This is a genomic window from Bradyrhizobium sp. NBAIM18, assembly GCF_020193825.1.
Taxonomy (GTDB): Bacteria; Pseudomonadota; Alphaproteobacteria; order Rhizobiales; family Xanthobacteraceae; genus Bradyrhizobium; species Bradyrhizobium yuanmingense.
The window spans coordinates 165,858-387,194 of the sequence record NZ_JADYVO010000002.1; the positions used below are offsets into that span (position 1 = coordinate 165,858).

At 64.6% G+C, this 221,337-nt stretch carries 237 protein-coding genes and 2 pseudogenes (1 of these 239 cut by a window edge); 113 read left to right on the forward strand and 126 right to left on the reverse strand.

Features of this window, described 5'->3' with window-relative positions; all coding sequences use genetic code 11:
* On the forward strand, positions 1-1,068 hold the full coding sequence (locus I6F17_RS04750; protein WP_225128610.1) for a hypothetical protein: 1,068 nt from the start codon (positions 1-3) through the stop codon (positions 1,066-1,068).
* Between the two features lie 489 nt (positions 1,069-1,557).
* Positions 1,558-1,788, forward strand: a complete 231-nt coding sequence (locus I6F17_RS04755; protein ID WP_025035960.1) for a hypothetical protein — start codon at positions 1,558-1,560, stop codon at positions 1,786-1,788.
* A gap of 1 nt (position 1,789) precedes the next feature.
* On the opposite strand, the gene I6F17_RS04760 is transcribed toward I6F17_RS04755, so the two are convergent.
* On the reverse strand, positions 1,790-2,572 hold the full coding sequence (locus I6F17_RS04760) for an SDR family oxidoreductase (RefSeq protein WP_225128608.1): 783 nt from the start codon (positions 2,570-2,572) through the stop codon (positions 1,790-1,792).
* Between the two features lie 127 nt (positions 2,573-2,699).
* Here I6F17_RS04760 and I6F17_RS04765 point away from each other — a divergent pair, with 127 nt between their 5' ends.
* Together I6F17_RS04765 and I6F17_RS04770 are read left to right on the forward strand one after the other, a co-directional pair.
* Entirely contained in the window at positions 2,700-3,092 is a 393-nt protein-coding gene (locus I6F17_RS04765) for a hypothetical protein (protein ID WP_225128606.1), read from the forward strand.
* A 108-nt stretch (positions 3,093-3,200) separates the two neighbouring features.
* Positions 3,201-3,449, forward strand: coding sequence for a hypothetical protein (locus I6F17_RS04770; RefSeq protein ID WP_225128594.1), 249 nt, complete (start codon positions 3,201-3,203; stop codon positions 3,447-3,449).
* A gap of 18 nt (positions 3,450-3,467) precedes the next feature.
* On the opposite strand, the gene I6F17_RS04775 is transcribed toward I6F17_RS04770, so the two are convergent.
* The 8 genes from I6F17_RS04775 to I6F17_RS04810 all read right to left on the reverse strand — a co-directional run bounded on the left by I6F17_RS04775 (position 3,468) and on the right by I6F17_RS04810 (position 9,024).
* Positions 3,468-3,653, reverse strand: a complete 186-nt coding sequence (locus I6F17_RS04775) for a hypothetical protein (RefSeq protein WP_036000257.1) — start codon at positions 3,651-3,653, stop codon at positions 3,468-3,470.
* A 176-nt stretch (positions 3,654-3,829) separates the two neighbouring features.
* The gene (gene minE, locus I6F17_RS04780; RefSeq protein WP_036033781.1) at positions 3,830-4,111 is read right to left on the reverse strand and encodes a cell division topological specificity factor MinE; all 282 of its coding nucleotides are present in this window, start codon (positions 4,109-4,111) and stop codon (positions 3,830-3,832) included.
* Entirely contained in the window at positions 4,108-4,923 is an 816-nt protein-coding gene (gene minD, locus I6F17_RS04785) for a septum site-determining protein MinD (RefSeq protein ID WP_036022837.1), read from the reverse strand. The genes minE and minD overlap by 4 nt, the downstream gene beginning before the upstream one ends.
* Before the next feature lie 21 nt (positions 4,924-4,944).
* Entirely contained in the window at positions 4,945-5,643 is a 699-nt protein-coding gene (gene minC / locus I6F17_RS04790; RefSeq protein WP_225128587.1) for a septum site-determining protein MinC, read from the reverse strand.
* 233 nt (positions 5,644-5,876) lie between these two features.
* Positions 5,877-6,968: a substrate-binding domain-containing protein gene (locus I6F17_RS04795; RefSeq protein WP_036033787.1), complete on the reverse strand. Its 1,092-nt coding sequence runs from the start codon at positions 6,966-6,968 to the stop codon at positions 5,877-5,879.
* Positions 6,969-7,153: 185 nt separating this feature from the next.
* On the reverse strand, positions 7,154-7,654 hold the full coding sequence (locus I6F17_RS04800) for an SMI1/KNR4 family protein (RefSeq protein WP_225128575.1): 501 nt from the start codon (positions 7,652-7,654) through the stop codon (positions 7,154-7,156).
* Positions 7,655-7,748: 94 nt separating this feature from the next.
* A complete protein-coding gene (locus I6F17_RS04805; RefSeq protein ID WP_036033792.1) occupies positions 7,749-8,006 on the reverse strand; it encodes a hypothetical protein in 258 nt (85 codons plus the stop codon).
* Between the two features lie 67 nt (positions 8,007-8,073).
* Positions 8,074-9,024 carry a DUF2778 domain-containing protein gene (locus I6F17_RS04810; protein ID WP_036000297.1) on the reverse strand — a complete coding sequence of 317 codons (951 nt, stop codon included), beginning with the start codon at positions 9,022-9,024 and terminating at the stop codon, positions 8,074-8,076.
* 206 nt (positions 9,025-9,230) lie between these two features.
* Between I6F17_RS04810 and I6F17_RS04815 the strand changes: the two genes are divergently transcribed.
* Complete coding sequence (locus tag I6F17_RS04815) at positions 9,231-9,671, forward strand: DUF1810 domain-containing protein (protein ID WP_036033794.1); 441 nt, start codon at positions 9,231-9,233, stop codon at positions 9,669-9,671.
* Between the two features lie 10 nt (positions 9,672-9,681).
* Here the strand turns inward: I6F17_RS04815 and I6F17_RS04820 are convergent, their stop codons facing one another.
* Positions 9,682-10,458, reverse strand: coding sequence for a crotonase/enoyl-CoA hydratase family protein (locus I6F17_RS04820; RefSeq protein ID WP_225128573.1), 777 nt, complete (start codon positions 10,456-10,458; stop codon positions 9,682-9,684).
* Between the two features lie 35 nt (positions 10,459-10,493).
* Complete coding sequence (locus I6F17_RS04825) at positions 10,494-10,688, reverse strand: hypothetical protein (RefSeq protein WP_225128571.1); 195 nt, start codon at positions 10,686-10,688, stop codon at positions 10,494-10,496.
* 413 nt (positions 10,689-11,101) lie between these two features.
* Here I6F17_RS04825 and I6F17_RS04830 point away from each other — a divergent pair, with 413 nt between their 5' ends.
* From I6F17_RS04830 to I6F17_RS04840, 3 genes are all read left to right on the forward strand, one after another.
* Complete coding sequence (locus I6F17_RS04830) at positions 11,102-11,689, forward strand: helix-turn-helix domain-containing protein (RefSeq protein ID WP_225128569.1); 588 nt, start codon at positions 11,102-11,104, stop codon at positions 11,687-11,689.
* Between the two features lie 14 nt (positions 11,690-11,703).
* The gene (locus tag I6F17_RS04835; RefSeq protein WP_225128566.1) at positions 11,704-12,489 is read left to right on the forward strand and encodes a fumarylacetoacetate hydrolase family protein; all 786 of its coding nucleotides are present in this window, start codon (positions 11,704-11,706) and stop codon (positions 12,487-12,489) included.
* An 85-nt stretch (positions 12,490-12,574) separates the two neighbouring features.
* Positions 12,575-14,656, forward strand: coding sequence for a HAMP domain-containing methyl-accepting chemotaxis protein (locus tag I6F17_RS04840; protein WP_225128564.1), 2,082 nt, complete (start codon positions 12,575-12,577; stop codon positions 14,654-14,656).
* Positions 14,657-14,759: 103 nt separating this feature from the next.
* On the opposite strand, the gene I6F17_RS04845 is transcribed toward I6F17_RS04840, so the two are convergent.
* A complete protein-coding gene (locus I6F17_RS04845; protein ID WP_225128562.1) occupies positions 14,760-15,350 on the reverse strand; it encodes an NAD(P)H-dependent oxidoreductase in 591 nt (196 codons plus the stop codon).
* A 50-nt stretch (positions 15,351-15,400) separates the two neighbouring features.
* Complete coding sequence (locus I6F17_RS04850; protein ID WP_225128561.1) at positions 15,401-16,348, reverse strand: AraC family transcriptional regulator; 948 nt, start codon at positions 16,346-16,348, stop codon at positions 15,401-15,403.
* A gap of 296 nt (positions 16,349-16,644) precedes the next feature.
* Here I6F17_RS04850 and I6F17_RS04855 point away from each other — a divergent pair, with 296 nt between their 5' ends.
* Genes I6F17_RS04855 through I6F17_RS04865 form a run of 3 tightly spaced genes read left to right on the forward strand, consistent with a single transcriptional unit; the run spans position 16,645 to position 19,256 of the window.
* Positions 16,645-17,757: a DUF2336 domain-containing protein gene (locus I6F17_RS04855; RefSeq protein ID WP_225128653.1), complete on the forward strand. Its 1,113-nt coding sequence runs from the start codon at positions 16,645-16,647 to the stop codon at positions 17,755-17,757.
* Positions 17,754-18,086, forward strand: coding sequence for a PilZ domain-containing protein (locus tag I6F17_RS04860; protein WP_225128558.1), 333 nt, complete (start codon positions 17,754-17,756; stop codon positions 18,084-18,086). Before I6F17_RS04855 ends, I6F17_RS04860 begins: the two co-directional genes overlap by 4 nt.
* Before the next feature lie 51 nt (positions 18,087-18,137).
* The gene (locus tag I6F17_RS04865) at positions 18,138-19,256 is read left to right on the forward strand and encodes an HD domain-containing phosphohydrolase (protein ID WP_225128556.1); all 1,119 of its coding nucleotides are present in this window, start codon (positions 18,138-18,140) and stop codon (positions 19,254-19,256) included.
* Between the two features lie 26 nt (positions 19,257-19,282).
* On the opposite strand, the gene I6F17_RS04870 is transcribed toward I6F17_RS04865, so the two are convergent.
* Positions 19,283-19,486, reverse strand: coding sequence for a hypothetical protein (locus I6F17_RS04870; protein WP_036033815.1), 204 nt, complete (start codon positions 19,484-19,486; stop codon positions 19,283-19,285).
* Positions 19,487-19,619: 133 nt separating this feature from the next.
* Positions 19,620-20,297: a nitroreductase gene (locus I6F17_RS04875; protein ID WP_225128554.1), complete on the reverse strand. Its 678-nt coding sequence runs from the start codon at positions 20,295-20,297 to the stop codon at positions 19,620-19,622.
* A gap of 115 nt (positions 20,298-20,412) precedes the next feature.
* Here I6F17_RS04875 and I6F17_RS04880 point away from each other — a divergent pair, with 115 nt between their 5' ends.
* Positions 20,413-21,375 (forward strand): alpha/beta hydrolase, encoded by a 963-nt coding sequence (locus tag I6F17_RS04880; RefSeq protein ID WP_225128553.1) that lies wholly within the window; start codon positions 20,413-20,415, stop codon positions 21,373-21,375.
* A 6-nt stretch (positions 21,376-21,381) separates the two neighbouring features.
* On the opposite strand, the gene I6F17_RS04885 is transcribed toward I6F17_RS04880, so the two are convergent.
* Entirely contained in the window at positions 21,382-21,843 is a 462-nt protein-coding gene (locus I6F17_RS04885) for a cupin domain-containing protein (RefSeq protein ID WP_225128551.1), read from the reverse strand.
* Between the two features lie 202 nt (positions 21,844-22,045).
* Between I6F17_RS04885 and I6F17_RS04890 the strand changes: the two genes are divergently transcribed.
* Together I6F17_RS04890 and I6F17_RS04895 are read left to right on the forward strand one after the other, a co-directional pair.
* Complete coding sequence (locus tag I6F17_RS04890) at positions 22,046-22,294, forward strand: hypothetical protein (RefSeq protein WP_036000331.1); 249 nt, start codon at positions 22,046-22,048, stop codon at positions 22,292-22,294.
* 251 nt (positions 22,295-22,545) lie between these two features.
* Positions 22,546-23,637, forward strand: a complete 1,092-nt coding sequence (locus I6F17_RS04895) for a type II asparaginase (RefSeq protein ID WP_276573257.1) — start codon at positions 22,546-22,548, stop codon at positions 23,635-23,637.
* A gap of 3 nt (positions 23,638-23,640) precedes the next feature.
* On the opposite strand, the gene I6F17_RS04900 is transcribed toward I6F17_RS04895, so the two are convergent.
* Complete coding sequence (locus I6F17_RS04900; protein ID WP_225128549.1) at positions 23,641-24,516, reverse strand: MBL fold metallo-hydrolase; 876 nt, start codon at positions 24,514-24,516, stop codon at positions 23,641-23,643.
* A gap of 123 nt (positions 24,517-24,639) precedes the next feature.
* Here I6F17_RS04900 and I6F17_RS04905 point away from each other — a divergent pair, with 123 nt between their 5' ends.
* Entirely contained in the window at positions 24,640-25,623 is a 984-nt protein-coding gene (locus tag I6F17_RS04905) for a glycerophosphodiester phosphodiesterase family protein (protein WP_225128548.1), read from the forward strand.
* Here I6F17_RS04905 and I6F17_RS04910 read toward each other — a convergent pair.
* Positions 25,620-27,242: an ABC-F family ATP-binding cassette domain-containing protein gene (locus I6F17_RS04910; RefSeq protein WP_225128545.1), complete on the reverse strand. Its 1,623-nt coding sequence runs from the start codon at positions 27,240-27,242 to the stop codon at positions 25,620-25,622. The two genes, I6F17_RS04905 and I6F17_RS04910, sit on opposite strands and share 4 nt — an antisense overlap.
* Before the next feature lie 282 nt (positions 27,243-27,524).
* Here I6F17_RS04910 and I6F17_RS04915 point away from each other — a divergent pair, with 282 nt between their 5' ends.
* The 6 genes from I6F17_RS04915 to I6F17_RS04940 all read left to right on the forward strand — a co-directional run bounded on the left by I6F17_RS04915 (position 27,525) and on the right by I6F17_RS04940 (position 33,149).
* The gene (locus tag I6F17_RS04915) at positions 27,525-28,046 is read left to right on the forward strand and encodes an HD domain-containing protein (protein ID WP_225128536.1); all 522 of its coding nucleotides are present in this window, start codon (positions 27,525-27,527) and stop codon (positions 28,044-28,046) included.
* Between the two features lie 313 nt (positions 28,047-28,359).
* Positions 28,360-29,487 carry a TRAP transporter substrate-binding protein gene (locus I6F17_RS04920; protein WP_225128534.1) on the forward strand — a complete coding sequence of 376 codons (1,128 nt, stop codon included), beginning with the start codon at positions 28,360-28,362 and terminating at the stop codon, positions 29,485-29,487.
* A 114-nt stretch (positions 29,488-29,601) separates the two neighbouring features.
* A complete protein-coding gene (locus I6F17_RS04925; RefSeq protein ID WP_025035930.1) occupies positions 29,602-30,204 on the forward strand; it encodes a TRAP transporter small permease subunit in 603 nt (200 codons plus the stop codon).
* Positions 30,201-31,550: a TRAP transporter large permease subunit gene (locus I6F17_RS04930; RefSeq protein ID WP_225128533.1), complete on the forward strand. Its 1,350-nt coding sequence runs from the start codon at positions 30,201-30,203 to the stop codon at positions 31,548-31,550. Before I6F17_RS04925 ends, I6F17_RS04930 begins: the two co-directional genes overlap by 4 nt.
* A 31-nt stretch (positions 31,551-31,581) precedes the next feature.
* The gene (locus I6F17_RS04935) at positions 31,582-32,982 is read left to right on the forward strand and encodes an amidase (protein ID WP_225128531.1); all 1,401 of its coding nucleotides are present in this window, start codon (positions 31,582-31,584) and stop codon (positions 32,980-32,982) included.
* The gene (locus tag I6F17_RS04940) at positions 32,979-33,149 is read left to right on the forward strand and encodes a hypothetical protein (protein WP_157284651.1); all 171 of its coding nucleotides are present in this window, start codon (positions 32,979-32,981) and stop codon (positions 33,147-33,149) included. Before I6F17_RS04935 ends, I6F17_RS04940 begins: the two co-directional genes overlap by 4 nt.
* Positions 33,150-33,223: 74 nt before the next feature.
* Here I6F17_RS04940 and I6F17_RS04945 read toward each other — a convergent pair whose 3' ends face one another.
* The gene (locus I6F17_RS04945) at positions 33,224-33,682 is read right to left on the reverse strand and encodes an Rrf2 family transcriptional regulator (protein ID WP_036000430.1); all 459 of its coding nucleotides are present in this window, start codon (positions 33,680-33,682) and stop codon (positions 33,224-33,226) included.
* Positions 33,683-33,769: 87 nt separating this feature from the next.
* Here I6F17_RS04945 and I6F17_RS04950 point away from each other — a divergent pair, with 87 nt between their 5' ends.
* On the forward strand, positions 33,770-34,549 hold the full coding sequence (locus I6F17_RS04950; protein ID WP_225128529.1) for a class I SAM-dependent methyltransferase: 780 nt from the start codon (positions 33,770-33,772) through the stop codon (positions 34,547-34,549).
* A gap of 455 nt (positions 34,550-35,004) precedes the next feature.
* On the opposite strand, the gene I6F17_RS04955 is transcribed toward I6F17_RS04950, so the two are convergent.
* Positions 35,005-35,259: a hypothetical protein gene (locus I6F17_RS04955; RefSeq protein WP_036033853.1), complete on the reverse strand. Its 255-nt coding sequence runs from the start codon at positions 35,257-35,259 to the stop codon at positions 35,005-35,007.
* A gap of 135 nt (positions 35,260-35,394) precedes the next feature.
* On the opposite strand from I6F17_RS04955, the gene I6F17_RS04960 reads away from it, so the two are divergent.
* Entirely contained in the window at positions 35,395-36,129 is a 735-nt protein-coding gene (locus tag I6F17_RS04960; RefSeq protein WP_225128640.1) for a DUF3750 domain-containing protein, read from the forward strand.
* Positions 36,130-36,308: 179 nt separating this feature from the next.
* Here I6F17_RS04960 and I6F17_RS04965 read toward each other — a convergent pair whose 3' ends face one another.
* The 7 genes from I6F17_RS04965 to I6F17_RS04995 all read right to left on the reverse strand — a co-directional run bounded on the left by I6F17_RS04965 (position 36,309) and on the right by I6F17_RS04995 (position 42,635).
* Entirely contained in the window at positions 36,309-37,712 is a 1,404-nt protein-coding gene (locus I6F17_RS04965; RefSeq protein ID WP_225128527.1) for a DUF305 domain-containing protein, read from the reverse strand.
* Positions 37,713-38,071: 359 nt separating this feature from the next.
* Positions 38,072-38,377 carry an EthD family reductase gene (locus I6F17_RS04970; RefSeq protein ID WP_225128526.1) on the reverse strand — a complete coding sequence of 102 codons (306 nt, stop codon included), beginning with the start codon at positions 38,375-38,377 and terminating at the stop codon, positions 38,072-38,074.
* 130 nt (positions 38,378-38,507) lie between these two features.
* Positions 38,508-39,038 (reverse strand): VOC family protein, encoded by a 531-nt coding sequence (locus I6F17_RS04975; protein WP_225128524.1) that lies wholly within the window; start codon positions 39,036-39,038, stop codon positions 38,508-38,510.
* Between the two features lie 96 nt (positions 39,039-39,134).
* A complete protein-coding gene (locus tag I6F17_RS04980) occupies positions 39,135-39,983 on the reverse strand; it encodes an alpha/beta hydrolase (protein WP_225128522.1) in 849 nt (282 codons plus the stop codon).
* Positions 39,980-40,882, reverse strand: coding sequence for an NAD(P)-dependent oxidoreductase (locus I6F17_RS04985; protein WP_225128520.1), 903 nt, complete (start codon positions 40,880-40,882; stop codon positions 39,980-39,982). Before I6F17_RS04985 ends, I6F17_RS04980 begins: the two co-directional genes overlap by 4 nt.
* Before the next feature lie 194 nt (positions 40,883-41,076).
* On the reverse strand, positions 41,077-41,751 hold the full coding sequence (locus I6F17_RS04990) for a L,D-transpeptidase (protein ID WP_225128510.1): 675 nt from the start codon (positions 41,749-41,751) through the stop codon (positions 41,077-41,079).
* Positions 41,752-42,026: 275 nt separating this feature from the next.
* A complete protein-coding gene (locus tag I6F17_RS04995) occupies positions 42,027-42,635 on the reverse strand; it encodes a TetR/AcrR family transcriptional regulator (RefSeq protein ID WP_225190408.1) in 609 nt (202 codons plus the stop codon).
* A gap of 290 nt (positions 42,636-42,925) precedes the next feature.
* Here I6F17_RS04995 and I6F17_RS05000 point away from each other — a divergent pair, with 290 nt between their 5' ends.
* The 3 genes from I6F17_RS05000 to I6F17_RS05010 all read left to right on the forward strand — a co-directional run bounded on the left by I6F17_RS05000 (position 42,926) and on the right by I6F17_RS05010 (position 46,120).
* Positions 42,926-43,759 (forward strand): hypothetical protein, encoded by an 834-nt coding sequence (locus I6F17_RS05000; RefSeq protein ID WP_225128506.1) that lies wholly within the window; start codon positions 42,926-42,928, stop codon positions 43,757-43,759.
* Between the two features lie 208 nt (positions 43,760-43,967).
* A complete protein-coding gene (locus tag I6F17_RS05005; RefSeq protein WP_225128504.1) occupies positions 43,968-44,933 on the forward strand; it encodes an ABC transporter substrate-binding protein in 966 nt (321 codons plus the stop codon).
* 254 nt (positions 44,934-45,187) lie between these two features.
* The gene (locus tag I6F17_RS05010; RefSeq protein WP_225128502.1) at positions 45,188-46,120 is read left to right on the forward strand and encodes a dienelactone hydrolase family protein; all 933 of its coding nucleotides are present in this window, start codon (positions 45,188-45,190) and stop codon (positions 46,118-46,120) included.
* Between the two features lie 60 nt (positions 46,121-46,180).
* Here the strand turns inward: I6F17_RS05010 and I6F17_RS05015 are convergent, their stop codons facing one another.
* The gene (locus I6F17_RS05015) at positions 46,181-46,885 is read right to left on the reverse strand and encodes a hypothetical protein (protein WP_036033873.1); all 705 of its coding nucleotides are present in this window, start codon (positions 46,883-46,885) and stop codon (positions 46,181-46,183) included.
* Positions 46,886-47,188: 303 nt separating this feature from the next.
* Between I6F17_RS05015 and I6F17_RS05020 the strand changes: the two genes are divergently transcribed.
* Positions 47,189-47,641 carry a hypothetical protein gene (locus I6F17_RS05020; RefSeq protein WP_225128499.1) on the forward strand — a complete coding sequence of 151 codons (453 nt, stop codon included), beginning with the start codon at positions 47,189-47,191 and terminating at the stop codon, positions 47,639-47,641.
* A gap of 1 nt (position 47,642) precedes the next feature.
* Here the strand turns inward: I6F17_RS05020 and I6F17_RS05025 are convergent, their stop codons facing one another.
* The 3 genes from I6F17_RS05025 to I6F17_RS05035 form a co-directional block, all read right to left on the reverse strand.
* Positions 47,643-48,464 (reverse strand): tetratricopeptide repeat protein, encoded by an 822-nt coding sequence (locus I6F17_RS05025; protein WP_036033915.1) that lies wholly within the window; start codon positions 48,462-48,464, stop codon positions 47,643-47,645.
* A gap of 69 nt (positions 48,465-48,533) precedes the next feature.
* Positions 48,534-49,235 carry a GrlR family regulatory protein gene (locus I6F17_RS05030; RefSeq protein ID WP_225128639.1) on the reverse strand — a complete coding sequence of 234 codons (702 nt, stop codon included), beginning with the start codon at positions 49,233-49,235 and terminating at the stop codon, positions 48,534-48,536.
* 187 nt (positions 49,236-49,422) lie between these two features.
* Positions 49,423-50,457: a glutamine synthetase beta-grasp domain-containing protein gene (locus I6F17_RS05035; protein ID WP_036000382.1), complete on the reverse strand. Its 1,035-nt coding sequence runs from the start codon at positions 50,455-50,457 to the stop codon at positions 49,423-49,425.
* 539 nt (positions 50,458-50,996) lie between these two features.
* On the opposite strand from I6F17_RS05035, the gene I6F17_RS05040 reads away from it, so the two are divergent.
* The gene (locus I6F17_RS05040) at positions 50,997-51,200 is read left to right on the forward strand and encodes a DUF2735 domain-containing protein (protein WP_036022780.1); all 204 of its coding nucleotides are present in this window, start codon (positions 50,997-50,999) and stop codon (positions 51,198-51,200) included.
* 111 nt (positions 51,201-51,311) lie between these two features.
* On the opposite strand, the gene I6F17_RS05045 is transcribed toward I6F17_RS05040, so the two are convergent.
* Positions 51,312-51,632 carry an MliC family protein gene (locus tag I6F17_RS05045; RefSeq protein ID WP_225128497.1) on the reverse strand — a complete coding sequence of 107 codons (321 nt, stop codon included), beginning with the start codon at positions 51,630-51,632 and terminating at the stop codon, positions 51,312-51,314.
* Between the two features lie 86 nt (positions 51,633-51,718).
* On the opposite strand from I6F17_RS05045, the gene I6F17_RS05050 reads away from it, so the two are divergent.
* The 4 genes from I6F17_RS05050 to I6F17_RS05065 all read left to right on the forward strand — a co-directional run bounded on the left by I6F17_RS05050 (position 51,719) and on the right by I6F17_RS05065 (position 54,347).
* Positions 51,719-52,462 carry a tyrosine-protein phosphatase gene (locus I6F17_RS05050; RefSeq protein WP_036033920.1) on the forward strand — a complete coding sequence of 248 codons (744 nt, stop codon included), beginning with the start codon at positions 51,719-51,721 and terminating at the stop codon, positions 52,460-52,462.
* Between the two features lie 24 nt (positions 52,463-52,486).
* Positions 52,487-53,167 (forward strand): SDR family oxidoreductase, encoded by a 681-nt coding sequence (locus I6F17_RS05055; RefSeq protein ID WP_036033877.1) that lies wholly within the window; start codon positions 52,487-52,489, stop codon positions 53,165-53,167.
* Positions 53,168-53,265: 98 nt separating this feature from the next.
* Positions 53,266-53,952: a DUF2161 family putative PD-(D/E)XK-type phosphodiesterase gene (locus tag I6F17_RS05060; protein WP_225128495.1), complete on the forward strand. Its 687-nt coding sequence runs from the start codon at positions 53,266-53,268 to the stop codon at positions 53,950-53,952.
* A gap of 95 nt (positions 53,953-54,047) precedes the next feature.
* Positions 54,048-54,347: a hypothetical protein gene (locus I6F17_RS05065; RefSeq protein ID WP_225128493.1), complete on the forward strand. Its 300-nt coding sequence runs from the start codon at positions 54,048-54,050 to the stop codon at positions 54,345-54,347.
* A gap of 80 nt (positions 54,348-54,427) precedes the next feature.
* On the opposite strand, the gene I6F17_RS05070 is transcribed toward I6F17_RS05065, so the two are convergent.
* From I6F17_RS05070 to I6F17_RS05100, 7 genes are all read right to left on the reverse strand, one after another.
* Positions 54,428-55,033 carry a GNAT family N-acetyltransferase gene (locus I6F17_RS05070; RefSeq protein ID WP_036000398.1) on the reverse strand — a complete coding sequence of 202 codons (606 nt, stop codon included), beginning with the start codon at positions 55,031-55,033 and terminating at the stop codon, positions 54,428-54,430.
* Between the two features lie 152 nt (positions 55,034-55,185).
* Positions 55,186-55,584, reverse strand: coding sequence for a PaaI family thioesterase (locus I6F17_RS05075; protein WP_036000401.1), 399 nt, complete (start codon positions 55,582-55,584; stop codon positions 55,186-55,188).
* Positions 55,585-55,724: 140 nt separating this feature from the next.
* The gene (kynU, locus tag I6F17_RS05080) at positions 55,725-56,927 is read right to left on the reverse strand and encodes a kynureninase (RefSeq protein ID WP_225128490.1); all 1,203 of its coding nucleotides are present in this window, start codon (positions 56,925-56,927) and stop codon (positions 55,725-55,727) included.
* Positions 56,928-56,935: 8 nt separating this feature from the next.
* Positions 56,936-57,775, reverse strand: coding sequence for a tryptophan 2,3-dioxygenase (gene kynA, locus I6F17_RS05085; protein WP_036033884.1), 840 nt, complete (start codon positions 57,773-57,775; stop codon positions 56,936-56,938).
* Positions 57,776-57,807: 32 nt separating this feature from the next.
* Positions 57,808-58,620 carry an alpha/beta hydrolase gene (locus I6F17_RS05090; protein ID WP_109143966.1) on the reverse strand — a complete coding sequence of 271 codons (813 nt, stop codon included), beginning with the start codon at positions 58,618-58,620 and terminating at the stop codon, positions 57,808-57,810.
* Positions 58,621-58,870: 250 nt separating this feature from the next.
* Positions 58,871-60,148, reverse strand: a complete 1,278-nt coding sequence (locus tag I6F17_RS05095; RefSeq protein WP_036000410.1) for an ArgE/DapE family deacylase — start codon at positions 60,146-60,148, stop codon at positions 58,871-58,873.
* Between the two features lie 54 nt (positions 60,149-60,202).
* On the reverse strand, positions 60,203-60,928 hold the full coding sequence (locus I6F17_RS05100; RefSeq protein WP_025035905.1) for a pyridoxamine 5'-phosphate oxidase family protein: 726 nt from the start codon (positions 60,926-60,928) through the stop codon (positions 60,203-60,205).
* A 74-nt stretch (positions 60,929-61,002) separates the two neighbouring features.
* Here I6F17_RS05100 and I6F17_RS05105 point away from each other — a divergent pair, with 74 nt between their 5' ends.
* Both I6F17_RS05105 and I6F17_RS05110 read left to right on the forward strand, forming a co-directional pair.
* The gene (locus I6F17_RS05105) at positions 61,003-62,472 is read left to right on the forward strand and encodes a PLP-dependent aminotransferase family protein (protein ID WP_225128489.1); all 1,470 of its coding nucleotides are present in this window, start codon (positions 61,003-61,005) and stop codon (positions 62,470-62,472) included.
* A gap of 67 nt (positions 62,473-62,539) precedes the next feature.
* On the forward strand, positions 62,540-62,785 hold the full coding sequence (locus I6F17_RS05110; RefSeq protein WP_225114136.1) for a DUF6719 family protein: 246 nt from the start codon (positions 62,540-62,542) through the stop codon (positions 62,783-62,785).
* Positions 62,786-62,795: 10 nt separating this feature from the next.
* On the opposite strand, the gene I6F17_RS05115 is transcribed toward I6F17_RS05110, so the two are convergent.
* Both I6F17_RS05115 and I6F17_RS05120 read right to left on the reverse strand, forming a co-directional pair.
* Positions 62,796-63,158, reverse strand: coding sequence for a hypothetical protein (locus I6F17_RS05115; protein WP_036000421.1), 363 nt, complete (start codon positions 63,156-63,158; stop codon positions 62,796-62,798).
* 33 nt (positions 63,159-63,191) lie between these two features.
* The gene (locus tag I6F17_RS05120; RefSeq protein WP_167361658.1) at positions 63,192-63,356 is read right to left on the reverse strand and encodes a hypothetical protein; all 165 of its coding nucleotides are present in this window, start codon (positions 63,354-63,356) and stop codon (positions 63,192-63,194) included.
* Between the two features lie 412 nt (positions 63,357-63,768).
* On the opposite strand from I6F17_RS05120, the gene I6F17_RS05125 reads away from it, so the two are divergent.
* Positions 63,769-63,981: a hypothetical protein gene (locus I6F17_RS05125; RefSeq protein WP_225128487.1), complete on the forward strand. Its 213-nt coding sequence runs from the start codon at positions 63,769-63,771 to the stop codon at positions 63,979-63,981.
* A gap of 12 nt (positions 63,982-63,993) precedes the next feature.
* Here I6F17_RS05125 and I6F17_RS05130 read toward each other — a convergent pair whose 3' ends face one another.
* Complete coding sequence (locus I6F17_RS05130) at positions 63,994-64,542, reverse strand: CreA family protein (RefSeq protein WP_036000425.1); 549 nt, start codon at positions 64,540-64,542, stop codon at positions 63,994-63,996.
* Between the two features lie 208 nt (positions 64,543-64,750).
* Between I6F17_RS05130 and I6F17_RS05135 the strand changes: the two genes are divergently transcribed.
* From I6F17_RS05135 to I6F17_RS05155, 5 genes are all read left to right on the forward strand, one after another.
* Positions 64,751-66,274, forward strand: coding sequence for a L,D-transpeptidase (locus I6F17_RS05135; RefSeq protein WP_225128485.1), 1,524 nt, complete (start codon positions 64,751-64,753; stop codon positions 66,272-66,274).
* Positions 66,275-66,363: 89 nt separating this feature from the next.
* The gene (locus I6F17_RS05140; RefSeq protein WP_036022762.1) at positions 66,364-66,933 is read left to right on the forward strand and encodes a glutathione peroxidase; all 570 of its coding nucleotides are present in this window, start codon (positions 66,364-66,366) and stop codon (positions 66,931-66,933) included.
* A 179-nt stretch (positions 66,934-67,112) separates the two neighbouring features.
* Positions 67,113-68,135 carry a polysaccharide deacetylase family protein gene (locus tag I6F17_RS05145; protein WP_036000479.1) on the forward strand — a complete coding sequence of 341 codons (1,023 nt, stop codon included), beginning with the start codon at positions 67,113-67,115 and terminating at the stop codon, positions 68,133-68,135.
* A 9-nt stretch (positions 68,136-68,144) separates the two neighbouring features.
* Positions 68,145-68,696, forward strand: a complete 552-nt coding sequence (locus I6F17_RS05150; RefSeq protein WP_225128482.1) for a dihydrofolate reductase — start codon at positions 68,145-68,147, stop codon at positions 68,694-68,696.
* 299 nt (positions 68,697-68,995) lie between these two features.
* Positions 68,996-70,111 (forward strand): helix-turn-helix domain-containing protein, encoded by a 1,116-nt coding sequence (locus tag I6F17_RS05155; RefSeq protein WP_225128480.1) that lies wholly within the window; start codon positions 68,996-68,998, stop codon positions 70,109-70,111.
* Between the two features lie 3 nt (positions 70,112-70,114).
* On the opposite strand, the gene I6F17_RS05160 is transcribed toward I6F17_RS05155, so the two are convergent.
* A complete protein-coding gene (locus I6F17_RS05160; protein ID WP_036033934.1) occupies positions 70,115-70,567 on the reverse strand; it encodes a DoxX family membrane protein in 453 nt (150 codons plus the stop codon).
* 269 nt (positions 70,568-70,836) lie between these two features.
* Entirely contained in the window at positions 70,837-73,146 is a 2,310-nt protein-coding gene (locus tag I6F17_RS05165; RefSeq protein ID WP_225128478.1) for an NADP-dependent malic enzyme, read from the reverse strand.
* 241 nt (positions 73,147-73,387) lie between these two features.
* Here I6F17_RS05165 and I6F17_RS05170 point away from each other — a divergent pair, with 241 nt between their 5' ends.
* Positions 73,388-75,352: a hypothetical protein gene (locus tag I6F17_RS05170; RefSeq protein WP_225128476.1), complete on the forward strand. Its 1,965-nt coding sequence runs from the start codon at positions 73,388-73,390 to the stop codon at positions 75,350-75,352.
* Positions 75,353-75,482: 130 nt separating this feature from the next.
* On the opposite strand, the gene aspS is transcribed toward I6F17_RS05170, so the two are convergent.
* Positions 75,483-77,255, reverse strand: coding sequence for an aspartate--tRNA ligase (aspS, locus tag I6F17_RS05175; protein ID WP_225128466.1), 1,773 nt, complete (start codon positions 77,253-77,255; stop codon positions 75,483-75,485).
* Between the two features lie 197 nt (positions 77,256-77,452).
* Between aspS and I6F17_RS05180 the strand changes: the two genes are divergently transcribed.
* The 5 genes from I6F17_RS05180 to I6F17_RS05200 all read left to right on the forward strand — a co-directional run bounded on the left by I6F17_RS05180 (position 77,453) and on the right by I6F17_RS05200 (position 83,144).
* A complete protein-coding gene (locus I6F17_RS05180; protein WP_225128464.1) occupies positions 77,453-78,925 on the forward strand; it encodes a protein adenylyltransferase SelO in 1,473 nt (490 codons plus the stop codon).
* Positions 78,926-79,131: 206 nt separating this feature from the next.
* Positions 79,132-79,983 carry a phosphodiesterase gene (locus I6F17_RS05185; protein WP_225128463.1) on the forward strand — a complete coding sequence of 284 codons (852 nt, stop codon included), beginning with the start codon at positions 79,132-79,134 and terminating at the stop codon, positions 79,981-79,983.
* 1 nt (position 79,984) lies between these two features.
* On the forward strand, positions 79,985-80,935 hold the full coding sequence (locus I6F17_RS05190; protein WP_225128461.1) for a sugar ABC transporter permease: 951 nt from the start codon (positions 79,985-79,987) through the stop codon (positions 80,933-80,935).
* Positions 80,932-81,801, forward strand: a complete 870-nt coding sequence (locus I6F17_RS05195; protein WP_225128459.1) for a carbohydrate ABC transporter permease — start codon at positions 80,932-80,934, stop codon at positions 81,799-81,801. The genes I6F17_RS05190 and I6F17_RS05195 overlap by 4 nt, the downstream gene beginning before the upstream one ends.
* An 11-nt stretch (positions 81,802-81,812) precedes the next feature.
* Entirely contained in the window at positions 81,813-83,144 is a 1,332-nt protein-coding gene (locus I6F17_RS05200; RefSeq protein WP_225128456.1) for an ABC transporter substrate-binding protein, read from the forward strand.
* Positions 83,145-83,219: 75 nt separating this feature from the next.
* On the opposite strand, the gene I6F17_RS05205 is transcribed toward I6F17_RS05200, so the two are convergent.
* Positions 83,220-84,209 (reverse strand): zinc-dependent alcohol dehydrogenase family protein, encoded by a 990-nt coding sequence (locus tag I6F17_RS05205; protein ID WP_225128454.1) that lies wholly within the window; start codon positions 84,207-84,209, stop codon positions 83,220-83,222.
* Positions 84,210-84,312: 103 nt separating this feature from the next.
* On the opposite strand from I6F17_RS05205, the gene I6F17_RS05210 reads away from it, so the two are divergent.
* Positions 84,313-85,212, forward strand: a complete 900-nt coding sequence (locus tag I6F17_RS05210) for a LysR family transcriptional regulator (RefSeq protein ID WP_225128452.1) — start codon at positions 84,313-84,315, stop codon at positions 85,210-85,212.
* A gap of 351 nt (positions 85,213-85,563) precedes the next feature.
* Positions 85,564-86,712, forward strand: a complete 1,149-nt coding sequence (gene rnd, locus I6F17_RS05215; protein WP_225128450.1) for a ribonuclease D — start codon at positions 85,564-85,566, stop codon at positions 86,710-86,712.
* Positions 86,713-86,870: 158 nt separating this feature from the next.
* Here rnd and I6F17_RS05220 read toward each other — a convergent pair whose 3' ends face one another.
* The 5 genes from I6F17_RS05220 to I6F17_RS05240 all read right to left on the reverse strand — a co-directional run bounded on the left by I6F17_RS05220 (position 86,871) and on the right by I6F17_RS05240 (position 90,462).
* Positions 86,871-88,253: an aspartate aminotransferase family protein gene (locus tag I6F17_RS05220; protein WP_036022740.1), complete on the reverse strand. Its 1,383-nt coding sequence runs from the start codon at positions 88,251-88,253 to the stop codon at positions 86,871-86,873.
* Between the two features lie 194 nt (positions 88,254-88,447).
* Complete coding sequence (locus tag I6F17_RS05225; RefSeq protein WP_225128448.1) at positions 88,448-88,618, reverse strand: hypothetical protein; 171 nt, start codon at positions 88,616-88,618, stop codon at positions 88,448-88,450.
* Positions 88,619-88,648: 30 nt separating this feature from the next.
* A complete protein-coding gene (locus I6F17_RS05230) occupies positions 88,649-89,212 on the reverse strand; it encodes an isochorismatase family protein (protein WP_225128446.1) in 564 nt (187 codons plus the stop codon).
* A 25-nt stretch (positions 89,213-89,237) separates the two neighbouring features.
* Positions 89,238-89,858, reverse strand: a complete 621-nt coding sequence (locus I6F17_RS05235) for a GNAT family N-acetyltransferase (protein WP_036033956.1) — start codon at positions 89,856-89,858, stop codon at positions 89,238-89,240.
* Positions 89,845-90,462 carry a hypothetical protein gene (locus I6F17_RS05240; RefSeq protein ID WP_225128444.1) on the reverse strand — a complete coding sequence of 206 codons (618 nt, stop codon included), beginning with the start codon at positions 90,460-90,462 and terminating at the stop codon, positions 89,845-89,847. Before I6F17_RS05240 ends, I6F17_RS05235 begins: the two co-directional genes overlap by 14 nt.
* A gap of 68 nt (positions 90,463-90,530) precedes the next feature.
* On the opposite strand from I6F17_RS05240, the gene I6F17_RS05245 reads away from it, so the two are divergent.
* Positions 90,531-91,571, forward strand: a complete 1,041-nt coding sequence (locus I6F17_RS05245; RefSeq protein ID WP_225128443.1) for a LysR family transcriptional regulator — start codon at positions 90,531-90,533, stop codon at positions 91,569-91,571.
* 17 nt (positions 91,572-91,588) lie between these two features.
* On the opposite strand, the gene I6F17_RS05250 is transcribed toward I6F17_RS05245, so the two are convergent.
* Entirely contained in the window at positions 91,589-92,755 is a 1,167-nt protein-coding gene (locus tag I6F17_RS05250) for an autotransporter outer membrane beta-barrel domain-containing protein (RefSeq protein ID WP_225128441.1), read from the reverse strand.
* Between the two features lie 378 nt (positions 92,756-93,133).
* On the opposite strand from I6F17_RS05250, the gene I6F17_RS05255 reads away from it, so the two are divergent.
* A complete protein-coding gene (locus tag I6F17_RS05255) occupies positions 93,134-93,340 on the forward strand; it encodes a cold-shock protein (RefSeq protein ID WP_027576280.1) in 207 nt (68 codons plus the stop codon).
* Positions 93,341-93,639: 299 nt separating this feature from the next.
* Here the strand turns inward: I6F17_RS05255 and purN are convergent, their stop codons facing one another.
* On the reverse strand, positions 93,640-94,293 hold the full coding sequence (purN, locus tag I6F17_RS05260; protein ID WP_225128637.1) for a phosphoribosylglycinamide formyltransferase: 654 nt from the start codon (positions 94,291-94,293) through the stop codon (positions 93,640-93,642).
* A 14-nt stretch (positions 94,294-94,307) separates the two neighbouring features.
* Complete coding sequence (gene purM, locus I6F17_RS05265; RefSeq protein ID WP_225128440.1) at positions 94,308-95,381, reverse strand: phosphoribosylformylglycinamidine cyclo-ligase; 1,074 nt, start codon at positions 95,379-95,381, stop codon at positions 94,308-94,310.
* 156 nt (positions 95,382-95,537) lie between these two features.
* On the opposite strand from purM, the gene I6F17_RS05270 reads away from it, so the two are divergent.
* The 4 genes from I6F17_RS05270 (at position 95,538) to ppx (ending at position 100,704) form a co-directional block, all read left to right on the forward strand.
* On the forward strand, positions 95,538-96,080 hold the full coding sequence (locus I6F17_RS05270) for a CDP-alcohol phosphatidyltransferase family protein (protein ID WP_025035876.1): 543 nt from the start codon (positions 95,538-95,540) through the stop codon (positions 96,078-96,080).
* Between the two features lie 92 nt (positions 96,081-96,172).
* On the forward strand, positions 96,173-96,850 hold the full coding sequence (locus I6F17_RS05275; RefSeq protein ID WP_036000575.1) for a DnaA/Hda family protein: 678 nt from the start codon (positions 96,173-96,175) through the stop codon (positions 96,848-96,850).
* Between the two features lie 146 nt (positions 96,851-96,996).
* On the forward strand, positions 96,997-99,186 hold the full coding sequence (locus I6F17_RS05280) for an RNA degradosome polyphosphate kinase (RefSeq protein WP_225128635.1): 2,190 nt from the start codon (positions 96,997-96,999) through the stop codon (positions 99,184-99,186).
* A 15-nt stretch (positions 99,187-99,201) separates the two neighbouring features.
* The gene (gene ppx / locus I6F17_RS05285; protein ID WP_057028979.1) at positions 99,202-100,704 is read left to right on the forward strand and encodes an exopolyphosphatase; all 1,503 of its coding nucleotides are present in this window, start codon (positions 99,202-99,204) and stop codon (positions 100,702-100,704) included.
* A 4-nt stretch (positions 100,705-100,708) separates the two neighbouring features.
* Here ppx and I6F17_RS05290 read toward each other — a convergent pair whose 3' ends face one another.
* From I6F17_RS05290 to ndk, 4 genes are all read right to left on the reverse strand, one after another.
* Positions 100,709-101,833, reverse strand: a complete 1,125-nt coding sequence (locus tag I6F17_RS05290) for a PepSY-associated TM helix domain-containing protein (RefSeq protein WP_225128429.1) — start codon at positions 101,831-101,833, stop codon at positions 100,709-100,711.
* A gap of 117 nt (positions 101,834-101,950) precedes the next feature.
* Positions 101,951-103,882, reverse strand: a complete 1,932-nt coding sequence (locus tag I6F17_RS05295; RefSeq protein WP_225128632.1) for a TonB-dependent siderophore receptor — start codon at positions 103,880-103,882, stop codon at positions 101,951-101,953.
* A 743-nt stretch (positions 103,883-104,625) separates the two neighbouring features.
* A complete protein-coding gene (locus I6F17_RS05300) occupies positions 104,626-105,486 on the reverse strand; it encodes a TerC family protein (RefSeq protein WP_225128426.1) in 861 nt (286 codons plus the stop codon).
* Positions 105,487-105,527: 41 nt separating this feature from the next.
* On the reverse strand, positions 105,528-105,950 hold the full coding sequence (ndk, locus tag I6F17_RS05305) for a nucleoside-diphosphate kinase (protein ID WP_036000620.1): 423 nt from the start codon (positions 105,948-105,950) through the stop codon (positions 105,528-105,530).
* A gap of 305 nt (positions 105,951-106,255) precedes the next feature.
* Here ndk and I6F17_RS05310 point away from each other — a divergent pair, with 305 nt between their 5' ends.
* The 3 genes from I6F17_RS05310 to I6F17_RS05320 all read left to right on the forward strand — a co-directional run bounded on the left by I6F17_RS05310 (position 106,256) and on the right by I6F17_RS05320 (position 108,830).
* Positions 106,256-106,537 (forward strand): sulfur globule protein precursor, encoded by a 282-nt coding sequence (locus I6F17_RS05310; RefSeq protein WP_074447892.1) that lies wholly within the window; start codon positions 106,256-106,258, stop codon positions 106,535-106,537.
* Between the two features lie 213 nt (positions 106,538-106,750).
* The gene (locus I6F17_RS05315) at positions 106,751-106,924 is read left to right on the forward strand and encodes a hypothetical protein (protein WP_167361656.1); all 174 of its coding nucleotides are present in this window, start codon (positions 106,751-106,753) and stop codon (positions 106,922-106,924) included.
* Between the two features lie 46 nt (positions 106,925-106,970).
* Entirely contained in the window at positions 106,971-108,830 is a 1,860-nt protein-coding gene (locus I6F17_RS05320; RefSeq protein ID WP_225124161.1) for an ABC-F family ATP-binding cassette domain-containing protein, read from the forward strand.
* Between the two features lie 134 nt (positions 108,831-108,964).
* Here the strand turns inward: I6F17_RS05320 and I6F17_RS05325 are convergent, their stop codons facing one another.
* Both I6F17_RS05325 and I6F17_RS05330 read right to left on the reverse strand, forming a co-directional pair.
* A complete protein-coding gene (locus tag I6F17_RS05325) occupies positions 108,965-109,930 on the reverse strand; it encodes a tripartite tricarboxylate transporter substrate-binding protein (RefSeq protein ID WP_225124162.1) in 966 nt (321 codons plus the stop codon).
* 162 nt (positions 109,931-110,092) lie between these two features.
* On the reverse strand, positions 110,093-110,563 hold the full coding sequence (locus I6F17_RS05330; RefSeq protein WP_036000600.1) for a MarR family winged helix-turn-helix transcriptional regulator: 471 nt from the start codon (positions 110,561-110,563) through the stop codon (positions 110,093-110,095).
* A 97-nt stretch (positions 110,564-110,660) separates the two neighbouring features.
* On the opposite strand from I6F17_RS05330, the gene I6F17_RS05335 reads away from it, so the two are divergent.
* Both I6F17_RS05335 and I6F17_RS05340 read left to right on the forward strand, forming a co-directional pair.
* Entirely contained in the window at positions 110,661-111,029 is a 369-nt protein-coding gene (locus tag I6F17_RS05335) for an antibiotic biosynthesis monooxygenase family protein (protein WP_225124163.1), read from the forward strand.
* Between the two features lie 22 nt (positions 111,030-111,051).
* A complete protein-coding gene (locus I6F17_RS05340; protein ID WP_225124164.1) occupies positions 111,052-111,594 on the forward strand; it encodes a hypothetical protein in 543 nt (180 codons plus the stop codon).
* Here I6F17_RS05340 and I6F17_RS05345 read toward each other — a convergent pair.
* The 3 genes from I6F17_RS05345 to I6F17_RS05355 all read right to left on the reverse strand — a co-directional run bounded on the left by I6F17_RS05345 (position 111,506) and on the right by I6F17_RS05355 (position 114,105).
* Entirely contained in the window at positions 111,506-111,988 is a 483-nt protein-coding gene (locus I6F17_RS05345) for a hypothetical protein (protein ID WP_081493642.1), read from the reverse strand. The genes I6F17_RS05340 and I6F17_RS05345 overlap by 89 nt on opposite strands.
* 158 nt (positions 111,989-112,146) lie before the next feature.
* The gene (locus tag I6F17_RS05350; protein WP_036000609.1) at positions 112,147-112,599 is read right to left on the reverse strand and encodes a DNA polymerase III subunit chi; all 453 of its coding nucleotides are present in this window, start codon (positions 112,597-112,599) and stop codon (positions 112,147-112,149) included.
* 6 nt (positions 112,600-112,605) lie between these two features.
* Positions 112,606-114,105: a leucyl aminopeptidase gene (locus I6F17_RS05355; protein ID WP_225124165.1), complete on the reverse strand. Its 1,500-nt coding sequence runs from the start codon at positions 114,103-114,105 to the stop codon at positions 112,606-112,608.
* Positions 114,106-114,443: 338 nt separating this feature from the next.
* Here I6F17_RS05355 and lptF point away from each other — a divergent pair, with 338 nt between their 5' ends.
* The 9 genes from lptF (at position 114,444) to I6F17_RS05400 (ending at position 124,386) form a co-directional block, all read left to right on the forward strand.
* Positions 114,444-115,610, forward strand: a complete 1,167-nt coding sequence (gene lptF, locus I6F17_RS05360; protein WP_225124166.1) for an LPS export ABC transporter permease LptF — start codon at positions 114,444-114,446, stop codon at positions 115,608-115,610.
* Positions 115,607-116,704, forward strand: a complete 1,098-nt coding sequence (gene lptG, locus I6F17_RS05365; RefSeq protein WP_036033998.1) for an LPS export ABC transporter permease LptG — start codon at positions 115,607-115,609, stop codon at positions 116,702-116,704. The genes lptF and lptG overlap by 4 nt, the downstream gene beginning before the upstream one ends.
* Positions 116,704-119,193, forward strand: a complete 2,490-nt coding sequence (locus tag I6F17_RS05370; RefSeq protein WP_225124167.1) for an LPS-assembly protein LptD — start codon at positions 116,704-116,706, stop codon at positions 119,191-119,193. Before lptG ends, I6F17_RS05370 begins: the two co-directional genes overlap by 1 nt.
* 61 nt (positions 119,194-119,254) lie before the next feature.
* A complete protein-coding gene (locus I6F17_RS05375) occupies positions 119,255-120,190 on the forward strand; it encodes a SurA N-terminal domain-containing protein (RefSeq protein ID WP_128261985.1) in 936 nt (311 codons plus the stop codon).
* Positions 120,190-121,257, forward strand: a complete 1,068-nt coding sequence (pdxA, locus tag I6F17_RS05380) for a 4-hydroxythreonine-4-phosphate dehydrogenase PdxA (protein ID WP_225124168.1) — start codon at positions 120,190-120,192, stop codon at positions 121,255-121,257. The genes I6F17_RS05375 and pdxA overlap by 1 nt, the downstream gene beginning before the upstream one ends.
* A complete protein-coding gene (gene rsmA / locus I6F17_RS05385) occupies positions 121,257-122,114 on the forward strand; it encodes a 16S rRNA (adenine(1518)-N(6)/adenine(1519)-N(6))-dimethyltransferase RsmA (protein WP_225124169.1) in 858 nt (285 codons plus the stop codon). Before pdxA ends, rsmA begins: the two co-directional genes overlap by 1 nt.
* Positions 122,115-122,137: 23 nt before the next feature.
* Positions 122,138-123,196: an alcohol dehydrogenase gene (locus tag I6F17_RS05390; RefSeq protein ID WP_225124170.1), complete on the forward strand. Its 1,059-nt coding sequence runs from the start codon at positions 122,138-122,140 to the stop codon at positions 123,194-123,196.
* A 74-nt stretch (positions 123,197-123,270) separates the two neighbouring features.
* Complete coding sequence (locus tag I6F17_RS05395) at positions 123,271-123,507, forward strand: hypothetical protein (protein ID WP_225124171.1); 237 nt, start codon at positions 123,271-123,273, stop codon at positions 123,505-123,507.
* Positions 123,508-123,666: 159 nt separating this feature from the next.
* On the forward strand, positions 123,667-124,386 hold the full coding sequence (locus I6F17_RS05400; RefSeq protein ID WP_225124172.1) for a Crp/Fnr family transcriptional regulator: 720 nt from the start codon (positions 123,667-123,669) through the stop codon (positions 124,384-124,386).
* A gap of 10 nt (positions 124,387-124,396) precedes the next feature.
* On the opposite strand, the gene I6F17_RS05405 is transcribed toward I6F17_RS05400, so the two are convergent.
* Complete coding sequence (locus I6F17_RS05405; protein WP_036034015.1) at positions 124,397-125,134, reverse strand: Crp/Fnr family transcriptional regulator; 738 nt, start codon at positions 125,132-125,134, stop codon at positions 124,397-124,399.
* Positions 125,135-125,288: 154 nt separating this feature from the next.
* On the opposite strand from I6F17_RS05405, the gene I6F17_RS05410 reads away from it, so the two are divergent.
* Together I6F17_RS05410 and I6F17_RS05415 are read left to right on the forward strand one after the other, a co-directional pair.
* Positions 125,289-125,528 (forward strand): hypothetical protein, encoded by a 240-nt coding sequence (locus I6F17_RS05410; protein WP_036034017.1) that lies wholly within the window; start codon positions 125,289-125,291, stop codon positions 125,526-125,528.
* Between the two features lie 17 nt (positions 125,529-125,545).
* Complete coding sequence (locus I6F17_RS05415) at positions 125,546-126,247, forward strand: Crp/Fnr family transcriptional regulator (RefSeq protein WP_225124173.1); 702 nt, start codon at positions 125,546-125,548, stop codon at positions 126,245-126,247.
* Here I6F17_RS05415 and I6F17_RS05420 read toward each other — a convergent pair.
* From I6F17_RS05420 to I6F17_RS05430, 3 genes are all read right to left on the reverse strand, one after another.
* The gene (locus tag I6F17_RS05420; RefSeq protein WP_036034021.1) at positions 126,235-126,846 is read right to left on the reverse strand and encodes a cupin; all 612 of its coding nucleotides are present in this window, start codon (positions 126,844-126,846) and stop codon (positions 126,235-126,237) included. The genes I6F17_RS05415 and I6F17_RS05420 overlap by 13 nt on opposite strands.
* A gap of 115 nt (positions 126,847-126,961) precedes the next feature.
* Positions 126,962-127,447, reverse strand: coding sequence for an SRPBCC family protein (locus I6F17_RS05425; RefSeq protein ID WP_036034024.1), 486 nt, complete (start codon positions 127,445-127,447; stop codon positions 126,962-126,964).
* Positions 127,444-127,761: a metalloregulator ArsR/SmtB family transcription factor gene (locus I6F17_RS05430; RefSeq protein ID WP_036034028.1), complete on the reverse strand. Its 318-nt coding sequence runs from the start codon at positions 127,759-127,761 to the stop codon at positions 127,444-127,446. The genes I6F17_RS05425 and I6F17_RS05430 overlap by 4 nt, the downstream gene beginning before the upstream one ends.
* Positions 127,762-128,029: 268 nt before the next feature.
* Between I6F17_RS05430 and I6F17_RS05435 the strand changes: the two genes are divergently transcribed.
* On the forward strand, positions 128,030-129,229 hold the full coding sequence (locus tag I6F17_RS05435; RefSeq protein ID WP_036034029.1) for a hypothetical protein: 1,200 nt from the start codon (positions 128,030-128,032) through the stop codon (positions 129,227-129,229).
* On the opposite strand, the gene gmk is transcribed toward I6F17_RS05435, so the two are convergent.
* The 9 genes from gmk to I6F17_RS05480 all read right to left on the reverse strand — a co-directional run bounded on the left by gmk (position 129,162) and on the right by I6F17_RS05480 (position 137,798).
* On the reverse strand, positions 129,162-129,821 hold the full coding sequence (gmk, locus tag I6F17_RS05440) for a guanylate kinase (protein WP_036000695.1): 660 nt from the start codon (positions 129,819-129,821) through the stop codon (positions 129,162-129,164). The two genes, I6F17_RS05435 and gmk, sit on opposite strands and share 68 nt — an antisense overlap.
* A 3-nt stretch (positions 129,822-129,824) precedes the next feature.
* The gene (locus I6F17_RS05445) at positions 129,825-130,712 is read right to left on the reverse strand and encodes a YicC/YloC family endoribonuclease (protein WP_225124174.1); all 888 of its coding nucleotides are present in this window, start codon (positions 130,710-130,712) and stop codon (positions 129,825-129,827) included.
* A gap of 117 nt (positions 130,713-130,829) precedes the next feature.
* A complete protein-coding gene (gene mltG, locus I6F17_RS05450; protein WP_225124175.1) occupies positions 130,830-132,113 on the reverse strand; it encodes an endolytic transglycosylase MltG in 1,284 nt (427 codons plus the stop codon).
* A gap of 127 nt (positions 132,114-132,240) precedes the next feature.
* Complete coding sequence (gene fabF, locus I6F17_RS05455) at positions 132,241-133,506, reverse strand: beta-ketoacyl-ACP synthase II (RefSeq protein WP_036034034.1); 1,266 nt, start codon at positions 133,504-133,506, stop codon at positions 132,241-132,243.
* Between the two features lie 108 nt (positions 133,507-133,614).
* Positions 133,615-133,854 carry an acyl carrier protein gene (locus I6F17_RS05460; RefSeq protein ID WP_008551805.1) on the reverse strand — a complete coding sequence of 80 codons (240 nt, stop codon included), beginning with the start codon at positions 133,852-133,854 and terminating at the stop codon, positions 133,615-133,617.
* Positions 133,855-134,166: 312 nt separating this feature from the next.
* Positions 134,167-134,904 (reverse strand): 3-oxoacyl-[acyl-carrier-protein] reductase, encoded by a 738-nt coding sequence (fabG, locus tag I6F17_RS05465; protein ID WP_025035827.1) that lies wholly within the window; start codon positions 134,902-134,904, stop codon positions 134,167-134,169.
* Between the two features lie 12 nt (positions 134,905-134,916).
* Positions 134,917-135,876: an ACP S-malonyltransferase gene (gene fabD / locus I6F17_RS05470; RefSeq protein ID WP_036034036.1), complete on the reverse strand. Its 960-nt coding sequence runs from the start codon at positions 135,874-135,876 to the stop codon at positions 134,917-134,919.
* A 188-nt stretch (positions 135,877-136,064) separates the two neighbouring features.
* Positions 136,065-137,042, reverse strand: a complete 978-nt coding sequence (locus tag I6F17_RS05475) for a fatty acid desaturase family protein (protein ID WP_225124176.1) — start codon at positions 137,040-137,042, stop codon at positions 136,065-136,067.
* Between the two features lie 51 nt (positions 137,043-137,093).
* Complete coding sequence (locus tag I6F17_RS05480; protein WP_225124177.1) at positions 137,094-137,798, reverse strand: TetR/AcrR family transcriptional regulator C-terminal domain-containing protein; 705 nt, start codon at positions 137,796-137,798, stop codon at positions 137,094-137,096.
* A gap of 349 nt (positions 137,799-138,147) precedes the next feature.
* On the opposite strand from I6F17_RS05480, the gene rpsF reads away from it, so the two are divergent.
* The 4 genes from rpsF (at position 138,148) to rplI (ending at position 140,623) form a co-directional block, all read left to right on the forward strand.
* On the forward strand, positions 138,148-138,615 hold the full coding sequence (gene rpsF, locus I6F17_RS05485) for a 30S ribosomal protein S6 (RefSeq protein ID WP_225124178.1): 468 nt from the start codon (positions 138,148-138,150) through the stop codon (positions 138,613-138,615).
* Positions 138,616-138,620: 5 nt separating this feature from the next.
* Positions 138,621-138,860, forward strand: a complete 240-nt coding sequence (rpsR, locus tag I6F17_RS05490) for a 30S ribosomal protein S18 (protein WP_007592020.1) — start codon at positions 138,621-138,623, stop codon at positions 138,858-138,860.
* Between the two features lie 134 nt (positions 138,861-138,994).
* Entirely contained in the window at positions 138,995-139,972 is a 978-nt protein-coding gene (locus tag I6F17_RS05495) for a DUF2232 domain-containing protein (RefSeq protein ID WP_225124179.1), read from the forward strand.
* 51 nt (positions 139,973-140,023) lie between these two features.
* Positions 140,024-140,623 (forward strand): 50S ribosomal protein L9, encoded by a 600-nt coding sequence (gene rplI, locus I6F17_RS05500; RefSeq protein WP_036000730.1) that lies wholly within the window; start codon positions 140,024-140,026, stop codon positions 140,621-140,623.
* Between the two features lie 75 nt (positions 140,624-140,698).
* On the opposite strand, the gene I6F17_RS05505 is transcribed toward rplI, so the two are convergent.
* The 3 genes from I6F17_RS05505 to I6F17_RS05515 all read right to left on the reverse strand — a co-directional run bounded on the left by I6F17_RS05505 (position 140,699) and on the right by I6F17_RS05515 (position 142,725).
* Positions 140,699-141,166, reverse strand: coding sequence for a PaaI family thioesterase (locus tag I6F17_RS05505; protein ID WP_036000734.1), 468 nt, complete (start codon positions 141,164-141,166; stop codon positions 140,699-140,701).
* A gap of 11 nt (positions 141,167-141,177) precedes the next feature.
* The gene (locus I6F17_RS05510) at positions 141,178-141,774 is read right to left on the reverse strand and encodes a TetR/AcrR family transcriptional regulator (protein WP_036000737.1); all 597 of its coding nucleotides are present in this window, start codon (positions 141,772-141,774) and stop codon (positions 141,178-141,180) included.
* Between the two features lie 111 nt (positions 141,775-141,885).
* Positions 141,886-142,725, reverse strand: a complete 840-nt coding sequence (locus tag I6F17_RS05515) for a hypothetical protein (RefSeq protein ID WP_225124180.1) — start codon at positions 142,723-142,725, stop codon at positions 141,886-141,888.
* Positions 142,726-142,999: 274 nt separating this feature from the next.
* Between I6F17_RS05515 and I6F17_RS05520 the strand changes: the two genes are divergently transcribed.
* A complete protein-coding gene (locus tag I6F17_RS05520) occupies positions 143,000-144,250 on the forward strand; it encodes a cyclopropane-fatty-acyl-phospholipid synthase family protein (RefSeq protein WP_225124181.1) in 1,251 nt (416 codons plus the stop codon).
* A gap of 9 nt (positions 144,251-144,259) precedes the next feature.
* Here I6F17_RS05520 and I6F17_RS05525 read toward each other — a convergent pair whose 3' ends face one another.
* The gene (locus I6F17_RS05525) at positions 144,260-144,466 is read right to left on the reverse strand and encodes a hypothetical protein (RefSeq protein WP_036000858.1); all 207 of its coding nucleotides are present in this window, start codon (positions 144,464-144,466) and stop codon (positions 144,260-144,262) included.
* Positions 144,467-145,016: 550 nt separating this feature from the next.
* Here I6F17_RS05525 and I6F17_RS05530 point away from each other — a divergent pair.
* Both I6F17_RS05530 and alr read left to right on the forward strand, forming a co-directional pair.
* The gene (locus I6F17_RS05530) at positions 145,017-146,522 is read left to right on the forward strand and encodes a replicative DNA helicase (RefSeq protein WP_036000744.1); all 1,506 of its coding nucleotides are present in this window, start codon (positions 145,017-145,019) and stop codon (positions 146,520-146,522) included.
* A gap of 54 nt (positions 146,523-146,576) precedes the next feature.
* Positions 146,577-147,854, forward strand: coding sequence for an alanine racemase (gene alr, locus I6F17_RS05535; protein ID WP_036034052.1), 1,278 nt, complete (start codon positions 146,577-146,579; stop codon positions 147,852-147,854).
* An 11-nt stretch (positions 147,855-147,865) separates the two neighbouring features.
* Here alr and I6F17_RS05540 read toward each other — a convergent pair whose 3' ends face one another.
* Positions 147,866-148,081, reverse strand: coding sequence for a hypothetical protein (locus I6F17_RS05540; protein ID WP_036034055.1), 216 nt, complete (start codon positions 148,079-148,081; stop codon positions 147,866-147,868).
* A gap of 39 nt (positions 148,082-148,120) precedes the next feature.
* Between I6F17_RS05540 and I6F17_RS05545 the strand changes: the two genes are divergently transcribed.
* Positions 148,121-148,891: an exodeoxyribonuclease III gene (locus I6F17_RS05545; protein WP_225124182.1), complete on the forward strand. Its 771-nt coding sequence runs from the start codon at positions 148,121-148,123 to the stop codon at positions 148,889-148,891.
* Between the two features lie 175 nt (positions 148,892-149,066).
* Here I6F17_RS05545 and I6F17_RS05550 read toward each other — a convergent pair whose 3' ends face one another.
* Complete coding sequence (locus tag I6F17_RS05550) at positions 149,067-149,843, reverse strand: potassium channel family protein (RefSeq protein WP_036034060.1); 777 nt, start codon at positions 149,841-149,843, stop codon at positions 149,067-149,069.
* Positions 149,844-149,981: 138 nt separating this feature from the next.
* On the opposite strand from I6F17_RS05550, the gene I6F17_RS05555 reads away from it, so the two are divergent.
* From I6F17_RS05555 to I6F17_RS05600, 10 genes and pseudogenes are all read left to right on the forward strand, one after another.
* On the forward strand, positions 149,982-150,182 hold the full coding sequence (locus I6F17_RS05555; protein WP_225124183.1) for a hypothetical protein: 201 nt from the start codon (positions 149,982-149,984) through the stop codon (positions 150,180-150,182).
* 167 nt (positions 150,183-150,349) lie between these two features.
* Entirely contained in the window at positions 150,350-151,090 is a 741-nt protein-coding gene (locus I6F17_RS05560) for a FadR/GntR family transcriptional regulator (RefSeq protein WP_036000760.1), read from the forward strand.
* A 48-nt stretch (positions 151,091-151,138) separates the two neighbouring features.
* A pseudogene (locus I6F17_RS05565) lies at positions 151,139-152,044 on the forward strand (NAD(P)-dependent oxidoreductase); the annotation flags it as partial.
* Positions 152,045-152,054: 10 nt separating this feature from the next.
* On the forward strand, positions 152,055-152,738 hold the full coding sequence (locus tag I6F17_RS05570; protein ID WP_036034066.1) for an amino acid ABC transporter permease: 684 nt from the start codon (positions 152,055-152,057) through the stop codon (positions 152,736-152,738).
* A 7-nt stretch (positions 152,739-152,745) separates the two neighbouring features.
* Complete coding sequence (locus I6F17_RS05575; RefSeq protein ID WP_225124185.1) at positions 152,746-153,414, forward strand: amino acid ABC transporter permease; 669 nt, start codon at positions 152,746-152,748, stop codon at positions 153,412-153,414.
* Position 153,415: 1 nt separating this feature from the next.
* A complete protein-coding gene (locus tag I6F17_RS05580) occupies positions 153,416-154,174 on the forward strand; it encodes an amino acid ABC transporter ATP-binding protein (RefSeq protein WP_036000768.1) in 759 nt (252 codons plus the stop codon).
* A 21-nt stretch (positions 154,175-154,195) separates the two neighbouring features.
* Positions 154,196-154,990 carry a transporter substrate-binding domain-containing protein gene (locus tag I6F17_RS05585; RefSeq protein ID WP_036034068.1) on the forward strand — a complete coding sequence of 265 codons (795 nt, stop codon included), beginning with the start codon at positions 154,196-154,198 and terminating at the stop codon, positions 154,988-154,990.
* Positions 154,991-155,062: 72 nt separating this feature from the next.
* Positions 155,063-155,509, forward strand: coding sequence for a ribose 5-phosphate isomerase B (gene rpiB, locus I6F17_RS05590; protein WP_036022692.1), 447 nt, complete (start codon positions 155,063-155,065; stop codon positions 155,507-155,509).
* 12 nt (positions 155,510-155,521) lie between these two features.
* Positions 155,522-156,439, forward strand: a complete 918-nt coding sequence (locus tag I6F17_RS05595) for a ribokinase (RefSeq protein WP_225124186.1) — start codon at positions 155,522-155,524, stop codon at positions 156,437-156,439.
* Between the two features lie 57 nt (positions 156,440-156,496).
* A complete protein-coding gene (locus tag I6F17_RS05600) occupies positions 156,497-157,222 on the forward strand; it encodes a sulfite exporter TauE/SafE family protein (protein ID WP_225124187.1) in 726 nt (241 codons plus the stop codon).
* Positions 157,223-157,234: 12 nt separating this feature from the next.
* Here the strand turns inward: I6F17_RS05600 and I6F17_RS05605 are convergent, their stop codons facing one another.
* Positions 157,235-159,304 carry a GGDEF domain-containing protein gene (locus I6F17_RS05605; RefSeq protein ID WP_225124188.1) on the reverse strand — a complete coding sequence of 690 codons (2,070 nt, stop codon included), beginning with the start codon at positions 159,302-159,304 and terminating at the stop codon, positions 157,235-157,237.
* Positions 159,304-160,416, reverse strand: coding sequence for an ABC transporter substrate-binding protein (locus I6F17_RS05610; RefSeq protein ID WP_225124301.1), 1,113 nt, complete (start codon positions 160,414-160,416; stop codon positions 159,304-159,306). Before I6F17_RS05610 ends, I6F17_RS05605 begins: the two co-directional genes overlap by 1 nt.
* Positions 160,417-160,642: 226 nt before the next feature.
* Between I6F17_RS05610 and radA the strand changes: the two genes are divergently transcribed.
* The 6 genes from radA to I6F17_RS05640 all read left to right on the forward strand — a co-directional run bounded on the left by radA (position 160,643) and on the right by I6F17_RS05640 (position 166,902).
* Entirely contained in the window at positions 160,643-162,088 is a 1,446-nt protein-coding gene (radA, locus tag I6F17_RS05615; RefSeq protein WP_036034083.1) for a DNA repair protein RadA, read from the forward strand.
* 166 nt (positions 162,089-162,254) lie between these two features.
* Positions 162,255-162,884, forward strand: a complete 630-nt coding sequence (locus tag I6F17_RS05620) for a CvpA family protein (protein ID WP_036000794.1) — start codon at positions 162,255-162,257, stop codon at positions 162,882-162,884.
* 29 nt (positions 162,885-162,913) lie between these two features.
* Positions 162,914-164,437 carry an amidophosphoribosyltransferase gene (purF, locus tag I6F17_RS05625; RefSeq protein ID WP_157284560.1) on the forward strand — a complete coding sequence of 508 codons (1,524 nt, stop codon included), beginning with the start codon at positions 162,914-162,916 and terminating at the stop codon, positions 164,435-164,437.
* Positions 164,438-164,452: 15 nt separating this feature from the next.
* Positions 164,453-164,596 carry a hypothetical protein gene (locus tag I6F17_RS05630; protein ID WP_225124189.1) on the forward strand — a complete coding sequence of 48 codons (144 nt, stop codon included), beginning with the start codon at positions 164,453-164,455 and terminating at the stop codon, positions 164,594-164,596.
* 66 nt (positions 164,597-164,662) lie between these two features.
* Positions 164,663-165,403, forward strand: coding sequence for an SDR family NAD(P)-dependent oxidoreductase (locus tag I6F17_RS05635; protein ID WP_036022682.1), 741 nt, complete (start codon positions 164,663-164,665; stop codon positions 165,401-165,403).
* A gap of 281 nt (positions 165,404-165,684) precedes the next feature.
* Positions 165,685-166,902 (forward strand): ABC transporter substrate-binding protein, encoded by a 1,218-nt coding sequence (locus I6F17_RS05640; protein ID WP_050991666.1) that lies wholly within the window; start codon positions 165,685-165,687, stop codon positions 166,900-166,902.
* A gap of 73 nt (positions 166,903-166,975) precedes the next feature.
* On the opposite strand, the pseudogene I6F17_RS05645 reads toward I6F17_RS05640, so the two are convergent.
* The 9 genes and pseudogenes from I6F17_RS05645 to I6F17_RS05685 form a co-directional block, all read right to left on the reverse strand.
* Positions 166,976-167,101: pseudogene (locus I6F17_RS05645) on the reverse strand (tetracycline resistance MFS efflux pump); the annotation flags it as partial.
* On the reverse strand, positions 167,098-168,480 hold the full coding sequence (gene der, locus I6F17_RS05650) for a ribosome biogenesis GTPase Der (protein WP_225124190.1): 1,383 nt from the start codon (positions 168,478-168,480) through the stop codon (positions 167,098-167,100). The pseudogene I6F17_RS05645 and the gene der, both read right to left, overlap by 4 nt.
* A gap of 125 nt (positions 168,481-168,605) precedes the next feature.
* Entirely contained in the window at positions 168,606-169,160 is a 555-nt protein-coding gene (locus I6F17_RS05655) for a hypothetical protein (protein ID WP_225124191.1), read from the reverse strand.
* A gap of 31 nt (positions 169,161-169,191) precedes the next feature.
* Positions 169,192-169,845 carry a tetratricopeptide repeat protein gene (locus I6F17_RS05660; protein WP_036022675.1) on the reverse strand — a complete coding sequence of 218 codons (654 nt, stop codon included), beginning with the start codon at positions 169,843-169,845 and terminating at the stop codon, positions 169,192-169,194.
* Between the two features lie 166 nt (positions 169,846-170,011).
* Positions 170,012-171,604, reverse strand: a complete 1,593-nt coding sequence (locus I6F17_RS05665) for a class I adenylate-forming enzyme family protein (protein ID WP_225124192.1) — start codon at positions 171,602-171,604, stop codon at positions 170,012-170,014.
* 72 nt (positions 171,605-171,676) lie between these two features.
* Entirely contained in the window at positions 171,677-172,261 is a 585-nt protein-coding gene (locus tag I6F17_RS05670) for an NnrU family protein (protein WP_225124193.1), read from the reverse strand.
* 70 nt (positions 172,262-172,331) lie between these two features.
* The gene (locus I6F17_RS05675; RefSeq protein WP_225124194.1) at positions 172,332-172,910 is read right to left on the reverse strand and encodes a hypothetical protein; all 579 of its coding nucleotides are present in this window, start codon (positions 172,908-172,910) and stop codon (positions 172,332-172,334) included.
* A gap of 76 nt (positions 172,911-172,986) precedes the next feature.
* Positions 172,987-173,976: an ABC transporter substrate-binding protein gene (locus I6F17_RS05680; protein ID WP_225124195.1), complete on the reverse strand. Its 990-nt coding sequence runs from the start codon at positions 173,974-173,976 to the stop codon at positions 172,987-172,989.
* A gap of 45 nt (positions 173,977-174,021) precedes the next feature.
* Complete coding sequence (locus tag I6F17_RS05685; RefSeq protein WP_036034125.1) at positions 174,022-175,644, reverse strand: peptide chain release factor 3; 1,623 nt, start codon at positions 175,642-175,644, stop codon at positions 174,022-174,024.
* 175 nt (positions 175,645-175,819) lie between these two features.
* On the opposite strand from I6F17_RS05685, the gene sugE reads away from it, so the two are divergent.
* Positions 175,820-176,134 (forward strand): quaternary ammonium compound efflux SMR transporter SugE, encoded by a 315-nt coding sequence (sugE, locus tag I6F17_RS05690; RefSeq protein ID WP_036034128.1) that lies wholly within the window; start codon positions 175,820-175,822, stop codon positions 176,132-176,134.
* Here the strand turns inward: sugE and I6F17_RS05695 are convergent.
* The 7 genes from I6F17_RS05695 to I6F17_RS05725 form a co-directional block, all read right to left on the reverse strand.
* Positions 176,127-177,131 (reverse strand): inorganic phosphate transporter, encoded by a 1,005-nt coding sequence (locus I6F17_RS05695; RefSeq protein ID WP_225124196.1) that lies wholly within the window; start codon positions 177,129-177,131, stop codon positions 176,127-176,129. The two genes, sugE and I6F17_RS05695, sit on opposite strands and share 8 nt — an antisense overlap.
* Positions 177,132-177,142: 11 nt before the next feature.
* Positions 177,143-177,787 carry a DUF47 domain-containing protein gene (locus tag I6F17_RS05700; protein ID WP_225124197.1) on the reverse strand — a complete coding sequence of 215 codons (645 nt, stop codon included), beginning with the start codon at positions 177,785-177,787 and terminating at the stop codon, positions 177,143-177,145.
* A 157-nt stretch (positions 177,788-177,944) separates the two neighbouring features.
* Positions 177,945-178,913 carry a branched-chain amino acid ABC transporter permease gene (locus tag I6F17_RS05705; protein ID WP_036022655.1) on the reverse strand — a complete coding sequence of 323 codons (969 nt, stop codon included), beginning with the start codon at positions 178,911-178,913 and terminating at the stop codon, positions 177,945-177,947.
* A gap of 1 nt (position 178,914) precedes the next feature.
* The gene (locus I6F17_RS05710) at positions 178,915-179,778 is read right to left on the reverse strand and encodes a branched-chain amino acid ABC transporter permease (RefSeq protein ID WP_036000843.1); all 864 of its coding nucleotides are present in this window, start codon (positions 179,776-179,778) and stop codon (positions 178,915-178,917) included.
* A 75-nt stretch (positions 179,779-179,853) separates the two neighbouring features.
* Complete coding sequence (locus tag I6F17_RS05715) at positions 179,854-181,074, reverse strand: ABC transporter substrate-binding protein (RefSeq protein ID WP_225124198.1); 1,221 nt, start codon at positions 181,072-181,074, stop codon at positions 179,854-179,856.
* A 56-nt stretch (positions 181,075-181,130) separates the two neighbouring features.
* Positions 181,131-181,877 carry an ABC transporter ATP-binding protein gene (locus I6F17_RS05720; protein ID WP_036034132.1) on the reverse strand — a complete coding sequence of 249 codons (747 nt, stop codon included), beginning with the start codon at positions 181,875-181,877 and terminating at the stop codon, positions 181,131-181,133.
* Positions 181,870-182,625 carry an ABC transporter ATP-binding protein gene (locus tag I6F17_RS05725; protein ID WP_036034135.1) on the reverse strand — a complete coding sequence of 252 codons (756 nt, stop codon included), beginning with the start codon at positions 182,623-182,625 and terminating at the stop codon, positions 181,870-181,872. Before I6F17_RS05725 ends, I6F17_RS05720 begins: the two co-directional genes overlap by 8 nt.
* Before the next feature lie 340 nt (positions 182,626-182,965).
* On the opposite strand from I6F17_RS05725, the gene I6F17_RS05730 reads away from it, so the two are divergent.
* Positions 182,966-183,613: a hypothetical protein gene (locus I6F17_RS05730; RefSeq protein ID WP_225124199.1), complete on the forward strand. Its 648-nt coding sequence runs from the start codon at positions 182,966-182,968 to the stop codon at positions 183,611-183,613.
* A gap of 3 nt (positions 183,614-183,616) precedes the next feature.
* On the opposite strand, the gene I6F17_RS05735 is transcribed toward I6F17_RS05730, so the two are convergent.
* Positions 183,617-183,976 (reverse strand): ArsC family reductase, encoded by a 360-nt coding sequence (locus I6F17_RS05735; protein WP_225124200.1) that lies wholly within the window; start codon positions 183,974-183,976, stop codon positions 183,617-183,619.
* Positions 183,977-184,081: 105 nt separating this feature from the next.
* Here I6F17_RS05735 and I6F17_RS05740 point away from each other — a divergent pair, with 105 nt between their 5' ends.
* A complete protein-coding gene (locus I6F17_RS05740; protein ID WP_225124201.1) occupies positions 184,082-184,453 on the forward strand; it encodes a tRNA-binding protein in 372 nt (123 codons plus the stop codon).
* A 13-nt stretch (positions 184,454-184,466) separates the two neighbouring features.
* Here the strand turns inward: I6F17_RS05740 and I6F17_RS05745 are convergent, their stop codons facing one another.
* Together I6F17_RS05745 and I6F17_RS05750 are read right to left on the reverse strand one after the other, a co-directional pair.
* Positions 184,467-185,171, reverse strand: a complete 705-nt coding sequence (locus I6F17_RS05745; protein WP_225124202.1) for a glutathione S-transferase N-terminal domain-containing protein — start codon at positions 185,169-185,171, stop codon at positions 184,467-184,469.
* Positions 185,172-185,249: 78 nt separating this feature from the next.
* A complete protein-coding gene (locus tag I6F17_RS05750; protein WP_225124203.1) occupies positions 185,250-185,396 on the reverse strand; it encodes a hypothetical protein in 147 nt (48 codons plus the stop codon).
* A 164-nt stretch (positions 185,397-185,560) separates the two neighbouring features.
* On the opposite strand from I6F17_RS05750, the gene I6F17_RS05755 reads away from it, so the two are divergent.
* Positions 185,561-185,767, forward strand: a complete 207-nt coding sequence (locus I6F17_RS05755; protein WP_225124204.1) for a hypothetical protein — start codon at positions 185,561-185,563, stop codon at positions 185,765-185,767.
* A gap of 6 nt (positions 185,768-185,773) precedes the next feature.
* On the opposite strand, the gene I6F17_RS05760 is transcribed toward I6F17_RS05755, so the two are convergent.
* Complete coding sequence (locus I6F17_RS05760) at positions 185,774-186,445, reverse strand: DUF429 domain-containing protein (protein ID WP_225124205.1); 672 nt, start codon at positions 186,443-186,445, stop codon at positions 185,774-185,776.
* 1,191 nt (positions 186,446-187,636) lie between these two features.
* Between I6F17_RS05760 and I6F17_RS05765 the strand changes: the two genes are divergently transcribed.
* Positions 187,637-188,962, forward strand: a complete 1,326-nt coding sequence (locus I6F17_RS05765) for a vWA domain-containing protein (protein ID WP_225124206.1) — start codon at positions 187,637-187,639, stop codon at positions 188,960-188,962.
* A 109-nt stretch (positions 188,963-189,071) separates the two neighbouring features.
* The gene (locus I6F17_RS05770) at positions 189,072-190,412 is read left to right on the forward strand and encodes an RtcB family protein (RefSeq protein WP_225124207.1); all 1,341 of its coding nucleotides are present in this window, start codon (positions 189,072-189,074) and stop codon (positions 190,410-190,412) included.
* Positions 190,413-190,484: 72 nt separating this feature from the next.
* Here I6F17_RS05770 and I6F17_RS05775 read toward each other — a convergent pair whose 3' ends face one another.
* The 6 genes from I6F17_RS05775 to I6F17_RS05800 form a co-directional block, all read right to left on the reverse strand.
* Entirely contained in the window at positions 190,485-191,006 is a 522-nt protein-coding gene (locus tag I6F17_RS05775; RefSeq protein ID WP_225124208.1) for a sigma-70 family RNA polymerase sigma factor, read from the reverse strand.
* Entirely contained in the window at positions 191,003-191,212 is a 210-nt protein-coding gene (locus I6F17_RS05780) for a DUF2892 domain-containing protein (RefSeq protein WP_225124209.1), read from the reverse strand. The genes I6F17_RS05775 and I6F17_RS05780 overlap by 4 nt, the downstream gene beginning before the upstream one ends.
* Positions 191,213-191,306: 94 nt before the next feature.
* Positions 191,307-192,491: a serine hydrolase domain-containing protein gene (locus I6F17_RS05785; protein ID WP_225124210.1), complete on the reverse strand. Its 1,185-nt coding sequence runs from the start codon at positions 192,489-192,491 to the stop codon at positions 191,307-191,309.
* A 69-nt stretch (positions 192,492-192,560) separates the two neighbouring features.
* A complete protein-coding gene (locus tag I6F17_RS05790; RefSeq protein ID WP_225124211.1) occupies positions 192,561-193,253 on the reverse strand; it encodes a GNAT family N-acetyltransferase in 693 nt (230 codons plus the stop codon).
* A gap of 4 nt (positions 193,254-193,257) precedes the next feature.
* A complete protein-coding gene (locus tag I6F17_RS05795) occupies positions 193,258-193,605 on the reverse strand; it encodes a Lin0512 family protein (protein WP_225124212.1) in 348 nt (115 codons plus the stop codon).
* Between the two features lie 213 nt (positions 193,606-193,818).
* The gene (locus I6F17_RS05800; RefSeq protein ID WP_225124213.1) at positions 193,819-195,474 is read right to left on the reverse strand and encodes an acetolactate synthase large subunit; all 1,656 of its coding nucleotides are present in this window, start codon (positions 195,472-195,474) and stop codon (positions 193,819-193,821) included.
* A gap of 162 nt (positions 195,475-195,636) precedes the next feature.
* Here I6F17_RS05800 and I6F17_RS05805 point away from each other — a divergent pair, with 162 nt between their 5' ends.
* Together I6F17_RS05805 and I6F17_RS05810 are read left to right on the forward strand one after the other, a co-directional pair.
* A complete protein-coding gene (locus I6F17_RS05805) occupies positions 195,637-196,509 on the forward strand; it encodes a bifunctional helix-turn-helix transcriptional regulator/GNAT family N-acetyltransferase (RefSeq protein ID WP_225124214.1) in 873 nt (290 codons plus the stop codon).
* A 54-nt stretch (positions 196,510-196,563) separates the two neighbouring features.
* A complete protein-coding gene (locus I6F17_RS05810) occupies positions 196,564-196,950 on the forward strand; it encodes an ester cyclase (RefSeq protein ID WP_225124215.1) in 387 nt (128 codons plus the stop codon).
* A 21-nt stretch (positions 196,951-196,971) separates the two neighbouring features.
* On the opposite strand, the gene I6F17_RS05815 is transcribed toward I6F17_RS05810, so the two are convergent.
* Positions 196,972-198,192, reverse strand: coding sequence for an MFS transporter (locus I6F17_RS05815; RefSeq protein ID WP_225124216.1), 1,221 nt, complete (start codon positions 198,190-198,192; stop codon positions 196,972-196,974).
* Between the two features lie 370 nt (positions 198,193-198,562).
* Here I6F17_RS05815 and I6F17_RS05820 point away from each other — a divergent pair, with 370 nt between their 5' ends.
* Entirely contained in the window at positions 198,563-199,018 is a 456-nt protein-coding gene (locus tag I6F17_RS05820; protein WP_225124217.1) for a cupin domain-containing protein, read from the forward strand.
* Between the two features lie 13 nt (positions 199,019-199,031).
* On the opposite strand, the gene I6F17_RS05825 is transcribed toward I6F17_RS05820, so the two are convergent.
* Positions 199,032-199,607: a DUF308 domain-containing protein gene (locus tag I6F17_RS05825; RefSeq protein ID WP_225124218.1), complete on the reverse strand. Its 576-nt coding sequence runs from the start codon at positions 199,605-199,607 to the stop codon at positions 199,032-199,034.
* A 77-nt stretch (positions 199,608-199,684) separates the two neighbouring features.
* Positions 199,685-200,269, reverse strand: a complete 585-nt coding sequence (locus I6F17_RS05830) for a TetR/AcrR family transcriptional regulator (RefSeq protein WP_225124219.1) — start codon at positions 200,267-200,269, stop codon at positions 199,685-199,687.
* Between the two features lie 80 nt (positions 200,270-200,349).
* On the opposite strand from I6F17_RS05830, the gene I6F17_RS05835 reads away from it, so the two are divergent.
* Positions 200,350-200,850 (forward strand): peptide deformylase, encoded by a 501-nt coding sequence (locus tag I6F17_RS05835; protein ID WP_225124220.1) that lies wholly within the window; start codon positions 200,350-200,352, stop codon positions 200,848-200,850.
* A gap of 167 nt (positions 200,851-201,017) precedes the next feature.
* On the opposite strand, the gene I6F17_RS05840 is transcribed toward I6F17_RS05835, so the two are convergent.
* Together I6F17_RS05840 and I6F17_RS05845 are read right to left on the reverse strand one after the other, a co-directional pair.
* The gene (locus I6F17_RS05840) at positions 201,018-201,380 is read right to left on the reverse strand and encodes a metalloregulator ArsR/SmtB family transcription factor (protein ID WP_225124221.1); all 363 of its coding nucleotides are present in this window, start codon (positions 201,378-201,380) and stop codon (positions 201,018-201,020) included.
* Positions 201,380-202,042: an SRPBCC family protein gene (locus I6F17_RS05845; protein ID WP_225124222.1), complete on the reverse strand. Its 663-nt coding sequence runs from the start codon at positions 202,040-202,042 to the stop codon at positions 201,380-201,382. The genes I6F17_RS05840 and I6F17_RS05845 overlap by 1 nt, the downstream gene beginning before the upstream one ends.
* Before the next feature lie 172 nt (positions 202,043-202,214).
* On the opposite strand from I6F17_RS05845, the gene I6F17_RS05850 reads away from it, so the two are divergent.
* Complete coding sequence (locus I6F17_RS05850; RefSeq protein ID WP_128262055.1) at positions 202,215-202,559, forward strand: cupin domain-containing protein; 345 nt, start codon at positions 202,215-202,217, stop codon at positions 202,557-202,559.
* A 137-nt stretch (positions 202,560-202,696) separates the two neighbouring features.
* Here the strand turns inward: I6F17_RS05850 and I6F17_RS05855 are convergent, their stop codons facing one another.
* From I6F17_RS05855 to guaA, 5 genes are all read right to left on the reverse strand, one after another.
* Positions 202,697-203,953 carry a serine hydrolase gene (locus I6F17_RS05855; protein ID WP_225124223.1) on the reverse strand — a complete coding sequence of 419 codons (1,257 nt, stop codon included), beginning with the start codon at positions 203,951-203,953 and terminating at the stop codon, positions 202,697-202,699.
* A 305-nt stretch (positions 203,954-204,258) separates the two neighbouring features.
* Positions 204,259-205,269, reverse strand: coding sequence for a cytochrome d ubiquinol oxidase subunit II (gene cydB, locus I6F17_RS05860; protein WP_225124224.1), 1,011 nt, complete (start codon positions 205,267-205,269; stop codon positions 204,259-204,261).
* Entirely contained in the window at positions 205,266-206,711 is a 1,446-nt protein-coding gene (locus tag I6F17_RS05865; RefSeq protein ID WP_225124225.1) for a cytochrome ubiquinol oxidase subunit I, read from the reverse strand. The genes cydB and I6F17_RS05865 overlap by 4 nt, the downstream gene beginning before the upstream one ends.
* Positions 206,712-207,008: 297 nt before the next feature.
* Positions 207,009-207,446 (reverse strand): nuclear transport factor 2 family protein, encoded by a 438-nt coding sequence (locus I6F17_RS05870; RefSeq protein ID WP_225124226.1) that lies wholly within the window; start codon positions 207,444-207,446, stop codon positions 207,009-207,011.
* A 213-nt stretch (positions 207,447-207,659) separates the two neighbouring features.
* A complete protein-coding gene (gene guaA / locus I6F17_RS05875) occupies positions 207,660-209,258 on the reverse strand; it encodes a glutamine-hydrolyzing GMP synthase (protein ID WP_225124227.1) in 1,599 nt (532 codons plus the stop codon).
* Between the two features lie 260 nt (positions 209,259-209,518).
* Here guaA and I6F17_RS05880 point away from each other — a divergent pair, with 260 nt between their 5' ends.
* Both I6F17_RS05880 and I6F17_RS05885 read left to right on the forward strand, forming a co-directional pair.
* Positions 209,519-209,851, forward strand: a complete 333-nt coding sequence (locus I6F17_RS05880) for a DHCW motif cupin fold protein (protein WP_036000985.1) — start codon at positions 209,519-209,521, stop codon at positions 209,849-209,851.
* Between the two features lie 263 nt (positions 209,852-210,114).
* Positions 210,115-210,324 carry a cold-shock protein gene (locus I6F17_RS05885; protein WP_008141931.1) on the forward strand — a complete coding sequence of 70 codons (210 nt, stop codon included), beginning with the start codon at positions 210,115-210,117 and terminating at the stop codon, positions 210,322-210,324.
* A gap of 205 nt (positions 210,325-210,529) precedes the next feature.
* On the opposite strand, the gene I6F17_RS05890 is transcribed toward I6F17_RS05885, so the two are convergent.
* Positions 210,530-211,831 (reverse strand): RsmB/NOP family class I SAM-dependent RNA methyltransferase, encoded by a 1,302-nt coding sequence (locus tag I6F17_RS05890; RefSeq protein WP_225124228.1) that lies wholly within the window; start codon positions 211,829-211,831, stop codon positions 210,530-210,532.
* 28 nt (positions 211,832-211,859) lie between these two features.
* Positions 211,860-212,282 (reverse strand): MAPEG family protein, encoded by a 423-nt coding sequence (locus I6F17_RS05895; protein WP_036034212.1) that lies wholly within the window; start codon positions 212,280-212,282, stop codon positions 211,860-211,862.
* Between the two features lie 153 nt (positions 212,283-212,435).
* On the opposite strand from I6F17_RS05895, the gene I6F17_RS05900 reads away from it, so the two are divergent.
* The 3 genes from I6F17_RS05900 to I6F17_RS05910 all read left to right on the forward strand — a co-directional run bounded on the left by I6F17_RS05900 (position 212,436) and on the right by I6F17_RS05910 (position 214,695).
* Positions 212,436-213,050 carry a hypothetical protein gene (locus I6F17_RS05900; RefSeq protein WP_036034214.1) on the forward strand — a complete coding sequence of 205 codons (615 nt, stop codon included), beginning with the start codon at positions 212,436-212,438 and terminating at the stop codon, positions 213,048-213,050.
* A 69-nt stretch (positions 213,051-213,119) separates the two neighbouring features.
* On the forward strand, positions 213,120-213,962 hold the full coding sequence (locus tag I6F17_RS05905) for a metallophosphoesterase (protein ID WP_225124229.1): 843 nt from the start codon (positions 213,120-213,122) through the stop codon (positions 213,960-213,962).
* A gap of 202 nt (positions 213,963-214,164) precedes the next feature.
* On the forward strand, positions 214,165-214,695 hold the full coding sequence (locus I6F17_RS05910; RefSeq protein WP_050991668.1) for a DUF992 domain-containing protein: 531 nt from the start codon (positions 214,165-214,167) through the stop codon (positions 214,693-214,695).
* Between the two features lie 18 nt (positions 214,696-214,713).
* On the opposite strand, the gene I6F17_RS05915 is transcribed toward I6F17_RS05910, so the two are convergent.
* Positions 214,714-215,655, reverse strand: a complete 942-nt coding sequence (locus tag I6F17_RS05915) for an alpha/beta hydrolase (protein WP_036022562.1) — start codon at positions 215,653-215,655, stop codon at positions 214,714-214,716.
* Positions 215,656-215,885: 230 nt separating this feature from the next.
* Between I6F17_RS05915 and I6F17_RS05920 the strand changes: the two genes are divergently transcribed.
* The gene (locus I6F17_RS05920; RefSeq protein ID WP_036001015.1) at positions 215,886-216,482 is read left to right on the forward strand and encodes a phasin family protein; all 597 of its coding nucleotides are present in this window, start codon (positions 215,886-215,888) and stop codon (positions 216,480-216,482) included.
* 171 nt (positions 216,483-216,653) lie between these two features.
* Here I6F17_RS05920 and I6F17_RS05925 read toward each other — a convergent pair whose 3' ends face one another.
* The 3 genes from I6F17_RS05925 to guaB all read right to left on the reverse strand — a co-directional run bounded on the left by I6F17_RS05925 (position 216,654) and on the right by guaB (position 219,867).
* Positions 216,654-216,947 (reverse strand): hypothetical protein, encoded by a 294-nt coding sequence (locus I6F17_RS05925; protein ID WP_057028917.1) that lies wholly within the window; start codon positions 216,945-216,947, stop codon positions 216,654-216,656.
* A gap of 258 nt (positions 216,948-217,205) precedes the next feature.
* The gene (locus I6F17_RS05930; protein ID WP_225124230.1) at positions 217,206-218,228 is read right to left on the reverse strand and encodes an NADP-dependent oxidoreductase; all 1,023 of its coding nucleotides are present in this window, start codon (positions 218,226-218,228) and stop codon (positions 217,206-217,208) included.
* Between the two features lie 145 nt (positions 218,229-218,373).
* Entirely contained in the window at positions 218,374-219,867 is a 1,494-nt protein-coding gene (guaB, locus tag I6F17_RS05935; protein WP_109144053.1) for an IMP dehydrogenase, read from the reverse strand.
* A gap of 486 nt (positions 219,868-220,353) precedes the next feature.
* Between guaB and I6F17_RS05940 the strand changes: the two genes are divergently transcribed.
* Positions 220,354-221,337, forward strand: the 5' portion of a protein-coding gene (locus I6F17_RS05940) for an MFS transporter (protein WP_225124231.1). Its footprint extends 507 nt past the window's final position; 984 of the gene's 1,491 nt are visible here — the first part of the coding sequence; it begins with the start codon at positions 220,354-220,356; the stop codon falls past the right edge of the window.

Below are 221,337 nucleotides of genomic sequence, written 5' to 3' on the forward strand. Positions count from 1 at the left end.
ATGCTCGCGACGCTGAACGCCAAGCAAATCGTCGATGAGATCGTGAAAGACACGGTCAAGGACAACGATCCTCACGACGCGGTCCAGATCTCGCCCGAGATCGTGCGGGCCTCGCGCCCCGCCAGCGTGTCGCCTGCGCCGGCGCCGGAGATCGCGCCGCGTCCGGAGCCCAGGTTTGCCCCGGAACCGAAGTTTGCCCCGCAGCCCAAGGTCACGCCGAAGTTCACTCTGGAGCCGGCGCGCGCGCCCGAGCCCAGCATCAACGTTGTCTACGGAAAATCCACCGCGGCACCGTCGATCGACACCGCTGTCCGCGTCACGTCCAGCGATGGTCCCGTGATGAAGAAGCGGTCCTCGGTCGGCAAGTGGCTGCGCGGGGCGTTCGTCACGCTCCTGCTTGCCGGCGCCAGCGTGGCCGCCAGCATCGCCTGGGAGAAGCACGGCGACACAGCAAAGCAGTTGCTGGCCGAATGGACGCCGGCGCTGACCTCGCTGTTGCCGACGACCTCGTTGCTGTCTGCGACACCGCAGCAAAGCGCGCCGGTCGCCGCCGCCCAGGCTGCCCCGACGGCAGCGGAAGCCGCGACCATCCAAACGGCAGATCAAGCTGCGCCGCCCGCAGCTCAGCTTGCTGCGGCTGCGCCCGCGGCACCACAGTCGGTCGACGCGGCGCAGTCGGTGCAATCGATGACACGCGATCTCGCCGCCATGGCGCAGCAGATCGAGCAGCTCAAGGCCAACATCGCCGAGTTGAAGGCCGGACAGGAGCAGATGGCGCGCGAGATGGCGAGGCCTCCCGCACCGAAGCCGGTCACCGAGGCGAGGCCGCCGGTCGATCCGCGCGCACGCGCAGCCGCGCTCCCGCCGCAGCCTGCGGCGCCGCCGGTTCGCAAGCCCAAGCCGCCTGTGACGCGGACCTACATGCCGGCCTCTTCGCCCGCGCCGCTCGCGCCTCCGCCTCCGCTATCGCAGGCCGCCGCCACGCCGCCGGCTGCGCCGACCACCACGACGCAAGCCGTTGCTGATGACGACGGACCTATCGTGCGTCCGCCGATGCCACTGCGCTAGAGCATGATCCGAACCCGAAGGGCCGCGTAAGCGCAAAGTGCGCAGCGGTTTTCCGAAACGATCATGCTCAAACAACAACAACCTAAAGCGCGATGACGATGCATCCTGATCGCATCGCGCTTTAGAGCAACGACGCAGCCTTGCTGTCGCGCGCTCACGCACGCTGTCCGAGTCGATGTGAAGCGTTAACTCCGGGCGATTACGGTGAGCGACGTCTCGCTCAAGAGAAAAGGCCGTCGGGATCTATGCCGGCGGCCTTCTCTTGCAGCTGCCGGTTCCCGGAGCCCGGTTCTGCTGCAATTCCATGCCTAATGATCGCGCGGGTATATTTAATAAATTCTTAACGAGCCCACACGTTGCACATCATTTCTGCGCCATAAGCCCAGAGATTGCGCGCTCTGTTCATTCGATAGATGTCGACTCAGTGGTACCATCCGACATGTGTTGAGACTTGCACTGAAGCTCAGATCGTCACACCGGGGAATTCGGATGCCCTACTATTATTTCGATCTCGTGGTTGGTGAAGAGTTCAAGAACCAGGGTGGGATCATCCTCGAGGACATCGAGGTTGCCTCCGATCGCGCCGATCAATTGGCCTGCGAGCTGTCGCAGGTGAAGCCGGAGCTGCAGCAGAAGGGCTGCGCGGTGCGCGTCACCGATCGCGATCACAACGAGCTCTATCGCACGCCGCTCGATCCAGTGCCGGCCTGGCAGCGCTAGGCTAGTCCAGCACTGGCGCTTCGAACCAGTTCGTCAGCGACAATCCGCCGTCGACGACGAAGGCCGCGCCGGTGACGTAAGCGGACAGCTTGTTCGACAGCACCGTGAGCGCCATCGGTGCGAGATCCCCGGCCTCGCCGAGGCGCCCGAGCGGAATGTGGCGCGCCAGCGCGGGATCGGCGACGAACCCGCCGGCTGCGACCGCGCCGGGGACCAGCGCGTTGACGCGGATGTCGTAACGCCCGAACGTCTTCGCGAGCTCCTTCACCAGCATCGCCATCGCGGCCTTTGCCGTTGAGTAATGCGCCAGGTTGCGCGGCGTGCCCGCATGGAGCGAGGTCAAGAACAGGAACGAGCCCGGCCGCTTCGCGGCGATCAGCCGCTTGGCGAGCTCGCGCGCCAGGTGAAAGCCGGCATCGAGATTGACGGCATGCATCTCCTGCCAGGTCTTGCGATCGACCGCGAGCAAGTGATCGGCCTCGCGTCGCGGCGGCGAGGCGCTGTGGACGAAATGCGTGACCTCGCCCAGCGCGGAATGTGCTGATGTCAGCAGCTCATCGCAGGCATCGAGGCTGGCAAGATTGCCGACCCAGGGCACGGCGAGACCTGGCCTCTCGCTCGCGCCGATCGCGGCACGCACCCGCTCCGCGCTGACATCCGCGAACACGGTGCGGACGCCCTCGCCGACCAGGCCGAGCGCGATCGCGCGGCCGATGCCGTTGCCTGCGCCGGTGACGAGCGCAGTGTCGCGTGTGGGATCGAACGGCGTGCTGAACAGGCTCATATCGCGCTCCGATGCTGGGGAGCGCAGGTTAGCCTACCGGGCCGATCGGCGACAATTGTGTCCCGGTCCCATTGCCGAGCGGCGCGCCGGACGCTAGCCTCTCGAGAAAATGGAGGAGGTCCCAGGGATGCGCACCGGTTTTCTGATGACGGGCCTGTTGCTGTTGGCCGCGCCGGCCCTCGCGGGCGAGACGCCGCCGCGATCGACCTATGTGACGATGGTCTTGCAGGCCTTCGCCGCCAAGGTCGAGTGCCCCAACACCGATCTCGCCTATCAGGACCTCGTGCAGAGAGCGCAGCAGATGCACCTGCCCGACGGCACCACGGAGAAGGTGCGCAAGGCGATCGCCTGGCTGCATACCGGCGGCAAGATGGGCGAGAAGCAGGACGATGACCTGATGGCGGAGGTCGCGATCGCGACCCAGGCGACCGACGTGGACCAGCGCCGCCTCGGCATGTCCGGCTGGTGCGAAGCCCAGAAGACCAATCTCGCCGGCCTGATCCGCAGCAAGGGCGGCTAACGCGCCGCTCCCATTAAGCAAGCCGCGACGGAACCTCTGCCGCGGCCCAAAATCGTCATAATTTTTCACAGCATGCGGCCTCTTTCCGAATTCGAACAGGAGGTCCTCATGCGGAGTTTCCATTTCGTTTTCACCGGCGCGATTGCAGCCGCCGCGGTGCTGACTGCGCCCGCACTGGCGAGAAATTCCGACGCCCAGAAGGGCGGGGAAAAGTCCACCTCGCCGTCCTGCAGTGCCTATCAGCAGGCGCCGGACGGCTCGTGGGAACCCCTGCCCTGCAAGGAATCGGGCGAGCGCGCGCAGCCGCAGACACAGAACCGCAATTCGTCCCAAGGCGCCGATCGCGGCGAGCGTTGAAACTCGCGCGTTCGAGTGTCAGCTCTGATGCGGGCCGCGCATGATCTTCATGGCGTCCACGATGTGACGCCATTCCCTGGCCTCATCGGCCTCGCCGCGGCCCTCGCAGGCCTGGGCCTGCTCAGCGGCCTTCGCGATCGCAGCAAAGCCGTGCTGTTCGAGCATCTGCCGGGCAAGTGTATGGACCTGGACCTCGGACATCATGGGCGCTCTCCCGTCTGACCTGCCGCGGTGCAACGCTGCCGCGGGTGGTTCACAACGATCGAGGCGCGGGGCGCGTTCCGTCCAATCGATGTGAACGGCAAGACAAAGGCGGCCCGCCATGCCCGGCGGACCGCCTTCTCACCCACCCCAAAACGGCAGTCTGCGGGCCGCGTCCCCTACGCGACCGCCACCTTCTTGCCCTCGAAATCGTTGGGCACCTCGATGTCGACCTCGAGGGTCGAGACCTCGTCGCCGCGTTCGAGCCGAACGATGACCTTGGTCGGGTCCAGCGTCACATGTTTGGACACGACAGCGAGAATTTCCTCACGCAGCACACCGAGCAGATCGGGCTGGCCGCGCATTCCACGTTCATGGGCAAGCAGGATCTGCAGCCGTTCGCGCGCGACGGGTGCTGTGGCCTTCTTGCCGCGGAGGAGTCGAAGCAGACCCATGCTCATGCAGCCCTCCGTCGCAGCAGCCGGTCCATAAATCCTCTGCGCTCGGCAGGAACGTGCATTGTCACGTTCTCGCCGCAGAGGCGCTTAGCGGCGTCCATATAGGCTCGTGCCGGCGCTCCATCGGCATTCGACAGAGTCACAGGCGTGCCGACGTTGGAGGCCTTCAACACGTCCTGGCTCTCGGGGATGATGCCGAGCAAGGGCGTGGCAAGGATCTCCAGGATGTCGTCGATGGTCAACATCTCGCCGCGCGCGGCGCGTGAGGGATCGTAGCGAGTGATGAGAATATGCTTCTCGACGCGCTCGCCCTTCTCGGCCCGCACCGTCTTGGAATCGAGCATGCCGATGATGCGGTCGGAATCGCGCACCGAAGAGACTTCCGGATTGGTGACGATCACGGCCTCGTCGGCAAAGCGCATCGCCATGGAAGCGCCGCGCTCGATGCCGGCCGGGCTGTCGCAGATCACCCAGTCGAACCGGCTGCGCAACTCGGCAATGACCTTGCCGACGCCCTCCTCCGTCAGCGCGTCCTTGTCGCGGGTTTGGGACGCCGGCAGCAGCCACAAATTCTCCAGCCGCTTGTCCTTGATCAGCGCCTGCGGGAGTTTGGCGACGCCCTGCACCACGTTGATGAGATCGAACACGACGCGGCGTTCGGCGCCCATCACGAGGTCGAGGTTGCGCAGGCCGACGTCGAAATCGACGACGACCACCTTGTCGCCGCGCTGCGCCAAGGCAGCTCCCAGCGCGGCGGTGGTCGTGGTCTTACCGACCCCGCCCTTGCCTGATGTCACGACCAGTACCTTACTCATCTGAAATGTCTCCTTTGCTGGTCAGTTCAGTGCTGTAATTCGCATGGTATTCCCCTGCAGCCAGGCCTGCGCCGGCTTGCCGCGCAGGGCCTCGTCGATGTCCTCGGCGGTCTGATAAAATCCGTCGATTGCAAGCAGTTCGGCTTCGATCTTCTGGCAATAGATGCGCGCGCTGGTGTGTCCATTGACGCCCGCCATGGCGCGGCCGCGCAGCGCGCCGTAGACGTGGATGGAGCCGCCGGCGACGACCTCGGCGCCCGAGCCGACCGAGCCGAGAATGGTGACGTCGCCTTCCGGGAAGATCACGGTCTGGCCCGAGCGCACGGGGGTTTCGAGCAGCAGCGACGTCGGCTTGGTCTCGACCTTCACCTCGGCCTTCTTCGGCGCGCTCGGCTCGACCACGCAGCTGCGTCCGCCCGACAGCAGCGGCGGCATCGTCGGCGTCAGCCTTCCCTCCTCCACACCCTCGATGCCGAGCACGCGGATGTTGCGGTCCTGCAGGCTGGTGAGCAGATGGCCGATGCCAGCCTGGCTGAGATCGACCGAGGACAGGTCGATCACCACCGGCCGGCCGGCGAAAAAGCCGGGCGAGCGCGCAATCGTGGCGTCGATCTCGTGCAGCCAATCCTGCACGGGAACCGTCGGCGTGAACACGAAAGCCACATAGGAGCGCCCGCGCAGGCGCACCATCTGACGTTGGACCTTTGCTGCAGCCTCCATGGCGGCCGACTCGTTCCCTGTTATTGAATGGTTAACGATGCGGCGGATATGGTTAATGGCTGGTTAATGTCTCCGTGCAGTTACGTGAGATGGGCTCCTCCGCCCGAGCGGGTCGCGGTACGGCGCGCCATAGGTGGGCCCCGGCTCAGCAGCGCACTGTCGCACCGGACGATGCTTCGCATCGCCGGGAAGACGCTGCGCTGCGTCCGGGGCACGAGAGTGAAAGACGTCGCTCAGGTCTTGCTGCGCGTCTTGCTGAGCAGATAGTTGTCGTAGAAATTCTCCGCGATCTGCGTATAGAACAGCACCTCCTTCATATACGCGTCGTGGCTCTCCTTGGTCCGCTTGAACAGGTCGCTCTTGGCAGCGAGCTCGTTCAGATGGTCCTGGGTCGCGTTGTAGCAGGCCTCCAGCACCGGTTGCGGGAACGCCTTCAGCTCCGCGCCGCCTGCGATCAGGCGCTTGAGCGCCGCCGGATTCACGCTGTCGTATTTTTCCAGCATCCAGGCGCCGGCCGCCGCGCCCGCCTGGTTGACGATCGCCTGATATTGCTTGGGCAGCGAAGCCCATTTCTCGTCGTTGACGATCATGTGCAGCATGGCGCCGCCTTCCCACCAGCCGGGGAAGTAATAGTACTTGGCGACTTTCTGGAAACCGAGCTTCTCGTCATCATAGGGACCGACGAACTCGGCGGCATCGATCGTGCCCTTCTCGAGGGCTGGATACACGTCGCCACCGGCGATCTGCTGCGGCACCACGCCGAGCCTTGCCAGCACATGGCCGCCCATGCCTGCGATGCGGAACTTGAGTCCCTTGAGGTCGTCGACGGTCTTGATCTCCTTGCGGAACCAGCCGCCCATCTGGGTGCCGGAATTGCCGCAGAGAATGGCGTGCGCCTTGAACGGCTTGAGCGCCTCGTTGGTGAGGTCTGCGCCGCCGCCGAAATGCCACCACGATTCCTGGTGGCGATGGTTCATGCCGAACGGCGCGCCGGTGGCATAGGCCAGCGCCGGCTCCTTGCCGATGTAGAAATAGAGCGGGGTCTGCGCCATCTCGACCGATGCGGTGCTGACCGCATCGAGCGCCTGCAGGCCGGGAACGATCTCGCCGGCCGCAAACGTCTGGATCTGGAATTTGTTGTCGGTCGCCTCGGCAACATATTTCGCAAATGTCTGCGCCGTGCCGTAAATGGTGTCGAGCGATTTCGGGAAGCTCGACGTCAGGCGCCATTTAATCTCGGGCATGCTCTGCGCGATCGCAGGGGCCGCAACCAGCGTGGTCGCGCCGGCGACCGCACCACCTTGGAGGAATGTACGGCGTTTCATGATGGGTCTCCCTTGAACTCAGCGTCGAATGGATGGCCTGGGCCACGGTTTCTTGGCGAACCGTTTGCCCGTTCCGGGAGCGGAGTTCAAGCGACGGAAAAGAAAGGTCGGGCTCGCACCGGATACCGTGGACCAGCTGGACCCAGCCTGTCGCGGCGGACCCGCCCGCTCGGCCCAGCCTCGCCTCAGGCGGCCGCTGCTTCCTCGTACAGGCCGGCGATGAAATCGCTGAACGTCGGTGCTAGCGGCAGGACATAGCCCCATTGATCGGACATCGCCTGCGCCAGTGTCCAGGGCTTTTCGTATTCGGCCATCTCGTGGTCCATGAACCAGATCTTGCCGAAATGGGCCTTGTCGATCGTCATGCAGATCGGGTTGCCGCCGTGATCGCTCATGATCCACAACAGCTCATCGACGGTCGGCCATTGCGGCGTCTGGCGCGTCTGCACCAGCGAGCACTCGTCGGTCCGCAATCCCAGCACCTCCTGCACCGAACCCGCCCAGTCCCCATGCGGCGAGTTGAAGTCGGCGCCCCCCTCATGATAGCCGCCGGCGCAGGCAAGCAGGAAGCGGCGATAGTCGTCCGGCAAGCGACAGCCGATGGACGTCTCGAAGGCGGTGAGCGCGGCTTCGGTTGGTTGCTCCGCGCCAACGTCGATGCCTGCAATGAATTCTGCCAATTTCATATTCCCTCTCCCTGGCGCGGACGCGCAAGCCTTCGTCGCACCCGCCTTGCAGTGGGTTCGAGGGCGACGGATCAGGCCAGAGGGAGAGATTCTCTCAGAGCAGCTTGGCGCTGACGAACAGCGCGCGCACGGCGTTGGTTGCCTGCACCGCCAGCATGGCGTTACTGGCGGCGCCTTCCAGGGCCGCGACGGCGTCCTCGTGCAGCGAGCGAAATTCCATCCACTCGACCGATTTGAAGTTGGTCAGGAATTGATAGGCCTGACCGACGGTCGCGATCGCCAGCGTGTCGCCGTTCAGCTTGATCTTGAACGTCGTGCGCAGCGGGGTCTCGGAATTGGATGGATCGCTCATGGGCTGCTTCTGGACGAGGACGGCTTAACGAAGGGGAAACGGCAGCCCCGCCGTCGCAGGCGAAATATCAGGAATCGGTGCTCGCGCGCTGCGAGGCGGTCGCCGCGCCGCGCAGACTCGGCACCACGACCAGGCGGTTGAACTCGCCATTGTCGTAGGCCTTGATGAACCGATCATAGTCCTTGATCGAGACGCAGCCGTTGGAATCGCCGCGCGGCCCGAGCAGGTAATTGTGCGTGAGCAGCCCGACGCGGCCGAGCGCGCTGGTGCCTTCGACCGGGGTCATGCGCAGCGCACGGACGCCGTGGAACGGCTTTTCGCGCGGCTTCAGATCGTAGATCGCCGGCGGCGTCGCGCCGACCATCCGCCGGTCGACATGGTCAGGATTGTCCATCAGCGCGCCCAGGCCGGAATGGGCTTCCAGCGCCACGCCGCTCGGCAGGTAAACCGCCTTGGCCGAGATGTCGTAGACCGCGGTGCGCGAATCGTAGCCGAGAGCGGCGAGGTCCGGCCCCCTGCCAAGCAGGCCGTCGCCGGGCGTCAGCGAGGCCAGCTTGATCTTGTCGGTGAATTTTTCGAAGAAATTGCGGTTGTCGACCCTGAGATTGGTGTCCGCATAGGCCTGGCTGGAGGCGATCTGAGCGGAGAAGTCCGCCTGGACCGGACGCGCGCGCGGCATGGGGATGGCGTCGGCGCGCTGCGAGCGCCTCGCCTCCTCGGTCATGTACCGGTCGTCCTCGGTCAGGATCGAGCGCCAGTCGTCGCCCTGGAGCTTCTGGGCCAGCATCGCCTTGGCATCCCGCAGCTTGAGCTGGGCCGCATTCACCGCGGAGCGCTCCAGCACCCGCAGACCAAGCTCGCGCGGCGACGGGCCGGCCGAGGCCGAGGCGAAACGGTCCTCGAATGAGGGGGCATTGGCCGGCGGCAACGCCGCGGAGACCAGCGGGGTCGAATCGCTGATATCGGCGACCCACGCTGCGGCGCCGAGCGCCAGCGCCATCGCGGCCACAGACAGCAGAATCGTTTCAGCCCGCCCGATACGGCGGCGCGACAACAGCCTCTCGGCGTGTGCTGCGTCGGAAACCATCAGATCCCCAAATCGACCCCCGGGGGCTTACCCACCCCCACCCGGAGAGACTCTATACCAGCTACCACATTGGGAGCCAAAAGTTAGGCATAATCGGGGCCGCCAAGGCCCTCCAAAGGTATCCCCCACGGTATCCAATGACCGATCCGTTCGATCTCGCTCGCTTTGTCCGGGCCCAAGACCCGGTCTACGGCGACATCTTGGGCGAGCTGGCTAGGGGCCGGAAGCAGACTCACTGGATGTGGTTCATCTTCCCCCAGGTCGCAGGTCTCGGCGCCAGCGCCATGTCGCAGCGCTATGCCATCGGCTCCCGCGCGGAGGCCGAGGCCTATCTCGTCCACCCCATCCTGGGCGGCCGGCTGATCGAATGCACCAGGCTGGTGCTCGCGGTCGAGGGCCGGACCATCAACGCGATCCTCGGCGCGCCGGATGACGCCAAATTCCGCTCGTCGATGACGCTGTTCGGCGCGGTCTCCGACGAGCCCCTCTTCGATCAGGCGCTCGCCCGATATTTCGCAGGCGAACGCGACGGCGCCACGCTGGAGATCCTCGAAAAGCTGGATCAGGCTCGGCATTAGCAGGCGCCGATCAGCGTCCTTGGAAGACGGCCGCGCGACGCTCGATGAAGGATTGGATGCCCTCCTTGGCATCGGCACTGCCGAGCACGCGATCGCGAATTTTCGGGATGTAGGCAATCGCAGCCGCTTCGCCAGCTTCGACATAGTTCGCCGCCGCTTCCTTGGTCACCTGGATGCCGAGTGGCGCATTGCGCGCGATCATGGCGGCGAGCGTCATCGCCCGCTCGATCTGCTCGCCTGCAGGCACGACCTCCTGGACGAGGCCGATCGTATGCGCGCGCTGCGCCGAAAACTCGTCGCAGAGGAACAGATGATACATCGCATCGCCCCAGCCGGCCCGCGACAGGAAGCGGAAATGCGCGCCGCCCAGCGGTGCGATGCCGCGCCTCGCCTCCATCTGGCAGAAGCGTGAATCATCGGCCGCAACCACGATGTCACCGGCGAGCATCAGCTCGATGCCGATGGTGTAGACGATACCCTGCACGGCCGTCACGATGGGCTTGCGGCAGCGCTTATTGAGCCCGAACGGGTCGACATTGCCGTCCTTGATGTTGCGCTTCTCCGCGGCGGGACCGAAGAATTTGGGCATATCGAGACCTGCAGTGAAATCCCCGCCCTCGGCGCAGACCACGCCGACGCGATAGGCCTCGTTGTGGTGCAATTCGGTGAGTGCATCGGACAATTGCTCCATCATCGCAGGCGTGAACGCGTTCTTCTTCGCGGCGTTGGCGATGATGATCTTGAGGACGTGGCCGTGCACCTCGGTGCCGATCTGACCTTCGCTCATGTGCTCGTCTCCCGATTGTTGGTGTTGGCAGCAAGTCAGGCCGGCTGCTGAAGCGCCGCGCGGATCGCCTCGATCCGGGCCGGCGTGAACACGCCGGAATCCAGCAGCTGAAGGATCGAGAGCACCCCGCCGCGCGATCCCCAGCTTCCCTCATCGATGATCTCGAAATTGACCCACCAGGTCGGCGACGGCGCCGGCATGCCGCAGGCCTCCGCAAGCCGCGCCAGCACGTTGCGGACACCTCGGCGCGCACCTCCGCCGGCCAGGCCGCGTTCATGACGGCGATATTGACGGTGATGATGTCGCGCGGCTTGTCCTGGTCGCACAGCAACCGGCCGCCGATCGCCATGCTGTCGGGCGGAAGGTCGTGGAAATGCACCTGGAACCCCATTCGGGCCGCCGGCGCCTTCTGGCCGACCTCCGGCTCGAGCACGGCGTCGGTCAGGCTTTCCGCAAGCTGCCGGCGCTGCGGCAGGCCGAGCCGTCCGGCCGGTGCGGTGACGGTAATGATGGTCAAATCGGCACCTCTCCATGAATATGACACTCGTCATATCTCAGCACGACTTGCTTATGTCAAGTGTCATAGTCTAGATGGAGATGGCCAATTGCAGGATTCCCGATGACTGCCACCACACGCGACAGGATGATCGCCGGCGCCGCCGACCTGATGAGCCGCCGCGGCGTCAACGCCACCAGCATGCGCGACGTGGTCCGCCACACAGCGACGCCGCGCGGCTCGATCAGCCACCACTTCCCCGACGGCAAGCCGCAATTGATCGCCGAAGCCGTGACCTTCGCCGGCCGGCAGGTATCCATTCCTCTGGAGAAAGCCATGAACGAACGCGGCGTGATCGGCGGCCTCAAGGCTTTTGTCGCATCATGGCGCCGCCAGTTGGAGGCAACCGGCTTCGAGGCCGGCTGCCCCGTGCTCGCCGTGGCGGTCGATCGCTATGTCGGTGAGCCCAGTGACAAAGACGACGCGGCCGCGCAGCAGCACCTGCTCGATCTCGCCGAAGGCGTGTTCGCCGATTGGCGGCGGATCATGCTGGCAGCCTTGTTGCGCGAAGGACTGGCTGCCGAGCGCGCCGAGCGGCTTGCAACGCTCGTCGTCGCCTCGATCGAAGGCACGGTCGCGATGTGTCGCGCCAGCCGCCGCGCCGACGCGCTCGATCAGGTTCAGGAGGAACTGGAGATCGTCCTCGCAACCGCCCTCGCCTGCAGAAAAAAATAGATTGGAGACGCGCAATGGACTTATCCCGGCAACGCGAACTCGCCCGTCAGCTCGCCGATTTGCGTCGCGAGGGTCGGCAACAGAGCGGCCTCGACGAACGGCTGGTCCCACCGGATGCGGACACGGCGTACCAAGTCGCGCAGATGGTGGAAGAAGAACTCGGCTGGGATGTCGTCGGCTGGAAGATCGCGGGCATGAAGTCCGGGCTCCAGCGTCAGCTTCGCATCTCCGCGCCGATCTATGGGCGGGTGTTCGCGCCCCTGATCAAGAGTTCGCCCGCCAGCGTCGAGCATGCCAGACAATGCAGCCCGATCCCCGAAGTCGAGTTCCAGGCGCGTCTCGGCGCCGATCTGCCGCCGCGCGCGAAGCCCTATACGGTGGACGAGGTCGGCGACGCCGTCGTCTCGTTGCATCCCGGCATCGAGCTCGCCGAGTGCCGCTTCATTCACGATGCGGCGTTTCCGCCGATGCCAGCGATCATGGCCGACGGCTCCGGATCAGGAACGATCGTGCTCGGAGAGCCCATCGCCGACTGGCGTAGCCGCGACGTCGCCACTCAGGATGTCGTCCTCAATTGCAACGGCATCGAGAGGCGCCGCGGCTCCGCTGCAGAGGCGATTGACCATCCGCTGGTGCCGCTGGCCTGGCTTGCCAACGAGCTGTCGCGGACCGGCATCGGTCTCAAGGCCGGCCAGACGATCAGCACGGGCACGCTGACCGGTATGCTCCGGCCCAAGGCTGGCGAGACCTACGTTGCCGATTTTGGTCCGCTGGGATCGGTCAGCGCGACCTACAGCTGAGCCGGCCAGGGAGCGTAAACCGCAGATTAACATGGCCGCCCTATCGTCCGGACGAAATAATTCTCCGTTATTTGCCGGACAGATCATGAAAATCGGTACGCTCCTGACCAGCGCCATCGTCTCGCTCTCGACCGTCGGCGGCGGCCTCGCCGTCTACGTCGCCGCGACGAAGTACCAGACCATGGAACGGATCACTGAAGCGCAGGGGCGGCTCGCAATCGTCCGTGCGGTCAGCGACATCCCGCGCTATCTCAATCCGGAGCGCGGCTTTTCCACCAACATCCTCTACGGACCCGCGGCCATCGACCCTGCGCTGCTGGCCGAGCAGGACAAGCTGCGCCAGCAGACCGACCGCGCCCGCGACAAGATGAACGCGCTGCGCAAGGAGCTGCCCGGCCCGTTCGACGACGGCACCACGATTGGCAGCAACATCGACGGCATCAACGCGAAGTTCACCGCGTTGCGCGAGGCCATCGACAAGGCGCTGGCGGGTCCCGCCGAGGCGCGCAAAGACGCGGCCAAGAAGATCGTCGCCGACAATGCCGTGCTCAACGGCGGCGTGACAGCGCTGCTCAACGAGCAGGTCCGCCGCATGGCGATCCTGAACGGTGACGCCTACCGGCAGGCCAGCTACGCCAATGTCGCGATGACGCTGCGCGACGTCGGCGGCTTCAACTCCAGCCTGCACAAGAATCTCCTCGGCGGAAAGAAGCCGGCGACCGACGCCGAGAAGGCCGACATTGCCCGCTCGCAGGGCCGCAACGATCAGATCGTGATGTCGCTGCAGGAATTGCGCGGCAATCCAACAACGCCGGCGAACGTCGCGGAGGCCCTGGAGAAGTTCAACGCGATCTATGTCGAGGAGTTCGGCCGCGAGCTCAAGCTGGTGAAGGACGGCGCGATCACCGGCAAATACGAACACGACATGGACACCTATTACGCCGCCACGCAGCGCGGCCTCGGCACCATCATCGGCGTCCGCGACGCCTTCTACGACAACGCCGAGCAGATTCTCGCCGGCGCTTCGTCGGCCGCGCACACCAGCTTCACGATCGCGCTCGTCGGCCTTGTCGCCGTGCTGATCGCCAGCGCCGGCCTCATCGTGACGGTTCGCCGCCGCGTCTGCGCGCCGATCGTCGGCCTGACGACGCGCATGTCGCGGCTCGCCGACGGCGAGGTTGCGGAGAGCATTCCGGGCGCCGAGCGCTCCGACGAGATCGGCGCGATGGCCGCGGCCGTTCAGGTGTTCAAGGACAACATGATCCGGGCCGATCGGCTCGCGACCGAGAAGCAGGCCGAGAACGACGGCAAGATGCGCCGCGCCCAAGCGCTCGACGATCTCACCCGCGCCTTCGAGGCCAAGGTGACCGAGCTGGTCGGCGGCCTGTCGCGGGCCTCTGCTGCAATGGAAAGCACCGCGCAGTCGATGACCTCGACGGCGGCGCAGACCAACAGCCAGGCCGCCGTGGTCGCCGCCGCCTCCGAACAGACCTCGACCAACGTGCAGACGGTCGCTAGCGCCACCGAAGAGCTGACCTCCTCGATCGCGGAGATCGGGCGTCAGGTCGCCCAAAGCACCGAGATCGCGGCCCGTGCCGTCGACAATGCCCGCCGCACCGGCGACACCGCGCGGACGCTCGCCGAGGGCGCCCAGAAGATCGGCGACGTCGTGACGCTGATCCAGAGCATCGCCGAGCAGACCAACCTGCTTGCGCTAAATGCGACCATCGAAGCCGCCCGCGCCGGCGAGGCCGGCCGCGGCTTTGCCGTGGTCGCCTCCGAAGTGAAGTCGCTGGCCGGGCAGACCGCCAAGGCCACGACCGAGATCTCCGAGCAGATCACCGCGATCCAGACCGCGAGCGACGAGACGGTGGCGGCAATCCGCAACGTCGCCGACGTCATCGCCGAGATCGACCAGATCGGCACCGCCATCGCCGCGGCGATCGAGGAACAGGGCTCGGCGACCAAGGAGATCGCCCGCAGCGTTCAGGAGGCTGCCCGCGGCACCCAGGAGGTCAACAGCAACATCTCCGGCGTGCAGCGCGCCGCCGACGACACCGGCGCCGCGGCAAGAGAGGTGCTGGGCGCGGCCGAGCAGCTCTCGACCCAGTCGCGCGATCTCGCCGGCCAGTTCGAGCGCTTCCTCGGTGAGGTCCGGGCGGCGTAGGACGCCGATTCGCAGCCCGGATGGAGCGCAGCGCAATCCGGGACAGTGCCGTTGACGCGCGGGACCCTGGATTACGCTGTCGCTCCATCCAGGCTACGCGATCTCAATACGGCGGCGCCTTGCGCGCGCGCTGCGCTTTCGCCGCCTCGATCCACCAGGTCAGATCGTCGGCGAAGCGCGGGAACGAGCGCTCCAGGGCCTTGCCGCCATCGCCGATCGGCTCGCCGGCTTCCGACAGCGTCTGCGCGATCGGGCCGACACCGATGGTGCTCGATACCACCACCATGCCCATCTCCGAGAGCGTGCCGTGCCAGGCGGTCGCCGCGCGTGCACCGGACAGCCGGCCGGCCGAATAGCTCGCGATCGCGGCCGGGCGCCAGAACCATTCCTCCAGGAAATGGTCGGTGAGGTTCTTCAGCCCGGGCTGCATGCCCCAATTGTACTCGCCGGTGACGAAGACGAATCCGTCGGCGCCGCGGATCTGCCCGGCCAGCTTCTCCAGCGCCTCCGGCGCCGAGCCCTTGGGATGTTCCTTGTACATGCGGTCCAGCATCGGCAGCCCGATCGCCTTGGCGTCGATGAATTCGACGTCCTCGCCGCGGCCGCGCAGCCGGTTGATGACGAAATTCGCAAGGCGGATGCCCATGCGGTCGGAACGGTAAGAACCGTAGAGAACGAGAATGCGATTGCTCATGGCCGGACGGTAGCACGAAACCGGCGTCCAGCCCTACCCGATTTGTCGCACTACCTTCCGCGACCACGGCCCAGTGTTTGCGACGGCGTCTCGCCGAACTGGTCACGGTAACTTCTTGAGAAATCGCTGAGATGCCAGAAGCCATACGCCAGCGCGACCGCCTTGACGCTATCGGCCCCGGCGAGAAGCCGCCGACGCACCAGCCACAGCCGATGCAGACGCAAATAGCGGTGCAGGCTCATGCCGCGATAGCGGCGCACGACGTCGTGCATGGTCCGAACGGACAGCCCCAGCTTGCGCGCGATCTCATCGCTGTAAATCGGCTCCGACAGGTCGTCAGACAGCAGCGCGCGGATATCCTGGAAGATCCTGAAATTCCGTCCGTCGTTGGGTGCAAAGGTCCAGCGGGCCGGAACGATCGTCGCAAAGGCCTCGTCAACGGCTCCGAGCAGGGACTCCTTCATCGCCGCGCCCTTCAACAAGAGCTCCGGTGCCGAAATCGGCCCGGCCGCCTCGGCCAGCACCTCCCTAACCACGCCGCGCAACCGCTGCAAGCCGGCCGTGGAGATTTCAAAAATCTTGAAGCTCGAGAGCGTGGGCGGCCAGCCACGATCCTTCACCTCGGGCCGGAAAATCACCGAGGCGATTTGCCGCTGCACCTCCTCGATGGTGGTGTAGGCCGCCCCGCCGCTGCCGATGACCACGACGGGTCGCGCCCGTTGCGAGCCGTTGAAGCGAATTGGCACATTGAGATCGTCCATCGTGAAGCCGATCGCCGTGCAATTCTCCACGAGTTGTGCGTCGACCACCCGCGGAAACGCGCGCGTCAAGTTCACGTCGCAGCCTGGGAGGGCCAGGATCGTCTGCTCAGCCGAAATCTTCCGCACAAAAGGGGTGAATTCGAAATTCAGCCCGCGTATGGCGTTTCGAAATTCGTCGACGTCTGAAAAACGAAATGTCTTGAGTGCCGACCTCGGCACATCGTCAATGCTGTTCATGGAAATACGAAAAATGCCGCGCCGCTCTGAATGTGCGTCCGGCCGCGGGGTGCCGTTCGCTGCCTCCTTCGGTTATTTCGTTAGAATCGATCCTAACGTGCCCTGATCAATTGGAGACGGGCCGGTTGAAAGAACAATCCGGGACAACCCTGTCTCGCCGAATTTCGATAGCGTTTCCTGCGATTGAGGCGGTGCGCCAATACCGAAGCGGTTGCCATATAAGATTCAAATTAACGCCTTTGCGGCGGAATAACCGTCGTTTGATTGTGCAATTTATTTCATTTCAGGCTCCTGCCATGACGGCAAATTCGCCTGCCGACAATCTGGCCGAATTGGAGAACGCGGTCGCAACGTGTCCGCTGGACCGGTGCGCCCGCATCCTCTTCGGCCTTTTGCAACTGCTCACAAGCAGCCGCGGTCGATCCCAGGAATTGCTCGCCGATGTGGTCGACGGCGTCCTGCTGCGACTGATCGAGCGGGTTGAGGCCAGCACGCTGATCGATGTCAGCGCGGCGCTCGCAGAGCTCAAAGTAGCTCCGCCGGACACCGTGCGACGTCTCGCCTCGCACCGCGATCCGGAAGTCGCCTGCCCCGTTTTGCTCCGCTCGCAGTCATTGTCCACGGCCGATCTCACACTGATCGCAGCCGCGAGCGGCGTACGGCAGCAATGTGCCATCGCCGGCCGCGCGCCGATCGATCCACGGGTGATGGAGACGCTGATCAAGGGTGGCACTTCCAGCGTTTGTCTTGCGCTGATCGGCAACAGCGAGGCAACATTCTCCGAAGCCGCTTACGTTGCGCTGGTTGAGAAGTGCCTGGTGGATGACGAACTCACCAAGGCACTGGCGCTCAGGCCCGACACGCCCGACACAGTCATGCGGAAGTTGCTGTCGGCCTCACCGGCGCCGAAATCCGGCATCGGCCTGAATGCCACCGTCTCGCTTCGAGCCGCAACAGCCGCACCCATTGCCGCCAAGCTACCCTCCGCGGCGGCCTATGCGATCGCGCGACCGGAGATCGTTGCACTCAGCCGCATCGGCAAGCTGAACGATTCCACGGTGAACCGCTTCGCCATCCGCGGCGAGACCGCCAACCTCATCACCGCGCTATCGGTGCTTTCGGGCGCTCCCATCGAGATCGTCGAACATGTCATGACCGACGAGGATTGCGAGGGTCTCGTCATGGCCTGCCGCGCCTCGCGGCTGAACTGGCAGACCACGCTCGCCATCCTGAGCAACCGCAGCGGCACACGGCTTTCTTTCGCCGAGCGCGAACGCGCGCAGCACATTTTCGAGACGCTGCTGCTGTCGACCAGCCAGTGGACGGTGCGGTGGGGCGAAATTGCCGCAAACGCCAAGGAGTGCGGTCGGGGACATCGCGACGCAAAAAAGATGGGGGTTAGCCGATGAAGTTCGACGGTCGCAAAGCGTTTCGCGTGAAGATGGACCACAGGCAGCCGGTCAATCTCATGGGATCCGACGGCACCTGGCGGCGCAGCTGCGTCCTGCTCGACGTCTCGCAGACGGGCGCGAAGGTCGAGGTCGAGGGCACGCTGGATGTGCTCCAGGCCAAGGAATTCTTCATGCTGCTGTCGTCGACGGGCTTGGCCTACCGGCGCTGTGAGCTGGTCTGGATCGACGGCACCACCGCTGGCATCCACTTCGTCACCGCACAAAGCAAGAAGAAGCAGGGGATTACGCCGGCTGCCGCAGCGCAGAGCTCCGATCAGGCCAAATAGACCGAGAATTCAACCTATCGATTGGAGCCCGCGCTATTCCGGGGCATATCCGTGCAGAACGCGCAAACCACACTCAAGCCCACCAGCCTTGGCGGCGTCGCGGTCGCTGCAGCGCCGCGCCCGTTCGTGCATGTGCTGGCGGACACGTCCGACAAGCTGGCCGGTGTGTGCTCGCTCCTCGAGCAACGCTTCGCCGTCGCGGGCGAGCGGCTGGATGCCGAGGCCAGGCTGTCAGAGGTGCCGTTCGCGATCATCATTCGCGCCGAGCTTCGCGATGTCGACAACATCGCGGCGATCAAGAAGCGGGCGGGCAAGCTCGCAAAAGCGAAGAAACGGATCTTCCTGCTGGAGCATACCTCCCACGTCGGCATCTCGCAGGCCTATGCGCTCGGAGCGACGCTGGTCCTGCCGGGCACGATCAACCGGGCGAGGTTGCTGGCGGCGCTCACTGATCCGGCTGATCCGCTCTCGGCTGCGTCGCGCGCGACCGCGCAGTCCGACAATGCCGTCGAGACCGCCGCGACCGCGATCGCATCCATGTTTACCTCCGTCACCCTGGGCCAGCCGCTTGACGTCAACGCCACCAAGGAAGCGGGGCGCCAGATCGCCGATCGCATCACCCGGCATGGCCTGACGGAGTGGCTCATGACGGTGCGGCGGCACCACGAAGGAACCTATCAGCATTGCCTGCTCGTCACCGGGGTCGCCATCGACTTCGGACTGAGCCTCGGCGTGGGCAGGGCCGACCTGGAACGTCTCTACTCGGCGGCCATGTTCCATGACATCGGCAAGGCGCAGATTCCGCTCGCCATCCTCGACAAGCCGGGCCGCCTCGATGCCGCCGAGCGCGCGCTGATCGAAACGCATCCCGCCGCCGGCTATGCGTTTCTCAAGGACCATGCCGGGATCTCGCCGGAGATTCTCGATGCCGTCCGCCATCATCACGAGTACCTCGACGGGAGCGGCTATCCCGATGCGCTCTGCGCCGAGAGCATCGGCGATATCGTCAGGATTCTAACGATCTCGGACATCTTCGCAGCCCTGATCGAGCACCGGCACTACAAGCCGACCATGCCGCGCGCGGAGGCCTACGACGTTCTGTGCGGGATGACAGACAAGCTGGAGAAGGCGCTCGTCCGCTCGTTCAAGCAGGTCGCGCTCACGCGGTGAGCGCTGTGACCCGTCTCGAGCGCAGCCTAATGCGTCGCACGATGGCTGGCGCGGCGCGGGATGGAGCGGCAGGCCAGCCCGTCGGCCAGCAGCTTCATGTCCTCGTGCCGGCCGCTGCGAATCAGCCGGCCGAACTCTTCGGGTGTGAAAGGAAGACTTGGATCATCATCGATCTTGTGCCGCAGTCGTGGACCAAACAACCGCCGAACCAGGCTAGCCAGCCGCCGCATATCAATTCCCTCGCGCCAGCAACAAACCTCTCAGTCCGCATATTGTTCCTCCCGCGACTTCGAGATTGCAAGAGGCCACTCGCGACACCGCACCAAAAATTTTCCGCCAGAGAATAATCTCCTCTTGCTCGTGCTAATCGGCAAAACCCACGTAACGCACGAACTGGTGGTTGTGCTCGCGGTCCGAGCGCACGGCGTTCGCGGCAAAGCCGTCGTCGGGATAGCCCATCGCGACACAGGTCATGACGACCTCGTCCTCCGGAATCTCGGCGACCTCGCGCACGATGTCGGAGCGCATGATGCCCTGCCCGTTGATGACCGAGCCGAGCCCGCGGTCCCACGCCGCGAGCACGATGCCGTAGCAGAGCGCGCCGAGATCGAAGTGGCAGACCGCGCCGGGATCAAGCACGCGGTCATAGGTCAGCACCAGCGAGACCGGCGCGTCGAACTGGCGGAAGCCGCGCAGCACCCAGTCCTGCCGCATCGGCTTGTCGTCGCGTGCGATTCCCATCGCGCCGAACAGCTTCTTGGCGATGTCGACCTGCCGGGTGCGATGCACGCCCTGGTATTCGCCGTGGCTGATGATGTCGCGCTTGACCTTGGCGCCGCCGGCCATCTCCGCCATGTTGCGGCGACGCACCTCCTCCAGCGGATGACCCGTGAGCACATGGACATGCCAGGGCTGGGTGTTCATCGACGAGGGCGCGCGCTTGGCGCTCTCGATGATCGCCTCGATCACCGCGCGCGGCACCGGCTCGTTCTTGAAACCACGCACGCTGCGGCGCGACTGGACCAGCGTCTGGAATTCCACCTCGTGAACCTCCCTGCCCGTTCGTCCGGCCTCGCGACGCACGCCGGTTGCCGATGCGGCCCGCAAAACCTATGCTAATGACCAAGCAAGACCAAGAACCCTGTGAGGAAAGCCCATGGCCGCACCGCTCGATCCCGTCATCGCCCAGATCATTCCGCTTATGCCGATGCGCGATCCCACGGTCATGACGCCACAGAGCGCCCGTGATTCCTTGCGCGCACTCGCTGCCTCGCGTGCCGCCATTCCGCCGCCGCCGGTCGATAGCGTCGAGGACATCAGGGTGAAAGGCGGCGCCAGTCTGCTTCCCGCACGGGTCTACCGGATGGGCGCCGCGCCGGCACCGACCGTGGTGTTCTTCCACGGCGGCGGCTGGGTTGCGGGCGATCTCGAAACCCACGACCGGCAGGCGCGCAACCTTGCAATCGAGACCGGCGCGGTCGTCGTCTCCGTCGACTATCGCCGCCCGCCCGAGACACGCTTTCCCGGCGCCTTCGAGGATGCTTTCGCCGCGGTCAGCGACGTGTTTGGCCGCGTCGCGGAATTTGGCGGTGACGCAACGCGCTTCGGCGTTGCCGGCGACAGCGCCGGCGGTAATCTCGCAGCGACGAGCGCGATCGCCTGCCGGGAGGCCGGCATCAAGCTCGCCGCGCAACTGCTGGTCTATCCGGTCACCGACGTCGTCGGCGCTTATGCCGATGCGCGCGAGAACGCGCGCTATCCCTCGCGCAGCGAGAACGCCGAGGGCTACTTCCTGACGCGGGCGACGATGGAATGGTTTTGCGGCCATTATCTCGCCGATCCCGCGCACGCCGGCGACTGGCGCGTCTCGCCGCTGCGGGCTGCCTCCTTGGCCGGCGTCGCGCCCGCGGTCGTGACCACCGCATGGTTCGATCCCCTACGCGACGAAGGCGCCGCCTATGCGCGCGCGCTGGAGGCCGCCGGCGTGAAGGTCAAGCACCATGAGGGTCCCGGCCTGATCCATGGCTATTTCGGCATGGGCGACGCCTCCGACGTCGCGCGCGCCGAAGCGCAGCGCGCGCGGGCCGACTTCAAGGCGCTGCTGATGCGCGGCGCGTGAAGGCGATCAGGCGCTCTGCGCCCGCTGCGCCGCGGTGTGCCCCCAGGTCTCGTCCCAGTCCTGGCCAGCGGCATCGACCACGCGGCCGTCGGCCTCGAAAAACTTGTTCGGCACCTGGAAGATCGCCAGGATCAATGCGCCGTCGGGGCACCAGGCGGCGTGCCGGCTCCCCGCCTCGCGCCAGATGAATTCGCCGGCCTTGCAGGCAATGCCCCTGGCCGGACCCTCCTTGTCGACGAGCGCACCTTCGATGACCCAGCTCTGCTCGATGCCGACATGCTCGTGATCGGGCAGCACCGATCCTGGCGCAAAACGCATCAAGGCGGTCATCAGCCCCGTACGGCGATCGAACAGTAGAGTCTTGGCCTCGCAGCCCGGAAAGCGCGTCTTCTGCCAATCCATGTCTTGGGGTCGAACCAGGTGGGAATGCCGATCGGCTGCCTGGTCATGCGGGATCGCGGCGTCCATCACGATGCTTCCTCTCCATCTCAAGGGACCGACGCTAGCAGGATCGCCCGATGCGGTCAGCGAGCACTGCAACAGAGGCGACATCCTCCGAGCTGGCGCGCAAAAATCAGCGGGCGACCGGGCGGCCCAGTGCTCATCCTGCTTGATTGCGCCACGATTCCCGGCTCCAATCTCCCGACTATTTCTGGTTCAGGAGACCCCCATGATGAAGCGAATTTTCCTCGCTGCGATCGTTGCCACCTTCGCAGCGGGCTCGGCCCTTGCGCAAGAAACCTGCGAGAGCAAGGCCGTCGGCAAGGACGGCAAGCCGCTGGCCGGCGCCGCCAAGACCTCGTTCCTGAAGAAGTGCAAGGAAGACGCCTGCGCGCCCAAGGCCGTCAGCGCCGACGGCAAGCCGCTCGCCGGCGCCGCCAAGAACAGCTTCATGAAGAAGTGCGAGACCAGCGCGTAACGCGCAGTCCGTTCCCGGCTTTTTCAGCAAAGCCACAAGCGAAATGCCGTCATGGCCGGGCAGAAGCGCGTCTTCGCGCGAGAATGTCCCGGCCATTTGCTTTTTGGTGCCTCCCCACCGCCAGTTTCCAACACGCGCCGAGCGTGTAAAGCAAACGCGCCGCGACCCTGGACAGAACGCAGCGGCTGACAGATGATGCGGCGCTGAGCGAACCGGGGCGCATCAACGAGGCTCCAGCAAAGGATGGACAGATGTTGCAGTTCCGCGTGCGTGATCACATGATGGCGATAATGAGCGTGCTCTTTGCGCTGCTCATGATCGTTGACGTTGCCAACGCGAGAAGCCCCGGCCTGCCCAACGTCATGGTTCTCGCAACCGGCGGCACGATCGCCGGCAGCGGGGCGAGCAGCACCACCGTCATCGGGTATACCGCGGCCACGGTGGGCATCGAGACCCTCTTGAACGCCGTCCCCGAGTTGAAAACCGTGGCCAACGTCAAGGGGGAGCAGGTCTTCCAGATCGCCAGCGAGAATATGAACAATGATTATTGGCTGAAGCTCGCCAAGCGCGTCAATACGCTCCTCGCGCAGGACGATGTGGACGGGATCGTGATCACACACGGGACCGATACGATCGAGGAAACCAGCTATTTCCTCAATCTGGTCGTCAAGAGCAAGAAGCCTGTGGTCGTCGTCGGCGCGATGCGGCCATCGACCGCGATCAGCGCGGACGGCCCGATCAATCTCTTCAATGCGGTGATCCTCGCAGGCAGTGAAGAAGCCGTGGGCAAGGGCGTACTCGTCGCCCTCAACGATCAGATCAACGCCGCGCGCGACGTCACCAAGAACAACACGTCCACGGCAGACACCTTTCGCACGCCTGAGCTCGGCTTTCTCGGCTACATGCAGGGCAACAAGCCGTATTTCTATCGCCAAACGACCCGCCGGCACACGGCGGATTCCGAATTCGACGTATCCAAGCTCGATGTCCTACCGCAGGTCGACATCGTCTACGGCTACGCCAACATGAACCGGGTCGCGATCGACGCTTTTGTTGCCGCCGGTGCCAAGGGGGTCGTGCATGCCGGCGTGGGTGACGGCAGCCTGGCCCGCCCGGCGGTCGAGCCGGCGCTCGACGATGCCCGCAAGAAGGGCGTGGTGATCGTTCGCGGCAGCCGCGTCGGCAACGGCATTGTCGCGCGCAATGGCGAGGCCAAGGACGATGAACACGACTTCGTCGTCTCGGATACGCTCAATCCCCAGAAGGCGCGCATCTTGCTGATGCTGGCGTTGACCAAGACGACCGATACCAAGGACATTCAGCGGATGTTCTACGCCTATTAGAGCCTACTCGCGCTTGAAACGATAATCGAACGCGGCGCCGAACGGCTTGATCAGGCCAACCGTCGGCGTCGGAAAATGGATCGGCAGGATCAGCGTGTCGGTGTCGGCAACAGAAGCGAAGAACTTTCGTCGCGACACCGCCGACTGCTTCGCATCCCAATCCGGCTTCGCCGACCAATCCGGCTCACGACACTGGATCTGGTGGTGCATGAGGTCGCCCGCGACCACGGCGCGCTGGCCCTTCGAAAAAATGTTCACGCAACAATGGCACGGTGAATGCCCCGGCGTCGGCGTGAGCGTCACGGTGTCGTCGAGCGCGTAATCGTCGTCGACGAGCAGCGCCTGCCCGGCCTCGGCGACCGGCTGGCAATTGTCGCGAAAGACGGTGCCAGGCGGATTGTTGCCCTTGGCATGCTCGGCTTCCCAGGCCGCATACTCGCCCTTGTGGAAGACATATTTCGCATTCGGGAACGTCGGCACCCAACGGCCGTCGCGCAGGGTCGTGTTCCATCCGGTATGGTCGATGTGCAGATGCGTGCAGAACACGTAGTCGATCTGCTCGAAGCCGATGCCGAGCGCAAACAGCTCGTTGCGCCAGCGCGCCTTGCCGGGGAAATCGAATGGCGGCGGATGGCCCTTGTCCTCACCGGTGCAGGTGTCGACAAGGATGGTGTAACGCGGCGTGCGGACCACGAAGGTCTGGTAGGTGATCACCATCATGCCGCGCGCGGCATCGAACACCTCCGGCTCCATCGTCGGCAGATGGCGCTTGAAGACGCCTTTGTCATAGGCCGGGAAAAAGTCCTGCGGCCGCCGCCACGGCCCCTCCCGCTCGATCACCGCATCGATGGTGATGTCGCCGATCCGCAGCTGCTTCATGGTTGTTCGCTCCCATTTTGCGAAGCGTAACGAACGGATACGGGGCATTCAAGACGCCGAGCGGGGTTGCCGCAAATCGACCTCAAACGCTGAGGATGATGATTATGGAATGAGGAATGTCAGGTGGGCAGAAAACTGAAAGTGACCGCGGCGATCATGATCGCCGTCGCAGCTGGCGTTTCCATCAACAACACAAGTCTTCTGGCGCCGCACCCGGGCGGCAAGCCGGTGCTCCTCGCCCATCGCGGCATCGCGCAGCGGTTCGACGAGCGCGACCTGAAGAACGACACCTGCACGGCCGCGCGGATGCTGCCGCCGGCGCACGACTACCTCGAAAACACGCTGCGCTCGATGCACGCGAGCTTCGCGGCCGGTGCCGACATCGTCGAGCTCGACGTGCACCCGACCACTGACGGCGAGTTCGCCGTCTTCCATGACTGGACGCTCGACTGCCGGACCGACGGCCTCGGCGTCACCCGCGCGCAGAGCATGGCAAAGCTGAAGACGCTCGATATCGGCTACGGCTACACCGCCGACGGCGGCAAGACCTTCCCGTTCCGCGGCAAGGGCGTCGGCATGATGCCGACATTGTCGGAGGTGTTCGCCGCCTTCCCCGACAAGCAGCTGCTCATCAACGTGAAGAGCCGGGACCCGGACGAAGGCGAGAAACTTGCCGGCGTGCTGGCCACGTTGCCGGCCGGGCGGCGCAGCACCATCATGGTCTATGGCGGCGACGAGCCCATCGACGTGATCCGTCGCCTCGTCCCGGATGTCCGCACGATCTCGCGCGCAGCCATCCGAAGCTGCCTGGCCCGCTACATCGGCTACGGCTGGACAGGCCTAGTCCCGAAGGCCTGCCGCAACGCGATGGTGCTGGTACCAATCAACGTCACCCCCTGGCTTTGGGGCTGGCCCGATCGCTTCCTCGCACGCATGAATGGTGTCAACAGCGCCGTGTTCGTGCTCGGCCCCTACAGCGGCGGCGGGTTCTCTACCGGTGTCGACACGGCGGAATTGCTCGCCCTCCTCCCGCAAAGCTATTCCGGCGGCATTTGGACCAACGAAATCGAGACCGTCGCCAGACTGACGGGCAAGAGCAATGACTAGCTCCGCAACCCCGGCGCCTCCTGGCCGGTGCGCGCGACATATTCGGTGTAGCCGCCGCCATATTGGTGGATGCCCTCTGGCGTCAGCTCCAGCACGCGGTTCGATAGCGTCGCCAAAAAATGCCGGTCGTGCGAGACGAACAGCATGGTGCCCTCGAAATCCGACAGCGCGTTGATCAGCATCTCCTTGGTGGCGAGGTCGAGATGGTTGGTGGGCTCGTCCAGCACCAGAAAGTTCGGTGGATCGAACAGCATCTTGGCCATGACGAGGCGCGCCTTCTCGCCGCCCGAGAGCACGCGGCAGCGCTTCTCCACGTCGTCGCCGGAGAAGCCGAAGCAGCCGGCGAGCGCGCGCAAGGAGCCCTGCCCCGCCGTCGGAAACGCGTCCTCCAGCGACTGGAACACGGTGCGCTCGCCGTCGAGCAGATCCATCGCGTGCTGGGCGAAATAGCCCATCTTGACGCTGCCTCCGAGCGCCACGGTGCCCTCGTCCGGCTCGCTCGCACCGGCAACCAGCTTGAGCAGCGTCGACTTGCCGGCGCCATTGACGCCCATCACGCACCAGCGCTCCTTCCGGCGGATCATGAAGTCGAGCCCGTCATAGATGCGCTTTGAGCCATAGCCCTTGTGCACGTTCTTGAGCGCCACGACGTCCTCGCCCGAGCGCGGCGCCGGCAGGAAGTCGAACGCCACGCTCTGGCGGCGCCGCGGCGGCTCGACCCGCTCGATCTTGTCGAGCTTCTTGACCCGGCTCTGCACCTGGGCCGCATGCGAGGCGCGCGCCTTGAAGCGCTCGATGAACTTGATCTCCTTGGCGAGCATCGCCTGCTGGCGCTCGAACTGCGCCTGCTGCTGCTTCTCGTTCTGCGCCCGCTGCTGCTCGTAGAATTCGTAATCGCCGGTGTAGGTGGTGAGCGAGCCGGAATCGATCTCGATCACCTTGGAGATCACGCGGTTGATGAACTCGCGGTCGTGCGAGGTCATCAGCAGCGTGCCTTCGTAATCGTGCAGGAATTTCTCCAGCCAGATCAGGCTTTCCAGATCGAGATGGTTGCTCGGCTCGTCGAGCAGCATCACGTCGGGCCGCATCAAAAGAATACGCGCCAGCGCCACGCGCATCTTCCAGCCGCCGGATAGCTTGCCGACGTCGCCGTCCATCATCTCCTGGCTGAAACCGAGCCCCGCCAGCGCCTCGCGCGCACGGCCGTCGAGCGCATAACCGTCGAGCTCCTCGAACCGGTGCTGCACCTCGCCATAGCGGGCGATGATCTCGTCCATCTGGTCGGCCTTGTCGGGGTCGGCCATGGCGGCCTCGAGCTCGCGCAGCTCGGCCGCGACCTCGCTGACGGGGCCCGCGCCATTCATCACCTCAGCCACGGCGCTGCGGCCAGACATCTCGCCGACATCCTGGTTGAAATAGCCGATGGTGATGCCGCGATCGGTCGAGACCTGCCCCTCGTCGGGCAGTTCCTCGCCGGCGATCATCCGGAACAGCGTGCTCTTGCCGGCGCCGTTCGGCCCGACGAGACCGATCTTCTCGCCCTTGTTGAGAGCCGCGGAGGCTTCGATGAACAGGATCTGGTGGCCGGCTTGCTTGCTGACGTTGTCGAGGCGGATCATAAGGTCATTTTTGGGGGATTTTTGCGTTGCAGCGTCATAGGCTATACGGGGCGTTAGGGGAAGCCCGGCGGGGTACGGAATCCGGCTCGGCCGATACCCGCTCCTGTCATGCGCCCGGCCGCCCAAGGCGTTCAAACCCCGGCCGTCGGCAGGTCCGAGCCGTCAGGCGGGACTCCCGCGATCGACGGATTTCGGACGTCGCAATCCCTTGACGAACACTGGTCGTCCTGTCGCACACTTGGGGCGGGAAACAGAATGTCTTGGGCCGACCGGAGGGGACGTATGCTGGGGGTCGTTGATGCAGACCTCTTGGTCAAACAACACTTGGGCGACACACCTAGTGCCACTCACTCCCGGCTTGTCGCCCACATCATGCGGGAGCTTGCGCCGAACTTCTCCGCCTCCGCTGATCTTTGGGAGATCGTTGGCCTATGCCATGATCTCGATTACTTCCATACATCCGGCGACTGGAGCCAGCATGGTCTCGTGACGGTCAGTTGGCTTGGCGACAACATACCCGTCGCGGCTCAGCAAGCGATCGCCGGGCACGACCATCGCACAGGCGTCCAGGCGGATACGCTGCTTGCCGACATGCTGAAGGCGGCTGATGCCATTGCCATCATTGACGAGAGATTGGGACGCGTCGCGCTCTGTGAGACGGACCGCGCAAACCCTTACGCGGCACTGCGTCATCACCTCGGTGATCGCTCCTATTTGAGCGATATGGTCCAGAAATATTCAGAAAAGCACGCAGTTTTCTTTGACCGTCTCGTCGAGATCGTTGTCCTCGCACCGCGGCAATAGGGTTGGCCAAGGACACACGACGCTGTATCGGCGCCGCACTGCCTCGATTTGAGCAATGCGTCCGGCTGGGCTGGACGCGGCCCACTGGCTGAGGTCCGGCTGCATCTTTGCTGCGCCGCGACAGGCGCGTGAATATCGAACTGCCTGGAGTCGAACGTCTAAGACCAATAATACGACAGCGGGGCTTGTCGGATGCCGGCAATGCGTCCAAACTGTGATCAAAGTCGCTGGAATGCGGCATACCTCCAGCGGTTAAACAACGACAAGCGCATTGAAGCGCGTTTGAATAACCAGGCCGCCAGGGAGGACGTCCATGACTGCAAAGTCTGAAAAGACCAGAACAACTCGTCGCAAATTCCTGCTGACCGCCGGCGCGGCCGGCGCTGCCACCATCGCCATGCCGCAAGTCAGCCGGGCGCAGACAGCGACCCTGAAGATGCAGGGCTCGTGGGGCAAGGCCGATGTCTTCAACGAGATGGCCGAAGATTATGTGAAGCGCGTCAACGATATGGCCGGAGGCCGGCTGCGCATTGACTATCTCGTCGGCGGCTCGGTCGTGCATCCGTTCCAGGTCTTCGACGGCGTTCATGGCGGCCAGATCGACGCGGCACACACGGTGACGGTGTACTGGTACGGCAAGCACAAGGCCGCCTCGCTGTTCGGCACCGGCCCGGTGTTCGGCTTCAACGCCAACGAAGGCCTTGGCTGGATCCACAACGGCGGCGGCAAGGAGCTGTTCGAGGAGCTCCAAACCAAGATCATGAACGTCAACATCAAGAGCTTCTTCGCCATGCCGATGCCGACCCAGCCGCTCGGCTGGTTCAAGAAGCCGATCACCAGCGACGCCGATCTCAAGGGCTTGAAGTATCGCACGGTGGGTCTGGCCGCCGATCTCTTCCAGGCGATGGGCGCATCGGTCGCGCAGCTGCCCGGCGGGGAGATCGTACCCGCGATGGAGCGCGGCGTGATCGACGGGTTCGAGTTCAACAATCCGACCTCGGACCGGCGCTTCGGCGCGCAGGATGTCGCCAAGAACTACATGATGGGCAGCCATCATCAGGCGACGGAATATTTCGAGATCATGTTCAACCGGACGAAATTGAACGCGCTGCCAAAGGAGCAGCAGGCGATCCTGCAATACGCCGCCGAAGCCGTGTCCTCCGCCAACGAATGGAAGGCCATGGATTATTATTCGAAGGACCTGCAGGAGCTGATCAACAAGGACAAGGTCAACGTCCAGCGCACACCGAAGTCTGTGTTCGACGCGCAGATCAAGGCGTGGGACGGTCTGATCGCCCAGCTCGGCTCGGATCCGTTCATGAAGAAGGTGATGGATTCGCAGAAGGAATGGGTGCGCCGCGTGGTTTACTACAACATGAACAACGCGACGGACTACCGCGGCGCCTTCGAGCATCACTTCCCGGGCGTGCTCAAGGTCTGACGGCTGTCGCGGGGGATCGCGTCAGGTCTTATCGCGAGGGCGGCGCAATTGAAGCGCCGCCCACGAGTTGGAGGGGGACATCCGGATGGACTGCTCGCAGCGAGTTCAGCTCGCATGACGAAATTCCTGTTCTTCATCGATGAGCTCAGCACGTGGGTGGGCAAGGCGTTCGCCTGGCTGATCCTCGTTCTCACCCTGGGAGTCAGCTACGAGGTGTTCGTGCGCTACGTGCTGCGTGCGCCGACCACCTGGGCTTTCGACATTAGCTACATCACCTACGGCGCGATGTTCCTGATGGCCGGCGCGTACACGCTCTCGCGAAACGGCCATGTCCGCGCCGACGTGGTCTACCGCCTCTGGTCCCCGCGCACCCAGGCGACGATGGACCTCGTCCTGTATATCCTCTTCTTTCTGCCGGCGATCGCGGCGCTGATGTATTCGGGCTGGAACTACGCCCAGATGTCGGTGCGCTTCCGCGAAGTCAGCATCTTCAGTCCGGCCGGCGTGCCGGTATTTCCGCTGAAGGCGCTGATCCCGCTCACCGGCTTCCTTCTGTTCCTGCAAGGGGTCGCCGAGATCATCCGCTGCGTGCTGTGCATCCGCACCGGTCGATGGCCGCAGCGCCTGCACGACGTGGAGGAGACCGAGAGCCTCGTCATCCGCGAACATCAGCAGCACGCGGCTGAGCCGCAGAGTGAGAAGGGACCAGGCGCATGACCGATCCTCAACTCGGCATGCTGATGCTGGGCCTCTTCATCTTCATCATCATGCTCGGCTTCCCGATCGCCTTCACGCTGATGGCGATGGGCGTCTCGTTCGGCTATTACGCCTACTACACCCCCGGTCAGGACTTCTTTCAGAACCGTATCTTCACGCTTCTGGTGCAGAAGACGTTCGAGGTCACATCCAGCGACGTGCTGGTGGCGGTTCCCCTGTTCCTGTTCATGGGCTATTTGATCGAGCGCGCAAACATCCTCGACCGCCTGTTCTACTCGCTGCAGCTGTCGATGAAGAACGTGCCGGGCGCGCTTGCCGTGGCCACGCTGATCACCTGCGCCATGTTCGCGACCGCCACCGGCATCGTCGGTGCCGTCGTCACGCTGATGGGTCTGCTGGCGTTGCCGGCGATGCTGCGAGCCGGCTATGACGCCAAGCTGTCGGCGGGCGTCGTCTGCGCCGGCGGCTGCCTCGGCATCCTGATTCCGCCGAGCATTCTCTTGATCGTCTATGCAGCGACCGCCGGCGTCTCGGCGGTCAAGCTTTATGCGGCGGCGTTCTTTCCGGGGTTCTTGCTGGCCGGCCTCTACGTGCTCTACGCGATGACACGCGCGATCATCAATCCCGCGCTCGCGCCGAAGCTGCCGCGCGAGCAGACCGACGTGCCGACCTCGAAGGTCATCTGGGCGCTTGCCACGTCGTTCCTGCCGCTCGCGTTGCTGATCGTTTCGGTGCTCGGCGCGATCCTGTTTGGGCTCGCGACGCCCTCGGAAGCGGCCGCGGTGGGAGCCCTCATGAGCATCGTGCTGGCGGCAGCCTATCGTTCGCTCAACTACGAGATGATACGCGAATCCGTGTATCTGACCGTGCGCGCCACGGCGATGGTCTGCTACCTCTTCATTGGATCCTGGACGTTTTCGGCGGTGTTTGCCGTCCTTGGCGGACAATCGGTGGTCGAGCAGTTCTTCACCTCGATGAACCTTTCGCCGATCCAGTTCCTGCTGCTGACCCAGCTGATCATCTTTCTGCTCGGCTGGCCGCTGGAATGGACCGAGATCATCATCATCTTTGTGCCGATCTTCCTGCCGCTGCTTCCGCAATACGGCATCGATCCGATCTTCTTCGGCATTCTGGTGGCACTGAACACGCAGACCGCGTTCAACACGCCGCCGGTCGCGATGGCGGCCTTCTATCTGAAGGGCGTGGCGCCGCCCGAGGTGAAGCTGACCGACATTTTCTCCGGCGCGCTTCCGTTCGTCGGCCTGGTCTTCCTCACCATGGCACTGGTCTACATCTTCCCGGGGATCGCATTGTGGCTGCCGAGCTATCTCTATGGATCGCGATGAGCACGCCCGGCAAACCGACGAGAGGCTGCGCATGAGTCTCAACGCGCTCGGCCTCGCGGACGCCGCGGCCGGCATCCGCGACGGCCGGCTCAGCTCGGTGGAGCTCGTCGGCGACTGCCTCAGGCGCATCGATGAGGTCGATCGCGATATCCAGGCGTGGGCGTTTCTCGATCGCGACCACGCGATGCGGCAGGCCGAGGCGGCCGACGATCATCGCAAGCACGGCAAGGCCACAGGCCCGCTGCATGGCGTGCCCGTGGGCATCAAGGATATCTTCGACACCGGCGACATGCCGACGGAATTCGGATCAGAGCTGTGGGCCGGACGCACGCCGCGGCGCGATGCGGCGGCCGTGGCGCGTCTGCGGACGGCTGGAGCGGTGATCCTCGGCAAGACGGTGACGACCGAGTACGCGTACTACAATCCGGGCAAGACCCGAAATCCGCACAACCCAAATCACACCCCCGGCGGATCGTCCTCGGGCTCCGCCGCGGCCGTCGCGGCGCTGATGGTGCCGGGTGCCATCGGCTCGCAGACCAACGGCTCGGTGATCCGTCCTGCCGCCTTCTGCGGCGTGGTCGGCTTCAAGCCCACGCATGGCCTCATTCCACGCAGCGGCGCGCTCCAATTGTCGCGCACGCTCGACCATGTCGGCGTGTTCGGGCGCAGCGTCGAGGACGCGGCCCTGCTGGCGGAGGTCATGGTCGACTTCGACCCGGAGGATCCGGACACCCGGCCTGTTGCGCGCCCGCCATTCTCTGCGGTCGCGGCGAGCGAGCCGCCGTTGCCGCCGCGATTTGCCTTCGTGCGCTCTCCGGTCTGGGATCAGGCCGAGCCTGAGACGCGTGAAGCCTTTGCCGAGCTCGTCGACGCCCTGGGCGAAGCGTGCAGCGAAGTCGAGCTTGGGCCGAGCTTCAACGGGGCCGTCGACATGCACCGCATCATCATGGAAGTTGATATGGCGCACAATTTGCGGCGCGATGACCAGCGAGGCGGCGACAGGCTGAGCACGCGTCTGCGCCAGGCGATCGAGCGCGGCCGCGCGCATCTTGCGGCGGATTATTGCAACGCTCTGGCCGGGATTGCGCCGCTCAACCAGGCCCTGGACCACGTTCTCGATGAATACGACGCCATCCTGACGCCCGCCGCGCCGGGCGCGGCGCCCGGAATCGAAACGACGGGCAATCCGGTCTTCTGCTCGCTCTGGACCTATCTCGGCGTTCCCGCCATCAGCCTGCCCTTGATGCGCTCGGAAACGGGCCTTCCGCTGGGCGTCCAGCTCGTCGGCCGCCGCGGCAACGACGCCCGCCTCTTGCGCACGGCGCACTGGCTGATCAGGACCATCGGGCGCACGCGTGGTAGCGGTCGGCGCAACGCCCCGAGCGCCGGATCGAACTCGGCTCCCGGCGCGGAGAAAAGGAAAGTGCGATGACCAATCTGATCACCGGACTCATCGGCCTCGCGCTCATGATCGCATTTCTTGGAATCCTGCTGGTCTGGATCAAGGCCATTCCGCTCATCATCATCGTTGTCTGCGTCGTGGTGCTGGCCGTGATCGATTTCGTGCGATCCCTGCGGACGAATGGCGCGCCTCGCTGAATGCCCCATGGCAAGAAGACGCTTCACTTCTCGGCATTGGCCGGAGCAGCCGGAATTGCGACAAGAAGAGAGCTTTAGCGGCCAACCCGTTCGAGCTGCCACCTGGGATCGCCTGCGCAGCGCGCGTCGAGCCCTTTGCTCAGGTCTGCGAGGCTCACCGCACCCAGCCGCTCGACCAGCAATGCTTCGGCATCGCGAAGGACATCGTCCACCGCTGCGTTGACGAGTTGCTCGATCGCACAGTCTGGATTGGAATGCTCGTTCCCGATCGCAAATAGCCGGGGACCACCAACCGCACGATAGACATCGAGAAGCGACACGCGCTCGAGGTCGCACGCAATGACCCAGCCGCCGCCATGCCCTTTGTCCGACCGGACATAGCCCGCATCGCGCAGCCCCGCCAATGTGCGGCGAACGACGACCGGATTGGTCCCCAGCATCGTGCCGATCGCCTCCGAGGTCATCGGGCCGTCATGTCGCGCCATGTGGAGCAGCACATGCAGCATTCGGGAAAGGCGGCTGTCGTTTCGCATCGGCTGATCTTTCGCAGGCGCTGCACCATTGGCAAGGGCAGATAGTCATGCTACATATAAAGTTACATGACGCGGGAGCGATCGGAAGTGCGACAGTTCGAGGATCCGGACCACTGGGACAGCGCAGCCAGGCATTACCGAGAGACTGCGCACCCTTTCACCGCCCTGTTTGCGGTGGCGGCGCTGGCGCGCGTAACCCTGACGCCTCAGAGTCATGTTCTCGACGTGGCAGCCGGCACCGGCGCGCTCGCCCTCGCAGCCGCTCGCACCGGCGCACGAGTCCTGGCGACCGACTTCTCGCCCGGCATGGTTGGATGCATCGCAGCTGCTGGTCTGCCCAATGTGGAAGCGCGGGTCATGGACGGACAGGCGCTCGATTTGCCTGACGCGCATTTCGATGCCGTCTTTTCGATCTTCGGTGTCATCATGTTCCCCGATTGGCGCAAGGGTTTGGCAGAGATGCGACGGGTGACACGGCCCGGCGGGCATGGCGTGGTTGCGACCTGGCGGAAACGGGGCGCGGCGACCTTCCTCCTGTTGGGCGAAGTGCGGCAAAAGCTCTTCCCTGATCGGCCGGGCATGGCAATGCCTGAAGCCGTTCAGGCCCTGAGCGATCCGGACGATTTCGCCCGCGCCCTCGTCGCTGCCGGCTATCGCAATCCCCGGATCGACGCGGTGACTCATGATTTTCTGCTCGACGTCGCGGCGCTCGATGCGCCTGACACGCTCTTCGGCATGTCACCCGACTGGACCAGCCTGGACGACATCGAAAAGGCTGCGGTGATTGCCGAGGTGCGGGCCAGAGCCGATGGCCGTCCGGTGCTGCCGATAAGCTCGACCGCACTCATTGGCATCGCTGAACGATGAATACCAACTGCCTTTGTGCGGGCAATTTCGGACCGCCTTGATCACCGCTACTTCTTAAGGATACCCGTGTTGGTGTTTCCAAGCTGCTGGATGGCGGCGTCGGCGGCTGGCGTGTTGTAAGACGGTCGAGATCCGCCCCCCTCCTGACCGGACGGGGTTACGCCGAGTCTCTGGCCCGTCGTTCCCTGGCTCTTTGCATTAAGCGTGTTGGGCCCCGGCGAACCGCCGGTTCCGCTCAGCGTCGTCCCGTTCGACAGCGTCGATCCACCTGTGCCGCCCGACCCGGTTGCGGCCGCCCCTCCCGAGGATGAAGCACCGCCTGAACCGCCTCCTGAGCTTTGCGCCATGGACAACGAAACGGTGCCCAGAAGGACAGTCGCGGCCAAAACCAGAAGTCTCATCGTCCACCCTTTCCTATGCCAGCGCCTGAAACCGCTTGCTTCTTGTCACAGTTCCTAGCGGCGGCGCGCGATCCATGCTCCGGCCAGGAAAGCGACGAGCAAGGAACGTAACGGCGCCCTCACCGTCACCTCGCGCAACTGGTCGGCCCATCGCTGTGCCCGCTCCGCCGGCGGCGTGCGTGCCTGCGGAGCAAAAGCTCCTCCTTGCTCGCCGGAACCCGGCCGCAGGTTTGAGGTCCGCTCTGTGCCGCCCTGATCGTCCGTCAACCCGGAGGCTTCCGTCATTGCCCCGGCTTCCTTCATGTCCATGCGTGTGCTCCATCTCGTGCCTGACCGACCGGGGTGACAGGCTCGTTCGACGACCGGGCCGGCTATGGCATCGGCATTGATGCCAACTATATGTTTGTTGAAGATCCCGCCGTCACCGCTCCCTTGAAAAAGCCGTTGCTCATCTTTCTGTTCCTCGTCTTCGCACCGCTTGCCGCATCGGCGGCGAGATATTTTTGGCTGGATGATGGCCGCCAGAACTGGCAGACGGCCGACCGCTCCAGCGCGGGTCTTCTGACCGCCGCGGCCGATCACCGTGAGGCCGTCATCCGGGTGTTCGGAGCACGAACGGTGAGATGGCGCGGCATCTTCGCGATTCACACCTGGATCGTCGTCAAGGAGAAAGATGCGCCGACCTACACAAGGTACGACTACACGGCCTGGGGCGAGCCGATCCGCACCAACGGCTTCGCTCCGGACGGGCGGTGGTTTGGCGCTGCGCCGGAAATCATCGTGGCCGTCGACGGCGAGCGCGCGGAGGCGCTGATCCCGAAAATCAGAGATGTGATCGAAAACTACAGGTTTCGATCCTATGGAGATTACAGCGTCTGGCCTGGGCCCAATTCGAACACCTTCGTGCAGGCCGCACTCGATGCCGTCCCTGAGCTCCGGGCCGTCCTGCCACCTACCGCAATCGGCAAGGACTTCCCGTACACAGGCAAATGGTTCGGCGTCACGGCATCCGGCACAGGCATCTACGCCTCGCTTGCCGGATACATCGGCTTCTCGCTCGGCTGGGTCGAAGGTCTGGAGATCAATTTCTTCGGCGCCGTTCTCGGCATCGACATCCGACGCCCGGCGCTCAAGCTACCTGGCCTCGGTCGGCTTGGGGTAACCCCCGGCCTGTCGTGATAGAGAGCGAAATGCTGGGTTGGCCGCACCGTTTGTGGACTGCTCAGTCCTCTCGTAAGAGCTTGAATCGATAGAAGAGCTGGCTGCTTACTGACGTAATGTTTGTTCCTGCCGAGCATCTGCTGCGCTCAAGCGGGACCAATCGGGATGACGGAGCCTGTCGCGCTCATCGCCCTTCCTCACGGTTGCGGAATGCTCTTCTGACTGAGCCATGCCCGCATCTCGCCGATCTCTCGCCTTTGGGTGTCAATGATCTCGCGAGCAAAGTGCTGGTTTCGAGGATCCTTGCCAAATTTCAGGACGATCTCGGCCATGTCGACTGCGCCTTGATGGTGAGGGATCATGCCGAGCACGAAGGCTGCATCGGGATCAGCGTTGGTGATGCCTCGCATCATCGGACCGTGCATGCGTTCCATTGCGGCGCGGTAGGCATCCGGAGCCGTCGACCCTATCGCCGCAGCGCCGTGCATGCCATGCGGATGTTCGGGGTTCGGCGTATGGGTCAGCCGCTCTCCAGCCGGCGTTCCGATGCCTCCTCCGATGCCATAGATCGCAATGTGCAGTCCCCAGTAACCCGTTGTGAAAATGACTAGCGCCGCCGCAAGTCCGGCCGGGACGCCGGCAAGCCTTCGCTTGAGCGCGGGCAGGAAATGAACCTCACGACTATGATCGGCAGCAATGGCAACGACGACCGCCATGATGAGCGCGTGTCCGATCAGGTCGGTTCGCCCGAACGGATAGACGGCTGCGTTGAAGATGATGAAAAGAGCGATGGCCGACAGCCGGCGGACAAGCGGCGTCCAGATCAAGCCAAATCCCATCGTGAATTCGGCGACGCCCGCCATCGGGATAAATACGTCGCGCGGCATGCCGAAGGTCAAGAAGGGCTTTTCCTGCACGAGCGGGTAGAACCAGTCCGGATAGGCAAACTTTTCGAGGCTCGACCACATCAGCGCGATGGCGACGCCCCAGCGCAGCGCCTCGAAGCGATGGTTGCGCCATTCCGGATTGGATGAAGCCTCCAACACCAGATAGGCGGCGACACCGACTCCAAGCGCCAGGTAGTCCAGCAAATGGAAGACATCATAGTCGCGCAGCGCGAGTAGCCACAAGGCGATGATCCCGAGAGCCGCAAGTGGCTGCGTCTTGCGAGAGAAGATCAACCCGGCGATCAGGAGCTGGGTCCAGGACACCCATTCGGCCGGCGTTTTGAGATCTGGCGTCAGGTAGACGCCGCCGACGGCGAAGATCGCCACGAAGAAGGCTGCGATGACGACGCGCACGAAGTCGTCGAGGCGCATCCAGAGAGGGTCGGTGATGCGATCCATGGCCAGCAGGATCGTCTCGCCGGCGCTCGACTTCTCGATGGCTCGTGACGCGAGGAAGAATGCCAGCACGAGCGCAATACCGGTCCAGAACCATACATTGGTCAACGTGGCCCCGATCGACTGGGGTGGCGCTCCGACAATATAGGGCGCAAACCATTTGACATGTGCGTGCGCCGGCACCGGGGCCGCGACCGATGCGAGGATGCTCAGGGCCAGCAGGCAACCAGAGGAGCGAGGCGGCGCCGGATGGTTCAATTTCTTCTCCTCAGGTGGTGAGGTGACTAAAGCGTGATTGAGGCGGGGCGGTAGGAGACGAGAACGCCAGAGCCTGATCAAGGCGATGGCTCTTGTGATAGTTTAGACGTTGCCAAGCGTGCTCCCTACCCCTTTTTTCAATCGAGCTGGATCACGGAGGACGCGCTGTTACCCAGAAGGTCGATGCGCCAGGTAGCCGCCGTTGATCACAAGTTAGGCACCCGGGATGAAAGCGCGTAAAATGTGTTGAGCCCTTGCGAAACCCATCATGCTTCGTCGTAGGCGAACCGCGACTTCGCCGATGGGACATGAGCGGAAGTGCACTAGGTCTCGGGCTTGAGACTGCGACAATGCCACCATCATTCCTGGAGCGGGGCTCCGATCATTCGGGAAACATTCGCGTCAGTAAACCGGGGGACGTCGGCCATCACTGCGTCTGTTTCGGCGGATGCAAGCGCAGCGTGAAGTGCAGCCTCATCGCGAAACCGATAAATTCCCACGGAAACATCTACTGCATCGGCATCTCGGGGGAAGAAGGCCGCGGCACTTTCGAGGCCATGCTTCCGCCAGCTTGCGAGTGCCAACGGCAGGTGCACATCGACATAATAGTCGCGATCGAAATATGTGCCGCCGCTGCAGGTCACTATCATTGTTGCATTTGTCAAAAGCTGGCCTCCTAACTCATCGAGATGGATTGTAAATTTATAGAACCCTGCGCCATGTCCGCACTTCGCAGCTGTTCGTGATCACGATCGATATGTCGATTGTTCGAAGCCGGCGCCCTCTCCGCTCCTCTCAATCCTCGTCTTGCCACCTCCGCAAGTCCGTCTGATCCTGGTAGGGCATGCGATCTGGCGTGGTGATGAATTCCATCGTCGTGCCCCAAGGCATCTGGCAGTAGCAGACCTTGTTGCCCGGGCCTTTTTCAGTCGTGTAGGGGATTGCCCGCGGTGCCGTGAGCGGCTTTCCGCCCGCCTGCTCGAAGCGCGCGACAGACGCGTCGATATCGTCGGTGTAAAGCGCGAAATGCGTGATGCCGAAGTCACTGGCCCGGATGGGCTGAGCCTGCTCCGGTCCGTGCATCTCGAACAATTCGATGTCGGGGCCGGTCCCGATCTTCACCATCGCCTGCGCGCGGACGACCGTCCCTGGGTAAGCCCCCACTGCACGCTCGAATTCCGGTCCCTGCCGCGGCGGATCCTGCGGTCCGAACGACTGGTAGATCACCTGACCGCCGAAGGCCTCGACCAGGAATGATTTGGCCGCTTCGATGTCCGGCACGGTGATGCCGATATGATTGACGCCGCGAATGACTGGTGCAGTCATGATAGTCTCCTTTGCTATTTGTTCGATCCATCGCTGCGGCGCAATTGGCCGCAGCCTCGCGATCCGCCCGGCCCACGACGGCGCGGACGCCGAGTTTCAATTGTCCTTGAGGAACTCGATCAGGGCGGCCGCGACCTCACCCGGCCGTTCGTCCGCGACATAGTGGCTGCACCGCGCGATGGAGCCGCCCTTCACATTGGTGGCGAACTCCTCGAGCATCGGCACCATCTGCGCACCGAAGCGCTGGTCGCCACCCAGGCCAAGCACCGGCATCTCGAGCGGTTGCTTCTTGTACTCGAGCGCAATCGCATGATCGGCGGCGAGGGTGCGGTACCATTCCATGCCGCCACGCGTGCGGCCGGGAAGCGCCATCGCCTTGGCGTAGATCTCGATATCCGCCGGATTGAAGGTGCTGTGATCGTAGAACCGCTCTGCCATGAAGGTCGAAACATAGTCGTATTCACGGCCATGAATCAGGCGCTCCGGCAGGTCCCGGTTCATATGGAAGCTGAAGTGCCAGAGCCTCGAAACCGTCGCCTCCCATCCGGTCCAGCCGGGAAGCGGAACGTCGAGGACGGCCAGGTGGGTAACAGCCTCCCGATAGAGAGCGGCCTGCGGCAAGGCGACCATTCCGCCGATATCATGTCCGCAGACGGCATAGCGTTCATGCCCAAGGGCAACCATCACTTCATGCGCGTCGCGTGCCATCGTCGCCTTGTCATAGCCGTCGAGCGGGCAGTCGGAAAAGCCTGCGCCGCGCAGATCCATCGCCACCACGCTGAAATGCTCGGCGAGCGGCGGCATCACCTTGTGCCATTCCCACCATGTTTCCGGCCAGCCGTGAAGCATAAGGATCGGCGGGCCTGAGCCTCCCGTGACGGCGTTGATCTTGATGCCATTCACCGGCACCAGCTGCTGAGTAAACCCATTCAAAGTTGCGATCATGATCGCCTTCCAGTCAGTTGTTTTTCAGACGACGTCACGCTGTCGCCGCCGCGAACCGTCATGTCGGCCATGATCGACCAATCCTTCTCCCCGAGGCCCGCCGAGACAGCTTTGCCGAGCCCCTCGCGGACAGCTTCAAGCATCGGAAGCCTGCGTCCGATTCCGTGGCTGGCCTCGGTCGCCAGGCGCATGTCCTTGAGAGCGAGCTTGGCTTTGAAGCCCGGCTCGAACGACCGTTCCGTGATCTGCGCGCTGTAGCTCTCATAGGCGCGGCCCGAGAACAGCGTACCCAGGATGAGTTCAAAGAAATCCGCACGGCCGAGGCCGACGCTCTCGGTCAGCACGACACCCTCAGCCATCGCCTCGATAGCCATGGCGATCATCATGTTGCAGGCGAGCTTTGCCGCATTCGCCCGCGCGGGATTTTCCCCCAGCTTCCAGACTCTTTTGCTGAGCGGGCCGAGCAGCGGCTCGATCACGGCAATTGCATCGGCCTTCCCGGCCGCCAGGATGTTAAGCTGGCCACTCGCCGCTACGTTCGGTCGACCGAGGACCGGTGCGGACACATAGCCAACGCCTGCCTCTTCGTGCCGGAGCTCCAGCTCCCGCGCGAAAGCGACCGAGATCGTCGATGTGACAACGTGAGTCAACCCTGGCTGCGCACTTGCCAGCAAACCTGCATCAAGGATCACGTCCCGAATGGCCCGGTCGTCGGACAGCATCGTGAAGACTGCGTCAGCCTCGAACGCATCCGCTGCGAGCTTGACCAGCGTTACCCCGGGTACGCTTTCCTGGGCGACCCTGCTCCGGTTCCAGGCCCGCACGTCATGACCGGCCTTCACCAGGTTTAGGGCCATCGCTGAGCCCATACTGCCGAGACCGATGAATCCGATCCGCATGGTCTATCTCCTATTGTTCAGATGAGAGCTGGGCGCAGGATCGGAAGCAGGCTGCCGGGCGATCGTCAGGCCGAGACCCGCGCCGAAGAGCTGGCGAGTGGCGATGACGAGGAGAGCCACAGAAAGGTGTGAGCGAGTTGGCCAGCATTGGGGCGCTCCCCGGCGGGCGCATTGAAGACACCGCCTGGTCGCGCTCAAGAGCTTAACGCCCGGCTGCGCTGAATCACGACGACGCGACTTCCAATCTTAACCCGGCTATAGAGATCGACGATGTCTTGGTTGATCAGTCGAATACATCCGCTTGAAACAGCGCCGCCGATTGTCTCCGGCTCAGTCGTTCCATGAATACGGAACAATGTGTCCCGATCGCCCTGATAAAGGTACAGAGCGCGGGGACCAAGCGGATTGCCAAGGCCGCCCACCATCCCGTTGGCGAGATGTCCATACCGCGCCGGCTCCCGATCCATCATGTTCTTGGTTGGGCTCCAATGCGGCCACTCTGCCTTTCGCTTGATGATAGCAGTGCCCGCAAACGCAAGACCCTCTTTGCCAACTCCAATGCCGTAGCGCATCGCCTTCCCGTCACCCTCCACCAAGTAAAGATGACGAGCAGCCGTATCTACAACGATCGTTCCAACTGGCTCAGCCGTCGAATAGTCCACGCGCTGGCGCAACATTTCTGAATCAATGGCGGATGTATCGACGGCTGGTATCGTGTGAAGTCCGTCGATTAGCTGCGCATACTCAGCAGGCGTGCTGCTGAATTCTGCCTCAACCAGACTCATGTGACTAGCGCAACCCGTTAGAAGGACTGCTATTGCACCGATCACGGAGAGGCGCGCAAAGTGCCTTGCGTGTGAGTTCGTCATATCAATTCCCGAATTTATGCGCGTCTAACCGGATACGACGGGCTGCATGAGCGACGCGGAAGCTTCGAAATCCTCTTGCTTGGAAGGCACAGCCACTTTGACGATACGGAAAGCCGTCGTTGGAATATGCGCTCGGCAAAAGCACGATTAGCTTAACCAATCGCCACGGCCGGGCCGGCAACTCTCCAGCAACATCTTCGAACATTGAACCTCCTGGGTTCACAAAGCGGACCTTCGATAAGCCACATCGGAACCATTCGGTTCCTAATTAGGCTTTAAAAAACAATCTCCATCAGGAGATCGATATTTTTCAGCATTTCGTCGCGACGGGATCCAACTTTTCCAAGGACTCTCATGCCCTGGGCATGGGAAACGATAAAGTGCGCCATAACACGAGCGTCGCGACTATTCTTGATTTCGCCGGTAGCTTGCCCTTTCGCTATCGTGGCAGCGAACAGGTCTTGGAGCCTGGTGAAAAGTCGCTTGATCAGTTCTGCGATGTCCGGATCTCCCGGCAACATCTCGGCAGCGGTCAATACACCGAAACATCCGCGAACACCTTTGCTTCCAGACGACAGATCCGCATAACGTACCAAAGCGTTGCGAATTGCCGCCTTCGGCGAAGGATCCGATCGGAGAACCTCTTGGACGTTTCGCACGCCGTCGTCCGTATAGAGTTTGAGGGCGAGCAGGAAGACAGACTTCTTATCGCCGAAAGCCTTGTAGAAGCTGCCCTTCGAAAGCTTCATTCCGGCAAGGAGGTCGGGCAACGATGTATCGTGATAGCCGCGATCCCAGAAGACCTGCATTGCGCACCTTATCGCCTCGTCGAGATCGAACTCACGGGGGCGACCTACGGGAAGTTGCGAATTGGTAGCCATCATGCGAGCAATATAGACCGAATGGTTCCTAAATGCAAGCACTCTGACAGTGGCCGGGGCCAGGCGTGAGGTCTGCTTCGGATCACCAAGCGGACACCCTTCCGATGCGTGTGAGCTGGTTCACATGCTGTTTTGGTTAAACGGAGTACGGTCGGAATAAGCCCGATAGGAGAAGGGCATCGCGTCGAAGCGGCGGCGCAGCGTCCGGCTACCGCCTGCCATTTTGGAAATTGCATTACTGGCCATAAGCCCCGCCTCCGGACGCATTTCAAGAGCGGGCAGTGAAATGTTTATTGGACGTCATTTCCCTCCGTTCTTCCGCTCACTCGGAGACGGGCTTTTTCAGTCCAACGTTTTTAGAAAAGTCATTTGCCATGTGTATTTTCACAAGCCGAGCCCGGCGCGCGGCAGGTCATAACTGTTCAAACCGAGTTTGCCTCACCGTTTTGGCTTCCATACTCTCGGCCGCCTGCGTCATTTCCTTTGCGAGCGCCGCGTCCGCTCAATGCGCGGCGCGCGACGTGTTGCAAAACAAGCTGAAGCTCACGACGCGCTCGGCCCCGGCGTCGCAACAGCCTATTAAGTCCGTGCGCGACGTTGCGACATGGAAGACGATCGCAATAGGGACCTTCGCCGACTCTCTTGCCTTGCGCAACGAACTCGATAGCAAGGGCTGCAATGTCGGCGGTCAGGCCGCTGAAATCCTTGCTAGGCCGACGTTCACCGTTAGCTCTCGGAAGACATATGTGGAGCTTCTCGATCTATCGCCTGCGCAGCTTGGATTCACGTCCGATACCGTGACTTTGGCTGACGTTTACGCACGCGCCCAGCAATTCGGCCTCGAACTCGCTGCGGCCGAAGTCGGCCCACAATTGCGTCTTCAATATTTCGACCAGCCTATCGGCGAATTTCTCATCATCGGAATGGACCCGATCAAGACATGGAGCGGCGAGCCGATCATCCTGAATGTGGCGAATGGCGGCGCCGGATTGATACTCATCGGCCAGGATGGTCGCTCCGAAACGGATATATCCGTGGCCTCCCGTTTCATTTTCGTTCGATCCCATCGACCGGCAGCTGGCCGCGACGTCGTCGGAGCAATAGCAAGAGCACTTCCGCCGCCGTGAGCGGGCCGGCGCGCATTTGCGTCGAATGTCAGCTCATTGGCCCTCAGCCAAACTGCCTATGAACCGCCGCGAAGCCTGCTCTCGGAGAGAAACCGGATCGGACGAGCAGAGCGGTCGGACCGCGGATTTTGACCCGAAACGGACATTCGGCCGCATGGACCGGCGACAAAATGTAACTACGTTGATCTGTCATCCTGGTGGGTGCCGGATGAAGCGGAGAGAGTTCATTGCCGCTACTGCGGCGTTGCTACTTTCACCAGCGGTGGCGCAAGAGATCCGCCGCCGCATAGGCTTGCTCTTTGTCAATGAGCTGCCACCCGCTTGGCAGAGCGCATGGCTCGACGGCTTGCGAAACCACGACTGGGTTGAGGGAAAAAATCTGACCTTTGAGTACCGATTTGCCCGATCCCAGGATCGCTTGCCTGCTATGGCAGCAGAACTGGTCGCTGTTGGTGCCGATGTTCTTATGGCCGGCAACCCACAGGCAGCTGTAGCCCTGAAATCGGCAACCGCCAGCGTACCGATCGTATTCGTGGGTGTGGCCGATCCCATCAGGATCGGCCTCGTCAATAACCTTGCGCGTCCGGGCGGCAACATCACAGGTCTCGCGACTTTCGTGCCGGGTCAGTTCATCAGCAAACAGATCGAAATATTGCGCGAGCTGGTTCCTACTGCCTCGAAAATCGCTGTGGTAGCCAACCCGGGCAATGCCATCCACAAGTTCGTATTGGCCGAGGAGTTGCCCCAAGCAGCCGGGAAATTAGGCTTGAATTTCGTGATTGTGGAGGCGGCGACTGCTGAGGAACTGGACACCGCCTTTGCCGCAGCCGCAGCCCAGCAACCAGATGCAATCGTTCCTTTTGGTGATCCTTTGACCCTGCGCAATGCTCCGCAAGTTGCGGCGTTGGCGGCGAAGCATCGCCTACCGGCGATTTATCTCAGCCGAGAATTTGCCACCCCTGCTGGATTGATTTCATACGGTCCCGATTACCCCGATTTGTTTCGTCGTGCTGGCGGCTATGTCGATAAAATCTTGAAAGGTAATAAACCTTCTGAATTGCCGGTTGAGCAGCCAACCAAATACGAGTTGGTGATCAATCTTAAGGCGGCCAAAGAGCTGGGTCTCACGGTCCCACCTACACTACTTGCTCGCGCCGACGACGTGATCGAATAGGGTGGCACTTCCGGTTATGGCCGATCTGCGAAGTTGCGACACATCTGTCGAAGGTCCGCTTATGGCGGTAGAGTGGACAAGATTTGCTCAACCTGAGTTCCTTCGCATTTCAACCCAAGGCCGACATGGCCGGGCGTCATCTGAATGCGCGAGCACCTTCAGCCCCTATCGAAGCGCTAGTCTACCCCGCTATGATGTCGGTTCGAGCAGGGGAAATGGGCATGAGGCGGCGGAAATTTTTGAACCCAGCGAACATGGATTATTTCATTCAATCTCGCCGCAAGAGAGTACGTACGCTCGCCAGGTGGCTCGGCGTGATTGCTGCCGTTGTTTGGCTGAATCAACATAATGCCAGCGCTCAGGGGTTGTTAGCTGCCGCTACAGGCGCAAAGGATCTGACGTTTCCCGATTCGCCGTCTGCTAGCCCAGCAGACGGTTCACGTATGATCTTGCTCAAACCGAAGGGAGCGGGACCGTTTCCTGCGATGGTCCTGCACCACCAATGCGGCGGTCTGCGCACCAAAGGCGGCCCGAACAGGTCGATGGGCGCCTGGGCGCAAGCTGCGGTTCAGCAGGGCTTCGTAGTGCTTTTGATAGATTCCCTGGGACCTCGCGATGTCGATATGGTGTGTTTGGAAGTGAAGAAGGGCGTTAACTTTCCGCGCGGCGTCCGCGATGCTCTTCAGGCTGCTGATCACCTACGAGCCTTTCCATTCGTCGACAAGCAACGAGTCGCCCATGTAGGGTTTTCCTGGGGTGCAATGGTCGCGCTGCTGGGCAGCAGCAGCAATTGGCGAGCAGCTGCGCCAGGGAGTGAAGCATTTACAGCAGCTGTGGCGGTGTATCCGGGGTGCTTCTCAATCCAACCCAAAGCAGGCCCTCCATATGAAATCGTTCAGACCAAGATTGACCGTCCTACTCTGGTCTTGATGGGCGATAAGGATACCGAAACGCCGCCTGAAGAATGTATTCCCAAACTTCAAGCGGCAAAGAACGCAGGTGCACCCGTTGAGTGGTACACCGTCCCGAATGCTACGCATTGTTGGGACTGTCAGCACCTGAACGGGTTCTCAAAAATCGATTTTCGTGGCACTAAAGTGAGCTACCGATACGACCTAAGCGCAACCCGCGAGGCGCAGCGACGAATCTTCGCGTTTCTGGAAAAAACCTGGGGCACCGGCCGTTGACATCCAGATGCGCGACTTGAATGTCGCCTTCGGAGCAGACACGACAGAATGATCGGCGCCCTACGCTCTTCGCATCAGCTTGAGCGACGCCGTCAGCCGCAGGCTCCGCTTGCCCGCGAGCGCGATGCCTTCGAGCTCGCCGCTGTCTTCCGTGCAGGTCCCGGAGAAGCCGATGCCGACCTCGAGGCCGCCGAACACCGGGTTCTCGCCTTTCGCCGGCGTGTGCTCCTGGTTCAGCATCTCGCCCTTCCAGCGGCCGTCCGCCGAGGAATAGGAGCCGAGATAGTAGAAGAACGCATCGCCTCCTAGGATGCGCCCGTCGATCAGCAGCATCACCCCGGACAGTCCGGCATCGACGCCGTCGAGCGCGCGCAAGCCCATCCCATAGAGCCCATTGGCGATGCCGCCCGGTCCGACCGTCCCGCTCGGCGGCAAGCCTTCGTCGTCGAGGCGCGTGAGATTGGCCCAGAACCTGGCGCCCGGCATGGTGTCCGCGCCGCCTTCGAGGCGAATCTGGTTGCCGTAGAGCCGGCCGCGGGCCCCGATCGAAGCGACGTCGGCGCCCATCAGCGGCTTGTAGCTGGGGTCGAGGTTGTGCCGCTCGGTGATGACCTGGGCGATGATCTCGCCGTCGCGTTCGACATAACTGCCGAGATGCGCGAAGCCCGAATTGCCGCCAAGCATCCTGCCGTCGTGCAGGCACATGATGCTGCAGCCGAACCCATCGTTGACGCCGTATTCAACCTTGTAGAGCCCGTCCAGCAACGTCCTGAACCTGCAAATTGAGAATGAATTGCGGGCTACCTAGCATCGACGCTACAGCGAAGCCACCGGCATTTCCGCGCATCGCCACGCCGGGGACCTCCGCCCGCCATGATGCCATTATGCCCCTGTTTTGCCCGACGGGTCAAAATTTCACTTCGTAAAACCCGCAGTCAATGATTTCAGGGACTTGGCTACTGTGCATGGGGTTGTTTTGGAGGTTTGTTTGCCGGCCTCCGAAAAAAGCTCCTCGGCCGATCGGTGCCAGGCTCGAACCTGCCCCCACGGACGCACGACCAATCGCGCATGGACACGCAATCAGCCGAAGACGAGCTCAGCGCGATCATCGCCGGCGCCGCGAAGCAGCCGCTGCTCGATGCCGCCTACGCGCTCTGGCGCCAACGCTATCGCCTGGAGACGATTGCGGGACGTCCGACTGCCGAAGAGGTCCGCGTCAATCGTACCTTCTCGCCGGGGCAGTTCATCATCCAGTACCGCCATGAGCGCGCCCATGCCCATGAAGGGCCGATGTTCGGCTATGTGAAGCGCGCTCATCCGCGCGCCGACGATCAGGCGATCCGGCAAGCCATCATCACGGCGGTCAAATTCGAAGACGCCTACAATAAGCACTTCGACTGGAACGGCGATTTCGAGGATTGCGTGGCGCGCGCGGTGAAACAGGCCGCGCGGAAATATCCGCATTATCTCGAGACCACCTATCGAGATGCCCGCAACGATCTCGCCTACTACATGAAGTGAACTAGAAGCACAGCGTGGTGACCAGCCTGCCCTGCTTGTCCTTGATCGCATAGGGACAGCGAATGCGCTCCAGCGCCTTCTTGGCATCCTCGTCGCCGAGCGCGGCGGCGCGCTCGTAATAGGCTTTCGCCGCGTCCTTGTCCTTCGCACCGCCGCGGCCTTCCTGCGCAAATGCGCCCATCCGCTCCAGCGCGCCGGGATGGTTTTGCGCCGCCGCCTTCTCGAACAGCGCGCGCGCCGCGACATCGTCCTTTGCCCCGCCATCGCCTTCAGACAACATCAGGCCGAGCTGGTACTGCGCTTCCGCATTGGTCTCGGCGGCCTTGCCGAGCAGCGCACGAGCCTGGGCGGGATCGGCCGGCGCCGCGCCACCTGCGCCACCGAGCGCTGCGAGATTGCTGACGCCACGGGGGTTGCCGGCCTGCGCCGCCTTCTCGAACAGCTTACGCGCCTGCGCCTCGTCCTTGGCGACGCCCGAGCCGGTGGCGTAGGTAACACCGAGCTCGACCATCGCCGCACTCGATCCCTTGTCGGCCGCCTTGCGCCATGCCGCGATTGCCTCCGCGGTCTGCCGGTTCGCCGCGTAAGCGCGCCCGAGCGCGAACATCGCGCGGCGCGAGGCGTTTGCCGCCTGCTTGCAGAACTTGACTGCAGTTGCAATGTCGGCGGACGCGATCTCCGCGACGCCCTTCACGTCAGCCGGCTTGTCGGGATCGCTAGGATCGGCGGCGAGACGGTCGCACAACACGAGATCAGCCGATTGCGCCTGCGCCGTCAGGGGCGCGGCGAGCGCAAAGAGCATGGCAAGGAGGAAAGTCCGCATGATCGTCACGTTGCGTCTGTGGCTCGGCAAATTCAAGGCTCGAGTCGGTTCACGTCTGTGATGGGTGGCTCAGGCGCGATGCATCAGCTTGAGCGCTGCGGTCAGGCGCAAGCTCCGCTTGCCGGCCAGCGCGGTTGCCTCCAGCACCGCCTGCTCCGCGTCGTAGCTGCCGGAGAAGCCGATGCCGACCTCGTGGCCGCCGAAGATAGGATCGTCCTTGGCCGGCGTGTGCTCCTGGTTGAGGATCTGGCCCTTCCAGCGGCCCTTCGCGGCGGTGTAGCTGCCGAGATAATAGAAAGCCGCATCGCCGCCGAGGATGCGGCCCTGGTTCAGCAGCATCACGCCGGTGAGTCCGCCGTCGAGACCGTCGAGCATGCGCAGATGGATGGAATAGAGACCGTCGCTGATGCCGGCTTCGCCGACGCCGCCGGCGATCGGCACCTCCTCATCGGTGATCGGCGTCATCAGCGATTGAAACGGCACGCCCGGCAGCTCCTTGAGCTCGCCCTTGAAGCGATAGAGCTCGCCGTCGGCCCAGCCCTTCGCGATTAAGGTCGCATCGTCCGTGCCCGCCATGGCGCGGTAGCTCGGATCGGGGTTATGGCGGACGGTCTTGATCACGACATCGACGCCGCTGTCCGTTTTCTCGTAGCTGCCGATATGGGCGAAGGCCGAATTGCCACCGAGCATCTTGCCGTCGCCGGCATGCATCACGCTTCGGCCGACGGTATCGCCGAGCTGAAATCTCACCTTGTAGAAGCCTTCAATCACCAGCCGTGTCCCCGGCCCTGCGCGCATCCAGATGCACTCTATCCCGCTTTCGGCGGCGATGGACAAGTTTCGCGGCGCAGCGCCGGGTGTCTTGGGATCATCAAAATGCAAAAAATCCGCCGGAGCCTTCGCTCCGGCGGATTGAACGCCAGCCCGGGCCAGCCCCCCAGCCCGGGCCGGGAGGATCTTAGGCCGCGGCCTTCTTGTCGGTCGGCACGGACGAGATCGTCTTCAGGATCTGCGAAGCGATCTGGTAGGGGTCGCCTTGCGAGTTCGGACGGCGGTCTTCCAGATAGCCCTTGTAGCCGTTGTTGACGAAGGAGTGCGGAACACGGATCGAAGCGCCGCGATCGGCAACGCCGTAGCTGAACTTGTTCCACGGCGCGGTCTCGTGCTTGCCGGTCAGACGCTTGTCGTTGTCCGGGCCGTAGACGGCGATGTGGTCCATCAGGTTCTTCTCGAAGGCGGCCATCAGCGCCTCGAAATACTCCTTGCCGCCGACTTCACGCATATAGGCGGTCGAGAAGTTGGCGTGCATGCCCGAGCCGTTCCAGTCGGTGTCGCCGAGCGGCTTGCAGTGGAATTCGATGTCGATGCCGTACTTCTCGGTGAGGCGCAGCATCAGGTAGCGGGCCATCCACATCTGGTCGGCAGCGGTCTTGGAGCCCTTGCCGAAGATCTGGAATTCCCACTGGCCCTTGGCGACTTCCGCGTTGATGCCTTCATGGTTGATGCCGGCAGCCAAGCACAGGTCGAGATGCTCTTCGACGATCTTGCGGGCGACGTCGCCGACGTTCGAGTAGCCGACGCCGGTGTAGTACGGGCCTTGCGGCGCGGGATAGCCGGCGGTCGGGAAGCCGAGCGGACGGCCGTCCTTGTAGAAGAAGTATTCCTGCTCGAAGCCGAACCAGGCGCCGGAATCGTCCAGGATGGTGGCGCGCTTGTTGGACGGATGCGGGGTCTTGCCATCGGGCATCATGACTTCGCACATCACCAGCACGCCGTTGGTGCGCGCACCGTCCGGAAACACCGCGACCGGCTTCAGCACGCAATCGGAGCTGTGGCCTTCGGCCTGCTGGGTGGAGGAGCCGTCGAAGCCCCAGAGCGGAAGCTGCTCGAGCGTCGGGAACGACGCGAATTCCTTGATCTGAGTTTTGCCGCGCAAGTTCGGAGTCGGCGTATATCCGTCGAGCCAGATGTACTCGAGCTTGTACTTGGTCATTGAGCCTCTCTGTAGATGATGCGAAAGGTTGGGGGCCCGGGAGGGCCCCCGCACGTTTGTACCCGGCCATCATCGGCCAGCCTTTCCCAAGCATTTCGCGTGCCAAAAGGCCGCAGTACGGGCGGTTTTCCACCGCTTCCGGCTCCTCTTCGCCACAGACGGGCCCTCCACGGCACCGTGCGTCATAGCCGCGCACCTTGGCCCGAAGCTGCGCTGCAAAAATCCGGCGGAAAACGCCCGATTTAGAAGCAGCGGACGCCGACCGCGCATTGCCGATGAAACGCGCATCAACGTCCGGTAACTTTCGCAAACTCCCCCACCCCTCCTCAGCAACCTTCGGAATGGCCCACGCGTTGGTCAGCGGTAGCGTGCCTTGGAGGATGCAGAAGGCTTCCTGCCTACAAATTGAGCGGAAACTGATTTCCTTTTCAGCACTTTCCAATCGGGGATGAGCGGCCGATATGGGGATTCCAGTAACCACAATCGAACGAGTCGGGCGCACCATGGAGGCCAAGGCGCTTCGACCAAGGAGAATCGCAATGATGAACAATGGTCTGAGTCACGGATCTGCAAAGATCTACCAATTCCCCGTCGGCGGCCGTGCGGCCCTCGCCGGACGCCGCTATGGCGAGACCCGCCTTCCCGCCGATCAGGCTTCGCTGCCCGCGAACGTCTCGATCTGCAGCGACAGCTGGTATCACCAGGATGCGGTCGACGAAGCCAAGCCCAAATGGGAACGCTGATGCCAGCTGCTGGTCTGACAGTGCCGGGCTTTCGCAAGCGGCCGGCGGCAGTTTGAAAAGGGGTCGAAACAACGGCGTTTCGGCCCTTTTTAATTCCAGGCGCGCCCGCGCCTATATCCCGGGCTTGTCGACCACCGCGCAGTAACCGGCCGCTTGGTGTTTGACCGTAGCGGGCCCGGTCTTGGGAATCCTCAGCGTGACTCCCGCTCCCGAATAGCGCGTCCCCGAAACCGCCAGCCGCTTGGCGAGCGTCACCGGCTGGCCATCGATCTGGACGAAGGCCCGTTTGTCGTAGTCATAAAAGCCCAGGATGAACTGCGTACCATCGGCGCAGCGGTAGGTCTGGAAGGTCTGCGCATCGGCCTGCCGCGCACCGAGCATTGCGCCCGCCAGCATGCTGACCGTCAAAACAATGGCCTTGTGCCGGCCCATGATCGCCCCCTGTAATAGACCGCAAGGATGCCAAACGTGCATCCGGTGGAACCATAACCCAAGCTGATCCCATGCAAGACTCCTCCCTGAAGGACTCCCCTGCCCGCCATCTCGCCCTGCAAGGTGCGAGCAATTTCCGCGACCTCGGCGGCTACCCGACCATTGATGGCCGCACCACACGCTGGCGGCACATCTTCCGCTCCAACCATCTCGGCCAGCTCACCGCTGCCGACATCGAGGTCGTCCGCGCGCTGGGCGTGCGCAGCGCGTTCGATTTCCGTGGCCTGGAGGAGCGCGCGGCCGGCATCTGCGTCGTGAACGAGATCACGGTGCATTCGCTGCCGATCGAGCCGACCGTCGTGGCCGGGCTGCGCGCCGAGCTCGCGAAGGGCACGCTGACCGCGGCTGTGGCGCTCGAGCTCATGCGCGAATCCTATCGCAATTATGTGCGCCACAACACGCACAGCTTCCGCGCGCTGTTCGGTCATTTGCTGGAAGATCGCGCACCGCTCGTGATCCACTGCACCGCCGGCAAGGACCGCACCGGCTTCGCCAGCGCGCTGATCCTGCATGCGCTGGGCGTGGCGGACGAGGTCATCGCCGAGGATTATCTCTTGACCAACCGGCACTACAAGCGCGACCCGTCGAACGTCTTCGATCTGCCCGCCGACGTCCTCGACGCGATCGGCAGCGTCGAGGCCTCGTACCTTGCGGCCGCTTTCGAAGCGGTCGGCAGCGAATATGGTGATCTCGAAACCTATTTGCGCGACGGGCTCAAGCTCGGCACGGCAGAGCGAGACGCGCTGAAGGCGCGCTATCTGCAAGCATAGGGCGGCTGTGCCGGGAGAACGATCATGCAAGGCAAGATCTTGATCGTGACGGGCGCACGCGGCGCGCTCGGCCAAGTAGTCGCGGAAACGGCGCTGGTACGCGGCGCGCGCGTGGCTGGCATCGATCACGCGTCTTCGCAAACCGCCGCAAGCGCTGACCACATCGACATCGCGGGCGTTGACCTGTCCGACCCAGCGCAGGCGAAAGCGGCCGTCGATGCGGCGGCAAAGCATTTCGGCCGGCTTGACGCATTGATCAACATCGCCGGCGGGTTCGCCTTCGAGACTGTGTGCGATGGCGACATCGCGACGTGGCAGCGCATGCATAAGCTGAACGTGCTGACCGCGCTTAACGCCTCGCGCGCGGCGCTGCCGCACCTTGCCAAGTCCACGGCCGGCCGCATCGTCAATATCGGCGCCATGGGCGCACTGCAGGCCGGCAACGGGATGGGCCCCTATGCCGCGTCGAAAGCCGGCGTGCATCGCCTGACCGAGGCCCTCGCAAACGAGTGGAAGGGCAAGGTTACCGTCAACGCGGTGCTGCCCTCGATCATCGACACCGCGGCCAACCGCGCCGACATGCCGAAAGCCGACTTTTCCAAATGGGTGACGCCCCAGGAGCTCGCCGAAGTGATCCTGTTCCTCGCCAGCGATGCCGCGAGCGGCGTCACGGGCGCCCTGATCCCGGTCGGTGGCCGGGTGTAGTCGCGTTCCGATCAAAACGTTAGAGGCACCGGCTCCGATTCAATCGGGGCCGAGAACGCTCTAGACTGGCTGCAACTGATTCTCCGATCGGACGTCCCTTGGAAACCGCGCTTTACCTGCCCGTCAAACGCTTCCTCGAAGAGCTCGGCTTCACAGTCAAGGGCGAGATCGGCGGCTGCGATCTCGTCGGCCTCAGCGCCGGCGATCCGCCGGTCGTGGTGATCGGCGAGCTCAAGCTTGCCTTTAATCTCGAGCTGATCCTGCAGGCGGTCGATCGCGCGCCGGCCGGTGACGAGGTCTGGATCGCGGCGAAGATGTCCGCGCGCGGCAAGGGACGCGAGAGCGACGCGCGCTATCGCAATCTCTGTCGCCGCCTCGGCTTCGGCATGCTCGGCGTGACCGATCGCGGCCAGGTCGAAGTGCTGGTGAAGCCACCGACCGCGGCGCCGCGCCGCGAGCCGAAGGTGCGCTCGCGTCTCGTCGCCGAGCATCAGCGCCGCCAGGGCGACCCCGTGCTCGGCGGCAGCACCCGCGCACCGATCATGACGGCCTATCGCCAGCAGGCGCTGGCCTGCGCGTCGGCTCTTGCCGAAGGGCCGAAGCCGGTGCGCGAGCTGCGCGAACGCTGCCCCGATGCCGGCAAGATCTTGCTTAACAATGTGTATGGCTGGTTCGAACGCACGGAGCGGGGAATCTACCGGCTCACCGAAGCTGGACACGCCGCCCTGAAACGTTGGCCTCAGCAACGGGTGGAGGTCGGCGCGAGTGCTGCGTCACCGCTGTGACACCAGACCGGTGCATAGCTGAGATGCCGCACCGATTTCATATTGCAATGCAACATTGGCGGCACTAGGTATCCCGGCATCAAGATGAGGCCGTTATGAGCGCAGACTGGAATACCAAATATGGCACGCGGCGCGTCCGCCACGATCCCCCGACCCTGGACGAGGCGATCTTCGCCGCTGTCGGCATCACAGACGACCAGGCGCAGCAGGCCGAGATCGCTGCAGCCTTGATGGGGATGCCGCTCGAAGTCGTCCAGGCCGAGGTGAAGAAGCAGGCCCGCTCCAACAGCCGCATCACCGCCACCCGCGTGATCGCCGGCGAACAGGGCGCGCAGCGCTCCGTCGTAGTCGAACGCCGCGTCGTCCGCCGCTTCGGCGCCGGCACGCGCAGCTGAGCATTCCTTTCATCGCACCGAACGCGAAAGCGGACCGGCCTTGCCGGTCCGCTTTGTGATTCCTGTCCGCAATTTCCGGGTTATGCGGCGCGATTGCCGTACATGCTCGAGATCAGCTTCCAGCACGTGCTGTTGAAGCTGAGAAGCGCGCGCCCGGCCGTGAACGGCGAGGCCGCGAGATCGGCAAGCTCGGCCTCGGGCGTCTTGGCGAGGTCGATCGTGCCGGTCGATTCACCATGGCGGAAAGCCAGATGGGCCCCGAACTTCCTGGCGAGCGCCCGCATCGCATGATTGTCCGCGCCCGTCGTGATGCGCAGCTGCTTGTAGCCCTTCCAGCGGGCCTCTGCGATCAGGCGGCGGAACAGCACGGTGCCGACGCCCTGGCGGCGCGCGGAGGCTTCCACGCTGAAGGCGACCTCCGGCAAGGAACCGTCCTCGGGCGGGTGCAGCTCGGCCGCGCCGCGCACCACGCCTTCGACGATATAGGCAACGATGACGGTGCCGTCCTCGGCACAGCGGGCGGCGTAGCGCTCGATGAAGCTGTCGTCGAGAAAGCCGTTGAAACGGTCGTGCCGGCTGCCGGCATCAAGCCTCAGCAGGTGATCGCGCAGGAGCGGCAATTCTTCCTGCTGGATCAGGGTCCGCACATAGCCGGGAACGGTACGGACGGTGTCTTCAAGTACCACGTCAGAACTCCTCTTGGTGTTCCCTCGAGGAGGCGTTCGAATCCCTAGGCCTCCTATATTGTGCATCGCACCATGATTTTCAAGACGGAGACCTGCCCAAGTTTCGGGCACCGAAGCGACCAATTCGTTAATAAAATCAAAGTCCCATAGTTTCACAGGACCAGCTGGGTCTGGGTCACCACCGCAACCAATTTGCCGTCCTCGGTTTCCAATCTGGTGGTCCAGACCTGGGTCCGCCGACCCCTGTGCACCGGGGTGGCGGTGGCGATGACCGTGGCCCCCTCCTTGGCCCCACCGATGAAATTGGTCTTGCTCTCCAGCGTGGTCGTACCCTTGGCGTCCTCGGGCAGATTGATCACGGTCGCTGCCGCGCCGACGGAATCGGCCAGCGCCATCACGGCCCCGCCGTGGATGGTGTGGTGAAGCGTGCAGAGTTCGGGCCGGACCGTCATCCGCGCCACCACGCGGTCCTTCTCCGCCTCGACAAATTCGACGCCCTTGAGTTCGGCGAACGGCATCTTCATCGCTTTAAGTTTCTCGAGCGGCGTCATCGGATCTCCTCCCAACTTCTTGTTGGCTCAACGTGAATTGCTTCAAGCCGCAAAGCAATGACGTCCGAGGTAATGGCGATGCTGACATCGGCGCGCAGAGCCGGGAAGCGCTGCACTGCGTCCGGGGCACGAGACCACCCTCACGTCACTGCATGCACGACCTGATACTCCGGCCGTCGCCACACCTCCCCTGAAATCACCTCTTCGACGATCTCCGCGGCCCGCACGATCTCGCCCTCGCCGATGTACAGCGGCGTGAGGCCGAAGCGCATGATGTCGGGCGCGCGAAAGTCGCCGACGACACCGCGGGCGATCAGGGCCTGCATCGCGGCGTAGCCGCCGGCGAAGGCGAAGGAGACTTGCGAGCCGCGCCGCTCATGGTCGCGCGGCGTCACGAGCTTGAGTTGCGGACAACGGCGCTCGACTTCACCGATCAGGAGATCGCCCAGCGCCAGCGAACGCGCACGAACCTCCTTGATATCGACCTTGTCCCAGATATCGAGCGAGGCCTCCAACGCCGCCATGGCGAGCACCGGCGGGGTGCCGACGCGCATGCGCTCGACGCCGCCCGCGGACGCATAGGCAAGCTCGAAAGCAAACGGTTTTGCGTGGCCCATCCACCCCGACAGCGCGGCGCGCGCGCCGTCGGCATGGCGCGGTGCGACATAGAGGAAGGCCGGCGCGCCGGGGCCGGCGTTGAGATATTTGTAGGTGCACCCCGCGGCGAAATCGGCGCCGCTCCCGGCGAGATCGACCGGCAGCGCGCCGGCGGAATGGGCGAGATCCCAGACCGTGACGATGCCGAGCGCATGCGCTTTCGCTGTCAACTTCGCCATGTCGTGGCGGCGGCCGGTGCGATAGTCGACCTCGGTGATGTACAGAACGGCGATCTCCTCAGACAATGCGTCCTCGATCTCCTCCGGTGCTACCAGGCGCAATTGATGGCCCCGTCCGAGCGTCGCGATCAGGCCTTCGGCCATGTAGAGGTCAGTCGGGAAGTTACCGGTATCCGACAGGATCACCTTGCGCGAGACGCTCATGTCCAGCGCGGCAGCTAGCGCCTGATAGACCTTGAGCGACAGCGTGTCGCCGACCATGACCGAGCCGGCCTCCGCTCCGATCAACCGCGCGATGCGGTCGCCGAGATGGCGCGGCTGCACATACCAGCCTGCACTATTCCAGGCGCGGATCAGCTCGTTGCCCCATTCCTCGGTGATCACGCGGTTGACACGCTCGGCAACGCCCAGCGGCAGCGCACCCAGCGAGTTGCCGTCGAGATAAATCACGCCGTCAGGCAAATGGAACAAGGCTCTGGTATCGTCGTAGACGCGAAGCCGGGTCATGGACATCCCTACAGAATCGTACGCACGCGCCAGAGTTCGGGAAACAGTTCGACCTCGAGCATGCGCTTGAGATAACTGACGCCGCCAGTGCCGCCGGTGCCACGCTTGAAGCCGATGACGCGCTCGACCGTGGTGACGTGGTTGAAGCGCCAGCGCCGGAAATAGTCCTCGAAATCGACCAGCTTCTCGGCCAGTTCGTAGAGCATCCAGTGGGTTTCCGGCGCCTCGTAGACGATACGCCAGGCCTGCAGCACGCCTTCGTTGAAGCTGTGGGTTTCGCGAACGTCGCGCGCCAGCACCGCAGCAGGCATCTTGAGCCCGTTGCGGTCGGCAAGCCGCAGCACCTCGTCATAGAGGCTCGGCGTCGCGAGCTCGGCTTCGAGCAGCTTGATCGTCTCCGCATCGTGCGCGTGCGGCTTCAGCATGGCGTGGTTGCGGTTGCCGAGCAGAAATTCGATCAGCCGGTATTGCCGCGACTGAAAGCCCGAGGATTGTCCGAGTTGCGAGCGGAAGCGGGTATACTCGCTGGGCGTCATCGTGCGCAGCACGTCCCAGGCGCCGTTGAGCTGCTCGAAGATACGCGACATCCGGGCCAGCATCTTCATCGCGGGTTGCACCTCATCCCGTGAGATCGCACGGCGCGCAGCGGCGAGCTCGTGGATGGCGAGCCGCATCCACAGTTCCGTGGTCTGATGCTGGATGATGAACAGCATCTCGTCATGCGCCTCCGACAGCGGATGCTGCGCACCGAGGATCGCGTCCAGCGCGAGATAATCACCGTAGGACATGCGCCGGGTGAAATCGGTCTCGGCGCCTTCGCTTGTGGGATCGTAATCGCTGGACGTCATGGCTGGCCCCTCTCGATTGATCGTCCCTGGCCTCATTCATCGAGGCCGATCAGGCGCGCGGTGATCTGTGACGACGGATCCTTGAGCCCGTCGATCACCGTGAAATGGTTGAGGCCGGGCTCGACGACGAGGTGCGTCGGCACGTCGAAGCCGGTCCAGATGTTCGCCATCAGATCGGACTGGCGGATGAATTCGGGCCGCTCGCTGCCGCCGACCCAGGCCGTCACTGGCGAACGCCCTCGTGGCAGATGCAGCGCCGCGCTTTCCAGCGTCGCCTCCTCCATCGTCATGCGCAGCGTCTCGTTCATCCCCGTCTTCAGGAGCGGACGCAAGTCGTGCAGGCCGCTGATCGAGAGCGTACCGGCGATGCGGTTGTAGACGGCGGACTCGAGCCGGCTGTCGCCGCACAGCATGCGTGTGACGAGATGGCCGCCGGCGGAATGGCCGGCGAGCCGGATCGGCCCCGAGACGAGTGATGCCGCTTTGGCGATCGCGGCGGTGATCTCCGCAGTGATATCGGAGATGCGGGCAGCTGGTGCCAGTGTGTAGCTCGGCAGCGCCACCGTCCAGCCATGGTGCCGCGCACCTTCGGCGAGATCGGTCCAGGTCGATTTGTCGAAGCGCATCCAGTAGCCGCCATGGACGAAGACGACGAGACCCTTGCTGTCGCCGTCAGGCAGGATCAGATCGAGCCTCTGGCGCTCGCCGGCGCCGTAAGCGATGTCGGGGCGAAATTCCTTCAGCCCGGCGCGGTAGGCCGCCGCCCGCTCCGCCCACAGAGCCGGCAGCTTGTCCGAGCCCGGGATGTGGGCCGAATTGGCGTAAGCGTCATCCCAATCGCGCATCGTTGCTCCCGAGGACTCGTCCGACGAACCGAACCCAGTCTGCCACCGGTCAGGGCGGCATCCTAGTCTTTCTTTTAAGCTTAAAGGATTGAGGGAGCCGGTGGATTGGGCAGCGACCGCTACGAGCTGAGCTGTCGCAGGGTGGGCAAAGCGGAGCGTGCCCACCATCTTGGTTCATCCGAGAGAAAGGTGGTGGGCATAGCGCAAGTGCGCCTTTGCCCACCCTACCGCAGTGGCGATGGGGAGACCGCTACGCCTTCTCCACGCCGCACCATTCCGCGATGAACAGCGCCATCGCCTTGGTCGCCTTCTTCAATGACTCCAGGTCGACGAACTCGTTGAAGCCGTGCATCTCGCCTCCGCTGGCACCAAAACACAGACTCGGGATGCCGTGGTTGAGGCCGTAGAAGCGCGTGTCGGTCAGCGCCGTGAAGACGAGGTCCTCTGGCGTACCGCCATAGACCCTGTTGAAGGCCTTCCCGAACGCAGCCTCGGGCTCCGCGGCGTTGGTCAGCTCATAGCCTTCCGACAGGAAGCCGGACCATTCGACCTGCGGCGGATTGTTGGCGAGGAAGCGGTGGTTGCGCGAAGCGGCGGCGACGCAAGCCATGATCTCCTTCTGGTGATCGGCGATCGACCAGCCCGGCAACACCGCAATCCGGCAGTCGACATCGCACCAGGCCGGTACGCTCGAGGCCCAGTCACCGCCCTTGATGATGCCGGCGTTGAAGTTGACGGGATGGTCGAGCGTCTTGAAGTGACGGTCGGCCTTGGCCCGCTCGTTCCATTCGATCTCGAGCTTTTGCAGCGCCTGGATCAGGTGATATGCCGCCATGATCGCGTTCGCGCCGGAGCCTGCGAAGGCAACGTGGGTCGGATGCCCCTTCACGCGGAGGCGGAACCAGATCACGCCGACCTGGGAGCGCACCATCTTGCCGCCGGTCGGCTCCGGAATGAAGCAGGCGTCCGCGCGATAGCCGCGTTGCAGCGTCGAGAGTGCGCCGACACCGGTGCTCTCCTCCTCGATCACCGATTGGAAATGGATCCGCGCCGTCGGCCTGAAGCCCGCGGCCTTGATCGCGTCCAGCGCATAGAGCGCACCGATCGTCCCGGACTTCATGTCGCAGGCACCGCGGCCGAACATCTTGCCGTCCTTGATGACCGGCGCGAATGGCGGCGTTTCCCACAATTCCAGCGGACCGGCCGGCACCACATCGCAGTGCCCTTGCAGGATCAGCGACTTGCCGCCATTGGTTCTCGGACGGTAAGTTCCCACCACGGATCGCGCCTTCGAGAAGTCGTGCTCGATCGGACCGAAGCCGCGCAGATCCTTCAAATCCTCGACGTCGATATGCCAGTCGTCGACCTCGTAGCCACGTTCGCGCAGGAGATCGCCGATCATGTCCTGGCATGGTCCCTCCGCCCCGCGGGTCGAAGGGATCGCGACGAAATCGCGGGTGGTTGCGAGCTGAGCCTCGAAGCCGCTGTCGACGGCGTCAAGAATCCTCTGCTGCGTTTCGGCATTCATTCGGGCGACTCCAGACATTCCAATGGTCCCAGGGAGCGCGCAAACTAGCCGATTTCAGCCGTTCGGGTACTCCAGAAAATATGCATCCCGCAATGCATCTTCGAGCAGCCGGCCTTCGGAATAGCCGTTCAGAGTCGCAGGCCGGCTGACACCATCGAGCAGGCGCGGGCACGGTTCGGGGGCGCCGAGCACGGTGCGGACCGGAATGCGCTCCGCATAGATCGGCAGCGCATAGTCCTCGTCATCGTCGGCGACGCCCTTGGCGCGGATCTTGGCCGAGGCTTCCTCGATTTCCATTGCGATGAAGGACGTCGCCTTGATTTCCTGCGTAGTGCTCTGTCGCAGGCCGGCGGTGCGATCCGGGAAGAAGCGATCGACCATGGCGATCACCGCGCGCTCCTTCTCATCAGGATCGGTGACGAGATAGGCCGTGCCGAACGCCATCACGGCGCGGTAGTCGGCGGAATGGTTGAAGCCGCAGCGTGCCAGCACGAGGCTGTCGAGATGGGCGACCGTCAGGCAGACGCGCTCGCCCTTGCTCTGGTTGCGTAGCATGCGGCTGGCGCTCGATCCGTGCCAGTACAGCCTGGTGCCCTCGCGCCAGAAGAAGGTCGGCGTGCAATAGGGCTGGCCGTCGATTGCGTAGGAGACGTGGCACAGCATCGAAGAATCCAGGATGCGATGAACCGTGTCGTGATCATAGAAGCCGCGGTCGTGCCGGCGCTTCACCTGGTTGCGTGCCGATGTCGGATAGGAATTCGAGGTCTCGGTCTGGCTCACAGCCGCTCCTGCTCGGATGGAAGAAATCCGGAGCAGTTGTAGCGGCGCATTTGGTCTGCGATAGTTCCAATTCCATGCAAAAAATTCCGACCAATTCGTCGTCCCGAACCAAGCCCGAGCTTCCGCTCGACCTCACCGGCCCTCACGTCACGGCCGGCGCTTCTGCCGCGCACCGGCTGTATCAGGCACTGTGCGAGATGATCGTCTCCGGCCTGGTCCGGCCGGGCGAGCCGCTGCCGCCATCGCGGACGCTGGCCAGGCAGACCGGCTTCCGCCGCAACGCCGTCGTCACCGCCTATGAGCGCCTGATCGCCGACGGCTTTGCCGACGCGACGGTCGGCTCCGGAACGTTCGTCGCGGCGCGTATCCCCCAGCGCGCCGCCGAGCCGAATAAGCCGAAGGTCGTTCTCGAAGCGCCAAAGCAAGGCGCGTTTGCGCTTGGCTGCACCCATATCGACGAGCGCGCCGTGCAGCGCTTTCGCGCTTTCGTCGGCCGCCGCATGCGCGCATTCGGAACCGAGCACCTGCATTACGGCGACCCTCGCGGCAGCCGCGAGCTGCGCGTGGCGATCGCCGACCATCTGTTGTCGGCGCGGGGGCTGCGTTGCGATCCCGACCAGATCATGCTGACCTCGGGCACGCTGCACGCGCTGCGCATCGTGCTGAGCGCGATCCTGAAATCCAGCGACCAGGTCTGGTGCGAGGACCCGGGCTATCCCGCCGCGCGAAAAACCATCGTCCATTGCGGTTATCGCACTGTGCCTGTCGCGGTGGACGAGCACGGGATGCGCGTCGCCAAAGGCCGCATCGCGGCACCGTCCGCGCGCGCGGCCTACGTTACGCCGTCGCACCAGTTTCCACTTGGCGTGCAGATGTCGATGCCGCGACGGCTCGAGCTTCTGGACTGGGCCAAACAGGCCGGCGCATTCGTGCTCGAGGACGATTACGACAGCGAGTTCCGCTATGACGGCGCGCCGCTGATGTCGCTCGCCGGCATCGATCGGCTCCAGCGCGTGATCTATCTCGGCACCTTTGCCAAGACGCTGTTTCCGGGCCTGCGCATCGGCTATTGCGCCCTGCCCGAACGCCTGATCGCGGAGGTGACGGCGGCGCGGGCGGCGCTCGACCGCTTTCCCGGCACGCTGATGGAGGGCGCGGTGGCGGACATGCTCAATTCCGGCGCCTTCGCCGCGAATCTGAAGCGCGTGCGGAAACTCTATCGCGAGGCGCGCGACGTGCTCGCCGAGAGGCTGGAAGTCGCATCCGGTGGCGCGCTTTCGGTGCCGGTGCCCTCACAAGGCCTGCATCTTGTCGCCCGGTTCGATCCTGCCGTCGATCCGGCGGTGGCGGCGCTGGCCAAGCAGGCGGCCGGCGCCGAAGGCTGGCTATTGGCCGACACCTATTCGCGCGGGCGTCCCCTGCCCGGCTTCGTGCTGGGATTTTCCGGACATCCCGTGCCGCAGCTCGTGGCGTCCGCGGAACGTCTCGCGAGGGAATCGCGCGCAGCCTTGGCCGCAAAAGGAAAACCGGCCCGCCGGGCCTGACGAAGCTTCACTATCAGAATCGCCCGCCGCTCCCTAGATTGCGGCATCGATTCCGGGACCTCACATCATGCTGCTGCGCCACGCGACCTGCCTCTCGCTGCTGATCTCCATCGCGCTTGTCTCGACGGCACCCGCTGCCACAGTCGGACGCGAGCAGGACATCGGCGATCTGAAGCTCGGCCAGCGCGTGCTCGTGGATGACGGAACCTGCCCCGCCGGTCAGCTCAGGGAAGTGCGCGGCGCGAAGATGACCGACAAGGGAGTCTCGCGCACGAGTTCCTGCGTGCCGCGGCACGGACCGAAAACGAAGTAAGGATCCGGGACTATTTCGCCGGATCGAACATGCACTGCAGGGTCGGTTTGGCGATCTTGGTGAAGGTCGGGCCGATCTCGCTGTGCTTGGAGGCCGGTACCCAATCGGTCTCGATGGTGGGCACGCCGGTCTCGCTGATGCCGCGCAGCAGCGCTTCGCGCAGATCGCGATCCTCGACGGCCGCGGCGGCGTGATCGTGCAGGCAGCCGCAGACCGCTTCCGGATGCTGCCAGCGCCCGAGCATGTGCGGCGCACACTGGCGCACGAATTCGCCACGCGGATCGGGTAGCCTGGAAGGTGAGCGGACCTGCGCCTGAACGGAGCTGATCGTCAGAAGGGACACGAACGCGGCGGCGCAGAGACGAAGCAACATGATAGGCTTTGCCGGCTGTTTCGTTGTGTGCAGTCAGAAGCGCGCGGCGACCATGATCGGCTGAGCGGCCGGAACCGCAACGGGCGAGCCGCTGTACTGGAAGGTACCGACACCGGGGAGATTGCCGTCGGGCGCACCCGCCAACGAGGAGCCGGCGAGCACGAAACCGAAAGCAAGGATGAAGCTGAGCGCGCGCATGATCTGTGTCCCAATTCTGTGGCCGGCGGTGCGCCGTCGTCGTTATGAGCCTGATAACCATGGGCGGTTTCGCGCGTGATGCGCGAAAAACTGAAAATGGTTTCGTCTTCGTGAGAATTGTTTCGTCCCGGCCACGGCGACGAAACAATTCTCGGAAAATGCCAGTTATTTCAGATAGGTCTGGCGGCAGGCCAAAGTCGCCTGCCAAGTTCCGGCGCCGGCACGGACGTGCACCCCGCCCAGGCGTTGTCACGCGGCCGCCGCGCGCGCTTCACATGCATTTTACGTTTTTCTGCTGAAAGGGCGGCAAAAGAAGGCTGGATCCTGTCGAACCGGAATTGGTTCGGCAACGACCCAAGCCATCGAAACCGAGACGCCCGGATCATCGGGCGCATTCACGTGAGGGATGGCCATGGTGGCGGGAAATCGCGCAACGCCGCGCGATGAAAATCCACCGACGGAGCGCGCAGATCAACCGATCATTCGCGGCAGCACCGGCGCAATGGCGCTGCAATCGAGCCGCGGCCTCGAGGCGGCGCCGCAGACGTTCGTGCGACTGACCGGATCGCGCCTTGCGACGCCGCGCGATCGCCGCCGGGTGAACGCGAGCGCGTTGCAGGAGTGAACGCGGAGCGCCTCATTGCGTGAAGAACTCGCCGCACTTCTGGACGTTTGCGTCCGCAGGTCCCCACGGCATGATCGGCACGGTCGAGGTCGAGTTCTTGGGCGAGCCTTCGATCAGCTTGTCTGAATAGACCATGTAGACCAGCACGTTGCGCTTGGCGTCGCAGCCGCGCACGATCTGCATCTTCTTGAAGAACAGCGACCGGCGCTGGCGGAACATGTCGTCGCCCTGCTCCATTTTGTGCTTGAACTTGACCGGACCGACCTGGCGGCAGGCCAGCGAGATATCCGAGACCTCCTCGGCAAGGCCGAGCCAGCCTTTGAAGCCGCCCTTCTCCGGCACCGTGAAATGACAGGCGACGCCTTCGACTTCGGGATCGTCGAGACCATAGGTCGCGAGCTTGTCGTTCGGGCTCATCCATTTGAACACGGTAGAGCGGCGGAAGATCAGATCAGGTTCGTCGGCCGCAGATGCCGACGCCATTGGCGCGGTCAGAGCCAGGAGGAATAAAGCGAGGCCTTTCAGACGGATGCTCGAAAGACCGGGGAAACGAGATGACATGAAGTTCTCCGCTAACAAGTCCCCGCAATGTAGGAACGCAAGCGGCGGTCAGGAAGGCGGCAGAGGAGCGGACCAGGCCGCCGTTTACCGCTCCGTGAGGCTTTTTTGCTACGCCTTGGACAAAAGTAGCTGATGGCAGAACCGCGCTGCTGGTGAACGCGTATCCCCTTTGCGAGACTAACGTCTGATTTGGATAATGGATTCGAGGATGAACAGCGTGAACGGGTGGGGTTCGCCTGCCAAGCCGGCACGGCTGTGGCAGGTCGCCATGTTGACGGCGGCGGGTGCGATCGGCGCAACCAGCGAAGCAAACGCAGCATTTTATTACTGGACGGACTATTCCGACCGGCCCTACTACGCCCGGCCGAACCGGCTTCCCGAAATACCGCGCCCGAAGCCGCAAAAGCGCGGCGCCGCAAGCAAGAAGGACGTCGTTGTCGAGAAGGAAGCCGGCACCAAGCCGCAAGGGCCACTCGTCATTGTCGTCTCGATCGACCGGCAGAAGATGACGGTCTACGACAAAGCCGGCGTGTTCGCGGAATCACCGGTGTCGACGGGCATGAAGGGCCACTCGACGCCGATGGGCGTGTTCAGCATCATCCAGAAGCACAAATTCCACCGCTCCAACCTCTATAGCGGCGCGCCGATGCCGTACATGCAGCGGATCACCTGGTCCGGCGTCGCGATGCATGCTGGCGCGCTGCCGGGCTATCCGGCCTCGCATGGCTGCATCCGCATGCCCATGGCGTTCGCGATGAAGATGTGGAACTGGACCAGGATGGGCGCGCGCGTGATCGTGGCGCCCGGCCAGGTGTCGCCGCAAAGCTTCTCCCATCCCGTGCTCGCCTCCATGCGCGTGCCGCCGCAGCCCGCCGCGAGCCTCGCGCCGCAGACCAATGTCGCTGACAAGGCCGATAAGGGCACGACCGAAGCCAAGCCGGTCGAGACCAAGACGGCCAGCGCCGACAGCGTGGTCGAGCTGCGCACCTCGGTCGGCCACACCGTGTTGTCGGACGTGACCACCGGCCATGCGGCTGCGCGCGAGGAAGCCGCGGCGACGTCCGACGAGGTCAAGACGGCCGAAGCGGCCAAGCCTGCGTCCGAAGACGCCGCCAAGCCGGCGACCGAGAACAAGCCTGCCGACAAGGTCGACCCGGTCAAAACGGAAGCCGCGAAGGCACCCGATGCGCCGGCGCTCGCCACCGCACCCGATGCAAAGAAGGACGAGGGCCGCCTCACCGATCCTGCGCCGGCGGCAAAGCCGGACACACCCAAGCGGGCCGGCCAGATTGCCGTCTTCATCAGCCGCAAGGATTCCAAGCTCTATGTGCGGCAGAATTTTGCGCCGCTGTTCGAGGTGCCTGTCACGATCGCCGCGAGCGACCGGCCGCTCGGCACGCATGTCTTCACCGCCGAGCTCGACAAGGCCGATGCCAACACGCTGCACTGGTCGGTGGTGTCGCTGCCCGTGTCCGCCCGTTCCGTGGCGCGCGAGGACGACAACCGCGTGGCGCGCCGCCAGCGCGGTGCCGCCGTGATCCCCGTCGCCGCAAAACCGGTGGTGACGCCGGACAGCCCAGCCGAAGCCCTCAACCGCATCTCGGTCCCCACTGAGACCATGGCGAAAATCAACGAGATGCTGACGTCAGGCGGCTCGATCATCGTCTCCGACCAGGGCATCAACCAGGGCGAGACCGGCGAAGGTACCGACTTCATCGTCCGCCTGTACTAGCTCTCTCGCAGGACCGATAACGCGGTGTTGACGCGCGAGGCCGCAGTGGCGGAGTAATCTGCCCTCGGATCATCTCGGGGGACGCCGTCATGATGAATCGCAGAACCGTGCTGAGCGTCACGCTTGCGGGCGCGTTCGCGCCTGTCACGCGCGCCCTCGCCGATGGCGCCATGAGCCGGATCTCGGCCTACGCCTTCTCCTTCCCCGCATTGTCAGGCGACGACATCCGCCTCGCCACGTTCACCGGCAAACCGCTGCTGGTGGTGAACACGGCCTCGCTCTGTGGCTACACGCCGCAATATGCCGGCCTGCAGGAAATCTGGAACGAGTTTCGCGGGCGCGGGCTCACCGTGATCGGCGTGCCGTCCAACGATTTCGGCGGCCAGGAGCCCGGTGGCAGCAGCGAGATCACGCAGACCGCACACCACCAATATGGCGTTACCTTCCCGATCACGGCCAAGGCTGCGGTGGTCGGTGCGCGGGCGCATCCCTTCTACAAATGGGCCGCGGAAGCCCGACCGAAGGAAGTTCCGCGCTGGAACTTCCACAAATACCTGATCGGCCGCGACGGCTATATCGCCGAGGTATTTCCATCCGCCGTCGAGCCGGCCGACACGCGGATCAAGACCGCCATTGCAAGGGCCCTGGCCGACACTTGACTCACGTGCACGACTCAAGTGCACGCCATCCGGCTGGGCACAATTGCGACGCGGCATCAAACAGCCGTTGCAATGGCGATGGCGCACCATCTAGGCTAGGATTGTTTTGGGCAGGACGGTTTTTGCCGCAGGCGAAAAGCCACGGCGGAACAACGGGATCAATCTCGAGGGACATCACCATGCGCGTAGCGGCAGGACTGATTTTAGCAGGTGCGATGTCGGTGGCGCTCTCCGGCGCCGCATGGTCGCAGACGCCGGCCGCGAAGCCCGCGGCCGCACCGCAAGCCGCGCCGGCGGCAACACCAGCGGCTGCAACATCCCCTGCAGCTCCAGCGCCCGCAGCAGCGGCTGCGGCGCCAGCGGGCTTCGTCAATCCGCCCCCGCCGAAACAGCCGCCGCAGCCGGCCCGCGCGGCCTGCAACACACCGGGCGCACTCGGCGTCGCCCGCACCGTCGAGATCGACACCACGGGCGGTCCCGGCTTCGGCTTCGAGCATTTCAAGGAGCTCGACTTCCTGCGTGACAAGGAGGTCGTGCTGACCTTCGACGACGGCCCCTGGCCGCGCAACACGCCCGCGGTGCTAAAGGCGCTCGCGGACGAATGCACCACCGGAATCTTCTTCATCATCGGCAAGCACGCGACCTACGAGCCGGAGGTCCTCAAGCAGGTCTACGCAGCCGGCCACACCGTCGGCGCCCACACTTGGTCGCACGCCAACCTCAACAACAAGAAGCTCAACGAAGCGCAGCGCAAGGACGAGATCGAGAAGGGCTTTGCGGCGGTGAAGTGGGCGCTCGGCGGCATCTCGCCCGCGCCGTTCTTCCGCTTCCCGGCGCTGCAGCATCCGCCCGAGATGGTCACCTATCTCGGCAACCGCAATGTCGCGAGCTTCTCCTGCGACATCGACTCGTTCGACTTCAAGGCTTCCAAGCCCGAGAAGATCGTCGAGACCGTGATGAAGAAGCTCGACACCAAGGGCAAGGGCATCATCCTGATGCACGACTTCCAGAAGCACACCGCGGAGGCCCTACCCGAGCTGCTCAAGCGGCTGAAGGCGGGCGGCTACAAGGTGGTAGCGATGCGCGCCAAGTTCCCGGCCTCGACGCTGCCGGAATACGACCAAGAGCTGCTCAAGGATCTCAAGCTGCCGACGGTGAGCCAGCGCCCGGTCAATTCGGTGGTGACCACCGTTTCCGAATAGCCGTCGCACTTGTCTTTCCGTATCGAAGGCTACGTCATCGTCTCCGCGGACGGCATGCTCGCCGATCCGTCGCATATCATGCCTGAGACGTTGAAATTCGAAGGTGACCAGCGGTTCTTCGAGCAGGCGCTCGATCGCGCCGCGCTGATCGTGCACGGCCGCAACTCGCACGAGCAGCAGCCGAATTCGGCCAGGCGCAAGCGGCTGATCCTGACCCGCAAGATCAGGGACCTCACCGTCGATCCGGAGATGCCGAACGCGACGCTGTGGAATCCTGAGCATGCGAACTTCGAGCAGGCCTGCGCCTTCGCCGACGTCGCATCCGGCATGGTCGCCGTCATCGGCGGACCGGTCGTGTTCGACCTGTTCATGGACCGCTACGACACGTTCTGGCTGTCGGAGGCTCCGCATGTGCGGCTGCCCGCCGGCGAGGGCTGCTTCGTCGGCGTGCCCCAGCGGACGCCTCACGAGGTGCTGGCTGCGCACGGGATGAGGCCGGGTGCGCCCTACCTCCTCGACGCGGCGCATGAAGTGACCGTGACCCCGTGGCGGCGGGGGTAGCCTGCCCGGCAGTGGCGGCGCTTACGCCGGCTCCGACCCAAACTGGAAAAACAACCCCATGCACCGTACCGGCAACATCATACCGCTCCACATATTGCTGGTGTGCCGTGCTAAAATTGGTCCCGCCGCCGGCCAGCGCAAAGCCGGCTAGCATATTTGCCGAGACCCGATAATCGGCCCCGACGGCGGTCGTGGCGCTATAGCCGACGTCCGAGGCGCGGCGTCAATACGAGCCAGCAGCTGCGACACACCGCATCAATAGACTGAGACAAAAGAGCAAAAACTAACCCACGGCCAGAATGAGCGACGACTGCACGACGACTAGTCCGACGGACGCTTCCGGATTGAATGACGATGTCGCCCCGATATCGTCCCTGCTGCCGGTATTCGGCTTCAGCGCCGATCAGATGGAGACGGAGGCGAACATCGCAGCGTGGCGGGAAGCCGTCGCCACGCTGTTCGAGGTGGACGAGCTCGCCGCCGGCGAACCGGGCCCGTTTCGCGCCGACGTCAGCTCCTACGCCATGGGGCCGGTGCTGATCGGGCTGAGCCGTGCCAGCGGCCAGCGTTTCCGCCGGACGGCCGAAACGATCGCGCGCAGCGGCGTCGACCACATCATCCTCCAGCTCTATCTGAAGGGCGGCTATGACGGCGTTGCCGGCACACGGCCGATGCGCGTACGCGCCGGCGACATCTGCCTGTTCGATCTCGCCCAGACGCTGGAGACCAAGGCCACGGCGTTCGAGAATGTCACGCTGGTCGTGCCGCGCCCGATGTTCGCCGCCCATCTCTTGCGGGTCGATGATTTGCATGGCCTGGTCCTGCCGGGCAGCAGCGTGATCGCACGATTGCTGGCGGGGCATCTCACCGCCCTGTTCGAATTTGCGCCGCGCATGAGCCTCGACGAATGCCAATCCGTGGTCGAAGGCACGGTGTCGCTGCTGGCCGCGTGCCTTCGCAACGAAATCGAACGGGGCGAGGCCGACGCCGACCAAAGCGTCGCGGCAAGCCCGTCCTTGATGCGGATCCGCCAATATATCGAAGCTGGCCTTGCCAGCGAGGATCTGTCGGCCAATTCGATCGCCGCCCATTTCGGCCTGTCCCGGGCCTCGCTGTACCGGCTGTTCGCCCCGGTCGGCGGCATCGCCGACTACATCCGCAGCCGCCGGCTGCACCGCGCCTTCTTCGACCTCGCCAATTCGGGCGCGCGGGGCCCCCGGATCAGCGAGGTGGCACGGCGCTGGCAGCTCGGCACCGACGCGCACTTCACGCGCTCGTTCAAGGCCGCCTACGGCATCACGCCCCGCGCCGCACGGGAGGCCGCCCTGCTCGGCCGACAGCGCGGCAGCGATGGAGCGAGCAGCGCGACGATTTCCCGCTGGATGCGCGAGATCGCGCCGCCGACAGCGGAGTGACCGCTAGACGTCGCCGTAGGCCGCCTCAGCCGGGCGCGTGGTGCGGCCATAGCCGATGATCATGCAGAGCGCGCCGATGATCGAGAGGTTCTTGAGCGCGTCGACCAGCATCTTGGCGTTGTCGGGCGCCGCCATGTTCCAGAAATCGTAGAACAGGACGGTCGCGACGGCGACGTAGACGATCAGCAGCATCGCGAAGAAACGCGCGCCGAAATTCAGCGCGATCATCAGCCCTGCAATGATCTCGAGCCCGCCGATCGCGATCGCCAAGAGCTGCGGCGTGGTCATGGCGGTCGCCGTCTCGACCTGCTGGGCATAAGGCGCGACGACATCGGGCACCACGAGCTTGGTTGCGATGACGTCGGCGGTGGCCTGGACAGCAAAGAGCTTGGTCGCGCCCGTGTAGATGAACAGCACGGCGAACAGGATTCGCCCGAAAGTCACGAACGCTGGCATGATCGGCCTCTTGGCAAGCTCAGAGCACAGAACGCTTGAGGAGATTATGGAGAGTCCGTTTGGGCTTTTCAAACGGGGAAATGGCGAACTGATCGGAATTCAAAGTTGGCGCTCCCTAGCGGAATCGAACCAGCTGGGATGAGCTGAGTACTACTCTCTCGGCGTCATGGCCGGGCTTGACCCGGCCATCCACGAGCTGTCCCACCGCACAAAGAACGTGGATGCCCGGGACAAGCCCGGGCATGACGACTTCGTGGGACGTTGAGGCCTTACGTAAACAACGTCGGCTGCTGCCGCGAGGCGCGTTCCTGCGCTTCCACCACGGCCACGGCCGTCATGTTGAGGATGCCGCGCGCCGTCACCGAGGGGGTGAGGATATGCGCGGGCCGCGCCGGGCCGACCAGGATCGGGCCGACGGGCAGCGCGTCCGCCAGCGACTTGATCATCTGATAGGCGACGTTGGCGGTATCCAGGGTCGGCATGATCAGGATGTTGGCCTCGCCCTCCAGCTTGGAATGCGGCAGCACCATCCGTCGCGCAGCTGCGGAGAGTGCGGTGTCGCCCTGCATTTCGCCGTCGGCCTCGATCTCCGGATGCTTGTCCTTCAGAAGCTGGGTCGCCAGCCGCATCTTGCGCGAGGAATCCGTGTCGTAGCTGCCGAAATCCGAATGCGAGACGAAGGCGATCTTCGGCTTGATGTTGAAGCGCTGGACGTGGACCGCGGCGAGCGATGCGATCTCGGCAAGCTCCTCCGCGCTCGGATTGGGGCGAACTTGCGTGTCGGCGATGAAGAAGGCGCCTTTGCTGGTGATCAGTAGCGCCAGCGCCGCATAGTCGCCGATTCCAGGCGAGAAGCCGACGATCTCGCGGACATGGCGCAGATGGCTCATGTAGCGGCCCTCGACGCCGCAGAGCATCGCGTCTGCTTCCCCGCGCGTGACCGCGAGCGCGGCGATCACCGTGTTGTTGGTGCGCACCACGGTGCGGGCTGCATCCGGCGTCACGCCGCGGCGACCGGCGACCTCGACATAGGACTGCACGTAGGAGCGGTAGCGCGGATCGTCTTCGGGATTGACGAGGTCGAAATCCTTGCCGGCCCGGATCGAGAGCCCGAAGCGCTTGATGCGCGCCTCCACGACCGACGGACGGCCGACCAGGATCGGCCGAGCCAGCTTTTCCTCCAGCACGACTTGCGTTGCGCGCAGCACGCGCTCGTCCTCGCCTTCGGCATAGATCACGCGCACCGGCTGGGTCTTGGCCTTGGCGAACATCGGCTTCATGACGAGGCCGGAGCGGAAGGCGAAGCGCTCGAGCAGCGCGGTGTATTCGTCGAAATTGGTGATGGGGCGCGTTGCGACGCCCGATTCCATCGCCGCCTTCGCCACGGCCGGCGCGATGCGCAAGATCAACCTGGGATCAAAGGGGCTCGGGATCAGCGAGCCCGGACCGAAGCCCTGCGTCTCGCCGCTGTCGAAACCTTGCGCGACGGCATCCGACGGCGCCTCGCGCGCGAGCTGCGCGATGGCCTCGACGGCGGCCTGCTTCATCTCCTCGTTGATCGCGGTGGCGCCGACATCGAGCGCCCCACGGAAGATGAAAGGAAAGCACAGGACGTTGTTGACCTGGTTCGGGTAGTCGGAACGGCCGGTGCAGATCATGGCGTCGGGGCGCGCCTTGCGCGCCTCTTCCGGCATGATTTCCGGCACCGGATTGGCGAGCGCCATGATCAGGGGCTTGTCGGCCATCGCCTTGGCCATCTCCGGCTTGAGCACGCCCGGCGCCGAGAGCCCGATGAAGATGTCGGCGCCGCCGATGACGTCGGCGAGCGTGCGCTTGTCGGTCTTCTGCGCATAGACCGCCTTCCAGCGGTCCATCGAAGTGTTGCGGCCCTCGTGCACGAGGCCGTCGATGTCGCAGACCCAGATGTTCTTGCGCTGCGCGCCCATCGAGACCAGGAGATTGAGTGTCGCGATCGCCGCGGCCCCTGCCCCCGACGCGACGATCTTGACCTCGGACAGCTTCTTGCCGTTCAGCCTGAGGCCATTGGTGATGGCGGCGGCGACGATGATCGCAGTGCCGTGCTGGTCGTCGTGGAAGACCGGAATCTTCATGCGCTCCTTCAAGCGCGCTTCGATCTCGAAGCATTCCGGCCCGCGGATGTCCTCCAGATTGATGCCTCCGAAGGTCGGCTCCAGCGCGGCCACGGTCTCGACCACGCGGTCGATGGTGTCGGCGGCGATCTCGATGTCGAACACGTCGATGCCGGCGAATTTCTTGAACAGGACCGCCTTGCCTTCCATCACCGGCTTGGAGGCCAGCGGACCGATATTGCCGAGGCCGAGCACCGCGGTGCCGTTGGAGATCACGGCAACCAGGTTGGCGCGCGTGGTGAGCGTGGCCGCCTCGGCCGGATTCTTGGCGATCTCCGTGCAGGCCGCGGCTACGCCCGGCGAATAGGCCAGCGCGAGGTCGCGCTGGTTGGCAAGCGGCTTGCTTGCCTGGATCTCGAGCTTTCCAGGGCGCGGCAGACGGTGGTAGGCGAGCGCCGCCTGGTGGAGATCATCAGAATAGGACGACATGCGGTGTCTCGCCTCGCGTTACCGGCCCCAAAAATGCACGATTCGACGGGCCAAGCGGACCGTATTTCCGGGTCATGGAAACGGGATGAAGCACGGCCGAAGGCCCGGTGGCAACATCCGATTGCGTCCCCGTCAACAGGGCGCGCCGTCAAATATTTGAAACCATAGCTTTCTCTGGACCGCACGGCGTTTCGCGAATATGGCAGGTTGCGCGGTGCGAAACGAGCAACTGGAGCTGGGAATGAAGCGAATCCTGATCGGCCTGATCGTGGCTGCTGCGCTCGCTGCGGGAGGGTGGTTCGGCTTCAACCTCTATGTCCAGCATCGGGCGACCAGCGAGGTCGAGGCGGCGTTCGAGCGTCTCCGCGCAGGCGGCGGCAAGGCGAGCCATGGCAAGATCTCGTTCGAGCTCGCGACCCGGACGCTGACGATCGAGGACATTGCGGTCGAGCCTGCCCAAGCGCAGTTCGCCACCTTGAAGGTCGCCAAGATCACGGCCGTCGGTGTGCGCCAGCCGGACGAGGCCCGTTTCTCGGCCGACAACATCGATGCATCCGGGATCGAGGTCGGTTTCACGTCCACCGACCCGATTACCGTGAAGGCAAACTACGAGATCCCACAGATCAGCGCGCGTGATTTTTCCGGCCCGACCCGCGCAGACGGCCCGCCGTTGGCCGGCTCGATCATCGACATGTATCGCTTCGTCCTCGCGCAATACGCGACCATCTCTGCGTCGGAGATCGCGGTGCCGACCCTCACGGTCAACATCAATGCGGGCGGCAATGCCGGCGGCGGGGATTATGTCTATTCAGGTCTATCGGTCCAGAACCTCAACCGGGGCAAGATCGAAACGGCGAAGATGGACCGCGTCACCTATACGGTCGACCTGAGCCAGCCGGGCAAGCCCGCGAAGATGACCGGCGAATTGTCCGGCCTGGCCATCTACGAATTCGACCCAACCGCTGCGAGGGCCGCGCTCGATCCGCAAGGATCGAGCGACGACAATTTTCAAAGGATCTATCGGCGCATCTCGGTCAACTCCTATGTCGTCACCGCGGCGCCCGGCATGCGCATGCAGGTGGACGGTTTCACCTTCGACGACATTGCCATCCGGCCCTCGAAATTCCGGCCGGCCGAGATCATCGCGCTGGTGCCGGCCGACGGCTCGATCCCAACGCCGGCGCAGTCGCGCGACATGATCGCGAGAGTGGCTGATTTCTTCGAAAGCTTTCAGATCGGCAAGGCCGAAATCGGCCGACAAACGGCCGAGACGCCGCAAGGGACGGGACGGCTCGACGCGGTCAAATACGATCAGGACAGAATAACGCTGGAGGGCCTCGACATCCCGATGCCGCAGGGCCAGTTCAAGATGGACCGCTTCGCGTTGAAGTCCTTCAGCGTGGCAAATCTGATGCGCTGGGCGGCGAGCTTCCAAACGCCGGGACGGCCGCCCTCGCCCGATCAGATGGTCGGCCTATTCCGCGTGCTCCAAGGTGCCGAGATCAAGGGCGTGGTCTCGCCGTACAAGACGACGCGGCAGCTCTTCACCATCGATACGATCAGCCTGAACTGGGGGGAGTTCGTCGGGCCGATCCCGAGCAAGGTCAATCTGGTCGTGAAGATGGTCGCGCCGACCGATCCCGCCAATCCGGCGCTGCAGCCGCTGATCATGGCAGGCGTGGACAAGCTGGCGATCGATCTGGATCTCGGCGCGGCCTGGACGGAATCGTCGGGCGCGTTCGCGCTGGCGCCAGCCACGCTCGATCTCGGCAGCCTCGCCAGGCTGCAGACCCGCGTCGCGCTCGTCAATGTGCCGCGCGGCCTGTTCACGACCGACCCGGCGCAGGCGATGGGTCAGGCAGCGCTGGTCGAAACCGGCGCGCTTGAGGCCTCGCTGCGTGACGGCGGCGTGGTCGATCTCGTCGTGGCGCAGTTCGCACGCATGCAGAATGTCAGCCGCGATGCTGCCCGCAGCGCCATCGTCGCGATGATCAGGGCGCAAGGCGAGAAGATCGCAGGGATCAATAGCGATGCCAGGGGCGCGGTCGACGCGCTCGCCGGATTCGTGGAAGCGCCGGGGCAGACGCTGACCATCAAGCTGACGCCCCGCGCCAAGGTGCCGCTGATGCAATTGATGCAGCTCTCGCAAACCGACCCGCAGAGCGCGCTGGCGCAGTTCAGGATCGAGGCGTCTACGGGGCTGTAGGAGAGAAGCGCAGCTCTCTGCTCGTCATTGCTAGGAGCTCTTGCGACGAGCAATCCAGGCTGTCCCCGCGGGAAGATTCTGGATTGCTTCGCTGCGCTCGCAATGACGCTGAGGAGGCGGCACCCCCAATTCACTTCTGCGGCAGGTTCACCCGGATGTGCAGCTCGCGGAGCTGTTTCGTCGTGGCTTCCGACGGAGCGCCCATCAGGAGGTCCATGGCCTGCTGGTTCATCGGGAACAGCGAGATCTCGCGCAGATTCGTGGTGCCACAGAGCAGCATCACGATGCGGTCGACGCCCGCGGCCATGCCGCCATGCGGCGGGGCGCCGTACTGGAAGGCGCGGTACATGCCGCCGAAACGCTCGACCACTTCCTGCTCGCCGTAACCTGCGATCTCGAACGCCTTCACCATGGCTTCGGGCACGTGGTTGCGGATGCCGCCCGAGGCGATCTCGTAGCCGTTACAGGTGATGTCGTACTGGAACGCCTTGATCGTCAGCGGATCCTGCGACTTCAGCGCATCAAGCCCGCCTTGCGGCATCGAGAACGGGTTGTGCGAGAAGTCGACCTTCTTGTCGTCCTCGTTGTACTCGTACATCGGGAAGTCGACGATCCAGGCGAGTTCGAAGCGCTCCTTGTCGGTGAGGTTCAGTTCCTCGCCAACCTTGTTGCGGGCGAGACCTGAGAACTTCCAGAACTTGTCGGGATCGCCAGCGACGAAGAAGGCGGCATCGCCTTCTTTGACGCCGAGCTGCGCGCGGATCGCGGCGGTGCGCTCGGGCCCGATGTTGTTGGCGAGGGGACCGGCGCCCTCACCGCCTTCGCGCCACATGATGTAGCCGAGGCCGGGCTGGCCCTCGCCCTGCGCCCACGAATTCATGCGGTCGCAGAAGGCGCGGCTGCCGCCGCCCGCGGCCGGGATCGCCCAGACCTGGTTCTTGGGGTCCTCGAGCATGCGCGCGAACACCTTGAAGCCGGAGCCGCGGAAATGCTCGGAGACGTCCTGCATCTCGATGGGATTGCGCAGGTCCGGCTTGTCGCTGCCGTATTTGCGCAAGGCTTCAGCGAACGGAATCCGGCGCCACCCCTTGGTGACCGGCTTGCCCTTGGCAAACTCTTCAAAGACGCCGGTGATCACCGGCTCCATCGCCGCGAAGACGTCTTCCTGCGTGACGAAGCTCATCTCGACGTCGAGCTGGTAGAACTCGCCGGGCAGACGGTCGGCGCGGGGGTCCTCGTCGCGGAAGCAGGGCGCGATCTGGAAGTAGCGGTCGAAGCCCGACATCATCAACAGCTGCTTGTACTGCTGCGGCGCCTGTGGCAGCGCGTAGAACTTGCCGGGATGGATGCGCGACGGGACGAGGAAGTCGCGCGCGCCTTCCGGCGAAGATGCGGTCAGGATCGGCGTGTTGAACTCGAAGAAGCCCTGCCCCTCCATGCGCCGGCGCATCGACTTGATGATCTCGACGCGGGTCATGATGTTCTGGTGCAGCTTCTCGCGGCGCAGGTCGAGGAAGCGATACTTCAGGCGGATGTCTTCGGGATATTCCTGGTCGCCGAACACCGGCAGCGGCAGGTCGCCGGCCGGGCCCAGCACCTCGATCTCGGCGACATAGACCTCGACCTTGCCGGTCGGCAAATCGTCATTGTCGGTGCCCTCGGGGCGGCGGCGGACCTTGCCGTCCATCTTGACGACGAATTCCGAGCGCAGCTTTTCGGCCAGCGAGAACGCCGCCGAATCCGGATCGACCACGCACTGGGTCAGGCCGTAATGGTCGCGCAGGTCGATGAACAGCACGCCGCCATGGTCGCGGACGCGATGGACCCAGCCGGAGAGGCGGATGGTCTCGCCGATGTTGCTCTCGCGGAGCGCGCCGCATGTATGTGACCGGTAGCGATGCATGGTCGTCCCAAAATCAATGTCTGAAGGAAGCGAATCGAACGGCCCGTGATGGCCGGTCCGAAGTTGCGGCAGGGTTTACCCCGGCAGGACGGGGGCGGCAACCAAGGGAACGGCCGGATTTGGACCTCAGATGCCCATTTTTGGCTTATCCGCGGGCGAACCTTTGCCGATTGACGTTCCAGCCCTATCTTGAGGTCATGACGGTGCATTTCCCCTTCCAGAACTCCTATTCGGCGCTGCCGGACAACTTCTTCGCCCGCGTCGCGCCGACCCCCGTCGCCGCCCCCCGGCTGATCAAGCTGAACCGGCCGCTGGCGGTCCAGCTTGGGCTCGATCCAGACCTGCTGGAGACCCCGGAAGGCGCGGAAATCCTGGCCGGCAAGACGGTTCCCGCCGGGGCGGATCCCATCGCCATGGCCTATGCCGGGCACCAGTTCGGGCATTTCGTGCCGCAGCTCGGCGACGGCCGCGCCATCCTGCTCGGCGAGGTCATCGACAAAGACGGCGTCCGCCGCGACATCCAGCTCAAGGGATCTGGCCCCACCCCATTCTCCCGCCGCGGCGACGGCCGCGCGGCGCTCGGCCCGGTCTTGCGCGAATACATCGTCAGCGAGGCCATGTTTGCGCTGGGCATCCCGACCACGCGCTCGCTCGCCGCGGTCGTCACCGGCGAGCACGTCATCCGCGAGACCGCGTTGCCCGGCGCGGTGCTGACCCGCGTCGCCTCCAGCCACATCCGCGTCGGCACCTTCCAGTTCTTCGCCGTCCGCCGCGATACCGAGGCGATCCGCCGGCTCGCCGATCACGTCATCACGCGCCATTATCCGGACCTGCTCCACGGCGAGCGGCCGTATCACGCGCTGCTCGCCGCCGTGGTCGCGCGCCAGGCCGAGCTGATCGCACGCTGGCTGCTGGTCGGCTTCATTCACGGCGTGATGAACACCGACAACAGCTCGATCTCGGGCGAGACCATCGATTATGGCCCGTGCGCGTTCATGGATTCCTACAATCCTGCCCAGGTGTTCTCCTCGATCGACGAGATGGGCCGCTACGCCTATGCCAACCAGCCGCGCATCGGCTTGTGGAATTTGACGCGGCTTGCCGAATGCCTGCTGCCGCTGTTTTCGGGCGACCAGGAGAAGGCCGTCGCCGAAGCCCAGGACATTCTCGGCGCGTTCTCCGACCAGTTCAGCGCGGCCTATCAGGCCGGCTTGCGCAGGAAGGTCGGCCTGTTCACGGAGCGCGACGGCGACGATGCGCTGATCCAGGACCTGCTCGACGCCATGGCCAAGAACCAGGCCGACTTCACCCTCACCTTCCGCAAGCTGGGTGAGGCCGCCGGTGACGAGGCTGCCGACGTGCGTGCCCAGTTCATGGAGCCCGCAGCCTTCGACGAATGGGCCGGCCGCTGGCGCGCACGCATCGCGCTGGAGCCGCAAAGCCCAGCCGAGCGGCAGGCCGCCATGCACGCGGTCAACCCGATCTTCATCCCGCGCAACCACCGCGTCGAGGCCGTGATCCAGGCCGCGGTGAACGACGACGATTACGCGCCGTTCGAGGAGCTGGTGCAGGTGCTGGCGAGGCCGTTCGACGACCAGCCGGAGTATGCGGCCTACGCCGATCCGCCGCTGCCGGACCAGCGCGTGTTGCAGACGTTCTGCGGGACGTGAGGCGGGTCCGCCGCGCACCACCATCTCTAATTGATCAACTGCATGGATTGTTCCTTGCGCGGTCCATTCCCGTCGCGCAGGCCTTGTGGAAACGTCCCGCCCGCGGGAACCGCTGTCATCAAACTGAAACACACGCGCTCTAACGGGCTGACAGCGCCGTCTTGCCGGAGGCGCAGATCCTCCCACCGTCCCGATTTAGGCGCGCCATGCCCTTCAAATTCATCCACCTCACCGACACGCATCTCGCGAATCCCGGCTCGATGCTCTACGGCCTCGATCCGCGCGCCCGGCTGGATGCGGCGATCGCCGACATCAACAAGCACCAGTCCGACGCTGCGTTTGCGGTCGTGACCGGCGATCTCACCCATTGGGGCGAGCCTGAGTCCTACGCCAACTTCGCCGAGGCGATGACGGCGTTGAAGATTCCCTACATCGCGATGGTCGGCAATCACGACAAGCGCGTCACCTGCCTGGACGCGCTGAAGGCGGCGCCGCGCGATGCCCACGGCTTCGTGCAGGGCACGCGCACCACCGAGCACGGCCTGTTCGTCTTCCTCGACACGCTGGACGAGACCAGCCATGCCGGCGAGATGTGCACAAAGCGCCTCGGCTGGCTGGCGAGCACGCTCGCCGCCGCGCCTGCCGACCAAGAGCTCGTCGTGTTCATGCACCATCCGCCGTTCCCGGTCGGCGTCCACGCCATGGACGAGATCGCGCTGAAGCAGAGCGCCGAATTCGCGGAAGTCATCGCGCCCTATCGCGCGCGGATCCGCCACCTTTTCTTCGGCCATGTGCACCGGCCGATCTTCGGCAGCTACGGCAAGATCCCGTTCTCGACGCTGCGCGGCACCAACCACCAGGTCTGGTTCGAGCTCGACGTTGCGGCCAGCGAGCATCTCGCCAGCCACGAGCCGCCGGCCTACGGCGTCGTGCTGATCGACGACGAGAACCTCGTCGTGCACAGCCACGATTTCCTCGACCAGAGTCTGCGCTTCCCCTTCGAGCCACCGGCGGGAGTGGACGGCCGCGACTACGCGCTCAATTTCCGGGCGCGATGAGATGAGCCTCGCTGAACCCGCGGCTCTCCCGGTCGCGACGTCGGCGGCACCGCGTCTACACGTCCTGAAACGGTTCACGAGCCGCTTCAAGGCCTCGCTGCCGGCCTATCTGCTGCTCCTGCCCTCGCTGGTCTTCCTCGCGCTGTTCACCTATGGCGCGATGGGGCGCGTGCTGATCGATGCGCTCTATCAGCGCGCGACGCCGAAGGCGCCGGTGCGTTTCGTCGGCTTCGACAACATCAGCGCGGTGCTCGCCGACCCCGCCTTCGCAGGCGCCGTCGTCAACAATTTGATCTACGCCTTCGGCACGGCGGTGCCGAGCATCGCGCTGGCACTGCTGTTCGCGCTGGCGCTGTCGCGCACCAACGCCGTGACCAGCGCGCTGCGCGCTGCACTGTTTCTGGCGGTGCTGATCCCCATGGTTGCGGCGTCCGCACTCTTCCTGTTCATCTTCCTGCCGAATGTCGGCCTGCTCGACTATTACATCGGCCGGCTGCTGCCGGTGCTGCCGAACTGGCTCGGCGACGGCGACATCGCGCTCTACGCGATCATGGTCATCACGGTCTGGAAGAACGCCGGCTATTACATGCTGTTCTTCCTCGCCGGCCTCCAGGCCGTGCCCGAGGACGTGATGGAGGCCGCGCATCTCGACGGCGCCGGACCGTATCGGCGGCTGCGCCACATCATCCTGCCGGAGCTCAAGCCCACCTTCCTGTTCGTCACCGTCATCGCCACGCTGAATGCGGTGACGCAGGTCGACCACGTCTTCGTCATGACCCAGGGCGGGCCGTCCAACGCGACCAATCTCGTGCTGTTCTACATCTACCAGCAGGCGGTCGAGCACTACGACATCGGCAAGGCCTCGGCGGCGACGCTGCTGACGCTGGCCGCGCTGATGGCCCTCACCGCGCTGTCCTTCCGCACCATGGCGAACCGCGAGGGCGGGCCATGAAGCTGTTTGATACGCTGTGGAAGGACGCCCCGCTCGCCACCCGCGGCGAGATCACGCCCAAGCTCGGCTTCGCCCTGACCGTGCTGCTCGCAATGGTCTGGCTGATCCCATTCCTGTGGATGGTCGTTGCGACGCTGCGGCCGGCCTCCGACGGCATCAACGCCATGGCCGAGCTGATGCCGAGCCTCAAGCCCACGCTCGACAATGTCAGGGATGCCTGGGAGATCGGCGACTTCCCGCGCTACACGTTCAACACTACGATTATCTGCACCGGCATCCTCCTGGTGCAGTTCGTCACGATCACGCTGGCGGGCTTTGCCTTCGCGCGCCTCGATTTCGCCGGCAAGACGCCGATCTTCTACCTGTTCCTGATGCAGCTGATGCTGGTGCCGGTGCTGCTGATCGTGCCGAACCTGTCGCTGGTGGCGCAGCTCGGTCTCTACGACACGCTCACCGGGGTGATGATGCCGTTCTTCGCCTCGGCCTTCGGCACCTTCCTGATGCGCCAGGCGTTCGAAGCCATTCCGACCGAGCTGGAAGACGCCGCGCTGATCGATGGCGCCGGTCTGTTCCAGCGCATCCGCCACATCTACGTGCCGCTGTCGATGCCGAGCTTCTCGGCCTTCGCCATCATCTCCGTGACCAGCCACTGGAACGACTTCCTGTGGCCGCTGATGGTGATCAATTCGCCGGACAAGCGCCCACTCACGATCGGCCTCTCCGTTTTCACCAAGACCGCCGAAGGCACGCAGGCCTGGGGCACGATCGCCGCGGGCACGCTCATGGTGATCGCGCCTCTGCTCGTCGCCTTCCTGATCTTCCAGAAACGCTTCATCAGCTCTTTCGTCACCTCAGGCATCAAATAGGAGATTTTCCGATGCTGTTCTCCCGCAGGCTCATGCTCGGCCTTGCCATGGTAGGCACCATGGCAGGCGCCCTCGCCGTTCCGGCCAAGGCCGAAGGTCCGACCGAGGTCGACCTGTTCTTTCCCGTCCCCGTCGACGGCAAGCTCGCCCGCGACATGGGCACCCTGATCAAGGAGTTCAACGAGACCCATCCCAACGTCAAGGTGACCGCGGTCTACACCGGCTCCTATGACGACACGCTGATCAAGACCCGCGCCGCGATCAAGGCCGGCAAGCCGCCGGCCGCCGTGATCATGTCGGCGAACTTCCTGCTGGACATGCAGATCGAGAACGAGCTCACCAATCTCGATGTGCTGATCAAGGCCGACGGCACCACCAAGGAGCAGTTCCTCGGCCAGTTCTTCCCGGCGCTGCACGGCAATGCCGTGATCAACCGCTCGGTCTACGGCGTGCCCTTCCACAATTCGACGCCGCTGCTCTACATCAACGCCGACAAGGCCAAGGAAGCGGGCCTTGATCCGAGCAAGCCGCCGCAGACCTGGGCCGAGCTCACCGACTGGGCCAAGAAGCTGACCAAGCGCGAGGGCGACAAGGTGACCCAATGGGGCATCGCGATCCCCTGCGCCTACGACTATTGCGGCTGGATGATGGAAACGCTCACCATGAGCAATGGCGGCCGCTACTACAACGAGGAGTTCGGCGGCGAGGTCTATTACGACACGCCCTCGATGCTGGGTGCACTGACCTGGTGGAACGACCTCATCTACAAGCACAAGGTCCACACGCCCGGCGCTACGCCCGGCCCTGCCGTCAGCACCTCCTTCATCTCGGGCAATGCCGCGATGATGATGCTGTCGACGGGCTCGCTCACCTACGTGCGCGACAACGCCAAGTTCGCCTACAAGGTCGCCTTCATCCCGCGCAACGTCCGCAACGCGGTGCCGATCGGCGGCGCCTCCCTGATCATGCCGGCCGGGTTAGAGGCCGACAAGCAGAAGGCCGCCTGGACGCTGATCAAGTGGATGACTTCGCCCGAGAAGAGCGGCTGGTGGAGCCGCGCCACCGGCTATTTCGCGCCGAACATGGCCGCCTACAAGACGCCCGAGATGGTCGAATTCCTGGGCAAGAACCCGGACGCCAAGACCGCCGTCGAGCAGCTCGACGTCGCAAAGCCCTGGTTCGCGACCTACAAGACCGTGCCGGTGCGCAAGAACCTCGAGGACGAGGTGATGCTGGTCCTCAACGGGAAGAAGCAGCCGAAGGAAGCGTTGGTAGCCGCGCAGAAAGCCGCCGACGAGACGCTGAAGCCGTACAACGCGGAGACGTCGCTGAAGCTGCCGTAAAATCGGCAGTCCATCGCACAAACAAGCTTCGGCGCCCCTCATGCGGGGCGCCGAATACGTTGGGAATGCGCTCGATCAGATCGTCACAACGATCTTGCCGAACTGATCGTTCGACTCCAGAAACCGATGCGCTTCGACGATGTCCTCGAAGCGGAACGTCCTGGCGATGACCGGCTGCAAGGTGCGATCCGACAGCCCGTCGAGAATGAACGCCTTGGCCTGCGCGAGGCGCGCGGGATCGCGGATGATCTCGTGCACGAGGTAGCCGCGCAACACCAGGCTCTTCGTCAACGCGTTGAAGAGCGGAAACGGCGTCGGCTCAGGACTCAATCCACCATATTCGATCAGGATTCCGCCCGGCGACATGGCCGCGGTCAGCGGCTCGAACGCGGGACCACCGACGGCGTCGAAGACGACGCGGACCCCGTTAGATCCGGCGATCGCCTCCAGCCGCGCCCGAATGTCGTCTTCGTCCGAGGCGACGACATGGGCCGCGCCGGCATCGCGCAAGGCCCCAAGCTTGGCCGAGGTCCGTGTCAGCGCGACCGTCGTCGCGCCGACCCGGTTCGCAATCTGAATGGCCGCGATCCCGACGCTGCTGGATGCAGCGGTGATGGCGACGATGTCCCCTCGGCCAAGTCGGGCGATGTCGACCAAAGCGCCGTAGGCCGTCAGATACTGCATCCACACGGCCGCCGCCTTCTTGAAGCCGAGCTCCGGCGGATGTTTCACGATGAGTTCGGCCGGAAACGTCGCGAGCTCGGCATAGGCCGGCCATCGCACCATCGACAGCGGCGGCACGATGCTCACGATATCGCCCGGCACAAAGCTCGTCACATCGTCCCCGACCGCTTCGACGATGCCGGCCGCCTCGAGACCCAGCCCCGACGGAAATGTCGCGCGCTCGATATAGGTCCCCCTTCGCAACAAGGCCTCGGCGCGATTGAGGCCGAGTGCCTTGACCCGGATCTGCACCTCGCCCGTCGCCGGTGGCGGAACATCGATGGTTTCGATGCGCAGCACGTCGGGACCACCATGGCGATAAAAGCGAACGGCGCGGGCCATGGATGCACTCCAAAACAGTTGAACTGAATAGAGCTATGCCGATCCGTGCGAGGAGGATAAATCGCCCAAGCAAGCCAACAGTCGAAACCAGGAGTTTTCAATCATGGACCGCCTGACCAGCATGGCCGTGTTCGTCAGGGCCGTCGATCTCGGCTCGTTCGCGGCTGCGGCCGATGCCCTGGAGATGTCGGGGCCGATGGTTGGCAAGCACGTCCGTTTCCTCGAAGAGCGCCTCGGGGCACGCCTCCTCAACCGCACCACGCGGCGCCAGAGCCTGACCGACGCCGGCCAGGCCTACTACGAACGCTGCCGCGCGGTGCTGAGCGAGGCCGAAGCCGCAGATAGCGTCGTTGCCGACCAGCTGTCGGAGCCGCGCGGCAGGCTGCGCGTCACCATGCCGGCCCTGCTGGGACGGCACTGCATTGCGCCGTTGCTGATGAAGCTCGCGCGGAAATATCCGCATCTCGAACTCGACCTCTCGTTCGGCGATCCGATTGCCGACATCGTCGAGGCCGGCTACGATCTGGCAATCCGAACCGGCGATCTCGACGACCAGTCCGGCCTGATCGCACGGCGCATCGCAAGCCAGCGCATGGTGGTATGTGGCGCGCGGTCGTATTTGCGCACGAGCGGTAAGCCGAAATCGCTCGACGATCTCGCCGCCCATCAAGCGATCATCTATCGCGGCTCAGGGCGTGTCCGGCCGTGGCTCTTTCCGCAGGAGGGCGGGCCTCAGCGCGAGATCATGCCATCGGGCCGGCTCCGACTTGACGACCTGGAGGCGATTGCCGATGCCGCGGCACAAGGCATGGGTCTCGCCTGGCTACCCTATTGGCTGGTCCGCGAGCGCCTCGATACGGGTGCGCTGGTCTATCTCTTCAGCAGTCAGCCCCCATTCCTCTACGAGTGCCACGCTCTCTGGCCGCGCTCACCCCGGCTGCCGCCGAAGGTGCGCGCCGCCGTGGACATCCTCGCGACCGGCTTGCCGAAGCTGATGGTGTGACCATGGCTGCGGCCAATTAACTTCTCGTCCACCATCCGGCCCGACCTGGCGCCGGTAACCACGAGCATTAACAGACCCTCAACGCACCCCCGACAAATCTATCAATGTTTCTGGAGATTTCGCCGTGGATCTGTTGGTTTTCGAGTTCCTGGGATTGGCCTTGGTCGCCATGTGCGTGATCGTGGTTGCGCTGCCCTGCGCCCGCAAATCCTCGGACCGGATCCGTTACGAATAGGAATTTCGTCGGAAAGAGACGATTCCGGCCCGATGCAAGGCTCGAATTTGCTCAGAGCCCCTTGACATCACAGCACTTTCGGCGGAACGGCTGATACCAAGTGTCATGGGCCGTTCATGGATTTAATTACCACCACCGCTGACCTCGCGGCTGCCTGCAGCCGGCTGGCCAAGCACCCCGTCATAACAGTCGATACCGAATTCCTGCGCGAGACCACTTATTACCCGCTGCTGTGCGTGGTGCAGATGGCCAGCGCCGAGGAAGCCGTGGTCATCGACACCCTGGCCGAGGGGATCGATCTCAAGCCGTTCTTCGAGCTGATCGGCAACGAGGGCGTGCTCAAGGTGTTTCACGCCGCCCGCCAGGACATTGAGATCATCTGGCACCAGGCGGGCATCATCCCGCACCCGGTGTTCGACACCCAGGTGGCTGCGATGGTGCTCGGTTACGGCGACAGCATCGCCTATGACGCCCTGGTCGAGAAGGTCACCGGCCACCGCCCGGACAAGACCCACCGCTTCACCGACTGGTCGCGCCGGCCACTGACCAAGGAGCAGATGCATTACGCGGTCTCCGACGTCACCCATCTGCGCGACGTGTTCGCCGCGCTCGACGCCGACCTGAAGAAGCGCCGCCGCAGCGAATGGGTCTCCATCGAGATGGAGGTCCTGACCTCGCCCCGCACCTATGATTTCCATCCCGAGCGCGCCTGGGAGCGGCTGAAGACGCGGGTCCGCAAGCCCAAAGACCTCGCGGTGCTGATGGAGGTCGCGGCCTGGCGCGAACAGGAGGCGCAGAGCCGCGACGTGCCGCGCGGCCGCGTGCTGCGCGACGAAGCCGTCACCGACATCGCGACCCACGCGCCGACCACGCTGGAGAAGCTCGCCCATCTGCGCTCGGTGCCGAAGGGGTTCGAGAAATCCAAATGGGGCGCGGACATCATCGCCGCGGTCGAGCGGGGGCTGGCGCGGGACTTCTCGAAGCTGCCCAAGCTGGAGAAACCGCGCAACAATTCCAACGGCGCCGCCATCGTCGAGCTGTTGAAGGTGCTGTTGCGGATGACCGCCGAGCGCCACGCGGTCGCAAGCAAGGTGATCGCGACCGTCGACGACCTAGAGGAGATCGCGGCGGACGATGAGGCCGACGTGCCCGCCTTGCGCGGTTGGCGCCGCGAGCTGTTCGGCGACGCCGCGCTGAAGCTCAAGCGCGGCGAGCTCGCGCTCGCGATCGAGAAAGGCCGCGTGATCGGGGTGCAGCGGGCGTAGGGCTTCGTCGCTTCCGCAGCGTCATTGCGAGCGCAGCGAAGCAATCCAGAGTCTTTCCCCGGAGGCAGCCTGGATTACTTCGCGGAGCCTGTCATCGGGCCGCGCTTTGCGCGGACCCGTTGGCTCGCAATGACGGGAATTTGACGCGACAGCGTGCCTTACGCCGGCGTCAGCTTCGCCACTTCGCTCTTCATGTCGTTCAGCACGCCGGAGATCGCGTCCACCAGTTCGTCGATCTGGGCCTTGGTCGTGATCAGCGGCGGGCAGATCGCGATAGCATCGAGCATGTTGCGCGAGATCACGCCGCGCTCCTGGAGCATGCGGCTGGCGATGCCGCCGACGGCGCCCGGCGTAGTGGCGGCGGTCTTGCGCGCCTTGTCGAGCACGAGCTCGAGCGCGGCGATCATGCCGACGCCGCGAACCTCGCCGACCAGCGGGTGGCTGGCGAGTTCACGCAAGCGGCCCTGCATGTAGCCACCGAGCTCGGCCGCGTGTGCGACGAGGCCGCGCTCCTCGATGATCTTGAGGTTCTCCAGCGCAATCGCCGAGCCGACCGGATGGCCGCCCGCGGTGAAGCCGTGGCCGAGCACGCCGATCTTGTTGCTCTCGTCCGCGATCGGCTCGAACATGCGGTCGTTCAGGATGATCGCCGAGAGCGGGAAATAGCTCGATGTGATCTGCTTGGAGACGACGATCGCATCGGGCTTGATGCCGTAGGTCTCGCAGCCGAACATCTTGCCAGTGCGGCCGAAACCGCAGATCACCTCGTCGGCGACCAGGAGAATGTCGTACTTCTTCAGGACCTTCTGGATCTTGTCCCAATAGGTCGCCGGCGGCACCACGACACCGCCCGCCCCCATCACCGGCTCGCCGAAGAACGCCGCGATCGTATCCGGCCCTTCCTTCTGGATCAGGGCGTCGAGCTCCTCGGCCCGGCGCGTGGCGAAGGCTTCCTCGCTCTCGCCGGGGGCGCCGTCCTTGTAGAAGTGCGGCGAGCCCGTATGCAGGATGTTCGGCAGCGGCAGGTCGAACGAGCGGTGGTTGTTCGGCAGGCCCGTGAGGCTGGCGGATGCGATGGTGACGCCGTGATAGGCACGCAGGCGGCTGATCACCTTCTTGCGCTGCGGTTGGCCGAGCGCATTGGAGCGATAGGCGATCAGCTTCAACACGGTGTCGTTCGCTTCCGAGCCGGAATTGGTGAAGAACACCTTGCTCATGGGCACCGGCGCGAGCGCGACCAGTTTCTCGGCGAGGTCGATCGAGGGACCGTGCGATTTGGCGGAGAACGTATGGTAGAACGGCAGCGCCTGCATCTGCTTGTGCGCCGCCTCGACCAGTCGCTTCTCGTTGAAGCCGAGCCCGACGCTCCACAGGCCCGCCATCGCTTCGAAATAGCGCTTGCCCGACGCGTCGAAGACGTAAGGCCCCTCGCCGCGCTCGATCACCAGTGGACCGGCCTGCTGATGCGTGCGCGCATTGGTGTAGGGATGGAGCTGATAGGCCACATCCCGGGCCTCTTGCGAATTGGGCAGCATGGACATTTGATGATCCCTAAAAGCGTCACGCCGCCGGCGGGCCGGCGTCATCACTCGATGGCGAGTACTTGTCTCAAGTACTTGGCTATTGCCACGACGCAGAACTTGCAATGCCAATTCGTCGGCGGCAAGCGCTCAGCAGCGATGCACAAAGCCGCACATGACAGGACCGCGGATCGCAGAATCCGGCTGGGCAGCTCTCACGCCGCGCCGTCGTCGTCCGCTTCGTCGGTGGCGGAAACGGCTTCCCTCACCTCCATCAGCGCCATCGAGAGCAAGTAGACCGTCGTGGGCAGCCCAAGCCTGCGCGCCTTCTCGGCGGCATGCGACAGATCGCTCGCCAGCTCCTTGAACTCGTCTCCCCGCGACAATTCTCAACCCCATCGACCGGCCGCGGCCGCCTACACCGCAACGGCGCCGCTGGTTCTGATCAGTTCGGCGCTGGACTGGACTGTAGCAAAATTCGCAATGACATCCACTACCGCATGCCGGTAGGCCGCGGCATCGTCCGTGCCCGGCTGCCGGCAAGCCACCGCGTCGGTGATCACATGGTAGCGATGACTGCGGTGAAACCCCTCGACGGCAGTGGCCAGGATGGTCTCGTCCAGGGAAAAGCCGATCAGGATGCAGCGTGTGGTGCGGATAGCGGACATGTGGCCGCCAAACCGCGACGAGCTGTAGGCGGACGGCAGCGGGTGCTCGAACGTCATCTCGCCCGGTTGTGGCCTGGTCTCCGCGATCCAATCGGTCAGCCTGGATGACGGATTGAACCAGGCCGCCTGCGCGATGCGCTTCAGATGCATCACCGGCCACAGATTGCTGCGCCACAGCGTCAGGAGTTCCAGGCAGCGCGCCGTCGTCGCATCGCCGTCGCGGATAACGTGACGGCGGCCGGGAGTCAGGTACTCGACCTGAATATCCGCACAGACCAGGATCGGCGGATCATCGTGCATTGAAACCAGCATCGAGTTGCGCGCAGCTGCACCTGTTTCAGCGGTCGGCGAGCGCGAGGTCCCGCATCGGCGAGGTCACCGCCCGCCCGGCCGAGGCATCGAGCACGCCAGGACGGTCCCAATCGCCCTCGGGACGAATAATCACATAGGGATCGCTGTCCAGCGTGATGGCGTCCGGGCCCGGCTCGATCTCCAGCAGCATCTCCGTGTAGGAGAAATCCGAGAACGTGATCTTGCGGTTGTGACCGAGCGGCTTAGCACCGAAATGGGCCCAGAAATCGACCAGCCGGTCCTGCGCCTGGCCGTAGATCTTGCGAAAGCCCTTGCGCTTCACATAATCGACACTGGCCTGCACCAGCTTGAACGAGACGCGCGAGCGCCGATATTGGTGACGCACCGCAAGCCGCTCCACCTTGGCGAAATCGCCGAAGAAGCGCACCCGCAGGCAGCCCGCAGGCTCGTTGCCGACGAAGCCGATGAAATGCGCCGCGACCATGTCGTTGCCGTCGAACTCCTCCTCGAACGGACAATCCTGCTCGGCGAGGTAGACCGCCGAGCGGATGGCGGTCACCAGCATGAGATCGCTTGGGTCACGCGCGAGGCGGATGGTGATGGCGCGGGAACAGGGCTTGGCGACTGGAATCCTAGTACCGTGCATCTGCAAAGCTCCTTGATTGGATGATCGCTCCCGGCATGCGCATCGGCTGTCGATGCCAGGGCCGCTCGTAGCACCAAAGGTCGGGTTGGAAGCTCGGGACGGGCGCAAAGCCTGTCGCCTTCATGATGTCGCGTCCGGCCACTGTTGACGGCTGCGCATAGCAATCCGCATCGCGAAACCTTATCTGCCGCAGATGAGCCGCGGCCTTACCGAGACCGGCGATGCCGCGGCCCGTCGCCGCGATCGCCCAGATGTAGATGGCAGCGACGTCTTCGTCTGCCGATGCGAGATAACGCGTCTCGGGCGCGGTGAGGCAAATCTCGTCGAGCAGCAGCGCGTCATGTCCGCGGTCATTGAGAAAAAGGAAGGCCATGCCGCCGACGAGCTTGCCTTTGCGGCTGAATGTCAGGATGCTCTGGGGATCGAAGACGTAATATTTGGCAAGCTCCGCCGTCCCGATCCGCACGCCCGGCACCAGCCGGTGCGCCATCTCCGAAAGCGCTCCAATTTCGGAAAATTGCGCACAGCGGACGTCGACGTCCGGGCTCAGCGGCAAGGCATCGAAATCATGCCTTGCGGCAAACGTGCCCCTTTCCATACTCATGTCGCGCCTCTATCGTTCGAGGCTTTCATGCCCCGCTACGACGAGCTTAGCGGTTGGGGATCAGGAGTATGCAGCAGTTATTGCACCGGGGTGCTGCGATGATGCAGCACCGTGAAGAAGCCCTGGGCGCGTCCTGGGATGATTTGAAGCTGTTTTTAGCGTGCGCAAAATTTAAAAGTTTTCGGAATGCCGCCGAAGAGCTCGGCCTCACCTCCACCACGCTGATGCGCCGCATCGACCGGCTCGAGGAGAGCATTGGGTGCAAGCTGTTCCTGCGCGACCAGAGCGGGCTGACGCTCAGCGATGAAGGCGCCGCGATGATCGCCGACGTCACGCATATGGAGCGTCATGCCTTCAACGTCCTCCGCCGCGCCGCGCGGTCCTCGAACGACACCTCGGGCACCGTTCGCGTCGCGGTGACGGAAGGCCCCGGCAATTTCTGGATCCTGCCGCGGCTGATCGACTTCCAGAAGACGTACCGCAAGATCACGGTCGATCTGCGCTGCGCGATGGAGCAGGCCGACGTCGCGCGGCTCGAATCCGATATCGCGATCCAGCTCGAGCCGCCGACCAATCCCGATCTGATCGTCGCCAAGCTCGGCCGCCTCCACATCTATCCCTTCGTCTCCAAGGAGTATGAAAGCCTCTACGGCGTGCCGGCAACGCTCGCCGAACTGAACAATCACCGCATCATCAAGCAGAGCGCGCCGCAGGTCGACGACGGCGCCTATGCCCGCGTGCTCGGGCTGAAGTCGCTCGAAGGCATCGTCGGGATCAAGACCAATTCGTCGGTGGGCGTGCTCTACGCGGTGGAGCGCGGCGCCGGCATCGGCTTCCTGCCGACGGTGTCGATCGCGCTCGGTGCGCCGCTCGTTGCGGTCGATCTCGGCGTCAGCCATCACGCCGATCTCTGGCTCACCTATCACAAGGAGTTCCGCAGCTCCGAGCGGCACAAGATCGTGGTCGACTGGCTGAAGAAGATCTTCGATGCCAGGACCTATCCCTGCTTCCGGGACGAGTTCATCCATCCGAACGCGCTGGTGCCGATGATGACGGCCGCGCGCGAGGGCTTTGGCCTGGCGGGATACGTGGCGACGGCGCCGACTTAACGCAGGCGAGCGTCAGCTCACCATTTGTATTCGAAGCCGAGCGTGCCCTGGTGCGAGGTGAGCTCGTTGCGAAATTTGCCGTCGTAATTGACGTAGAGCCTCGCCACGTTGGTCAGGCTGAGCGAAGCCGAAGCGCCGGCATCCGCGCCGTAACGGCTCTCGCCGATACCGGGGACGATAATGTTCTGGGCGCCCAGGCTGACCTGGATGGATCCGAGGTCCTGGTGGAAATTGTCGACGAACTTGCCGTAGGCCGAGAGGTCCAGGATCTTCTGGTCGATGATGAAGTAGCGGCCGACCTCCGCCCCGAGCATGATGCGCGCGCGCGAGAGCGCCGACGAGCCGACGTTGAGCGGATCGAGCCCGCCGGTCTCCCGGAACGCAGCGCTGGTGGCGCGCACATATTCCAGCGCGCCCTTGGGCACGATGCGCATCTCGTCCTTGGTCCAGTAATAGCTGATTTCGGTCAGCGCGCCGTCCACGGCGGCGCGATAGCCCGCGGTCGCAAGGCCAAGGCCGGTATCGCGGCTGGAATGGACCTTGCCGAAGCCGTGCACCACGGCAAAGGCCCAGGTCCACGGGCCCTTGTCGACGGAGCCGCTGAAGCCGAGCTGGGTCAGGTCGAGGGTTGCGGATTGCAGCGCCAGCGGCACGTCGATGTCGGTGTGGCTATGGTCGACGGAGAATCCGATGTTGACGCCGGGTGCGAGCCGCGCGCCGAAGCCGGCGACGCCGCCGAAGGTCTTGCGCTTGTCGCCGACGAAGTCGCCTTGCGCATCGGTGCGGACCGAAAGGCCATAGCCCTCGAACCAGGTGCGGTAGCGCGGATCTTCCGCAGCCGCCGAGGCGCCGCCGCCGCCCGGATTGGTGCGGAACGCCCGGCTGACGCCGCTCGAGGCCTGATTGCCGAGCCGCTCCAGAAAGCCTGAGCCGAAATTGAGCATGCTGTTGCCGGCTGACTGATTTTGATTGGTCGAGGTCGGCGACGGAATCGGGGTCGGTGACGGCGTGGGTGTCGGCGTGGGCGTCGGGGTCGGTGTGGGCGTGCTTTGCGCGAAGCCGGGGCTCACGGCCGCCATCGTCACGACCAGGGCAAACGCCATCGCGAGCGCAGCCACGATCCGGCGGACGCGGGTGCGCCCGATCGTCTGCCGTGTCCCGAAGAGCTGCGCGGCGCAGCGCATGCGATGAATCCCGAAAGCGAAGTGGCGGCGCGCAAAAATGCAACACGGTCTGCGGCGCTTGCGGCGATTTGGGCCGAACTGCCACGAGGGGTCAACCGGTTGGCGCATAACGGCCGAGGCTATTGCACCGATTGTGGTTCTGCTGCCACAGGTCGCAAATTGCGCTTGAAGGCACCTGGCTTGCTCTTGAAATCCGCGCGCGGCTTGCTAGCCGGCGAATTTCATGTTGCAATAACGTTCACAATCGGAATTGGCCGTTTGCTGTGCGTTTCGCGACATTGCGCCTCAAGACTCGAACAGACTTCCGGGAGCCCGTTTGTGGCGTGGCACGCGAAAAAGCGGCCGCGTCGTTTTTATATCTAGTGGAGGAGACGAGCGATGCCGCAAAAGGGCACCGTCAAATGGTTCAACCCGACAAAGGGCTATGGGTTCATCAAGCCGAATGGCAGCGACAAGGACGTGTTCGTCCACATCTCCGCCGTCGAGCGTGCCGGACTTTCCACCCTCAACGAGAACCAGGTGGTTGAATTCGACCTCGTGGAGAACCGCGGCAAATCATCCGCGGAGAACCTCAAGGTTTCCTGATGTCTCTCGCGGCATGCGAGCGATCATGACGTTGCCCCCGGCTCTGCCGGGGGATTTTGTTTCGAACTGCAGCAAAACAGCGCTTAGCTGGAGCAACGAATATCACCACCAATCGACCAGAGACGACGGCCGACGAACTCCAACGCCCAGCTTCGTCGTGCGACGAGAAGGCACTCACGGCGTTCGATGTTTTCGGCTCGGACCTTCCCGACGAGGCATTCGCGGGTGTGTTCGATCACCCCCGGCAAGTCGGCAGACTGGTCGATCGACTGCTCTACGGCTCTTGAGTCCCGAGCTGTCTAACTCACCACCGGCGATACCAGAAAATTCTCCGACGCTGCGCTTCCCGCCGTCCTGCAGACATCGCCCTCGATGCGGACCTTGCCGGCCGCGAGCAGCCGCAGCGCCTCGGGATAGATGCGGTGCTCGACCTCGAGGATGCGCTCGGACAGCGTCTCCGCGGTATCGTGGTCGCTGACGGGAACCGCGCCCTGCATCACGATCGGGCCGGCATCGGTCTCGGGAATGACGAAGTGCACCGTCGCGCCGGAGAGCTTGACGCCGGCGCGCAGGGCCTGGCCGTGCGGGTCGAGGCCGGGGAACGATGGCAGCAGCGAGGGATGGATGTTGAGCATCCGCCCGTACCAGGCTTTGGTGAACTCGGCCGTGAACAGGCGCATGAAGCCGCCCAGACAAATCAGCTCGATGCCGTGCTTGTCGAGCGCGGCCTGCAGCACCGTCTCGAAGCCGGCGCGGTCCTTGCCGAACGGCTTGCTTTCGATCACCTCGGTGGTCACGCCGTTCGCCCGGGCGCGTTCGAGCCCGGGCGCATCCGCCTTGTTCGAGATGACGAGCGATATCTCCGCCGGGAAATCCGCGGCGGCGGCTGCCCTGATCAGCGCAGCCATGTTGGAGCCGCGTCCGGAAATCAGGATGGCGACGCGGCGCTTCATCACAGCGCCGGTCATCACAGTGCCATGTCGAGGTGGCCGTTATAGACGACGCGGTGCTCGCCCTCGGCCGGAATCACGGTGCCGAGCTGCGCCACGGTCTCGCCGGCGTTGGTGAAGACCTCGATCACCTCATCGACCTTGTCGGGCTCGACGATCGCGATCATGCCGATGCCGCAATTGAAGGTGCGCAGCATTTCCAGCTCGGCGATGCCGGCTTGGGCCGCCAGCCATTTGAACACCGGCAGCACCGGCAGGCGTGCCAGGTCGATGCCGACACCGAGATGCTTCGGCAGCACGCGCGGGATGTTGTCGGTGAAGCCGCCGCCGGTGATGTGGGCGAGCCCCTTCACCGCCCCGGTCTCGCGGATCGCGCGCAGGCAGGATTTCACGTACAGCCTGGTCGGCGTCAGCAGCGCGCCTCCGAGCGTCATCACCGGCGCGAACGGCGCCTGCGCCTCGAAGCCGAGGCCCGACTGCTCGACGATCTTGCGGACCAGCGAGAAGCCGTTGGAATGCACGCCGGACGAAGCGAGACCGATCACGGCATCGCCCGCGGCGATGTCCTTGCGTGGCAACAACGTACCGCGCTCGGCGGCGCCGACGGCAAAGCCGCCGAGATCGTAGTCGCCGTCCTTGTAGAGGCCGGGCATTTCGGCAGTCTCCCCGCCGATCAAAGCGCAGCCGGATTCGCGGCATCCCTCCGCAACGCCCGCGACGATGGCGGCCGTGGCCTCGGGGTCGAGCTTGCCGCAGGCGAAATAGTCCAGGAAAAACAGCGGCTCGGCGCCCTGGACCACGAGGTCGTTGACGCTCATGGCGACGAGGTCGATGCCGATGCCGCCATGCAGGCCGGTCTCGATCGCGATCTTGACCTTGGTGCCGACACCGTCGGTCGCGGCCACGAGGACCGGATCCTTGAAGCCGGCCGCCTTGAGGTCGAACAGGCCGCCGAAGCCGCCGATCTCGGCATCGGCGCCCGGCCGCGCGGTGGCGCGCACCATCGGCTTGATCAGGTCGACCAGGCGGTTGCCCGCGTCGATATCGACGCCTGAATCGGCGTAAGTGAGGCCGTTTTTGCGGTCGGTCATGCCCGATTTCCAGTGGGTTTGCGGCTGGTTACGTTGAATTCCGGGGACGCGCAATGGCTCGCATGGCGCTCCCCGCTATACTATGTAGACATATCAACCGGTTCAGCCTGCAACGGGCCGGATTTGAGGTCAGAACCGGTGCCGGGAAGCGCTTTCGTGAGTATTCCGAATATCATTACCCTGGGCCGCATCATGCTGGTCCCGATCATCGTCTGGGCCATCGTGTCGAGCCAAATGGAGGTGGCGTTCGCCGTCTTCCTGATCGCCGGCATCAGCGATGCCGTGGACGGCTTTTTGGCCAAGCGCTTCAACATGACGAGCGAGCTCGGCGCCCTGCTCGATCCGCTCGCGGATAAGGCGCTGCTGGTCTCGATCTACATGGCGCTCGGCATCTGGGGCGCGATCCCGCGCTGGATCGTGATCTTGGTGGTCTCGCGCGACATCATGATTGTCGCCGCCGTGATCGTGTCCTGGTTGTTCGACCGGCCGGTCGAGATGAAGCCGTCGAAAGTCTCCAAGCTCAATACGGTTGCACAAGTGGCATTCGCAGCTTTGGTGCTGGCGGCGCTTGCCTTCGGCTTCAAGCCCGCGCCTTATGATATCATCCTGATGGGTCTCGTCACGGTCTTCACGCTCTCCTCCGTGTCGCTCTATCTCGTCGAGTGGCTGCGGCACATGAGCACGATCGAGGCCAAATGAGCGGGGAAGCGGCCCAGCAAAAGGCCAAGTCCCGCACCATCAAATGGAAACTCTACAAGCGGGCCGGCGCGCCGGCATGGAGCAGAGCAAGCGTGGCAGGCCGCGTTCATCCCCGACAATTGGCGTTTGCGCTTCCGCATGCGGAGAGCCTCAGCCGGGACAACTTCCTCGAAGGCCCCGCCAATGCGGCCGGTCTCGGCCTCATCGACGGCTGGCCGGAATGGCCGAACCGGATCATGTGGCTGGCGGGCCCGGAGGGAAGTGGCAAGAGCCATCTCGCCGCGATCTGGGCCGAGGAAGCCGGCGCCCGCTCGACCACCGCCAATGCGCTGACCGCGACGGACGTGCCCGGCGCGCTCGCCACCGGCGCGCTGGTGGTCGAGGATCTCAAGGCTGGGGACTTCGACGAGCGTGCCCTGTTTCACCTGATGAACCTCGCCCGCGAGGACGGCGCCTACGTCCTGTTCACCGGCCGCGAGGCGCCGGCCGCGCTTCCGATCGAGCTTCGCGACCTGCGCTCGCGCCTGCGGGCCGTTCCGGCGGTCACGCTGCTGCCTCCCGACGACCAGCTGTTCCGCGGCCTCATCGTCAAGTTCTGCGCCGACCGCCAGCTCAATGTGGACGAGAGCGTGGTCGGCTACCTCGCGACGCGCCTGGAGCGGTCCTCGGCTGCCGCCCGGCGGGCCGTCGAGCTGCTCGACAGCGAAGCCCTACGGCTCGGCCGTCCCGTCACCCGGGCGCTGGCCGCTGAGCTGCTCCGGGACGCCTGACAAGCTCGCGGGCCTCCCCGAAGTCCGCTTGACGCGGCGCGGGGGCGGAACATCAATGTCATCGAAACGTCATCGCTCTAACACATGCTCCCGCCGATTTTTGCGCTTGAGTCGCAATTGGGGTGAACTGGATGGACCGACTTCTGATGGACTCTGCGCAAGCTGTTGAAACGAAAGAGAAAGCCCCGGAAACCGAGAGCCTTCCGGCGATCGCGTCCAGTCCCGAGCGGTTCATCAACCGCGAGCTGTCCTGGCTGCATTTCAACCGCCGCGTCCTGGAGGAATCGGTCAACCCGAGCCACCCCGTGCTGGAGCGGGTGCGATTCCTGTCGATTTCGGCCAATAACCTCGACGAGTTCTTCATGGTTCGCGTCGCCGGCATCAAGGCCCAGGTCCGCGAGGGCATCGCCGAGCGCAGTCCCGACGGCCTGACGCCGTCCGAGCAGCTCGCGCTGATCAACCGCACCGTCTCCCAGCTCGCCTCCGACCAGCAGGCGATCTGGCGCGACCTGCGCGCCACGTTGGCCGAGGTCGGCATCGTGCTGGTCGACGGCAAGGACGTCACAAAGGCGGAACGGACCTGGATCGAGGACTACTTCCTCCACAACGTGTTCCCTCTCCTGACCCCGCTGGCGATCGATCCGGCCCACCCCTTCCCGTTCATTCCGAGCCTCGGCTTCACCATCGCGCTGCAGCTCACGCGCGCCGCCGACGGCAAGCAGATGAACGCGCTGATCCGCATGCCCGGCAAGATCGACCGCTTCATCCGCCTGCCGGCGGATGGCACGGTGCGCCTGATCTCGCTGGAGCAGGCCACCGCCCTGTTCATCAACCGCCTGTTCCCCGGCTACAATCTGCACGGCCAAGGCGCCTTCCGGATCATCCGCGACTCCGAGCTCGAAATCGAGGAGGAGGCCGAAGATCTCGTCCGCCTGTTCGAGACCGCGCTGAAGCGCCGCCGCCGCGGATCGGTGATCCGGCTCGAGATCGACGCCAAGATGCCGGAGCAGCTGCGCAGCTTCGTGCAGCACGCGCTCTCCGCCGACGACGACGAGATCTTCCTGGTCGACGGCGTGCAGGCGATGAACGAGCTCTCGCAGCTCACCCGCCTCGACCGGCCCGACCTCGAATTCACCCCTTACGTGCCGCGCCACCCCGAACGCGTGCGCGAGCATGGCGGCGACATCTTCGCCGCGATCCGGCAGAAGGACCTGATCGTCCACCATCCCTACGAGTCGTTCGACGTCGTCGTGCAATTCCTGCAGCAGGCCACGCGCGACCCCGACGTCGTTGCGATCAAGCAGACGCTCTACCGCACCTCCAACAATTCACCGATCGTGCGCGCGCTGGCCGAAGCGGCCGAGGCCGGCAAATCAGTCACCGCGCTGATCGAGCTGAAAGCGCGGTTCGACGAAGAAGCCAACATCCGCTGGGCCCGCGATCTCGAACGCGCCGGCGTGCAGGTCGTCTACGGCTTCCTCGAATTGAAGACGCACGCGAAGCTCTCGATGGTGGTGCGCCGCGAGGGCGGCAGCCTGACGACTTACGTCCATACCGGCACCGGCAATTATCACCCGGTCACCGCGCGCATCTACACCGATCTCTCCTACTTCACCTCGGACCCGACGATCGGCCGCGATGCCGCGCGCGTGTTCAATTTCATCACCGGCTATGCCGCGCCGAGCGATCTGGAAAAGATGGCGGTGTCGCCGCTGACCTTGCGCAAGCGCATCATCGAGCACATCCAGGGCGAGACCGCACATGCGCGGCATGGCCGTCCCGGCGCGGTCTGGATGAAGATGAACGCGCTGGTCGATCCCGACATCATCGACGCGCTCTACGAGGCCTCGCAGGCCGGTGTCCAGGTCGAGCTCGTGGTGCGCGGCATCTGCTGCCTCAGGCCCGGCATTCCCGGTCTGTCGGAGAACATCCGCGTCAAGTCGATCATCGGCCGCTTCCTGGAACATGGCCGAATCTACTGCTTCGGCATGGGCCAGGGACTGCCGAGCGCGAAAGCGGCTGTGTATATCTCGTCCGCCGACATGATGCCGCGCAACCTCGACCGCCGCGTCGAGGTGCTGTGTCCGCTGCAAAATCCGACGGTGCATCAGCAGGTTCTCGAACAGATCATGGTCGCGAACCTGAAGGACAATGAGCAGAGCTGGCAGTTGTTGCCGGATGGGTCTTCAACGCGTATGAAGACCGCGAAGGGCGAGGAGCCTTTCAACGTCCACAACTACTTCATGACGAATCCGAGTCTGTCTGGCCGTGGAAAGTCGCTCAAGGAATCCTCGCCGCGTCGTCTCACGCGCCGGAACGAACGTCATCAATCCTGATCGGGGGTTTGCGACGTGAAGCGGCCGCGCAAGCGCGGCTCGAGCGTCGCGGTTATCGACATAGGCTCCAACTCGGTCCGCCTCGTCGTCTACGAGGCGCTGGCGCGCAGCCTGATCCCGATCTTCAACGAGAAGACGCTGTGCGGCCTCGGGCGCGAGGTGCAGAGCACGGGCCTGCTCGCGCCCGACGCCATCGACAAGGCGCTGACCTCGCTGAAACGGTTTCGCGCGCTGTGCCGGGTGATGAAGGTCGGACGCGTGTTCGCGATCGCGACCGCCGCATGCCGCGACGCCTCCAACGGCCCCGATTTCATCGCCAGGGCCGAGCGGATCTGCGCGGTGAAGATCGAGATCCTGTCGGGCTCGCGCGAAGCACGACTGTCCGCGCTCGGCGTGATCTCCGGCATCCACCATCCAGACGGCATCGTCGGCGACCTCGGCGGCGGCTCGCTCGAGCTGATCGACGTGCGCAGGAACGCCGTACGCAGCGGCGTGACGCTGCCGCTCGGCGGCCTCGCACTGCAGGACCTCGCCCACAAATCGCTCAAGCGCGCCGACCGCATCGTGCGCGACGAGATCGACGGGGTCCAGTTACTCACTGCCGGCCGCGGTCGCACCTTCTATGCCGTCGGCGGCACCTGGCGCGCGCTCGCGCGCATCCACATCATCCAGAGCGGCTATCCGCTCCAGGTGATGCACGGCTATTCCATTCCGGCTGCCGAGGCGCTCGACTTCTCGCGCCGCCTGCGGCGCCTCGCCGCCGCCGACATGCTTGCCGACATCGAGATCGTCGCCGATGCGCGGCGCCCTCTCCTCACCTATGCGGCGCTGGTGCTCGAGCACATCATCCGCGTCGCGAAGCCAAAGAACATCGTGTTCTCCACCTTCGGCGTGCGCGAGGGCCTGCTGCACGAGAAGCTGCCCGAGACCGAACGCAACAAGGACGGGCTGATCTGCGCGGCGGAGGAGCTGAACCAGCTGCTGTCGCGTTCGGCCAGGCACGCGCGCGAGCTGATTGCCTGGACCGACCGCCTGGTGCGCGTCGTCAAGCTGCGCGAGACGGAAGTGGACCGCCGCCTCCGCCACACCGCGTGCCTGCTCTCCGACATCGGCTGGCGCGTGCATCCCGATCATCGCGGCGAGCAGACGCTCAGCCTCGTCGTCAACGGCAATTTCGGCGCGATCACCCACACCGAACGCGCCTTCGTCGGCCTGTCGGTGTTCTATCGCTATGCCGGCCTCAGCGAGGAAAACCAGCCGCCGGTCACCATGCAGGAGCTGCTGACGCCGGCCCAGCTCGAACGCGCGCGCCTCCTGGGCGCTGCGTTCCGCGTCGCGCATCTGATCTCGGCCGCACGTCCCGGCGTCCTACCAGCCACGCATTTCCGCAGCCAGGGCCGCAAATTGATGCTGGTGTTCGAGCACCGGCTCGGCGACCTCGTCGCCGACCGCGTCGGCAGCCGCTTCCGTCAGCTCGCCCGCCTGGTTGGCCGCGCCGGTTCAATCGTCAGGCGCTGACCTCTCAGCCGGGCCTCATCTTCCCGGGCCGTCTCTTGAGCCACATCATCGCGCCGCTGACGAAGAGGACTAGCGGTGCGAAGCCGGCCGCGAACACCAGCAGGCGTCCTGCGAATCCGAACGTCGCGCCATTGTGGAGCCAGAGCTGCTCGGCCAGATAGCGGTCCCCCATCGACATGGTGCCCGGCGTGCGGTCGTGCACCACAGCGCCGCTCCACGGATCGAGCCAGATCGCTCCACGCGACCGCACAGCGGGATCAGCTCCATCAGGACGGAATTGCACCCGCCAGGTGTTGCGCGTTGCGGTCGGCGGATTGAGCATGGCGACCGTCGCACCGGGCTTGACCTCTTGCGCGCATCGCATGATCGCGTCAGGTGAGAGCACCGGCGTCCCTGCCGGAGGCGGCATTTCGTCTCGCGGCGAGCGATCAGGCGTCGGCTGCGACACGAGGCCGACGATGGGCCGCACCAGGTCGGGAAAAACGATGCCGACGCCGGTGATCGAGATCAACAAGAGCACTGACAGCGCCCAAAAGCCTGCCGCACCGTGAAGGTCCAGAACAAATCGAAGCAGCGAGACGTTCTTGCGCACCGAGATCGATCGCCAAAATCGCCCCGGCTTCGGCCACCAAAGGAAGAGACCCGAGACCGCCAAGCCGAGCAGCACGAACCCGGCCACGCCGACCAGTTCCTTGCCCCAGAACTCGTGGAGCAGCAGCGTGAAATGGAGACGGTAAACCTTGAGCGCGAACGCGTTGGCGTAGTCACGCCGCCCGAGCACCTTGCCGTTGGAAGGATCGACCATGGTCGTCCACCGGTTCGGGTAGCTGCCTGGCGTGGTCTCGTGCGAATGGATCACGATCCAGACCGGCCAGGTCCGGTCTGGCGCCAGGATCGTCGCGATCGGCGCGGGATCCGCTGCCGCGGCGGCGTGCATCACCTCCGCTAACGTGACGCTCTGCTCCGGACCGGCGGGCGCATAGAGCGCCGGATTCAGGGCGACATCGATCTCCCGGTAGAAGACGATGAAGCTTCCAGTCAGGCCGATCAGCACCACGACGATGCCGCCGATCAATCCGAACCAACGGTGCGCCCACAGCAGCGCGTGCTGCACGCGTCCGGGCATCATCCTGGATCGGGCGGGCGCCGAGCCGCCTCGACGTGGTGCCCTGATTGTTTTGTCCATTCAGAGCACCCGTCGTCTGCGCCTGATCCAGCTCCGCAGCCGGCCCGAGGAGGCCAAAGCTCAGAAGTCGGTCGACATCGACAAGAGCAGGGCTCGGGGCGAGCCTTGCGCTAGCGCAGAGAAGCTCGCGACGCCAGCCCAGTAGTTGGTGTCGAACACATTCTGGACCAGGGCCCGAACCGTCACTGGCCGGTTGTTGATGCGCGTGGTGTAGCGCGCGCCCAGATCGAGCCTCGTCCAGGCCGGAACAACCTGCGTGTTTGCCCCATTCAGATATTGATGCCCGGTATAGATGGTGTTGGCGACCAATGTCAGCCCTGGTGCGAACGGGGTGTCCCATTCGGCGGACAGATTGGCCTGCACCTCGGGCACTCCGATCGGCGTCTTGCCGAAATTGGCCAGCGTGCTCGTCTTCGTCAGCTCCGCATCGATCAATGTCACGCCGCCAAGAACGCGAATGCCCGGCTGCACTTCTCCAAACACGGTGAATTCCACGCCGCGATTGCGCTGCTCCTGATCAGCTCGGAAGACGTTGCCGGCACCCGTCTGCCCCGACGGCTTGGTGATCTCGAACAGGCTGATCGTGGTCGCGAGCGTGCCAAAATCGACCTTGACGCCTGCTTCCTTCTGCTTGCTCAAATACGGCGCAAGGACCTCGCCCTGATTTGCGGCCGTCGTCGGCGCGGTGTCGCCCTTGCTGAGCCCTTCGATATAGTTGGCGTAGAGCGAAACGTTGCTCCAGGGCTTGACGACCACGCCGACCATCGGTGTGAACGCCGTCTGGTCGTAGGCCGAGCTCACGGCGCCCGTGGTGGTGTTGTAGTTGTTCGACCTAACGCCCTGCTGCCTGACGCCGACCGTCAGCTGAAGCCGCTCCTGGAGAACCGACATGGTGTCGGCAAGCGCAATGCCGGTCAGCTCGGTGTCCGACAGCCGCGGCACGGTCGCGGGAGCCGCAACGAACTGCTGGGGACGGGCGATCGGCGCATAGATGTTGGACGACACCGCCGTGCCGTTCACCGAGCCCCGCGAGATCTCATCCCCGTAGTAGCTCCCCTGCAAGCTCACGGCATGACTGATCGCGCCAGTCTCGATTCGGGCCCGCACGCCGACGTCGGCCACGTTCCTGTCGATGTCGAACTTGAATCGTCCCGGTGTCGACGTGGTGTTGCCAGCCGCATTCAGGATCGTTGGCGTCCCGAACAGACGGTCGACCTGGGTCCTGCCGCCTCCGACATCTGCAAACACCGTCACGGCGTCAGTCACATCGTATTCGGCGCGCGCCAGAAGCGAATTGTCGTGAACCTTGGCGAATTCCCAGGCCTGGGTGACATTGCGCCGTCCGACCGGCGCGGTCGGAACGGCCACGCCGGTTGCGACCAGGAACGGTCTCGTCGGCGCGTCGAACTTTTCCTCCTGCTCGATGAAATCGAGCGAGACCCTGAACTTCTCGCCGCGATAGTCGAAGGCTGCAGAGCCGACATGCGCCTCCCGCGTCTGGTTGTCCAACGGCGTATCGCCGTTGTGATAGCTGCCATTGACGCGAATACCGAATTCGCGATTTTCACCGAACCGCCGGCTCACGTCGAGATGTGTGCCGAGCTGGGTGTTCGACGCGTAGTCGGTCGTGACGCGCGTGAGATCGATGTCCCCGGCACGCTTCGGCACGATGTTGATGGTGCCGCCGACACTGCTGTTCGGCGCCATGCCGTAGAGCAGCGCGGTCGGGCCCTTGATGATCTCGATGCGTTCGACGTAATCGGTGAACACGCGGTAGTTCGGTGCAACGCCATAGACGCCGTTGAAGGCGATTTCTCCGACATTGCCCTCCCCGATCGGAAAACCGCGGATGAAGAAAGAATCGAAAATGCCGCCGGGTTGGCTCCCCAAGCGGACTGAGGGATCGTTCGTGACGACATCGGCGACGGTGACCGCCTGTTGATCTTCGATCTTCTTCGCCGTGAAGCTCGTGATGTTGAACGGCGTATCCATGAAATCCTTGTTGCCGAGCAAGCCGACCTGGCCTCCACGTGCCACCTGCCCGCCTGCGTAGGTCCGCGGCAGTGCACCGGGCCCCGCAGCCGTCGGGGTCGCTTCCGCCTGCAATTTGGCCCGCTCGTTCGCAGGCGCGCCGCGGCCCGCCCTCCTGACTGGATTGGCTCGTGGACGCGGGCGCGGCTTCGGAGCGTCTGCGGTGACGGTCACCGCCGGCAACGTGCTTCCCGCGGCCTGGGGCGCAGCGCTCTGCGCGCTGCTAGCGTGCAGGACGCCGTCGCTGCACAAGGCAATGGAGACCAGGGAAACCGTGAAGGCTCTCGGGCTGGCGCACGTCAGCAGCGTCTTGATGCGAGCGGCAAGAACGGCAACGGGACGACAAAACACTTTCGACGACATCGCACCTTCCGATTTCATGAACATGAACGTCGGGGCGAGGTGCCGTGGGAACCCTCGTCGAGTCAACGAAAGCACCCTTGAATCTTAGTAGTTTATAATAAGACAAGGTCTAAATCGCGTGAGGGTTGCGAACGACCACTCTCCACGCAACGCCCGCGCGCACGCGCGCGCGACGCGAGCTCTCGCGAAGATGCGCGCCGGTCATACGAATGCAATGATGGGAGGATTCGGCCGAACCCGTGGCCGGTGATCGCTCGCGTCCAGCCAACGCGGGAAGCGCCCCAGTGATGTGGACGCCTCTCATCGCTGGAGGGGCGGCCGCACCGATCAGCGCTTCAACGTCACTCCGCGGAGGCCTTGGCGTGCCGTTCGGAGGATTCGAGGGCGGCCGCGGTGAGACTGCGCCGGCGCCAGATGGTGCCGACCACCAGCACGACGACGACTCCGATCACAGCACAGAAATACTCGCCGCCGGCCCCGCCATGGCCGAATTGCGGCGGGATGCGCAAGACCCCGAGCATGGCGTCGAGCGAGGCGCCGAACGGCCCCTCGAACAGCGCGTGCAGCCGCGGCGTGACCCCGGGATCGGTCGCCATCACCTCGCCCGCGATCCAGCCGAGCAGCGCCGCACCGGCCCAGACCAGCACCGGGAGCTTTGTGAGCAGTGCCATGATCAGCGCGGCGCCGGCGACGATCAGCGGCACGCTGATGGTAAGGCCGAGGATCAGCAGCGGCACGCTGCCATTGGCCGCGGCAGCGACAGCAATGACGTTATCGAGACTCATGACGATGTCGGCCACCACGACGATCTGGATGGCGTGCCACAGATGCGCGGCAGCGTCGACGTCGTTCTCGTCCTCGTTCTCCGGCACCAGGAGCTTTGCCGCGATCACGATCAGCGCAAGGCCGCCGACCAGCTTGAGGTACGGCAGCTCCATCAGGGTGGCGACGATGCCGGTGAAGATGATCCGGAGCATCACCGCTGCGCCGGCGCCGAAGATCATGCCCCAGAGCCGATGCCGCGGCGACAGACCGCGGCACGCGAGCGCAATCACCAGCGCGTTGTCGCCGGAGAGCAGGATGTTGATCCAGATGATCTTGCCGACCGCGATCCAGAAAGTCGGTGCGGCCATCTCGTTGCGGAACTGGGTAAAGAAGCTCCCGATCGTAGCGGGATCGAAGATCTGCCAGAGCCAGTCCACAATGAGTCCCTTCGCCCGTCGCCTCTAGTCTGCCGACTGGATCAGCCGACGATCTCGTTACCCGAGAAGAACTGCGCGATCTCGATCGCGGCGGTCTCCGGCGCATCCGAACCGTGCACCGAGTTCTCGCCGATCGACTTGGCGTAGAGCTTGCGCACGGTGCCCTCAGCAGCCTTGGACGGATCGGTCGCGCCCATCACCTCGCGGTACTTGGCGATCGCGCCCTCGCCTTCCAGGACCTGAACCACGACCGGGCCGGAGGTCATGAATTCGACGAGCTCGCCGAAGAAGGGGCGCGCCTTGTGGACGGCATAGAAGGTCTCGGCCTGCTCCTTGGTCATGCGGATGCGCTTCTGCGCGACGATGCGCAGGCCCGCCTTCTCGATCACGGCGTTGACTGCGCCGGTCAGATTACGCTCGGTCGCGTCGGGCTTGATGATCGAGAAAGTGCGTTCGATGGCCATGATCTTGTCCTTGGGGAGAAAGCGGGGGTCCGGGGTTGCGGGGCTTATATCGGCGCCTTTGCCGGACGGCAAGCGACCGCGGAACAGCCTCATAGGCGGTTTCCGCGAGGGGATGGCTCCCGATTCGCTGGATGACGACAATTTCACCCAGATGAACCCAATCTGAAACCGCCGTCAGGATCCGGTTCAGCTTCCCCGGCGTAAGGTTGGGCCCATCGAAACCGAAGCCTGACCTCAGGCAGACCGTTTCGGCGGCCTTTCCATCGGCGCGATAGCCCCGCGCTGGCAGTCTTCAGGAGATAACCATGTTGAGGAAACTTTCGCTTGCCGCTGTCGCCGCGGTCGCGCTGGGAGCTGCGCTGGCGCCGACCTCGGCCTCCGCTCATTGGCAAGGCGGCGGGCATGGCGGTGGCCGGCACCACGGGCACGCGCACCATCACCACGGCCATCACCACGGCCATGGCTGGGGCGGACCGCGCTTCTACGCTGGCGGTCCCGTCTCCTACGGTTATGGCGGCTGCTATGTGCGCCGGCTGGTCCCGACCCCCTGGGGACCCCGCTGGCGGCTGATCAACCGCTGCTACTGAATCCGTCAGCACCTTCGGAAGGCTACCTAAGCCCCCCAGGTACCTTCCAAGAGAAGCCCCGGCGCCCCCCTCGCCGGGGCTTTGCCTTGAGCGTACAAAGCGCCGCTCATACAATTTTTACGAGAATGCCCGGCTTTCCCGACATCCAGCGAAACCATTTGGCCGGCAATGACTTGGTACCGTGTCTTTACTTCGAGAACACGGAACCTTGCGATGGCTGGGCTTTTTGCCAATGACAGCGAACAGATCGACCGGCGCACCAGCCGCTCGATTTGCGATGCCGTGGGCGAACGGCTGCAGCAGAGCCTCCGGCCCGAGCCGCGCCTTCCGACCCATCTCGAGCAGCTCCTGAACGAGCTGCAGCGGCGCGAGCGCGAGACGCACTAACGGAAAAACGAGTTGCGTTCGCCGCGCCTTGCGGTGACAAGGCCGCATGCTCGCCATCACCGACCTCTCCATCCGCCTCGCCGGACGCCTTTTGATCGACCAGAGTTCCGTGCAGATCACGCCCGGATCGCGCGTCGGCCTGGTCGGACGCAACGGCACTGGCAAGTCGACGCTGTTCAAGGTGATCCGCGGCGAGCTTGCGGCCGAGCACGGCTCGGTGACCCTGCCGCCGCGCTGGCGCATCGGCAGCCTGGCGCAGGAAGCGCCGAACGGTCCCGAAAGCCTGATCTCGGTCGTGCTCAAGGCCGACCTCGAACGCGACGCGCTGCTGACCGAGGCCGAGCACGCGACCGATCCGCACCGCATCGCCGAGATCCAGACCCGGCTCGTCGACATCGACGCGCACTCGGCGCCGAGCCGCGCGGCCGCGATCCTCTCCGGCCTCGGCTTCTCCGCCGCCGATCAGCTCCGCCCCTGCGCCGAGTTCTCCGGCGGCTGGCGCATGCGCGTCGCGCTCGCCGCAACGCTGTTCGCGGCGCCCGACCTTCTGCTACTCGACGAGCCCACCAATTATCTCGACCTCGAAGGCACACTGTGGCTGGAGGATCACCTTGCGCATTATCCGCGCACGGTGATCGTGATCAGCCACGACCGCGACCTCCTGGAAAGCTCGGTCGACCAGATCCTGCACCTGGAGCGCGGCAAGCTCACGCTCTACAAGGGCAGCTACTCCTCGTTCGAGGAGCAGCGCGCCGCGCGCGAGCTGCTCGACGCCAAGGCGGTCAAGCGCCAGGAGGCCGAACGCGCCCGCCTGCAGTCCTTCGTCGATCGCTTCAAGGCCAAGGCATCGAAAGCCCGGCAGGCACAGTCGCGCGTCAAGATGCTGGAGCGGCTGAAGCCGATCACGGCGCTGGTCACCGAGGACGTGCGCGAGATCAGCTTCCCGGCACCGGAGAAGATCTTGTCGCCACCGATCATCGCCGTCGACAACGCCTCGGTCGGCTACGACCCGGCGAGCCCGGTGCTGGGCCGCGTCACCTTGCGCATCGACAACGACGACCGCATCGCGCTGCTGGGCGCCAACGGCAACGGCAAGTCGACGCTTGTAAAACTGCTCGCCGGACGGCTCGCGCCGTTCTCGGGCAAGGTGACGCGCGCGGACAAGCTGTCGATCGCCTATTTCGCGCAGCACCAGCTCGACGAGCTCAACGAGGACGCCTCCGCCTACGACCACGTCCGCAAGCTGATGGGCGATGCGCCCGAAGCCAAGGTGCGCGCCCGCGCCGGCGCGATCGGCTTCTCCGGCAAGGCGGCCGATACCAAGGCCGGCAAATTGTCAGGCGGCGAGAAGGCGCGCCTTCTCCTGGGCCTTGCGACCTTCTTCGGCCCCAACATGATCATCCTGGACGAGCCGACCAACCATCTCGACATCGACAGCCGCGGCGCGCTTGCGGAGGCGATCAATGAGTTTCCCGGCGCGGTGATCATGGTCTCGCACGACCGCTACCTCATCGAGGCCTGCGCTGATCGGCTCTGGATCGTCGCCGACCGCACCGTCACCAATTACGACGGCGACCTCGACGAATATCGCCGCCTGGTGCTGTCCACGCGCAACGCCGAGGCCCCGCGCGAGCGCAGTGCGCTGCCTGAGAAGCCGCAGCGCCCGAGAGCGGACAATCGCGGAGGCTTGAAGAAGCGCATTGCCGAAGCCGAGGCCGAGATCGCCCGCGTCAGCGAGATCATCGCCAAGATCGACACGGCGCTCGCCTTGCCCGACATTTTCACGCGCGATCCCAAGCAGGCGGCGCAGCTGTCGAAGGCGCGCGCCAATGCCGCCGACGCGCTGGCGCGCGCCGAGGAGCAATGGCTCGAGGCGAGCGCGCAGTTCGACGAGGCGGCGGGCTAACGTCTCCACCGCACTCCAACCAAACGTGCAAAACAACCCCATGCACAGTACCGGCATGATGGCACCGGCGAACTAGCCTTTGAAGCAGTTGCTTTTTGCCCGCTCGGCCGGCAAGCCCAGCGGGACGCCCCAGCTCAATCCGCGTATTGCCCGGCCGCCTTGATGATCGGCGCCCAGCGGTCGATCTCGCTCGTCAGCGTCGCGCCTAACGCCTCCGGCGTCGCCTTGTCCTGCGGGACCGGCTCGGTGTTGATGTCGTTGAATCGGGCGATCAGCGCGGGATCTTTGAGCGCGGTCTGCAGCGCCGCGGTCAGCTTCTGAACGACCGCCGGCGGCGTGCCCTTGGGGGCATAGATGCCGTGCCAGACACCGAGCTCGAAGCCCTTGAGGCCAGCCTCGTCGGCGGTCGGCAGATCGGGCAGGCTCTTCAGCCGCTCCCTGGTGGTGATCGCGTAGGCCTTGACCTGCTTGGCCGTGATCGGCCCGGTCGTGTTCGTCGCCTGGTCGCAGGTGAGGTCGATCTGCTTGCCGAGCAGGTCGTTCATGATCGGGCCGTTGCCCTTGTAGGGCACCGTGGTGAGCTGCTTCTGGATCGCCGTCATGAACAGCATGCCGCACAGATGCGAGGCCGCACCCAGGCCGGCGTTGGCGTAGGTCAGCTTGTCGCCCTGCTGCTGGGCGTAGGCGACGAGCTCCTTGAGCGTGTTGGCCGGGAAATCGGGCCGCGCAATGATGGTCATCGGCGCGTTGGTCACGAGCCCGATCGGCGCAAAGGCCGTCTTGGTGTCGTAGCTGAGGTTGCGGTAGAGCGTCGCCGCTGTGGAGATGCCGACGTGATGGATCAGCAGCGTGTAGCCGTCCGGTTGGGCGCGCGCAGCGCGGGTCGTGCCGATGGTGCCGCCGGCACCGGTCGCGTTCTCGACGATGACCTGCTGTCCCAGGGATTTGGCCATGCCGGCCGCGGTCAGGCGCGCGATGGTGTCGGTCGGCCCGCCCGCGGCGAATGGAACCAGCATGGTGATGGGCCGGGTCGGATAGTCCTGGGCGAACGCCGCGCCAGACGACACGAGCAGAGCCGATACGAGGGCTATGAACCGCATTAGTTTCCTCCGGATTGTTTGTTTGCGCCATCAAAGCGCATTCCGGGGCGCGCGGCCATCACGAAAGCAACGTCGTCAGGAACATTGCAGCGGCCGAAGGTGCACCGATGCCGACCACACTGCATCCGGTGTGCCCGCGCGACCTTGCCGTTCGCCCAAGGGCTACGTCTGCTGCTCGGCATCGCTCTCGAGCTTGTTACGGAGTGCCGCGACGATGCGATGAACCGTTTGCAGATCCTTGACCGCAAGCCCTTCGGAAAGGCTGTTGACCCACGGCATCTGCAAAGCCATGGCGGCGTCGAAAGCGCGCCGCCCCTTGTCGGTGAGGACGACGAGCTGTGCGCGGCGGTGATGCGGATTGGCCTCGAAGGCAACGAGGCCTTCCGCATGGAGGTCGTTGACGATCCGCTGCACGTTCTGGCGATTGCCGCCGAGATCGCGGGCGAGCCAGGCTACCGGCTGCGGTCGCTCGGCCTGCACGATGGCGCCGAGAATCTGCCAGCGGGCGCTGGTGAGCCCGAGCGGGGCCACCAAACGGTCCCCTGCGGTCAGGAGCAGGCTGTTCAGCCGGAACAAGTCAAGCATGAGGTTCGTCAGGGCATCGCCGGCCGGCGTCCGTTGGGATTTCCGCATCCGTCACCATAGACAGTTATTGACATCATGATGTCAAATTACTAGATTGCGTATATTACCATATTGACATCATAAAACCATCTCGACGGAGTTCGTCATGGCACACTTGCGCCCACTGGACCCTGACTTTCCCATCGAGCGTCAGCTCGGCATCGACACCGGCCCTTTGGTGCTGGTGAATCTGTTCACGCTCGACAAGGCCGACGAACAAAGCTTTCTCCAGGTCTGGCAGGACGATGCCGCCTTCATGAAGCGGCAGCCCGGCTTCATCTCCACCCAACTTCATCGGGCGATCGGCGAAAGCCCCACGTATCTGAACTACGCGGTTTGGCAGACGAATGCCGACTTCCGGGCTGCGTTCACGCACCCCGAGTTCAGGTCGAAGATCTCGGCTTACCCTGCATCCGCGGTCGCCTCCCCGCACCTGTTCCAGAAAGTCGCGGTGCCCGGCATCTGCGTCGCGTAGCTCGCTTCGAAAACGGCAGACCATGACCAAGATCATCCACCCAGTCGCGGGAGCGGTCGCACTGATCACCATTGCGACTTTCTGGCTTTCCACGGCTCTCACCGAGCTGTTTGCGTCACACGAGACCATAGCCATGGTGAAGACCGCCATACCGTGGGGCTTCCTGCTGCTCATTCCGATGCTTGCGGCGACGGGAGGCTCGGGATTCGTCCTGGCAAAGCAGCGGCGCGCCGGCCTGATCGGTGCGAAGATCAGACGCATGCCGTTCATTGCCGGCAACGGCATCCTGATTCTGATTCCCGCCGCGTTGTTTCTTGCCTTCAAGGCGAAGGCCGCGGAGTTCGACACCGCGTTCTACGCCGTGCAGGCTCTCGAACTGGCCGCCGGAGCAACGAACATCGTTCTGCTCGGTCTCAATATGCGTGACGGCTTCAAGATGAAGGCTGTTCCGTTTCACCAAGGCGCAGGCGATCCGCCTACGCCTGCTTCTTCTTTGGCTTGGCCGCCCTCGGCACCGGCTGCGGGTCCGGGTTACCTTCGATCGAGGACAGACGTCCAGCCGTGAACGTGTAGATGCCGGCGCGCGGGCCGGTGGTCCAGGTGACGACGGCGACGCGGCGGCCGATGGCATCGTTGGAGAGGTTGACGCTCGAGGGTGCCCCGATGCCGCGCACCACGTCGCATTCGGTGTGGCCGAGCGCGACCGTGCCGCCGATCGGCGCGGGCGTCGTCGAGGCATTGGCATCGGCCGGTCCGGGCGGCGGCGCCATGCCGGGACAGGCGCCGTCGGCGCTGACGAGATCCTCAGCCCGCACCGGCTTGTCGGGGGTCAGCGGTGGCGATTCGATCGAGATGTTCTTGATGAAGAGACGGCCGGGCTTCTGGAACCATTCGGCATCCTTCGACAGCAAATCGGCCCCGCCCGCGCAGCCCGCGACCAGCGGTGCTACGGCAGCCAACGCAATCAAGAGCGAGCTGGGAAGCTTTTGATGTCGCACGATAAACGAATTCCCCACGTGAAGGACCAGCCCTAAGCGATTGTCCCAACATCCCTTTGCGGCATGAAGGTGGCCGAAGCCAGCATCGCCCGAAAACTGCAAATTATCATTAATTGCGGCTAATTGCGCTTCTGCCACCGGCCGCGGTCGTCGGCCTGCCAATAGGTGACATCAAATCCCCGCGCCTTGCAATCCGTCCAGGCCGTGCGGGCGAGCGCAAGCGCGTCGGGATCGTCGCCATTGAACAGCAGCACCATGCGCTCATAGCCCTGCGCGTCCTCGGGCAGCGCGGCGTTGTCGACCAGGAAGCGGACATTGGCCCCATTCGGGTTGCCGCCCTCGATCGCCAGCACGATCGGCTGGTCGGCAACATCGTTCACCCGCCATGTCGCGTGCGGCAGGAATGAATCGTCGCGATAGGTCCACAAATGCGAGTCGAGCGCATCGGCGCGCTCCTCCGAGGTCGACTGCACCACGACGCGCCAGCCGCGCTCGAGCGATTTCTCGAGAAGCGGCGGCAACACATTCTCCACCGTCATGTTTTGCAGATGGTAAAACAGCACTTCAGTCATGTCGGGTCATTTGCGCTCGTAATGGTCGGCGACCAGACGGTCCAGCAGGCGGACGCCGTAGCCGCTGCCCCAGCTCTGGTTGATGTCGGTCTTCGGCGCGCCCATGGCGGTGCCGGCGATGTCGAGATGGGCCCAGGGCACGCCGTCGACGAAGCGCTGCAAGAACTGCGCGGCGGTGATCGAGCCGCCATGGCGGCCGCCGGTGTTCTTCATGTCGGCGAACTGGGAATCGATCAGCTTGTCGTATTCCGGGCCGAGCGGCATGCGCCAGACCTTCTCCCCGCTCTCGATGCCGGCCGTGAGCAGCCGGTCGGCCAGTTCGTCGTTGTTGGAGAACATGCCGGCATGCTCGGTGCCGAGCGCCACCATGATGGCGCCGGTCAGCGTCGCAAGGTCCACCATGAATTTCGGCTTCACCTTCTTGGCGACGTACCAAAGCACGTCGGCGAGCACGAGGCGGCCCTCGGCGTCGGTGTTGATGATCTCGATGGTCTGGCCGGACATCGAGGTGACGATGTCGCCCGGCCGCTGCGCGTTGCCGTCGGGCATGTTCTCGACGAGGCCGATGGCGCCGACCGCGTTGACCTTCGCCTTGCGCGCGGCGAGCGCATGCATCAGGCCGACGACGCAGGCAGCTCCCCCCATGTCGCCCTTCATGTCCTCCATGCTGCCGGCCGGCTTGATCGAGATGCCGCCGGTGTCGAAGCAGACGCCCTTGCCGACGAAGGCGACCGGGGCCTCGCCCTTCTTGGCCCCGTCCCAGCGCATGATCACGGTGCGGCTCGGCCGCGCCGAGCCCTGGCCGACGCCGAGCAGCGCGCCCATGCCGAGCTTCTGCATCGCCTTGACGTCGAGCACCTCGACCTTGACGCCAAGCTTGCGGAGCTGACCCGCTCTGCGGGCGAACTCCTCCGGGAAAAGCACGTTCGGCGGCTCGTTGACGAGGTCGCGTGCGATGATCACGCCGTCGACGACATGGCCGGCCGAGGCGAACGCTTTCTTCGCCGCACCGGCATCGCCGACCGCAAGCGAGACGTCGGCGCGCGCGCCGCCCTCCTCGCCGTCCTTCTTCTTGGTCTTGTAGCGATCGAACTTGTAAGCGCGTAAGCGCAGGCCCGAAGCGATCGCAACCGCCTGCTCGCTCGTCATCGCGCCACCCGGCAGCTCCGCCAGGATGGTCATGGCGCTGGTGCCGGCGGGCAGCTTGCTGGCCGCCACCCCGCCGAACTTGAGGAAATCGTTGGCCTTGAGGCCGGTCGCCTTGCCGGCGCCGATCACGATCAGCCGGGTCGCCTTCACCCCCTCCGGCGCCAGAATGTCCAGCGCAGCACCACTCTTGCCCTTGAAGGCGGCCGCAGCCGCCGCGCGCTTCACGATCTCGGCAGCGCCGCCGAGGGCCTTGGCCGTCGCCGGACCGAGCTTCAGGCCATCGTCGCAGAACACGACTAGGATGCCACGGGCGGCTGATGACAACGGGACGAAGCCGACCTTGATGGCATCGGACATGGATAACTCCTCCAAAACAGGGGCTTATCGCGATCAGGCAGGTCTCGGCCACGGGCCGGAGCTGAACGGCGATTCACTGGACTTTCGGCACTATGGGCCACCCGCCCGGCAGATGCCAAGCTCCGCCGTGGCCCCGACGCCACAACAGCGAAATATTAACCATATGATGAGGGTGCCACGGGGCAGCCATTTTGTTGACGGATCAAAGGGATGGTAGTGAGAGAATGAACTGGCGGAAGAGCTGTTGGCCGACCTTGGGGATCCCCTGATCGGGGATTGGTTGGGCAGCCGGAATTCCGATCGGAATTGGGGCTTGGTGGGAATTCGTGCGGTAGCGCATGGGGTCGATCGATAGGTATATCTTCCGCACGACGCTGGCGTCGTTTGCGCTGGTCCTGGTCAGCCTCACCGGCGTGATCTGGATTACGCAGGCGTTGCGCGGCATCGACCTGATGACGAGCCAGGGTCAGACCATCCTCACCTTCCTCGGCATCACCAGCCTCGTGATCCCGGCCCTGGTCCTGATCATCTCGCCGATCGCGCTGATGATCGCGATCTCGCACACACTGAACAAGCTCGCGACCGATTCCGAGATCATCGTGATGAATGCCGCCGGCTTCTCGCCGATCCGGCTGTTCGTTCCGTTCTTCTATGCCACCTGCGTGGTGGCGCTGCTGGTCGCCTTCGTCGCGGCCTATCTCGCCCCAGACGGGATGCGGCGCATCAAGCAGTGGGATGCCGAGATCACCGCGGACGTGCTCACCAACATCCTGCAGCCCGGCCGCTTCGCCCGGCTCGACGAGAACCTCACGATCCGGATTCGCGAACGCCAACCGGGCGGCATCCTCGCCGGCATCTTCATCGACGACCGCCGCGATCCGAACGAGCGCGTCTCGATCGTCGCCGAGCACGGCGAGGTCGTGAAGAACGAGACCGGCTCGTTCCTGGTGCTGGAAACCGGCAATCTCCAGCGCTTCGAGGCGGGCAAGCGCGATCCGGCCCTCGTGGCCTTCGGCCGCTACGGCTTCGACATGTCGAAATTCGCCAAGGGCCGCGACGTCACCCTCGGTATCCGCGAGCGCTATCTCTGGGAGCTGTTCTCGCCATCCGACAACGATCCCGTCTACAAGCAGATTCCAGGGCAGTTCCGCGCGGCCTTGCATGACAGCCTGCTTGCGCCGATCTATCCGTTTGCCTTTGCGGTGCTGACCTTTGCCTTCCTCGGAGCGCCGCGCACCACCCGCCAGAGCCGCAACTTCTCCATCGCCTCCTCGATCGTGGCGGTGTTCGGCCTGCGCATGGCCGGTTTCGCCTGCTCGGTGATGGCGGTGAAGTCGCCGGGCCCGGTGCTGGCGCAATATGCGATGGTTTTCGGCGCCATCGGCGCCGGGCTGTGGATGATCATCCGCGGTGTCGTGGTCGAGCCGCCACCCGGCCTGATGGAGGCCATCAACCGGTCGAACGCACGGATCGCGCGGCTGTTCGGACGTCCGGCCACTGCATGAGCATGCTCACCAACACACTCGGGCGCTATTTCGCCGGCCGCTTCGTGGTCGCGGCGCTCGGCGTCTTCGGCGGCATTTTCCTGCTGCTGGTGCTGGTCGACTACATCGAGATGGTGCGCAAGACCTCCGGGCTTGCATCGGCCTCCGCGATCATGGTCGCCGAGACCTCGCTGTTCCGGGTGCCGCAGCTCCTGGAGAAGCTGACGCCGTTCTGCATGCTGATCGGCGCGATGACCTGCTATCTCGCCCTCTCCCGCCGGCTCGAGCTCGTGGTGGCGCGCGCCGCGGGCATCTCCGCCTGGCAGTTCATCTCGCCCGCGCTCGGCAGCGCGCTTCTGATCGGGGTGATCGCCACCGTCGCCTACAATCCGATGTCGGCCAATTTGCGCGAGCTGTCCAAGCGCATGGAAGCCGAGCTGTTCGGCTCGGCACCCGGCGGCGGCATCCAGGACGCCTCGGGCTTCTGGCTCAACCAGATGACCAGCGACGGGCAAACCATCATCAATGCGGCGCGCAGCGAGCAGCAGGGCATCCGACTCACCGGGCTGACGCTGTTCCGGTTCGACCAGGACCTGCACTTCAAGGAGCGGGTCGAGGCACGCGAGGCGACGCTGGATGCCGGCCGCTGGCTGTTCAAGGGCGTCCGCCGCTTCTCGCTGGACGGGCCGCCGATCGACCAGGCCACCCTGGAGATTCCGACCACGCTGACCGAGGCGCAGGTCCGCAACAGCTTTTCCACCCCCGAGACTGTGTCCTTTTGGCAACTACCGAGCTACATCCGCTCCTCCGAAAGCTCGGGCTTCGCGACAGCGGGATACCGACTCCAGTATCAGAAGCTTCTGGCACAGCCGTTTTTGCTCGCAGCCATGGTGATGCTCGCGGCCTCCGTGTCGTTGCGCTTCTTCCGGATGGGCGGCGTGCAGAAGATGGTTTTGAGTGGCGTGGGCGCAGGCTTTCTGCTCTACGTTCTGTCGAAAGTAACTGAGGACTTGAGCAAGGCTGAGTTGATGCATCCGATCGCTGCGGCGTGGTTGCCCGTTGTGGTGGGCGGCCTCACCGGCTTTTTGGCCTTGCTCTATCAGGAGGACGGATAGTGACTGCCGTCCGCCGAGGGCTCGTGTCTCGTTTGACGCGGCGCACATGGGTGCACGCGAACGGGAACGGCTTGTCCGTCCGCAGGCTCCTGATTTCCGTCGTCGCGGCTGCCTCGCTCGGCGGCTTGATCGACGCTGCCGCCGTGGCGCCGGCGAAGGCCCAGAGCTTCACCTACAATCCGCTGCCGCCGCGTGCGAAGCCGCCAAAGGCCCCCAACGACAACCAGATGCTGGTTCAGGCCACCGAGGTGGACTACGACTACAACAACTCGCGCGTCTCCGCGGTCGGTAACGTGCAGCTGTTCTACAACGGCACCAGCGTCGAGGCCGACCGGGTCATCTACGACCAGAAGACCAAGCGGCTGCGTGCCGAGGGCAACATCCGCATGACGGATGCCGACGGCAAGATCACCTATGCCGAGATCCTGGATCTCTCCGACGATTACCGCGACGGTTTCGTCGATTCGCTGCGCGTGGACACGGCGGACCAGACGCGCATGGCCGCGAGCCGCGCCGACCGCTCCAGCGGCAATTACACGGTGTTCGAGAACGGCGTCTACACGGCCTGCGCGCCGTGTAAGGACGATCCGAAGAAGCCGCCGCTGTGGCAGGTCAAGGGTGCCCGCATCATCCACGACCAGCAGGAGAAGATGCTGTACTTCGAGACGGCACAGATCGAGTTCTTCGGCGTGCCGCTCGCCTACATGCCCTATTTCTCGACGCCCGACCCGACCGTGAAGCGTAAATCCGGCTTCCTGATGCCGGGCTATATTTCGGGCACGGACAGAACGGGCTATGGCGTCGAGGTTCCCTATTACTGGGCGATCGCGCCCGACATGGACGCAACCATCACCCCGCGCTTCTTGTCGCGGCAAGGCGCGCTGCTGCAGGGCGAATTCCGCCAGCGCCTGATCGACGGCGCCTACCAGATCCGCGCCTACGGCATCTACCAGCTCGACCCCGGAGCATTCGCCGGACTGCCCGGCGACCGCGAGTTCCGCGGCGCCATCGACACCAAGGGTCAGTTCGCCCTCAACGACAAATGGGTCTGGGGCTGGGACGGCGTGCTGATGTCCGACTACTATTTCTTTTCGGACTACCGGCTCTACCAGTACCGCGATCCGCTCGGCTCGTTCCTGTTGCTGCCGACGGAAGCGCTGTCGCAGCTCTATCTGACCGGCGTCGGCAACCGCAGCTTCTTCGATGCGCGCACGATGTACTGGCTGAGCTATTCGGGCAATCAGAGCCAGGTGCCGATCGTCTACCCGGTGATCGACTATTCCAACGTGCTCAACTATCCCGTCTTCGGCGGCGAGTTCAGCTACAAGACCAATTTCGTGAACCTGTCGCGCGACGAGGCGGTGTTCGACCCGATCACGACGCTCGCCAACACCAACAGCCTGTGCACCACGGCATCGGCCGATCCGCTGGCGCGGATGCCCTCGCAGTGCCTGCTGCGCGGCTTCCCCGGCACCTACACCCGCCTCACCGCGGAAGCGCAGTGGCGCAAGTCCTTCACCGACCCGTTCGGCCAGATCTGGACGCCGTTCGCGAGCCTGCGTGCCGACGCGATCAGGTCCTCGGTCTCCAACCAGCCCGGCGTGTCGAACTACCTGCCCGTCGGCGACACCGAGGCGTTCCGCCTGATGCCGACCGTGGGCCTGGAGTACCGCTATCCGTTCATCAACGTTCAGCCCTGGGGCTCGACCACCCTCGAGCCGATCGCGCAGATCATCATCCGGCCGAACGAGACCTATGCCGGCAGGCTGCCGAACGAGGACGCCCAGAGCCTGGTGTTCGACGCCTCGAACCTGTTCAGCGTCGACAAGTTCTCCGGCTACGACCGCGTCGAGGGCGGCGGCCGCGCCAATGTCGGCGTGCAGTCCACCACGCAGTTCGACAGGGGCGGCGCCGTCAAGGTGCTGTTCGGCCAGTCCTACCACCTGTTCGGCCTGAACTCCTTCACGGTGCAGGATGCCATCAATACCGGCCTCAACTCCGGCCTCGACAAGCCGCGGTCGGATTACGTTGCGAGCGCCAACTACTCGCCGAACAGCACCTACACGTTCAGCGTCCGCTCCCGCATGGACGAGCAGACCTGGAACGTGCAGCGCTTCGAGGCGGAAGGCCGCGCCAACTTCAATCGCTGGTCGGTCAGCGTGTTGTACGGCAATTACGCAGAGCAGCCGGAGCTGGGCTATCTGACCCGCCGCGAAGGCATCCTGACGACGGGCTCGCTGAAGGTCGCGACCAACTGGGTGGTGTCGGGCTCGGCGCGCTGGGACCTCGAGACCAACAAGATCAACCAATATGTGCTCGGTGCCGGCTATGTCGACGATTGCTTCGTGCTGGCGGCGAATTACGTAACTTCGTATAGCTATTCGGCGGGCACCGCACCGCCCACGCTGAGCCACGCGTTCATGTTCCAAATCGGCCTGCGCACGCTGGCGAACTCATCGACGACCAGCGGTTCCACCGGCCTCCAGTAAATAGTTTGAAGTGCCGGCCGCGTTTGCCCTATCTCAACGCGGCCGACATGCGAGCGACATCATGACGACGCCATTGCCTGTCTTCCGCCTCCTTCTCGCCATCGGTGCCGGGCTGATCTTGGCCGCCCTGCCCTCGCCGTCGCGCGCGCAGAACATCGCCGTGATGGTCAACGGCGATCCCATCACCGATTTCGACATCGAGCAGCGCATCAAGCTCGACCAGCTGTCGACACAGAAGACCCCCAGCCGGCAGGAGGTCATCAACGTGCTGATCGACGACAAGGTCAAGATTAAGGAAGGCAAGAAATACGGCGTCGATCCCAGCGTCTCCGACATCAACCAGTCCTATGACGGCATGGCGCAGCGCATGCGCATCACGCCGGATCAGCTCACCAAGTCGCTCGAATCCAAGGGAGTCCGCCCGGAGACGCTGAAGAGCCGCATGAGGGCCGAGATGGTCTGGGGCAGCCTCGTGCGCGGCCGCTTCAAGGAGAAGCTGCTGGTCGGCGAGCGCGACGTCGCGCAGGCCGTGCAGGCGCAGACCGGCGAAAAGCTCCAGGTCGAGGGCACCGAGTACAAGATGCAGCCGATCGTGCTGATCGTGCCGCGCGGCTCGTCGGCGGCGTTCCTGGAAACCCGGAAGAAAGAAGCGGAGTCCTATCGCGCCCGCGTCGGGAGCTGCGAGGAGGCCAATTCGCTGTTCCGCTCGACCCCGAACGCGACCATCCGCGACACCGTCACCAAGACCACCGCGGAGCTGCCGGAGCCGCTGCGCAAGGTGCTCGACGACACCCCGATCGGCCGCCTGACCGCGCCCGAGATGACCAAGAACGGCATCGAGATGGTGGTGCTGTGCTCGCGCAAGCCGACCATGATCGACACGCCGAAGAAGCGCGAGGTCCGCGAGAAGATGTATCAGGAGAAGTACGAGAAGACGCAGAAGGCCTATCTCGACGAGCTCCGCAAGGCGGCGATGATCGAATATCGCAACCGCTGATGGCCAAGCCCTTCTCAGAGCCCTCCACCGAGTCCGCAGCCAAGCCTCTTGCAACTAAGCCGCTTGCAGCCAAGCCCCTTGCCCTTACCCTGGGAGAGCCCGCCGGCATCGGCCCCGACATCACGATCGCGGCCTGGCTCAGGCGGGGCGAGCTGAACCTGCCCGCCTTCTATCTGCTCGGCGACGAGGCCCTGATCGCGCGCCGCGCCAAGGCGCTCGGCGCCGATATCAGGATCGCCGCGGTGAGCCCCAGTGAAGCGGGTTCCGCGTTCACGGATGCCCTGCCCGTGGTCGCGACCGGCGAGCGCGCCACCGCCGAGCCCGGCAAGCCCGATTCATCCAGCGCGCCGGCCGCGCTCGCCTCGATCCGGCAGGCGGTCCTCGACGTGCGCGCGGGCCGTGCCGGCGCCGTCGTCACCAACCCGATCGCCAAGAGCGTGCTCTACCGCGCCGGCTTCCGTCATCCCGGCCATACCGAATTCCTCGCCGAGCTCGCCGCGGAGAACGGCCGCGTGCCGCAGCCGGTGATGATGCTGTGGTCGCCCCAGCTCGCCGTCGTGCCCGTGACCATCCACGTCTCGCTGCGCGATGCGCTGGGCGAGCTCACCAGCGAGCTGATCGTCTCGACCGTCCGCATCGTCGCCACCGAGCTGAAGTCCCGCTTCGGCATCGCAAGGCCGCGCATCGCGGTCTCCGGTCTCAATCCCCATGCCGGCGAGGACGGCTCGCTCGGCCACGAGGAGCAGACCGTCATCGTCCCGGCGCTCAAAGCGCTGCGCAACGACGGCATCGAAGTCAGGGGGCCGTTGCCCGCCGACACCATGTTCCACGAGGCGGCCCGACGGACCTATGATTGCGCGGTCTGCATGTATCACGACCAGGCGCTGATCCCGATCAAGACCGTCGCCTTCGACGATGCCGTCAACGTCACGCTCGGACTACCCTTCATCCGCACCTCGCCCGATCACGGCACCGCCTTCGACATCGCCGGCACGGGCAAGGCCAATCCGGCGAGCCTGATCGCCGCGCTCAAGCTTGCGAGCCGCATGGCCGCCTCGCAAAGCTGATGAGCGCGATCGACGACCTCCCGCCGCTGCGTGAGGTCATTCGCCAGCACGCGCTGTCGGCGCGCAAATCGCTCGGCCAGAACTTCCTGCTGGACCTCAATCTCACCGCGCGCATCGCGCGTGCGGCGGCGCCGCTCGAGGATTCCACCATCGTCGAGATCGGCCCCGGCCCGGGCGGGTTGACGCGGGCGCTGCTCGCGCTCGGCGCCCGCCGCGTCATCGCCATCGAGCACGACGAGCGCGCGATCCCCGCCTTGCAGGATATTTCCGCGCGCTACCCGGGCAGACTCGAGATCGTGCATGGCGATGCCATGACCTTCGATCCACGCCCGCTGCTCTCGGGCGAACGCGCCAAGATCGTCGCCAACCTGCCCTACAACATCGCGACCCAGCTTCTCATCAACTGGCTCGTTACCGAGCCCTGGCCGCCCTGGTACGAGATGATGGTGCTGATGTTCCAGCGCGAAGTCGGCGAGCGCATCGTCGCGCGCGAGGACGAGGAGGCCTATGGCCGGCTCGGCGTGCTCGCCAATTGGCGCTGCGAGACCAAGATCCTGTTTGACATTGCGCCGTCCGCCTTCGTGCCGCCGCCGAAGGTGACCTCCTCCGTCGTGCGGCTCAAGCCGCGCGCAGAGCCGCTTGCCTGCGATCGCAGGCTGCTCGAGCAGGTCGCCGCCGCCGCGTTCGGCCAGCGCCGGAAAATGCTGCGGCAAAGCCTCAAATCGCTCGGTGTCGATCCGGCACGGCTTGCACGAGCCGCCGGCGTCGACGCGACGCGGCGCGCCGAGACCATTCCCATCTCCGGCTTTGTTGCCATGGCGCGTGAATTGGCGGATATACGCAGCGAAACCGAGTAACCAAGAATTCCGGAGGAAAGAAAATGGGGTTGATGCGTCGGCAGTCCCTGGTCAAGTTCGATGCGCCGCTGTGCGAGACCATCGTCGAGACGCCCAAGCCGCAAGGCCGTGAGGTCCTGGTCCGCATCGAGCGCTGCGGTCTCTGCCACTCCGATCTCCACATCCAGGACGGCTATGCCGATCTCGGCGGCGGCAAGAAGCTCGACACCACGCGCGGCATGACGCTGCCCTTCACGCTCGGCCACGAGATCGCGGGCGTCGTCGACGAGGTCGGCCCCGATGTTCCGGCCAGCCTCGTCGGCGCCAAGAAGGCGGTGTTTCCATGGATCGGCTGCGGCCAGTGCCGCGACTGCGCCAATGGCGACGAGAATCTCTGCGTCAAGCAGCGCTTCCTCGGCGTCTCCATCGACGGCGGCTTCGCCACCCACGTTCTGGTCCCCGACGCCAAATATCTGCTCGACTACGATCCCCTCCCCGTCAACCAGGCCGCGACCTTGATGTGCTCCGGCGTCACCGCCTATGGCGCGCTCAAGCGCCTGGCCGACCGTCCGCGCCAGCGCAATCTGCTGCTGATCGGCCTCGGCGGCGTCGGCATGATGGGCCTGTCGTTCGCGCAGGCGATGTTCAAGCAGCCAATCACGGTCGCCGACCTCTCGCCGGCCGCGCGCGAGACCGCACTCAAGAACGGCGCCGCCGTCGCCTACGATCCGGCCGAGCCCGACGTGATCAAGCGCATCCTGAAAGAGACCGAGGGCGGCTTCGACGAGATCGTCGATTTCGCCGGCAACGAGAAGTCGATGGCCTTTGCCGTCGCCGTTGCCGCGCGCGGCGGGAAGATCGTGGTCTCCGGCCTGATGGGCGGCCAGTTCACGCTGCCGATGGTGCAATGGGTCTACAAGCGCATGACCATCGAAGGTTTCATGGTCGGCACGCTCGCGGAGGCTCACGAGCTGATGGCGCTCGCCCGCGCCGGCAAGATCAAGCCGACGCCGATGCGCGAGGAGCCGATGGGCGACGTGCAGAAGTGGATCGACGAATTGCGTGCCGGCAAGGTCGTCGGCCGCATCGTCCTGAAGAACTGACCGCGGCGCGGCGGGTCCGATGCAAGTCTCGCCCGCCGCACGGAACGCCTGCGGCCGCGCCGCGTTGGCTGCGCATGTCGATCCGTTGCACCGTCGAAAGCGCATTCTTCATCGCCTGGAGCTGCCTGGAAAAGAGCGGCGAGCTCGGGCCGCCGGACGCGAGCGCGAACTTCCTGCTCGACGCCATCGAGGCCCAGCTTCGAACCGGTGAGCGTCGGCAATTGATGCTCGCCAACCGGGCGATCGATGCTTACCGTGCCGCTGCGTCACAGGGCCGACTGACGGGGGATCGCGAAGCCCGCTGCGGCTGACGATCCTCGCTGCTGTCCAGCCCGCTGAAGCCGCGACGCCGTGCTCTAGTTTTCAAACGTTCAAACGCCCGTTGTGTGCACTTTGGAACCGTCGGTTCCGCCGCGGAAACGTAGGTTTGCCGCTGGCGCCGATTCCCGGCCCGCCCAAGAGAACACAATGTGACCGGTCAGCCCCAGAACGATCTGCTCCGGCAGCTCAATCATCAGGATTTCGAACTGCTCGCGCCTCACCTCCAGCCGATCGAAGTCGAGGCGAGCCACGTCCTGCATCATGCCGGCGACGACGTCGCCGCGGTCCATTTTCCATGCGGTCCCGCGCTGGTGTCGTTCGCCGTGCCGGTCGAGGACGATCGCGAGGTCGAAAGCCTGCTGGTGGGGCGCGAGGGCGCGGTCGGCATCGCCGCCGGCCCCAGCCGTTCGCTCGCCTATTCGCGCATGGTCGTGAAGTTTGGCGGCACCCTGGTGCGGCTGCCGTTGCGCGCGCTCGAGCAGGCGCAGCAGAGATCGGCGACGCTCCAGGAGGCCTTCGCGCGCTATGCCGACTGCCAGTTCGCGCAGCTCTTGCAGACTGCGGCTTGCAACGCTGCGCATTCGATCGAGCAGCGGGCCGCCAAGTGGATCATGTCCGCGCAGGAACATATCGGCGGAGCCGAGATTCCTCTCACCCACGAGCAGCTCGCCGGCATGCTGGGCGTCTCCCGCAGCTATGCCAGCCGCGTCATCCAGATGTTCAAGGCGCGGCGCATCCTCGCGACCCGCCGCGGCGCCATCCTGATCCTCGACGCAGCAGCGCTCGAAGCGAGAGCCTGCTGCTGCAACGATTGGGTGAAGAAGCATTTCCACGAGGTGCGCGGTGGAGCGGCAACCGCGGAGGGTTGATGCCTCCGCCTCACGCATGCGGCGGCGACTGCCGCTTCAGATGCAGATAGGTCGGACTGAAATCGCCGAGCCGCTGCAGCTCGCGCCATTTCAGCACGACCAGCTCGCCATCACGAAGATCCATCGCGCCGCTGCGCCTGAGATCGGCGAGCGTCCTATTCACCGTCGCAATCGCCATGCCGAGCGTCTCGCCGAGTTGCGTGAGACTGATCGGCATGCGGCAACGATTGCCGCGCACCAGCTGCGCCGCGCGGGCGCGGTAGAACAGCTCGCAAAACAGGTGCGCCATGCGGGTCTGCATCGGCCGGGCACTGTTGTTGGTGATGGCCTCGCGAAAGATCGCGGCATCGCGCAGCGTCTCGCGCCAGACGGCGAGCCCGAAGGTCGGCCGCCGCCGGAACGCGATGAACAATTCGCGGTGCGGGATGAACGCAACCGACGCCGGCCCGAGCGCACTGAGCCCGTGATCCATCTGGTCGATGAACAGCCCCTGCGCGTCCGGAAGATCGCCGGTGAGATGGAACGCCAGATATTGCCGCCGCCCGCTGCCGAGCAGGTGATAGCGGGCAACCATGCCGGAGACGACCAAAGCGGAATGCTCGGGCTCGTCGCCTTGACGGATGAAATCCTCATTGGGTGCGAAATCGCGCAGCATGAAGGTCAACGCGCGAATCTCGCCCATATCCTCCTCTGCGAGCCCGGTGTGCTCGCCGAGGTTCCGTATCAGCACGTCGTGAGCTTTTTCCATGGAGCCGCCAAAAATCACGCCGGTTCTATCAAATGATACGTCCGGCTTGCGTTCAGCGGACTAGAACGCAGATCGGAAGCACAGGTTGCTAACCGGCTTGCGACGCATCGATCGCAGCCACCCCATCCCCCCATTCGGACCAGCCGGCCTTAGCATGAAAAGCACCACTCTCCTGGAGCGCATCCGGCGCCTGTTCGCATCCGATGCCGGCGAGCATCTGGACAGCATCAGCGACGCCTTGCTGAAGGGAACGCTGAGGGAGCCGGTCCGGCCGATGTCGGATCAGGAGCTCGCCCGCGCCATCCGCGAGTTCCGATCCGCACCAGTGTCCGACTGGACGCTTGCAAAGCTGTCGCGTCGCTTGGCCGAAGCGCCGGTGCCGCGGGACGGCTGAAGCGGCACGCGAGGCTCATGCCGCATTCGAAGTTCATCGCGCGTCTCCAAGCGATCGAAGGCCTGTCCGAGGACGAGCGCCGGCAGATCGCGGGCTTGCCGTCCACGCTGCGCCAGGTCGCCGATGGCGAGATCGTGCTGCGCCAGGGCGAGGCCGCGACCCGCTGCGTCTTCGTCGTCAGCGGCTTCCTCTACCAGTCGCGCATCGTCGGCGATCGCAGCCAGACCCTCGCCTTCCATGTTCCCGGCGACATGCCGTGCCTGCACACGCTGCTGCTCTCGCCAATGGACGCGGATCTCGTGGGGCTCGGCCCGACCATCGTCGGCACCGTCGCCCACAGCCAGCTCCGCCAACTGCTCGACAGCTCGATCCACCTGACCCGCGTCTTCTGGCGCGAGACGCTGATCGACGCGGCCATCTCGCGGCAATGGATCGCCCGCCTCGGTGCACAGACGGCGCTGCCCAAGGTCGCGCACCTCATCTGCGAGCTCGCGGCAAGGCTGGAGATCGTCGGCCTCGTCAAGCGCAACTGCTTCCAGATGCCGATGACGCAGCGTCACGTCGCGGACGCCTGCGGACTGTCGATCGTCCACGTCAACCGCACCATCCAGGAGCTGAGGCATCGCCGGTTGATCGCCTGGGACGGCAGCGAGATCGAACTGCTCCAGCCCGACGAGCTGCGCAGACTTGCGGATTTCCGGCCGGATTATCTGAGCTGAGCTGACCGCCACGCGGCGAGCAGCGGTCCGCCGCTCCCCAGCACGGGATCCATCTTCGGCTTGCGGACCTTGGCGATGCGCTTGACCGCGTCGGGACGCTGGCGCGTGTCGGTGCACTCGTCATAGGTGCCGTCCTGCGGGTAGGCGCCGACGACCATAAAGTCCCGGCTGGATTCGATCAGCCGGTGGCCGGTGCCCGCGGGCAGGACCAGCACGTCCCCGGCTTTCAGTTTCAGGATGCGGCCCTTGATCCCGCCGCACTCGATCCTCGCCGTGCCGCGCGCCACGCCCATCACTTCATGGATCTGCGAATGATAGTGGACGAAGTCGTACACGGTGTCGCGCCACGACCGGCCCCAGCCATTGGTGTCGAACAGCGTGTCGATGACGACCTCGGGCGGAAAGCGCCGACCGTTCAGCTTCACCGCGCCGCGATAGAGCAGCGCCGGGAAGCGCGGATGGTTCGGCACGATGCCGTCGTCGCGAAAGTGCATGGCCGTGGGCTTGCGGGCCCGTACCAGCCCCCGCAGCGTCGCTGCATCGGGCTGCTCCTCCACCAGCTTCTTGGCGAAGTTCTTGATCTGATCCTTGACCGGCATGACGTCTCCTCAGCCGCAAAACAACGGCTGCGGAGACGAGAAGTTTCGGGGCCCGATCGGAGCAAATCCCGACAGGGCCTCTCCTCATCATGACCCGGCGTCGGAAGGAAGCGCGTCAACGCTTGGCGGCAATCAGTTCGGCAAACTGCCGCAGATAGAGCGGCCAACCCTGATCGCTGTCAACGCCGCTGCGGACGCCCTCCCAGCCCTCGCCATGCCGGTCGAGGTGACGGTGCTCCAGCTCCAAGCGGGTCCGGCTTGGTGTCTCCGCAATGAACCGGACCTCCCATTCACTCGTCTTGGCGGGATCGGCCTCGATTTGCCAGCGCGGGCTGATGTCCCAGCTCAGGAGGACTCGATTGGGCGGTTCGAACGCCAACACGCGCGCCCAGCGGCATTCGCTGCCGTCGGTCCCCCGATCATAGACGCTTCCGCCAACCCGAGGCTCGAATACGGTCTCTGCGATGGGAACGGCGAGCAGATTGTGCTCGCGAGGCTTGAAGCTGCCGAAGTCTTCGGTGAAGACCTTGAACGCACGCTCGATCGGCGCCTCGACGACGATCGAATGTTTTACGGGCGCGACCGAAACACGTGTGTTCATTTGGATCCCTCCGGTGGTTTTTCGACGGCTAGTTTGTAAGCGGCCAGCGTGTCGCTCCAGAACCTGTCGAGCCACGCCCGCATCTGGCCGAGCCCCGCCGGATCGACGTAATAGACGTTGCTGGCGCCCTTCGACTCTGCACGAACCAAGCGAGATTCGCGCAGCACCTTGAGATGCTGTGAGACGGCCGACTGGGACACGGGCAGCTGTCGCGTGATCTCAGCGACCGTGCGTGGCCGTGCACCGACAAGCTCGAAGATCCGCCTGCGGGTGGGATCGCCGAGTGCGGCCAGTTGTGCGCTGTCCTTAGTCATAGACACTCACCGACCCATGCCACGCGTGTTCGACCTGTAATAAGTTATTACTAATGATTAGTACTGACTTATGATCGTGTCAACCGGCTCAGGCCGTGGCGTGGAACTCTGATCGTGAAGTTCGGAGAGTCTCATCCGGGGGCGGAACGAACGTCGCGCAGGCCCGATTCAAGCCACATCCTCTCCGGATTTGCGGCTCATTGCCACCCAAGTCTTTGACGAGAAGGGGCTCGTTGAGAGTTGCGTCATGCGTAACCGGGAGACCAGGATGGGCAACCGCGCCGCAAAGTTCATTTCGACCCTCGTCGCCAGCATCCTTGCGGGCGCGCCGTTGGCCGCGGTATCGCAGAACGCGCCGACACCATCGAGCACGGCCGCCGCCGCGCCCGACTGCCTGGCTTCGCCGAAGGATGCCGCGCCGCAGGGCCAGCACTGGTACTACCGCCTCGATCGCACGACGAAGCGCAAATGCTGGTATCTGCGCGCCGCCGGCGGCAAAGCCGCACAGACCGCGCAGGCAACCGACGCATCCGAGCCGGATACAGCGCCGCCGCAGGCCGTGCAGAACGCGCGCGCCGAATATATCGCGCCGCAGACGAGTGCCGCAGCGAGCACGCCGAACATGGCCGCGCCCGCGCCGGCCGCAGCGAATGCACCCCCGGTCGCGCCGCAGCCGCCGAGCAGCGTCGCCGAAAACAACGCGCAGCAGCCGGCCGTGACCGCACGCTGGCCCGAGGCCTCCACAGCGTCCACCGCGCCAGCGCATCAGCCGGCGGAAACCACGGTTGCAGCAGCCGCGCAGCCAAACGCGAAGCTGTCAAAATCCCCTGCTCCGCTCCCGCCCGCGGCCGATGGCACGACTGACAAGTCCGGCGGTTCGCTGCAGATGCTGATGCTTGTGATCGGCGGTGCGCTGGCGCTCGCCGGCATCCTCGCCAGCGTCATCTACCGCTTCGCCGGCGGACGCGTCCGCGCCAGGGCCGCCGACCGCCGCGGGCATTGGGACGATTGGGCGCCGCAGGACCATGACGGAAGCCACGCGCCCTGGCGCGATTCACCGCCGGCCGCCGCCCAGCCGCCCCGCCCGATCGACTTCGATGCGGCACGTCCGCAACCGACAAGACAAGTGACGAAACTCGCCGCGATCGGCCGCGAGATCGAGCTGATCGACGCGCGCAGGCAACGTGCCGTCGCTCCGGCCGCAAAACCGGTCGAGTCCAGAAGCGACAAGGTCGAGACCAAGTTGTTCGATCGGGCTGCTGCACCCAAGCTTGCCGCCAACGAAATTGAGGCGGATCGCGATGACGCGCCGGCAGGTCGGGATACCGATGCCGTCGATGTCGACGCGATCACGACTATGCTGGAGCAGCTGGCGAAGGAAGGGCCGCGCCTGTCGCGGCCTAACCTTGAAGCTGACCTTGCAAACTTCGCACGAAGCCTACGAGGCCAATCCGCCGCTCGCGCTTGAGGCGCTCGGCCTTCAGGATCGACTGCACCTCGGCGAAGGCTTCGTCGACCGCGTGGTTGATCACGATGTAGTCGTACTCGGCCCAGTGGCTCATCTCGTCGCTGGCGCGGCTCATCCGCTTGCGGATCACCTCGTCGGAATCCTGCGCGCGCGAGTGCAGGCGCTTCTCGAGGTCGGCCGCAGAGGGCGGCAGGATGAAGACGCTGACGACGTCGGCGCGCGCCTTCTGCTTCAATTGCTGGGTGCCCTGCCAGTCGATGTCGAACAGCACATCCTGGCCGGCCGACAACGCCGCATCCACGGGACCGCGCGGCGTGCCGTAGCTGTTGTCGAACACCGTCGCCCATTCCAGCAATTCGTCGGCCTTCACCATGGCATCGAACGTCGCCTTGTCGACAAACGTATAGTCCTTGCCGTTGACCTCGCCCGGCCGCATCGCGCGCGTGGTCGCAGACACCGACATTTTCAAGCCCGGCATGCGGTCGATCAGCATGCGCGACAGCGTCGTCTTGCCCGCGCCTGATGGCGAGGACAGCACGAACATCAATCCGCGCCGCTCGACACCGTCAGTTCCGTGACCGCCCGTCGTCATGGATCACTCCAGATTCTGCACCTGCTCGCGGAACTGCTCGACCACGTTCTTCATGGCGAGGCCCGTGTTGGTCAACTCGATGTCGTTCGACTTCGAGCAGCAGGTGTTGACCTCGCGGTGAAACTCCTGCGCAAGGAAATCCAGCTTGCGCCCGATCGGGCCGCCCTTGGCGATCAGCTCGCGCGCCTGCGCGATGTGGGAGGCGATGCGGTCGAGCTCCTCGCGGATGTCGGCCTTGGTCGCGATCAAGATCGCCTCCTGCATCAGGCGGTCGGAGTCGAAGCGGTCGGAGGTGTCGAGCAGCGCTGCGATCTGCTCAGCCAGCTTCGCCTTGATCGCCTCCGGCTTGCGGCCGGGCGCGGCCTCCGCTTTCTTCGCCAGCTGCTCGATCTCGTCGACGCGCTGGGTCAGGATCTGCCCAAGCGAAGTGCCCTCGCGCTTGCGCATCGCAACGAGCTCGTCGAGCGCCTTGTCGAAGGCCTCGGCGGCCGCGGCGCGCGCCGCCTTGTCCTCCTCCTCGTCGCCCTCGGGCTCGGCGACCTCGACGACGCCCTTGATGGCGAGTAGGCCGTCGATGCTCGGCGCCACCGCGTCGACCTTCCCCGAGATCAGCGCGGCGGCCTTCAGCACCGCGTTGAGCACGTCCTCGTTGATGCGGACGGTGGCGGCGGCATTGGTGCGCTTGACGGTGAGATTGGCATAGACGGTGCCGCGCGAGAGCAGCTCGCCCGCGCGCTTCTTGGCATGGGCCTCGAGCTCATCAAACCCCTGCGGCAGCCGCACGCGCAAGTCGAAGCCCTTGGCATTGACCGACTTCAACTCCCATTCGAACGTATACGGCCCGCTTGCGCCGTGGCATCTCGCAAAGCCGGTCATGGACGACAGCGCCATCAGTTCAAATTCTCCAGGAACACGGGATTCGCGAGGCTATCAAGCCACGCGAATCTTAAGACTATTTTGCCGGAAAGTGGAATCGGCAATGTCCGCAAGCCGGTCTGCGCGCAAGGCTCAGCGCTGAACCACCGGCGGCGAGCCCTGCACCGCGCCCTGCCGGGCCGGTGGGGGATTGGCTGGAGCAGCCGGGCGCGCTGCCGGCGGCCTCTTCTGCTGATTGGGCCGTGCCGGCGTGGCCGCGGTCGGCGCGTCGGCAGCGCCAGGCGCGGCAACGGCCGGCGGCTGCGCGTCCTCGGGCGGCTCGACCGTGTCGTTCTGGATCTGCTTCTCCATCGCGCGGAGCTTGGCGACGTTCTTCTGGTGCGCGTCGTAGGTTTCGGTGAAGGCATGCCCGCCGGTGCCGTCGGCGACGAAATAGAGGTCGCGGGTGCGGGCCGGGTTGGCGGCAGCTTCGAGCGAGGCGCGGCCCGGATTGGAGATCGGGCCCGGCGGCAGGCCGTCGATCACATAGGTGTTGTAGGGCGAGGGCTGCGTGATCTCGCTGCGTTTGATCGGCCGGCCCAGCGTTCCCTTGCCGCCGACGAGGCCGTAGATGATGGTCGGATCGGACTGCAGCTTGATCCGCTGCTTCAGCCGGTTGACGAACACCGCGGCGACGCGGCTGCGCTCGTCCGCCTTGCCGGTTTCCTTCTCGATGATGGACGCCAGCGTGACCAGCTGCTCCGGCGTCTTGACCGGAATGTCCTGATTGCGGCGCTCCCAGATCTCCGACAGCACACGCTTGTGCGCCTGCTGCATGCGCTGGACCACCTGCTCGCGCGGGGTGCCGCGCGGGAATTTGTAGGTCTCCGGGAGCAGCGTGCCTTCGCGCGGCAGCTCGCGCACGCTGCCGGTGAAGATGTCGTTGTCGGACAGCCGCGCCACGATCTGCTCGGAGGTCAGGCCTTCGGGAATCGTCACGGCGTGCTGCACCACCTTGCCCTCGACGATGGTGCCGATGACGTCGCGCAGCGAGGCGTTCCTCTGGAAGGAATACTCACCCGGCTTGAGGTCCGAGCTCGCCTTCAACGCGGCGACGCTGGCGATGAACACCCAGGGATTGACGTCGGTCACGCCTTCCCGGTTCAGCGTCTCGGCGATGTCGCGCTTGCCCGCACGCTGCGGGATGTTGACGATCTTGTCCTCCTTCAGCGGTCCGGGCGCCTCGAGCACCTGGCGGCCGTAATAATAGACGCCGCCGGCGCCGAGCATGGCGATCAGCAGAAGGGTGATGATGGCGTTGCCGACGACGACGAACGGATTGCGCGCGCGGTCCGACCGCTTGGGCGGCGGCGGAAGTTGCTCGGGCTCGAGCGCGGCCCGCGGACTCCGGGGTGAAATGGGCGGCCTTTCACTCATCGAAACAACCTGAATCCTGCCGGTTCAATAGCGGCCCGACAATCGCTTGCCCTGCCAAAAACGCACGCGCCCACGTCCATGACTATCGCCGAATGCGGCAAAACGGTGGATTCGTCTCAAACACAAACTAACTGACTAGGCGCCGGACGATCACCGACGCATTGGTACCGCCAAAACCAAAAGAGTTCGACAACGCGACGTTGACCTCACGTTGCTTCGACTTGTGCGGCACGAGATCGATCGCGGTCTCGACCGACGGATTGTCGAGATTGATCGTCGGCGGCACGACATTATCGCGAATCGCCAGAATCGCGAAAATCGCTTCGATCGCACCGGCCGCGCCGAGCAGATGGCCGGTCGACGACTTGGTCGAGGACATCGCGACCTTGGAGGCGGCGTTGCCGAGCAGACGCTCGACCGCGCCGAGCTCGATCTCGTCGCCGAGCGGCGTCGAGGTCCCGTGCGCGTTGATGTAATCGAGATCGGACGGCGTCAGCCCGGCACGCTTGAGCGCGGCCGACATGCTGCGGAAGCCGCCATCGCCGTCGGGCGACGGCGACGTGATGTGATAGGCATCGCCCGACAGACCATAGCCGATCACCTCGGCATAGATCTTCGCGCCGCGCCGCCTGGCGTGCTCCAGCTCCTCCAGCACGAGGACGCCGGCGCCCTCGCCCATCACGAAGCCGTCGCGGTCTTTATCGTAGGGACGCGAGGCCTTTTCGGGAGTCTCGTTGAAACCGGTCGACAGCGCGCGCGCAGCGTTGAAGCCGGCAATGCCGATGCGGCTGATCGGCGACTCGGCGCCGCCCGCGACCATCACGTCGGCATCGCCGAGCGCGATCAGGCGGGCGGCATCGCCGACCGCGTGCGCGCCGGTCGAGCATGCCGTGACCACCGAATGGTTCGGTCCCTTCAGCCCGTGCGCGATCGAGACGTAGCCGGAGGCGAGATTGATCAGGCGGCCCGGAATGAAGAACGGCGACACCCGGCGCGGCCCGCGCTCCTTCAGCAGGATCGCGGTGTCGGCGATGCCGTTGAGGCCGCCGATGCCGGAGCCGATCATGGTGCCGGTCGCGCATTTGTCCTCTTCGGTCTCGGGATACCAGTTGGCGTCCTCGAGCGCCTGACCGGCCGCGGCCATGCCGAAGATGATGAAGTCGTCGACCTTGCGCTGGTCCTTCGGCTCCATCCACTTGTCCGGATTGAAGCTGTCGTTCGAGCCGTCGCCGCGCACGACCGTGCAGGCGATCTTGGTCTGCAGATCGGAGACATCGAAGCTCTCGATCCTGCGCGCACCGCTTTCGCCGTTGAGGATGCGCTTCCAGGTCGGCTCGACGCCACAGCCGAGTGGCGAGACCATGCCGAGACCCGTGACGACAACCCGCCTCATATCCGAAAACTCCGCATCGAAAGAATCACGGCCAATAACAAGAAACCGGCTGACCGCTGCGAAGCGGCCCGTCCGGTTTCAATGCTGTCCCCGCGAAATTGAAGAGCCTTAGCTCTTCGCGTTCTTCTCGAGAAACTTCGTAGCGTCGCCGACGGTGAGAATCGTTTCCGCAGCGTCGTCCGGAATCTCGCAACCGAATTCCTCTTCGAATGCCATCACCAGCTCGACGGTATCCAGACTGTCGGCGCCGAGGTCGTCGATGAAGCTCGCGTTGTCGACAACCTTCTCGGGTTCAACACCAAGGTGTTCGACCACGATCTTCTTAACCCGCTCGCCAATGTCACTCATTGCTTAACCTCGTGTTGTTCCCTGTAGACCCGACCCCCCGGGACGATACGAGCCGTCGTGGTCGTTTGACTGCCTTCGCTTACGAACTTTGATTTGGCCCATCCTAACCGATGGAGGCCCCGGCGAACGACGGCCAAAGGCTCCGCATCGCCAATATACAGGGTTTCAAAAACCTGCAATGGCGTTCTTTGCCCATCCGTTGGAGGTCCGGTTATCATACTTCAATTGCCTTGACTACAAGCCTCATTTCGCTCCGGAAACGGCCGTTTGCCGCATGCCGCACCGCCGTGACAGGCGACGCGGCACGAGACGTCAGATCATGGCCATGCCGCCGTTGACGTGGATGGTCTGCCCGGTGACGTAGGCTGCTTCGTTCGAGCTCAGATAGACGGCGGCCGCAGCGATGTCCTCGGGCGTCCCCAGGCGGGCGGCCGGAACCTTGGTGAGAATCGTTTCGCGCTGCTTGTCGTTGAGTGCATCGGTCATCGGCGTCTTGATGAAGCCCGGCGCGATGCAGTTCGCGGTCACGCCACGCTTGGCGTATTCGGCCCCTAACGTCTTGATCATGCCGATCAGGCCGGCCTTCGACGCAGTATAATTGCCCTGCCCGGGATTGCCGGTGACGCCGACCACCGAGGTGATGGCGACGATGCGGCCGAAGCGCTTGCGCATCATCAGCTTGGTCGCGGCGCGCGCCAGGCGGAAGGTCGCGGTCAGATTGACGTTGATGACCTCGTCCCAGTCCTCGTCGCGAAGCTGCACGAAGAGATTGTCGCGCGTGATGCCGGCATTGGCGATGAGAATGTCGACCTGGCCCATCGCCGCTTCCGCAGCGGGCACCAGCGCCTCGACCTCGTCGGCCTTGGAGAGATTGCAGGGCAGCACGTGGGCGCGCTCGCCGAGCTTGCCGGCGAGCTCGTCCAGCACCTCCTTGCGCGTCCCTGAAATGGCGACGGTGGCGCCCTGCGCGTGCAGCGCCTGCGCGATCGCGCCGCCAATGCCGCCGGTCGCGCCGGTGACGAGCGCCTTTCGGCCAGTCAGATCGAACATTGATGGACTCCTTTAAGCCTGCTTCGCAGCGGCCAATGCATCCTTGGCGGCGGCAATATCGTTCGGGCCGCCGACCGCAATGCCGACGGCACCGTCCGCGATACGCTTGACGAGACCGGTCAGCACCTTGCCGGCGCCGATCTCGAAGAAGCGGGTGACGCCCTGCCCGGCCATGTAAGCCACCGACTCGCGCCAGCGCACCGTGCCGGTGACCTGCTCGACCAGGCGGCGGCGGATCTCGTCGGGATCGGTGATGGCGCTCGCCAGCACGTTCGACACCAGCGGGGCGGCCGGCGCCTTGATCGTGACCTTCGATAGCGCCTCCGCCATGGCATCCGCAGCCGGCTGCATCAACTGGCAATGGAACGGGGCGGACACCGGCAGCAGCATCGCGCGCTTGGCGCCCTTGGCCTTGGCGATCTCGACGGCGCGATCGACCGCAGCCTTGTCGCCGGAGACGACGACCTGGCCGCCGCCATTGTCGTTGGCGGCCTGGCAGACCTGCCCCTGCGCCGCCTCGCCCGCGACCTCCATGGCGGCCTCGTAGTCGAGACCGAGCAGCGCGGCCATCGCGCCGGCGCCGACCGGGACCGCCTTTTGCATTGCGAGACCGCGGGTGCGAAGCAGACGCGCGGTATCCGAAACCGTCAGGCTGCCGGCCGCCGCCAGCGCCGAATATTCACCGAGCGAGTGGCCGGCGACGAAGGCCGCGTCTCGTCCCACGGAAAAACCAGCCTCGGCCTCGAGCACGCGCAAGGTCGCGATAGACACGGCCATCAGCGCCGGCTGGGCGTTCTCGGTGAGCTGGAGAGTTTCGGCCGGACCTTCCCAGATGATGGCCGTCAGCTTCTCCCCGAGCGCGGCATCGACCTCGTCGAATACGGCGCGCGCCACCGGAAAGGCGTCGGCCAGGGCCTTGCCCATGCCGACAGCCTGGGAACCCTGCCCAGGAAATGTGAATGCAGCCGTCATCGGCGCTCCCTGCTGTCAGGCATGATCCCTGGTCTGAACCGGCAGCCGATTTACGCCCGGCCTTAGGCCGTGGTTCCTTGGGCCATGGTTCCGGATCATGCTCCAAAGGGGGCCGTAGACACCGTCCGGGGCCGCACTGTCAAGCCGAGACGGGAACTTGGAGCAGCATTCAACGGGAAATAAGCCGCTCAAAACCCGCCGGCGGTCTGGTTGGCATCGACGTCCGCTCCTGCCCGCGCGCGGCGCGCACTGTTCACCAGTTGCCCCGGCCGATCCTCGCGGTTCGGCTTTGCCGTGGCCAGCCGCAGCACCGAAGCGTAGTTCGGCTGCACTTCCATGCGATCGGCGTACCGGCTCGCACTCAGCAGCCGGTGCACCTTCGGCAGATTGTAGCAGGGCACGTAGAACAACAGATGATGCTCGAGGTGATAGTTCACGTAATACGGCGCGATGAACAGGCGCTCGAGAAAATTGGCATGCGTCGTGCGCGTGTTGCGCAAGGGGTCGCTGCTATCGGGGACGACGGCGTGCTCGGCGATATTGCGGATGCGGGTGATGACCATCATCCACGTCAAGAGCGGCACCAGCCAGAGCAGCGGATAGGCCCACCACACGCCGGCCGCGGCGAGCGCGGCAAACATGATCCCGTTGACCACACATTGCGGGCCGAGCATCTCCCAGAAATGCGCTGCACGTTGCCGCCATGACCAGTCCTTTGGCCCGAGTGCGTTGAGCAACTGCGCCTTGCGCTGCTGGTAGCCGGTCTGCCCGGTGACGTCGCGGATGAACTTGCGGCGATAGCTCAGCTTCGTGATCGGAAACGGCGCCGACAGCACAAGGTCGGGGTCGTCCTCCTGCTGGGTACGCGCATGGTGCTGAAGGTGATAGCGCCGGTAGCTGCGCGTCTCCGCAAACAGCGGATAGGCGCAGAACCACTGGCTCAGGCTCAGATTGGTTTTCTCGTCGGCGGACAGGCAACCATGTGCGCCGTCATGCATCAGGATCGCAAGGCCGAGCTGGCGCGAGCCGATGATGGCGACGGCGAAGATATAGGTGAGCGGATTGGGCCACCACGCGACCAGCGCGATGGCTGCAATGATCAGCGCCCAGGCGTGCGCGATCAGCGCAGCGCCTTTCCACGTCGCGCGCTGGCGCACCTCGGCCAATTAATCGTCGGTCAGGAAATCGCGGGCACGCATGCGAAGCGCGGTCATGGCCTAACCCTTTCCATTCGAATTGTCGGATGCCTCGCGCGCCTCGACGAGACGCAGGCGCCCGGTGTCTTCAGTGGATTTCGCCTGCTCGCCCAGCACGCGCAGCATCTCGGCGCAGAGCGCCTCGGGCGAGCGGCCCATCGCATAGCCTTCGAGAATGACGCCGATGGCGACGGCCCAGAACCGCCGCGAGCTTTCGTCGGGCGCGCGCAGCGAGCGCCAGCCGTGCCGCGCGACCTGCCCCGCATAAGCGCGCGCACCCTCGCTGTGCAGGCGCTCGATGGTGCGCTCCACCAGCGGCGCGAGATCCTGGCGACGCCGCGTCAGCGTCAGCGCCTCGGCGAAGAAGGCGACCGAATCGCTCGCCGTCACGGTCTCGGCCAGCGCGTGGGTGTATTCCCCGGGAGTCCGCGCCTTCAGCGCCGCCTGCTCGGTGGCCCGTGCCAGATACAACAGATCGCGGCAGGCGCATTCGACAAACAGCGCCTCCTTGGTGCGGAAGTAATAGGTGATCTGGCTCGGGAACGCGTCCGCGGCGGCCGCGATGTCGGTAATCGACGTGCCTGACAGCCCCCGCTCCCGAAACAGCGGGCTCGCAGCATCCAGGAGCAGTGACCCCATCTTGCGGCCGGCCGAGCGCGTCGCGCGCGCAGTGTGCTTGGGGTCGCCTGCCGCTTCGAGCGGCGCATCGGCCGACGCTTCTGCCACGGGATCCTCTTCGCTGATTTATTTGTATGTTATACAAACAAACAGATCAAGCCGAATCTTGGTATTGGAGGATGGGGTTCTTGTTCCCGTTGGAGGGGCGGACCGGCTCGGCTCGAAGATGCCCCTCCACCTTGCAAAGCCGGCCAAAATCCGTATAAGGCGCCCATCCGCAGACCCCGGCCGGGAGCTGAACGGACGGTCTCAGCAAATCATTCGTGATTTTGGTGTGGCAGGGCCAGTCGGCCCGTCGTCCCGTGTTTCCGCCTTCTGAGCTTGATCCCAGAGTCCTTTCCGAAGGCCTCTTAAGGGTTTGACGCCGGGCGATGCGCCACATGAGGAAAGGACGACCATGCCTCTTTACGAGCATGTTTTTCTCGCGCGTCAGGACGCGAGCCCGCAGCAGGTCGAAGAGCTGACTGCGCAGATGACCGGTATCGTCGAAGGTCTCGGCGGCAAGATCACCAAGACCGAGAATTGGGGCGTGCGCTCCCTCACCTACCGCATGAACAAGAACCGCAAGGCGCACTTCGTGCTGCTCAACATCGACGCGCCGTCCGCGGCGATCGCCGAGATCGAGCGCCAGGAGCGCATCAGCGAAGACGTGATCCGCTATCTCAGCGTCCGCGTCGAGGAGCTCGAGGAAGGCCCGTCCGCGATGATGCGCAAGGCCGATCGCGACCGCGAGCGTGACGATCGCGGCGGCGGCTTCCGCGGCGAGCGCGAAGGCGGCTTCCGTGGCGACCGCGAGGGCGGTTTCCGCGGCGATCGCGGTCCGCGCCGTTCGCGCGATGAAGCTGAAACCACGGATGGGGAGTAAGAATCATGGCTGAAGCTGGTGCACGCCGCCCGTTTTTCCGTCGTCGCAAGAGCTGCCCGTTCACGGGCGCCAATGCTCCAAAGATCGACTACAAGGACTCCAAGCTCTTGATGCGTTACGTCTCCGAGCGCGGCAAGATCGTGCCGAGCCGCATCACCGCGGTGTCCGCGAAGAAGCAGCGTGAGCTCGCCCGCGCCATCAAGCGCGCGCGGTTCCTGGGCCTCCTGCCCTACGTCATTCGCTGATACGACCAATTCGACCGGCGGCGGCTAGCGCCGCCGGTCGCGACTTTTCGAACTCATAAGGCTTCCGGGTCGTCCGGTCGCCGATGGTTGGGGCAAGCGACGCCTCTAACCGCTCGAAGGGAGCGGGACAGCTGATGATGGCCTTTGGACTGATAGCCCTGATCGCCGGCGCTGCGTCGGCCCTGATGTTCGCCTCGATCATCTCGGGGGCGCTGATCGCGCTCGTCCTGTTCTATCTCGCTCCGCTCCCCCTGATGGTCGCCGCGATCGGCTGGGGCCCGCTTTGCGCGAGCATTGGTGGCATCGCCGCCGCGATCGGCCTCGGCGCCCTGTTCGGCCTGCCCTACTGCATCGCCTTCGCCGTCACCGTCGCGTTGCCGGCGTGGTGGCTCGGCCATCTCGTCCTGCTCGGACGTCAGGTGGGAAGCGCCGCGTCTGCCACCGGCACAGCGCCCTCCGCGGAGCCGGACGTCGAGTGGTACCCGGTCGGCCGCATCCTGCTCTGGATTGCAGGCTTCGCGACGCTGACCACGATGGCCGCTTTGCTCACTCTCGGGACCGACGCGGAGACCATCACCGGCACGTTGCGCCGTGGCCTGACGCGCCTCCTGCGCGCCACCGACCCGCAAACTTCGGGCGAAGCCAGCCAGTTCGTCGACGCGCTGGTGCGCATCGCACCCGCCGCCGCCACGATTGCCGCGACGATGACGCTCACTCTCAACCTCTGGCTCAGCGCCAAGGTGACCGCGACGTCGGGCCGGCTGCGCCGTCCCTGGCCGGACCTCAAGACCACCGAGCTGCCGCAGATGACGCTGGTGGTGCTGTGCATCTCCCTCGCCTTCTGCTTCACCGGGGGGCTGCTTGGCATCGTGGCGCAGATCGCCACCGCCGCGCTGATGATGAGTTATGCGCTGGCCGGTTTCGCCGTATTGCATACGCTGACGCTCGCGCTGAACGGCCGCACGTTCTGGCTCGGCTCGACCTACGCCGCCGTGGTCGTGTTCGGATGGCCCGTGGTCGCGATGGTAATCCTTGGGCTTGCGGATGCCTTGTTTGGCTTGCGCGAACGCTTCCTGCGCAGCCGGCAGCCGCCGCCACTGCCTACACCTTGAGTTCAACCCCGAAACTGAAACCTTCGAGAGCACTTCAAAAGGAGAACGAATATGGAAGTCATTTTGCTGGAACGCGTCAACAAGCTCGGCCAGATGGGCGAAGTCGTGAAGGTTCGCGACGGCTACGCTCGCAATTTCCTGCTCAAGCGCGGCAAGGCGCTGCGCGCCACCGCCGACAACCGGGCCAAGTATGACGGCATGAAGGCCGAGCTCGAAGCGCGCAACCTCGCCTCGAAGGCCGAGGCGTCCAAGGTCGCCGAGAAGATCGAGGGCAAGAACATCATCGTGATCCGCCAGGCCTCGGAAGCCGGCCAGCTGTTCGGCTCGGTCAACGTGCGTGACATCGTGCTCGCGTTCGAAGCCGACGGCGTTTCGCTCGCCCGTCCGCAGATCCAGCTCGACGCGCCGATCAAGACCATCGGCAAGCACTCGATCACCGTTGCCGTTCATCCCGAAGTCGAGGTCGAGATCACCGTCACGGTTGCCCGCAGCCAGGACGAGGCCGAGCGCATCAACCGCGGCGAGGACATCTCGACCCGCAATGAGGATCGCGATGCGGCCGCCGAGGCGATCGCCGCCGCCGGCGAGTTCTTCGATCCGGAAGCCCAGCACGACGAGGTCGCGCCGGCGCCGGCTGCGGAAGAGAAGTAAGCAGCTCAACTCGTCATTCCGGGACGGTCCGCAAGACCAGACCCGGATGACGATCCCGATCAAAGCCCGGCTGCCTCACGCGGCCGGGCTTTTCGTTTTGGCAGCGACGTCCTCGCTCAGCATCGCGATCGAGGCCAGCGCGGTGGCCGTATGCTTCTCGACGCCGTCGCTGACGCAGAACACGTCGGCGGCGACCACCGCGACCTGGCGGCCCGGCTTGATCACCCGGGCGCGGCAGATCAGCTTCTCGCCGACCGCGGGCGACAACAGATTGAGCTTGTATTCCGCCGTCAGCGCCGGCTGGCCGCGCGACGTGGCGGCTGCGATCGTGGTGGCGTTGTCGACCAGGAAGGCGGTGACGCCGCCATGGAAGAAGCCGTGCTGCTGTAACAGCTCCGGCCGGCGCTCCACGGCGATGGTGCAGGTGCCGCGCGACAATTCGGAGAGCTCGGCGCCGACCAGGTTCATGAAACCCTGCCGGCCGATATTGGCGTGGATGCGCTCGGCAATCGGCGCAAATTCCGGATCAGCTTCGGCCCGCATGCGATCTCCCCTTATTGCTTGTTGATGCGATCGAACGGCCTCAGCGCACGATTGGCGCAGGCGATCAGCGTGTCCGCCTCGATGCGCGGATCGGTGCGCTCGCGACCCGACAGGAAGGCGCGGCAGAAGATCTGCGCCGGACCGATCAGCTGGCTGACGAACATCACCGGCGTCATCGGCAGAAGTTCGCCGCTTGCCACCAGCGGCGCGCGCCAGCGCTCAATGCCTTCGGCAAGCCGCGCATTCTGCGCCCGCTGGGCGTCGCGCACGTCTTCGCCCCACTCGCTGCGCGAGATCTCGAAGAGGTAGCGCGCCTCGCGCCGGCTGGTGACGACCCAGTCGAGATGCGCCCGGATCAGGCGATCGATGCCCCGCTCGGCGTCGGGGCCGGGATCGAGCGCGGCCAGTATCGCGGCGTGATAGTGCCGCAAGACCTCCAGAAACAACGCACCGGCAAGTTCTTTCTTCGAACCGAAAACGTGGAAGAAGCTGCCGTTGGAAGCCCGCGCGCGGGTGCGGATCGCAGCCACCGTCGCGGCTTCGAAGCCGACGCGGTCGAACACGGCAAGGCCGGCCGCCAACAGATCGTCTCGTACGCTCGCCGTCATGGGCGCCTCCTAGAGCAATACTCTAGAGTAGTACTCTAATGACGGTCAAGACGATGCGAAGGCCGCGGATGGGCGCGGCCTTCGCATCGTCGATCGAAAGATCCGGGTGACTTAGCGCGAGATCGGCGGCACCGGCGGACCGGAGGACGCAGGCGGCGCCGGGGCTGCAGCGGTCGCGGGCGGCGCCTGTTCCTGCGGCTTGGCGGCGGGGGCCGGCTCGGCAGGTTTCGGAGCAGCCTCTTCCACCGGCTTGGGCGCGGCCGGCTCAGCGGGCTTGGCGGCGGCTGGAGCGGCCGGCGTCACCTGCGGGACCGGATCGGGCCGCAGCGCCGGCGTCTCGCTGCGCGGCTCGACCTTGGCGCTGTCAGGCTTGACGGACTCCGGCTTCGGCTCGCTCTTCTTGTCGTCGGTCGCCGGCGCCGCGGCATCGACCTTCGGGGCTTCCTCCGTGCCGGGCTTGGCGCGCCGCTTGCCTTTGCGTGCCTCGGGCGCAGCCTCTCCCTCCGGCTTGGCACCCTCCTCGGCCGGCCGCGCCGCACGCTTCTGGCGCGTACCCTCGGCGGCAGGAGCAGCGCCCTCGCCCTCCGGCCTCGCGGCATCCTGCGCGCGCTGGCGTCGACCCTGTTGTTCAGGCGCGACGCCGTCCTTCTTGGCGTCTTTGGCCTGATAGCGGGTGTCGGTGGCACCGTTCGAGATCAGATAGGCGGAGAGGACGCCCGCCATATCCGAACTCGTCGTGTAGTGCTGGCGCAGGAATCCCGGCAGCGAGCCGGGCGACACGGACTTCAGCAGCCCGCGCGGGCTCTTGTGGCAGACATTGCAGGTCTGCGAGAACAGCTGCGACGGGGTCTTGCCAGCCTCGAGGTTCGTCGCCTGCGCAAGAACGGAATTAGCCGCACCGAAGCCAATCAGAAGCAACACCGTCGCGAGGCTGAGCGCTCGGCTCGACATTCCCATCATCTCCGTTGAATTTCCGCAAATGCAGCCGGCATCCGGCGCGGCGGCGGTCACCTTTTAACCGATTGAGCCGCGAATGGAAGCAGGTCCGCGCGCAAGGATGTGACTAAGCGGTTTTCGAATATCTACTTTGAACACAGTGCAATAGCGTAGCCGGAACCGGTTCGCTAGATTTGAATGCAAACGCATAGGAACCGCTGCGGCGCCTGGGCGTCAGGTATAAAGGCCGGGTAGTCGCATCTTTCGGGTTCGCTCGAGAGGATTGCCGATGGACCGCTTGTTGCGTCGATTTCTGTCCCAATTCATCCGCCGCGGGTCGTTGACGGTGACCACCGCGAGCGGGTCGAAGTTCACCGTCGGCGACGGCTCCGGCGAGCCGGTCGCAGTCCGCTTCGTCACCGCCGACTCCGAGCGGAGGGTCCTCGTCAATCCCGAGCTGGGGCTGGGCGAGGCCTACATGAACGGCGAGTTCGTGGTCGAGCGCGGCACCATAGCTGATGCCCTCGCGATCCTGCTCGAGCAACCCGACCTATTGCCGCAGTGGGCAAAGCCGTGGTGGCACCTGCGCTACCTGACGCGGCACCTCAAGCAGTTCAATCCCCGCCCGCGCTCCCGTCAGAACGTCGCTCATCACTACGACCTCGACGGCCGGCTCTATTCGCTGTTTCTCGATGCCGACAAGCAATATAGCTGCGCCTATTTCGAGACGCCCGAGATGTCGCTGGACGACGCGCAGCTTGCCAAGAAGCGGCACATCGCGGCGAAACTTCTCGTCACGAATGGCCAGCGCGTGCTCGACATCGGCTCCGGCTGGGGTGGCCTCGGGCTCTATCTCGCCGAGATCGCGGGTGCCGACGTCACCGGCATCACGCTGTCGACCGAGCAGCTGCAGGTCGCCAATGCGCGCGCCGCCGAAAAGGGCCTGACGGGCTCGGCCAGATTCCAGCTCCAGGATTACCGCGACGTCGAAGGTACGTTCGACCGCATCGTCTCCGTCGGCATGTTCGAGCATGTCGGGGCGAGGTTCTACGACGCCTACTTCCAGCGCTGCGCCGAGCTGCTGAAGGAAGACGGCGTCATGCTGCTGCATTCGATCGGCCGTTCGCAGGGCCCGGATTCGACCAATCCGTGGATCGCCAAATACATCTTCCCCGGCGGCTACATCCCCGCCCTCTCGGAGGTGCTGCCGGCGATCGAACGCGCGGGCCTCTTGGTCTGCGATATCGAGATTCTGCGCCTGCACTATGCCGAGACGCTGAAGGCCTGGCGCGAGCGGTTCATGGCGCGGCGCGAGGAAGCCGTGCAGCTCTACGACGAGCGCTTCGCCTTGATGTGGGAATTTTACCTCGCGGCCTGCGAGATGACGTTCCGCAAGCAAGCCATGATGAACTTCCAGATCCAGATCACCCGTCGCCAGGGCGTGGTGCCGATGACCCGCGACTATATCCCGCAGGAAGAAGCCCGGCTGCGGGCCCGGGAGGGCGCGGCCATGCCGAAGCTCAAGCTGGCTGGTGAATAGGTCCGGATCCTAGTGACGCAGGGTCGAAATCCCGGACGTCCGGAAAGACGCCGTTAACGCCAATTGCGCCCGCAATTCCAGCAGGATTTCGGGGGCGACCGGCTGGCGACGCACCTCGGGCCGCTCCGCGTGCTTCATAGCCGCGATCAGCCCCGACAGCCAAAGCCGGCTGCCTGCCTCGCTTCGCCAGTTCTGGTGCTGCCGTTCTGGCTGCATCGCTCGCCTCGTATCCCTGTTGGCGGGGAATGAGATAATCCCCTGCCCATCCGCCTGTTCCGGCATGCCCCCGAAAGAATCCGGGGAGATGTGATCTGCTTCACAGAAGTCTGGTCGGGCCTGGCTTAGACCGTCGCCATGAGCAAAGAGACCCAAACCTCATTCGACGTGCAGGACGACCTCCGCACCGACTACGCCCTGATCGTCACCGGCGTTGGGGCGGCTCTGGTTGCGCTGGTCTACCTCCTGCTGGTCTGAAGCCGAGCCGAATGCGGCCAGCGTGCGTCATTTCGCGCGCATCTCGATATGTCTGCGCGTCAGCCCCCAGGGTTCACGGGTTTCAGGATTTTTCCGCGGCGCGATCACAGCCCTCTGCGCCGAGCGAGTTCCGCCAAAATCCAGTCAAGCGCGGCGCGTGCTGCGACTGCTAATCATCCACCATTTTAACTGAGCGGTTGATAGCGGTCAGCTTTTGCTTCCGCTTTGACCTGCGGCGGCGCTTTATCCCGGCCCCGCATCCGCCCAAGAAAATTGCTAAGCACGTCCGACCATGGCCCTGACTGATTCGAACGTTCTCAAACTCGCGCCCGACGCCGGAACTCCCGCCTATCGGAGCGCACCGCACAATATCGAGGCGGAACAGAGCCTTCTGGGCGCAATCCTGGTCAACAACGACGCCTTCTACCGCGTCTCCGACTTCCTGGAGGCCAAGCACTTCTTCGAGCCGCTGCACCAGACCATCTTCGAGACCGCCGGCAGCCTGATCCGGATGGGCAAGATCGCCACCCCGGTCACGCTGAAGACGTTCCTGCCGGCCGATACCGACGTCGGCGGCATGACCATCGGACAATACCTGGCGCGGCTTGCGGCCGAAGCCACCACCATCATCAACGCCCAGGACTATGGGCGCACCATCTACGATCTGTCGTTGCGCCGCGACCTGATCGGCATCGGCGAGGACATGGTCAACGTCGCCTATGACGCGCCGGTCGATTTCCAGCCGCGGGCACAGATCGAGGACGCCGAGCGCAAGCTGTACGAGCTCGCCGAGTCCGGCCGTTATGACGGAGGCTTCCAGAAATTCTCGCAGGCGCTCACGGTCGCGGTCGATCTCGCGGCAAAGGCGTTCCAGCGCGACGGCAAGCTGTCGGGCATCTCGACGGGCCTCCGCGACCTCGACACCAAGATGGGCGGCCTGCAGCATTCCGACCTCATCATCGTCGCGGGACGCCCCGGCATGGGCAAGACGTCGCTGGCGACCAACATCGCCTACAACGTCGCGCAGGCCTACGTGCCGGAGCTTCAGGCCGACGGCACCATGAAGGCCGCCAATGGCGGCGTGATCGGCTTCTTCTCCTGCGAAATGTCAGCCGACCAGCTCGCCACGCGTATCGTGGCCGAGCGCACCGGCATTCCCTCCTCCCACATCCGCCGCGGCGGCATCACGGAAGCCGATTTCGAGAAGATCCGGCAGGTCTCGATCGAGCTGCAGTCGCTGCCGTTCTACGTCGACGCCACCGGCGGCCTCTCCATCGCGCAGCTGATGGCGCGCGCGCGCCGGCTCAAGCGCCAGAAGGGCCTCGATCTCCTGGTGATCGACTACATCCAGCTGCTGTCGGGCTCGGGCAAGCGCGCCAGCGACAGCCGCGTGCAGGAAATCACGGAGATCACGACCAGCCTGAAGGCGCTGGCCAAGGAGCTCAACGTTCCCGTGATCGCGCTGTCGCAGCTCTCGCGTCAGGTGGAATCGCGCGACGACAAGCGGCCGCAGCTGTCGGACTTGCGTGAATCCGGCTCGATCGAGCAGGACGCCGACGTCGTGCTGTTCGTGTTCCGCGAGGAATATTACCTCGCCATGAAGGAGCCGCGCCCCGGCACCGAGGAGCATGCCAAATGGCAGGCCGACATGGAACGCACCGTGGGCCGCGCCGAAGTCATCATCGGCAAGCAGCGCCACGGTCCGACCGGCACCGTCGAGCTGCACTTCGATGCCTCGGTCACGCGCTTCGGCGACCTCGCGCATGACGGCCAACTGCCGGACCGCAGCGACTACTAGATTGTTCCCCGGGTTGAACGGGGCCCGTCTCTTGCGTAAAACGACGCCATGACAATGGCGTCCGCCCCGAAATCGATCCCGCAATCCGGCCCACTCTCCCCGGAGGCCAACCAGGCTGCCGCGCTCGCCGCCTTCGGCGGCGTGCTGACCGTCGATCTCGATGCAATCATCGCCAATTGGCGCAAGCTCGAGAAGACCGCGGTGCCGGCCGAATGTTCGGCGGTGATCAAGGCCGACGCCTATGGCTGCGGCGCCGAGCAGGTGTCGCGCGCCCTGAGCAAGGCCGGTTGCAAGACCTTCTTCGTCGCCACCATCGAGGAAGCGCGCAAGGTGCGCGCCGCCGTTCCGGAGCCCACGATCTACGTGCTCGGCGGCTATTTCCAGAACACCGGCGAGCACTACGCCAAGATCAATTGCCGTCCGGTGATCGGCGATCTCAACGAACTCGCCGAATGGGACGTGTTCTGCCGCCGCACCGGCTGGAACGGTGGCGCCGCTGTTCACATCGACACCGGCATGAACCGGCTTGGGCTGACGCTTTCGGAGGCGCAGGCTATCATCCCCCGCATCAACGCCGGCGATCACGGCATCACGCTGGTGATGAGCCATCTGGTCTCGGCCGAGCAGCTCAACAGCCCGATCAATGCCAGACAGCTCGCGACCTTCCGCAGCATCGCCAGTGAGTTCACAGGCGTGCCGGCGGCGCTCGCCAACTCCTCCGGCATCTTCCTCGGCGCGCCCTTCCAGTTCGACCTGGTGCGCCCGGGAGCTGCGCTCTACGGCGTCAACCCGACGCCGGAGGCCGACAATCCCATGCAGCAGGTCGTCGACCTCAAGGCGCGCATCGTGCAGATCCGCAGCATCGAGCGCGGCGAGACCGTCGGCTATGGCGGCACCTGGACCGCGCGGCGGCCGACGAAACTGGCGATCATCGCGGTCGGCTATGCCGACGGCTATTTCCGCGCCGCCAGCTCCAATGACGGCACCCGCGGCGCCGATGTCATCGTGGCGGGCAAGCGCTGCCCTGTCGCGGGCCGCATCTCCATGGACCTGATCGCGATCGACATCACCGATCTGCCGCCGAACGCGGTGCGGCGCGGCCACATGGTGACGCTGCTCGGCGAAGGCATCACCGTCGACGAGCTCGCGCACCATTTCGGCACGATCGGCTATGAGGTGCTGACCAGCCTCGGCCGCCGCTATGCCCGCGTCTACAAGGGTGGCAATGTCGAGGAGCCGCTGACAAAGCCGGAGCCCGCCTCGAACGCCGGGCAGCCGCCTTCCCCACCGTCGATCGAACAGCCGTCGGCGTTGCCGCCGCTGCCGAGTTAATCCACCCGCACCTACTTCTTCTTTCTGCTGTCCAGCGCCGTCTTGCAGGTGGCGCTGAGCTGGTCGCGCTTGGCGTTGAGACAGGCGACGATGCCGCCGCCCGGCGCGATGCCGGCGCAGAATTTGTCGTAGTCCGCCTTGCACGCGCCGCGCGTTTCGGCTGACTGTGCCGTGGCCCCGGAGAACGCGACGATGAAAGCGGTAGCGGCAAAGCTCAACTTGGACATTGTATCTCCGGGGACGAATGGCAGAGCCGGTAGCTCTAGATGAAGATCGCGACATTCAACATCAACAACATCAACCGCCGCCTGCCCAATCTGTTGGCATGGCTGCGAATGGCGAAGCCCGATGTCGTCGCGCTTCAGGAGTTGAAGGCAAGTGATGGCGAATTTCCGGCGGCCACCATCGAAAGGGCCGGCTATGGCGCGGTGTGGCGTGGACAAAAGACCTGGAACGGCGTCGCCATCCTCGCCCGCAACGCCGAGCCCGTGCTGACGCGCGACCGCTTGCCGGGAAAGCCTGCCGATCTCGAAGCGCGCTACATCGAGGCCGCGGTGCGCGGCGTCATCGTCACCAGCATCTATCTGCCCAACGGCAATCCGCAGCCGGGACCGAAATTCGACTACAAGCTCGACTGGTTCGCGCGGCTGCGGCGCCACGCCAAGACCTTCATCAAGCAGGACCTGCCGGTGGTGCTCGCCGGCGACTACAACGTCGCGCCCACCGAGATCGACATCTATCCGACGCGCTCATGGGACAAGGATGCGCTGATCCAGCCGAAGAGCCGCGCAGCCTTTGCCGCGCTGGTCGAGCAAGGCTGGTGCGACGCGATCCGCGAGCTGCATCCGGACGAGCGCATCTACACGTTCTGGGACTACAAGCGGAACCGCTGGCCGCGCGATGCGGGCCTGCGGCTCGACCATCTCCTGCTCAGCCCTGCCCTCGCCCCGCGCCTCGCCAAAGCCGGCGTCGACAAGAATATCCGCGGCGAGGACGGCGCCAGCGATCACGCGCCGGCGTGGGTGGTGTTGCGGTGACCCAAACGCAGTCAGCAGCGGGCCGCCCGATAAAACCTGAAAACAACCCCATGCACAGTAGCTGGCCCCAGTCCGCTCAATGACTTACGGGTAAACCGAAATCAAAGTTGATCCGTCGGGCAAAACACTGGCATGATGTCACCATCGAAGGCGTCCACGTGGCGCCGAGGGCTCTTCAGATCGCCCCTTCATCGGGAATGTTGAGGACGGTGCCGCAAGCCTTGCAATGCACCGCGTCGGCATCGTGCCTCTGGAGCCCGCACGTCGGGCATGGAAACCGCACCTTGTGGGGACTGAGGAGCGCGCGGGCGAGATTGAAGAACAGCGTCACGCCGAAAATCATGATCACGACGGTGATCAGACGACCGAACGTACCCGCCAGCGTGATGTCGCCGAAGCCGGTCGTCGTCAGCGCCGTGACGGTGAAATACAGGGCATCGGCATAGTTCCGGATCTCGTCGTTGCGAAACTTCTGGGTCTCGTAAACGATCCCGGTCATCACGAAGATGAAAACGGCGAGGTTCGTGACGGCGAAGATGACCTCTTCGTTGCGACGAAAGAACGGGGAATCGAGGCGCAGCCTCACGAGCATCTGGTAGTCGCGAAGCAGGCCCAACGTCCGCAGAATCCGGAGAAAGCCGCCCGCCTCGCCGGCAAGGGGTGCCAGGAAGGACACGATCGCAACCATGTCGGCCCAGGTCGCGAGCTGGGTGAATTTTTGAAACGGATGCCGATCGACCAGGAGCCGGGCGGAGAAGTCGGCAAGCAGAATGACGCCGAACAGGACATCGAGCGTCTCGACGATGTCACTGGGCGGCAGGAACGAGGTCGCAATAATGAACAGCACCGTCACGATATCGAAGATGAGCAGCGCATAACGGAAGCGCACGCCGTCCGGCGTTGCGCCCTCGTAAAGGAGTCGGACGTTGCTTTTGAGAGACGTGAGGGTCACTGCACCATGATCGCGGTTTGCACGGATGTTGGCAACTCGGAGCGTGTGCCGCAACCGACGACGTCTGTATAGCTAGAGTGGGCCTCGCGATTAGGAACCCGGACCGCGACGCGGTGTTCAGCTCTCTTTGGGGGCTGAATGCTCAAACCCGACGATTGTCGCAAGCTTGCGGAGCAATATCGAGAGCGCGCGAATGATGCCACATCGGCGAAGCGCCTCGCCAATGTGCTTCTGAGCGTTTCCAACGCCTATCTCGCTCTGGCGAGCCAACTGGAGCTCCTTGCGTCCGTCGAACATCAGGAGCACGCGAGGAGAGCCGGTCGGAACGTTCAAGGCTGAGCCGTCAGACGAAAGATGCAAACCGAGCCGGCGGCGGCGGCATGAAGCCTCATCATTGCGGTGCCCCGCGATCGAGTTCGCCCCGCTGATCCCTCGGAGCGAAGCCTCTTGACCTCCGCGGCCTGGTAAGCATACTGGTCTGACCACGATCAGACCAAGAGACGGGGATGGAGTTCAAGCGAGCCGCCGACGGCGAAAAGGGGTTCGAGAAGGTGTTTGCCTTCCTGCGCGAGCGCCTGCTTACCGGCTCGCTCAGGCCGGGCGACCGCCTGATTTCGGAGCGCGAGCTCGCCACCCTGCTCGGCGTCAGCCGGCCAATCGTCCGCGAGGCGCTGCGCGCCCTCACCGTCCTCGGGATCGTCGAGATCCGCGACCGCATCGGCACCGTCGTGACGCGGCCAGATGTCTCGGTGCTGAACGACTTCTTCACCTTCGCCCTCGCCCAGCAGGCCGACATGCTCGAGGACGTCATGCAGGCGCGCGTCGCGATCGAATGCCAGGCGATCCGGCTCGCCTGCGAGCGCGCCAACATCGCCGATTTCGAACGGCTGCAGCGCGCGCTGACGAAGATCGGCGAGACCATCGACGAAGCCGATGCCGGCGGCATGGCGGATTTCGACTTCCACCGCGCGATCGTCGTCGCCTCACATTCGGAGACGCTGAGCGTGCTGCACGCCTCCATGGCGGGCCTGTTGACACATTCGCATCGCAGCCGCCGCGAGCTGGTGCAGGCCTTCCCGTCGATGAAGACCTACCTTGTCGACGATCACCGCCGCATCTTCGAAGCCCTCATTGCGCGCGATCCCGAGCGCGCGGATGCGACGCTGCGCAAGCATTTCGCCATCGGCGACGAATACCGCAGACGCGCCGTCGTCGGCGACATCGACAAGACCAGTGCCTCGGGCTGATCGCGCACAGCCCTTCAATCAAGACGCCAATCAAACAAGAAACGGACTGACGACATGGGACGGAACGACAAGGGCAAGGTCGGCTTCATCGGCATCGGCACCATGGGGCGGGAGATGGTGCGCAACCTGCAGGCGGCGGGCCACGCGGTCCGCGTCTTCGATCTGAACGAAGCCGCGCTGGCCGACAGCGTCAAGGAAGGCGCGACGCGTGCCAAAAGCCCTGCCGATGCCGCGCGAGGCACCGATATCGTCATCACCATGCTGCCCGACACACCCCACGTCGAGGCGACGATCTACGGCGAGCAGGGCCTGCTGAATTTCCCGCCGCCGGGCAAGCTGATCGTCGACATGAGCACGATCTCGCCGGTTGCCGTTCGTCGCATCCATTCGGACCTGCAGAAGACAGGCGTCGGCTTCATCGACGCGCCGGTCTCCGGCGGGCCGGTGGGCGCCAGGAACGCCGCGCTCTCGATCATGGCCGGCGGCGATGCGGACACGTTCGCCAAGGCCGAGCCGTTCTTCCGCGCGATGGGCACGACCATCACCCATGTCGGCGCATCCGGCGCCGGCCAGACCGTCAAGCTCTGCAATCAGCTGATCTGCGGCATCAACATCCAGGCGATCTGCGAGGCGCTCGCGCTCGGCCGCGCTTCGGGCCTCGATCTCAACCTGCTGCGCCGGGTGCTGCTCGGCGGCTCCGCCGCTTCCTGGATGCTGGACAAGCTCGGCCCCGCGATGATCGCCGGCGACGTCTCCGCGGGCTTCCGGATCGATCTGCAGCTCAAAGACCTTCGCCTGGTGCAGGAGCACGCACAGGCCCTGAACGTGCCCCTGCCCGGCACCGCGCTCGTCACCAGCCAATATGTCGATGCGCGCGCCCATGGCGAAGGCAGCAACGGCAACCAGGCGCTGTTCCGCGTCTATGACCGCATGACCAACCAGACCACCGGCTGACCCTGGAACGATGAGCCTCCAACTCGACTTTCCCGCAGTGCTGGAGCGTTGGCCGAGCTTTCTGGCCGGCGCCGTCCTCACGCTTGAGTTGGCATTCTTCGCGACCGTGCTAGGCGCTTTGCTCGGCACGCTCGCGGCGGTCGGACGCGGCACGCACAATTCGCTGATTGCAGGTGCCTGCAAAGTCTATGTCGAGACCATCCGCAACACCCCGCTGCTGGTGCAGATCTTCCTGGTCTATTTCGGCCTCGCCAGCCTCGGCCTGAAATACTCCGCCTTCACGGTGGCGGTGGCGGCGCTGACCATCAATGTCGGCGCCTATACCGCTGAGATCATGCGGGCCGGCTTCGAGGCGATCCCGCGCGGGCAGATCGAGGCCGCCGAGGGGCTGGCGTTGTCGCGCTTCCAGATCTACTGGCACATCATCCTGCTGCCGGCGGTCGAGAAGGTCTATCCTGCGCTCACCAGCCAGTTCGTGCTCCTGATGCTGGCCTCCTCGGTCTGCTCGCAGATCTCGGCCGAGGAGCTCACCGCGATCGCCAACTACATCCAGTCGGACACCTATCGCGCGTTCGAGACCTACATCATCGTCGCCGTGCTCTACGTCATCCTGTCGCTGGTGATGCGTGCCGGCTTCTGGGGCCTCGGCCTCCTCCTGTTTCCGCGCCGGCGCCGGCTCGGCACGCCGTTGTGAGATGACCATGGGCGGACATCTCAACATCAATCACCTGATGTTCCTCGGCCAGGGCGCGCTGTGGACCATTGGTCTGTCGCTGATCGCGCTGATCGGCGGCGGCATCGTCGGCTTCGTGATCGCACTGGCACGCATCTCGCCGCTGAAATCGGTGCGGCTCGCCAGTGCGATCTATGTCCAGTTGATCCAGGGCACGCCGCTGCTCGTCATCCTGTTCCTCGGTTATTTCGGTCTTGCCGCGATCGGCCTGAAGGTCTCGCCGCTGGTCGCGGCCGGTGCCTCGCTGACGCTCTACGTCGCGGCCTATCTCGGCGAGATCTGGCGCGGCTGCATCCAGTCTGTGCCGAAGCCGCAATGGGAAGCCGCCGAAGGCCTGGCGCTGAGCCGCACCCAGCGCATGGTCAAGGTGATCCTGCCGCAGGCGATCCGCATCGCGACGCCGCCGACCGTCGGCTTCATGGTGCAGATCATCAAGAACACCTCGCTCGCGTCCGTGGTCGGCTTCGTCGAGCTGATGCGCTCGGGCCAGATCGTCAACAACTCGCTGTTCGAACCGTTCGCCATCTACGCCATCATCGCCGTCACCTACTTCGCCATGTGCTATCCCCTGTCGCTGTTCAGCCAGAGGCTGGAACGGCAGATGGGTCGTGGCAGGTCCAACCTCGCGCCAGCCTGACATGCAGCAAAACGCCCCCTCCTCCGAACCGATCGTGTCGCTTCACAACGTGCAGAAGAGCTTTGGCGCGCTCCGCGTGCTCGACGGCGTCTCCTTTGCCGTTGCACGTGGCGAGGTGCTCGCCCTGATCGGCCGCTCCGGCTCCGGCAAGAGCACGGCGCTGCGCTGCATCGACCGCTTCGAGAAGGTCGACGGCGGCCAGATCGTGGTCTGCGGGCATCGCGTCGACCGTCCCGACGTGAACTTGCGTGCGCTACGCCAAGACGTCGGCATCGTGTTCCAGAGCTACAATCTGTTTCCGCACCTCACCATCGAGCAGAACATCACGCTCGCGCCCTGCGCAGTGAAGGGCATGGCGACGTCGCAGGCCAAGGATCTCGCACGAAAAGTTCTGGCGCAGGTCGGGCTGGATGAAAAGCTGCACGCCTATCCCGAGCAGCTCTCGGGCGGCCAGCAGCAGCGCGCCGCAATCGCCCGCTCGCTCGCCATGCAGCCGAAGGTGATGCTGTTCGACGAGGTCACCTCCGCGCTCGATCCCGAACTCACCGGCGAAGTGCTGAAGGTGATCGAACAGCTCGCGGCTGACGGCATGACCATGGTGATGGTTACCCACGAAATGGGCTTCGCCAAGGGCATCGCCGACCGGATCGTGTTCATGCATCGAGGCAAGGTCCACGAGACCGGACCTGCCTCGATCCTGACGTCGCCGACCACGCCCGAACTCACGCAATTCGTGGGGACGGGGAACCTAAAATCATAACATGGAGAGGAGAACCAAGGGATGACCAACAGAATGGTGCTGGGGACTGCCGCCGCGTTGTGCGGCCTCATCATGATGGCGGCAACGCCCGCGTCGGCCGATCTGCTCGACGACATCATGAAGGCGAAGAAGATCCGCATATCGACCGACCTCGCCATCCCGCCCTCGGGCATGATGGATTCCACCATGAAGCCGACGGGCTCCGATGTCGAAGTGGCGCAGATGCTCGCCAAGGATTGGGGCCTCGAGCTGGAATTCATCCAGACCACCGGTGCGACCCGCATCCCGAACGTCCTGACCGGCAAGGCCGACATCATCATCTCGACCCTGTCGGTGACGGCCGAGCGTGCCAAGGTGATCGACTTCACCAAGCGCTATGCGACACTGCAATCCGACGTCGGCTGCCTGAAATCGTCGACCGTGAAGGACTGGCCGGACCTGAAGGACAAGTCGATCGGCGTCTCGCGCGGCACCACGCAGGACACAACCTTGTCCAACATGAAGGACAAGGACCTCAAGATCGCACGCTATGACGACGATGCCACCATGGTGACGGCGGCGGTGTCGGGCCAGGTCGACTGCGTCGGCTCGTCCGCGACAATCATCAACCAGATCGGCGTGAAGAATCCCTCGCGCGTGTTCGAGTCCCGGATTCCGCTGGCGACCTTCGACCTCGCGATCGGCCTGAAGAAGGGTGAGCAGCCGCTGATGGACAAGCTCAACGCCTGGATCACCGAGAACGTCAAGAACGGCAAGCTCAACGCCATCTACAAGAAATTCCACGGCGTCGATCTGCCGGCGGACATGCGCAGCTGAACCACGGGGAAAGACACCGTGACAGCCGCGCGCGGCTGTCACGGTCAATGCAAAGATCAAGAAGGACAAAGAATGCGTCTCGTCATCGGATCCGACCACGCCGGCTGGCCGCTCAAACAGACCGTCATCGACCACATCCGCAAGCTCGGCCACGAGGTCATCGACGTCGGCTCCTATGACGACAAGCCGGTGGATTTCCCCGACATCGCCCGCGCCGTGGCGGCGAAGGTGACGTCGGGCGAAGCCGCGCGCGGCATCATGGTGTGCGGCACCGGCGTTGGCGCCTCGATCGCCGCCAACAAGATGAAGGGCATCCGCGCCGCGGTCTGCCACGACGTCCACTCCGCGCATCAGAGCGTCGAGCATGACGACGTCAACGTCATGTGCATCGGCGCGCAGATCGTCGGCGCCTGGCTCGCTGTCGATCTCGTGTCGTCGTACCTGTCCGCCGAATTCTCCACCGACGAGGATTTCCGCCGCCGCGTCGAGAAGCTGCGCGTCATGGACGAGGAAGGCTGAGGGCTCTCCGCCATGATCCTGGTGTTCGGATCGCTCAACATCGATCTGGTCGCGCAGGTTCCGGTGATTCCAGGTCCCGGCCGAACGGTGCTGGCGCCGTCCTACCGGACGCATTTCGGCGGCAAGGGTGCCAATCAGGCCGTTGCCGCCGCGCGGATCGCCGGGCCTGGACGCGTGAGCATGGCTGGCCGCGTCGGCCGGGACGGATTTGGCGACAGCGCGATCGAGAACCTCAGAGCCAACGGCGTCGATGCCGACCGCGTCATCAGAGCCGACGAGCCGACCGGCTGCGCTTTCATCACCGTCGATCAGGCCGGCGAGAACGCAATCACGGTGGCGAGCGGCGCCAACATGACGGCGCGTGCCGGCGATCTTGCGAGCGAGCTGTTCAATTTGGACACCGTGCTAGTGCTTCAGATGGAGGTGCCCTTTGCGCACGCGCTGGAAGCTGCCCGAAGAACCGCCGCGGCCTCCGGCACCGTCATCTGGAACCTTGCACCCGTTCCGGAGCAGATGACGCGTGAGATGGTCACGGAGGTTCTCGCCGTCACCGACTATCTCCTCGTCAACGAGCACGAGGCGCGCGACGCCGCCACCGCCATCGGCCTGGCGTCCGCCGACTACGAAGCCGCAAGCGCCGGACTCGCGAAGTCCGGCAACCTCACCTGCATTGTCACCGCCGGCGCACAAGGCGCGCTCGCCGTGACGGTGGAAGGCACCCGCCTGCGGGCGCCCGCCCAGCGCATCACGCCGGTGGACACGACCGGCGCCGGCGACACCTTCGTCGGCGCCTTTGCGGCGATGATCAGCGAAGGCGTGTCGCTGCAACGCGCGCTCGAAGTGAGTTGCGAAGCGGCGGCTTTGAAATGCCTCAAGGCCGGCGCCCAGACCGGCATGCCCATGCGCAGCGCGATGGGCTCCCTCGCGTAGGACTGATCGCCCGCATCGCTGCCCGCGGCTAAACTCTCCCGATTCCTGGAGGCTGTTTTGGCCTTTCTCTTCGTCCTCAGCGTCGGCCTCGTCGCCGGCACCATCTCCGGCATCGTCGGCACCGGCTCGTCGATCATGCTGATGCCGGTGCTGGTCTATGCCTATGGGCCGAAGGAGGCCGTGCCGATCATGGCGGTGGCCTCCGTCATGGCGAACTTTTCGCGGATCCTGGCCTGGTGGCGCGAGGTCGATTGGCGGGCCTGCGCGGCCTATTCGGTCACGGGCATCCCGGCGGCGGCGCTCGGCGCGCGGACGCTGCTCGCGCTGCCCTCGCATGCCGTCGATCTCACCATCGGCCTCTTCCTGATCGCGATGGTGCCGGTGCGGCACTTTCTGGCGCGGCACGAGCTCAAGGCCAATCTCTGGCATCTCGCCATTGGCGGCGCGCTGATCGGCTATCTCACCGGCATCGTGGTCTCGACCGGGCCGCTCAGCGTGCCGCTGTTCCTGTTCTACGGCCTGTCCAAGGGAGCGTTCCTCGCCACCGAAGCGGCCTCCTCGCTCGGGCTCTATTTCGCGAAGTCGGTGACTTTCGAGCGTTTCGGCGCCCTGACCGGGGGGGTCTTCATCAAGGGTCTGATCGCGGGCGCCTCACTGATGTCGGGCGCCTTCATCGCCAAACGATTGGTGCTGCATCTGAGGCCGGAAACCTTCCGCCTGCTGATGGACGCGATCATGATCGCGGCCGGGCTCTCGATGCTCTGGACCGCAACGCAGCCGTGACCCAGCCGCTACTCAGACGGCGAATTCGGGGGTGATCGATGGGCCGTCAGAGACGACGCGGCTCGCCACGGCCGGCTGCCCGTCGAGCCATTGCAGCACGGCCTCGAGTGGCTGCGGCCGCTGATAGAGGAACCCCTGCCCGAGCCGCACTCCGATCTCGCGCATGGCCTCCGCCTGCTCGGCGCGCTCGATGCCTTCGGCCACCAATGTCAGTCCCAGCGTGGCGGCGAGCGAGGCGATGACGCCGACAATGGCCTTGTCCTCGGCGCTGTCGGGGATCTCGCTGATGAACGCCTTGTCGATCTTCACCTTGTCGAGCGGAAACCGGCGCAGATGGGCGAGCGAAGAGTAGCCCGTGCCGAAATCGTCGAGCGCGATCGTGGCTCCCAGGCGCCGCAGGCGATGCAGCGTTTCGGAGGCGCTGGCGATGTTGTTGATCAGCGACCCTTCCGTGATCTCGAGCTCGAGCATCGATGCCGCGACACCGAAGCGCGCACAGGTCGCGCGCAGCTCGGCGGCGAGCGAGTGGTCGGCAAGCTCGGACGGCGGCAGATTGATCGCGATCCGGATCTGCGGCCTGCCCACAGCGGCCAATCGCTGCAAGGCCCGGCAGGCATCGGTCAGCACGTAGCGGGTCAGCCGCGCATTGTTCCCGCTGCGCTCGATCAGCGGCAGGAATTCGCCGGGGCCGATCACGCCGTGCTCGGGATGGCGCCAGCGGATCAGCGCTTCCAGACCGACGACCTCGTGGCTGTCGAGATCGACCTGGCTCTGGTACCAGACCTCGAACTGGCCCTCGGCGAAGCCGGTGGGAATTGCGAGCTCGAGATCCCTGCGGCGGCGATAGTCGCGCTGAAGCGCTTCGTCCAGCACGGCGACCGTGCCGGGCGCCTTGCTCTTGGCGTGATAGAGCGCGATGTCGGCGAGCGTCGGCAGATGCGACAGTTCCGGATCGTCGGCGTGGCGCACGGCAAGGCCGATGCTGGCGCGCGGCACCACCTGCTTGTCGTGGAGGCGGATCGGCTCGGAAATAGCATCGAGCACGCGTTGAGCGAATGCGTGCGCGGCCTGCTCGTCGCTCACCTCGGGGCGAATGACGACGAACTCGTCGCCGCCGAGCCGGGCGACCCAGTCCTCGGCTTCGACCGCGCGACGAAGGCGCTGCGAAATCTGGACCAGGAACGCATCGCCGGCCTCGTGACCGAAGGTGTCGTTGATGCCCTTGAAGTCGTCGAGATCGATGAAGCAGAACGCGACCAGCGTATCCGGCGCGCCTCCATTCTGGCTCGTCACGGCGAGGCGCTCGGTCAGGGAGCGCCGGTTCGGCAGCCCGGTGAGCGGATCGTGCGTCGCCATGTGCCCGAGCCGGTCCAGCGCGCCGGACGTCGTGTGCTGCATGGCGTTGAAGGCGCGCGCGAGCTGGCCGAATTCGTTCGAGGACGTGACGTCGGCCGGATATGCCCGTCCGTCCTGCTTGCTGCGCTGGATCGCCGACATCATGGCCGCGAGCGGCCGGCCGATGAAGATGTTGGCGGAAATCCGCATGGCGATCAGGGTCGCGAACGTTGCCAGCAGCCCGACGACGAGCAGCAGCATCAGGCGGCTGCCCGCATCCGCGTACAGCGTCGCACGCGAATAGGCGATGGCGATGCGGCCGGCCTGAACGGCCATATTGCCGTTGCTGTAGTGGATCGGGTGCGAGATTTCGGCGACCGACTGGCCTTGGGGGCGCGCCACCACGCGGGCGATCGCAGCGCCGGTATCGTCATAGACGGCCGCCGCCGCAATGGTCTCGTCGTGCATGATCTCGTTGAGCACGCCCGTGACCTGGTCGTAGCGCATCTTCCAGAGCGGCTCGGCGATCAGCTCGGCCCGGCTCTCGGCGACGCGGGCCATGCGGGCGTCGAGTTGCCTGAGCTGCGACCAGAAGCTCGATGCCTCGACGCCGGCGGAGGCGAGCAATTGCACCAGCAGCAGAACGGGCACGGTGGCCCAGATCATCGCGTGGACGACCGAGCGCAAGCGCGGCGGCGCTGCCTGCTCGTTGCGATCCGGCTCGGTCATCGCCTCATCCTTGCGCATCAGTCGGCAACGCCTTCGGCGACCGGCAGCGACGAGATGAGCGCATCGAGGGAAAAGTCATATTGGCCGCAGCGCCCGGCCTTCGCCCGGAACCGCGCGAAGTCGATCCGGTCGAACGCACGGGTCTTGATGAGGTCGGCGACCGAAGCGAGATTGTCGCGCGTGATCGCCGACGTCTTGACCTCGACGCGGGGCGAGACGGCTGCAAAATCGCAGCCATCGGCATAATCGCGCAGGAGAACGACGGACCAGCCGCCGAGCAGGAAATGCCCGCCATCGGTCAGGAGCATGCGGCCCGCCTTGATCTCGCGCAGCGCATCCTCCGACCAGTTGAGGCCGACCACCTGGATGTTCTCGCCGGGCACGAGGCCGGCGGCGATCGCCGCGCGCAGCGCGCCGAGCGCCATCGGATCGTTTCCGGCCCAGATCCCGGCGGGCCGGATCTGCTTGCGCGCGGCCCAGCTCAGGTAGTTTGCCGTGACCCGCTCGGCCTCGGACTTCGTCCAGTTGGCGAACAGCATGCGGTCCACCACGACGTCGGACGCAGCATCCACTGCGAGCGTGAGGCCGGCGTTGCGGGCGATCGAGGCGGGCGTGGTCTCGTCGCCACCGATGCCGAGAATGTGGATCTTGCCGTCCGCGCTCTGCCATTTCTCGGCACGCGCCGCGGTGATCAGCGCATTGGCCATCCGCGCGCCCGCGGTCTGAAGATCGGTCGTGATGTCGCCGAGCCAGGTCTTGAGCTTTTGCCTCGGCGGTCCAAGGCGCACCGCGTCCTCGCCGATCAGCGTGTTCGAAAGCAGCAGCGTCTTGACGCCCGCGGCTTCGGCCGCCTCGAGGATGGGAACGGCGGCGGATTCCTCATTCGACAGGATGAGGAAGTCGGGCTTGTCGGGACGGGCCACCACGCCGAAGCCGAGCTCCTGCATGGTGCGGTGGTTCCGCTCGCTGGTCAGCACCTCGACATGGGCATCGAGCTTGCGGCCGGCGGCCTGCATGGTCTGCGCGACCATGTCCCAATAGACCTCGCCGGACTTGCCAGGATTGACGAAGACAATGTTGAGCGGCTTGGCGATGCTACCGCCAACGGACCCGAAGACGCCGCAGGCCATGCCCGCCGCGAGCAATATTAGCAGGAATCTCGTCAATTTCGCCGCCCCCATTGGTTCCGAGATTGGACCCACGTCCGCTAAGAATTGGCAAAATCGCACCGGGCACAGCGGCGCAGGGCTAACGAAAGGTATATCTCCCGTGCCGAATTGAGATATTCGAAGCGCCGGCGATCGGCCTGCCAATCCGTGCTATCAGCACATCTGAAACCCGCGACTCGCGCTCCCCATGGCCAAATCCACACTTTCCTTCGTCTGCCAGAACTGCGGCGCGGCCTATAACCGCTGGCAGGGCAAGTGCGAGTCCTGCGGCGAGTGGAATACGCTCGCGGAAGAAGACACCAGCGGCAGCGTGCCGGTGTCGATCCGCTCCAAGCGCAAGGGAAGAACCTTCGCGCTGGAGAGTCTCGCCGGCAAGAGCCCGGATGCGCCGCGCCTGTCCTCGGGGATGACCGAACTCGACCGCGTTACCGGCGGCGGCTTCGTGCGCGGCTCGGTGCTGCTGGTCGGCGGCGATCCCGGCATCGGCAAGTCGACGCTGCTGACGCAGGCGACCAGCCTGCTCGCGCGCGCCGGCCACCGCGTCGTCTACATCTCCGGCGAAGAGGCGGTCGCCCAGGTGCGCCTGCGCGCCGAGCGGCTCGGGCTGTCGGACGCGCCGGTGCAGCTCGCGGCCGAGACCTCGGTCGAGGACATCGTCTCGACGCTCTCGGAGGGCGCGGTGCCCCGGCTGATCGTGATCGACTCGATCCAGACCATGTGGACCGACACGGTGGAATCGGCGCCTGGCACGGTGACGCAGGTGCGCGCCTCGGCGCAGGCGCTGATCCGCTTCGCCAAGAAGACCGGCGCCGCCATCATCCTGGTCGGCCACGTCACCAAGGACGGCCAGATCGCCGGCCCCCGCGTGGTCGAGCACATGGTCGATGCGGTAATGTCGTTCGAGGGCGAAGGCTCGCAGCAATTCCGCATCCTGCGCGCCGTGAAGAACCGCTTCGGACCGACCGACGAGATCGGCGTGTTCGAGATGACCGGTCTCGGCCTGCGCGAGGTCACCAACCCCTCCGAGCTGTTCCTCTCGGAGCGCGACCTCGGCACGCCCGGCACCGCGGTCTTTGCCGGCATCGAGGGCACCAGGCCCGTGCTGGTCGAATTGCAGGCACTGGTGGCCCCGACCTCGCTCGGCACCCCGCGCCGGGCCGTGGTCGGCTGGGATCCGAGCCGGCTCTCGATGGTGCTGGCGGTGCTGGAGGCCCATTGCGGGGTCAAGCTGTCCGGCCACGACGTCTACCTGAACGTTGCCGGCGGCCTGCGCATCCACGAGCCGGCGGCCGATCTTGCCGCTGCGGCGGCCCTGGTGTCATCGCTGGTTAATGCGCAGTTACCCACCGATGCCGTCTATTTCGGCGAAATCTCGCTGTCGGGCGTGGTGCGCCCGGTGGCGCAGACCCCGGCCCGGCTCAAGGAGGCGGCAAAGCTCGGCTTCCAGCGCGCCGTGCTGCCCGAATCGGCACGGGGCGAAGCGGGCGGCGACGCCGGACTGTCCCTGAACGCGGTGAACAGCCTGACGACACTGGTGGCCGAGATCGCAGCGCGGGGCTCCCGCCGGGGCGAATCCAGCGCGCCGGCCGAGAAAAATGCCACACCGGCAAGATTCCGCCGCGGAGAGGGTTAGGTGGAGGTGACGCCGGAGGCCCTCGCCGCTATACAGCCGTCACAAAAGCAGCATGGGATTGCGTGGTTGCGGCCTTGCCGGGAACGCCGTCTGCCCTTCTTTTAGGGCGCGGCCAAGCACCGATTCGCTAGAGCACCTTTGAAGTACGAGCGGACCAGACCAGCCGATGCCAGTAACCATCCTCGACCTGATCCTGCTCGGTGTGATGCTGATCTCGGGCCTGCTCGCGATGGTTCGCGGCTTCATGCGCGAAATCCTGTCGATCGCGGCCTGGGGCGCCGCGGCGATCGTGACGCTGTACTCGTTCTCGAAGCTGCTGCCGACCGCCAAGACCTATTTCAACAACGACACGGTCGCGAGCGTCGTTGTCGTGGCCGGCGTGTTCATCGGCACCCTGGTCGTGGTCTCCGTCATCACGGTCCGGATCTCCGACATGATCCTGGATTCGCGGATCGGCGCGCTGGATCGCACCCTCGGCTTCCTGTTTGGGCTGGCTCGCGGGCTTTTGATCGTCGTGGTCGCGTTCCTGTTCTTCACCTGGCTGGTGCCGGACAAGCAGCGCCCCGACTGGGTCAGCGGGGCCAAGTCCCGCGTCGTGCTGCAGGGAACCGGCGATTGGCTGATGGCCCTCTTGCCTGACGACCCCGAGAACACCATCTTGAAGAGATTCAAGAAAAACAAACCAGATGATGATCAAGCTGAATCCGAGCAGCAGCCTTCGGGCAGTGGCGACGGGTACAGTAAGTCGGCTCGTGACGGCATGAAAAAGCTGATCGAGAAACCTGCGGCGCGTTGATAGGGCCCCAAAAGAGAGGCGAGAACGAGATGCGACACCCTGACCAGGACGCCCTGCTTGATCTCGATCCAAACGCCGGTCCAGGCCCGGCGGCGCTTGAGCTTCAGGACGATCTGGAAGGCGATACGCTGCGCGAGGAATGCGGCGTCTTCGGCATCTACGGCCACCCTGATGCGGCCGCCATCACCGCGCTCGGCCTTCACGCGCTCCAGCACCGCGGCCAGGAGGCCGCCGGCATCGTCTCCTACGACGGCAGCCGCTTCCACTCCGAGCGCCGCCTCGGCCTCGTCGGCGACACCTTCTCCCGCCGCGAGGTGATCGACCGCCTGCCCGGCAGCGTGGCGGTCGGCCATGTCCGCTACGCCACGACCGGCGCCACCATCCTGCGCAACGTGCAGCCGCTGTTCGCCGAGCTCAATGCCGGCGGTCTCGCGGTCGCTCACAACGGCAACCTCTCCAACGGCCTGACGTTGCGCCGCGAGCTCGTCAAGAACGGCGCGATGATGCAATCGACCTCCGACACCGAGGTGATCCTGCACCTGGTGGCGCGCTCCAAGCGCGTCCGCTTCATCGAGCGCTACATCGACGCGCTGCGCGAGATCGAGGGCGCCTATGCGCTGGTCTCGCTGACCAACAAGAAGCTGGTCGGCGCCCGCGATCCGCGCGGCATCCGCCCGCTGGTGCTCGGCGAGCTCGACGGCTGCCCGATCCTGACTTCCGAGACCTGTGCGCTCGACATCATCGGCGCGCGCTTTGTGCGCGACATCGAGCCCGGCGAAGTCATTGTGTTCGACGAGAACGGCCAGGACATCCACAAGCCGTTCCCGCCGATGGCGCCGCGCCCCTGCATCTTCGAATACATCTACTTCTCGCGGCCGGATTCCATCGTGCACGGCCGTTCGGTCTACGAGGTGCGCAAGAATTTCGGCGCGCAGCTCGCGCGCGAGAGCCACGTTCCGGTCGACGTCGTGGTGCCGGTGCCAGATTCCGGCGTGCCGGCCGCGGTCGGCTACAGCCAGTATTCCGGCGTGCCGTTCGAGCTCGGCATCATCCGTAACCATTATGTCGGCCGCACCTTCATTCAGCCGACGCAGGCGATCCGCGAATCCGGCGTGCGCATGAAGCACTCGGCCAACCGCGCCGCGATCGAAGGCAAGCGCATCATCCTGATCGACGACTCGCTGGTGCGCGGCACCACCTCCAAGAAGATCGTGCGCATGATGCGCGATGCCGGTGCCAAGGAAGTGCACTTCCGCCTCGCTTCACCCCCGATCCTCTATCCGGATTATTACGGCATCGACCTGCCCGACCGCGGCGGCCTCCTGGCGGCGACGCATTCGCTGGAGGAGATGCGCGAGCTTATCGGCGCCGACTCGCTCGCCTTCCTGTCGATCGACGGCATGTACCGCGCCATGGGCGAGCCAGGCCGCGACCCCGCCAATCCGAAGTTTGCGGATCACTGCTTCACCGGCGTCTATCCGACCCACCTCACCGACCAGACCCAGACCGAGCCGCAGCCGCGGCAATTGTCGCTGCTGGCCGAGGCGAGCTGACGCAAGGGCGCGCCGATGCAGCTGACCATCGCCATTCTCTGCGGAGTAGTGTTGGTCGGCTTTGTTGTGTTCGCCTTCAGACAAGGCATGAAGGTCACCCCCGACGGCTCGGGAAACGGAACCAACAGCGACAATATTCAATCGGGCGGCGGTAGCTAAAGCTTGAGGGCCAAATTCCGTCGTGGCTGGGCTTGTCCCGGCCGTCCACGGCTGTAAAACCCCGCCATGACAAAGCCCCTCGCTGACCGTATCGCTCTCGTCACCGGCGCCTCGCGCGGCATCGGTTTCGCCACGGCAATCGCACTGGCGAAAGCCGGCGCGCATATTGTGGCCACCGCACGCACGCAAGGAGGGCTGGAAGAGCTCGACGACGAGATCCGCAAAGACGGCGGCAGCGCCACCCTGGTGCCGCTCAACCTCACCGATTCCGACGGCATCGCGCGTCTCGGCGCCGGCCTGCACGAGCGCTACGGCAAGCTCGACATCCTCGTCGGCAATGCCGGCGTGCTCGGCCCCTCCTCGCCGATCGGCCATATCGAGCTGAAGACCTTCAACGACGTGATGGCGGTGAACGTCTCCGCGAACTTCCAGCTGATCCGCTGCATGGAACCGCTGCTCAGGCAATCCGATGCCGGCCGCGCCGTGTTCATCACCTCGGGTGCCGCCAACAAGGCCACCGCTTATGTCAGCCCCTACGCGGCCTCCAAGGCCGCACTGGAGACGCTGGCGCGTGCCTGGGCGCAGGAAACCGCAAACACGAAGCTGCGCGTCAATCTGTTCAACCCGGGCCCGGTGCGCACCCGCATGCGCGCCACCCTGATGCCCGGCGAGGATCCGGCGACGCTCGACACGCCCGAGCAGGTCGCAGAATACATCGTGCCGCTGTGCGCGCCCGACTGGACCGAGACCGGCAAATTCTACGATTACAAGACCCGCACCCTGATGAGCTTCCGCGCGCCGGCCTGATTGCCCTCCGACGCCTTGGACGTCATGCTGGCGGTAATGTCCGTACCGCCGAGTTCGATACCGGAAAGCGCATTTAGAAATTCAAGCCGACATCGAACGCGCTGAAATAGCGTCTCAACGCATTTTGCCCAAAAGTTAACCGATGGATGACGCTACGACGCAGCGTCATCCGGCTTTAGGTGCATTGCCGTCGGCCATGGGACACGGTAGAGCGTCAATTGGAATAAGGCTCCCGAAGAGAGCCGTCCGCATATTTGACAATGGAGGAAGCCTTTATGACGATGCCCGCACGCCGCGCCGCGGCTCTTCTGGCCTGTGCCGCTTTCGGCTTTGCCACATCCGCCTTCGCGCAAGACAAGACCATCAAGATCGGCGTGCTCAACGACATGTCGAGCCTCTATGCCGACATCGGCGGCCCGAACTCGGTGGCGGCAGTGAAGATGGCGGTCGAGGATTCCGGCCTGAAGGCCAAGGGCTGGACCATCGAGGTGCTCTCCGGCGATCACCAGAACAAGCCCGACATCGGCGTCAACATCGCCCGGCAATGGATCGACGCCGACAAGGTCGACGCCATCGCCGACACGCCGAGCTCCGGCGTCGCGCTCGCGGTGAGCAACCTCGTCAAGGAAAAGAATGCGGTGCTGCTCAATTCGGGCGCGGCCACCGCCGACCTCACCGGCAAGGCCTGCACGCCCAACACCGTGTCCTTCACCTACGACACCTACATGCTCGCCAACGGCACCGGCAAGGCGCTGACCAAGGCGGGCGGCGACAGCTGGTTCTTCCTAACCGCGGATTATGCCTTCGGCCATGCGCTGGAGCGTGATACCGGCGCGGTCGTCACGGCGACCGGCGGCAAGGTGCTCGGCGGCGTCAAGCACCCGCTGAACACGGCCGACTTCTCCTCGTTCCTGCTCCAGGCGCAGTCCTCAAAGGCCAAGATCATCGGCCTCGCCAATGCGGGCGGCGACACCACCAACGCGATCAAGCAGGCCGCCGAATTCGGCATCGTCCAGGGCGGCCAGAAGCTCGCGGCGCTGCTGCTGTTCATCAACGACGTGCACTCGCTCGGCCTGAAGACCGCGCAGGGCCTGACCTTCACCGAGTCGTTCTACTGGGACCTCAACGACCAGACCCGCGAATGGTCGAAGCGTTTCCAGAAGGTCTCGCCCAAGGGCTCGATGCCCTCGATGACGGTTGCGGGCCTCTACGCCGAGATCCTGCATTACCTGAAGGCGATGGAAGCGCTCGGCAGCAATCCGCGTGACGGCGCCAAGGTCGTGGCCAAGATGAAGGAGCTGCCGACCGACGATCCGCTGTTCGGCAAGGGCCCGCTGCGCCAGGACGGACGCCGCCTCATCCCCGCCTATCTGTTCGAGGTGAAGAAGCCCGAGGAGTCGAAGGGGCCGTGGGACTATTACAAGCTGGTCGCCACCATCGCGCCGGAAGATGCGGCCAAGCCGCTCAAGGACAGCGACTGCCCGCTGGTGAAGAAGTAACGGCGTAGCTGTCGTAGAAGGGGTGTTGACGACGTCATGCCCGGGCTTGTCCCGGGCATCCACGTTTGACGCCAAGGACCGGCATGATCACGCCGAGCGCGACCATGTCGAGCAGGATGGTGACGAAGATGAAGGCGACCGCGCCGCGGCGGGCCGGCGCTGCGTCCCGCACCACCGCCTCGCCGGCACCGTCGCTCACGATGGCCGCTTGCGCTTGTGCGCGAAGGGATTGGCCTTCTCGCGCAGCGTGATGCGCACCGGCGTGCCCGGCAGCTCGAAGGTCTCGCGCATGGAATTGGTGAGATAGCGCAAGTAGGATTGCGGCACGGCGTCGGCACGCGAGCAGAACAACACGAAGCTCGGCGGCCGGGCCTTGGTCTGGGTGATGTAGTTCAGCTTCAGCCTGCGGCCGGAGACCGCCGGCGGCGGGTTGGCCTGGATCGCCTGCTCGAACCAGCGATTGAGCGCCGAGGTAGGCACGCGCCTGTTCCAGATCGCATAGGCGTCCTGGATCGCCTGCATCAGGCGATCGATGCCCTCGCCCATCAAGCCCGAGACGGCGACGATGGGCACGCCCTTGAGCTGCGGCAGCCGATGGTCGGCATCGCGGCGCAGGCCGGAGATCGCGCCGCCGCCCTTGGTCTCCATCAGATCCCATTTGTTGACGGCGAGCACGACCGCCCGTCCCTCGCGCTCGATCAGGTCGGCAATGCGCAGGTCCTGCTCCTCGAAGCGGTTCTGCGAATCCATCATCAGCACGACGACCTCGGCAAAGCGCACCGCGCGCAGTGCGTCCGCAACCGACAGCTTTTCCAGCTTCTCCTCGATGCGCGAGCGCCGGCGGAGGCCCGCGGTGTCGAACACGCGGAAATCGCGGCCCTTCCAGTTGATCTCGACCGCGATGGAATCGCGCGTGGTGCCGGCCTCGGGGCTGGTCAGCAGGCGCTCCTCGCCGAGCAGATGGTTGATCAGCGTCGACTTGCCGGCATTGGGCCGGCCGACGATCGCGACCCGGATCGGGCGCGTCGCGGCCTCTTCCTCCGAGATCGGCGCGTCTTCCTCATCGTCGTCTTCCTCGACGGGCTCGGGCATTAGCCTCGCGAGCGCGTCGTAGAGCTCGCCCATGCCCTCGCCGTGCTCGGCCGAGATCTGGATGGGATCGCCGAGGCCGAGCGCGAACGCTTCCATCGCGCCGGCATCGCCGTGCTTGCCCTCGCTCTTGTTGGCGATGAGCAGCACCGGCTTGTCGGCCTTGCGGGCGAAATCGGCGAAGGCGCGATCGGTTGGCGTCAGGCCGATGCGGGCGTCGACCACGAAGAACAGCGCGTCGGCCTGCGCGATCGCGGTCTCGGTCTGCTCCTGCATGCGCGCGGTCAGCGAGCCCTTGGCACCCTCGTCGAGGCCGGCGGTATCGATGATGGTGAAGCGGAGATCACCGAGCCTGGCCTCGCCTTCGCGGCGGTCGCGGGTGACGCCGGGCAGGTCATCGACCAGCGCGAGCTTCTGCCCAACCAGGCGGTTGAACAGCGTCGACTTGCCGACATTGGGCCGGCCGATGATGGCGATCGTGAAGGACATCGGTCATTCGTGCGCTGGCGGAGCTGCGCCTGTCAATGCAACGGGAAATATTGTTTGAGCATGATCTTTTCGGAAAACCGCTTCACACTTTGCGCTAACGCGGCCCTCCGGGTCCGGATCATGCTCTAGCGCGAGAAGCTGCCGCTCGGCAGCGGTGCTGGGAAGGCGCTCTGCGATTGCTGCTGCGGGGGCCTGGTCGGCTGCGCCTGCTGGGTCGGCTGCGCCTGCTGGGCCGGCTGATCCGGCGGCGGCGCGGTGGTGCGCCTGCGGACGATCTTGTGCTTGGGCGGCGGAGCGGACGTCGCTGGTGCTGCCTCCGGCTGGGCCTCGCCGTCGACCTCGCCGACGGGTGCTTCGGCCGGCGCGGCGGACTGCTTGGTATTCTTTGCCTTGGCCCCCTTTGCCGACTTGGCCGGCTCCGGCTCCGCAGGCAGGGCTGCGACGGCAGGTGCGTTCGGGTCGGGCTGCTGCTGCTGTGCGCCTTTGTAGAGATCCCTCGGCACGCCCTGCTCGAGCCCCGGCACCCCCTCGGGGAAGACCGGCTTGCGGTCGCCCGGCAGCTTCTTCTTGGTGTCGAGGAAGTCGAGCAGATCGCTCGGATCGAAGCTGGAGCAGCCGCCCAGGGCGCCGGTGAAGGCGATCAGGACGGCGGCTGCGATCAAGCGTGGCGTGCGGCGCATCTTGGTGTCTCGTTACGTCAGAGAACCGTCGTCAGCTTTTGGCGACGGGTGGCAACAAAGCCTGGAGCGCCTCGGCGCGGGAGCGCAGGCCGGGCGGCGTTTCGCCGTCTCCGTCAATCGCCTCGAGCCATTTGCGGGCTGCAGTCATGTCGTTGTTACGCCAGGCCGACAGCGCCAGCATCTCGCGGGCGGTGTGGCGGAAGGTCGATTTCGGCGCGGCGGAAGCTTCCAGCCGCTGCTGGATGTCGGCATAGCCGGCGCTGTCGAGCAGGAGCCCCGCGGCGCGGATCTTGGCCAGATCCTGCCACTCGCCGCCAATGCTGCGGTCGGCGGCGATGTCGTCATACATCTTCGCGGCCGCCTTGGGATCGCGGCTCGCGGCCTCGGCCGCAGCACGCAGCCGCGCCAGGGTGCGATAGCCGGACGGCGCCTTGGCGGCGAGCTCGGTGAAGGCTTTCTCGGCGTCCTCGTGCTTGCCCTGCTCGGACAGCTCGGCGGCCTTCTCGAAAGCGGCGCCGGCCGCGGCGGCCTTCTGGGCCTCCAGATACCTATAACCCTGCCAGCCACCGGCGCCGGCGACGATCAGCACCATCAGCGCGATGAAGTAGATCGAATACTTGTCCCACAGCTTCTTGAACTGTTCGCGACGTACTTCCTCGTTGACTTCGTCAAATAATTCAGACACTTATGCCAATCCCATGCCCGTCCGGGTGCGCGCGCCAAGGCGTTCGCGTCAGGAATCCCGTCCCCGTGTGGCGGCGAGGTAGCCTAACGATATGGCGGTGGCAAGGCAAAGCGAGCCCGATCAAGGCGTTAACCACCCGGGACATCCCCGAATGCCCCTGCCCGGCTCAAGCTCCCAGCAGCTCCCGCAGCTGTCGCTTCAGCACCTTGCCGTTGGCGTTGCGCGGCAGCGGGTCTGCCGTGATCGCCATGGTTTCGGGAACCTTGTAGTCGGACAGGCGCTCGGCGCACCAGGCGCGCAGGTCCGTATCGGTCACCGGCTGTCGCGTCACCACCACGGCGTGGACGCGCTCGCCCAGCACCGGGCAAGGCCTGGCAATGATCGCGCTCTCGACCACGGCGGGATGGCCGGCCAACACGGATTCGACCTCGGCCGAATAGATCTTCAGGCCGCCGCGATTGATCATGTCCTTCTGCCGGTCGAACACGCGAACGAAGCCTTCCGCATCGACCGAGCCGAGATCGCCGGAATGCCAGAATCCGCCCGTGAAGCTTTCGGCGGTGGCCTTCGGGTTATTCCAGTAGCCCTTGATCACGGAGGCGCTCTGGATCCAGAGCTCGCCGATCTCGCCGGGAGGCAGCTCGCGCCCGTCCGGGCCAATCACAGCGATGCGCGCGCCGGGACACGGCAGGCCGACGCTGTCGATGTGGCTCTCGGTCAGCTCGCCCGGCATGATGGTCGAGGGCGAGGTCGTCTCGGTCGCGCCGTAGCAGTTCATCAGCTTCAGGCCGGGAATCTTCGCCTTGAGCTTCTCGATGGTGGCGATCGGCATCGGCGCGCCGCCGAAGCCGCCGATGCGCCAGCTCGACAGATCATAGCCGTCGAAATCGGGCTGGAGCAGGCAGAGATTGTACATCGCCGGCACCATCACCGTGTAGGTGACGCGCTCGCGCGAGGCGAGCTTGAGGTAATCGGCGGCCTTGAACTCGGGCATAATGATCAGCGCGCCGCCACAGCGGATCATCGTCGTGATGTTGGCGACGACACCGGTGACATGGCCGAGCGGCACCGCTGCGATCGAGCGATCGGCCCGCGTCAATTCCAGGCAGGACACGAACACCATCGAGGAATGGACGATGTTGCAATGGGCCAGCATCGCGCCCTTCGGCTTGCCCGTGGTGCCGGAGGTGTAGAGGATCATCGCGGTGTCCTCTTCGCTCACCTCGATCGGTGCCGATGCCGGAGCGTTTTCGGCGAGCGAAGAGAAGCTCGACCGCGCGGCATCGTCATCGATGGCAATGCGATGGATCACATCGGGCACGTCCTTTGCGTCGGGCAGTCGCTCGGCGATCGAGGCCTCGTGGATCAGGATCTTCGCGCCGCAATCGGCGAGCACATAGGCGATCTCCGGCTTCTGCTGGCGCGTGCTGAGCAGCACGGTCACCAGCCCCTCATGTGCCGCGGCAAACAGCAGCAGCGGAAACTCGATGCGGTTGCCGAGCAGGATGGCGACGCGATCGCCACGCTGCAATCCGAGCTTACGCAATCCCGCAGCGATCCGCGCCGCCTGCTCCGCTGCCTGCCGCCAGCTCAGCCGAACATTGCCGCAGATCAAGGCTTCGCCATCGGCATTGCGGCCGCGCGCCTCCGCGATCATCGCCCAGAGGCTCGATGGCCGATCGCAAAATGCCGGCACCACCCGCTCGCCAAAACGCGACTCGAGCCGCATCGGCGGGATCTGAGATTGCGACCAGTCCATGGGATGCCCTCGGCTTGTTGCTCTCGTTATCTTCCCCGCACGGTCAGGCGAGCCCCGTCTTGCGCCGATCGGCTATACCCCGATCACGGGCACGCCGATCACCACCGGATGGAACGCGAAGGCCAGGGCCAGATAGGCGACCACGCCGACCGCGACCGCGATCAGATCGTTGGTCGGGCCGCCGACCGGAATCGGCGGGGCACCAGCGTCGGTGCGAGCTTTCAGCGAGATGCGGTCATAGACCGCCCAGGCGAGGAACGAGCCGAACAGGATTATGGAGCCGAGATCGCCATTGGCGAGCAGATGCGCCGCGGCCCACAGCTTGATGCCGGCCAGCATCGGATGCTTGAGCGTCGCATAGATGCGGCCACGCATGTAGGACGCCACCACGAGGATGACTGCAGGCAGCATCAAGGCCAGCGCGATGTGCTTCATCGCCTTCGGGGGATACCAGACGTCGATCCAGCCGGAGCTGCGGTAATGGGCATAGCCCCAGATGATCAGCACCAGCCCCGCCAGCGAGACCAGCGAATAGATGATTTTGTAGGTCCCCTCGCCCAGCCTCGCGATCGCCTGCGCGCGCGCCTTCCGTCTGGTTGTGAAAATATGGGATGCAAAAAACAGCATCAGCCCCAGGATCATGACCAGCAGACCCACGACATCCTCCCCGCAAAGCAGCCCCCGCCACTGAGGTATCATCGATCGGCCGATGCTCGCAACTCGCGCGCTATTTGCCGAGCTCCCGATTGTCGACATAACGGATCGCGATGGGCCGCCCGGCCAACGCTCCGCCGAGCCCGCTGGTCAATTTCAGCGGCAGACAGGCCTTCAGCGATGCATCGATGGCGTTCAGATAGGTCGTCCGGGTGTCCGCCGGCACGCCCGCAGTCGCGTATGTGAGGCGCGGCGGGCCGATCAGGCCGCCGGTCTTGTTAAAGCTGAAGCGCACCGACATCTGCATGCCTGCGCGCGCATGGTCCGATGGCGGCGACCAGCAGCTGCGCAGCGCGGCGAAGAGGTCGCCGATCGTGTCGAGATCGTGATCGGGCTTCCGGTATTTGGCGCGGTCGGCCTCGGCAGGCACGCTCTCGATCGTGAGCTGGAGGTTCTGGCCGTAAGGGTAGTCGATCTCGGGAATACAGGGGCCGGGCTCGAGCGGGCTGCAATAGGATGGCGTGCAGGGCTCGCCGTCGAGCACGCTGCAAGGCTCGTGCGCGAACGGAATCGGATTGATCTGGCGTCGCTGCGCGTCGGCGGCGATCGAGGTCATTGCCAGCAAGGCAAGAACAAGAATGCAGCGCCACATGTACCGGGACCGCAATGGCATTTGCAACAGGTGGCGACGGCTATGAAAGGTTCAAGGCTAGCCGCGATGGTTCGCTTCACTCGACAATCTGATCCGCTTGCGCCACCAGCGTGGGCGGTAAATTCAGCCCCAACGCATTGGCTGTCTTGAGATTGAGCAGGAACTGGAGTTCATTCGGTTGTTGGACTGGCAAGTCTGCGGGACGGGTTCCTCTCAAGACGCGGTCGACATAATCCGCCGAGCGACCGACGAGCTGCGTAATCGAGACTCCGTAAGACATCAGCCCGCCGTCCGTGACAAAGGACGGGAACGGATACATCGCCGGCAGACGATGCGCGGCCGCCAAGTTCAGAATCAATTGCCGATGAACGAGTGGAAATGCGTCGGGAAAGATCAGCAGCCCGCCGTCTGGCTGCTCTGCAAAGCGGGAGATCGCCTGTTCGAGCTCGGCGGCGTTGTGCGCCGGCGCCGGAACGAGCTGGAGCTGGACTGCCGGAATGGCCGCCTGCACGGACGGCATCAAGATCATGGGCGCCGTTCGCGGATTGAAGATTGCGGCAACCCTTCGCATCTCCGGTGCCGCCTGCTTGAGCAGTTGCAGCCACTTGCCGGCCATTTCAGGCTCGAAAGTCGTGAAGCCCGTGATATTTCCGCCCGGCTTGCCCAGACTTTGGACGAAACCGGCACCCACGGGATCGGCAATGACCGTGAAGATGATCGGCAAGGTCGGCGCGCGTCGCCTCAGGGCTTCCACAGAGGGAGTGCCGATTGCCAGAAGCACATCCGGCCGCAACTCCACGAGTTCAGCCGCTTGAGCATCGGCGACATTCGGATCGCCGGCCCACCAGCGATACTCGATATGGATGTTGCGCCCCTGTTCCCAACCGAGTTCACCCAGACGCTGTCTCAGTTTCTGGTAGCCGGCCTGGCTCTCCGGATCGCTCGCCCTACCTCCCGCCAACACACCGATCCGCCGCACATTCCCCTGCGCGGATGTGCTCAGCGGATAGGCCGCCGCGCCTGCAGCGAGCATGATGAATTCGCGCCGCCTCATGACCGTCGACATCGCTATGCGTTGCCGTCCTGCATCACGGAGAACGTCTGGGAAACATTACCCCTTTTTCTTGACATCCTTGACGTTGCTAAACTCGATACCCTCGGCACGCTCCTTGGTGTAGCCGAGGTAGAACTCGTTCCGGGCGAGATAGACGGGATCGCCGTCGACGTCGTCGGCAATGCTCGAATTATTGGCGGCGATGAAGCTGTCGAGCTTCTTGCGGTCCTCCGAGGAGACCCAGCGCGCCAGCTGGAACTCGCTGACCTCGAACTCGACCGGTAGCGAATATTCCGCCTCGAGCCGGGCCTTGAGCACATCGAGCTGCAGCGCGCCGACCACGCCGACCAGCGCCGGGGCGCCGTCGCGAGGGCGGAATACCTGCACCACGCCCTCTTCCGACATCTGCTGCAGCGCTTCCTTCAGCTTCTTCGCCTTCATCGCGTCGGTGAGACGGACGCGGCGGACGATTTCCGGCGCAAAGCTCGGCACGCCGACGAAGTTGAAATCCTCGCCCTCGGTCAGCGTATCGCCGATGCGCAGCGTGCCGTGGTTGGGAATGCCGACGACGTCGCCGGCGAAGGCTTCGTCCGCGACCGAGCGGTCCTGCGCGAAGAAGAATTGCGGGCTCGACAGCGGCATGCTCTTGCCGGTGCGCACGAGTTTGGCCTTCATGCCGCGGCTGAGCTTGCCCGAACACAGGCGCGCAAACGCGATGCGGTCGCGGTGGTTGGGATCCATGTTGGCCTGGATCTTGAACACGAAGGCGCTCATGCGCGGATCGGTCGCCTCGACCTTGCGCTGGTCGCTGTCCTGTGCGCGCGGCTCGGGCGCGAACTTGCCGAGGCCCTCCAGGAGGTCGCCGACGCCGAAATTACGGAGCGCGCTGCCGAAATAGACCGGCGTCAGGTGGCCTTCGCGGAACGCGTCCAGCTCGAACGGCTTCGACGCCTCGGTGACGAGCTCGAGCTCGTCCTTCACGGCGGAGACGTCGAGATTGGCGTTGAGCTTGGCGAGCTCTTCGATCTCGATCTCGAGCGCCGCGCCGGTCTTGGCGCCGCCGCCTTCGAGCAGGCGCACGCCGCCATTGACGACGTCATAGGTGCCGAGGAAGTCGCGGCCGCGGCCGACCGGCCAGGTCATCGGCGTGGTGTCGAGCGCCAGCGTCTTCTCGATCTCGTCGAGCAGCTCGAACACGTCGCGGCTCTCGCGGTCCATCTTGTTGATGAAGGTGATGATCGGGATGTCGCGCAGACGGCACACCTCGAACAGCTTTCGGGTGCGCGCCTCGATACCCTTGGCCGCGTCGATCACCATCACGGCGGAATCGACCGCCGTCAGCGTGCGATAGGTGTCCTCCGAAAAGTCCTCGTGGCCCGGCGTGTCCAGCAGGTTGAAGACGAGGCCTTCGAACTCGAAGGTCATCACCGAGGTCACCACTGAGATGCCGCGCTCGCGCTCGATCTTCATCCAGTCGGATCGCGTGTTGCGCCGCTCGCCCTTGGCCTTGACCTGGCCGGCGAGGTTGATGGCGCCGCCGAACAGCAGCAGCTTTTCGGTCAGCGTGGTCTTGCCGGCGTCGGGGTGGGAGATGATCGCGAAGGTCCGCCGCCTCGCCACCTCGGCGGCAAGCGGGGAACGGGCCGGCGATTCGGCTGTGGTGGCGGCGATGTCGGACATGGCGGGAGCGTGTGGCAGGGAAAACGGGCCTGATCAAGCCTCATTTGGTGATTGCGGAGACTTCCGGCCAGCCCCATATCGGCGCTTGAATATATCAGTCTTGGGGGAGGACGGCCTCCCCGCCCATCAGCACCTCAGCCGCGGGGACGACCCTGCCTTGAATGGAGGGTCGGTCATGGCCTGGAGCATCCTGTTCGTCGCCGGTCTTCTCGAAATCACCTGGGCGATCGGCCTGAAGTACACCGAGGGTTTTACCCGGCTTGTTCCCTCCGCGGTCACGCTTGCGGCCATGGCCGGGAGCGTCATCCTGCTCGGGCTCGCCCTCAAATCCCTTCCCGTCGGAACCGCCTATGCGGTCTGGACCGGCATCGGCGCGGTCGGCACCGCGACGCTCGGCATGATCCTGTTCGGCGAGCCGGCGACGGCGTTCCGCCTCGCCAGCATCGGCCTGATCGTCGCCGGCATCATCGGACTGAAGCTCGTCACTTGACGAGCTGGACCACCCACCAGGTCAGCGCGGCCACGATGGCCGAGGCCGGGATCGTGATCACCCAGGCATAGACGATCGAGCTGGCGACGTTCCAGCGCACGGCCGAGACGCGGCGGGCGGCGCCGACGCCGACGATGGCGCCGGTGATGGTGTGGGTGGTCGAGACGGGAACCCCGAGATAGGTCGCCATGAACAGGGTCACCGCGCCTCCGGTCTCGGCGCAAAAGCCCTGCATCGGGGTCAATTTCGTGATGCGCAGGCCCATGGTGCGGACGATGCGCCAGCCGCCCATCAGCGTGCCCAGCGCCATCGCCGCCTGGCACGACAGCACCACCCAGAACGGCACCGAGAACTCGCTGCCGAGATGGCCCTGCGAATAGAGCAACACCGCGATAATGCCCATGGTCTTCTGCGCGTCGTTGCCGCCATGGCCGAGCGAATAGAGCGACGCGGAGACGAATTGCAGGATGCGGAAGGCGCGGTCGACCGCGAACGGCGTCGAGCGCACCGAGGCCCAGGACACGACCGCAACCAGCGCCATTGCGAGCAGGAAGCCAACCAGCGGCGACAGCACGATCGCCAGCACGGTCTTGGACAGGCCGCTCCACACCGCGGCCGAAATACCGGCCTTGGCCAAGCCGCCGCCGACGAGCCCGCCGATCAGCGCGTGCGACGACGACGATGGAATGCCGAGCGCCCAGGTCACGAGGTTCCAGACGATGGCGCCGACGAGGGCTGCGAAGATCACCTGGGCGTCGACGACCGCGGGATCGATGATGCCGGTGCCGATGGTCTGGGCGACGTGCAGCCCGAACACCAGGAAGGCGATGAAATTGAAGAACGCGGCCCAGAACACCGCGAATTGCGGTCGCAGCACGCGGGTCGAAACGATGGTCGCGATCGAATTGGCGGCGTCGTGCAGGCCGTTCAGGAAATCGAACAGCAGCGCGACGGCGATCAGGCCGACCAGGACAGGAAAAGCCAACGCAGCATCCACGGCGGCCCGCCCTACACTTGCTCGATGACGATGCTGTTGATCTCATTGGCGACGTCGTCGAAGCGGTCGGCCACCTTCTCGAGATGGTCGTAGATCTCGACCCCGACGATGAAATCCATCGCATTGCCGTCGCGATGCTTGAGGAACAGCTCCTTCAGGCCGATGTCGTGGAGATCGTCGACCCGCCCCTCCAGCTTGCCGAGCTCTTCGGTGATGGCCGTCAGCATCGCGACGTTGGGTCCGATAGACTGCATCAACGGCAGCGCGCGCCCGACCAGATTGGCGCATTCGATCAGAAGCCCGCCGATCTCGCGCATGGGCGGCTCGAAGCTGCGAACCTCGAACAGCATGACGGCCTTGGCCGTCTGCTGCATCTGGTCGATCGCATCGTCCAGCGAGGTGATCAGGTTCTTGATGTCGCCGCGGTCGAACGGGGTGATGAAGGTGCGCCGCACCGCTGTCAGCACCTCACGCGTGATGTTATCGGCGTCGTTCTCGAACTGGTTGACGCGCTGGCAAAAGACCGGCGTCTCCTCGCCCCCGTTGAGCATGCCCTGGAGCGCGACTGCGCCTTGGATCACCGTCTGGGCATGCCGATCGAACAGGTCGAAGAACCGCTCTTCCCTGGGCAGGAACGCACGAAACCATCGCATCATGGGAGTAGGCTACCGGTTGGAAAATGGTCAGGCCCGTGAGGGCTATCATAAAACTGTCATAGACCATTTTCGATCCGCGCGCGTGTCGCCTCACGCCCGCGGAGCCGGGTCATCCACCGCTTTCACGCATCAATGAAATTAATGCAACATCAATTACTTAGAGCGAGCGCCGGAAGTAATGCGCGATTTCGCCGACGACGCCGCGGCGGAAGGTGAGCACGCAGACCACGAAGATCGCACCCTGGATCACCGTCACCCATTGGCCGAAGCCCGCCAGATATTGCTGCATGGCGATGATCACGAAGGCGCCGACCACGGGACCGAAAACGGTGCCGAGCCCGCCGACCAGCGTCATCAGCACGACCTCGCCCGACATCGTCCAGTGCACGTCGGTCAGCGAGGCGTTTTGCGCCACGAACACCTTCAGCGCACCGGCAAGGCCGGCGAGCGTCCCCGACAGCACGAAGGCCAGGAACTTGTATTGGTCGGTGCGGTAGCCGAGCGAGATCGCGCGCTGCTCGTTCTCGCGGATCGACTTCAGCACCTCGCCGAACGGCGAGTTGATGATGCGGAAGATCAGGAGGAAGCCGGCGAGGAAGCCGACCAGCACGACATAGTACAGCACCGTCGGCTTGGACAGATCGAGCACGCCGAACATGCGTCCCTGCGGGATGCCCTGGATGCCGTCCTCACCATGGGTGAACGGGGCCTGGAGATAGATGAAGTACAGGAGCTGCGACAGCGCCAGCGTGATCATCGAGAAATAGATGCCCTGGCGTCGGATCGAGATGTAGCCGGTGACGATCGAGAGCACGAACGCCGCGGCGACGCCGACGAGAATGCCGAGCTCGGGCGGCAGCGCCCAGACCTTCAGCGCATGCGCGCTGCAATAGCCGGCCGTGCCTAAGAACATCGCGTGGCCGAACGACAGCAAGCCGCCATAGCCGACCAGCAGATTGAAGGCGCAGGCGAGCAGCGCAAAGCACAGCGCCTGCATCACGAAGAACGGATAGACGCCAGTGAACGGCACCGCTGCGAGCAGCAGCGCCATCACTGCGAATACAATCATCTCGTCGCGCATTGCGCGCGGGGTCACAGGAAGCGTGTCGTCCGTCAGGGTTGTCATCTCAGGCCGCCCTTCCCGTCAATCCCGTCGGCTTCACCAGCAGCACCAGCACCATCAGCACGAACACGACGGTGTTGGAGGCCTCGGGGTAGAAATACTTGGTCAGGCCCTCGATCACGCCGAGCGCAAAGCCGGTGATGATGGAGCCCATGATCGAGCCCATGCCGCCGATCACCACCACCGCGAACACGACGATGATGAGGTCGGCACCCATCAGCGGCCGCACCTGGTTGATCGGCGCCGAGAGCACGCCGGCGAGCGCGGCAAGGCCGACGCCGAGACCGTAAGTGAGCGTGATCATGCGCGGCACGTTGATGCCGAAGGCACGCACCAAGGTCGGATTTTCGGTCGCGGCGCGCAGGTAGGCGCCGAGCTGCGTCTTCTCGATCAGGAACCAGGTCGCAAGGCACACCGCCAGTGAGAACACGACGACCCAGCCGCGGTAGATCGGCAGGAACATGAAGCCGAGATTCATGCCGCCCCTGAGCTGGTCGGGAATGGCGTAAGGCAGGCCCGAGGAGCCGAAATAATTCTGGAACACGCCCTGCACGATCAGCGCGATGCCGAAGGTCAGGAGCAGGCCGTAGAGATGATCGAGCCCGGTCAGCCATTGCAGCATGGTCCGTTCCAGGATCATGCCGAAGATGCCGACGATGATCGGCGCCAGCAGCAGCGCCCACCAATAGTTGATGCCGCCGAGGTTCAACAGGAAATAGGCGACGAAGGCGCCCATCATGTAGAGCGCGCCATGGGCGAAATTGATGATGTTGAGCATGCCGAAGATGACGGCAAGCCCGAGACTGAGCAGCGCGTAGAACGAGCCGTTGATCAGTCCCACCAGTAGCTGAGCGTAGAGAGCCTGCATCGATCCCGCACCCGGTCCCTTCTATTCCTCAAAGACAGGCCGGCGCCGTTGCGCGCCGGCCCGCATCGTTCACCGTTACTTCCTCACCAGCGGACAGGCGCTTTCCGACAGCGGCCGGAAGGCCAGGTCGCCGGGGGTCGTGCCGATCAGCTTGTAATAGTCCCAGGGGCCCTTGGATTCCTCGGGCTTCTTGACCTCGAACAGATAGGCCGGATGCAGCTTGCGACCGTCCGCACGGATCGTTCCCTTGCCGAACAACGCATCGTCGGTCGGCATCTCCTTCATCTTGGCGACCACCTTGGCCCCGTCATGCGGATTGCCGCCCATCGCCTCCAGCGCCTTGAAGTAGTGCAGCAGGCCCGAATAGACGCCGGCCTGCACCATCGAGGGCATCGCCTTGTTCTTCATCCGCTCGGAGAAGCGCTTGGAGAAGGCGCGCGTGCCGTCGTTCATGTCCCAATAGAAGGTCTCGGTGAAGTTCAAGCCCTGCGCCACCTTCAGACCGAGCGAGTGCACGTCGGTGATGAAGAGCAGCAGACCCGCAAGCTTCTGGCCACCCGAGACGATGCCGAACTCGGACGCCTGCTTGATGGTGTTGGTGGTGTCGCCGCCGGCATTCGCCATGCCGATGATCTTGGCTTTGGAGGCCTGCGCCTGAAGCAGGAAGGACGAGAAGTCAGCGGTATTCAGGGGATGCTTGACGTTGCCGATCACCTTGCCGCCCGACTTCACCACGACCGCGGCAGTGTCGCGCTCGAGGGCATGGCCAAAGGCGTAGTCCGCGGTGAGAAAATACCAGGTGTCGCCACCCGCCTTCACCAGCGCCTGCCCGGTACTGTTGGCCAGCATATAGGTATCATAGACCCAGTGGACCGTATTCGGCGAGCATTGCGCGTTGGTGAGATCCGACGTCGCCGCACCTGTGTTGATCAGGATGGAATTCTTCTCTTTGACGATATTGTTCACCGCCAGCGCAACGCCGGAGTTCAGGACATCCATGAAGATGTCGACCTTCTCGACGTCGATCCATTGCCGAGCAATCGTGGAGCCGATGTCAGGCTTGTTCTGATGGTCGGCGGAGATCAGGTCGAGCTTCCAGCCCTTGGCAGCGAGCCCGGAATCCTCGATCGCCATCTGTGCGGCGACGGTCGAGCCGGCGCCACCGAGATCGGCATAAAGTCCTGAATTGTCGGTCAGCACGCCGATCTTGATGTTCTTGTCCTGCGCGACCGCGCCGCCTGCCGCGCCGAGCGCCAGGGCCGTCCCGAGCAACATTGCCGAAATGCTGTGCTTCATAATCCGACCTCCCAATATTCCTTTGATAGTTACTCTCGATCGTTCGGCCTGCTCGGCTACACGCCGAGATAGGTGTGGAGCTTGTCCATGTTGGCGGCAAGCTCCGAATTGGAAAACCCGTCAATGATCTTGCCGTGCTCGACTACGTAATAGCGGTCGGCGACGGTGGAAGCGAAGCGGAAGTTCTGCTCGACCAGGAGGATCGTGAAGCCCTCCTTCTTGAGCCGCGCAATGGTATGGCCGATCTGCTGGATGATGACGGGTGCAAGACCCTCGGTCGGCTCGTCCAGCATCAGGAAGCTCGCGCCGGTGCGTAGGATGCGCGCGATCGCCAGCATCTGCTGCTCGCCGCCCGACAGCTTGGTGCCCTGGCTGTTCAGCCGCTCCTTCAGGTTCGGAAACAGCTCGAAGATCTGTTCGAGCGGCAAACCGCCTTCGCGGACAACCGGCGGCAGCATCAAATTCTCGCGGACGTCGAGGCTGGAGAATATGCCCCGCTCTTCCGGACAGAAGGCGACGCCCATGCGCGCGATCTTGTCGGAGGTCGCGCGGATGATCTCCTGGTTGTTGAACTTCACCGAGCCGGTGCGCTTGCCGATGATGCCCATGATCGACTTCAGCGTCGTCGTCTTGCCGGCGCCGTTGCGCCCGAGCAGGGTGACGACCTCGCCCGCGTTCACGTCGAAGTTGATCCCGTGCAGGATGTGAGACTCGCCGTACCAGGCTTCCAAGTTGCGGACTTGCAGGATGTTCCCGCCGGTCGCAGCCCTGGCCGGAGCCTCGGCGATCGCTGTATCAGGCATGACCGGCTCCCAGGTAAGCTTCCTTGACGCGCTCGTCCTTGGTGAGCTCGGAGTAATGGCCTTGCGCGAGCACCTGCCCGCGCGTCAGCACGGTGATGATATCGGAGAGGTTGGCCACGACGCTTAAGTTATGCTCGACCATCAGGATGGTGTATTTCGCGGAGATGCGCTTGATCAGCGCCGCGATCTTGTCGATGTCCTCGTGGCCCATGCCGGCCATCGGCTCGTCGAGCAGCATCATCTCCGGGTCGAGCGCCAGCGTGGTCGCAATCTCAAGTGCACGCTTGCGCCCATAGGGCATCTCGACCGCCGGCGTGTTGGCAAACTCGTTGAGGCCGACATCGTTCAACAGCTCGCGCGCGCGGTCGTTGAAGCGGTTGAGCACCGACTTGGAGCGCCAGAAATCGAACGAAGAGCCATGCTGGCGCTGCAGCGCGACACGGACGTTCTCGAGCGCGGTGAGATGGGGAAACACCGCCGAAATCTGGAACGAACGGACCAGCCCCAGGCGGGCCACATCCGCCGGCGCCATCGCGGTGATGTCCTGCCCTTTATACAGGATTTTCCCGGCCGACGGCTTGAGGAACTTGGTCAGAAGATTGAAGCAGGTCGTCTTGCCGGCGCCGTTCGGGCCGATCAACGCATGAATGCTCCCACGGCGAACCTTGAGCGCAACGTCGCGGACGGCGAAGAAGCCCGCGAACTCCTTGGTCAAGCCTTCCGTTTCGAGAATGAACTCATCGGCCAAACAGTTTTCCCCCTGCCCGCGCGCGGCGCGTGGCTGTCCTTGTTGCTTCGGCTGTCCGGAGGACTTGCAGCCCACCGGGGCGCCGCCTCCGGGCGCGGAATATGCCGGAGGTGACGGGGGTTAGGCAAGGCGGAAAGCTGAGCAGGTCAAGCCTCCGGCGGGGGTACAAATGCTCCCTTAGTCGCAGAGGTCGATGTCGTGCCTGCCCGGCCTTTCCGGTTCGCAAGGCACCGGCCATCAAGCCGTCGTTAACGGTCTTTCGTCTCCCGCGCCAGCCTTCATCGAAAATTTTCCCGCAAGCCCGATCATCCCAGGGTTTTCACGCGCGGAGAATATTGTCTTGGATTTTGCAAGCGCCGCTCCCTCCGTCGTCAAGTCGATCCGCCAGCGTGATCTCCTCAACACGTGGCTGCGACTTTATGCGCGCCAGCAGATCGCTCCCGCGATCTGGGAGTATCAGCCCGCGCGGCTCGAGGAGGAACTGTCGGATCTCATCTATTATACGGTGGAGCTTTCGACGCCGACGCCGCGCCTGGTCATCCAGAGCGAAGGCACGCGCATCTCGCGCGCCTATGGGCATACCGGCAAGGGCGTTTCGCTCGATGATTACGTCGGGCCGCGGCTCGCACCATACGTGATGCCGATCTATCATGAATGCGTCGCGCGCGGCCTTCCGATCTACAGCGTTGCCGACGTCGACGACGCCTATGGCCGAATCGTCGCGTATGAGCGGCTGCTGCTGCCGTTCCTGACCGAGGGCAGGGTCAGCCACATCATCGCGTCAGTAAAGACCTTCTGCGAGGACGGCGGCTTCGAGATCAAGAATCTGATGCGCGGAAATGACGCGCTGCCGCGCCCGAAGCTGCGGGCCGTGATCGATCGCGAGCTGTTTCATCGCGCCCCCGGCCGCATCGCACCCGCCGATCCGGTCGAGTTCTCGGACCAGCCGGGCCGCGCCATCTCCAACGAGATCATTGAGCTGAACTAGCCGTCAGCGCGCCTTGCCGCCGACCTCCTTGGCATAGATATCCAGCTTGAAGCCGACCAACAGCTTGCCGCCGATTTCGAGCACCGGCCGCTTGATCATCGATGGTTGCGCTAGCATCAAGGCCAGCGCCTTCTTCTCGGTGAGGCCTTCCTTGTCGGAGTCGGGCAGCTTCTTGAAGGTCGTCCCGGCGCGATTGAGCAGGGTCTCCCAACCGACCTTGTCGCTCCACTGCTTCAGCCTGTCCTTCTCGACACCCGCCGCTTTGTAGTCGTGAAACGCGTAAGCCACGCCATGGCCATCGAGCCAGGCGCGGGCCTTCTTCATGGTGTCGCAGTTCTTGATGCCGTAGATGATGGTGGGCAAGACGGTCCTCGCGCATGGCGTAGCGGTGATGTGCGTGGCGTTGTACGAAACTCCGCGTCGCGCGACAATGTCGCGAGACGCGTCACCCCACCGAACGGACATCCCATGCACGTCACCCACGATCCCGCAGCGGCGGCCGCACCGACCATCGACTTCGACACATTCCTCGCGGTCGACGTCCGTGTCGGCACCATCGTCGACGCCAAACCGTTTCCGGAAGCGCGCAAGCCGGCCTGGCGGCTGTGGATCGATTTCGGCCCCGCCATCGGCGTGCGCAAGAGCTCGGCCCAGATCACCAAAAACCACCCGCTCGAAAGTCTCGTAGGCCAACAGGTCGCGGCCGTCGTCAATTTTCCGCCGCGCCAGATCGGCCCGGTCGTCTCCGAGGTGCTGACACTCGGCTTCCCCGATGCCAACGGCAAGGTCGTGCTGGTGCAGCCGAGCAAGCCGGTGCCGAACGGCGGACGGCTGTTTTAGCCTCGGGGCCTTGTCAGGGCCTTGCCGGAATGTTCAGCCCGCGCTGCACCGCCGGACGCGCGAGGCCGCGTTCGAGCCAGGCGCCGACCGCCTTGAACTGGGCGAATTCGACGAGATCGCCCGCGCCGTAGAAGCCGATGAGATTGCGCACCCAGCCGAGCATGGAGATGTCGGCGATGGTGTAGTCGTCATCCATGAACCATTGCCGGCCGGCGAGGTGCGCCTCCATCACGCCGAGCAGGCGCTTGGACTCGTCGACGTAGCGTCCCAGCGGCCGCTTGTCCTCGTAGTCCTTGCCGGCAAATTTGTGGAAGAAGCCGACCTGGCCGAACATCGGCCCGACGCCGCCCATCTGGAAGTGCAGCCATTGCAGGGTCTGATAACGCCGCGCGGCATCCTGCGGCAGCAGCTTGCCGGTCTTCTCCGCGAGATATTGCAGGATCGCCCCGGACTCGAACAATGGCAGCGGCCTGCCGCCGGGGCCGTTCGGATCGAGGATCGCCGGGATCTTGCCGTTCGGATTGAGCGAGATGAATTCGGCCGTCTTCTGATCGTCCTTGCCGAAATCAACGAGGTGGACTTCGTAAGGAAGCCCGATCTCCTCCAGCATGATCGAGACCTTGACGCCGTTCGGCGTCGGCAACGAATAGAGCTGGAGCAGTTCGGGGTGCTTGGCGGGCCAACGTTTGGTGATGGGGAAGACGGACAGAGCGGACATCGGGATCCTGGGCGCATGGACTGAGGCGTGCTCAATCTAGGCAAGATACCGCACCGCGCAAGTGACTTCCGGCTGTGCTTAGGGCGGCAGCGTCGCCATCGTTACGAACGGGGGCAATGCGTCACGCTGCAGCCGAGACTCGATGAATCGTTGACCCGTCACCAACAGCAGGGCCGTAAAGGCGATCGCGAGCATCGCGGTCGCCAATTGGCACACGTCGTACATGGTATTATGTCCCTCACAGCCTCTGGCGTAGAACGTCGGCTCAGGCGCCATGTTCCGAGGCGGCACTAAAATATTGCCGTTTTTTCCCGATCCTACTGCGAAGCGATCGTGCTGTTCCGGCGGCTTGCGCGGGGACCAATGGTCCCCTCGCGCGTTGTCACGCGATGAACATCGAGAAGCGCGCCCTGCTCGACCACGCTGAACGCTGTCGCCGCGTCGCGAACGATCTCGCGCACAGCAAAGCCGCGCAGCGGTTGCGGACGATGGCCGACGAGTATGAAGCGAGAGCAACGAGGCTGGACGACGACAGCGGCAGCGCGCATCCAGGTCACAGCAGCCGCGTGCACCTCGAAGGCGACGTCGAGGGCTGATCGCCGTCAGAAGTTGATCTCCATCCGTAGTCCGCGCGTATCGACCGCGCCGTCACCAACGGAACGCGTGCTGTCGCGCGCTGCGACGGCGCAGGCACAGGCGTCGATGAGATCGTCGCGACCGATCCCGGTGCCGTGGCGAAGCGTGAGCCATCTCTCGACCTCAGTGAAGCCGCGCTCTCTCAAAAGCGCGATGCGCTGCTCTCGCCCGCGCGGCGAGGTCTTCGGTTCGAGCTGCACGCGCCGTGCCAGATTCCAGAAGATCAATTCCGGATGCGCTTCGCCGATCGTCGCCTGCCGCGCCGGCGTCATGGCCTCGTCGACCTCCCTCATCTTGTCCCTGATATTCCACAGTTGCGCCGATACGCCCCTGCCCTCGCCTTCGCGCTTCCAGTAATGGCGATTGGCCGCCGCCATGTCCGGGAATCTCCAGAGGTCGCGACGCGCACCGAGAAACACCGCAGGGCCGATCAGTTCGCGCGCCCGCACATCGCAGGCGCGGTAGCCGCTCGGGTTCAGTCCGATCGGCATGTCGATCATCGCGCGGGCGTGCGGCATTGCGAGCAGACGCGTCAGGCCAGGCGAATAATCGAAGCCTTGATCGCCACGCTCGTCGATCCACGCTGCGACCCACCCGAAACGAAATCCGTCGAGCCCCAAATAGGTTTGGCAAGTCATGCGTCCATCAATTTCAATTTCCGCGCGCGTCTCGCTTGACATCCGCAAGTTGCGGGCGTATGTCCCGCGCCCTCGCAAGCACTTCCGTTTGCGACAGACACCATGAACCGAGCGATGTCGTACCGCTACGAAAGAATTGTCCACACGCCGAATAGCCCCAAGCTATTTGATTGCGCATGCACGGCGCATGGGAGCGATCTTGCCTGACCGCAAGATCGATCGTCCGCTTCTCACGGACCCTCCCGAGCCTGCCGCTCCGGAGGGTTTTTTGTTGCCCGCCGCGCGGCCCAACCGAACAACCCGGCATCGGCCGGAACGGGAGACCCGGATCCCGGGGCTCGCGCTGGAGAGGCGCGTGTCCAAGTGCGCGGGGCCTGCCGGAGGGAACGAGGCGATGAGCCGGACACCGATGGCAGAGCGAACCCAGCGGGTTCGCAATGTGCGGCGCGTCGACAGCGCCGCGATCGAATTTTTGTAACTCGGTTTGCCGCGACGATCGCGGCTCAACCGATGCTGGTGGTGAAGATGTCGGATACTTCTCCACACGGCACAGCGGGTATGCCTCCCGCCTGTGACACACGCACCGGGATGCGGCCTCGGAAAAGGTACGCACGCGGCCCGGCGCAGGATTTGTTCGCAAGGATAATCCTGTGTTGTCGGTCACTGACGCCGACATCGCCCGTTCCCCAGCGTACCCATCAACGGCCGATGCGACAGCATCGGCCTGGCGGTGGTGAAGATGTCTGTTACTTCGTGGTGAAGGCGCGAAAGCGCCGAGCAGGTTCGAACCCTGCGCGCCGAAAGGCGGATCGCCCGCAAGGGCAGCAACAGCATCGATCGTTCCCCGCCAACCCCATCACGATCCGTGGTGAAGATTTCTGTTACTTCGCCTGCAACGCGAGAGGTCGCGGGTTCGAATCCCGCCCGGTGTCCCATGCACCGGTAGCTCAGAGGATAGAGCGCTTTCCGTCGAGCTTCGGCTCGTCGGGTACAGCAATCGCCTGTTCCCGGGTCGTGTCCTCTTAACCACCGCCGGTGGTGAAGAGTGCTGTTACTTCGTAATCACAGCGGCGGTGCCTCGATCTTCTTCGGAGATTGAGCCCGCTCTGCGAAGCTCCGAGAGGAGCAGTACAGCCTCGCTTGTTCCCCGGCACCCCTTTCATGTCCCCATCAACCCAAGAGGAGGCCGTCATGGTCAGGCTCAACAAGATCACTCGCGCCTTCACGCGGGAGGGCGCTCGCGCCGTGCGCTTCACGCCCGAGATGGAGCTGAAGCGGGCACTGATGAACTGCCTCCTGTGGGAGGACCAGTTTTACGAGGACGGCGTTGCGATTGCCGATCGCATCAAGGCGCTGGTGCCCAAGGTCGCGCCGGAGCGCGTCGCGCGGCTCGCGATCGAGGCGCGCGAGGTGATGAAGCTGCGGCACGCGCCGCTGCTCGTCATCCGCGAGATGGCGCGGAACGAGAAGCACCGCGCCCTCGTCGCGGACACGCTTCACCGGGTGATCCAGCGTCCCGACGAGATGACGGAGCTGCTCGCGATCTACTGGGCGGATGCGCTGGGGCCGATGCAGCAGCGCAAGCGTCAGCCGGTCTCGGCGCAGGTCAAGAAGGGTCTTGCCCGGGCGCTGACCAAGTTCGACGCCTATCAGCTCGCCAAGTGGGATCGCGACGGCGCGGTGCGGATCAGGGACGTGCTGTTCCTGGTCCACGCCAAGCCGAAGGACGCCGAGCAGGAGAAGGTGTGGAAGCAGCTTGTCGATGGCGAGCTCGCCTCCCCCGACACCTGGGAGGTTTCGCTCTCGGCCGGCAAGAGCAAGCGCGAGACCTTCGAGCGGCTGATCGCCGAGCGAAAGCTCGGCGGCCTGGCGCTGCTGCGCAATCTGCGGCTGATGCAGAACGCGCAGGTCCCGCGCGAGATCATCGCAGGCGCGATCGAGGCGATGCGGACGGATCGTATCCTGCCCTATCGCTTCATCACGGCGGCACGCTATGCGCCGGACTTCGAGCCCGAGCTCGAGGCTGCGATGCTCAAGTCGGTCAAGGACCATGTGCGGCTTCCGGGCCGCACCCGGCTCCTGATCGACGTGTCGGGCTCGATGTTCGCGACGCTCTCCGCGCAGTCTGAAATGACGCGTGCGGAGGCGGCGTGTGGCCTTGCCATCCTCGCGCGCGAGATCTGCGACGAGGTCGAGATCTTCACCTTCAGCAATGAGGTCGTGAAGGTCCCGCCCCGCCGCGGCTTCGCGCTGCGGGATGCGATCATCAACTCGCAGCCGCATGGCGGAACCTATCTCGGCAAGGCCGTGACGGAGATCGACCGCAAGGGCGATCGCCTGATCGTCTTCACCGACGAGCAGAGCCACGACCAGGTGCCCGAGCCGAGGGCGCGCGGCACCATGGTCAACGTGGCCTCGTATCAGCACGGTGTCGGTCACGGCGCCTGGACCCGCGTCAACGGCTTCTCTGAGGCCGTAGTCGCGTGGATCGCGGCGTCGGAGGCGGCGTTGAACTGATGCCCGACGACAACGGCCCCGGACGCGAGATGCGCCCGGGGCCAGCGAAATCTCTGAAATGATCCGCCCGCCCGTTATGATGCGCGCGGAATGACAAGGATCTTGGACCATGCGACGACCCGATCCCTACATGGAACGCGCCCGCGAGCTCTGCCTCGCCGCCGGTGTCGATCCCGACTCGCGCGTCGGCGAAGGACGCGGCCAGCCGGCCTGGTGCCTGTACAAGGACGCCGCGCGCAAGGAGCATCTTGCCCGCGAGGCCAATGCGACCGCGAGCTCGATTGCCGAATTCCGGACGCAGGACGCCCGTTTCCAGAATGCGCCGCTGAAGGTATTCGGCCCGCACGAGGACGCCACGATCGCGCAGATGCGCAATTGCATGGCGATCGGCAACGTCGTCTCCGGCGTGATTTGCGCCGACGGCCATCTCGGCTACGCCCAGCCGGTCGGCGGGGTGATCGCCTATGAGAAGCAGATCAGCATCTCCGGCGTCGGCTTCGACATCGGCTGCGGCAACATGGCGGCCCGGCTCGACACGCGCTTCGACGACATCGCGGAGATCGCTCCCACGATCATCCGCGACGTCGCCAAGGTGATCTCGTTCGGCGTCGGCCGCGCCAACGCGGAACGGGCCGAGCACGACCTGTTCGACGACGGCGACGCCTGGCGCGAAAGCGACATGGAGGATTACCGTCAGAAGGCGGTGAAGCAGCTCGGCACGGTCGGATCGGGCAACCACTATGTCGACCTCATGCGCGACGAGGAAGGCTTCGTCTGGATCGGCGTCCACTTCGGCAGCCGCGGCCTCGGGCACACCTCCGCGACGCGCTATCTCAAGGCCGCTGGCGGCAAGGACGGCATGAACGTCCCGCCCGCTGTGGTCGACGAGGACAGCGAGCTCGGCCGCCGCTACATCGCGGCGATGCAGCTCGCCGGGCGTTATGCCTATGCGGGCCGCGAGTGGGTGGTCGAGCGCGTCCGCCGGATCATCGGCGGCAGCGTGACCGAGAGCGTGCACAACCACCACAATTATGCCTGGCGTGAGACCCACGACGGCAAGGATTTGTGGGTGGTGCGCAAGGGCGCGACCCCGGCGTTTCCCGGCCAGAAGGGGTTCGTCGGCGGCTCGATGGGCGATGATGCCGTGATTCTCGAAGGCGTCGACAGCCCGGAAGCCAAGGCCTCGCTCTACTCGACAGTGCACGGGGCCGGCCGCCTGTTCGGACGACGGGAGGCGAAGCGGCGCTTCTCGCGCGACGAGATGGACCGCTGGCTGAACGAGCGCGGCGTCACCTTGATCGGTGCCGACCTCGACGAGAGCCCGATGGCCTATCGCCGCCTGCCGGACGTGCTGGCGCAACACGCCGGCACCGTGCGCGTGCTGCACACGCTGCGGCCGTTCGCCGTCGCCATGGCCGGTGAAGGCGAGTTCGATCCTTGGAAGGACTGAGGCGACACCGTGGGCGGGAGGCGATGTCTCCCGCCCACATCACTCCACGGCTTTCTTAAATTCAATCGTTTCTCATCTCGTCAGATATTCGCGCATCAAGGCGCGGGCGCGATGCAGCCGCGCCTTCACGGTCTGCCTGGTCATGCCGAGCGCGGCGGCAATCTCATCGATCGTCATCTCCTTGACGTCGCGCATCAGCGCGACATCGCGATAGTGCGGCGGCAGCGCCTCGAAGGCCGCGGCGACGTCGAGCCGCAGATCGGCCTCGGGGCGCAACAGCAGTGCGGCCTCCGCCTCGCCGCCATCGACAGCCGGCATAAGGCCGGCCCGGAGCGCGAGCCGCAGGCATTCGCGCCGGACCACGCTGAACAGCCAGGCCGACAATGCCAGCAGCGAGCGGATCGTGCCGACGTGGCGGAACAGGATCCACAGCGCCTCCTGCGTCGCATCCTCGGCGTCCGCCGAGCTGCGGCAGGTCGCGCGCGCATAGCGACGAATATCCGGCTGCGTCGTCTCGAGCAGACGCGCAATCGCCTCGGCATCGCCGAGCCGAGCTGCCTCGAACAGATTTGGCGAGATCGCCGCCGCGCTCACGACGCCCCTCCCTTGCCGATGCCCGCCATTGCGCACATCGGGCAATAACCGACGAGACCGGTCAGCGCGAAGCCGGCACCACCGAGCGCGACCAGCCATGCCGTCGCGCCGGCAAGATAAACGACCCCCACGACCGCGACCGCGATACCCAGGACGACCCGCACCGCCTGATGCAGTCCGCCGATGTTCTTTCGATAGAATCCCATCACATCCTCCGACATGGGCCGAGACCGATTGCCTCGACTAACAAGAGGACGCGACGGCCAGGAAGGATTCGCGCCGACGGAAGATTTTTTGCGATCAGCCTCCGACCGCCTGATAGGCCAGGCGCTTGAACTCGAAGAAGAATGGATTCCAGAAGCCCATATAGCGCTGGGCCATCAGCACGCCCGCCGTATTGGCCTCGGGGCAAATCCACCAATGGGTGCCGGCCAGGCCGCCCCATTGGAATTCGCCGGTCGAGTTCGGCGGGTCGAACGGCGTCGGCGCGAAGGTGATGGCGCCGCCGAGGCCAAAGCCCTTGCCGGGAATCGGCCCGAGATTGGCGAATCGGATGGTCTGGCCTGCGGGCAGCTGGTTCGTCATCATCTGCCGCAGCGTCTCCGGCTTCAGCAGCGCATCTGACCCGGGCAGCAGCGCACGCAGCAGTGCGAGCATGTCCGGCAAGGTCGAAACGAGACCGCCGCCGCCCGAGAGCCGCGGCAGCGGCCGCCGATAGGCTTGCGGGTAAGGCAGATGGTCGGCGCGTGTGAGGCCGGGCTTCATTGGGTCGAGCACGTCGGCGCCGTTGTAGAGCGCGACCAGCCTGCCCTGCTGTGTCTCGGGGACATAAAAGCCGGTATCGGTCATGCCGAGGGTATCGAAGATGCGCGCCTTCAGGAAGGCGTCGAGCGGCTGGCCCGAGACGACCTCGACCACACGGCCGAGCACGTCTGTCGCCACGGAATATTCCCAGGCCGTGCCAGGGTGATAGGACAGCGGCAGGTCGGCGAGCCTGTCGATCATGTCGCTGAGCGGCGTCAGCGGATTGAGCACGCGCGCCTCGTTGTAACCCTTGAACAGCACCGTGCCGGGATCGAAGATGCCGTAGCTGAGGCCGGAGGTGTGGGTCAGCAGCTGGCGGATCGTGATCGGGCTCTTCGCCGGCTCGACATCGGCAAGGCTCGAAGCGCCCTGCTTCAGCACCTTGCGACTGCCGAGCTGCGGCAGGAATTTTTCGACTGCGTCATCGAGGCCGATGCGGCCTTGCTCGACCAGCAGCATGATCGCGCAGGTGACGAAGATCTTGGTGTTGGAGAACGCGCGGAAGATGTGGTGGGGCCGCAACGCAGTGTTGGCCTCGCGGTCGGCAAAGCCGACGCATTGCTGATCGACCACTTCGCGGCCGCGCAGCACGGCCCAGGATACGCCGGGAATGATCTCCTGATCGACGTAGCGCTGCATTGCCGTCCGTACGGCGGAAAAATCAGGCGTTCTGGCGTCCATGTGCTCCCCCCAATTGTGGTTGGAATCGATATAGCGCGATTTCTCAGGATATGAAGCCCGCAGTGCAGCTCATCCCTGCTTCATCAGCACGGTCACCTGCAGGCGGCGCCGAATCCGCATGCCCTGCCGCTGGTACAGCGCGATGGCAGACGTATTGCTCGAGAACACGTGCAGGAACGGAATTTCGCCGCGCGCCTCGATCTGGCGCGCGATGGCGGCGAGCAACGCCTGTGCGTATCCGCGACCGCGATGATCGGGATGCACGCAGACCGCCGTCATCTCGGTGAAATTGCCCGGCTTCATCCGCTCGCCGGCCATGGCGACCAGCTCGCCGCGAGCGCGGATGCCGAGGAAGGTGCCGAGCTCGTGCGTCCGCGCCGCGAACGGCCCGGGCTTGGTCAGCTCGGTCAGCGCCATCATGGCGGAAACGTCGGTCGCCCCCAGGCGGACGATCTCGGCATCGCGCGGCGAGGCGTCGGCGGGCGAGCCGATCAACTGCTCGCCGGGCTCCGCGAGCAGCACCTTGAAGCCGGCGGGAATTTCGACCGGCTCGGGCGTGAACAGCACCGCGACTTGCGAGCCCGACATGAGATCGCCGAGCGCCGCAAAACTTGCCGCGGACATGTCCGCCATATCGGCAAACGGCGTCATGTCCACGGGATAGCGCAGAGCCCGCGGGCCGCCTTCGGCGAGATGCTTCTGGCTCGTCGTCAACGCGCTCCAGATCGGGCGATCCAGCAGCGCCTCATCGCTCGCGGACATCAGCCTAATCCTTGTCGAAGCTGACGATGACGGCGGCATTGGCGATCAGGATGGGATCGTTGGCCACTTCCGTGGCCGAGGGGATCTCCAGCCCGCCCTTGACCGCGGTGACGGTCACGGTGCCGTAAGGCAGCTCCTTGGCGACGGCTTCCTTGTCGACGGCTTCTGGATTCGGCACGCCGATCGTGACGTCCACGAACATGTCGTTCGCGGTCTTGCCGATCATCCGGAAGAAGCCGAGGCTGGAATGCCTGATGGCATCCGACACCGCCCGCTTCGCCGCCTTGGTGGCGTCCCTGCCGTGGACGTCGACGCCCATGCCCATCTCGGTGACACAACGAATGCGAGGCATGCTTTATTCCTGTGGCTGGTTGGGTAGTGGAGAGTTTCGACGATCGGCACGCCCAACACAAGTGTGGTTGTCATGTTGAACCGAGTCGTGCGCCACAGGCTCCGTCATTGCGAGCGCAGCGAAGCAATCCAGAATCTTTCCGCGGTGACAGTCTGGATTGCTTCGTCGCAAGGGCTCCTCGCAATGACGAACGGTGAGAGCGTCGCACAAAATTCACGCCTTCGCCTTCTCGTGCGCCCGCAGCTCGTCCACGAGCACCCGGACGTTCTCCGAATAATCGACCGGGACCACGACCAGATGCACGCCGCCCTCCCTGAAGGCGGCATCGAGCGTCGGGCCGAAGCTGTCGATGCTTTCGATGCGATGACCCTTGGCGCCATAAGCCTTGGCGTACATTGCAAAATCCGGATTGCCAAACGTCATGCCGTAATCGGCAAAGTGATCGACGGCCTGCTTCCAGCGGATCATGCCGTAGGCGTTGTCCTCCAGCACCAGCACGACCAGGTTGAGCTTGAGGCGGACCGCCGTCTCCATCTCCTGGCTGTTCATCATGAAGCCGCCGTCGCCGGCAACCGCAAGCACGCGGCGGTCGGGATAGAGCATCGCGGCCATCATCGCCGACGGCAGGCCGGCGCCCATGGTCGCCAGCGCGTTGTCGAGCAGCAGCGTGTTGGCGACGCGGGTGCGGTAGTTGCGCGCAAACCAGATCTTGTACATGCCGTTGTCGAGGGCGACGATGCCGTTCTCGGGGATCACCTGGCGGATGTCGTGCACGATACGCTGCGGCGTCGGCGGCCAGCGCGCCTCGGTGGCGCGATCGGCGATGTGAGCAAGGATTTCCTCCCGCAACGGCAGCAGCGCCGCGGCCTGCGGCAGCTTGCCTTCGAGCCGATCCGCCAGCAGCTCCAGGCTCGGGCCGACGTCGCCGACGACCTCGGCATCCGGGAAATAGACCTGCTCGACGCTCGCCGGCGTGTAGCTGACGTGAATGACCTTCGGGCCCGAGGGGCCCATGATGAATGGCGGTTTCTCGATCGGGTCGTGGCCGATGGCAACGATCAGGTCGGCAGCATCAATGGCATCGTGCACATAGTCGCGCTCGGACAAGGCGGCAGTGCCCATATAGAGATTGGTGCCGCCGGGCACGGTGCCCTTGCCCATCTGAGTCGTGAAGAACGGAATGCCGGTCCGCCGCACGAAGCTTGCGATGCCGTGTGTCGACCGCGGCCGGCTGGTCGCCGCGCCCATCATCACCAGCGGGCGCTTGGCGGCCATGATCATCTCGGCGGCGCGGTCGAGCGCGGCGCGATGGGCGACCGGGATTTCGATCGGATGGACCGGGATCACGGGGACCGCAGGCACCTCGTCCCCGGCAACGTCCTCGGGCAGTTCGAGATGCACCGGCCCGGGCCGCTCCTCCATCGCGACGCGAAAGGCGTCGCGCACCACGGTCGGGATGCTGGAGGCGCTGACGATCTGCCGCGACAGTTTCGTGAGCGGCTTCATGGTCGCCACCACGTCCACGATCTGGAAGCGGGCCTGGCGGCTGCTCATGATCGGCTTCTGGCCGGTGATCAGGATCATCGGCATGGCACCGAGATGCGCATAGGCGGCGCCCGTCGACAGGTTGAGAGCACCGGGGCCGAGCGTCGACAGACAAACGCCGGGCTTGCCGGTCAGCCGCCCGTGGGTTGCGGCCATGAAGGCCGCGGCCTGCTCGTGCCGGGTCAGGACCAGCTCGATCTTGGAGGCACGCAGCGATTCGACAAGATCGAGATTCTCTTCGCCAGGAATGCCGAAGATGCGGTCGACACCCTCATTCTCCAGGGCGGCGACGAACAGGTCCGATCCCTTCGCTTTGCGTTCCATCCCGCCCAATGCCGCCTCCGCTCGTTGTGAACCCAGACTCCCCGAGCGGCCGCATGGTAACGGCTCGCGACACGGGAACAACTCACAAAGAGTCGCGCAACTGCAACTCGATCAGCTCTCGCTCGATTGACAAGCCGCGATATCTGACTAAAGTCAGACATCATGCTCGATCCCGTCTCCCGCGTTCGCCGCTTCAACCGCGCCGTCACCTCTGCGGTCGGAGCGCTCGATACGTCGTTTCTCGGGCGCGGCCGGCCGCTGGGTGCCGCGCGCGTGCTCAATGCGATCGGGCACGGGCGATCGGACGTGGCGGAGATCCGGGACTATCTCGGTCTCGATTCCGGGCTGATGAGCCGGCTGCTCCGCAGCCTCGAGGACGAGGGGCTGATCGAGACCGCCGCACGCGAGGACGATGCGCGGCGGCGCATGGCAACGCTCACACGGGCGGGCCGGCGCGAGTTCGCAGCCTACGAGGCGCTGTCCAACGCGCAGGCAGAGGGCCTCCTCGCGCAACATTCGCAACGCGAGGCGTTGCTGGCGGCGATGGACCTGATCGCCTCCGCGCTGACGCGCGAGCGCGTCGCGCTGGAGCAGATGGATCCGCGCTGCGAGCAAGCGCGCTACTGCCTCGGCGAGTACTATGCCGAGCTCGGCCGCCGCTTCAGCCAGGGCTTTGACGTCTCGCTGTCACGCGACCCCGACGCCAAGGACATGCGCCGCCCGCGCGGCACATTCCTCGTTGCGATGTCGGACACGCTGCCGATCGGCTGCGTCGGCTTGAAGGGCACCGATCACGGCTACGCCGAGATCAAGCGGCTGTGGGTTGCTCCCGCCGCGCGCGGGCTGCGGCTCGGCCGCCGCCTGATGGATGCGGCCGAGAGCGCCGCGCGCGAGCTAGGCATCGCGCTGCTGCGGCTCGACACCAACAGCGCGCTGCCCGAAGCCGGTCAGCTCTATCGCAGCACGGGCTGGCGCGAGATCCCGCGCTTCAACGACGATCCCTATCCGGACCTCTTCTTCGAAAAGCGCCTCTGATACTGGACCGGTTCGCGGTCCTCGCGCGTTGGTCGAGGCCGTTGGAGCTTCGATATGACAAGGGACGACCTCGCCGACATCTACCGCGCCTACATCACCTGCCTGAATCGGCGGGATTGGCCGGCACTCGGACAATTCGTGCATGATGAGGCCGCCCACAACGCGCGGCCCCTTGGGCTTGAGGGTTATCGCGCGATGCTGGAACAGGATGTTCGGGAGATCCCCGATCTGCAGTTCCATATCGAGATGCTGATCTCCGATCCTCCCCGCATCGCCGCCCGATTGAAGTTTGACTGCACACCGGTCGGGACATTCGTTGGTCTTGCCGTCAACGGGCGGCGCGTGTCCTTCTGCGAAAACGTCTTCTACGAATTTCACGACGGCAAGATTCGGCAGGTCTGGTCGGTGATCGACAAGGCCGCGATCGAGGCGCAGCTCTGACGCCACGCCTCGATCTCGAATTCACGCCGCCGCCGGCGCCACCTCGCCTTGCGGCTTTGGGAAGGGGCGGAACGTCATGGCCATCAGGAAAGCACCGAGGCCCATTGCCCAAGAGGCGATGTAGAGCCAGGCATAGCTGGAGAAGGCGTCGTAGATCAGGCCGCCGGCGAGCGGGCCGGTCGCCATGCCGAGGCTGCCGGCCATCGCCGTGCCGCCGATCACCGTGCCCATCATCTTGAGCGGGAAGTTCTCGCGGATCAGAACGGCGTAGAGCGGCATGGTGCCGGCATAGATGAAGCCGAAGATGGCGCCGACCGCATAGAACGTCGTGAGCTGTTGCGCGAAGACATAAGCGAGCGCGCCGAAGGCCTGCAGCAGCAGGCCCGAGACCAGCACGCGCTTAGCGCCGAAGCGGTCGCCCATCAGCCCGAAGGCGATGCGCCCGCCGAGGCCGGCAAATCCCTCGATGCTGTAGATCGTCACCGCTGCGACAAGCGGGATGCCGCAGCTCACGGCATAGCTGACGGTGTGGATGATCGGGCCGGAATGCGTCGCGCAGCAGAAGAAGTTGGTGGCGAGCAGGATCAGGAATTGCGGCGAGCGCAACGCCTCGCCCATCGACATCTCGTTTTGTCCGGCGGTTTCGCCGGCGGGCACGGCCGGACCTTGCGCGAGCGCCGGCGGACGGCGCACCAGGAACGAGACCGGGATCATGATGGCGCCGACCACGAGCGCTATGATCTGCATCGAGGTGCGCCAGTCGTGGCCGGAGACGAGCCAGGCCGCCAGCGGCGACATCGTCATCGGCGCCATGCCCATGCCGGCGGAGACCAACGACACGGCGAGGCCGCGATTGGTGTCGAACCAGCCCGTGACGGTCGCCATCATCGGCGCGAAGATCGCCGCGCAGGCGGCGCCGACCAGGAGGCCGAACACGAACTGGAACACGATCAGCGACGTCGCATAACTCGCCGCGAACAGGCTGAGCGCCAGCACGACCGATCCGGTCAGCACCACCGGCAGCGGCCCGAACCGGTCGGACAGCGTGCCCCAGGCCATGCTGGTGAAGGCCATGGCCAGAAAGCCGATCGTCATCGCGCTGGAGATGCCGGTCACCGACCAGCCGGTGTCCTTGGTGATCGGCTGGAGGAACACCGGCAGCGAAAACATGCCGCCGATCGCGACGCAGCCAAGCACGCCGCCGGCGGCGACGATCACCCAGCGATAGTTGGAAGAAGTCATTTCAGTCTCCCGTCAGGTCTGTCTCGCGTGGAAGACGAACGGGAACTGCGCCCGCCGACAGACCGGCGTCATTTTTGCCGCACGCTTTCGTGACCTCGCAACAAAACTCGAAAAACAACCCCATGCACAGTAGCGGCGCCAGCGGGATCAATGACTTACTGGACCAGGAACTGCCAACCTGGCGCCTCCCCTCATCTACGGCCGACATCATCAGGCGATTTGACACGTCGGGCAAAACAACTGCATGATGACATCATCCCACAGACCTTAATCTCGTCCACGAGTCCGTCGTGATGATCCTTCGCGCCGCCGCGATCATGCCCCACGGTTGTGCTTGACGGTCTGTTGTGCGAATTGCAGGAATTCCTCAATGCCAAAGATCGACGTCGCCACCGTGTCGGCCCGCAAGGGCTCCGGCTATCCGGCGCCTTTCAATGCGCCGTGCGCCGAGCGCATTCGCAAGCGGCTCGGCGATGCCGGAGGCTTGTCGGATTTCGGCGTCAACCTGATGCGGCTGCCGCCGGGCACCTGGTCGAGCCAGCGGCACTGGCATTCGCACGAGGACGAGTTCGTCTACATTCTCGAAGGCGAAGTGACGCTGATCGAGGATGGCGGCGAAACCGTGCTGCACGCCGGCGATTGCGCCGCCTTCCCCAAGGCCAGCGGCAACGGCCATCACATGATCAACAGGTCGAGCGTGACGGCGGTCTATCTCGAGATCGGCTCACGCTCGCCAGCCGACCTCATCACCTGCTCCGAAATCGACATGATGAGCCCGGCATCGGACGGCCGCTTCCTGCACAAGGACGGCACGCCCTATCCGTAAGTGACATTGCGGCTCACAGGGCCGCACTACGGCGCCAGTTGCCGACCGTGAGCCAGACGGCCGAAACCAGGAAATAGATCGCGCCGACCGCGGCATAGCCCGCGACATTCGCAATCGACGGCACCGCAGGCGTCGCGGCCTGGAAGATGAAGAAGCCGCCCGCCAGGGCCGACTGGCCACCGCTGAGCACCATGGCCCATTGCGCGCCGAAACGCTTCCAGCGCCGCACGGCCGTGCCGAGCTGGAGCAGTCCGGACAGGATCGCCCAGGCTCCGAAGATTCCGAGCACCCAGTTCATGCTGACCTGCAAGGCCAGGATGACCGCAATGGTGGTGGCGAGGCTGACCAGCACGTTCAGGCCCTGCGTGCGGTTCTGGCTCAAGCCACCGCTCCAGAGCGCGTCGAGATAATTGGCGGCAGCGTCCCAGGCCGGATAGGCAACGAGCAACGTCGCTGCGATCACTGCCGATGACGGCGCGATCGCGAGGGCCGCAATGACCCAAGCGACGGAAAACGCGGCACGCATGAAGTAGTACCGTTTCAGCCATTCCGCCTGGTCGGCGCCCAATGCCATCTCGCTGGTTCTCATTTTCTGCTCCTTACCTACTAGTTGGTAGTTTACGGACGACGCCGAAGCACCGTCCTGCCCGGCCTGTGCCGATCTCGTCAGTGCCTGGTGGAAAGCCGCTCCAGCAGCGGCCGGGTGATTGTCCCGAAGATTTTTGGATCGCCATAGGCCCGCGCCGACAGCATCGCGCCGTGAACGGTTGCCAGGAATCCCTCCGCCTCGGCCCGCGCCGTGCCAGAGAGATGGAGCCGGCCTTGCCGCTTGCCGCGCTCCATCACCGAAACCAGCCACGACGACACGGCGCGGAAGTGCGCGCGGACTTCGAGCGCCACTTCCTCGGGTAGGATCGGAAACTCGCTGGCAAGGAGCGCGCAGACGCAGAAGGGAGCCGTCGCATCCTTGATGCACGCCTCCCAATAGGCGATGTAGCTTTTGAGCTGCTCGGCGGGGTCGGCGACATTGCGCTCGAGCGCCGACAGCCCTACCTGGGCCTCCTCGCGATAGCGCGACACCAGGGTGCGGACCAGATCGACCTTGCTGGCAAAGTGGTGGTGGATGCTCGGCTTGCGGATGCCGACGACATCGGCGATGTCGGCGTAACTGAAGCCGTTGTAGCCGCCAGCGACGATCAGCGTGCGGGCGCAGGCAAGAATGTCGTCGGCGGTCGAGGAAGCGGTGCTCATGGCGCTTAGCTACCTTCCAGTAGGTAGGCGGTCAAGCGAGGATGCTTCAATGATCCGTGAGTGAGTGGTAGGAGCCCTGCATGACCATCCGCCCGATCGTGCGCTATCCCGACCGCCGGCTCGCGCTGCCGGCCCGCCCCGTCACCGCGTTTGACGATTCCTTGCGCGAGCTCGCGCAGGATCTGCTCGACACGATGCGCGCCGCGCCCGGCATCGGCATCACCGCGCCGCATATCGGCGTGCCCTTGCGCGTCGTGGTGCTGGAGCTCGACGCAAAGGACGGCCCGCAGACCTACGTCAATCCGGAGATCAATTGGGTCTCGCCGGAGATGATCATGCATCGCGAAGGCAGCGTCTCGATGCCGGGGGTCAATGACGAGGTGCAGCGCCATGCGCGGGTGCGGATCAGCTATCGGGATCTCGACGGCAACATGCACACCGAGGAGTCCGAAGCCTTGCGCGCAGTGTGCCATCAGCACGAGATCGACCAACTCGACGGCATGTTCTGGATCCAGCGGCTGTCGCGGCTGAAGCGGGAGCGGCTGGTGAAGAAGTTCGAGAAGATGTCCCGGAACTCGTAGGGTGGATTAGCGCAGCGTAATCCACCAATCTGAGTACGACAAAATGAGAGAGATGGTGGATTACGCCGCCCGCTGCGCTTCGCAGCGGCCTGCTAATCCACCCTACGCTACTGCCTGTGTGGGACACCCCGGATTACGCTGCGCTCCATCCGGGCTACGGAGCCCGATTACGCCCTCTTCCCTGTCCGCTTGATGATCGGCGCCTTACGACGCTCTCGCTTGCCGCGCGCGATCTCGGTGGCGAGCGCGTCCAGCTTCGGCTCCCAGAAAGTCCTGAACTGGCCGACCCAGGCATCGACCGCTTGCAGCCCGGCGGCGTCGACCGAGTAGAGGCGCCGTTGCGCCTCGGCGCGGACGCTCGCAAAGCCGCTCTCGCGCAGCACCTTGAGGTGCTGCGAGACCGCGGCCTGGGTGATGCCGAACTCGGCACCGATGACTTCGACGACCTCGCCGGATGCCATTTCACCGGGCGCCAGCAGCTCGAGGATGCGGCGGCGCACGGGATCGGCGAGGACTTCGAAGGCGTGCATCAGCTTCCTGTGCCGGGATGAACGATGTCGGGCGGCGTCTCGCCGCGATAGAACGCGATGGTGCGGTCCGAGCGCTGCTTCGCCTCGTCAGGATCGACCCCGCTGGCGACATGCGCCGCACGCCAATATTCGCCGCTCGTCGTCATGAAGTCCTTGCCCTCCGGCGAGACCATCCAGGCCTCCGCCGTTTCATGATCGACCGATGCCCCGGTCGCAAGATATCGCTCAAGTCCCGCAAGCGCGAGGTCCCAACCGATACCGACCGCACCCGGACCGAACTGATTCCAATGATCCTCGATGATCGCGGTGTGCTCAAGCGTCAGGCGCGCCTGGCTCCGCTCGGCTTTCAGGCTGACATCGATCCAACTCGTGGCGCCGCCGAATTCCCAGGTCGCGGCGAAATGGGTCGGCGGCGTGCAGGACGTGATGGTGCCGCCGGCATTGCCCTTGACCTGGTAGCGTCCGCCGAGCCGGAGGTCGCCCTCGACCGGCGCAAACCAGCGCGGGATCCGCTCCCTGCTGGTCACGGCGTCCCAGAGGTCGTCGACGCTGGTGTCGTAGAGCCGCGTTAGCGTCACCGCGCTCGCCGGCTTGCCGTCTCTCTCCAAGCTCCTCACCGAGCGCGTCACAAGCCCCAAGACCCTGGCGACGTCGATCTGCATTTTCGGTTCTCCCTGTGGTTCATCCGCCGAACAAATATCGATCGCGACTAATATAAGTCAATACTTATATTGCGCGACGTTCCGCTGCGTCAAACCGCCCCCGAGGCGGAACCAAACAACGGCCACGGCGTCTACCGGTGCCCTCCCCAGCCCCACAAGACGGAATGACCTCATGAAAGTTCGCAAATTCGCCATCGCCGACGCCTCGCTCGAGCGCTCACCGGGACAGGACGGCGATATCTTCGTCGCTAACATGGTCGACCAGCGCCACGGCGGACCTATCACGATCGGCTTCGGCCGCTACGCGCCGAACCAGAATCTCAAGGAGACGATGAAGGTCGACGATGTCATGATCGTCCTCGAAGGGAAGCTGTCGGTCACGAGCGACGGCAGCACCGTCACCGCGGGGCCCGGCGAGATCGTCCATATGCCGAAGGGCGAGACGGTCACGATCCGCTCGCACGAGCAAGGCGCCGTCACCGCCTATGTCACCTATCCGCATTGGCAGGAGGGGTGACGGCTCCGCTGAGCCGCTCGCAGCCCTACCCGCCCGCCATCAGCCCGTAGGATGGGTAGAGCGCAGCGAAACCCATCAGCTTCTTTACGGAAAGCACGATGATGGGTTTTGTTTCGCTCTACCCATCCTACGATTGCCTACCCGCCGGCCATCAGCGCCTTGGCCAGCGCCATGTAGGCCGGCAGCGTCACGGGATCGTTGGCGGCGTTGCCGGCCATGGGATGCGAGGCGTAGCGCGCGATCACCATCTCGGCCTTGGGATCGATGTAGATGCCCTGGCCGTAGACGCCGCGCGCCATGTAGGCGCCGTGGTCGTTGTGCGTCACCCACCATTGATTGCGGTAGGAGGCACCCGGCAGCGTGGTGTAGCCGGCCGGCTTGAATTTTTCGGGATCGCCGCCGCGCGCGATGTCCTCGACGACCTGCGACGGCACGATCTGGCGACCGTTGAAGCGGCCGTGATTGCGCATGGTCTCACCGAAACGGGCGAGATCCCGCAAGGTCGTGGAGAGGCCTCCGCCGCCGCTCTCGGTGCCGATGCGATCGACGTGATAATGCGCATCCTCCTCCGCGCCCATCGGCTGCCAGATGCGCTCGGACAGGAGGTCGGACAGCGTCAGGCCGCTGGCGCGCCTGATGATCCACGCGAGCACGTCGGTGTTGACGGTCTTGTAGGCAAAGGCCTTGCCGTGCTCGCCCTGCTTCTTCTGCGCGATGAGGAAATCGAAAATGGTGGTGGGGCCGTCATAGCCCGGAGGGATCGGCGCCATGCCGTTGGCGCGCCTGAGGCCCCACACGTCCGAGTTCTTGTCGGTATAGACCTCTGTGTAGAGCAGCCCCGTGGTCATATCCATGACCTCGTGCACACGCGCATCGCCGAACGCGCTTGGCTTCAGCTCCGGCACATAGTCCGTGACGGGCGCCTGCGGGTCGATCCTGCCCTCGGCGACCAGAATCCCCGCAAGCACGCCGGTGAACGACTTCGTCACGGACATCGCGATATGCGGCTTGTGCGGCTTCAACGCGCCGAAATAGCGCTCATAGATCAGCCTGCCCCGATGCAGCACCGCGATGCCGTCGGTGTAGGTCTCCTCCAGCATCTTCTCGAAGGTCATGGGACGCCCGTCCATCGTGGTCGAGGCGACCGCGCCGATGTCATGCTCCGCGCGCGGCAGCACCGATGCCGGCCCCGCCCCGCGCCAGACATTCACCGTCGGCACCAGCTGGCGGATGTTGCTCCAGGCCCAGCGTAGCTCGGGGAAGCTGCGGAACGAGCCGTCCTGGAAGGTGATGAGGCGGTCGGGGGATGGCGGGAAGCCGCGCATATAGCCGAGGGTTTCGGGGGCGGTTTCAGCGGCAGCAGGCTGCTGGCTGGCGGCAGTCGCGACGGACATTAAGCGGGCTCCTTGGAGACGATGCGGATGTCGTATCACGGGAGCACAGGTCGGGCATCCGACGTTTGTGCCGGGGAGCCACGCACAGTCGGGATGGCGTGGCCAAGCATGGCACGCGAACGGCTCGCAGCGCCGCACTATGCCGAGAGGAGTGGCAGCCTGCCGATCCTGCCCGCTCCGGATTCCTCATCCCGCCTTGAGCAACCACCGGATCGGCAATGCGACCACGAAGAGCGTGGTGACACCTGCAGCCCACAGCGTCACGAACCATAGCAGCTGCCTCCAAGTCCGCGATGCGCGCAGCATCAGTGATACCCCTCGCCGTGCCGCACCTTGCCGCGGAAGATCCAATAGACGTAGCCGGTATAGACAAGGATCACCGGTACCAGCACCGCCGCGCCAACGAGCAGGAATAACTGGCTGCTGGGATGCGTGGCTGCCTGCCAGATCGTAATCGAGGGCGGCACGATCATCGGCCACATGCTAATGCCCAGCCCGGCATAGGAAAGCAGGAAAAAGCCCAGCGCGCACAGGAACGGCATCCCATCCTCACCCTTTGCGAGCGCGCGATGAAAGCGCCATGCCAGCAGGGCCAGAAGGATCGGCACAGGCGCTGCGTAAAGCATGTTCGGCAGCGTCAGCCATCGCTCGCGAAACGCAGGGCTTTGGATGACCATCATCAGTGATATGAGGGCGATGAAGCCGAGTGTCGCAAATCCGAGAACGCGTGCGTAGTTGCGGCAGCGTGCCTGAAGCGCGCCGTCGGTCTTCCATATCAGCCAGCACGCGCCGAGCAGGCCGTAGCCGACGACAAGGGCAACACCGGTCAAAACCGAGAAAGGTGTCAGCCAGTCCCACCACCCGCCGGCGTAAGCACGCCCCTCCACGCGGATGCCCTGCACGATGGCACCAAGGCAAACGCCCTGGAGCAATGCGGCCGCAAAGCTGCCCCACGAGAAGGCGCGGTCCCACCATATTTCACCAGCCGACGTCCGCGCTCGAAACCGCATTTCGAAGGCTACTCCGCGGAACACCAGCGCCAGCAGCATCAGAATGAGCGGCATGTACAGCGCAGGAAAAATCGTCGCGTAGGCCAGTGGAAACACGGCGAACAATCCGCCGCCACCGAGGACGAGCCAGGTTTCGTTGCCGTCCCAGACCGGTGCCACCGAGTTGACCATGACATCGCGATCGGGCCTCGCCACCTCGGCCGGAAACAGGATGCCGACGCCGAGGTCGAAGCCGTCCATCACGACGTAGAGCAGCACGGCCGTGGCGATCAGGAGCGCCCAAATCAATGTGAGGTCGATGCTCATGGCCGGATCCCCGCTTGCCGCGGCTCTGCTCTGTGCGTGTCTGACCCTGCTATCAAGGCTGGCGCCGGCGTGATGCCGGCCGTGCGGACCGGCTGGCCTTGTGGCGGTCCGTGCTCGCCGGCTTCAGGGGTCTGGCGGAAGAGGTGAAACAGATAAGCAATCCCCGCGCCGAAAACGACAAAGTACACGACAACGAATGCCGCCAGAGACGCGGCCACGGCCGGCGCTGCGATCGGCGCCACGCTATCGGCGGTCCTCAGCAGTCCATAAACCGTGAATGGCTGGCGTCCCGCTTCCGTCACCGTCCATCCAGCCGTCACAGCAATCAGCCCCGACGGCCCCATGGCCACGGCAAAGCGATGCAGCCATGGCGTGTCGTACAGGGCGTCGCGCCAACGCAGAACGAGCGAGGCCATGCCGAGCACGATCATCAGAATCCCCAAGCCGACCATGATGCGGAACGCCCAGAAGACGAGCGGAATGTTGGTCGGCCAGGTGTCTTTCGGGAAAGCCTTGAGCCCCTTGACCTCTCCATCAAGGCTGTGCGTGAGATAGAGGCTCGCAAAGCCTGGAATGGCAATTTGGCCGCGCGTCACCCCGGCTTCGGCGTCCGGCATTCCGAACAGGATGGAAGGCGCGCGGCGCTCGGTCTCGAAATGGCCTTCCATGGCCGCGACTTTGACCGGCTGATGGTGATACGAATTCACGCCATGCAGATCGCCGATCAGGAGCTGGATCGGCGCCACGATCGCGGCCATCCACATCGCCATTGAAAACATGATGCGTGCGCGTTCGTTCATCCTGTTCCGCAGCAGGTGCCAGGCGCCCACGGCTCCCACGATCATCGCGGTCGTCAGGTAAGCCGCCGTCACCGTGTGGGCGAAGCGATAAGGGAACGACGGATTGAAGATGATCGCGAGCCAGCTCTCGGGAATGAACTGGCCGCCTGGTCCCGTCCCGTGTCCCGCCGGCGTCTGCATCCAGGAATTTGCGGCTAGAATCCAGAAGGCCGAGAGCAAGGTGCCGCCCGCGACGAAACAGGTCGCGACGAAATGCAGGCGCGGACCAACGCGTCCCAGGCCAAAGAGCATCACCCCAAGGAAGCCGGCCTCGAGAAAGAATGCCGTCAGCACTTCGTAGCCAAGGAGCGGCCCGAGCACCGGCGATGTCTTGTCGGCAAACACCGACCAGTTCGTGCCGAACTGGTATGACATGACCAAGCCCGACACCACGCCCATAGCGAAAGCGACAGCGAAAATCTTAAGCCAATAGCGGTAGGTATCGAGATAGGCGCCGCGGCCCGTCCACAGCCACAGCCCTTCGAGCACGGCAAGATAGCTCGCCAGTCCGATGGTGAAGGCCGGAAACAGGAAGTGCCAGACCACCGTGAAGGCAAACTGGAAGCGCGCAAGATCCAACGCGCTGGGCAGCAAATCGGACATGGCTCCGCCCCCGTCATCAAGTGCGGCCCGCAGCTAACGCTTTCAACCTACGCTTGTTCCAGCTGCCTCGAACATCCGATGTCGAGGGTTTTAAGCATTCTGCGGGCACTGTCCTTGAAGGCTATCCTCGGCACATTACCATCTCAATATGCCGGAATGTCCTACCCCGCGCACGGCCTGCAACGGACGAGTTGCGGTTGAGTTCGACGCGCGGAGGCCGTTCTGCCGGCTTCGAAGAGCCGGCGCAGAGCTTATTTGATCAATGCAAGTTGCTGACGCGCTGCCGTTGGGCAAGCCTCACAAGGGGCCATTGTCCTTGAGCAGTTGAACTTCATCACCCGTAATCCAGCCGAAAACCTTCAGCAGCCCATCATTCTGCTCAAGCAGATAGGCATTGGTAAAAGGCACGTCGATACGCCTGCCATCCTTCTCGAATTCGCTGCTCCAGCCCACGTGGACGAGGCAATGTGTTTCATCGATTGAATGCATCTCGATCTCGGAGACGGTGACCGCCTTGTTTCCGATCTGACGGTAGCGCTCGTATCCTTTTGAAATCCGCTCGACAAAAGCGTGATCGTTGTCCCCTGCCATGACACCCTTTGGTCCTGCAGCGATATACTGGGTGGAAAAAAGCGAACGGAAAAACTCCTCATCAAGAGTACCGTCCAAGCCATCTCTGAAGGCTTGGGCATATCGTTCAAAGAACTGTTCCACTTCGCTTGTCGAGATGGTCATCGCAGCTCCTCCTTCGACTTCGAGAAAATGTTGCCAGATCCGCCGCAAGCTGACGGTGCGCTACCTATCGATCTTGGCAAAGATGGACACTGTGCCAGCGACGCGAGTCTTGCCGGCGCTCGCAAGCACCAGCTTGAAAACGAAGAAGCCCGCATCTCTGCGGGCGTTCCAGGGTTTCACCTTTCTGGTTCCGGGCCGTGCCAACCAACCAGATCACTCCCACTCGATCGTCCCAGGCGGCTTGCTCGTCACATCATACACCACGCGGTTCACGCCCTTCACCTCGTTGATGATGCGCGTCGCGGTCTCCCCTAAGAACTTCATGTCGAACTGGTAGAAGTCCGCAGTCATGCCGTCGGTGGAGGTGACGGCGCGCAGGCCGACCACGTAATCGTAAGTGCGGCCGTCGCCCATGACGCCGACGGTCTTTACCGGGAGCAGCACCGCAAAAGCCTGCCAGATCTCGTCGTAGAGGCCGTGCTTCCTGATCTGGTCAATGTAGACGGCATCCGCTTTGCGCAGGATGTCGAGCTTGTCCCGGGTGATGTCGCCGGGGCAGCGGATGGCGAGGCCCGGGCCCGGGAACGGGTGGCGACCGACGAAGATTTCGGGCAGGCCGAGCTCACGGCCGAGCTTGCGCACCTCGTCCTTGAACAGCTCGCGCAGGGGCTCGACGAGCTTCATGTTCATGCGCTCAGGGAGGCCGCCGACATTGTGGTGCGACTTGATGGTGACGGAAGGCCCGCCGGTGAAGGAGACGCTCTCGATCACATCAGGATAGAGCGTGCCTTGCGCCAGGAAATCGGCGCCGCCGATCTTCTTGGCCTCAGCCTCGAACACCTCGATGAAGAGGCGGCCGATGGTCTTGCGCTTGGTTTCGGGGTCGGTGACGCCCTCTAACTCGCCCAGAAACTGCTTCGAGGCATCCACGTGCACGAGCGGGATGTTGTAATGGTGGCGGAACAGGTCGACGACCTGCTCGGCCTCGTTGAGGCGCATCAAGCCGTGATCGACGAACACACATGTCAGCTGGTCGCCGATGGCCTCGTGGATCAGGACGGCCGCAACGGCCGAATCGACGCCGCCGGACAGGCCGCAGATCACCCTGCCCTTGCCGACCTGCGCGCGGATCTTGGCGATCTCCTCCTCGCGGAAGGCGCGCATGGTCCAGTCGCCGGTGAGGCCGGCGATCTTGCGCACGAAGTTGCGGATGAGCTTGGCGCCGTCGGGCGTGTGCACCACTTCGGGGTGGAACATCAGGCCGTAATATTTGCGCTTCTCATCCTGGATGATTGCGAAGGGCGCGTTCGGCGAGGTGCCGGCGACGGAGAAGCCCGGCGGCATCCTGGTGATGCGGTCGCCATGGCTCATCCAGACCTGGTTCTTGCTGCCTGACGACCAGACATCGGCGAACAGCTGGCTCTCGGCCTTAACCTCGACATCGGCGCGGCCGAATTCGCGGTGATGGCCGCCCTCGACCTCGCCCCCGAGCTGGGCCGCCATGGTCATCTGGCCGTAGCAGATGCCCATCACCGGCACGCCGGAATCGAAGATGAGTTGCGGGGCGCGGGGCGAGCCGGCCTCGTGCACCGATTCCGGGCCGCCGGACAGGATCACCGCTTTCGGCTTCATCTCCTCGAAGGCGGCCTCCGCCTTGTTGAACGGGACGATCTCGCAATAGACGCCGTCCTCGCGCACGCGGCGCGCGATCAGCTGCGTCACCTGGCTGCCGAAGTCGACGATGAGAATCTTGTCGTGCGCCGAGGCCACCGAGGGCGTCGACGCGGAGCGGTCGTTCTGTGCTGCTGTCATGGCCAGCCAATACGCTGGCGGCGCGCGGGCCGCAACCGCGGCGGTGGCGCGCCCACATGCTTCTTTGGGCATGGACACGAAGCACTTAGGTAAGTAATATTTACCTAATTTGGTCAACGCAAACGTCGTCGCAACGCTAACGAGCGCTCCAAGAAGAAGCGGCCACATCGGGGCGACGATCAACGCCTCGCGCCCGCAATGACGGAGGCAACAGGGTGCGCTAACAACAGCGGCGCCGGCTCCGAGACAGGATCGCCCCCATGAAACTCCCAACCTCCCCCTTCACCGTCACCGACTGGAGCAAGGTTGAGCCGACCACGCATCCCGGCGAGAGCGGCGAGGCTACATGGCGCACGCTCAACATCGGCGAACTCCGCGTGCGGATGGTGGAGTACTCGCCGGGCTATCTCGCCGATCATTGGTGCGACCGCGGCCACGTGCTCTACGTGCTGAAGGGCGAGCTCGATAGCGAGCTGCGCGACGGGCGCAAATTCAAGCTCACGGCGGGAATGAGCTACCAGGTATCGGACTTCGGCGACGCCGCGCACCGGTCCTCGACGACGACGGGCGCCACGCTCTTTATCGTCGACTGAGGCGCGCCGACGGTTAATTTGCACCGCAAAATAGCAAAGTCGCGCGACGTTTCGGGCCGCGGGTGGTGCCTTGAAGTGGCCCCAAATTCTCGCTATATTGTGATCATCGATACTTGGCCGAACGACTGGGCCGCTTCGCTTCGTTGCTGACGGGCGCGCACGCTTCAGATGAATTCTCCAAACATCGACTCATCAGGGACTATGGGCGCAATGCTGCGTACCGGTCTGCGTGCGTACCTCTCTAACTAAACAAGGAAATTCCCATGGCTATGGGCACCGTGAAGTGGTTCAACACCCAAAAGGGTTATGGTTTCATCCAGCCGGATGACGGCCAGAAGGACGTGTTCGTTCACATCAGCGCCGTCGAGCGCGCTGGCCTCTCCTCCCTCAACGAGGGTCAGAAGGTCTCGTTCGACATCGTCGCCGACCGCCGCAGCGGCAAGTCGTCGGCTGACAATCTCCGCGTCGGCTAACGCCCTCGCACCGTTCTGACCGCGGACGTACCGGCAGAACGTTGGAACTCGAAAGCCCCGCGACCGGGATCGGTCTGCGGGGCTTTTGTTTTTGATGTCATTCCGGGGCGCCCGCAGGGCGAGCCCGGAACCCATGGACCCGCGGAGACCGCCGCACGATGGATTCGGGGCTCGCGCTACGCGCGCCCCGGAATGACAACGTCGATCAGCCCGTCTTTTTCAGCACCGACACGAAAAACCCATCCGTCCCGGTCCGGCGCGGCGTCATCAGCCAGCCCTCGGCTGACTGCAGCGCGGCCTCGCCAAAGGCTTCCGCCTTGTCCCAGAGCACGCTTGCGGTCTGCTCGGGCGGGACGACCGAGAACTCGCCATGTCGGCCGACGAACGCCCTCACCTGCTCGCCGTTCTCCTCCGCCAGCACCGAGCAGGTGATGTAGGCGATGCGGCCGCCCGGCTTGACCAGCGGAACCGCGCGCTCCAGCACCTCGGCCTGGTCGCGCAGGCGGATCTCCAGCGCACCGGGCCGCATGCGCCATTTGGCATCGGGGTTGCGGCGCCAGGTGCCGGTTCCGGTGCAGGGCGCGTCGATCACGACGAGGTCGGCGGTGCTGCGGATGTCAGCAAGCGAATCGGCCTCGCCCTTGGGCGTGCGGATGTCGGCGTTGTGGACGCCGGCGCGCGACAGCCGCTCATGGATCGGCGCGAGCTGGCGCTTGTCGCGGTCGGTCGCGATCAGCCGGCCCTTGCCCTGCATCAGGGCGGCCAGCGCCAGCGTCTTGCCGCCGGCGCCGGCGCAGAGATCGATCACCTGCTCGCCCGGTTTTGCCGCGGTGAACTGGGCCGCAAGCTGCGATCCCTCATCCTGCACTTCAATCGCGCCCTTGATGAAATCCTCCTCCGCCTGGATGCCGGGGTTGCGCGCATCGGCCGAAAGCTCGATGCGCAGGCCGGTTGCGGACCAGGGCGTCGGTTTTGCATGAAGATGAGAAAGCCCCTTCAGCACCTTGTCGCGGTTGGATTTTAGCGTGTTGACGCGCAGGTCAAGCGGCGCCCGGCTCGCCATCGCGGCCGCCTCCGCGACGCGGTCCTCGCCGAACACTTTTGCAAGGTGCGGGTCGAGCCATTCCGGGTAGTCGCCGGCGACGGCGGCAGGTGCGTCCTGGAGGGAGCGCGAGGCGAGCGCAGCCTGCTCGGCCTCGGACAGCGGCGCCGGCGCAAAGCGGCTGCCGTCGAACAAGGCGCCCATGGTCGCCGTGTCCATGTTGCGCTCGAGGCGGAGCATGCCGATTAGCCGGGCCCGCGCGGTATCAGAATCCATCAGCCAGGCGCTCGAGGCGTAGCGGCGCAGCACATCCCAGACGAGGCCGGCGATGGCCGCGCGGTCGCCGGAACCGGCGAAGCGGTGCGCGGTGCCCCACTCCTTCAGCGCCTTCGCCGCGGGCACGCGGTCCCTCTCGATGGTGTCGATCAGTTCGATGGCTGCGGACAGCCGGGCAGCGGGGGTCATTTGGGTTCTTTCAAGTGGTGCGCAGCGCCTAGATCAGCAGCAAAAGCTTCAGCGCGAAGTAAATCCACATCGCGAGCAGCACCAGCACGCCGGCGAGCCAGACCGTGGAGCGGCGGCCGAGATCGTTGGAGGAAACGAACACGCCGGCATGGGCAAAGCGCGTCACCACGAACACCCAGGACATCAGCACGATGAAGAGATCGGCGCGGCGCAAGGGCAATGCCAGCGCAATCAGGACATAGAACAGCACCGGCAGCTCGAACTGGTTGCGGTAGCAATTGGCGATTTGTGTGGCGCCCTTCGGCCAGTTCGGCTCGCCGAGCGCAATGTCACGGATCTTGGTCTCGCCGGAGACCAAGGTCTTGCGGCGCGCCAGGACCATGCCGATCAGCAGCCCGAAGGTGAGAGCGACCTGCACGAAGACCGGCAGCAGGACCATTTGAACGGACATCGGAACTTTCCCGGGAGGCGAAATGCCGCCGACGTCATTAGCCGCGACCTTTGGCGCTGACAATGAACGACTTGAACCGGCGTTCCCGCTCTGGCGACCAACCGCAGATTGTTAAAGCGATTTCGGCCCCTTGGGCCGCGAGGCGAGCCAGCCATGAATTCCTTGTCCAGCTTGTTCAGCGAAGCCGCCGCGGGCCAGCTCGGCCTCCTGATGTCGGCACTGTCGGGGATCGCGACAGCGCTCGCGGTCGCGCTGGCCATGACGGTCTACTTCCGCCTGAGTTACAGGACCTGGCGCGACGTCATCAGGCATGGCCTGTCCGCCTTGGCCGCGCTCGCGCTGTTCGCCTTTGCCGCCTACGACATGCGCCATGCGGCGCTTGCCTATCTCGGCCTCAATCCCTCCAAGCCGGCCGTCGAGTTCGAGATCCGCATGCCCCGGGAGATGCTGACGGCGGTGAGTGACAGCCAGATCGAGCTGCACACCGACCGCAACCAGACATTGGCGCTGGTGGACGGCGTGCGCGACCTCTCGGACGGCAAGGCCGTGCTGCGCGGCGCAGTGGTGCTCAACCACCGCACGGCCGATCGCGTTCTGGTCGTGAACCTGTCAGGCAAGGGGGTCTTCGAGTTCCGCCTCCGCCTGCCGGCCGAGCCGCATCGCTCCGGCCAGTTCGGCCCCTGGCACCTCGCCGACCGCATTGCCGCCCCGCTCGCCGGTGCCGTCGCCCCGCAGGACGGCTACACCATCCGCTACCGCGTGCTTTAAACTTTGTTCGCTGCGATCCATGCCCGCCCCGTCATCGTTCCGACGCGCGGCGACGGGTAGGATGATCGCATGTCCGAATTTCGTCTCACGCAGATTTCCGACACCCATCTCGGCCGGCGCTTTCCCGGCCTGATCGCCAACTTCGCGGCGATCAGCGAGCATATCGACGCCGGTAGGCCTGATCTCGTCGTCAACACCGGCGACGTCTCGTTCGACGGGCCGACCAGCCGCGACGACGTCGAGTTCGCGAAGAGCCTGCACGACGCGCTGCCCGTCACCTGCCGCTATCTCCCCGGCAATCACGATATCGGGGACAATCCGACCGCGACCGGGCCGGCGCCGAAGCCGCCGGTCAGCGAGACGCACCGCCAGCAGTTCTGCGACATCATCGGCGAAGATCATTGGGTGTTTGACGCCGCGGGCTGGCGCTTCATCGGCCTCAATTCGCTGGTGGTGAATTCGGGCCTCGCCTTCGAGGCCGAGCAGCTCGACTGGCTGTCTCAGGAAATCTCGCGCGTGAACGGCAGGCCGGTCGCGCTGTTCCTGCACAAGCCGCTGTTCCTCAACCTGCCCGACGACGCCGAGACGCCGGAGACGTCGATCCGCTACGTGCCGCAGCCGGCGCGGGCGCGGCTGATCGAGATGTTCGGCAAGGTCGACCTGCGTCTCATCGCCAGCGGGCACGTGCACCAGCGCCGCGACTTCACCTTCCGCCACACCCGCCACGTCTGGGCGCCGTCAGCGGGCTTCGTCATCAACGATCAGCGCCAGGACCGGATCGCGATCAAGGAAGTCGGCCTGGTCGAATACCGCTTCCAGCCCGACAGTCTCGAGGTCCGCCACATCAGGGCGGCCGGCCAGGTCGATGTCGATATCGAGGAGCTGCTCATCCAGATGGGCGACAGACACTGATAAGATCGGCTGCGTGCAGTAGGCGCGCTTGATGTCCGCCTGTCACTCAACACCTAGCGCAGAGCCGGACACGCGTGCTCCACATCCCGAACCCGTAAGCGAGGCCTGTCTAGTGGTTCTGGAGCTTCGGCTCGCGACCAACAGGAACATCGCTGGCTCCGCGCGCATTGAAGGACGATCAGACTACGTCGATGGAGGCCCCATGACCAGGACAACGCTGAATGAAGCGAGGCTGACCAATTTGGCCACGGCTTGCGCGGCCTTGGCACTCGTCCTCACGATGGTTCCGGCAACGGCGCAGGAGGCTGGGCGCTCGAGAGTCGGCACACTCACGTGCAACATAGCGCCCGGGGTCGGCATGATTGTTGCGGGACAACGGCAGCTGAGCTGCATCTATGCATCGGCACGAGGCAGGGCGCGCGAGGCTTACGAAGGCACCGTCAGCACGCTTGGTCTCGACATAGGAGCCACGTCCGGCGGTCAGCTCGTTTGGACCGTGTTTGCGCCAACGACAGTTCGCCGGGCAGCCTTGGCCGGAACTTATGCGGGCGCGACCGCCGGCGGCACTGTCGGCGCCGGAGTTGGTGCCAACCTCCTGGTGGGCGGCTCGGATCGTACGATCGCCTTGCAGCCGGTGTCCGTCCAGGCGCAGACAGGTGTGAACGTCGCAGCAGGCATATCAAGAATGGAATTGCGGCCGGTTGCTGCGCCTGCACGCGGCAAGGCCCAGTGACGGCCGTCGCTGCCGATCTCAGGAGTTCGTCATTGAGTTGACGACCTCCACGATGGCGGCGGGGTCTGCGTACGTGACCATATGCCCGGCATTTGGAACAAGGTGAAGATCGGACCGAGGCAGTGCTTGATGTAAATCCTGCGCTTGTCTGAATTCGATCACTTGGTCCTCTGTTCCGTGGAATATCTGCACTCGCTCGCCGATGGCTGGATAATAAGCTTGGAATTGTGTTGCAGTTGGAATGAGGAGTGCACTTTCCTCCGCAGCCGCCCTCAACTGTGTGGGCCTGAGCACCAAAGACGCTGGAAATTCATTCCTGAACGTCTGCGGGACAGAACGGGGCGCAAAGATCTTGCGAAGAGCTCCTGGCAGGACGGCCCACGAAACGATCGGCGCGACAGTGTAACTGACCAGGTCGCCCAGGACCGGTATGGCTGGACCTGACATCAGCCACACGTCCAATCGGCCGGTCGGGAAGTAGTACCCTGACGCAAGCACAAGACCCTGGGTCGGATAATCCTTTCGCACGGCGAGAGCGATAGCGACCAAGGCGCCCCAAGAATGGCCGAGCACAACCGGATTGCGGATTCCAAGTTGATTGAGCGCCTTCGCCAACAGAGCGGCTTGAGCTGCCGCGGTCCATATTCGGAGCCGCGGCCGCTGACTATAGCCAAAGCCTGGGCGATCGAAGCACACCACGCGATTGGTGCGGGCAAGAAGATCGACCAGACCGCTGATCGTGAAGTCCTGGATCATGGATCCGTTGCCATGGAGCAGCACGACGCAAGGAGCGGCCGGATCCCCTCGATCGACATAGTGGAGCACTACGCCGTCGCATTCGAGGAACTTGCCGATTGGTGGATTCCTCCACTCGGCCAGTTTGGAGAAGCCGATGTTACCGACGACGAGAAGCGCCAATAACAAGGCAGCGATGAGCAACACGGTTTCAGCGGTGGTCATTACTGACCCTTGATGATCGAGGGTATGAACATGAGACCCGCGGTGCCAAGCAAGTGAACCAATCCATGGAGTAATTGGAAGTTGAAGCGCTCGTTCCTGCGCGCGATCGCGGAGGATTGATTAAAAATGACGTGCCCCGGAACGGTCGAGAAATGCCCACGTTGGCCGCTAAGGATCGCACCTGTGACGGAGAGGATCCGACGTCACCAACAATAACCAAGGAGCAACAGATGGCTAATCCACGCCAGGAGGAAAAGTCTACGCAAAGCCCTGAGGACACAATGCGCCGCGCCGCCGAAAGGACCGCTGAGCAAACCAGACGGATCGGCTTAGCTACCGCTGAGGCCAGCGAGGAGGTAGCCCAAGCCAGCAGTCACCTGCTGCAACAGAATGCCGAGATGTTGCAAAACAGCTGGCGCTTCGGCGTCGACATGGCCACTGTGATGTTGGGCCGGTCTGCTGATCAGCTTGGTCGCACGTTCGGTGTGACGGGCAATGAAACGGAGCAGGCAACAGAACGATCCGTCCGCAACGCTGAAGCAATCATGTACTCTACAACCGCGGTCGTCAAAGGAATGAACGGCGTCTCACGCGAGTACTTCGATTTCGTTCGACAGCAGATCGAGAGGACCATGGACCGTATGAATGAACTCTGGCGCTGCCGAACTCCGCAGGATTTGGCGGCTGTGCAGACCGATCTGATGCGCGATTCGATCAGAAGCGCCCTCGATACCAGCCGCCGGATGGCGGACATGTCTTTGAAGGTGGCTGACGACGCAGGAAACCATATTACTCAGAGTATCGAACGCATGCGGCACGCCGCCTAAAGCGCGATGCGATTAAGATGAATCGTCATCGCGCTTTAGGTTACTGTTTGAGCATGAGCTTTTCGGAAAACCGCTACCCACTTTTCCGAATCATGCTGTAGCGCGCTGTCACAGCCATGGCGCACATGTGCTGTACCTCAGCCGCTCGTGTGTTGCGGCCTCGCGGAAGACTCAAGCCACGCTTTTGAGATCCTGCTGGATCGCGGCGAGCAGCGATTGCAGCGCAGCGCTGTTCACCGGCTTCGCCTCGGTGCCGGCTGGCTGAGCAGCGGGGCGCTGCGCAGCTTTCACGGGACGCTTCGGGAATGGCGGTGGCGCGGGCATCGCGGCCGGGGCGAATTCGCCCTCGTCCTCGGCGTGAACGAACTTGCCATGGATGACGTCGTCGCGACGGCCCATGATGAACATGGTCGCCCAATAGCCGACGGCCAGGAGGATGACGCAGAAAATACCAATCTCTAACATCGCAGCACCTAAAATATCCGCGATGATTCAATGCCTTCGTCCGGCCGTCAATGAACAGGCGGTCACACCCGCGGCTTTTGCGGGCAGGTGTGACCATTTGGTGACTCTTTCTTAACTATCCCCACGCGGCGTGTCCCCGCGGCGCCACATGAGTCTCATTCCCTGTCGCCTAAAGCGCGATGAATGCGCCTCGCGCATTAGGTTGTTGTTTGGGCGTGATCTTTCCGGAAAACCGCTTCGCACTTTTCCGGATCATGCCTAGGCCTTGTCCGGCCCGACCCGGACCAACTGCTTGCCGAAATTGGCCCCCTTCAGCAGGCCTATGAAGGCCCCGGGGGCGCTTTCCAGGCCCTCGGTGACGAACTCCTTGTACTTGACCTTGCCGTCGCGAACCCAGCCGGACATGTCGCGCAGGAAGTCGCCATGACGGGCGGCGAAGTCGGAGACGATGAAGCCGCGGAAGGTCAGCCGCTTGGTCAGCGTGGCGCGCATCAGGCTGGCGGCCCATTTCGGCGGCTTGGCCTCGGTGTCGTTGTAATGGGCGATCAGGCCGCACACCGGCACGCGCGCAAACGGGTTGAGCAGCGGGAACACCGCCTCGAACACCGCGCCGCCGACATTCTCGAAATAGACGTCGATGCCATCTGGGCAGGCGTCCTTCAGCTTGGCGGCGAGATCGGGATCGCGGTGATCGATGCAGGCATCGAAGCCGAGCTCCTTCACCACGTAGTCGCACTTGTCCTTGCCGCCGGCGATGCCGACCGCACGGGCGCCCTTGATCTTGGCGATCTGCCCCACCGCCGAGCCGACCGCGCCTGACGCACCGGCAACGACGACGGTCTCGCCCTGTTGCGGCTTGCCGATGTCGAGCAGGCCCGTATAGGCGGTCATGCCGGGCATGCCGAGCACGCCGATCGAGGTCGAGATCGGCCCGAGCTTGGGGTCCACCTTGATCAGGCCCTTGCCATTCGAGATCGCATGAGTCTGCCAGCCCGAGCGGATGCGCACGATGTCGCCGACCGCGAAATCAGGATTGTTTGAGGCCGCGACCTCGCTGACCGCCTCGCCTTCCATCACGCCGCCGACCGGCACCGGAGCTGCGTAGGACGGCCCTTCGCTCATGCGCCCGCGCATATAGGGATCGAGCGACAGCCAGATCGTGCGCAGCAGGACTTCGCCCTGCCCTGGCGTCGGAACGGCGAATTCCTCCAGGCGAAAATCAGACGGCTTGGGTTCGCCGACGGGACGCGCGGCGAGAACGATGCGTTTGGCTTGGGCCATGGCTTCCTCCACTTTTCTGTCATTGCGAGCGAAGCGAAGCAATCCAGCCGCGTCAACACAAAAGGACTGAATTGCTCCGCGGAGCAAGACCGAAGACGTGGATGGCCGGGTCAGCCCGGCCATGACGATGGAGAGAGCGAAGCGCCTAACCCCCGCCCGGATAATTCGGGCTCTCGCGCGTGATCGTCACGTCGTGGACATGGCTTTCGCGCAGGCCCGCGCCGGTGATGCGGACGAACTGGGCCTTGTCGTGCAGCTCCTTCATGTCGCGCGCACCGACGTAACCCATCGCGGCGCGGAGGCCGCCGGCGAGCTGGTGCATGACGTTGCCGACCGGGCCCTTGTAAGGCACCTGGCCCTCGATGCCCTCAGGCACCAGCTTGAGCGTGTCCTTGATGTCCTGCTGGAAGTAGCGATCAGCCGAGCCGCGCGCCATCGCGCCGACCGAACCCATGCCGCGATAGGCCTTGTAGGAACGGCCCTGCCACAGAAAAACTTCGCCCGGCGTCTCGTCGGTGCCGGCGAGCAGCGAGCCGACCATGGCGATGTCGGCGCCGGCGGCGAGCGCTTTCGCAAGGTCGCCGGAGAACTTGATGCCACCGTCGGCGATAACGGGGATGTCGGCCTTCTTCGCCGCTTCGACCGCATCCATGATCGCGGTGAGCTGGGGCACGCCGACGCCGGCGACGATGCGCGTGGTGCAGATCGAGCCCGGGCCGATGCCGACCTTGATGCAATCCGCGCCCGCATCGATCAGCGCCTGCGCGCCCTCCGTGGTGGCGACGTTGCCGGCGACGACCTGCACCGAGTTCGACAGGCGCTTGATGCGGTTCACCGCCTGCAGCACGTGACGGGAATGGCCGTGCGCGGTATCGACGACGACGAGGTCGACGCCGGCATCGATCAGCCGCTCGGTGCGCTCGAAGCCGGTATCGCCGACCGTGGTGGCGGCAGCGACGCGAAGACGCCCCTGCCCGTCCTTACAGGCGAGCGGATGGGCGACCGCCTTCTCCATGTCCTTCACGGTGATGAGCCCGACGCAGCGATATTGATCGTCGACGACCAGCAGCTTCTCGATGCGGTGCTGGTGCAGCATCCGCCGCGCCTCGTCCTGGTTGACATTCTCACGGACCGTGACGAGCCCTTCACGGGTCATCAGCTCCGAGACTTTTTGCCGGCGGTCGGTGGCAAAGCGCACGTCGCGGTTGGTGAGGATGCCGACCAGCTTGCCGGGCGTGTTCTTGCCGGCGCCGGTGACGACGGGAATGCCGGAGATGCCGTGGTCGCTCATCAGCTTCAGCGCGTCGTCGAGCGTGGCATCGGGGCTGATGGTGAGCGGGTTCACCACCATGCCGGACTCGTAGCGCTTGACCTGCCGCACCTGGGCGGCCTGCCCTTCGGGATCGAAATTGCGGTGGATGACGCCGAGGCCGCCGGCCTGCGCCATGGCGATCGCCATGCGGGCCTCGGTGACGGTGTCCATGGCCGAGGCCATGATCGGGATGTTGAGCGGGATGGCACGGGTGACGCGGGAGCGAATGTCGACCTCGCCCGGCATGACGTCGGACAGGCCAGGCTTCAACAGCACGTCGTCGAACGTAAAAGCTTCGCGGATGCCCTGAAGTTGCACCGTGGCCATCTGCCAACTCCTTCCTGCGGCCATTGCCGCAAAATGGTAATGGATGAGCGCCGCCCTCGGCGTCCCTTGCGGCAACGCCTTGAGAATCGGAGCCCATCGGTGGGGTTGACGCGGGTCGATAGCACGGCCGCGTGACGAATCAAAGCAATTCGGGCCGCTGGCCAGCCATGCACAGGGGTTTTTGGGCCGATTCAGCGGGGTTGGGCTCGGTACGCCGTCCCCTCCGCCGTCATCCCGGGGCGCGACGAAGTCGCGAACCCGGAATCCATCTGGCAGCAACGCTGCGGCCCAATAGATTCCGGGCTCGCGCCAAGGGGCGCGCCCCGGAATGACGGCGGAGCGAGAAGCGGCGCCCCGGCAGGACGGAGGCTGCGGGTCACACCGTTGTTACGCGGGATTTAGGTGCCATGCGTCGATCCGCAATGGCCGGCGGCGGACGCTGGTGATAAGCCGCAACTCCACCCCTCCTTCCGATTTCATACCCTCATGGTCGACAAGCAACGCGTCATTCCGCTGATCGTGGCCACGGCTCTCTTCATGGAGAACATGGATTCGACCGTGATCGCCACCTCGCTGCCGGCGATCGCGGCCGACATCGGCACCAGCCCGCTGACGCTGAAGCTCGCGATCACCTCCTATCTGCTGTCGCTCGCGGTGTTCATTCCGGCGAGCGGCTGGACCGCCGACCGGTTTGGCGCGCGGTTGGTGTTCGCGATCGCCGTCGGCGTGTTCATGGTCGGCTCGGTCGGCTGCGCGCTCTCGACCTCGGTCACCGATTTCGTGTTCGCGCGCATCCTGCAAGGCATGGGCGGCGCGATGATGACGCCGGTCGGACGCCTCGTGCTGCTGCGCTCGGTCGACAAGAGCGCGCTGGTCAACGCCATGGCCTGGGTGACGGTCCCGGCCCTGATCGGTCCCGTGATCGGCCCGCCGCTCGGCGGGTTCATCACGACGTATGCGTCCTGGCACTGGATCTTCCTGATCAACATTCCGATCGGGCTGCTCGGCATCTTCATGGCGCTGCGCTTCATCGATCCCATCAAGAGCGAGACGCAGGAGCCGTTCGATCTCTACGGCATGGTGCTCTCTGGGCTGGGGCTCGCGGGCATTGCCTTTGGCCTCTCCGTCGCTGGCCTCAATTTGCTGCCGTGGAGCACCGTTGCCGCGTTGATCGCGGGCGGAGCGATCTCGATGACGCTCTACGTCATCCACGCGCGGCGGACCGGATCGCCGGTCCTGGACTTCTCGCTCCTGAAGCTGCCGACGCTGCGCGCGGCCGTGCTCGGCGGCTTCCTGTTCCGGCTTGGCATCGGCGCGCTGCCGTTCCTGCTGCCGCTGCTGATGCAGATCGGCTTCGGCCTGTCGCCGTTCCACTCCGGCCTCGTCACCTTTGCCTCCTCGCTCGGGGCGATGGGCATGAAGACGCTGGCGGCGCGGATCATCCGCACGTTCGGCTTCCGCAATTTGATG

Bases quoted from the DNA above. Each gene is read 5' to 3' on its own strand.
- I6F17_RS05120 (WP_167361658.1), bottom strand. From the start codon at position 63,356: ATGCGCGCGCTCAGCTTCATCCTTGCTTTCGGTTTCGTGCTCGCCGGC.
- I6F17_RS05720 (WP_036034132.1), bottom strand. From the start codon at position 181,877: ATGCCTGATACAGCGATCGCCGAGGCTCCGGCCAGGGCTGCGACCGGC.
- I6F17_RS05075 (WP_036000401.1), bottom strand. From the start codon at position 55,584: ATGACGCCGCTCGAGAAACTTAAAGCGATGAAGATGCCGTTCGCCGAA.
- I6F17_RS04765 (WP_225128606.1), top strand. From the start codon at position 2,700: ATGCGCACCGGTTTTCTGATGACGGGCCTGTTGCTGTTGGCCGCGCCG.
- I6F17_RS04985 (WP_225128520.1), bottom strand. From the start codon at position 40,882: ATGCGGATCGGATTCATCGGTCTCGGCAGTATGGGCTCAGCGATGGCC.
- I6F17_RS05575 (WP_225124185.1), top strand. From the start codon at position 152,746: ATGGGCGGACATCTCAACATCAATCACCTGATGTTCCTCGGCCAGGGC.
- I6F17_RS05125 (WP_225128487.1), top strand. From the start codon at position 63,769: ATGGTGGCGGGAAATCGCGCAACGCCGCGCGATGAAAATCCACCGACG.
- I6F17_RS05830 (WP_225124219.1), bottom strand. From the start codon at position 200,269: ATGAGCACCGCTTCCTCGACCGCCGACGACATTCTTGCCTGCGCCCGC.
- I6F17_RS04995 (WP_225190408.1), bottom strand. From the start codon at position 42,635: ATGATGGCTACCAATTCGCAACTTCCCGTAGGTCGCCCCCGTGAGTTC.
- I6F17_RS05025 (WP_036033915.1), bottom strand. From the start codon at position 48,464: ATGCGGACTTTCCTCCTTGCCATGCTCTTTGCGCTCGCCGCGCCCCTG.
- I6F17_RS05130 (WP_036000425.1), bottom strand. From the start codon at position 64,542: ATGTCATCTCGTTTCCCCGGTCTTTCGAGCATCCGTCTGAAAGGCCTC.
- I6F17_RS05090 (WP_109143966.1), bottom strand. From the start codon at position 58,620: ATGCGCGATTGGGATGACGCTTACGCCAATTCGGCCCACATCCCGGGC.
- I6F17_RS05880 (WP_036000985.1), top strand. From the start codon at position 209,519: ATGAAACTCCCAACCTCCCCCTTCACCGTCACCGACTGGAGCAAGGTT.
- I6F17_RS04910 (WP_225128545.1), bottom strand. From the start codon at position 27,242: ATGATCCGCCTCGACAACGTCAGCAAGCAAGCCGGCCACCAGATCCTG.
- I6F17_RS05705 (WP_036022655.1), bottom strand. From the start codon at position 178,913: ATGACAACCCTGACGGACGACACGCTTCCTGTGACCCCGCGCGCAATG.
- I6F17_RS05895 (WP_036034212.1), bottom strand. From the start codon at position 212,282: ATGTCCGTTCAAATGGTCCTGCTGCCGGTCTTCGTGCAGGTCGCTCTC.
- I6F17_RS05115 (WP_036000421.1), bottom strand. From the start codon at position 63,158: ATGTTGCTTCGTCTCTGCGCCGCCGCGTTCGTGTCCCTTCTGACGATC.
- cydB (WP_225124224.1), bottom strand. From the start codon at position 205,269: ATGAGCATCGACCTCACATTGATTTGGGCGCTCCTGATCGCCACGGCC.
- I6F17_RS05570 (WP_036034066.1), top strand. From the start codon at position 152,055: ATGAGCCTCCAACTCGACTTTCCCGCAGTGCTGGAGCGTTGGCCGAGC.
- I6F17_RS04885 (WP_225128551.1), bottom strand. From the start codon at position 21,843: ATGGACGCCGCGATCCCGCATGACCAGGCAGCCGATCGGCATTCCCAC.
- I6F17_RS05655 (WP_225124191.1), bottom strand. From the start codon at position 169,160: ATGCGCCGCACGCCACGCTTGATCGCAGCCGCCGTCCTGATCGCCTTC.
- I6F17_RS05460 (WP_008551805.1), bottom strand. From the start codon at position 133,854: ATGAGTGACATTGGCGAGCGGGTTAAGAAGATCGTGGTCGAACACCTT.
- I6F17_RS05255 (WP_027576280.1), top strand. From the start codon at position 93,134: ATGCCGCAAAAGGGCACCGTCAAATGGTTCAACCCGACAAAGGGCTAT.
- I6F17_RS04830 (WP_225128569.1), top strand. From the start codon at position 11,102: ATGATCGCCGGCGCCGCCGACCTGATGAGCCGCCGCGGCGTCAACGCC.
- I6F17_RS05510 (WP_036000737.1), bottom strand. From the start codon at position 141,774: ATGACGGCGAGCGTACGAGACGATCTGTTGGCGGCCGGCCTTGCCGTG.
- I6F17_RS04800 (WP_225128575.1), bottom strand. From the start codon at position 7,654: ATGAAATTGGCAGAATTCATTGCAGGCATCGACGTTGGCGCGGAGCAA.
- I6F17_RS05145 (WP_036000479.1), top strand. From the start codon at position 67,113: ATGCGCGTAGCGGCAGGACTGATTTTAGCAGGTGCGATGTCGGTGGCG.
- I6F17_RS05525 (WP_036000858.1), bottom strand. From the start codon at position 144,466: ATGCAGCCAGAACGGCAGCACCAGAACTGGCGAAGCGAGGCAGGCAGC.
- I6F17_RS04920 (WP_225128534.1), top strand. From the start codon at position 28,360: ATGACTGCAAAGTCTGAAAAGACCAGAACAACTCGTCGCAAATTCCTG.
- I6F17_RS04805 (WP_036033792.1), bottom strand. From the start codon at position 8,006: ATGAGCGATCCATCCAATTCCGAGACCCCGCTGCGCACGACGTTCAAG.
- I6F17_RS05910 (WP_050991668.1), top strand. From the start codon at position 214,165: ATGACCAGGACAACGCTGAATGAAGCGAGGCTGACCAATTTGGCCACG.
- I6F17_RS05390 (WP_225124170.1), top strand. From the start codon at position 122,138: ATGGGGTTGATGCGTCGGCAGTCCCTGGTCAAGTTCGATGCGCCGCTG.
- I6F17_RS05395 (WP_225124171.1), top strand. From the start codon at position 123,271: ATGTCGATCCGTTGCACCGTCGAAAGCGCATTCTTCATCGCCTGGAGC.
- I6F17_RS05785 (WP_225124210.1), bottom strand. From the start codon at position 192,491: ATGGACGCCAGAACGCCTGATTTTTCCGCCGTACGGACGGCAATGCAG.
- I6F17_RS05555 (WP_225124183.1), top strand. From the start codon at position 149,982: ATGCTCAAACCCGACGATTGTCGCAAGCTTGCGGAGCAATATCGAGAG.
- I6F17_RS04840 (WP_225128564.1), top strand. From the start codon at position 12,575: ATGAAAATCGGTACGCTCCTGACCAGCGCCATCGTCTCGCTCTCGACC.
- I6F17_RS05770 (WP_225124207.1), top strand. From the start codon at position 189,072: ATGCGACGACCCGATCCCTACATGGAACGCGCCCGCGAGCTCTGCCTC.
- I6F17_RS04795 (WP_036033787.1), bottom strand. From the start codon at position 6,968: ATGAAACGCCGTACATTCCTCCAAGGTGGTGCGGTCGCCGGCGCGACC.
- minD (WP_036022837.1), bottom strand. From the start codon at position 4,923: ATGAGTAAGGTACTGGTCGTGACATCAGGCAAGGGCGGGGTCGGTAAG.
- I6F17_RS05905 (WP_225124229.1), top strand. From the start codon at position 213,120: ATGTCCGAATTTCGTCTCACGCAGATTTCCGACACCCATCTCGGCCGG.
- I6F17_RS04760 (WP_225128608.1), bottom strand. From the start codon at position 2,572: ATGAGCCTGTTCAGCACGCCGTTCGATCCCACACGCGACACTGCGCTC.
- lptG (WP_036033998.1), top strand. From the start codon at position 115,607: ATGAGCATGCTCACCAACACACTCGGGCGCTATTTCGCCGGCCGCTTC.
- I6F17_RS05515 (WP_225124180.1), bottom strand. From the start codon at position 142,725: ATGTCGAGCCGAGCGCTCAGCCTCGCGACGGTGTTGCTTCTGATTGGC.
- I6F17_RS05350 (WP_036000609.1), bottom strand. From the start codon at position 112,599: ATGACTGAAGTGCTGTTTTACCATCTGCAAAACATGACGGTGGAGAAT.
- I6F17_RS05310 (WP_074447892.1), top strand. From the start codon at position 106,256: ATGTTGAGGAAACTTTCGCTTGCCGCTGTCGCCGCGGTCGCGCTGGGA.
- I6F17_RS05790 (WP_225124211.1), bottom strand. From the start codon at position 193,253: ATGTCCGCGAGCGATGAGGCGCTGCTGGATCGCCCGATCTGGAGCGCG.
- I6F17_RS05665 (WP_225124192.1), bottom strand. From the start codon at position 171,604: ATGGACTGGTCGCAATCTCAGATCCCGCCGATGCGGCTCGAGTCGCGT.
- I6F17_RS05195 (WP_225128459.1), top strand. From the start codon at position 80,932: ATGAAGCTGTTTGATACGCTGTGGAAGGACGCCCCGCTCGCCACCCGC.
- I6F17_RS04870 (WP_036033815.1), bottom strand. From the start codon at position 19,486: ATGCGGCGGCTGGCTAGCCTGGTTCGGCGGTTGTTTGGTCCACGACTG.
- radA (WP_036034083.1), top strand. From the start codon at position 160,643: ATGGCCAAATCCACACTTTCCTTCGTCTGCCAGAACTGCGGCGCGGCC.
- I6F17_RS05320 (WP_225124161.1), top strand. From the start codon at position 106,971: ATGCTCGCCATCACCGACCTCTCCATCCGCCTCGCCGGACGCCTTTTG.
- I6F17_RS05890 (WP_225124228.1), bottom strand. From the start codon at position 211,831: ATGACCCCCGCTGCCCGGCTGTCCGCAGCCATCGAACTGATCGACACC.
- I6F17_RS05335 (WP_225124163.1), top strand. From the start codon at position 110,661: ATGGCACACTTGCGCCCACTGGACCCTGACTTTCCCATCGAGCGTCAG.
- I6F17_RS05295 (WP_225128632.1), bottom strand. From the start codon at position 103,882: ATGGATACGCCGTTCAACATCACGAGCTTCACGGCGAAGAAGATCGAA.
- aspS (WP_225128466.1), bottom strand. From the start codon at position 77,255: ATGCATCGCTACCGGTCACATACATGCGGCGCGCTCCGCGAGAGCAAC.
- I6F17_RS05760 (WP_225124205.1), bottom strand. From the start codon at position 186,445: ATGACTTGCCAAACCTATTTGGGGCTCGACGGATTTCGTTTCGGGTGG.
- I6F17_RS05745 (WP_225124202.1), bottom strand. From the start codon at position 185,171: ATGTCCGCTCTGTCCGTCTTCCCCATCACCAAACGTTGGCCCGCCAAG.
- I6F17_RS05580 (WP_036000768.1), top strand. From the start codon at position 153,416: ATGCAGCAAAACGCCCCCTCCTCCGAACCGATCGTGTCGCTTCACAAC.
- I6F17_RS05870 (WP_225124226.1), bottom strand. From the start codon at position 207,446: ATGACCATCTCGACAAGCGAAGTGGAACAGTTCTTTGAACGATATGCC.
- I6F17_RS05165 (WP_225128478.1), bottom strand. From the start codon at position 73,146: ATGTCGTCCTATTCTGATGATCTCCACCAGGCGGCGCTCGCCTACCAC.
- I6F17_RS05055 (WP_036033877.1), top strand. From the start codon at position 52,487: ATGCAAGGCAAGATCTTGATCGTGACGGGCGCACGCGGCGCGCTCGGC.
- I6F17_RS05820 (WP_225124217.1), top strand. From the start codon at position 198,563: ATGCCAAAGATCGACGTCGCCACCGTGTCGGCCCGCAAGGGCTCCGGC.
- I6F17_RS05930 (WP_225124230.1), bottom strand. From the start codon at position 218,228: ATGGCCCAAGCCAAACGCATCGTTCTCGCCGCGCGTCCCGTCGGCGAA.
- I6F17_RS04930 (WP_225128533.1), top strand. From the start codon at position 30,201: ATGACCGATCCTCAACTCGGCATGCTGATGCTGGGCCTCTTCATCTTC.
- I6F17_RS05620 (WP_036000794.1), top strand. From the start codon at position 162,255: ATGCCAGTAACCATCCTCGACCTGATCCTGCTCGGTGTGATGCTGATC.
- minC (WP_225128587.1), bottom strand. From the start codon at position 5,643: ATGGAGGCTGCAGCAAAGGTCCAACGTCAGATGGTGCGCCTGCGCGGG.
- I6F17_RS05635 (WP_036022682.1), top strand. From the start codon at position 164,663: ATGACAAAGCCCCTCGCTGACCGTATCGCTCTCGTCACCGGCGCCTCG.
- mltG (WP_225124175.1), bottom strand. From the start codon at position 132,113: ATGAGTGAAAGGCCGCCCATTTCACCCCGGAGTCCGCGGGCCGCGCTC.
- der (WP_225124190.1), bottom strand. From the start codon at position 168,480: ATGTCCTTCACGATCGCCATCATCGGCCGGCCCAATGTCGGCAAGTCG.
- I6F17_RS05865 (WP_225124225.1), bottom strand. From the start codon at position 206,711: ATGTCCGATTTGCTGCCCAGCGCGTTGGATCTTGCGCGCTTCCAGTTT.
- I6F17_RS05605 (WP_225124188.1), bottom strand. From the start codon at position 159,304: ATGCGCAAGGATGAGGCGATGACCGAGCCGGATCGCAACGAGCAGGCA.
- I6F17_RS04820 (WP_225128573.1), bottom strand. From the start codon at position 10,458: ATGAGCGAAGGTCAGATCGGCACCGAGGTGCACGGCCACGTCCTCAAG.
- I6F17_RS05755 (WP_225124204.1), top strand. From the start codon at position 185,561: ATGAACATCGAGAAGCGCGCCCTGCTCGACCACGCTGAACGCTGTCGC.
- I6F17_RS05710 (WP_036000843.1), bottom strand. From the start codon at position 179,778: ATGCAGGCTCTCTACGCTCAGCTACTGGTGGGACTGATCAACGGCTCG.
- I6F17_RS05545 (WP_225124182.1), top strand. From the start codon at position 148,121: ATGAAGATCGCGACATTCAACATCAACAACATCAACCGCCGCCTGCCC.
- I6F17_RS05355 (WP_225124165.1), bottom strand. From the start codon at position 114,105: ATGTCCGATGCCATCAAGGTCGGCTTCGTCCCGTTGTCATCAGCCGCC.
- I6F17_RS04940 (WP_157284651.1), top strand. From the start codon at position 32,979: ATGACCAATCTGATCACCGGACTCATCGGCCTCGCGCTCATGATCGCA.
- I6F17_RS05915 (WP_036022562.1), bottom strand. From the start codon at position 215,655: ATGACCACCGCTGAAACCGTGTTGCTCATCGCTGCCTTGTTATTGGCG.
- alr (WP_036034052.1), top strand. From the start codon at position 146,577: ATGGCGTCCGCCCCGAAATCGATCCCGCAATCCGGCCCACTCTCCCCG.
- rpiB (WP_036022692.1), top strand. From the start codon at position 155,063: ATGCGTCTCGTCATCGGATCCGACCACGCCGGCTGGCCGCTCAAACAG.
- I6F17_RS04855 (WP_225128653.1), top strand. From the start codon at position 16,645: ATGACGGCAAATTCGCCTGCCGACAATCTGGCCGAATTGGAGAACGCG.
- I6F17_RS05800 (WP_225124213.1), bottom strand. From the start codon at position 195,474: ATGGAACGCAAAGCGAAGGGATCGGACCTGTTCGTCGCCGCCCTGGAG.
- purF (WP_157284560.1), top strand. From the start codon at position 162,914: ATGCGACACCCTGACCAGGACGCCCTGCTTGATCTCGATCCAAACGCC.
- I6F17_RS04935 (WP_225128531.1), top strand. From the start codon at position 31,582: ATGAGTCTCAACGCGCTCGGCCTCGCGGACGCCGCGGCCGGCATCCGC.
- I6F17_RS04915 (WP_225128536.1), top strand. From the start codon at position 27,525: ATGCTGGGGGTCGTTGATGCAGACCTCTTGGTCAAACAACACTTGGGC.
- I6F17_RS05815 (WP_225124216.1), bottom strand. From the start codon at position 198,192: ATGACTTCTTCCAACTATCGCTGGGTGATCGTCGCCGCCGGCGGCGTG.
- I6F17_RS04770 (WP_225128594.1), top strand. From the start codon at position 3,201: ATGCGGAGTTTCCATTTCGTTTTCACCGGCGCGATTGCAGCCGCCGCG.
- I6F17_RS04850 (WP_225128561.1), bottom strand. From the start codon at position 16,348: ATGAACAGCATTGACGATGTGCCGAGGTCGGCACTCAAGACATTTCGT.
- I6F17_RS05795 (WP_225124212.1), bottom strand. From the start codon at position 193,605: ATGCCTCGCATTCGTTGTGTCACCGAGATGGGCATGGGCGTCGACGTC.
- I6F17_RS05040 (WP_036022780.1), top strand. From the start codon at position 50,997: ATGATGAACAATGGTCTGAGTCACGGATCTGCAAAGATCTACCAATTC.
- I6F17_RS05135 (WP_225128485.1), top strand. From the start codon at position 64,751: ATGAACAGCGTGAACGGGTGGGGTTCGCCTGCCAAGCCGGCACGGCTG.
- I6F17_RS05835 (WP_225124220.1), top strand. From the start codon at position 200,350: ATGACCATCCGCCCGATCGTGCGCTATCCCGACCGCCGGCTCGCGCTG.
- I6F17_RS05585 (WP_036034068.1), top strand. From the start codon at position 154,196: ATGACCAACAGAATGGTGCTGGGGACTGCCGCCGCGTTGTGCGGCCTC.
- I6F17_RS05250 (WP_225128441.1), bottom strand. From the start codon at position 92,755: ATGCGCTGCGCCGCGCAGCTCTTCGGGACACGGCAGACGATCGGGCGC.
- I6F17_RS05020 (WP_225128499.1), top strand. From the start codon at position 47,189: ATGGACACGCAATCAGCCGAAGACGAGCTCAGCGCGATCATCGCCGGC.
- I6F17_RS05530 (WP_036000744.1), top strand. From the start codon at position 145,017: ATGGCCCTGACTGATTCGAACGTTCTCAAACTCGCGCCCGACGCCGGA.
- I6F17_RS05405 (WP_036034015.1), bottom strand. From the start codon at position 125,134: ATGGAAAAAGCTCACGACGTGCTGATACGGAACCTCGGCGAGCACACC.
- I6F17_RS05685 (WP_036034125.1), bottom strand. From the start codon at position 175,644: ATGTCCGACATCGCCGCCACCACAGCCGAATCGCCGGCCCGTTCCCCG.
- kynA (WP_036033884.1), bottom strand. From the start codon at position 57,775: ATGACGTCCAGCGATTACGATCCCACAAGCGAAGGCGCCGAGACCGAT.
- I6F17_RS05185 (WP_225128463.1), top strand. From the start codon at position 79,132: ATGCCCTTCAAATTCATCCACCTCACCGACACGCATCTCGCGAATCCC.
- I6F17_RS05765 (WP_225124206.1), top strand. From the start codon at position 187,637: ATGGTCAGGCTCAACAAGATCACTCGCGCCTTCACGCGGGAGGGCGCT.
- gmk (WP_036000695.1), bottom strand. From the start codon at position 129,821: ATGACGACGGGCGGTCACGGAACTGACGGTGTCGAGCGGCGCGGATTG.
- I6F17_RS05290 (WP_225128429.1), bottom strand. From the start codon at position 101,833: ATGATGCCCGGACGCGTGCAGCACGCGCTGCTGTGGGCGCACCGTTGG.
- I6F17_RS05205 (WP_225128454.1), bottom strand. From the start codon at position 84,209: ATGGCCCGCGCCGTTCGCTTTTATCGCCATGGTGGTCCCGACGTGCTG.
- I6F17_RS05430 (WP_036034028.1), bottom strand. From the start codon at position 127,761: ATGACTAAGGACAGCGCACAACTGGCCGCACTCGGCGATCCCACCCGC.
- I6F17_RS05750 (WP_225124203.1), bottom strand. From the start codon at position 185,396: ATGTACGACGTGTGCCAATTGGCGACCGCGATGCTCGCGATCGCCTTT.
- I6F17_RS04955 (WP_036033853.1), bottom strand. From the start codon at position 35,259: ATGGACATGAAGGAAGCCGGGGCAATGACGGAAGCCTCCGGGTTGACG.
- rnd (WP_225128450.1), top strand. From the start codon at position 85,564: ATGGATTTAATTACCACCACCGCTGACCTCGCGGCTGCCTGCAGCCGG.
- I6F17_RS05005 (WP_225128504.1), top strand. From the start codon at position 43,968: ATGAAGCGGAGAGAGTTCATTGCCGCTACTGCGGCGTTGCTACTTTCA.
- I6F17_RS04750 (WP_225128610.1), top strand. From the start codon at position 1: ATGCTCGCGACGCTGAACGCCAAGCAAATCGTCGATGAGATCGTGAAA.
- I6F17_RS05375 (WP_128261985.1), top strand. From the start codon at position 119,255: ATGACGACGCCATTGCCTGTCTTCCGCCTCCTTCTCGCCATCGGTGCC.
- purM (WP_225128440.1), bottom strand. From the start codon at position 95,381: ATGACCGACCGCAAAAACGGCCTCACTTACGCCGATTCAGGCGTCGAT.
- I6F17_RS05925 (WP_057028917.1), bottom strand. From the start codon at position 216,947: ATGTTAGAGATTGGTATTTTCTGCGTCATCCTCCTGGCCGTCGGCTAT.
- I6F17_RS05715 (WP_225124198.1), bottom strand. From the start codon at position 181,074: ATGAAGCACAGCATTTCGGCAATGTTGCTCGGGACGGCCCTGGCGCTC.
- I6F17_RS05170 (WP_225128476.1), top strand. From the start codon at position 73,388: ATGAAGCGAATCCTGATCGGCCTGATCGTGGCTGCTGCGCTCGCTGCG.
- I6F17_RS04980 (WP_225128522.1), bottom strand. From the start codon at position 39,983: ATGATCGCAACTTTGAATGGGTTTACTCAGCAGCTGGTGCCGGTGAAT.
- I6F17_RS05495 (WP_225124179.1), top strand. From the start codon at position 138,995: ATGATGGCCTTTGGACTGATAGCCCTGATCGCCGGCGCTGCGTCGGCC.
- I6F17_RS05840 (WP_225124221.1), bottom strand. From the start codon at position 201,380: ATGCACGCCTTCGAAGTCCTCGCCGATCCCGTGCGCCGCCGCATCCTC.
- I6F17_RS05340 (WP_225124164.1), top strand. From the start codon at position 111,052: ATGACCAAGATCATCCACCCAGTCGCGGGAGCGGTCGCACTGATCACC.
- fabD (WP_036034036.1), bottom strand. From the start codon at position 135,876: ATGACGGCTGCATTCACATTTCCTGGGCAGGGTTCCCAGGCTGTCGGC.
- I6F17_RS05330 (WP_036000600.1), bottom strand. From the start codon at position 110,563: ATGCGGAAATCCCAACGGACGCCGGCCGGCGATGCCCTGACGAACCTC.
- I6F17_RS05540 (WP_036034055.1), bottom strand. From the start codon at position 148,081: ATGTCCAAGTTGAGCTTTGCCGCTACCGCTTTCATCGTCGCGTTCTCC.
- I6F17_RS04975 (WP_225128524.1), bottom strand. From the start codon at position 39,038: ATGACTGCACCAGTCATTCGCGGCGTCAATCATATCGGCATCACCGTG.
- I6F17_RS05630 (WP_225124189.1), top strand. From the start codon at position 164,453: ATGCAGCTGACCATCGCCATTCTCTGCGGAGTAGTGTTGGTCGGCTTT.
- I6F17_RS05245 (WP_225128443.1), top strand. From the start codon at position 90,531: ATGCAGCAGTTATTGCACCGGGGTGCTGCGATGATGCAGCACCGTGAA.
- I6F17_RS05035 (WP_036000382.1), bottom strand. From the start codon at position 50,457: ATGACCAAGTACAAGCTCGAGTACATCTGGCTCGACGGATATACGCCG.
- pdxA (WP_225124168.1), top strand. From the start codon at position 120,190: ATGGCCAAGCCCTTCTCAGAGCCCTCCACCGAGTCCGCAGCCAAGCCT.
- sugE (WP_036034128.1), top strand. From the start codon at position 175,820: ATGGCCTGGAGCATCCTGTTCGTCGCCGGTCTTCTCGAAATCACCTGG.
- I6F17_RS05885 (WP_008141931.1), top strand. From the start codon at position 210,115: ATGGCTATGGGCACCGTGAAGTGGTTCAACACCCAAAAGGGTTATGGT.
- I6F17_RS05740 (WP_225124201.1), top strand. From the start codon at position 184,082: ATGCACGTCACCCACGATCCCGCAGCGGCGGCCGCACCGACCATCGAC.
- I6F17_RS05210 (WP_225128452.1), top strand. From the start codon at position 84,313: ATGGACCGCCTGACCAGCATGGCCGTGTTCGTCAGGGCCGTCGATCTC.
- I6F17_RS05640 (WP_050991666.1), top strand. From the start codon at position 165,685: ATGCCCGCACGCCGCGCCGCGGCTCTTCTGGCCTGTGCCGCTTTCGGC.
- I6F17_RS05445 (WP_225124174.1), bottom strand. From the start codon at position 130,712: ATGGCGCTGTCGTCCATGACCGGCTTTGCGAGATGCCACGGCGCAAGC.
- I6F17_RS05420 (WP_036034021.1), bottom strand. From the start codon at position 126,846: ATGCCGGTCAAGGATCAGATCAAGAACTTCGCCAAGAAGCTGGTGGAG.
- I6F17_RS05415 (WP_225124173.1), top strand. From the start codon at position 125,546: ATGCCGCATTCGAAGTTCATCGCGCGTCTCCAAGCGATCGAAGGCCTG.
- rpsR (WP_007592020.1), top strand. From the start codon at position 138,621: ATGGCTGAAGCTGGTGCACGCCGCCCGTTTTTCCGTCGTCGCAAGAGC.
- I6F17_RS05160 (WP_036033934.1), bottom strand. From the start codon at position 70,567: ATGCCAGCGTTCGTGACTTTCGGGCGAATCCTGTTCGCCGTGCTGTTC.
- I6F17_RS05680 (WP_225124195.1), bottom strand. From the start codon at position 173,976: ATGTCGACGGTCATGAGGCGGCGCGAATTCATCATGCTCGCTGCAGGC.
- I6F17_RS04990 (WP_225128510.1), bottom strand. From the start codon at position 41,751: ATGACGAACTCACACGCAAGGCACTTTGCGCGCCTCTCCGTGATCGGT.
- I6F17_RS05425 (WP_036034024.1), bottom strand. From the start codon at position 127,447: ATGAACACACGTGTTTCGGTCGCGCCCGTAAAACATTCGATCGTCGTC.
- I6F17_RS05235 (WP_036033956.1), bottom strand. From the start codon at position 89,858: ATGCACGGTACTAGGATTCCAGTCGCCAAGCCCTGTTCCCGCGCCATC.
- I6F17_RS05200 (WP_225128456.1), top strand. From the start codon at position 81,813: ATGCTGTTCTCCCGCAGGCTCATGCTCGGCCTTGCCATGGTAGGCACC.
- I6F17_RS05240 (WP_225128444.1), bottom strand. From the start codon at position 90,462: ATGAGTATGGAAAGGGGCACGTTTGCCGCAAGGCATGATTTCGATGCC.
- I6F17_RS04835 (WP_225128566.1), top strand. From the start codon at position 11,704: ATGGACTTATCCCGGCAACGCGAACTCGCCCGTCAGCTCGCCGATTTG.
- I6F17_RS04755 (WP_025035960.1), top strand. From the start codon at position 1,558: ATGCCCTACTATTATTTCGATCTCGTGGTTGGTGAAGAGTTCAAGAAC.
- I6F17_RS05825 (WP_225124218.1), bottom strand. From the start codon at position 199,607: ATGAGAACCAGCGAGATGGCATTGGGCGCCGACCAGGCGGAATGGCTG.
- I6F17_RS05595 (WP_225124186.1), top strand. From the start codon at position 155,522: ATGATCCTGGTGTTCGGATCGCTCAACATCGATCTGGTCGCGCAGGTT.
- I6F17_RS05435 (WP_036034029.1), top strand. From the start codon at position 128,030: ATGGGCAACCGCGCCGCAAAGTTCATTTCGACCCTCGTCGCCAGCATC.
- I6F17_RS05850 (WP_128262055.1), top strand. From the start codon at position 202,215: ATGAAAGTTCGCAAATTCGCCATCGCCGACGCCTCGCTCGAGCGCTCA.
- fabG (WP_025035827.1), bottom strand. From the start codon at position 134,904: ATGTTCGATCTGACTGGCCGAAAGGCGCTCGTCACCGGCGCGACCGGC.
- purN (WP_225128637.1), bottom strand. From the start codon at position 94,293: ATGAAGCGCCGCGTCGCCATCCTGATTTCCGGACGCGGCTCCAACATG.
- I6F17_RS05325 (WP_225124162.1), bottom strand. From the start codon at position 109,930: ATGCGGTTCATAGCCCTCGTATCGGCTCTGCTCGTGTCGTCTGGCGCG.
- I6F17_RS05520 (WP_225124181.1), top strand. From the start codon at position 143,000: ATGGACCGCTTGTTGCGTCGATTTCTGTCCCAATTCATCCGCCGCGGG.
- I6F17_RS04900 (WP_225128549.1), bottom strand. From the start codon at position 24,516: ATGAAGCAGCTGCGGATCGGCGACATCACCATCGATGCGGTGATCGAG.
- I6F17_RS05700 (WP_225124197.1), bottom strand. From the start codon at position 177,787: ATGATGCGATGGTTTCGTGCGTTCCTGCCCAGGGAAGAGCGGTTCTTC.
- I6F17_RS05105 (WP_225128489.1), top strand. From the start codon at position 61,003: ATGCAAAAAATTCCGACCAATTCGTCGTCCCGAACCAAGCCCGAGCTT.
- I6F17_RS05230 (WP_225128446.1), bottom strand. From the start codon at position 89,212: ATGCTGGTTTCAATGCACGATGATCCGCCGATCCTGGTCTGTGCGGAT.
- I6F17_RS05560 (WP_036000760.1), top strand. From the start codon at position 150,350: ATGGAGTTCAAGCGAGCCGCCGACGGCGAAAAGGGGTTCGAGAAGGTG.
- I6F17_RS05780 (WP_225124209.1), bottom strand. From the start codon at position 191,212: ATGGGATTCTATCGAAAGAACATCGGCGGACTGCATCAGGCGGTGCGG.
- I6F17_RS05190 (WP_225128461.1), top strand. From the start codon at position 79,985: ATGAGCCTCGCTGAACCCGCGGCTCTCCCGGTCGCGACGTCGGCGGCA.
- I6F17_RS04880 (WP_225128553.1), top strand. From the start codon at position 20,413: ATGGCCGCACCGCTCGATCCCGTCATCGCCCAGATCATTCCGCTTATG.
- kynU (WP_225128490.1), bottom strand. From the start codon at position 56,927: ATGACCCGGCTTCGCGTCTACGACGATACCAGAGCCTTGTTCCATTTG.
- I6F17_RS04845 (WP_225128562.1), bottom strand. From the start codon at position 15,350: ATGAGCAATCGCATTCTCGTTCTCTACGGTTCTTACCGTTCCGACCGC.
- minE (WP_036033781.1), bottom strand. From the start codon at position 4,111: ATGAGCATGGGTCTGCTTCGACTCCTCCGCGGCAAGAAGGCCACAGCA.
- rsmA (WP_225124169.1), top strand. From the start codon at position 121,257: ATGAGCGCGATCGACGACCTCCCGCCGCTGCGTGAGGTCATTCGCCAG.
- guaA (WP_225124227.1), bottom strand. From the start codon at position 209,258: ATGACAGCAGCACAGAACGACCGCTCCGCGTCGACGCCCTCGGTGGCC.
- I6F17_RS05900 (WP_036034214.1), top strand. From the start codon at position 212,436: ATGAATTCCTTGTCCAGCTTGTTCAGCGAAGCCGCCGCGGGCCAGCTC.
- I6F17_RS05505 (WP_036000734.1), bottom strand. From the start codon at position 141,166: ATGCGGGCCGAAGCTGATCCGGAATTTGCGCCGATTGCCGAGCGCATC.
- I6F17_RS05155 (WP_225128480.1), top strand. From the start codon at position 68,996: ATGAGCGACGACTGCACGACGACTAGTCCGACGGACGCTTCCGGATTG.
- rplI (WP_036000730.1), top strand. From the start codon at position 140,024: ATGGAAGTCATTTTGCTGGAACGCGTCAACAAGCTCGGCCAGATGGGC.
- I6F17_RS05845 (WP_225124222.1), bottom strand. From the start codon at position 202,042: ATGCAGATCGACGTCGCCAGGGTCTTGGGGCTTGTGACGCGCTCGGTG.
- I6F17_RS04890 (WP_036000331.1), top strand. From the start codon at position 22,046: ATGATGAAGCGAATTTTCCTCGCTGCGATCGTTGCCACCTTCGCAGCG.
- I6F17_RS04860 (WP_225128558.1), top strand. From the start codon at position 17,754: ATGAAGTTCGACGGTCGCAAAGCGTTTCGCGTGAAGATGGACCACAGG.
- I6F17_RS04895 (WP_276573257.1), top strand. From the start codon at position 22,546: ATGTTGCAGTTCCGCGTGCGTGATCACATGATGGCGATAATGAGCGTG.
- I6F17_RS05045 (WP_225128497.1), bottom strand. From the start codon at position 51,632: ATGGGCCGGCACAAGGCCATTGTTTTGACGGTCAGCATGCTGGCGGGC.
- I6F17_RS05010 (WP_225128502.1), top strand. From the start codon at position 45,188: ATGGATTATTTCATTCAATCTCGCCGCAAGAGAGTACGTACGCTCGCC.
- I6F17_RS04775 (WP_036000257.1), bottom strand. From the start codon at position 3,653: ATGATGTCCGAGGTCCAGGTCCATACACTTGCCCGGCAGATGCTCGAA.
- I6F17_RS05610 (WP_225124301.1), bottom strand. From the start codon at position 160,416: ATGGCCTGCGGCGTCTTCGGGTCCGTTGGCGGTAGCATCGCCAAGCCG.
- I6F17_RS05410 (WP_036034017.1), top strand. From the start codon at position 125,289: ATGAAAAGCACCACTCTCCTGGAGCGCATCCGGCGCCTGTTCGCATCC.
- I6F17_RS05855 (WP_225124223.1), bottom strand. From the start codon at position 203,953: ATGTCCGTCGCGACTGCCGCCAGCCAGCAGCCTGCTGCCGCTGAAACC.
- I6F17_RS05675 (WP_225124194.1), bottom strand. From the start codon at position 172,910: ATGTGGCGCTGCATTCTTGTTCTTGCCTTGCTGGCAATGACCTCGATC.
- I6F17_RS04815 (WP_036033794.1), top strand. From the start codon at position 9,231: ATGACCGATCCGTTCGATCTCGCTCGCTTTGTCCGGGCCCAAGACCCG.
- I6F17_RS05180 (WP_225128464.1), top strand. From the start codon at position 77,453: ATGACGGTGCATTTCCCCTTCCAGAACTCCTATTCGGCGCTGCCGGAC.
- I6F17_RS05315 (WP_167361656.1), top strand. From the start codon at position 106,751: ATGGCTGGGCTTTTTGCCAATGACAGCGAACAGATCGACCGGCGCACC.
- fabF (WP_036034034.1), bottom strand. From the start codon at position 133,506: ATGAGGCGGGTTGTCGTCACGGGTCTCGGCATGGTCTCGCCACTCGGC.
- I6F17_RS05920 (WP_036001015.1), top strand. From the start codon at position 215,886: ATGGCTAATCCACGCCAGGAGGAAAAGTCTACGCAAAGCCCTGAGGAC.
- I6F17_RS04925 (WP_025035930.1), top strand. From the start codon at position 29,602: ATGACGAAATTCCTGTTCTTCATCGATGAGCTCAGCACGTGGGTGGGC.
- I6F17_RS05810 (WP_225124215.1), top strand. From the start codon at position 196,564: ATGACAAGGGACGACCTCGCCGACATCTACCGCGCCTACATCACCTGC.
- lptF (WP_225124166.1), top strand. From the start codon at position 114,444: ATGGGGTCGATCGATAGGTATATCTTCCGCACGACGCTGGCGTCGTTT.
- I6F17_RS05065 (WP_225128493.1), top strand. From the start codon at position 54,048: ATGAGCGCAGACTGGAATACCAAATATGGCACGCGGCGCGTCCGCCAC.
- ndk (WP_036000620.1), bottom strand. From the start codon at position 105,950: ATGGCCATCGAACGCACTTTCTCGATCATCAAGCCCGACGCGACCGAG.
- I6F17_RS05280 (WP_225128635.1), top strand. From the start codon at position 96,997: ATGGACTCTGCGCAAGCTGTTGAAACGAAAGAGAAAGCCCCGGAAACC.
- I6F17_RS05110 (WP_225114136.1), top strand. From the start codon at position 62,540: ATGCTGCTGCGCCACGCGACCTGCCTCTCGCTGCTGATCTCCATCGCG.
- I6F17_RS05805 (WP_225124214.1), top strand. From the start codon at position 195,637: ATGCTCGATCCCGTCTCCCGCGTTCGCCGCTTCAACCGCGCCGTCACC.
- guaB (WP_109144053.1), bottom strand. From the start codon at position 219,867: ATGGCCACGGTGCAACTTCAGGGCATCCGCGAAGCTTTTACGTTCGAC.
- I6F17_RS05140 (WP_036022762.1), top strand. From the start codon at position 66,364: ATGATGAATCGCAGAACCGTGCTGAGCGTCACGCTTGCGGGCGCGTTC.
- rpsF (WP_225124178.1), top strand. From the start codon at position 138,148: ATGCCTCTTTACGAGCATGTTTTTCTCGCGCGTCAGGACGCGAGCCCG.
- I6F17_RS04945 (WP_036000430.1), bottom strand. From the start codon at position 33,682: ATGCGAAACGACAGCCGCCTTTCCCGAATGCTGCATGTGCTGCTCCAC.
- I6F17_RS05220 (WP_036022740.1), bottom strand. From the start codon at position 88,253: ATGTCCATGCTGCCCAATTCGCAAGAGGCCCGGGATGTGGCCTATCAG.
- I6F17_RS05095 (WP_036000410.1), bottom strand. From the start codon at position 60,148: ATGAATGCCGAAACGCAGCAGAGGATTCTTGACGCCGTCGACAGCGGC.